Below are 230,686 nucleotides of genomic sequence, written 5' to 3'. Positions count from 1 at the left end.
CTGGCATCGGCCAATTGCTGCAACAAAACCATGCTTTCTGGCCTGTTCACTTCGGCTACTACATTGTCTTCGTTAATGTGTGTTTTAACATTTAAGCCGGCCCAGTATTTGGCTACCAAGATTTTCTTTACGCTTTCTTCGATGCGTTCCATGGTTAAGCGCTGGTCTCTAATGGCCTGACGGATTTTCTTTACCGCCCTTTTGGTGTCTTCGGTCAGTTCCAGGATATCGTTGCCGGCAATAATTCCCATTACATCGGCTTCGCTGTCTTTAAAGTATTTTACTACGCCTTTCATTTCCATCGCATCAGAAATAATGATGCCCTTAAAGCCCAACTGCTCTCTCAATACACCTGTTACGATAGGTTTAGACAAGGTTGACGGCATGTTTGGGGTTGGATCAAGCGCCGGAATATTCATGTGCGCAATCATTACGCCCGCCGCGCCCTGGTTGATCAGTTCCCTAAACGGATAGATTTCTAAACTATCCAAACGTTCTTTGGTAAATTTAAGCTGAGGCAGGTCATAGTGCGAATCCACATCGGTATCGCCATGGCCCGGAAAGTGCTTCAAGCTCACCAACAAGCCGCCATCTTGCATACCTTTCATGTAGGCCGCACCTTTTTGGGCCACATTATATTTATTCTCGCCAAATGAACGGTAATTGATTACCGGGTTTTTAGCATTGTTGTTCACATCAACATCGGGTGCTAAATTCATGTGCATGCCGATTCGTTTGTAGTCTTTAGCTACTTCGAGGCCCATTTTATAGATCAGTTCCTTGTTCTGAACAGCACCTAAGGCCATTTGATAAGGATAGGAAATGGTGCTGTCTAAACGCATGCCAAGGCCCCATTCGCCATCAGAAGTGATGAGCAAAGGTATTTTGGCCAGTTTTTGGTACTTATTGGTCAATATTGCCTGACGGCCCGCGCCGCCCTGAAAAAACACCAAGCCCCCGATTTTTTCTCTTTTGATCACTTTTCCAACCGAATCTTCGAAGGCCTGACCCCTATTGGTATGGGCCCTTACAAAAAAAAGCTGTGCAATTTTTTGTCTTTTGTTCATCTTATTGAACACCGAATCGACCCATTTAGGTTCTTGTTTCAATAAATCGAGGTAAGATGGCTGTGCCTGTTGTGCCGATGCGCTTAGCGTGCCCAATCCGGCAATGAGGCTTAGGCTATAAAAAAGAGATTTCTTCATTTGTGCTGTACTGCTTTTTCCTTATCGTAAATAATTAGTGCATTAAAGATGCTGATTTTAATTGAGCCCAACCAAAAATTTGCCCCAACTTGAAGCCCATCATGGCCAATTGTATTAAATTTGATACACTTTAAGCCTTTTCCATCGCTTTGCAAAAGCATTCCAAATAGGTGTTTAAACACTCAATAATCGGCTCTCACCCAAGAGACAGCAATTCTTTAAGGCGATTTAACATTTTAAATTACGGCTTTGGCACATTTATTCCAATATGCCATCCACAAATAAAATGATAAGACTATGAAAAAATTAGCTGTACTTGCAATTGCACTGTTTATAACAGGAGTTGCCAACGCTCAATCTACCGACAAAGCCATTAGACTTGGTGCCAAAGCGGGGGTAAATATCTCTAACATTATCAAAGACGACGGAGACAACGATTTCAAAACCGATTACCTGGTGGGTTACCATGCAGGTCTGACTTTGGACATCAAGCTGTTGCAAAACCTTGCTTTTACCCCAGAATTGGTTTACTCTACCAAAGGCTATAAACAAACTTCTACATTTGGCGAGTTTACCCAAAGAACCCATTTTTTGGAAATCCCGATCTTAGCCAGCATTACCTTGGCCGATAAGTTCAATGTAGTGGTTGGTCCGCAGGTATCTTTCCTTTTATCGACCAATAACAAGTTCGAAACCGGATTTGGTTCTGCCGAACAACAAATTGTGGAAGAGAATTCGGACCGATTTAAAAAGAGCCTGGTGGGTGGTGTAATTGGTTTCCGTTACGACTTTAACAACCAAGTTGGCATTAACGGCCGTTATGCACTCGATTTTCAGAAAAACAACGAAAACGGTACCAGCCAAACACCCGAGTTTAAAAACCAGGTGTTTCAGGTGGGCTTAGGTATCAAATTCTAAAATTTTAATTAACCTATGAATAATAAGGCCGTTCCGAAAGGAGCGGCTTTTTTGATTTTATCGCATGGCTTGTCTTGTTGTTAATTTCACCACCTAAGAACCCTTAGTTAGTTTTAGTGATATTATCCTTTACAGTCAGCGACTACGAGCATTTAAGTCTTTATATTACTTATCGCCTATATTCTTGTTCAATAGTTTTGAATATAAGTTTTGTTTCTTCAATCGCATTTTCTATTTCTTTCGAATTATAACCGTGGATAGAAAACTTATTATCATTTAGGCAATATGTTCCAATCTTTAACTCGTCGACTTCACAAGAAAAGTACTTAGTTGCTAAGTAATATTGTAATAAAGGAAATCTCAACTGCTGCTCCCAATCGATCGCATATTCAGTAAAATAATATGCTACATTAAAGCTATCATTTGAAACCAGCATTGGAGAGTGACCAGTTAACATTACATCTGGGATCAATTCCCACTTAATATTTACCATCGTCTTCTCAAGCTTAAATCCTTGTTCATTAAAATTCTTTAAATACGGCATCATTTTATCTATTAAAAAATCTTGCTTCTTTCGATTTATAGAATTATCTGCATACCTCATGAATCTTTGTTGCAAAGCTTTTATTGCTTCTCCCATTGTAAGTTTTTCTTGATGTACATCTTTTACCTTTGTTTGCCAACAAGCGAACATTCCATAACTTCCTCCTGTAGAAATTTTATCATTTTTTAGTGTCTTTGCAAAAGCAACTGGATTAGATCTAACTTCTTCTAATTTAGAACACTGAACCTTTATCATAGTAAATTACATTTTATACATCACTTTATTTGTTGTAGTTAACAACTACAACTCTTAACAAAGCATAAAACTAACACCTGTTCACATGCCTTTAATACGGCTTCCCGTACTAGATTAAAATACTTGTATATCAATCTGAAAATAAACAGTTTTAACTGCCCATAGCCACAAGTTGTGGCCTTTTGCAAACAAATGCCGGTGCACAGAGGTTAGTTTTACAGCGTTCTTTATGGTAAAACCTAAAATTGAAGATCATGAAAAATGTAAGCACACCCAAAAACAATCCGCATGTACAAGGCGGTTCAATGGCCGATCGCGCACATCACGACATCAAGGTAGACAAAAAACAGAATGGTATCAGCAATGCGGGAGGCCAGCGTTCCGATCAGACTTCTAACCGAGACAATGAACGGAAACGTGAAAACAAATAAAAGAGAAGCACCCAAAAGGTGCTTTTTTTGTGGCTTTTGCCACAGTGAAATAGAAGATATGCAGAACGCCAAAACCATGTTTTTCCTTAGCGGTAAAACTATTCAGATACGAGCTCAAGCCCGAGTTAAATAGCCCAGATTGAAGCGGCATCCTTTTTGTTTCCAAAACAAAAAGATAAAGCGGAAAGCTGGACCGGCCTTAATCTGTTTCACAGGCCCTGCGCTTCAGATAGAAAAAATACGAAAACTATCACTATTAACAGTTTTTAGGTCAGCAAAGATTATTTCCGACTTTCGTATGGCAAGACGATTATTCTTTCGCCATAGCCACAATCTCTTTTACCTCAATCGCTTTTCTTTGGTTTTGATAGTGGAGTGTATGGATCATGGCTAAACCCAGTTCTTTCAATGTACAAAAGCCACTTGGAAACAAGGCCCTGCCAATAGGATACAGCCAATTGACATATTTGTAAAGCGAGTTGGTGTATTTAAGTCCGGGAGTAGCTTTAATAAAGCCGGGTCGGAAATTAAAAACCTGTGCAAAATGCAATTTCATCAAATCGTTTTCGGTTTTTCCTTTTACCCGCGACCAGTTAGAGCCACCTTTCTCGCTCGTGTTCGTACCTGCACCCGATACATAACAGAAAGTCATGTTGGGGTTGAGCCTGCTCAGGGTTTCGGCCACCTGAAGAGTCAAGGTATAGGTCATCTGGTAATATTTTTCCTTATCCATTCCCACAGACGATACGCCCAAGCAAAAGAAACAGGCATTGTAGCCAGTCAGCTGAGCCTCAATTGGAGAAAAGTCCAAAAAATCGGCATGGATAATTTCCTTTAATTTGGAGTGGCTATACCCGCAAGGCTTACGGTTGATCACCAAAACTGCCTCTACAGCTGGGTGTTGCAAGCATTCGTAAAGCACGCCCTCGCCCACCATTCCCGTCGAACCCGTGATAATCGTTCTTATTTTCTCCATGCCCTAATTTAAGCATTAATTATTCTTTAATGGGCGCGGGCTTAACAAATTCGGCATAGCTTTTCTTGATGTAAAGAACCATTTCATATCCCGTCATGCTTTTGGCTTGCAGGATAGTAGGCCGATATTTTTGCATGAACAGCGAGAGCGAATCGCCTCTTAAAGGCGTTAGTGTTTCTATTTTTTCCTTATAAAATACCTGATCGATGTAATTGGCTTCTTCATCGCTTAACAAAGCCTGCTTCAATCTGGAAGACTGCTCTTTTTTCTTGCCCAATAAGCTGAAAAGCGAAAGCACGTTAAGCTTAATGATTGATGCGGTAGAATTTGGGTTGAAGTTTGCATGAGGCGATCTGTAACTAGGATCTACCTGAACAAACATATCCGTAATTTTTGGTCCTTTAAAGTTTAAGGCCTTGGCATATTCCTGGCGCAGCTTTAGGGAATCGGCTTTGTAATTACGTGCTTTTTTGATGGTTACTTCGTTCAGCAGAATGGCTTTGCTCAGCTTAAGGCCTATGCGCAAGGTATCTTTTAAATTGGCCTGCAAGGTGATCTCGTAGGTTTCGTAGCCCATGGCGCGAAAACCGATTTTTTGAGCAGCTTTGATGTGCTCGAGCCTGAAGCAGCCTTGTTCGTTAGTTACTGCGCTTTCATTTAAGGTGATGACCTGTACCCCGGCAATTGGCAACTGGCTAGATGCATCGACCACCTTGCCATTTAATTCTTGCGAAAAAACAGCGACAGGGCCGAACATTAATAAAAAAAAGAAGAGGTACCGCATCCGAATGTTAAACTGCAACTAAATTAACAACGCAAACAGATGACTGTTAACTATTTAACTTATCTTAACACTTGTTCTATTTTTTCAATAAATGCAACGAAATTAATTTATGCTTGTCTAATAAAAGAACCACAAACAAACTTTAATGAAAACTTTTCTTTTAACGATACTTTCGCTCGCAATAGGCTCTTCGCTGTTTGCCCAAGCTTTAAGCGACAACCCCTTAAAAACAAGGCTCGATTCGGTGGTAGACAAAGCTGCCAAAGCCTATCTAAAAGACAATAACCGTGTGGGCTTTTCGATTGGTTTTACTGCGGCTAACAAGAAATACGTTTACAATTATGGCGAAACCGAATTGGGCAGCAAAAAACTGCCAAGCGCCCAATCCATTTACGAGATTGGTTCCATTACCAAAACCTTTACAGGCTTACTGATAGCGCGTGCCGTACAAGAAGGGAAAATGGATTATAAAGCCGACATCAGAACATACCTGCCCGAAGGCTTTGCCAACCTGCAATATCCGAATGGCGATCCGGTAAAACTCATCTACCTGATTGCACATGTGTCTAAATTTCCGAATAGTTTTAAGGAAGAACCCAATGGCGCTCCGTTTACCGAAGCTAACTTTTTGCAACAGGTGCGCGAGATCAAGCTAGACAGTTTGAAGGAATTTAAATATGCCTATTCTAATGTAGGCTATCAACTGATGGGCTTTATGTTGGAGCGCATTTATAAGCAGCCGTACAATGAGCTGGTGCAAAAATACATCGCCCAACCTCTAAAAATGATGAATACCAAGGTGTCATTTCCGGCCAGTGTACAAGCGAATATCCTAAAAGGCTACAATGCCAAAAAGGAAGAGGCTTATGCCACGCCTACGGGTTTTGTGGCGGCAGGAGGATTACGTTCTACTGTTCCAGACATGCTCAACTACCTGAACTATCAGTTAGAAGCCAAGGATGAGCTGGTGAGGCTAAGCCATCGCATTACATCAGGCGATGTTGACAAAGAAGCACATGCCTTTCAGTGGGTGGTAGGCAAAACCTGGGCTTGGGACAATTACCTCTACACCGATGGGGGTACCAGTGGCTTTCGCAGCTTCTGTATATTGTATCCAGATGAGAAGATGAGCTTCATTATTTTGTCTAACCAAACCGATGCTTCGGCTGGTGGCGGACTTTACCGAATTACCGCAGCCATATTCAATGAATTGAAGCAACAAAAATTTCCCAAAAACCATTAAGAGTTTGAGCTGTTATTTTTACATTTGCCTTTAACAGCCCATTCTCAAAATGCCCGAATTACTCCTCTTAACGGTTATGCTGATCCCTCAAATTGTTGCAGGGGTTTATGCCAAAAGCATCGGCAAGAATTTTTGGTTCTGGTTTTTTATTTCCTTTTTGATTCCTATTATTTCTTTAATCGTTTTGCTGTTTCTGGATAAAGACAGCGATGAAAAAAGAAAAAGTTACGGCTTGGCCGATCATGTAGAACAAAAGGACGAAGAGATCAATCACATAGAAACTTAGGCTTCATTATTTCACTACTGAGACTCAATGATGCAGGGAAGAAAAAAGAAATATGTTGCTTTCCACCCCCTTCGATTCCCTCGCCAGCAGGGGACACTAGGTGCTTAGCCTACGTAGCTCTATAAAGTTTCTTTAATAAACTGTTTAAATATAGTGAAGAATCCTAGCCGTCATGCTGTCCCCCTCCCCGAGGGGGTGCAGGGGGAGGAAAAGAAGCGTATTATTTCCACCCCCTTCAATTTCCCCGCCAGCGGGGGACACTAGGTGCCTAGCCTATCTAGCTTTATAAAAATTTACAAATAAACTGTTTAAGTATAGCGAAGAATCCTAGCCGTCATGATGTCCCCCTCCCCGAGGGGATGCAGGGGGAGGAAAATCCAATTATTATAATTAGATTCAGGTAACATTTACCGTTATGAATCTTGCCGATAAAAACAACCTATGGCATTACAATAAGAAGTTGAAAGCTTTCGCAAACAGCAATCGCCAGAGTATGACTAAGGCAGAAGCATGCATTTGGAAATATCTGTTAAGCAATAAGCAAATGATGGGCTTTCAATTTAGGAGACAAAGGCCTGTTTTGGATTACATTGCCGATTTCATGTGCAAAGAACTAATGCTAATCATAGAGGTTGATGGGCTAACCCACCAATTTGAAGAAGTAGCACACAAAGACATATTTAGACAAGAGCAATTAGAAGCAATTGGATTTACCATTTTGAGGTTTCATGATAAAGAAGTGCTCAGCGATATGACAAATGTTAACCGAGCGATCTCGGCTTACATCGAGGAGTTTATTGAAAGGAATAACCACCCCTTTTAATTCCCCCCGCCAGTGAGAGAGACCGGGCACCTAACCTAAATAGTTCTATAAAGGTTCATTATTAGGCGAAGAATCCTAACCGTCATGCTATCCCCCTACCCGAGGGGGCGCAGGGGGAGGAAAAGAAGCACATTGCTTCCACCCCCTTCAATTCCCCCGCCAGCGGGGGACACTGGACGCTTAGCCTACATAACTCTATAAAGATTCTTTAATAAACCGTTTAAGTATAGCGAAGAATCCTAAGCGTCATACTGTCCCCCTCCCCGAGGGGGTGCAGGGGGAGGAAAGAAGACCTTTACCTACGCTCATCCCCGTTTCGCTAACGTTCGTGTATTTTTCCTTTTGGCTTTGAGATAGATTCCTTTCATTTGTTTTGTTAAAAAACACAAAGTTCAATGCCAAGCGAAGAAAGAGGCTTATCGTTATACTGGAAATGTCAGCTTATCGGCTGGTCGCTAGCCGCGCTGTATTGGGCATTGGTGGGCTATTTGGGTTCCAATTTCAGCTTTACCTTAGCGGTTTTTCATTTCTTGGGCGACTTGTGCATCTACATCATCCCTACCCATTTGTTCCGCAATTTGTCTAAACAGCAACATTGGGAGCAATTAAGGCCCAAAAAACTGTTGCCCATTGTAATTACAGCCATCTTGTTATTGGGCGGTATTTTCATGATCCTTACCATTACCAAAACCTATTGGTTCAGGGCATTATGGGAGCCCAATTTTTCAGGCAGTTTTGTTTTCTCTTTTGAACAAGGCTGGCTTACCACCTGGATGACGGGCATCCGCCTCATGTGCATTTGGATCTTGGCCTATTACCTGTACCACTATGCACAGGCCGAAATCAGGGCCAGCAAGGAAACCGCACGTTTGAGCATCATCGCTAAAAACGCACAATTGGATAATTTAACCGCACAGTTGAACCCGCATTTTTTCTTCAACTCCTTAAACAACATCAAAGCACTGGTTAACGAAAACCCAACGGCCGCCAGAAGAGCCATCGATCTCCTTTCCGATCTTTTGCGTACTTCGCTTTACAACCGGGATCATGCCTTGATTACTTTACAGGAAGAGCTTGATTTGATTAACGATTACGTAGAATTGGAGAAAATGCGTTTTGAAGAACGGCTACAGGTTACCGTCGATGTAGATCCACAATTGTTGACTGCAAAAATCCTCCCTTTGAGCATCCAAAGCCTTGTAGAAAATGCCATTAAACACGGCATTGCACAACAGCCCGCCGGAGGCACAATTGCCATTAGCCTTACAAAAGTTAATGATTTTTTGATGGCTACGGTGCAAAACCCTGGCAAGTTGCAACAAGCGCAAAGCAGTGGTCTTGGCCTCAAAAACCTGCAGGAAAGGCTACAGCTCCAATTTAATGGCAAAGCCGATTTCAGTCTCGAAACTTCAGAATCGCAAACCGTTTTGGCCACTTTAAAAACACCATTGTCATGAGCAAATTAGGATACTTGGTTATAGATGATGAACGTTTGGCCCGCGAGGAAATGAAGTGGAGCCTAAAGCCTTACCCAGATTTGGAGCTTTTGGGCGAAGCAGCCAATGCTTTTGAAGCCGAAGAACTGATCAAAAACTTAAAGCCAGATTTGATTTTTTTAGATGTACAGATGCCTGGCAAAACCGGCTTCGAGCTATTGGAAGAACTGGATCAGGTACCTGCCGTTATTTTTACTACTGCCTTTGATCAATATGCAGTTAAGGCATTTGAGCTAAACGCGCTCGATTATTTGGTGAAACCCATTCGCGAGGAACGGCTGGAAAAAGCCATTGTCAAGATCAGGCAAAAATTGCAGCCTGAAACCAAAGGCAAACCAGCTCATCTTTTTGTAAAAGAGGGCGAAAAGTACCATTTCATCGCCTTGAAAGATTTGTACCGGATCGAATCGATAGGCAATTACGCGCGTCTTTACTTTAACGAACAAAAGGTCTTCCTCAAAAGATCGCTCAACCAATTGGAAAAAACCCTCGATCCCAATCTGTTTTTTAGGATCAACCGCAGCACCATTATCAATACCAGCTTTATCGAACAGGTTATTCCCGATGCCAATGGACGCTTATCGCTCCACTTAAAAAACGGCGAAAGCTACGTTGCTTCCAGTCGACAAAGTGCCCTATTTAAAAACCGAAATATGTTTTAATTAACCCTTATTTTAATGATATGAATTTAATGAGAAAAACCTTCTCCCTGGCTATGCTTTGCCTATTGTTCAGCTTAGCTATCCAAGCCCAAACCAATAAACCTGTCGCTCAAAAAGACCTGAGCGCCTATTTGGTACAAGACAGTTTATTGATCCCTACCAAAGATGGCGCACAAATTTCTGCACTTGTAGTACGCAAAAAAGACGCAACTGAAAAACGGGCCGCGATTTTAAGCTTCACTATTTATGCCCGTTTAACCGATATCAACAAAGCCATAGAAGCGGCCGACAAGGGCTATGTGGGCGTAGTGGCCTACACACGTGGCAAGAAAAACAGTCCAGATAAGGCGGTGCCCTACGAGTACGATGGCCAAGATGCCAGAGCGGTAATCGATTGGATCAGCAAGCAAGCTTGGAGCAATCAAAAAGTGGCCATGTATGGTGGAAGCTATAATGGTTTTACCCAGTGGGCAGCGACCAAGAACCTGCATCCGGCATTAAAAACGATTGTTACTTCTGCTTCAGTCGCTCCTGGCTTAGATGTACCCATGACGAACAATGTGGTGATGAGCTTTACCTTTCCATGGACTTATTACGTCACTAATAACAAATTGTTAGACAACGAGGATTATAGCAACAAGCAGTGGAGCGATTTAGACGATCGCTGGTATGCAGCAGGTACGCCTTACCCTACCTTAGACAGCCTGATTGGTCGTCCAAAAAACGAAATATTTAGGCGCTGGTTGGCACATCCATCTTACGATGCGTATTGGCAGTCTATGACTCCCTACAAAGAAGATTTTACCCAAATCAACATCCCAATTTTAAGTACTACTGGTTATTTTGATGGTGGCCAGATTGGCGAAATGTACTATTATCGCGAGCACCTCAAATACAATCCAAAAGCCGAGCATTATTTGCTTATTGGTCCTTATGGCCACTTTGGTTCCCAAGGCTATCCAGATTCTGTTTACAATGGCTATAAAATAGATCCGGTAGCCCAAATCCCTATCCACGATATCATTTACCAATGGTTCGATTACATTTTAAAAGACGGGCCTAAACCAGCTGTGTTAAAGGATAAGATAAATTATCAATTGATGGGCGCCAACCAATGGCTAAGTGCACCGACATTCAAACAAATGGCCAACGATTCGCTGGTGCTTTACCTAAGTACCCAGCGTTACAAGGAAGATTATAAACTGAGCAACAAAAAACCAGCAAAAGAAGCCTTTTTAAATCAGACCATTGATTTTAAAGACCGTAGCGATAGGCACAGCTATTTCTGGATGCGCAATCTTTCTTATGATACCCTCTATCATAATGGCTTGATGTTTTATAGCGATCCTTTGCCACAGGCAGTAAGCTTGACTAGCAACTTTACAGGCCAGATCAAAGCGATGATCAACAAAAAAGACATGGATTATAGCGTGGTGCTGTTTGAGCTTACGCCCGAAGGGAAATATTTCTACCTCTCGTATTTTATGGGTAGGGCCAGTTATGCAACAGACCACAGCAAGCGAAAATTGCTTACGCCAGGCAAGAAGGAAACCCTTCCGTTTAGCAATACCTATATCAGTGCAAAAAAGCTGAGCAAGGGAAGCAGGATAGTAGTGATCGTGAACATTAACAAGAGTGCCAGCGAACAGATCAATTACGGCACCGGCAAGGATGTAAACTTCGAAAGCATCAAAGATGCCAAAGAACCGCTACAGGTAAAATGGTTTAATGATAGCTATATCAAGTTGCCTATTCTAAAATAAAAATCGTCATTGCAGAAAAAGAAATTCGTCATTGCGAACGTAGTGAAGCAATCTCCCCTCGAGAGAGATTGCTTCGTCACTTTGTTCCTCGCAATGACGAATTTTTCATGAGATACCGGATCAATTTCCGGCATGATGATTTTAGTTACGTGGTGTTGCAGTAGTCCCTCTTAACGGATACTCTTTTGGCGGTTCAAGATTTAAAAGGTTCTTCACAAAATAATCCCAGCGTCTGCGCATCATGTAAGGCGAATAAGCGCCAAAACCATGGGCACTGTTAGGGAAAATCACCAAATCGTAGTCTTTATTGGCTTTGTTTAAGGCCTCTACCACCAAAAGGGTGTTATAAGGCGGAACGTTGTTATCCATCATTCCATGTGCCAACATCAGTTTTCCTTTTAGGTTCTTCGCATAGTTTTGGTTGGCCTGTGCTTCGTAATCTGAATTTTCTACCAAACCATTGTAGCGTTCGCCCCAATCGTCTTCGTAGTTACGGTTTTCGTGGTTACCTGATTCGGCAATACCCACTTTAAAGAAATCTGGATAACGGAACATGGCCGCTGCCGTAGCAAAACCGCCACCCGAGTGACCCCAAATCCCTACTTTCGTTGTATCGATAGGGTATTTTGTAGACAATTGTCTGATGGCAGCAATCTGGTCAGGCAAAGTGTTATCGCCCATATTGCCATAACTCATGTCATGGTAACTTTTCGAACGGAATGGATTGCTTGTGCCTTCGATCATCACCACAATAAAGCCCAGTTCGGCCAAGGCCTGGTTATCGCCCCTCGATGCTGAAAACGACCAGCTGCCCACACTTCCACCCTGTGGACCTGGATAAATATAATCGATTACAGGATATTTTTTGTTCGGGTCCATATTGGTTGGCGTAAATACCAAGCCATAAATATCGGTTTTGCCATCGCGTGCCTTTACATTTACCGGAATTGGAGCTTTCCAGCCTTTAGCCGCTAGTTTAGATACATCTGTTTTCTCCAAAGCAGTTACCAAATTGCCTTTTACGTCACGATAGTTCATGGTTGGTGGCACATCTGGCTGAGAATAGGTATCGATAAAATAGTTATAAGAAGGCGAGAAAGTTATCGAGTGGTTGCCTTCTTCTGGGGTAAGCAGGGTTAAGCCTTTGCCATCAAAACCAACTTTGTAGAGGTAGGCAAAATAAGGATTGCCTTTTTCGCGACCATGGCCTGTAAAGTAAATCACACGGTTTTTCTCGTCAACCCTTAACAAACGGCCAACCAGCCAAGGACCTTTGGTAATTTGGTTTTTCACCTTGCCGGTTGTGGCATCATACAGATACATATGACCCCAGTCATCGCGTTCCGAATACCAAAGAATTTCTTTTGTGGCCGGCAAATAGCGCCAGTTGATGGCACCACGGCCTGATTCGAATTGTGTTTTTACGGTCTCTTCAAAAACTTCGCGTACGGCACCTGTATTGGCATCGGCAATGCGGAATTTTTCTTGTTTATGATCACGTGAAGTAGAAAGGAAGGCCATTTCAGAGCCATCTGCTTTCCAATCGATATCGTCGAAAGTACCACTGCTGGCAATGTCATCGCTTAAGGTAGCACGGTGTGGGTCTGGTGGAATTTGCAGGCTCACTACTTTCGCATTTTCTACATCAATAATTACTCTTCTGATGGTCGCAATTACCTTATCGCCAGGCAATGGGTATTTCCACTGTTTCAATACCGGCGCACCAACATTAGTGGTAACCAAATACATGTTGTTTACGTTGCGTTGGTCTTGCTGAAACGTAGCCACCTTTTTTGAGTCTGGCGACCAGCGTACAATTGGGCCATCGCTCATGGTCCAGCCAGCATTATCAGTAGCGTAACCATAATCTTTTACGCCATCGGTAGTGAGCTGGGTTTGTTTGTTGCTGGCTACGTCTCTCACCCAAAGGTTCCAGTCTTTAATAAAAACGGCTTTTGTGCCATCGGGCGACAATACTTCATTGCCACCTCTTCCCCGTCCTCTTGGGGTAGCCGCATCTTTATAAGTTTCGGTTGTTACCGTTTTGCTCTTTTTTGCCGGATTTACCAAAAAGTTTTGCGTACCGCTTTCTGTTTTTACCGAGTACCAGAATTGGTCGTTTTCTAACCAATTTGGAGAAATGCCCGCCTTATCGATCAGTGGTGCCGTATTGTAAGCCATAAAGCTTTCGGCACGCTCATAATCTTTGGCAGTTAGCTTGCCCTGTTGGGCATTGGCAACAAATGCTGAAGCAAGTGCCGTAACTGTAAGTAAATATTTATTCATAGCCAAGGTTAATTGATGGGGTATAAAATTAAAAGGTTTAGCCTGTTCATGTTTAAAGTACCAAGAATAATACATCTTAGTGGCTTAAGCAAATGGATTTGGGATGGCACGCTATAAAATCAAAAAAAATTGTAATTTAGAATTTAATAAAACGATTTACTAACCAAATATCGAGCAATGAAACCCCTATTCTTTTTTGTCATTTTGTTAGGCCTAATGGCTGTGAATGCCTTTGGTCAAACGGCCACAGCGACTAAAAATCCATATCAAGAACTGCCTTTAGGTGCCATTAAACCTGCAGGCTGGCTCAAAGAAATGCTGGTGCGGCAAAAAGACGGGGCAACCGGACGCCTAGACGAACTTTATCCGCTGGTAATGAGTAAGCGAAACGGCTGGCTGGGTGGCGATGGCGACCAATGGGAGCGCGGGCCTTACTGGATTGATGGTTTATTACCCTTGGCCTATATTTTGGATGACAAAGCACTCATTGCCAAAGTGAAGCCTTGGATAGAATGGTCGCTGAAAAGCCAAAGAACTGATGGCTATTTCGGCCCGGAAAAAGACTATCCTGCAGAAGCGGGCATCCAACGGGACAATAGCCAAGATTGGTGGCCAAAAATCGTGATGCTTAAAATCATGAAGCAATATTACATGGCCACGCAAGACAAACGGGTCCTTCCTTTTCTAAGCAATTACTTCAAATATCAATTAAAGGAGCTCCCCAGCAAACCTTTAGACCATTGGACATTTTGGGCCAAGTACCGTGCAGCCGATAACCTTGCCGTGGTATACTGGCTCTACAACCTTACCGGCGATAAATTCTTGCTGGATTTGGGCGAGCTCCTTCATAAGCAATCGTTCGATTTTACCAATTCATTACTGAATACGGATCTGTTGACCCGTATGGGCAGCATCCATACCGTAAACTTGGCTCAAGGCATCAAAGAGCCATTGATTTACTATCAGCAACACCGCGAGCAACGTTATGCCGATGCCGTTAAAAAAGGCTTCGCCGATCTGCGCAAATACAACGGCGTAGCCAATGGCCTGTATGGAGGCGATGAGGCCTTGCACGGCAATAATCCAACTCAGGGAACCGAGCTTTGTACCGTGGTAGAAATGATGTTCAGTTTAGAAAGCATATTAGAGATTACCGGCGATGTAAATTATGCAGATCAGCTAGAAAAAGTGGCTTTTAATGCCTTGCCTACACAAATAACCGATGATTTTATGGATCGTCAGTATTTTCAGCAGGCCAATCAGGTAATGAACAGCAGGCTGATGCGCAACTTTGGCGATAACCATGCGGGTACCGATCTTTGCTATGGCCTGTTAACCGGCTATGCCTGTTGTACTTCGAACATGCATCAGGGCTGGCCCAAGTTTACCCAAAACCTATGGTACAGTACACCCGATAAAGGTCTGGCGGCCTTGGTGTATTCGCCAAGCGAAGTAAGCCTAAAAGTAGCCGATGGCGTTCCTGTTACTTTTAAAGAAGAAACCAATTATCCTTTCGACGAAACCATCAGATTTACCTTAAAAAGTGGCAAAAAAGCTGTTTTTCCTTTTCACCTGCGCATTCCTGAATGGTGCAAAAAAGCAGCAATCAAGATCAATGGAATGCTTTGGCAGGAAGTAAATGGCAATCAAGTGGTTAAAATCAATCGCGAATGGAAATCTGGCGATGTTGTAGAGTTGAAACTGCCGATGCATATTTTTAAGAACAAGTGGTACGAAAATGCCATCTCGATAGAACGCGGACCAATTACCTATGCGCTTAAAATGGGCGAAGAATTTAAAAAGGTAATCAACACCAAAGATGCCGATGTGTATGGCGATTATTTCTATGAAGTACACCCTACTACACCTTGGAACTTTGGTCTTTTTGAAATTGCCGACAATAAGCTGCAAGATTATTTTGAAGTACAAGCTACAGGCAAAAACAGCACTTATCCGTGGAACTTAGAAAATGCACCGATCCAAATCAAAACCAAGGCCTTGCGCGTTCCTTCGTGGAAACTCTACAATGACATGGCCGGGCCCATTCCCTATTCGCCAATTTATGGCGTAGAAAGAGCACCAAACGAAGAAGAAATTACATTGGTGCCATACGGTTGTACCACTTTGCGTATTGCAGAGTTTCCGGTAGTTGGCAGGCGATAGGCAATTAGCGCATTAAGCCATCAACTACTTTGGTCAGTTCCTTTCCTATCTGATCGGAAAAACCAAGGAAGCTTTGTACAATTTGACCGTTTTTATCTACCAGGTAAAATGTTGGATAACCTTCTATGTGATAGTTTTCTATCTTCGCCTTAGTCGTGGTGTAAACAACATGGCCAACTTTAAGATTCTTATTAAATTTTAAGATTGACGCCTGGTCATCCAAAGGATTAATCCCTATCACTTCAAAGTTCGCCGATTTATACTTTAGCATGAGTTTATTCAGTGTTTCAATGGCCTCTACACAATGTGGGCAGCCATTAATGGTAAAATTTAGCAGCAATATTTTTCCTGCAAAAGCCGAGAGCCTGGTTTGAGTGCCCTTTGGATCGGTCAGTTCAATATCAGGCATTTTTGTACCCTTGCTTAACAAAGGCACATGTACTTTAGGCTTTTCGAGCGAAAAATTTTCAGGCAACATGAGCTGCGACAGCTCATCGATGCTTTTAGCGCTTGTCTGGAAGTTGGAAAAACGATACTCGGTAAAAATATCGAGGTAAATTTGCGTACCATCAATAAAGCCTTTTTGGTCGTTACGGTAATAGTACGGCAGGTACGACTGCTTATCAATCAGCCATTTGGTATAGCTGTACACCTGTTTTCCGTTTTTTAGCGAATCGAACTCTTTGATGTGGATATTAAAATAGGATTTGCCTTGCACCGTTGAATCGGCTACTTGCGAAATCATTGCTTTTTTCTGCAGGTTTGTGGCCAATCTATCCATTAGGTTATCAAGCGACTCCAAATAAAAAGAAGCATCTTTGTAAGCGGCCGAGATGCGATAGGTTTGTGTGGCCAGTTCCAGCTTAAAGAGTTTGCTGCCATCAAAAATATCTTCTTGCGCTTTTCCTTTATACCTGAAAACCATTTTTTGGTCGCTTTTGGCAAAAGCAAGCTGTATGGTATCGAAAAACACTTTATCGCTAAAAAGATCTTTTTGCTTGGTATAGGCTGTATAGCTTAATTTGGGGAGGTTTTTAAATTTTTCGAGCACTCGTTCCATTACTTGCGCACGAAGTGGATTAATGATTCCAATTATGCTTAAAAAAAGTAAACCTGCTATCCGTTTCATGCCTTGTTTTGATTGATGAAACCAAATATAGCGATCTACGAACAAATCGTAGAATAATTAACCTTTTTTATTTCAACCTAAAGTAAGCATAAAGACAGCCCGATAAAAATATATGAAGAAACTTAAGGACTAAAAGCCGATAAACAACAAATGCCGCCTGAGGCAGCATTTATTCGGTCGATTAAAATGGCGTTAAAAATCTCCGTGGTTTTTAAGTTGTGTAAAAAAACAGCACAAATTTGATGCCTATTCATGGGCTGAAATGTAAGCTTGAAGTCAATTAGGTGATTTTATAATCCTAAAAACCTTATCCGACTAACTATCAATCGATTATATTTAATTATAAAATTCCCAACTCCAGCAACGAAGTTATCTTCAACCAAAGCTTTGTTTTTAAAGGCGCTCGTAACGACCTATTTAGCACTTAGCAACAGTGTTGCAAATATGACAATCTGGCGATAGGATTTGCCAATAAAGCACCTAATTTAGGACAAACTCATTCCCTCCTTAACATGAAAAATCACACGGGCTTAGCCCAATTCTACTTGCGCCTTGCCTTGGGCATTGGCTTTATCTATCCGGTTTTAGACCGCATTGGCTTTTTGGGTCCGGCAGGCCAAAACAACGTTGGCTGGGGCAACTGGGACAGCTTTTTAGCTTATACCCATACCTTGATGCCTTACTTGAGCAAACCATTGGCCGATGTAATGGGCTGGATAGCAACCCTTGCCGAAGCGATCTTTGGGGTACTGCTCATCATTGGCTATCAAACCCGTTTGGTGGCCAAAGGCAGTTTTGTACTTACCTTGGCCTTTGCCCTGTCGATGGCTGTTTTCTTGGGCGCCAAAGCACCTTTCAATTATTCGGTATACGCAGTTAGTGCAGGCGCTTTGCTTTTATCGGCCATACCCCATTACAGATGGAGCATAGACGACGGTCTTTTGGTTAAATAATGTTAAGAATATTATAAATTGTAATTTGTGTTTAGTTTTGCAGTCAAAGGTTAAACCATAAATTCAAATTGCCCTTGGCTTCACAACAATCTCTTCATGAAAATGCGAGCGACCACGAGTTGTTGGAGCTATTGGCTACCGCTGATCGCCTGGCATTTACCGAGTTGTACAATCGCTACTGGGATAAAGCCTTTGCTGTGGCTATGCATCGCGTGGCTGATGAAGATATTGCCGTAGAAATTGTGCAGGACATTTTTGTAAGCCTATGGCAACGCCGCGCCAACCTGCAAATCAAAAATGGCGTAGCTACCTACTTATCTGCCGCTATCAAATACAAAGTGATCAATCATTTGGCAAGCCAATACCGCCAACAACAGCATTTGTCAAACATTGCCAACTTGGCACCTCAAGCCATAGACAGCACCAACGATTGGCTGGATGCCAAAGAATTGGGGCAGTTATTGGAAGATGCGATTAATCAGCTGCCTCCAAAATGCAAAATGGTATTTCTGATGAGCCGGGAAGAAAACAAAACCTACGCAGAAATAGCCAATGAATTGGGCATTGCCGAAAAAACCGTTGAGGCACATCTTTCCAAAGCTTTAGGCACGTTAAGACAAAGCCTCAAAATTTCCCTGCCGCTGCTTTTGTGGCTCCTCGAAAAATAAATTTCATTTTAGACTAAGGGTATTTCCTTTCAGCGCTGACTATATGTTAAAAGACGCTCGAAATATATGGAAACACCAAACGATCAAATCAGGGAACTCGCCCACAAATGGCAATCAGGTACGCTTACGCCCGAGGAAAAGCTCCGTTTTGACGAATGGTACCATAGCTTTAACGACGAAGAACTGTTGTTGAGCGAAAGCAATTTTGCAACTGCGCCACAACTTAAGGCACACATCAAGGCTGGCATTGAACAGCAAATTGCCATTAAGCAACCCAAAACCTTTAAACTTTGGTATAAGATTGCAGCTGCCGCATCGGTGATTATTGTTATTGGCTTTGCGCTGCTGTTTAAAGATCCGATCCAAAACATCGTCAACCCTGTTCAAAACTTAGAATTGGCTACATTACCTGGTCAGCATCGCCAAATTCAATTGGCCGATGGCACCAAGGTTTGGCTCAGTCCTGCTACGCAAATCAGCTACCCAAACGAGTTTAGGGGGCACGAGCGCCAAGTAACTGTAAGCGGCGAAGCCTTTTTTGACGTCAAACACGATCCGGCACATCCTTTTGTGATCCAATCGGGTTCTTTGCGCACCATTGTATTGGGCACCAGCTTTAACGTAAGGGCTTACCCACAAAACAATCAGGCAGAAGTTACGGTAGTGAGCGGAAAAGTGGGCGTAACGGCACAGCAAAAAACCGAAATCATGACGGCTAACCAAAGGGTAGTATTTAACAAGGCGAGTCAACTGCTGGTTAAAGAAAGTTATCCCGATGCACAGAAATTTATCAATCAACGGATAGGCCTGTTCAATTATAACGGCGCTTCGCTTTCAGAAGTTGCCCAAGAATTGGAATTACAATACGGCATCACGGTTCAGGTGGCGACTCAATTATCGCATAAGGCATTTTACGGTCAATTGAAAACCAGCCTGCCGTTGATGCAAACCTTAGATAAACTGGCTGCAGTAATGGAAATTACCTGGCGCAAAGAAGGCAGCACCTATTTATTACAAACAAAAACCCCAATTAATTAATAAAATCAATTTCACACCCACACACAATGAAAAAGCCCGGTTCTTTCGGATCGGGCTTAACCTAAAAGCAAAACGACCTGTCTAAAGCCTCGAAAACAAGAGACAGGCCAATCACCCTTAAAACTTAAAATTATGAAAAAAACCGAACCTTATGGGTTCATGTCCATTTTTTATATTGTGATGAAACTCCCCATATTTGTTAAAGCCGCCTTGCTTGCTGTGCTGATCTTCTTGGCAACCCATGTTCCTTTAATGGCGCAACAGACCAATCCGCTAGATAAACTTGTGACCATCAGCTTAAAAAACGAACCGTTAAAACAGGCCTTGGACAAAATTACCACGTCAAGCGGAATCAGGTTTACCTATAATGAAACCGTTGCCAACAGTCAAGCCAAAATTACGCTAGAAGCAAAAGAACAAAAGCTGGAAAAGGTATTGAATACCGCATTCGACAACCAGCCTTATACGTTTAGCGTGCTAGACCAAGAAGTATTGATCCGTTTTGATGCCGAAAAGCTAAAAAAGCCAAACGCCGTTCCGGCGGCTAATCCGGCTGGCAGCAAATTTACCATTAGTGGCACCCTTACTTCGGCCAGCTCAGGCGAGACCTTGATTGGAGCCACCATTAGGGTAATTGGAGCCTCGAAAGGCACATCTACCAACGAGTATGGGTTTTTCTCGCTTACATTAGCTAGCGGAAACTACCAGCTGGCCATCTCTGCCGTAGGCATGAAAAATGAAGTCATAGACATCGCCTTAACCAGCAACAAAAAAATAGATCTGGCCTTGGCAGAGAACTCGCAAGAACTGGCTACGGTAAATATCGTTGCCCAAGCCAGGGGCGCACGCGATTTGAGCAACCCGCAAATGGGCGTAGAAAAACTCAACATTCAGGATATTAAAAACGTGCCCGTGCTATTTGGCGAAAAAGACGTAATTAAAACCATACAACTCTTGCCTGGGATCAAATCGGCCGGCGAAGGCAATGGCAATTTTTATGTACGCGGAGGCGCGGCCGATCAGAACCTGATTTTATTGGACGAAGTACCGGTTTACAATGCCACTCATCTCTTGGGCTTCTTTTCTACCTTTAATTCAGATGCCATTAAAAACGTTAGCATTTACAAAGGCGATATGCCTGCGCAATACGGTGGTCGTCTCTCCTCGCTGCTTGATATCAAGATGAACGAAGGCAACAACCAAAAATTTGGCGTGAGTGGTGGCATTGGCTTGATCGCCGCCAGGGTAAATGTGGAGGGGCCCATTCAAAAAGACAAGTCATCTTTTCTTTTTTCGGCCAGAAGAACCTATGCCGATCTGTTTTTGAAGCTTTCGAGCGATAGCACGATTAATCGCAACCAGCTTTATTTCTACGATTTTAACCTCAAAGCCAATTACATTTTGGGTGAGAAAGACCGCTTGTATGTTTCGGGCTATTTTGGCAAAGACGTATTGGCAGCAGAAGACATTGCGGATATTAACTGGGGCAACAGCGTTGGAACCTTGCGCTGGAACCACATTTTTAACAATAAGCTCTTTTCCAATACCTCGCTCAGCTTTAGCAATTACAAGTACAACATCAACCTGAAGGAAGATGTGAACGAGTACAACATCTTTTCGCAACTGCGCGATTGGAACATCAAGGAAGACCTGCAATGGTATGCCAACGACAAGAACTCGGTGAGCTTTGGCTTTAACAGTATTTACCATACCATTATCCCAGGTGAGATTTCGGCTACAGGCAACTCGGGCATTCTTTCGCAAAACCTACAGAACCGTTATTCGTGGGATAATGCGGTTTATGCCAGCAATACCTGGAAAGCCAGCAACCGCTTTACGGTTACCTATGGCTTAAGGGTATCAGCCTTTAGCATTTTGGGCAAAGGCGATTACTATGACCTCGATGGTGCCGGAAACATCACTGGATCGACCCATTATGCAGCTAACGAGTTGGTTAAAACCTATTTTAACCTTGAGCCACGCTTAGCAGCGGCTTTCCAAATGAACGAAAACAGCTCGGTAAAGGCATCGTATGCGCGTAATGCACAAAACCTGCACTTGATCAGCAATTCGAACGCAGGTTCGCCTACGGATAAATGGGTGGCCAGTACCAATATCATCAAACCTGAGCAGGCTGATCAGTATTCTGTAGGCTATTACCGCGACTTTAGCGAGCACAAATACGAATTTAGTGCAGAAACCTATTTCAAGAAATTGCATAACCAGATCGATTACCGCAATGGCGCAAATATCTTTACCAATCAACCTATCGAAACTCAATTATTGTACGGCAAAGGCCGCGCCTATGGCTTGGAACTGCTATTTAAGAAAAAAGCAGGGCGATTAACCGGCTGGATCAGCTATACGCTCTCTAAATCAGAACGTAAAATTGATGGTATCAATAACAACGAATGGTACAATGCCCGACAGGATCGTACACACGACATTGCCATTGTAGGTATGTACAAACTCACCGACAAATGGACCTTATCGGCCAATTTTATTTACTATACCGGCAATGCCGTAACCTTCCCCAATGGCAAGTACCAAATTGACGGGGTAAATTATTACTATTATACCAGTAGAAACGCATCGCGCATGCCAAGCTACCATCGTTTAGACCTTGGCGCCACCAAACAGCTGAAACAGACCAAAAAATTCTCTTCAGAACTGGTACTCGGACTGTACAATGCCTATGGACGCCAAAATGCCTACACCATATTTTTTAGGGACAAAGAGAACGATCCAACCCAAACCGAAGCGGTTAGAACGACCCTGTTCACCTTTGTTCCTTCTGTTTCCTATAACTTTAAATTTTAAGCACATGATTTTTATTTCACGATATATTGGCTGCTTTTTATTGCTCATCTGCTTGTTTTCTTCATGCGAAAAAGCAATAGACCTTAATTTGGAAAGTACTCCGCCCGATTATGTAATCGAAGGCATGGTAACCAACGAAGCAGGAGGTGCCAAGGTAATGATCAGTACCACTAAAGATTTTACCGAAACCAATGGTTTTAATGGGGTAAGTAATGCCCAGGTAAACATCGAAGGCAACGGAACGAATTATTCCCTAACCGAAACGAGCAAGGGCGTGTACCAAGCACCCACCTTGACAGCTGCTGTTGGCAATACTTATCGTCTTTCGGTAACTATTGCCGGCAAAAATTACACTGCCAATTGCACCATGCCCAAAGCAGTGGCTTTAGACAGTATTTATGTAAGCCAAAGCAAGTTAGACCTGAACAAGGACAACCAGCCACGCACTTTTGCTGCCGTTAAATACAAAGATCCGGCAGGAGAGCAGAACTATTACCGCTTTATCCAATACCTGAACAACAAAAAGGAAAAGACATTATTTGCATTCAATGATGAATTTACGCCAGGCCAAACCGTAAATACCATTTTAAGCTATAATAATCCGAATGATGACTTGAGCATTGATCTTAAAAAAGGAGATGACCTGGTTATAGAGATGCAAAACATTGATGCAAATGTTTACAAGTATTTCTATAGCCTGCACAATGGCGCTTCTGGCAATGGCAATAACGCGGCGCCATCAAATCCGGTTACCAATATTCAAGGCGGTGCATTGGGTTATTTCAGTGCACATACCCTACAACGAAAATCTATCAAAGTACCTTAATAATTGTTTCGTTCTTACCCCCGATGCGATTGTTGGGGATTGTAATTTGTTGATGCCCATTCGACAAATTCAGCCGGTTGGTGTCCTCGCCAACCGGTTTTTATTTTTACTTTGTCGACGTCTCAGTCAACAAGAATATGTTTTTTTTATTTTTATTGTGAGATTTCCGTTGCTCATGCGTATCATACTGGAAAACAACGCTTAAACAAATGGCTTTAGTTGACCAATCAGAACAATTTCTTTCTATAATTGAAAGTCATAAAGGCATAATCTATAAAATTGCCAATTCTTATTGCAGGGATACCGAAGACCGAAAAGATTTGGTGCAGGCCATTGTATTGCAGTTATGGAAAGCTTTTGAAGGTTATGATGAGCAGTTTAAACATTCTACCTGGATCTACCAGATCGCACTCAATGTAGCCATCTCCTCGTACCGCAAAGAGAAAAGAAGAAAAGAGATTGCCAACCCTTATCCAGAAGGATTGTTAAATCTTCCCCAGGTACAAGAACACAATGAAAAACAAGAAAAGGATCTTTTTTTAAACCAGGTGATTGCCGAGCTCAAAGAATTAGACAGGGCTTTGATTTTGCTCTACCTGGAAGAAAAGAGCCAAAGGGAGATCGCCGAAATCATGGGTATCAGCGAAACCAACGTTTCCACAAAAATTGGCAGGATCAAAGCCATTCTCAAACAAAAATATTTAAAACTCAACAGCTAATATGGAAGACACTAATTTCGTTCTTTTATGGAAAGAACAGCACGAGAAAATCGAGCAGTCGTTAACACTTAACAGACAGCTTTTAAAAGAGGTAATTAGCCAAAAGGCCGAATCGGCTTTGCAATCGCTTATTCGCTTTAAGGCCAGGGGGATTGTTTTCGCCGTAATTTACCTCATCTTGTTGGGCATTCCTTTGGTTTATGCCATTGCCCACTATTCTTCGGGAGCCAATTATTTTATCGTTTCGTTTGGACTTATCTTTCTGATCAATGTAAAGGCCTTGTTCGATTACATCAAGCATTTGGTATGGGCCAACAGCATCGATTATAGGGGAAGCATTACCGAAATCCAGCAAAAACTGGCCAAGTTGCAGGTATCCATCCTCAAACATAGCCGCGTGATGGTGCTCCAATTTCCCTTCTGGACTACCTTTTACCTCAGTGATGCCTGGTTTCCGCATTCGATGGGCTGGGGCTATATCGCATTTCAGGTAGTGCTTACAGGTTCTTTCACTTATTTGGCCTATTGGCTTTATAAAAACCAGACCTTTGCCAATGCCAACAAAAAGATCATCAAAAGTTTAATTGAAGGTTCTGGTGGAAAAGCGGTGATGAACGCCATTGCTTTTTATCAGGATATAGAAACATTTAAACAGGCAAGCTAAAATTAAGCTATATTTATTAGTCTATTTAACCCTAAAAAACAACTGTATAGTATTAAAAAACTAACCTATGGAAATCAAATTTGAATCACTCGAACCATTTATTCCTTGCGGCAAAGACTTTGAAGGATCCAAACAGCTTTTTCAGGCCTTAGGCTTTAAGCTTGCCTGGGATGCAGGCGATTATGTAGGCTTTGAAAATGAAAGCTGCAAATTTATCCTGCAGCGCTACGATAACGAAGAATTTGCACAGAATCTGATGCTCAGTGTTCAAGTAGACGATGTGCATGCCTACCGTAATTTTGTTTTAAAGGAAAATATTCCAGAAAAATTTAAAGTCCGCATCAGCGAGATTTTGCAACAACCTTATGGCCAGGAAATGAACCTGATTGATATTGCCGGGGTTTGCTGGCATTTTGTACAGCCTTAGCGTGTAGCCAAGATAAACAGCCTCGGAAAAGGCAGCAACACCGTACCATCGGGATAAATGGTGTAGGTCTTACCTATCGCTTCCTCATATTGTGCCAAAAAATCTTTTTGCTCCACTTCAGTTAGTGGCGCTAAAAAAGGCCGGAGCCCTGTTCCCTTAAACCATTCGACTACGGCTCCTGCCCCGCCAGAAAGCGGGTGGTGGTAAACCGTACGCCAAATATCCAGCTGTGCCACCTTATCGCGTAAGGCCGAATAGTACCACTGCGCACTTTGCCGGTCTATCCGCTGATGGGCATCGGCTAATTTGGATGCCCAAGGTCCGTTTTTGGCGGTTTCTCTCATGAGCCGATGGGCAGGTTCATCAAAATTATCAGGCATTTGAACGGCCAAAGTGCCTCCTTTTGTTAATTTATCAATCAGTTTTGGAAATAGGGAAGCGTGATCGGGCACCCACTGCAAGGCCGCGTTGGCCAAGAGCACATCAAAAGGTCCCTGATTGGGCCAATTAGCAATATCAGCTACTTCAAACTGCACCTTTGGCAGGCGCTTTCGGGCAGCTTCAATCATATTTTCAGAACTGTCCATCCCAATTAGTTGTGCATTGGGATAGCTGTTGAGCAAAAGTTCAGTTGAGTTGCCAGGTCCGCAGCCTATATCAGCAGCGGTATGTACTTCAACGGTTGGAATATGTGCCAGCAAATCAAAAATCGGACGATTGCGCTCGGCTTCAAATTTACTATATTGTTGGGCAGACCAGCTCATGGTATTATTTCTATAGTTAACGTCTACAACAAATATAAGTTTCCTTTTTTCCGCATTGTTTATCGATTAACAGAAATTAATGATATTTTTAGTCTGCCTAAACATCTATCATTTATCTATCTATTAAAAACCAAAATGAAAAACCTATTTTTTCTATTGCTTGCTGGCCTTATTGCTAAGGTGAGCGTTGCCCAGGTAAGCCCTGCGCCCATTCCGTTTGCCTCCACTATTCCTATAGGCAGCAAAGATTCTAAAGAAACAATTATCTGGAAAGCGGCCCATGTAGTGCCTACTGCCAATCAATACGCCGCGCTCAAAAACGAATTCATTGCATTTATCCATTTTGGCCCTAACACGTTCACCCGCATGGAATGGGGCAATGGCAAGGAAGATCCAAAAATTTTCGACCTCAAAGAACTGCATACCGACCAATGGTGCGAAGCCATGAAAGCTGCCGGCATGAAAATGGTCATCATTACCGTGAAGCACCATGATGGCTTTGTATTGTGGCAAAGCCGCTATACCAAACATGGCATCATGTCTACCGATTATAAAAATGGTAAAGGCGATATTTTAAAAGACCTTTCGCTTTCCTGCAAAAAGTATGGCCTTAAGTTGGGTGTATACCTCTCTCCTGCAGATTTGTTTCAAATAGAAAGTCCGACGGGCTTATATGGCAATTTGAGCAAATACACTAAAAAAACTATCCCCACTCCCGTAGCGGGCAGACCTTTTGCCAATAAAACCAAGTTCGAATTTGAAGTAGACGATTACAATGAATATTTCTTGAACCAATTATTTGAACTGCTTACAGAATACGGTCCTATTGAAGAGGTTTGGTTTGATGGCGCCCATCCCAAAAGAAAGGGCAACCAACAGTACAATTACTTGGCCTGGAAGAAACTAATCAAGACTCTCGCACCAAAAGCCGTCATTTTTGGCAAAGAAGACATTCGCTGGTGTGGCAATGAAGCTGGCCAAACCCGAAGCACCGAATGGAATGTAATTCCGTATAAAGAAGACCCAAAGCTGATGACCAACTTTGGCGATTTAACTGCTCCCAATTTGGGCGAAAGGGAACAACTTTACACCGGAAAGTTTTTGCACTATCAACAGGCCGAAACCAATACTTCTATCCGCGAAGGCTGGTTTTACCGCGACGATACCAAGCAAAAAGTACGGAGCGTGGATGATGTTTTTGATATTTACGAACGCTCGGTTGGCGGCAACTCCACTTTTCTGCTCAACATCCCGCCTAACCGCGATGGCAAATTCTCGCCTGAAGATGTAAACGTACTAAAGGAAGCCGGCAAGCGAATTCGCGAAACTTATGGTGTTAACCTATTTGCCAAAGCCAAAGGCCCAAGCCAAGTGTTGGATGGCAAAGAAGCTACCTTTATTGCATTGCCGAAAACAAATCCAGCAATCATCGTCACTACACCAACAGCCGTAACTATTAACCGTTTGGTTTTACAGGAGGCAATAGCTACGCAGGGCGAAAGGGTAGAAAAACATGCCCTAGATGCCTGGATTAACAACCAATGGCAAGAAATTGCTACAGCGACCAATATTGGCTACAAAAGAATCTTGCGTTTTCCGGAGGTAACCTCAAACAAGTTTAGGATTAGGATTTTAGCTTCGAGGTTTACGCCTACCATCAGTTTGGTGAGTGCCCATTATTACAAGCCACGTCCACCACAATTGCAATTTGCCAGAACAAAAAGCGGCTTGGTAAGCATCGAACCCTTGCAACACGAATTTGGCTGGAAACCACATGGCGAAAATGCGACAAAGAACCTCAATACCAATACGGCTATTTACTATACAACCGATGGCAGCAAGCCCGACAAAAATTCAAAAAAATATACCGAGCCTTTTAGCTTTGGCGCTGGCGAAATAAAAGCAGTAGCCATTAACAAAGGCGAAACGGGCAGCATAGCTAGCCACGAATATGGCATCACTCAACAAGACTGGAAGCTGCTTCAAGTAGACAGTGAAGAAGACAAACAGCCAGCAAGCTTAGCCTTCGACGCCAATGCGGCTACCTTTTGGCGCTCGGCCGCTACCCAAACCCCGCATTTCATAGCCATCGATTTAGGAAAAACCGTTTCATTAAAAGGCTTTGCCTATACGCCACAAACCAAAGACAGCCGAGGCATGCTAGAGAAGGGGGTGATCAAAATTAGCAATGATGGCCAAACTTGGCAAGAATTGGAAGCTTTCCAATTTGGCAACCTGATTAATGATCCAACTACGCGAAAACTGTATTTTAAAAAGCCGATTAATACCCGATATATCCGTATGGAGGCTACCGGCATTGCAGGCAATGATACCAGTTTGGCCATTGCCGAACTCGAGTTTTTCGAACAAAAACCATAATTATTTCAAAGCCCGAGCAATTGTTCGGGCTTTTTTATGTTCAAAAAGAAAGAAATAATTTCTCAAAAATATCCGTTCTTTGAGTATTCCATAATTGTGCCCACATGAATATTGAAGAACTTAGAGATTACTGCCTCAGCAAGCCCGGTGCCACAGAAGGTTTTCCTTTTGGAGAAGAGACATTGGTGTTTAAAGTTGGCGAAAAACTTTTTTTGTTGATTGGTTTGGATAACGGCACCCGTTTCAATGTAAAGTGCGATCCAGAGCTGGCCATCGAACTTCGCGAGCAACATTGGGAAATTACACCAGGTTTCCACATGAACAAAAAACATTGGAATACGGTACGCATGGATGGCAATTTATCGTTTAAACAGCTTCAAGAACAGATAGACCACTCTTATAATTTGATCTTTGCCGCGCTGCCCAAAAAAGTTCAAGACGAAATAAACGCACTGAAGTAGGCATTCTTGTTGTTGTTCCTCAACAAACAAGATAAATGGGAGCTATTATAGAAAAGCAAAGACCGTGTTCCATTTGACCGTTAGTCCCGCTTTTTGCTTCAAGTCCTCGCCTCGTACCTCGGCTCCGGGCTTTTCGCGCCAATCGGGTTTATCAACAACGGTCTTTACTCCTATTTCCATGGCACTGCCTAAAGTAAAATAGCTTCAAAACAAGTTGCTTTAGCAGGCATCGGCAAACCCTAACTCAATTAATATTCATATTTTTATAAGTTTGAAAAACAGGATAGCTGATGGCAATAGTATACAGGGATATGGGTATCGAAGAACTTCCGCGCTTGGCAGAGATCGATCGTGGAGAAGAAATCCAATCCAGTTATGTTCTTCAAAACAATGAACTGGTTTTGGTTGGCAATGCGGAATCTGTACCTGGTTTTACCTCAGCAGAACTGGCTGAACTCGGTAATCGCCAAGCCCAGTTATTGGCCAAAGGCGGAAAGGTAATCGGTGCTTTTGAACAGAATCTGTTGGCGGGTATTGCATCAGCGGAAAAGGAGTTGCGCGGTGAGCACAAAAACTATTGCAAAATGGATATTTTGTATGTAAGCAAGCCACAACGCGGAAAAGGAATTGCCAAACAACTTTTACAAGAGGTAAAAGCCTGTGCCAAAGAATTTGGCGCTACACATCTTTATATTTCGGCCACGCCAACGCAACATACCATAGATTTTTACTTGGCCCAAGGTGCACAGTTGGCCACCGAAATTGATCAAGAGCTATGGGCTCTGGAACCTGAGGACATTCATTTAGAATTGTTGTTGAAGAACAACAGCAAAATTTAACATGCGCGACAAGAGATTTATAGCCGTTCACAGAGGTGGTCCATTAACTGTAGTACAACACCGCCAACTCATCAATTGGGCTATGCGTTGTGCTGAGCAAGGATTGGAACTTGTAGATGAAGCCACTGCACAAACCTTGACCAAAATTTTAACCGTTGCCAAAGCCTGGGAGGCTGGGCAGGCCACTGTTGGCGATGCCAGAAATGCTTCGCTCCAAGCCATTGCCTTGGCCAAAACCTTAAGCGATCCTATAGCCATTGCAGTAACACGTGCCGTTGGTCATGCTGTTGCCACAGCCCATATGGCAGACCATGCCTTAAGAGCGACTGATTATGCATTAAAGGCCTACCAACTTGCCGGACAATCGATTAATGAAATAAAGCAATGGCAAAACGCACAACTGCCCAACAGCATCAGCGAACTGGTAATTTCTGCAAGAGCCTAATCAAAAGTGATTATGACCGCTAGGTTTTGATCAACAAATACTTATAATTGCCAGCTTTACTATTTTAATCCCTATTCATGACCCGTATTAACCTCAAACAATCTTATCTGATCCTACTGTTATCTTTCTTTTTTTTAAATGGGTTTTCGCAAAGCAACACACAACATGAGTTAAAAGGGATTATTCAAAACACAAACAACGAGGTAATCGGCGGTGCTACACTGTTTTTAAAAGAGGGCAAAACGGGGCAAACAATCAGCCAGCAAACGGGCAATACAGATGGAACATTTTCTTTTACTGCTGGTACGGGGACTTATATAATTGTGGTGAGCTATTTGGGCGCAGTTTCCTATCAGAGCGAGCTGATCAGGCTAACTGGCAACACAGATTTAGGTGTGATCAAAATTAAAGCCGTTACGCAGAATCTGAAGGAGGTGGTGATACAGCGCTTTGCAAACAAGCCCGTGATTAAGATCGAAGGCCGAAAAACGATTTATAATGTAGAGAACAGCATCACCGCTCAGGGAGGCAATGCCTTGGAGGCATTAAAAAGAACCCCAGGAATAATTGTCAACCAAGATAATTCGATTACGCTGAATGGTTCTACGGGTTCGCTGGTTATGATCAATGGCCGACAAACTTACCTGCAGCCGGAAGAACTGTCGCGCCTGCTCAAATCAATGTCTTCTTCCGATCTGAAATCTATTGAAGTGATCAGAAACCCCTCAGCCGAATACGATGCTGCCGGTACCGGGGGCATTGTTAATCTTGTACTTAAAAAATCAATTGCCGAAGGGTTCAACGGGAGCATCAATACCGGTTTTGCCTATGGACTCAAACCTAAGCAAAACACCAATTTCAACCTAAATTACCGGAAAGACAAAATTAACCTGTTTGCCAGTTATAATCACAATATTGGGCATTATGTGATGGATTATGACAACGACAGGATAACAAATGGAAAGGCTTATTTAAATGCCAACCACGATATAGATAAACGCAACAATATTGGATCGACCTTAGGCGCCGATTACGCTATAGATACGACTAAAACCATTGGCATTGTAATGAACGGCAATTTTTCAAATGGCGGTGGCTTAATTATTCCTACCACAAGTATCTACGACCAGTCAAGCGGCCAGCTCTTGCAAACGCTGAAAAGCCGCAGCGATTACCCCCACCAAAAGGCGAACCGTTACAGCACCAATTTAAATTACCGATATAAGGGAAGCAACAATACAAACCTGGATATTGACGCTGATTATGCAATCTTCGATGCGGCTACAGAAAACTCGAGCACCAATGCATTTTATGGTCCAGATGGCCAGCTCCAATCGACCAACAATTTTGTAGTACTCAATAGCAGGGATATCAAACTATATGCGGTTAAGGCCGATTACGGTTTTCCAGTAGCAAAAGGAAAAATAGCTGCCGGAAGCAAATTTTCTAATGTGGATGCCAATAACGTATTTGATCAATATGATACAAACGGAAGTGTCCGTATACTCGATATTGACCTTTCAAATACTTTCAAATACAAGGAACAAATACTTGCCGGATACCTGAAATATGATACCCCGCTTAACGACAGATGGAGCTTGGATATTGGTGTGAGACTTGAGCATACCCACTCGGAAGGGAATCTCGAGCCCCGTGAGGGCAGCAGCCAATCGCCAACTTCGGTAACCAGAAATTACCTGAATGTATTTCCAACTGCTTCGATTAGCTACAAGACAAAAGAGTCTGGCACTTATAACTTGAGTTTTGCCCGCCGTATCGACCGGCCGGCCTATAACAATCTCAATCCGTTTTCGTATCCTGTTGATGAGCTTTCTTATTGGAAAGGAAACCCGTTTCTGCGGCCACAGTATGCCAATGCCTTAATGTTGCAGTATAGCAACAAGGCAACATCAATAACTGCCGGTTACACGCATACCAGTGATTTTGCAGGTACAGTTACGGAAGTTTTTGATAGTAATTCGATTAATATGGTGCCTAGGAATATTGGATCGCAACAGAATTTAAACCTAACTGTTACACAACAGCTCAAAGTGGCGAAATGGTGGAACATAAGCCTTAGCGGCATAGGCTATTACCTGAAGAACAAAGTTGGTACTGCCGAATATGGAAATTACAGCTTTAGCCGTTTTGCAGGTACAATTAACATGCAACAGACTTTTAACTTGCCCGAAGGCATCACAGCCGAAGCTGCAGCTATAGTCAATTCTAAAACCATTACCGGTTTAAATGCTTATGTAAAAGGCAATTCACAGATCGACCTCGGGGTGCAAAAAAACCTGATGAAAGACAAAGCAACTTTAAAATTGGCCGTTTCAGATGTGTTTTGGACAAACAAGTACAATACCAATACCCAACTCAGCAATCTTGTGCTTCGTACTACATTTAGGGGCGAAACCCGCCAGGTTCGACTCAATTTTACTTACAGGTTTGGCAATAATAAAATCAAGGCACAGGAAAGCCGAGAATCTGGATTGAAAAACGAATCACAAAGGTTATAGCTTCAATTGTTGACGTCCCTTCCAATGATTTGACGTTCTTGCTGTATTCTTGCACAGGCAGCGGTTTACTAAACCTGATGGAAGCGAACACGTAGTAAAGCGAACAGCAGGACTGCATTGGCCATGAAATGCTGGTATTCATTTTCCAAAGACGAACAAGAATTCGTCATTCAGGTCAGGTTTGGAATGACGATTAGAAAAAATAGTTGTTAGCTATTCAAGCTTTGTAAAAAGCCATTCAAGTCATCATCCTTAGCCAAGCCCAGCTTTTGCTTAATCCTGTAACGGCTCATCCTCACGCTTTTGGCTTCCACGTGCATCAATTGTGCAATCTGTCGCGTTTCCATCTGCAGGTAGAGGTAGGCACAAAGCTTTAAATCGAGCAAGGTCAATTTCTTTTGGGCGCGCTTATTGAGCAAATGAAAAAAATCTGGATGTACTTGTTGGATCTGTAGCTTTGCCTGTTCAAAATCATTGTCGAGCAGCATCTCCTCTTTCAAGATTTTCTGCATATTCACTTCATCGCCAACCGTGAGTTTGTCTTTTAGGTTATGCAACATCTGGTTTTTGTGTTCCAATTGCAGCACATTGGCCATTACTTCTTTTTTGAGCTGCTGTTGCTGCGTGGCCAGCAATTGTTGCTCCAGCCCCATTTGTTTTTCGCGTTGCAGCGAATAGCGCAACCTGAAATGATAAGACCTAAACATGAACAATAAACATAAAACAGTAGCAATGGCAATACAGGCATACAGGTAACTCTGCTGCCTCTGGCTCTTTTCGCGTTCCTTGAGCAGCTTTACTTCAGCGTTTTTTTTTTCGGTTTCGTACTGGATTTCCAATTTCTGCACCTTCAGTGCTTTTTGCTGGTCGAAGTTTTTAGTGGTATAGGCATTTACCTCCTCCTGAAATTGAAGGGCTTTCTGGTAATTGCCTTTTTGCTTATAAAAAACCGTTAGGGCTTGGCCTATATTAATCATGGTATAATATACTGGCGGCTGACTGGTTTGCATAATCCGGTAGGCCTCTAACAAGTATTGCTCGGTTAATTTCTCGTTGCCGTCGCGTTTGGCATATTCGCTCAATATACCCAAACTGCTCGCTATTACTTCTTGGCTGTCTGGCCAATTATTCAGCACTGCCTTGGCCCGGTTAGCGTAACCAATGGCCAAATCCTTGGCCTTTAAATCGCCTGCCGGAAAATATTTGAGGTAGATATTGGACAAATTAATGCAGCTGATGGCGTAGGCAAGGTTGTTTACCAGTCCATGCGAATCATAAAGGCCCTCTGCTTTTTCTAGATAAAACAAACAGCTATCCAGCTCTTTTTGCTCATGCTTGGCATTGTACTTATATTCGTGGGCTGTTGACATGGCATTATAGCAATTGCTCAACAAGGTAAAATCATTAGCCAAGCGGGCATGCTCGGTTGCCAGTTTTGCATATTGGTATACTTTGGTCGCGTTGTTCCAATTAGAATTGAGCACATACAATTGATAATAGAGCTTGGCGGCCAAAAAATTGTCTGTGTTCTTTTCAAGCGCTTTTAATCCCAATTGGCAAAATTTCATTATGCTTTCCTGGTCATCGAGGTTTTTATACAGCAGCACTTGTGCATAATCGGCATAGGCTTGTGCAATTGGGTCTTTGGTTTGCTTGGCCAGCGTTAGCGTAGTATCGGTGAGCTGTTTGAGCTTGGCAAAATCTTGTATGAGGATCTTACTATTGATCAATACCACAAAGGCTTTGTTGGCTCCGCTGTAATCTTTGCTACGCAGGGCGATGGTTATGCCTTGCCTTGCAGTAGCCATCGCCATTTTATAATTTTTGTTAACCCGATAAGCTTCGGCCAGTTGGGTTAACAGGGCTGGCTTTTCCTTTTCGCTTAAAGCAGTGTTTTTAACGGCCAGTTTGAGGCTATCCAAATAATTAGTCTGCGCAAAGCTGCTCAAGGTACAGGAACAAACGATTAAAAAAAAGATACAGGGAAATAGCTTCATAACACCAAATTACCACAAATTACTATAGGACGGTAGTGTATGGCTAGAAAAATAAGCCTCTACATTCTCAAATCGGCCTCCAGTTGCACTAAGCCATAACTTGTAGACATATTGTAGACAGCCCTTAAAAAAAGCGTAGTTGTTCTGTAGGAAGCCAAAGCTTGGCAACCCGCTTTTGAAGCGCAAACTTTGTCATGGCAATAAAGCCAAACTAAAAACAGAGACAATGAACAGCAAAACCTTATCAATCGTGGCCTACATTACACTTATCGGATGGCTAATTGCCTATTTTTCTGGAAAAGACAAAGCCGATATCCTCCTTAAATACCATTTGAAACAATCGCTGGGATTAGCCATTGTAAGCATCATTTTTAATGTGGTGTTATATGTAGTGGCCAGTATCGTTCCCGCACTTTCCTTTTTAGGTTTAATTGGCTATGTAATTATCGTGTTCTGGATATTGGGAATCATCAACGCGGCCAACGGCGCCTTAAAGCCTGTTCCCGTTATTGGAAAAGCTTTCGAAAACCAATTTGCCTTTATCGGTTAAAAACCTCAAATCTGAGCTATGCAAACATTTAAATATTTTGAACAAGATGGCGGCACCTACCGCCTTAAAATACAAAAAGGCCTGCTTTATGGCATCTCTATTTTGTGTTTGGCAGGCCTGGTTGCTACCTTGGTTTATGGCACAACCAAGGGTGCCTATGTTGGGGCCTTCTTTTTAGGTGTGTTTGTTGTGATCGGTATTTTACGCACCACCGGAAAGATAAGCTTCGATCCTTCTTCCCGACAGATCATTACCCAATCCTTCTTTTTTAGTGGCGAAAGGATCTATAGCTTCGATGATTTTGATCATTTTTTAGTGGTGAAAAACACGTCTATGTTCATCCCGCTTAACATTTCGGCCGTGATGATCTTATTTCCCAACGACAAAGAAAAAAGAATACTGCTCAGGCAGAGCTTCTTTGTAGCCAAACCCTTACAACGTCTTGCCGATGAACTGGCAACTATCCTTGAACTGCCAAAATAAAAACCTGTATCTTATGCAAAAAGAACTCAGCGAAACTTATAACCTGAAAATTGAAGAAGACAGGCTCCTATTGCAGCCCCACCGCAGGTATAAAAACAAAATTATTGCCTGTACGCTGTTGGCCTTGGTTTCTTTTGTATTGCCGCAGCTAACGGTTTTAGGCTATGAAGCCCATACCCTGATCACCTGTTTGGGTTTTATTTTTGCAGGCTATGCCGTTTACGATTTTCTTTTCAGGGTAAATCTTACTTATGTTTTTGACCAATCGAACAGGCAGGTTTATTTAAAAGTACCCAACATCTATACCCGAAAACTGATGGCCTTTGAAGACGTTTTTATACTTTTAGAAACCCTCCATTTCGAACTTCATTACGTACTTGCCCACCAAAACAACAGGTATGGCCGTAATTATCCCATCAGCGATTATTTTCCAGGCACAAAAAAGGGGCGCAGGGAACAAGAACAATATGAAATAGAAATATTGGCCGCAATAGAAAATTTTATGGCCGTTAACCGCTAAAATATCAACCTATGAGAAGAATATTTTTTGGCATTACCTTTTGGTCGCTCTACACCCTGGGGTTTACGGTTGTACTCCCCACGGGTTTGTATTATTTTAATAGCGGCTATGGCGAAGCTCCATTAGAAAGCGCTACAGAAGCTTTTATCTACTTGGGCTTGGGCATCGTGATTTGGTTGGTCGCCCTCATTGCTTATTCGCGTTTTTTTATTCAGGCTATATTCTTAGACAAGAAGAAACTTAAAAAAACGGCTCAGGAAGGCATAAATATTACCGCTAAGATTATAGCTAAAAAGGAAATTCGGACAATGAAGGATATGGCCGTGCTCGAGCTTAAGCTCGCTTTTAGGAATCTTTCGGGTTGCCCCATCGAAATCCCCTACCAGCTGAATGATGGCAAAACCTTTGAGAACCGCTTCGAAGTAGGCAATACCATTGAAATGCGGGCCAGTTTAGATGAGCACAATGCCGTTTTTGTACCCAAAACAATGCAGGTGGTACGCAATAGCGGCATGACCCTACTTTATTCTATTATTCTTCTCCTTTTGCTATTGGGAGCATTTGTTTACCCTGTTTTTTCTTACTGGCTAGAAAGCAATGGTTCGGGCTGGCGCTTTCTCAAGTTCTATCATCCATGGATTTTAGTGCCTTTTATCAATTTTATAGTCGGGCTCTTTATTTGGTTCATCATCAGCACAATTAGAGGCGCAAGTGGTGGCAGCTCACAATCGTTACGGATGGTACTGTACGGCATTAAAACAACGGCTAATATTGTAAGTTATGAGCAAACGGGCACCTACATCAACGAACAGCCACAGGTACGGTTCGAGGTGGAGTATACAGATAACCAAGGGGCAAAACGCAGCAGCAGCTACAAAAAAATAGTCTCTCTGCTCGATGTTCATAAACTGGGAACTGGTCCTGTAGAAGTAATGTACCTGCCGACTTCACCTCAAAAAATTGTATTTTATGAAGAACTTGAATTATAAATTGATCATGTTGGCTTTATGCCTGCTTGGTGCTTGTAAGGAAGCGAAGAAAAGCATTGAAGAAACACTGCATCCCAAAGCGCAGCCAAAGAAAGTTGCCTCCAGCAGTTCTACAACTACAACCACTACCACGGTAATGAACGAATTTCTTTCTTCAATACCTGACGAAAATTACAAAAGCATTTTTGAAAGTGCCTCCACTTTAGACAGCATCCAGCAGGCACTTCAAAACCTGCCCAAACTGAAAGGGAAAAAGCTGTTCTTTTTGCGGGGCGTAACTTTTTACGATTATAAGGGTGGCATCATCTCAGTCGACCTCCAAGATCCCGACCAGCCTGAAAATGTAGATACCTATTCATACAGCAATGGCGAATGGGAGCTCCAAAATCCTGTTAAAATTACCGGGCATTTTCCACTCAAGCTTTTGCTCGCCCCTTTTGACGGGGTTAAATTTAGCACAGCCAAAAAAGTATACGATTTGGGGGTAGAAAAAGCAAAAACCATCGAAGGTGCAGATCCCATATCCCACGTTTATTTTAACCAAATTAAAGAGGTTCATGTAAAAGAATGGTACCTCATGATCAATGGCGCCAGGCACAATTATTACGTGCGTTTTGATGCCAATGGCAATTTAATATCGATGAAATAGCTTAGCGTTTGCTTATTAATCCTTAAATATGCCATAGCCCCAGCTTGCCTGGGGCTTTTTGTTACTCTTCTAAGCTTTCCACATAAGCCTTAAAGTTATTTAAAACGCCTTGGCAAAAATCACGCTGCATAGCTGAAGATAGCTTGGCTACAGGTTCAAAAGTTTCGGCAATTTGTGTACCTGCATCAACCGCACTAAACAGGTTAGTCGTTTTTCGGCCATCGTCTAAGGTATAGCTCATCTTTTTATGGAAGATCACCTCATCATAAATACCTTTAAAATCAAAGCTTTCGCTTCCATCTTTGGCCTGCATGGCAAAGAGAAATTTTCCGCCCGTTTTTGCTTCGTTTTCTACGTTGGTGGTTTCCCAATCAGCTGATGGGTTGTTCCAGTTGGCGATGTGTTGAGGAGCTGTCCAACAGGTCCATACTTTTGCTAGGGGTGCCTGTATAAGCACTTTTACGGTTATAGGAGTTGCTGGTTCTTGCATACTCAAAATTACACCACAACTTAGGGCAACGTAAAGCGTAAACAAGACATTATTAGGGCGCATTCGAGCCAATAAGCCACACTATTGGTCACTATTGAAAAGCAACGCTACTTTTTCTCCACCTTTATCATTTCATCGCATAATAACAGCTTTGGCTATATAGCCGCTGCAGGTTTTCAATCGTTATCCACCCGTATTTTTCCAGCATGTATTTTTCGAAATCAGCAAAACTGATAAATGCAATTTCTTCTTTGTTTCGAACCGGATGATCACTAACATACTTGTTAGCCGTTTTATTTATCGTACTACAAACACTATTGTATTGGTTAAGCTCCATTACAGTTAGGTGCGGATACAGCTGATTGAGCCTTTCCTGTGTAGGTTTGAGCCAGTTTGCACCAAACTCCATCGATAAACCCAAAGCGACGTTTAATATTTCTTCCGATGTTAACATAAGAACTAAATTACGGTCTATATTCCTTAAAAACCAATCACAATAGCTCTACGTATCCATCCGTTCCATTCACCCTTATCCGTTGCCCGTCTTTAATCAATCGGGTGGCATGGTCCATTCCTACCACTGCGGGTAAGCCGTATTCACGCGCAATTACTGCGCCATGCGTCATCAATCCGCCAACCTCGGTAACCAAGCCCTTTATGGCTACAAACAACGGCGTCCAACTTGGGTCTGTAAATGCGGTCACCAAAATATCTCCTTCTTTCAGATCGGCATCTTCCATATTTAAAATTACCCGTGCATGGCCTTCTATTATTCCTGATGAAACCGGTAAACCTACAATAGCACCAGCAGGAACATTCTTGCGCTTGTACGAGCTCGTGATGATTTCGCCATCAGAAGTCATTACCCTTGGCGGGCTCAGTTTCTCATATAATTTGTATTCCTCTTTTCGCTTTGCAATAAGCCCTTCATCTAATTGATGGCTGCTTACCACCTCTCGAAATTCTTCAAAAGTAAGATAGTAAACGTCCTCTTTTTCTTGAATAACCTTAGCCTGTACCAATTTCTCCGCTTCTTTCATTAAGGCCTGCTTATAAACAAAGTAGCGACAGATCATCCCATATTTTGGATATTCGCGATAGCCAATGAGGTTTCGAAGAAGACTGATCATTCGCTTGGTTTCACGGGCTTTTCGCTTGCCATTTGGTAATTGCATCAATCTCTCCAGCAACTCCTGCTCTTTTTCCAAAGCCTCTTTTTGGCCCTGTTCAAATCTTTGGCGACTGGCATTGGGCTCGAAATTTCTGCTGTTGCTAAGGAGAAGCGGAACAAGTGCAAGCGGTTTTTCGCTCCATCGCGTTTTGGTGATGTCGATTTCTCCCACGCATCGCATTCCATATTTGTCGAGGTAGGCATCGATTGCAGCCTTCACTTCAACACCGCCATCAAACTCTGCCAGGTTCTCTAAAAAGTTAGCTTTTTTGGTCTTTTTTAAATACTCCACAATTTTGGGGTAAGGGCGAATGGCATCTGCAACATCCAATAAGGCCAAACCCATTTCTGAAGTAATGTTGTTGGCCACGGACTGAGAAAGCACATCGGCTACGCTTTTTTCGCCCAGCCATTTCAACATCTTCTTGTTGATCCATGCCGAAGCATAAAACCCAACCTTAATTACCTCCCAGCCTTTCGGATTAGACCGGATTTCCTTCAATAGTTGGAGGTCTTCTTGGATAAAATCAAACAAAGCTATTCCCGATTTAGTTTGGATAGCCTGCTTAAGTGTTGCTACAGATTGTTCGTTATAACTGATCAAATCGGCTACGATTGTTGGGTTATTTTCAAACCTTGCCAAATAACTCCATGGCAAGGTTTTTTCTACATACCCTGCCTGTGGCAATTTGGCATCGGCCGAGGGTTTGATAAAGCCTTTGCGCGATGCGATGGCAACAACGGCATCTTTAATCAGCACATCTGATTGACCAAAGGTTTCGATCAATTTTTTACGGCTTTCGGGTGCCGACAGCTGTCGGGTAATATCAACAAACAACCTGCCGCCGGCCTCATGCATGTGTGGGTTACTGAAAAAAGACAATCCCAATGGCTTCATCGCATCGGTCATCATTTGGTTATGGCCAACAGATACATAAACGTGATTCTCGTTATCGCTCGCTTTGGGAATGGGGAACAAAGTGGTAATTGGCCTGCTCTGCACAATGTAAAAGCTGCCATCGGCCAAACACCATTCGATGTCTTGGGGACACCCAAAATGTTTCTCGATTTTCCGGCCTAATTTTTCTAGCTGCAAAATCTGTTCGTCTGTTAGCGCTGGCTTGCCTTGTTGCTTGCTTGCGACTTTCTGTGTAGCTGTACCCCCATTTTTTGAGGCATAAATCGCCAGTTTCTTCGTGACAATCTTTTTCTCGATGATTTTGCCATCAAGTACTTTATAGCCATCGGCATTCACCAAGCCTGCAACCATCGCCTCTCCCAACCCAAAACCGGCATCAATAGAAAGTATTTTTCGGTTCCCCGAGATGGGAGCTGCAGTAAATAAAATACCTGCCACCTGTGGAAAAACCATTTGCTGAACCACCACAGCTAGCTGAACCTTTCGATGGTCGAACCCGTTTTGAAAGCGATAAACTATGGCCCGTTCGGTAAATAGCGAAGCCCAGCATTTACTAACGTGTTTAAGGATCGCATCTTTGCCGATAATGTTCAGGTAAGTATCCTGCTGCCCTGCAAAAGAGGCATTGGGAAGATCTTCTGCCGTGGCGCTTGACCGTACCGCATAAGCTGTATTTTCTCCAAGCTTGAGGAGCTCTTTCTCAACCGCCAAAACAATTTCCTGTGGAATGTTTATGCCTTCGATAGCCTTGCGAATTTTCTCGCTCAGCATTCTAATTACCGGCAGTACAAGTTCTTTTACAGACATCAATTCATCCAGCAAAGCCTGAAGCGTTTTGTTGTTTTCGGTGAGTTGCCGATAGGCTGCCGTGCTAATGCAAAAGCCATCTGGCACCCCTATGCCTTTAATGGTTGAGAGTTCGCCCAAATTAGCGCCCTTGCCTCCAACAAGCAGCCGTTTGGAGCTGTCTATTTCCTGAAAACCAATTACGTAGCTATTCATATTTTTTCCTTTCTCAGAGCGGTTTAAAACCAAAAATACAAGCTAACTACTATCAAAATATGGTTTTTTGACTATATTTTTCTACGCACAATAATGCCGGAAATACTTGCGTTATCCTTACAACAAGTAAGCAATAATTAAGGCCAATTCAAGGCTTTATTTCTCCTAGCTAAAGCTATACCCTCGTCATTTATACTACAAGCAAACTCAATTTGGCTACATCAGATTTTTCGGTCTAACGCAACTTTGCATTATCAATTTAAAACAATAGAAAATGCAACAGACAATTTTTATTACGGGAGCTTCTACAGGTTTAGGAAAAGCTGCCGCCAAATTATTTCAAAGCAGGGGCTGGAACGTGATTGCCACCATGCGCAATCCCGAAAAGGAAACTGAATTAACCGCATTGAGCAATGTTACGGTATTGCCATTGGATGTAACCAATTTGGCCCAAATCCAATCGACCGCAAAAGAGGCGATTGCACAAGGTGTAGATGTAGTATTTAACAACGCGGGCTATGGCTTAATAGGCCCATTAGAAGCGCTCAGCGACGAGCAGATCGTGAAACAGCTTAACACCAACCTCTTGGGCGTAATTCGCGTTACGCAGGCTTTCGTTCCTTATTTTAGGGCAAAGCAAAATGGCTTGTTCATTACAACTACTTCGATTGGTGGCTTAATTTCATTTCCTCTAGGTTCAACCTATCATGCCACCAAATGGGCATTGGAAGGATGGAGCGAAAGCATGGCTTTTGAGCTGAACGCTTTTGGCGTAAACATCAAAACCGTATCGCCGGGTGGCATTACCACAGATTTCTCTAGCCGCTCGCTAGACTTGGCAAGCAACGAAGATTACGATCCTATGGTACAATCGATGATGGCGGCCTTCGGCTCAATGATGGAAACTGCCTCCTCTGCCGAGCAGATTGCCGAGGTGGTATACGAAGCTGCCACAGACGGCAAAAACAAATTGCGTTATGTAGCTGGCGAAGATGCCAAAGCCTTATACGCGCAAAGATTGGCACAGGGCGACGAAGCTTTCAGGGCATCATTTGGAGAACTATTTTTAGGCAAGTAAATGCTTAGGGCAATGCGGCTATTTTAACTATTTGTGTTGCCCTAATTTTGTATTTTTATGATATGGAAAAGAAAACACCCTTACGGATTTCCTCTATTTCTGAACTGCATGCCTTGTTGCAGGTACCCAAACCCGTGCATCCCTTAATCAGTTTGGTTGACAATTCGCTGATAGCTACCAATACCGAGCTATTGGACCGTCCGTTTTTTCTTAATTTCTATAAGGTTTCCTACAAATATTCCACCACTGGCCGCATGGGCTATGGGCAGGGCTATTATGATTTTAATGAAGGGGGCATGATGTTTACATCGCCCAACCAATTGATAGCTGCAGATAACGAGGCCAAATATTATGGCGCTACGCTTTTGTTCCATCCTGATTTGATCAGAAACTATCCTTTGGGAACCACGATAAAAAAATATGGGTTTTTCTCGTATGAGACTAACGAAGCTTTATTCCTGTCTGAAAAAGAGAAGAAGGTAATTTTGGGGCTGTTCGACAATATCACCGACGAACTTCATACTTCTATTGATGAAATTAGTCAGGATGTGCTGGTTTCTTATATCGAAGTGCTACTCAATTACAGCAATAGGTTTTACAAACGCCAGTTTATTACCCGTAAAATGGTTAACAACGATGTATTGGCTAAAATAGAACAGCTGTTGGAAGCTTATTTCGCCGATGAAAAATCACTGTTAACCGGTTTGCCTACCGTAGAGTACTTGGCGGCCCAAGCCAATCTTTCGCCGCGTTACTTAAGCGATATGCTCCGGGCCTTAACAGGACAAAATACCCAACAACTCATTCACGAAAAACTTGTTGAAAAAGCAAAGGAAAAACTGTCTGCTACCGATTTATCCGTGAGCGAAATCGCCTACCAATTGGGTTTTGAGCATCCGCAATCGTTCAGCAAATTCTTTAAAACAAAAACCCAATTCTCGCCCTTGGCATTTCGCCATTCTTTTAATTAATGACGTTTATTTTTGAAACACAAATAGTTATATTTATGGTTTAGCACATAAATATCAACCGCCTATGAAAGCATTAAGTTTAGCCGCTATTGTTCACGTTTCAGATCTGAACAAGGCATTGGATTATTATAAGGATGTGCTGGGTTTTAAGATCGATTTCGAGTTTGGCGAATATATTGGGCTAACCTACGATGATATTTGTCTGCACCTTAACGGACCGTCAAATATCGGCACCAAGAAAGTACCCGGAAGCGCTCATTTTTCCATCGACTGCAGTGACGTTGATGCCTACTACGACTTGATCACCAAGCAAGGGGCAATCATTAGTTTTCCTATTGCCGATCGTGCCTATGGGATACGTGATTTTGCCGTTGAAGACCCCGATGGCAATACCCTGGTATTTGGAAAAGCCCTATTTTAATTCAATTACAAAAGATGTTAACCAGGCCGGGTTGCAATAAAGGGATCAATCGCCTCCAATTTTTATTTGATCGATGATCTGATTTGACAACTCGTTCAACTTGCTTTGCGAATCAGCCGTCACCACATTGGTCACAATGAATATTCCAACTTTTTGATTGGGATAAAGTGCCATCCATGAAGAGTGTCCAAAGCTGCTCCCATTGTGGTATAGCATTTTCTTCTGTTTGTTATAGTTGTAGGTGTTCCAGCCATAGGCCCTGCCATACTGCTCATTGCCTGCCAGCAGGCTCATTGCTTGTTTTACAACTTCGTCATTACCCTCCAAATAGATTTTCATATAAGCGAGCATGGAACTTGTTGAGGATTTAAGGCCACCTGCATATTTATAAAATCCATTTATCAAGGGCACGGCTTCTCCCTTGCTGTCTTTCCCGATAGATATATTCGAATTTTTATCAGCCTTTAATTCCGAAAAGGTTTGCCGCTCTCCGGAACGTGAAAAGATATATTTCTGAAAGAGTTCCTGAAAAGACGATTGATATACGCGTTCTAAAACATAACCAACCAATTGGATCCCAACGCCAGAATAGTGGTAGTTTTCGCCCGAACTATCGGTTAGTTTTACATTTTTTAATGCGACAAAAAAATCATCCTTTTTAAATCGTTCAAAGCAGGCAGCTTGTTCAGCTGTTGTCTGCCCCTTTTGATCACAGTTCATCACTAAAGGAAGTCCTGAGGTATGGGTAATCAAATGGCGAAAGGTGATCGGTTTGTTATTGCTCAAGACTAAGTTTGGATAGTTGCCATCAAGGTAATTCCTCACATCGTCGTCCAGGTTAATTTTATGATCATGCACCGCTTGAGACAACAACAAGCCAGTGTAGGTTTTTGTAATCGACCCTATCTCATATATAGTATTGCTATCTGGTTTTTTACCATTGCTTAATTGACCGTAATGAAACGGATAGGTTTTGCCTTTGATATAGATTACCCCAGAAACTGCCGTATAGCCGGGGAGCTTCATCAGTTTTGCAACTTCTTGGGCGATGGTGCCCTCGATTGAATCTTGGGCAGAATTTCTTTCTTGGGCAATTGTACATGACGTTATTCCAAATGCACAAAGCACGAAGAACAGCAGGCAAGTTAAAAAAGCCAGATCTTTGGGCTTTTTAACCAGGGCAAATGATTTTTTGCTATTCATAAATCACATAATTTACTTTATCGACTCCTGTATTGCCTGTTTTTTTATCATAGGCATACAAGATCAGTTCGTAGTTTCCGCCAGCACTGATCCCGCTCTCTCCCTCAAAAAGATTGGTCGAGATGAATGACATTTTAACGTCTCTCAGGTACTTCCCGTCTTTTTTGAGGATTCCCTTCACTTCAAACTCTTCGGCATTCCAAACACCTCCTTTTTCTATTATGCAGCCACACATCATTACCACATTGGCCTGAAATTGGAATGGCTTGTCTTTAATCGAATTGAGGGCGATATATTGATGGGTTCGCGGCTTTAGGATATCGATGATAAATCCTGGGATTTCTAAAATAATGCCATCGCCTAAAATATCTTTTCCGGGAATTAGCCATAACTCGGTGCTTACTTTTGCCTGGGCCTGCTTATTGTTGAAAGGAGAAACAACCTCTATGCTTACAAAAGTGGGTTCATCAATATCAATTTTGGCCAAAAAACCTGCTGTTTGGACATCAACAATTGAACCTTCCCTCGTTTTTGGGGTTTTCATGATCAGCTCTGTATTTCCGGTGCTTCCGCTCGTCTTGCCCTCGACTAAGAGCTGCTGGTTTACCTTGTTTCTGATGATAACGTAGGCTCCACCGAGTGAACTTCCTATAAATTTTGCATCTCTTCCCTTCGCCCTCACCATTATTTTGGTTTCAACCGCAACAGCCATTAGGCTTGATAAAAGAAATGCTCCTATAAAAATTAATGCTTTCATGAGTGGGTTGATTTTAAGTATTCTTGCTTAAACCTATTGTGGAAAGAGCTGTTTTTCAGTTCTTGATCGATATTGTCTAAATAACCAAGGATGGCCAAGTTGTTGGCTAATACTTTTAAGATCGCTCTTTCGCAACTATGCCAGATCTGCTCTAGCTGAGGCAAGATTTCCAATGCTTTGTCTGAAAGAGAAACCAGTTGCTTTCGCTTGTCTTCGCTGTCTTTTTTAACTTTTAGATAGCCCTTGTCGGCCATTTTCTTTACGATAACCGCTACCGAGGGATGAGCATAGCCCAAAGGTTCGGCAATAGCAGTAATGGGGATTTCTCCGCTTTTTTGCAACAGCATAAATACGAGGTACCAATTGGGCTCGATATCTATACCCAGCTCTTTGTAGAACCTTCTCACATCGTGAGACATCCGATCGCTAATTCTTTTAAATCTGCTATCAAGCGCTTTGTAGCCAAGGTCTTTAATAAGGTCAAAACTCATTTTATCTTTTATTTGGTTGCAAACATACAAAAAAATAAAGTCAACTATATAGTTGACTTTATTTTTATTCCTTTAAACTATTAATTTATCTTACAGATGCATTAGCTAATAATGGAATTTACTTTCAGGATGCAAATTGTTTAGGACAGGTATCAAAAAAAGCGCGATTACCTTGTTGTATAGCCTCCATTTGCAAAAATGGTTTGTCCTGTGATCCACCAGCCGTCTGTTACCAGAAACTCTACCAAAGGGGCAATGTCCTTAATATCAGTTAAGCCACCTAAGGCTGAGGCTGATTTATGGTAAGCTACAGCGTCATCACTTTCCTGTCCGTAGAAAAAAGGCGTATCCATCGGTCCTGGAGCAACAGCAGTAACAGAAATACCGCGTTCGCCAAATTCTTTAGAAGCTGCTCTCGTAAAGTGCTCTACCGGAGCCTTTGCACCGGCATAAGTAGAATACAAGCCTGTGTATGCTGCTAGTAATGAAGTAACAATCGTGCATATTTTTCCATTGTCATTCAATTTCTTACCTGCTTCCTGCAAGAAAAAATACGCTGATTTTGAGTTGATCCCAAACATGGTGTCGTATTCTTCTTCTGTTGTTTCGCTAAATGGCTTTTTCAGCACCATGCCTACGGTGTTGATGGCAATATCGATCCCTCCATACTTAGCAATGGCCTCATCAAAAAACTTGGCAACATTCGTCACTTGTGTTAAATCACCCTGAAACAAGAATGCTTCGGCACCTAAGGCCTGTACATTGGCCAATGTTTTTTCACTTGCTGTCTTCGAGCTGTTACTATTGTAGTGTATCGCCAATTTTGCACCCTTCAAAGCAAAATTTTTGCTTAATAAACCACCTAGGTTTTTTCCGCCACCGGCAATTAAAACCACTTTCCCTTTTAAATCGTTTCTTGACATAATTTTTAATTTATTTAATTACAATGAAGGTAAATAATCAAATAAGGGGATTATGGTGAACTTTTCGGTTTTTTGGAAGCGTGCTTAATCTTTACTTTTTTTCCTGAACGTTCCAGGTGTCTGGCCTACAAATTTTTTGAAAAATTTAGAAAAGTTAGAAGGCTCATAAGTTAGTTTCATCGCTATCTCAGCGATTGATAAATCTGTTTCAATTAAAAGCGATTTCGCTCTTTCAACAATTTTAACGTCGTAGAAATGGCAAGGATGGTTGCCTGTTTCCTGCTGAACAGTATCTGAAAGATGTGAATGAGAAATAAACAACGCACTGGCAATCTGGCTTAGCTTCATAAACTCCAAAACATCGCCATTTAAGACCTCTTCAATATGTTGGTCTAAAAAAGCAAAGTACTTGTTCGTTATTTCCGCACCCCGTTTGCTGTTATTGCTCTTGTTTATCATCAATTTAATATTTCAATATTAACCTAATAAATGTCAGCATTCCACTTCACATAAATATGGTGAACTTTTCGGATATAGCTGCTAATAACAAAACCAAACAAACAGCTCAAAAAAATACTTTATTCAGCTACTTGACAATAAAATAATTGAAAAATTGTAGCTTGAGGCCTTTAGTTGGCTTATACCTGTTTTGCCTATTTGTTATGAAATCAAAATTCTGTATCCTTTTAGCTTTTATTACCATCATTGTTTCTTGCCGCGAACCAAAAAGTGGTGGCGATAAGAATTTAACCGAAAAAGATACCTCCAAAACCACTTTTGCAGAGGACAGCATCAACGCCATCACTAAGCCTGATAAAGACACCGTTTCAAATGCTAAAATGGATACCCAGCAATGGCTATCCTTGTTTTCAAAGCAACGGACAGAAGTAGAGAAAAAGCTCGTTACAGCATCAAAAAGTGAAGCAAATGCTTTATACAATGCTTATTTTGAAGCAAACCAGCCGCTTTTAGCCAAATTAATAGCAAGCGAAACTGAGTTATTGGAAAAATTCTACGATGAGGATAACGAAACTCAAAACCGGATTAAGAAAGAAGCCGAGAGGTTATCAAAATACGATTTGGCATTTGATGAAATTGGCGAAGGCATAGTTGAGATAAAAACCAAAAACGATTTTTACTACAACATTTTTAAAAACTATGTTACCGACGATTATAAAGCATATTTAATCATTAAAAAAGAAGAAGACAAAGTAGCCTACTCTGCCGACGCATCGTTATCAATCCCTTTTAAAGCAATTGGCGAAAGAATAATTGTATGGGAAAAACTGATGGCAAAATATCCAAAAACCGATCTCATCAATAAAATAAAAGAAATACACCAAGCTTACCAAACCGATTATTTATTTGGGTTGGATAATACCGCAACCGTTGAATTTCCCGATTCGGAAAAAGCATATATAAACCCCGAAAACATAACAGAGTTTAATAGTTTTATTAAGAATCATCCACAAAGCCCAACAAGCAGGTTGGTAAAGTTCTTTTTAGCAAACTTTAAAAACAAAAACATCCGCAGTTTGATCGCTGCTGAACAACAAAAAGCCGAAACAAAATCATTGGACTTGCCCGCAATTGGCGAAAAAATTGAAGGCGACTTTGATGGCGATGGCAAGAGCGATGTTGCTACGGCTATCAAAATTAAGGAAGGACAAGGCAACCCGATTGAAGGAGGAACTGCTGATGCATATGAAATCCAATTTTCTGGCAATAAACTACAAGCCATAAAAACTGGTTGTTGTGGTATTCGCTTAATCAACGAAGGAGACCTGAATAATGACGGCACAGATGAAATCTCCATATTTCAGGCGCCGATGAATGGCTGTACCTATTCGATGACATCCTATTCCTATAAAAACGGAACCTGGGTGCCAGTAGTGAAGCCTTTTTTAATCCCAACAGCTTGCAAAAATATAAGTGATGCCGACTTACAAAAAAGGATTTTTACCGAGCAACAGTCTATTTACTATTACGAAACCGATCCTAACGAAAACAACAAACTGGTTAAGAAAAAAGCGATCATAAAATGAGAAAGGAAATGAAATTTTGCTGGTTGTTTCCTGTTCTGCTCATCGCAGCTTTTAGTTGTAACCAGAACAGTCAAAGCAAGCGTCTGGCATCAAATCAGCAGGACACGGTAAGCGCAACAATAAAGCCATTAACCTATTCTGACCAAGATAGTATTGCTTTACTGCAGCTAACCAAAAAACTTTACCAATGGACGCAAAGCGATAACAACGATGATTATTTCAAGCCCCTGCAAAAAGAAAAATACGATACCGCTTATGCCGGACTTGACCTGCAATGGCACAAACAAAAGCTTGATGAACTACGGGGCAGCGGTTTGTTTACCGAAACATTTATTACCAATTACAACAAAATTGCTTTAGCCATTGATGCAAAAATAAAGGATGGTACGCTACAATGGGTTGTTGGCGAGCTGCCTCCTTTTGGCAACGGCACCAACCCTTGGTGCAACTGCCAAGATGTACCTGATGATTTTTTAAACAAAATATGGATCATGCACATAACGCCCGAAAAAAACAATATATTTTATAATTGGGCCTGGGGCGATGGTATAGTGTACAATCTTAAAGCCGTTAAAGAAAACAACCAATGGAAAGTGATGTATATGGAAGGTTTTGATTACAATAGTTTTGTAAGCACGTTTCAAAGTACCAACGATTTTAAAGGAAAATGGCAAAACGAAATGGTTGCACTAAATATCGGAGAAAGCTCATTGGCCTTTGAGTACCACGGACAATGTGTGTATTTCTACCCTGTAAAAAAAATAAGCGATACAGAATTTGAAATGATCTGGGCAAGAGATATGGATTGCAAGTTCGACAATGGAACAAAAGAAACTTTTGGGCTCAAAAAAATACCGGAAATAGGAAAGCCCTTTGCAAAATTTACACTCAAAAACAATGTATTGTATGCTGAATACTATTACAAAGAATGGGTAGAAAAATATACCGCGCAGGTGCAGGACAAAGTTTTTACCCAACAATATTTAAGAAAAAAAGAAGCTAATTAAGCCATACCAAGCTTATAAATAGGCTGTTCAATATCAAAAGACGAATTGTCTTCACGATGTTGGGCAATAAAAAAGCCCGCCTAAAAGCCGGGCTTCAAATACTGGCGGAGAGAGAGGGATTCGAACCCTCGATACCCTTTTGGAGTATACACACTTTCCAGGCGTGCTCCTTCGACCACTCGGACACCTCTCCGTTATTACGGGCTGCAAAAATATAATTTTTTGCCAAAAAAATGCCCAAACCTAAGTTCGGGCATAAATTATCTATAATTAGGGATGATAATTTCTTAGTCAATTACAGTAATCTTCAACATGTTGGTCTTCCCTTTGATTTCCATCGGAATGGCTGCCGTGTTGATAATTACATCGCCTTTTTTGATCAGTTTTTTCTTTTTCAAGAAGTCGTTCACCTCGGTAATGGTATTATCGGTGCTTTCAAATTTATCATAGTAGAAGCCCCTTACGCCCCAAACCAGGCTCAAGGTATTCAACAAGCTTTCGTTGCTCGTAAAGATAAAGATCGGTGCCTGTGGACGATGGCTCGAGATTTCGAAAGCTGTATAGCCACTCAAAGTCATCGATACAATACCTACTGCATTCGTCTGTTTCGACAAGAAACAAGCCGAATCGCAAACTGCATCGCTCAAAAAGCTCTCTTTGTTTGATTTCAAGAATTTTTCTGCGTGGAAAGGATAATTGTTGTCTTCAATGTTGCAAATGATCTTTTGCATGGTTTCGATTACGATCAACGGAAATTCGCCAACCGAAGTCTCGCCACTCAACATCACCGCATCGGCTCCATCTAATACAGAGTTGGCCACATCGTTCACCTCTGCACGCGTAGGGCGTGGTGTAGTAATCATGCTCTCCAACATCTGAGTGGCAATAATCACTGGCTTAGAAGCCGCTTTACACTTGTTTACAATCATTTTTTGCAACAAAGGCACTTCTTCCATTGGCATTTCTACCCCAAGGTCGCCACGGGCTACCATAATGGCGTCAGAAACGGCAATAATTTCATCGATATTGGCAATAGCTTCTGGTTTTTCGATTTTCGCTACTACCCTTGCAATTTTGCCTCTTGCTTTGATGATGTCTTTTAATTCGATAATATCTTCTGCATTACGCACAAAAGACAAACCGATCCATTCTACATCGCTTTCCAATACAAAATCCAGGTTTTTACGGTCTTCGATGGTTAAAGAAGGGATGGAAACCTTTGTATTTGGCAGGTTTACGCCTTTTCTAGACGTTAAAATACCGCCATGCACTACCTCGCAAACCACTTCGTCTTTGTAATTGGTTTCGATCACACGCATTTGCAGCTTGCCATCATCCAAAAGGATAATCTCGCCTGCTTTTACATCTTTCGGAAAGTTCTCGTAAGTGATGTAGATGCGTTCCTCACTGCCCACGCACTCTTGCGTAGTGATTACGGTTTTATTGCCGTTTACCAAGTGGATACCACCATCTTTAACTGTTCCGATCCTAATTTTTGGACCTTGTAAATCGGCCAAGATGCCAACGTTGTACTTATATTTTTTGTTGATGCTGCGGATGGTATCGATTACTTCCTGATGATCAGCCTGCGAACCGTGCGAAAAATTGAGGCGGCAAACATCTAATCCGGCGTTAAACATACTGTACAAAACATCTGGCTTAGCTGAGGCCGGGCCTAAAGTGGCCACGATTTTAGTTCTGGAATGAAAAGGTTTCATTTATTATTTTTTTATTGAAGGTCGTACAAAACCGCTATTTGGTAAGAAAATAACGATGTTTTGCCTATTTATTTATGTTTGTTTCAAATTTTATTAAGATTCAAATATAGTGTATTTAATACACGAACAATATAAAATTTACATTACTAAATTCTCCCGCGATTTTAACTTTAAGGGATCAATCTGTGCAGCCACCTGTATATCAGGTAGTTTGTTGAGGCGGGTCAAGATAAAATTAAGGTCCTCTTTATCAATGTACTGGTGGATGATCATGAAAAAATCTACCTTGTTCATTTCAGGAATCAAAAACCCTTCGCTGTTTCGATTGTTAACCACATAATATTCTCTTTCGCCTTGTTCTACATAAAAATAGTACCTTGAAAATGCAACCGGAGCCTCGTCAACATTGTAATAAATCTCGTGATCTTCGATTTTTTCGAACTCGAATTCGAGGGTATTATTGATTTTATGGCAAAGGATATAGTCCTTTAAAGAGGCCGTAATGGCTATTAAAACGAAGTCAAGGTCGAGAGAGAGTTTTAAATAAGTTTTGTTCAAAACAGAATTTTTTTTAGAATTACAAAATTATAAAACTAATTTTACTCTAAGTTTGAAATAAAAACATTAAAATTGATTGAGAAATAAAAACATTTGAAAAGTGTTAGAATTTATTTTTCTTTGCACAGAATTTTTAACCATTAAATTATAAAATTATGTCTGATATTGCTTCAAGAGTTAAGGCTATTATCGTAGAAAAACTAGGTGTTGATGAAAGCGAAGTTACGCCAGAAGCTTCTTTTACAAACGACTTAGGTGCAGATTCTTTGGATACCGTAGAGTTGATTATGGAATTTGAAAAAGAATTCAATGTTGCTATTCCTGATGATCAGGCGGAAACAATTGGCACAGTTGGTCAAGCAATTGCTTATTTAGAAAAAAACGTTAAGTAATCATACGCTTTCCGTACAATACGTATAAATGGAATTAAAAAGAGTAGTAGTTACAGGTTTAGGTGCACTCACTCCAATTGGTAATAACATCCAAGAATACTGGGATGGCTTGCTAAATGGTGTGAGTGGCGCTGGGCCAATTACAGGATTTGACACAGAAAAGTTCAAAACCAAATTCGCTTGCGAAGTCAAAAATTTCAATCCGGAAGACTTTTTGGATAAAAAAGAGGCCCGCAAGCTTGATCCATTTGTACAATACGCATTAGTAGCAACCGAAGAAGCGGTTAAAGACGGTAATTTTGATTTTTCAAAATTAGATACCAACCGAATTGGAGTAATTTGGGGCGCCGGTATAGGAGGTTTAAAAACTTTCCTAGACGAGGTGACCAATTACTCTAAGGGCGATGGAACGCCAAGATTTAACCCTTTCTTTATTCCTAAAATGATCATTGATATTGCTCCAGGGCATATCTCTATCAAATATGGTCTTCGCGGACCAAACTTTGCCACCGTTTCGGCATGCGCCTCTTCAACCAATGCCATGATCGATGCCTTCAACTATATCCGCTTGGGTACGGCCGATGTCATCATCAGTGGAGGTTCGGAAGCCATCATTAACGAGGCAGGTATGGCAGGTTTCAATGCCATGCACGCGCTTTCTACCAGAAATGACGATCCCCAAACTGCTTCTCGTCCATTTGACAAAGACCGTGACGGTTTTGTGGCTGGTGAGGGTGCAGGAACGATTATTTTAGAAGAACTCGAGCACGCCAAGGCACGCGGAGCCAAAATCTATGCAGAAATCGTTGGTGGCGGCATGAGTGCCGATGCCAATCACATTACTGCCCCACATCCTCAAGGACTAGGCGCAAAAATGGTGATGACCAACGCCTTAAAAGATGCTAAATTAACCGTTGACGATATTGATTATATCAATGTTCACGGTACTTCTACCCCACTGGGAGATATTAGCGAAAGCAAAGCGATTGTTGATTTATTTGGCGAACAAGCCTATAAACTGAACATCAGCTCAACCAAATCAATGACGGGCCACCTTTTGGGTGCCGCCGGTGCAGTTGAGGCAATCGCCGCAATTCTTGCCGTGAAAAACGATGTTGTTCCTCCAACCATCAACCATTTTACAGATGATCCAGAATTTGATCCGAAGTTAAACTTTACCTTTAACAAGGCTCAAAAAAGGACCGTTCGCGCAGCGCTAAGCAATACTTTTGGCTTTGGCGGCCATAACGCATCTGTTATTTTCAAAAAATACGAGGAGTAACCTAAAACATTATCTTTACCGATATTTGTATTGTATATTTATACATAATGCTGGCTTGCCTGTAATTTTTTGTAACATTTTTTGATGCCGTTATTCGATTTATATAAGATTTACTTCTCGTCTAACAAAGAGTTTGTAAAAAAACTGAAAAACATTTTGGGCTTTGTGCCTGGCAATGTGGCTTTGTACAAAATGGCTTTCAGGCATCGCTCTGTAGCTAAAGTGCTCAAAAATGGAAGCAGAAGCAGCAACGAACGTTTAGAATTTTTAGGCGATGCCATCTTAGGCTCTGTTATAGCCGAACTCCTGTTTAAAGCTTATCCCTACAAAGAAGAAGGCTTCCTTACCGAAATGCGTTCTAAAATTGTAAACCGGGCCAACCTTAATCAATTGGCCAGAAAAATGGGTTTCGACCAGCTGATTATTTACGACCAAAAAATGGTAAGTCTGCAGGCCAAGCACCATTCTATGCTAGGCGATGCATTTGAGGCCTTAATTGGTGCCGTGTATCTGGATAAGGGCTATAATTTCACCAAAAATTTATTGCTTAAAAGGATTGTAAAGCCTTACATCGATATCCACACGCTCGAAATGACCGAAACCAATTTCAAGAGCAAACTCATCGAGTGGTGCCAGCGACATGGCAAAGACATTGCTTTTGACATGGTAGAAAATGGCGAAGGCGAGAGTACGAAGCTCTTTACCATCCACGCCATCATCGATAGTGAGATTCATGGCATAGGCAGAGATTACAACAAGAAAAACGCCGAGAAATTGGCCGCCGAAAAGGCCTGCGAATCATTGGTTATTTAGGTTAGTTAGTATCAAGATGCGAGTATCAAGTATCAAGACTTGCCTTTCCACCCATCTTCCATCTTACCTTTCCCATCTTCCATTTCCCATCTTACCTTCTACCTCTAGTCTTTTACCTCACTTGATCTTCTTCCCAAGGGTATCCGTATATTTTTTATAGGATTCGGTAATCCATTTGATGCCATCATACTGGGTCCAGTTTTTGGCCTTTTCATAATCAGGACGGTAATTGACCATAAAATTTTCCAATTCCTTTCCTTCCAACCCTGTATTCTTATTGATGATTGACTTGTTGTAAAAGCGATCAACTACGCTTTCTTTCATTTCGTAAGCATAGTACCTGCTAAAGCGATGGGCATTTTTCCCATCTGTGCTTAACAAACTGTATAGCGAGCTTACGGGCGAAAATATATATGACAAAGCCGAGGGCTTACCCGAACTGGGAGGACTGTTTTTAAAATCCCTTCTAAGATCGTCAGCTACTCTTCTATGGTTGATCACCACCTCATTTAAGGTGTTTGCATTTCTAATCAGGTTGATTACCGTATTGTTTTTATCGCCAACTACCATCACCAAATCATCGTAATAAAGCTTAGTCACCACCAAAGTGTCGCCAATAGTAGCCTTAATATCAAATAAGCCGATATTATTGCTAACGGTTCTATACTTGTTTCTCCTGTTGCTGATCTCGGCCTGTCCAATTCTGGTTTTTGTTCCTTTTTCAAACACCACTCCGCCCAAAACAAATTCTTGTTGCGCCTTCACGTCCATCTTTACAAAGAGAAAGGCCAACAAAACAGGTAAACCAATTTTAAGCTTACTCATTTGTTTTTTTTAATGGCGTTTTTAAGGTATCTGTATATTTTTTGTAGGATTCGGTAATCCATTTGATGCCATCGTATTGGTTCCAGTTTTTGGCCTGCTCGTAATCGGGGCGATAGTTGATCATAAAATCTTCTAGTTGCTTTCCTTCTAGCCCAGTATATTTATTGATCAGCGTTTTATTATAAAACTGATCGATATGCGTTTGCTGGATTTCGGCATTGTAATAGTTGTTAAACCGGCGTGCATTTCGGGGCGTACGGCCAAAGAGCTCGTAAAAAGCCGTCACCGGACTAAAGATGTAAGACAACAAAGGAGGTTTTCCTCCATAAAAAGAACCTTTATCCTTAAAGTCTTTTTTAATGGCATCTAAGGTCTGTTTTTTGGTTTCACCCGTAATTACCACTTCATTGAGCATATTTACGCTTCGATTGAGCGTTAGCACTACATCTTTTGTCGACTTAACCACTACCGTTAAATCGTTAAAGCCCCTTTTTACAATGACCAAGGTATCGCCAACTACGGCCCTGATCTGAAAAAGACCTATGTCATTGCTGCCTACCACATAACCGTTTCGCTTATTCCCTACTTCGGCCAGGGCAATCCTGATCTTGGTGCCGTTCTCGAACAGCACACCATTGAGCATAAACTCTTGTTGCGCCTTTAAATTCAGGCTCCAAAAGCAGGAAACCAGAAAAAAAACCAGTCCAAGTTTAATTTTATTGTTCATTGTGTTACTTTAAGGCTATCCTTATATTTTTTATAGGATTCCATAATCCATTTTAAGCCATCATAGCTATTCCAGCTTTTTGCCTTTTCGTAGTCTGGTCTATAAGCGATCATAAAATCCTCTAATTCCTTTCCTTCCAGCCCTGTATTTTTGGTAATGATCGACTTGTTAAAAAACTGATCTACATGCGATAGCTCGTTTTCAGTTTGGTGATACTTCCTAAATCTCCGCGCATCCCTGGGTGTTTTGCCAAACAATTCATATAAAAAAGTCAAGGGACTTCCTCCAAATGGCGATAACAATCCAAGAGGCGGCTTGCCGGCATAAAAAGAACCTTTGTCTTTAAAATCCTTTTCGATAGCCTGCATCTCTTTCTCTTTTCCCTTGCCCTTAATCAGCACTTCGTTCAGCATATTTCCCCGGTTCAGTTTTAAAACCAGGTCTTTCGAAGAGCTCACCACCACTGTTAGGTCATTATATCCACGCTTGGTAACGAGCAGGGTATCTCCAACTTTAGCCCTGATCTCAAATATCCCCAAATCGTTGCTGCCTACGGCATAACCGTTTCGCTTATTCGAAACTTCGGCCAAAGCAATTCTTATTTTAGCGCCGTTTTCAAATAAAACACCACTCAATTTAAATTCCTGCTGGGCAAAACCGCGAGTTACATTAAGCAGCAAAACCGCTAAAATGCACAAGAAAATCTTGCGGGGAGACTTCATTACGGAGCAATTTATTTATTTTGTAAACTTAAGCATTGTTTGCGACCTCCTTAAGTTAAAAAACGTTAATAAATGACTAAAGTTTTATCGGCACTGTATTTAATTTACGCCGCATTGATTTTTATCGTGCTGATGTTCATCACTTTGCCTTTCTTTTTATTGGTTACGACACTTTTACCTTCACCTGCCGGAAAGAAGACCGGCCTCTTCTTTCTGAGATGCTGGGCTTGGGCATTTAGCCTTACTTCATTTTTTTGGATCAGCACCAGCCACAAGCACCTCATTAACCGCAATATCCCTCATATTTATGTAGGCAACCATGGTTCTTACCTCGATGCCGTAGCCGTATGCATCAGCATTCCACAGTATTTTAGTCCCTTGGGCAAGGTAGAAATGGCAAAGGTCCCTGTTTTTGGCTGGATCTATAAGCGAATTGTGGTGATGATAGACAGAAGTTCGAAAGAAAGCAGGGAACAATCTGTAAATGCCCTAAAAGAGGCCATCAAACAAGGTCAATCCATCCTTATCTTTCCGGAGGGAACCATGAACAAAACCGAAAAGCCATTGGCCGATTTTTATGATGGCGCCTTCCGCATTGCGATTGAAACCCAAACCACCTTGATGCCTTTTGTAACCATTAACAACAGGGAACTATTGCCAAGGGTTAAGCCGCTAAAAGCCCATCCAGGAATAATGACAACGGTTTTTATTACACCCGTTGATGTAAAAGGCCTCCAAATGGACGACCTTCCGCAACTAAAAGAAAAAGTATTCCGCTTAATGGAAGAAGCAATTTTAAGGCATTCTTAATTAGCTAATTAGCCAATTAGCTAATTTTACTATCTTTGCACATGATAAAATCGATGACCGGCTTTGGTTTGGCCGCTACCGACGAAGGAAACGTAAAGTTTTCTGTTGAGATCAAATCTTTGAACTCTAAATTCTTAGAGCTGAACTTAAAACTCCCAAGGGCTTATTCTGATAAGGAACTGTTGTTGCGCAATACTTGCAGCAAGGAAATTGAGCGTGGCAAAGTAAGTGCAGCTATCAACATCGAGCGCGCTGACGAAACCCAAAAAGGCGCCACGATTAACCAAACCTTACTCAGCAATTATTATAAGCAGCTGGAAGCCATTAACGCTTCTTTAGGTGCCAATTCGAGTAACTTACTGCAGGTTGCCCTCAATTTTCCAGAGGTAATTTCTTACCAGGAAGAAGAAGGCGACGAAAAAGAATGGGAAATATTGCACCAGACTTTTTTAAAGGCCCTGGCCAATTTTAATCAGTTTAGGGAAGACGAGGGCAAAGTTTTAAAGGCCGATTTAGAGCTTCGCATCAAAAACATTCTTAGTTTTTTTGCCGAGGTAGACAAGCTGGCTCCGTTAAGGGTACCTCAAATCAAGGCTCGTTTAGCCCAGTTTTTAGAAGAAACCGTGGGCAAGGTAAATGTAGACCAGAACCGCTTTGAGCAGGAGCTCATCTATTATATCGACAAATTAGATATTACCGAAGAAAAAACCCGTTTAAAGAGCCATTGCGATTATTTTATGGAGACTTTAAAGAGCAAGGATGCCAATGGCAAAAAGCTGGGTTTCATCTCTCAGGAAATTGGTCGTGAAATCAATACAATGGGTGCCAAGGCCAACGATGCACAAATACAGCAATTGGTAGTGGGCATGAAAGAAGAACTAGAAAAAATTAAAGAACAACTGTTAAATGTGTTGTAAAGTTGAAAAGCTGTAAGGTTGTAATATTATTTCCCCGCAACCTTTCAACATTCAAACACTACAACATTCAAACACTACAAAATGCAAGGCAAACTCATTATATTTTCAGCGCCATCTGGAGCTGGCAAAACTACCATTGTTAGACACCTTTTAACGAAATTTCCGCAACTGAGCTTTTCTATTTCGGCCACCACCCGTGAGTTGAGAGGCAATGAAAAACACCAAAACGACTATTATTTCATCAGCAAGGAAGAATTTTTGCATAAAGTTGCCCACCAAGAGTTTGTTGAGTTTGAAGAGGTTTATAACGGCACTTTCTACGGCACTTTACGTTCGGAGATCGAAAGGATTTGGGATGCCGGCAAACATGTGATTTTTGATATTGATGTAGAAGGCGGCCTGCGTTTAAAAAGAAAATACGAAGACGATGCATTGGCTATTTTTGTGCAGCCTCCATCGTTAGCCGTGCTTAAAGAACGTTTAACTGGTCGCGGTACCGATAGCCAGGAAAAACTGCAAGAGCGTTTTGCCAAAGCCGAAAAGGAACTGCAATACGCCGATAAATTCGACGTTGTGCTCAAAAATTTCGATTTGGAAACCGCTTGTGCTGAAGCCGAGAAATTGGTTGGCGATTTTCTGGCCAGATAATTCGCAGTTCTCAATTTTCAGTTTTCAGTTCACTTAGCCCATCAAAAATTTTCATTAAAAAGCTTATATTTAGTTTAAACTATCTATCTATGGGCGATTTTAATGATCTTTTGGCTTATAAAAAGTCATTTGAATTGGCAATGGCTATATTTGAGTTAAGCAAGCTATTCCCGAAAGAAGAAATGTATTCTCTAACCGACCAAATCAGAAGATCATCTAGATCGACCAACATTTGTTTAATTGAATCTTATAGAAAAAGAAGATACAAAGCACACTTCATCAGCAAATTGACAGATAGCGATATGGAAAACAGCGAAACTAAAGGTTGGCTTAAATTTGCATTCTCTTGTCGCTATATTGATAATAAAACTTATAATGAATTAATTACCCAATCAGATGAGGTGGGAAAACTTTTAAACCACATGATGAACAATCCTGAAAAATACGGTTGTCTATAATTTAACCCTCCCAACTGAAAACTGATAATTACTAACTGAAAACTGACATGCCAACTGAAAACCGCCAACTGAAAACTGGACTCTTCTTCGGCTCCTTTAATCCTATCCATATTGGACATTTGATTATTGCCAATTACATGGCTACGTTTAGTGGATTAAAAGAGGTTTGGCTAGTGGTTTCTCCGCATAATCCCCTCAAGTTAAAAAGCGGCTTGGCTAATATGTACGACCGTTTGGAGATGGCTAAACTGGCTACTGAAAATGCGCCTCAAATTAAGGTGAGCGATATCGAATTCAAATTACCGCAGCCATCTTATACCATAGACACCTTAACACACCTGCATGAGCGTTACCCGGAAAGGGAATTCGTATTGATCATGGGTGCCGATAACCTGGCTTCGTTCAAAAAGTGGAAGAATTACGAGGTGCTGCTTAAAGATTACCACATTTTTGTCTATCCTCGCCCCGGATCTGATTTAAGCGAATGGGAAAATCATCCATCTATTACCTTTACCGATACTCCGGAAATGGAGATTTCTTCTACATTCATCCGCAAAGCGATCAAAGACAACAAAAACATCCAGTTTTTTGTGCCTGATAATGTACTGGAGTTTATCGAAAAGAAAAATATGTACCGCTAATAATCGAGCTGGTCGAGAAGTGCCTTCTCGATCCACATAACTGCGGATTTGCAATCCGCCTCACCAACTTATCCAGCTTTAAACAACAAAAATACCGTAGGTTTCTTGTGCAGGTCTATTTTTTCTTGTCGCCATGCGCCCACAGCCTGCGTTTTGATGAATTCATCCTCTGCATTAATGTTACAGGCAATACACAACTGGGTACTGCCATGGCAGTTTTTAAGCACATCATCCAACAAGTGGTTGTTCCTAAACGGAGTTTCCATAAAGAGTTGGGTTTGCCTGTTTTTTAACGACAAACTTTCCAGATCCTTAATTCGTTTAGCCCTTTCTACCTTATCAATTGGCAAGTACCCATGAAAAGTAAAGCTCTGTCCGTTAAAGCCAGAAGACATGAGGGCTTGGATCATCGAATTTGGTCCAACCAAAGGCACTACTTTGATCCCTCTTTTATGTGCTTCGGCAACGATCTCTGCGCCAGGATCGGCTACGCCAGGGCATCCCGCTTCGCTCATTAGGCCTACATCAGCACCAGACATCAGCTCCTTAAAAAAGGGAACCAGGCTGTTGCCACGTTTATGCTTGCCATAATCATGGATAAGCAGTTCGCTTTGCGGTGTTTTTAATCCGGCTTCCTTTAAAAACTTACGAGCGGTTTTTTCATTCTCCACAATATAGGTTTTGATTGCGTTGATGGTATCAACCAAAAAAGGAGTAAAAGATTTTTGAGCCGCGTTTTCGGCCAAGGGAACAGGAATAAGGTAAAGTGTGCCTTTTTGCATAACTGGGTTTTGAACCTACAAAGCTACACTTTAAGGGCTTTATTTAAGCTAATGTAGCAAATTTAGTTCCCGATGACTTGTTTTTAACACATGGATCTTGCCAATTAATGTACTGTGTTTAAACACTTAACTGTAAAGAAATACGTTGATTCATTAGAATTAGCAAAGATTATTAAGCTAGGATTAATCCTTTGTTAAAAATGGTGCTCAAATTGATATACACACAGCGTTAGGTTAATTATAAATTTAAACACACACAAAATGAAAATCATGATCAAATTGTCGGTAATGTTGGGACTTGTTTTCCTGCTTACCGGAACCACTCAAAAAGTCATGGCGCAAAATGAGGACGTGTCCTTACAATCATTCTATGATGAATTGTCGCCTTATGGCACTTGGATCCAAGATCCGCAGTACGGCTACGTTTGGCGTCCTGATGTAGACCAAGAAGAATTTAGGCCTTATTACAGCAATGGCCGTTGGGCAATGACTGAGTATGGAAATACTTGGGTGTCTAACTACGATTGGGGCTGGGCTCCTTTCCACTACGGCCGTTGGGTATATAACCGTTACAACCAATGGATTTGGATTCCAGACACTGTTTGGGGACCAGCATGGGTAAGCTGGAGAAGCGGTGGCGGTTATTATGGCTGGGCTCCATTGGGACCAAGCATCAGCATAGGCATTAACATTGGCCATGGCGGTTATCGCGTACCTGACTATTGCTGGAACTTTATTCCATATAGCAATATCTACTACAACAGCTATCCACGTTATTATGCCAGCAGAAACCGTGTTTATATCCAAAACACAGTAATCATTAACAACACTTATGTTCGTGGCAGCAGAACTTATTACACTGGTCCACGAGCCGACGATATCAGACGTGCAACCAATCAGAATGTCACTGTTTATAACATTGGCAGAAGCAGCAGGCCAGGTGCAAGCAGGGTTGAAAACAACACAGTGAACATCTATAGCCCACGTCCAACCAGAGGCGAAGCTAACAACAATCCTGCGCCAAGAAACGCAGTTCAAGGCAACATTAGCCGTGGCGTGGTTGGTAGGGGCGACAACAATGGTGTAGTAAGCAGCCGTCCAAGCAGAGGCGACAACAACAATGGCACTTTTGGCGACAGAAGCAACAGCAACGTACCTAACCGTATGAGCAGGGGTGATAACGGCAATGTGAATGCCGGCAGGAGCAACGACAACATGTCGACCCGTCCAGGAAGAGGAAACAACGATGTTAGTGCTCCACAAGGCCGTGATAACCGCACAGGCGTTACTTCACCAACTGGAGATAACAACACCGTTAACCAAAGGCCTAGTGTTTTTGGCAGAAGTCGCGAGAATAGCGACAATCAGCCTCAACGTGTTGACCGTAGCCAAATGCCACAACGCATGGAACGCGGCCGTGAGATGCCTCAACAGCCTCAGCCACAAGCGCAGCCACAGCAACAACGTGTTGAACGTCCACAACCTGTTCAACAGGCGCCACAACAAAGAATGGAAAGACCTCAGCCACAAGCACAGCCTCAACGTACCGAGCGTGTGCAACAAGCACCTCCACAAAGGAGTTCGGGTTCTGAAAGTCGTGGTGGCGGTGGTGGTAGCCGAGGAAGCGAAAGCCGCGGTGGCCGTCCAGGCAGAGGCTAAACATAATTTAGTATGAACAACAAAAAAGCCGGTTTAACCACCGGTTTTTTTTATGCGCTTTCATAACAATAATTTTCAGGCATTATGCTATTTGCTCCCAACATTGGCCTTATCAATACATCTCCGTTCTCCTAAACCCGACCTTGGCCTGTGCGGCAAGCACTAATTAGCTATGGCATTGGCTTTAAAGCACTGGGCGCAGTCGTGGATTTTTTTGCATACTTTTTTCATCTATAGGAAAAAAGTTTGTCCGCGAAGCGAAAACATGGCTAATTACCACACGCATAGTCCATTATTATTAACGCACAAAATAGCGTATGATATATAGTGCATTATTGCTTCATGATAAAATTCTTCCAAAATATCCGTACCTTTGCCCCGCATGAAACAAGCCACAGCCCTATTGTTCCCTCTTCGCTTTTTATAAAGCCACCTGCTGTAATACATTAAATTGGTTTCTGCCCATCACCTCAATACAAATCCATGGTTAATCCTGAAATAGAAAAAAGAAAGACATTTGCTATTATTAGTCACCCCGATGCGGGAAAAACAACGCTAACCGAAAAGTTTTTGCTCTTTGGTGGCGCGATCAATACCGCTGGAGCCGTTAAACGGAACAAAGCCAACCAAAGCAGTACTTCCGATTTTATGGAAATCGAGAAGCAGCGCGGCATTTCGGTGGCTACTTCGGTAATGGGCTTTGAGTACAACGGCAAAAGAATCAACATTTTAGATACACCAGGGCACAAGGATTTTGCTGAGGATACCTATCGCACCCTTTCGGCTGTTGATAGTGTAATTTTGGTAGTCGATTGCGTAAAAGGCGTAGAAGAGCAGACCGAGAAACTGATGGGCGTTTGCCGCATGCGCAACACACCGGTGATCATTTTCATTAATAAAATGGACCGCGAAGGTAAAGAGCCTTTCGATCTGTTAGATGAAATCGAGAACAAACTGAACATCAGCCTCTGCCCGTTGAGCTGGCCAATTGGTCAAGGACATACCTTTAAAGGCGTGTACAGCATTTACAATAACCATCTGAACTTATTCAATTCTGACAAGGTTAAAGTAACCGATTCGGTAGTGGCAGTAAACGATTTGAAGGACGAAGCTTTGCTGGATTATCTTAAAGAAAGCGAAGTAAAAGGCCTACAGGATGATGTAGAATTGGTAGATGGAATTTACGGTCAGGTAGATAAATCATTATATACTGAAGGCTTATTGGCTCCAGTATTTTTTGGAAGTGCCATTAACAATTTCGGCATCAAAGAATTGCTGGATACTTTTATCGACATCGCTCCTAGCCCTAAGCAACGCGAAGCAGAGGAACGCGACGTTAAGGTAGATGAGAAGAATTTTAGCGGCTTTGTATTTAAGATCCATGCCAATTTGGATCCCAAACACCGCGACAGGATTGCTTTCTTGCGGATCTGTTCTGGAAAATTTGAGCGCAACAAATTCTATTACCATACCCGTCAGGATAAAAAGCTAAAATTTGCCAATCCCATGGATTTTATGGCCAATGAAAAGAGCATTGTTGACGAAGCTTGGCCAGGCGATGTGGTGGGCTTATACGATAGTGGCAACTTTAAAATCGGCGATACCTTAACAGAAGGCGAAAAGCTCCATTTTAAAGGCATTCCGAGTTTTTCTCCATCCATCTTTAAAGAAGTTGAAAACATGGATCCTATGCGTACCAAACAGCTCGAAAAAGGCATAGAGCAATTAACAGACGAGGGGGTTGCCCAATTATTTGTGATGCAGCCCGGAAACCGCAAGGTGATTGGTGCCGTTGGCGAGCTCCAGTTTGAGGTGATCAACTTTAGGCTAGAGCACGAGTATGGTGCCAAATGTCGCTTTAGAACGTTAAGCTATACCCGTTCGAGTTGGGTAACTTCAGGCGACAAAAAGAAGCTGGATGAATTTGTTAAACGCAAACAGCAACACATTGGTTTAGACAAAGAATCAAATCCCGTTTACTTGGCCGATAGTGAATACATGATTAATTTGACCAAACAGGACTACCCTGATATCGATTTTCATAAAACCAGCGAATTTAAGTAGGCGACCGGCACGTGGCGATTAGGGTTGATAGTTAATAGTCGATGGCCTATAGCCTACCTAACTATTAGCCAATAACCTATAGACTATTGACTTCGGACTCTTCACTATACAAGCTAGAGGCATGCTTCAGTCTGTGCTTTATTTTAGCAATCAACAACCTTGGCGCCAGCACTTTTACGCATTCGCCAAAGCCTAATATTTCGCGTTCCAGCTCAAAGTTCAACACTACATCTATTCGTATGATAGAGGTTTTTTCGCCTTCGCGCAATAGCACCTGCGATTCGTGCAGGGGTTTGGTTAGTACATAAGGGACATTTGCATTATTAAATTCCAAAATCACCTTTTGCGCCCTGTCTTTCATGCTTTTGGTCACGCCGATCAAATCACTGTAATACCGATCAAAATCAACACCATCATATTCCATAAAAGGTTCATTGGGCAGTTCCTGAAAGCTGATGATCCGATCAAGCGCCAAATTCAGGATCACCGATCTCTTCTTGGTCTTTACAATCAGGAACCATCTGTTGCGGTACTCTTTTAGCAAATAGGGATAATAGATATTTTGCTGCGAATCTTTGGCTTTAAACGATTTATACTCCAAGAGCAAGGCCCGTTTATTTAAGATGGCCTGATAGAGCTTGGGGATATATTCCAGCCCTTTGGTTTGCTTGTTTCCTTCTAACTGGATGTGGTTGCCGCTCTGTTGGGTCGATTTGTAGAGGTTATTTTCCAAACGGGCAATCATGTCGCTCATCTCATCAAAGTAGTTAAAGGCGTTAAACTGCTTCAGCACCCCTACTATTTCTTTCATCTTGTCTACATCTGCATTATTGATAGGCGCTTTGGTAATGCTAAAATTAGGGTCTTCATACGCATAAAACCTACGGTCTTTCACTACTATTGGTGCATTGTAGCCCAGTTTATCGCTTCGCATCAATTGGATATCGGCCTGAATGGTACGTTTGCTCACGCCACTGGTAATTCCTTCTAGTTCATAGAGCGTATCAGCCACTTTCTCAATGATATCTTCCAATGTCCATTTACGGAATCGGTTTTTCAAACAATCGTCGATGGTTTTATAGCGAATCAGCGCCAGTTTATTGATTGCCATTTGATAAAAATTAGAAGTTCAAGGCCAAAATCTGTTAGCTAAATATAGCAAAGCGCCAACCAACTACGCAATAGAATTGCGCAGTTCATCATATTTTTTTGAAATTAAAAATTTATTAAGTTAATAATCAGTAAGTTAATTAAAAAGTTGAATTATTTTTTAATTGCGCAAATATGCTGCGCAGTGGTACTGGCATCTTTGTAATGTCGCTGGTCGATCATTGTTCTTTGAGAAATGTTCAATACATAATATAAAGATATCCCGACGAAAGTTGGGATGGCAGCTCGCAAAATGCAGTCCTTGGTTGAGGGTTTCAGTACAGCCCCAAAGTATAAGCGCAATCGCAACTTATATACTGACGAGCATAATGATAGTATGTCTAACACGTTGTGTGCGTGGGTTCAAATCCCGCTCCCGAGCAATCGGGATAACTCAGCTGGTCAGAGTAACAACACCTATGCAGGTTCGAATCCTGCTTCCGACCCAAAATTGGAATCGCATAAGGGTAATGCAATGGAATTAGGATCCATCTTAAAAGAAGAGATACTTCAAATTTCTCACCAATTACAAAGCATTGTAGCAATGCATCCGGCTAATGGGCAACCAAAAGGCAAGTTTGCAGTTCGCTTTGTAGGTAGAACCGATGAGAATAGGCTTTACAAATCAAATCTGGTCATTTCGGAACGCATTAACGCTCCTTGTTCCAACTGTATCAGCTTTCATTTTTAAAACAGTTCAACATCCTTTTACTTCCGCCAATTACAAATGGCGCATTGAGGCAATGCTTTTTAAAAGAATTAATTAAACAATAAATAAACGCCAAAAAAACATGAAAAAAGTAACAATTAACACCAATTATGTTGGATTGGTGTTCAAAAAAGGAGAATTAATTAGAGTTCTAACTGCTGGAGCCTACTGGTTGGGTTTTGGCGAAACCGTAACCTCGTACGATATGGGCAAGGAGTACTATTACACCGTTGCCGAATTAGATGTGTTGCTGATCAATACAGATTTTGCAAACTTGGTACATGTGGTAGAGGTGGCCGATAACGAATTGGCCTTGGTCTATCGCAACAACAACTTTAAAACAGTATTAACCGCCGGAAGACACGCTTTTTGGAAAGGTTTATCTACCTATAGCTTTATCAAAGTTGACACCAGCCAGCTTGAAGTGGATAGTACTGTTGACAAGAACTTACTTGATCGTGCCCCATTGATCAACTTCATTAGGGCCTACAAAGTAGAGTCGTACGAAGGCGCGTTGTTATTCATCGATGGTCAATTTGAAAGAACCTTGGCCGCAGGCAACTATGTATACTGGAAAAACAGCACTGCTGTTCAGGTATTGAAAACCGACATGAGACAATTGAATATGGAAATTGTTGGTCAAGAGATATTAACCAAAGATAAAGCACAGTTGCGAATCAATTTTAGCATTCAATACAAAGTGACTGATATTATCAAGGCTTTGTTGGAAAATGCAACGTTCGACAAGCAATTGTACATTACCATCCAATTGGCATTGAGAGAATGTGTAGGCTTGATGACTTTTGATGAGCTGATGGAAAGCAAAGAAAAAGTTGCCGAGCAAGTAATGGCTATTGCTACAAGCAGAATAGAGGCATTAGGCGTAAGCTTAACCAACTGTGGCGTGAAGGATATTATTTTACCAGGCGATGTGAAGGAAATCATGAATCAGGTTTTGGTGGCAGAGAAAAGGGCACAAGCCAATATCATTACCCGCAGGGAGGAGACAGCCTCTACCAGAAGCTTGTTAAACACTGCCAAATTAATGGAAGACAACGCCATGTTGTACAAATTGAAAGAAATGGAGTACGTGGAAAAGATTGCCGAAAAAATAAACACCATCAGCTTGTCTGGTAGTGGGCAAATCGTAGACCAATTGAAACAAATCTTTGTGAAATAAATTAAATTTAGATGCTCCCCGGCTTGGCGCGACGCCGGCTGGGGATTAACGAGAGAAAAATGAAAACGACAATAAGCGGAAAAAACTTGATTGAAATCGGTTTTACCGAAGGGAAAATATTAGGCTTGGCCTTAGAAATTGTAGCAGCCGACTTTGAAGAAAGTACAGCAGCAGAAATCTTGGCCTTGTTTAAAAAAGTAAAGGAATATCCAGAAAGTTTTTTGGATGATCCAATCTTAAGTGTTTTGGCAAAAGCCATGATCGAAGAAGTCAATACGCCGACAGATGATACCATTGCTTTGCTAGGAGAAAAAAAGGCTTACTCGGTATTTGGCGCCGATTACATAGAAGAAGGTGCCCGTAACCAAATGAACATTGCCATGCGATTGCCTGTTACCGTTGCTGGGGCTTTAATGCCCGATGCACACCAAGGTTACGGCTTGCCTATTGGCGGTGTTTTGGCTACCCATAATGCCATTATTCCTTACGGCGTAGGGGTTGATATCGGTTGCCGAATGGCCTTGAGCATTTTCGATATTCCAGAAGCACATTATTTTGGAGCAGAGGCGCAATACAAGCGCGAATTGATTGCCCATACCAAGTTTGGTGCTGGTCATGGCTTTAGGGGTCGAGAGCGCGCCGAACATGAGGTATTGGAAAATGATGCTTTCAACGCTACGCCTTTCTTAAAAAACTTGCACGAAAAAGCTTGGAGCCAATTGGGAAGCTCGGGCGGTGGTAACCATTTTGTGGAATGGGGTGTGATCGAATTTGCTGAAAGAGATGAGGCATTGAACATCGACAAAGGAAGATATGTAGCCTTGTTGACACATTCGGGTTCTAGGGGCCTAGGCGCCACGATAGCTGGTCATTACACCAAGATTGCCAAAGAGACCTGTAAATTGCCTAAGGAGGCCTCAAACTTGGCTTATTTGGATTTAAATACAGCCGAAGGTCAAGAATATTGGTTGGCCATGAACTTGGCGGGCGATTATGCTTCGGCCTGTCATGAAATCATCCATAACAAATTGACTAAGGCGATGGGCGCTACGGTATTGGCTCGTGTAGAGAACCACCATAATTTTGCCTGGAAAGAAACTTTAGATGGCGAAGAAGTAATTGTCCACCGAAAAGGGGCAACTCCAGCCGGTAAAGGCGTGATGGGGATTATTCCCGGAAGCATGACCGCTCCAGGATTCTTGGTGAGAGGCAAAGGTGATGTAACAGCCATCGACTCAGCTTCGCACGGTGCTGGTCGTCAAATGAGCAGAACTAAAGCCATACAAAACATTACGCGTGAAGAAATGAAGGCGATTTTGAAAGATTATGGCGTAACCTTGATTGGTGCGGGCTTAGATGAAGCGCCGATGGCTTATAAAGACATCAATAAGGTAATGGCTGCACAAATCGACTTGGTTGATGTAGTGGCTAAATTCGAACCTAAAATGGTGCGTATGGCCGATGACGGCTCGAGAGAAGATTAATAAATTTCATATCCTAGTTTAACCTAGGATCTCTTTAATTGCAAAAGGCCTCTTCTAATTGAAGGGGCCTTTTTTTGGTTTGTCATCCTGAGCTCGTCGAAGGATTACGTTCCGATGCGCTCAAAGTGATAATATTTATTTTAGTTTGCTCAACGCATCGGCAATTCGAGGAATCATATTGTTGATATCAGCCAAAGAACAGCCTCCTATCGAAGCCCTAAACCAAGGCATATGATCTTCGTTTCCGAAAGCTGAGAAAGGCACCAGAGCTGCTTGCGCTTCTCTGATCAAATAGAAATTTACGTCGGCACTATCTTTTAGCAAATCGCCTGCTGGTGTAGTTTTACCAATATAATCGATTTTTAAAGTCAAATAGATGGCACCCATCGGCACAACTGCGTCAACGTTGAAGCCATCAGCTTTCAGCTTTTGAAAGCCATTATACAGTGCATCTAAACTCGCTTGGATCTGGGTTTTGAAATCGCCCAAAAACCCATCAACTTTTGCTTTGTCTTTGAAATAACCCGCAACAGCTACTTGCTCTGCTTTTGGCGCCCAGGCACCAATATGGCCTAAAAGCGATTTCATTTTATTGATGATCACCTCTGGCCCAAACGCCCAACCTACGCGTACGCCTGTTGAAGCCAAGCATTTCGAAATTCCATCGATATAAATTACGTAGTCTCTCAATTCAGGACGCAAGCTCACTGGATTTACATGTTCCTTGCCAAAAGTAAGCAACGAATAAATCTGATCGTACATGATGTACAAAGGCTTTTCGTCGGCAGCACGTGAATTGTTTTCTTCAATCACAATATCACAGATTTCTTCCAACTGCTGTTTGGTAAACATGGTTCCAGTTGGATTCAATGGCGAGCATAAAGCCAACAAAGTAGCACCTTTTAAATGTGGTTTCAGTTGGGCGGCCGTAGGCATGAAGTTGTTTTCTACAGTCGTTTCAACAGCTATCCCCTTGGCCGAAGAAAGGTGACAATAGTGGTTGTTGTTCCATGATGGTGCAGGGTAAATCACTTTATCTCCCGGATCGATCAAAGCCAGGTAAGTAGCATAAATCAAGGGACGTGAACCGCCTGCTACCAAAATATCTTTTACGGTATAATCTAATTGATAACGATCGGCCAAAACACCTGTAATGGTTTCGCGCAAAGCCAGAATACCATCTGCTGGCGGATAGTTGGTGTGTCCTTGATGATAGGCATCTACAATAGCGGTTTCTAATGCTTCTGGGATCGGAAAGATAGACGGATCAAAATCTCCGATGGTCAGATTGGCAATTTGGGCACCCTTTCGCTTCAGCTCGTTTACTTCATTTCCGATTTTGATAATCTCCGAGCCGATAAGCGTGTTCGCTAATACTGATACATTCATTTTATTTTGGTTTTTGTTATATATTCAACTCGTCATCCTGAATTTAATTCAGGATCCACCTTGAAAATAGATTCTGAACCGAGTTCAGAATGACGCATAATAATTATTCGCTCAGCAATTTTTCTATTGCCGTTTTTACTTTGCCAAATTTAAACTGGCTCAATACTTCGTTCATCATCTCTTCGATTTGGGCATTGCACAAATTGCCGATGCTGCCTTCGTGTGTATGATTAAGCTGCTTTTTAGGTTCAAATGTACCATTCTCAATCGTTTCGCCTACTATTTTATAAGCTTCTCTAAACGGTACGCCATTTAAGGCCAAATCATTTACCACATCAACGCTAAACAGGTAATCGTATTTTTTATCGTTCAGGATATCGTCCTTTACGGTAATATTTTGCAACATGAACGTCGTCATTTCCAAGCATTCGTTAAGCGATACGATAGCCGGAAAAAGGTTTTCTTTAAGCAGCTGCAGGTCGCGGTGGTAGCCCGATGGCAAATTGGTAATCATCATGGCAATTTCGTTAGGCAAAGCCTGAATTTTATTGCAGCGAGAGCGGATCAGCTCAAAAACATCAGGGTTTTTCTTGTGGGGCATAATGCTCGAACCCGTCGTCAACTCGGCCGGAAAGCTGATGAAACCAAAGTTTTGGTTAATGAACAAACACACATCCATGGCCATTTTAGCCAAGGTTGCAGCTACAGCCGACATCGCCTGCGCCAAAATTCGTTCGGTTTTGCCCCTGCCCATCTGCGCATAAACCACATTGTAGTTCAGCTTTTCGAAGCCCAACAATTCGGTGGTCATGGTTCTATTTAACGGGAACGACGAGCCGTAACCCGCAGCAGATCCCAATGGGTTTTTGTTACAAACTTTATAAGCGGCCAGCATCAGCTCCATGTCATCGGCCAAGCTCTCGGCATAAGCGCCGAACCACAAGCCAAAAGAAGAAGGCATGGCAATTTGCAAATGCGTATAACCCGGCAATAATTTGGCTGCATGGGTATTGCTCAGTTCGATTAATTGCGAAAACAAAGCTTCGGTATTGCTTACCATTTCTTGGATGCACGACCTGAAATACAGTTTCAAATCAACCAACACCTGGTCGTTACGCGAACGGCCGCTGTGTATTTTCTTGCCTGCTTCACCAATACGCTGCGTTAATAGCCATTCTACCTGCGAGTGCACGTCTTCCACACTGTCTTCAATGGTAAACTGGCCCGCTTCGATTTCGGCATAAATGGTTTTTAATCCGGCTTTTACTGTTGCCAATTCTTCGGCACTTAGCAAATTGATACTGGCCAACATTTCTACGTGGGCCAATGAGCCCAACACATCAAATGCAGCCATTTGTAAATCCAGTTCTCGGTCTTTGCCTACTGTAAAAGCTTCGATTCCCTTATTTACTTCAATATTCTTTTGCCAGATCTTCATTTCGCTTGTCTATTATCGCTATTGCTAAAATTACTCGCTGCAAAAATACAATAAATACAACAGAATAAGGAATAAAGGCAGACAGGGAGGCAAACGCAACAAAATTGCAAATTAACCAGAATGGCATAGTTCTTATTCAGGCGAAAATCTTATTTTAGCAAAATCAAAACCTTAATTATGAAGAAATTAAAACTTTTACTCTTTATTTTGACCGTCGCTTTTGCACAAAACGTGCATGCACAGCAAAAGCCGGCACTTACCTGGAAAGATGTGTCCAAGTGGTCGTACAACCGAGGCAGCGCGCTATCTCCTGATGGCCAATGGTTTGCCTGGGCTAGTGGGCCAACCGAAGGCGATCTTAAAATGACCATCCGCAAAACGATGGATACGCTAAATTATTCTTATCCCATTGGAGCTACGGCAAACAGCCTTGCCTTTTCGAAGGATTCAAAATATGCGGCTTTTAAGGTTTCGGCTAAAGATGCCGAAGCAAAAGCAGCCCGCAAAACCAATAAGCCTTTGTATGATAAATTAACCATCGTTTCTTTGGCCGATAAAAAGGAAACTTCTTTCGATCGCGTAAGAACCTTTAGCTTTTCGGGCGAACTGCCATCATGGATTGCTATCCAGTTTGCTGCGCTCGAAACGGCACCTAAAGACAAGGATGCAGCCAAAGGTACCGATGTATTGCTATACAATCTTGCCACCAAAAAAAGCTTCAATTTGGGCAACGTTTCTGAATATGCATTTAACAAAGCCGGTGATAAATTGGCCTACACCGTTGACGCGAATGGCCAAAACGGAAATGGTGTTTTTATCAGGGATATGAAAACCGGTTTAACCACCGCCTTAGACAATGACAAAGCCAGCTACAAAAGCATCAACTGGAACGAAGACGGCACCGCATTCGCGCTTTTAAAAGCCAATAAAAACGAAAAATATAAAGATGATGTGTACAGCATTATCGGGATCAATAAAATCAATGGCGACTTAACTGCCAAAACAATCTACAACGGCATTGACGACACCACTTTCCCTAAAGGCATGGGCATCAATACCAACGCTAGCCCTTACTGGTCTGACGACCAAAGTACCTTATTTTTCGGCATCAATACTTTAGATAAGAAGGGCGACAAAAAAGAAGAAAAGAAAGACGATAAAAAACCTGAGGCCAAAACCGATACCACGGCCAAAGCCAAACCAGAAGTGAAGCCAGAGACCAAGCCTGAGCCTAAAAAAGAGGATATCGAGAAACCAGATATGATCATTTGGAACTGGCAAGATAAACGCCTGCAGTCGGCACAGCAGACTCAGGAAATGCGCGATAAAAACTTCAGCTATACAAGTTCTTACCGCGTGGCCGACAAAAAATTTGTTCAATTGGCCGATAGTAATATGCGTTCGGTAATGGTAGCGCCTAAACAACTTTATGCCATTGGCTACGACAATTCTAAATACGAATTGATGGGCAATTTAGATGGCCAAAGCTATATCGACATTTATCTAATCGATCTTAAAACGGGTACCAAGAAACTTTTGTTCGAGAAACTTTACAACGGCGGTCGCTTATCCGTAGCACCAAACGGCAAAATAGCCAGCTATTACAACGATGGCGTTTTCTATAGCATCGATTTTGAAACCGGAAAAAGTGCCAACTTAACTGGCAATATCAAGGCTTCATTTATCGATCAGTTAGATGACCACAACGTAAGCAAACCCGCTACCCAAAGCTTCGGCTGGTCTAGCGATTCGAAATACGCACTGATCAAAGACAACTACGATTTATGGAAAATCAGTGCCGACGGTAAAAGTGTGACAGCACTTTCAGACTGGAAGGCCAAAAAAGGAGAAGTAGCTAGTCGTTTGCGCATTTATGCTGATGAAAAGGGAACTGACCTGAGCAAAGACCAATATTTTAGCGTGTTTAACGACAAAGACAAAAAAGGTGGCATCGGTTATTTGCCAGCAGGAAAAAACAAAATCGAAGTTTTGTTTATGGACGATAACGCCTATGGCAGTTTTGCCAAGGCCGAAAGCGCCAAAACCTTTGTGTATACCAAGAGCAATTTTGCGCAATCGCCAATTGTATTTGCCAGCAATGCCAGCAACTTGGCTTCACCTAAGCAGGTAAACACCAATACGCCAGACCAAGCCAAATATGCATGGACATCGGGTGTAAAACTCATCGATTATGTAAGCGCCAATGGCGATACTTTGCAGGCAGCTTTGTACTTACCGGCTAACTATGTTGCTGGAAAATCTTATCCTACCATTACCTACATTTACGAACGTCTAACCGATGGTCTTAATAACTATGCCATGCCTAGTTTCCCTGGCGGCGGATTTAACAAGGCTGTATACTTGAGCAATGGTTATGCGGTTCTTGAACCAGATATCAAATATAAATTGAATGATCCGGGCATGTCGGCAGTAGCCTGTGTGGTGCCAGCGGTTAAAGCCGCCATTGCCACTGGTATTGTTGATGAGAAAAATGTAGCCATCCATGGCCACTCGTGGGGTGGTTACCAGACTTCTTTCTTGATCACCCAAACCAACATTTTTAAAGCCGCCGCTGCTGGTGCGCCATTAACCAACATGATCAGCATGTACAGTTTGATCTATTGGAACAGCGGTGGTACCAACCAGGCTATTTTTGAGGCCAGCCAAGGCAGGTTAACTCCAGGTTACTGGGATAACTGGGATGCCTTTGCGCGCAACTCGCCAGTCTATCACATTAAAAAAGTACAAACGCCTCTATTGCTCTTGCACAATGATAAAGATGGAGCCGTTGATTTTACCCAAGGCATCGAATACTATAACGGTTTAAGAAGGTTGAACAAACCTGTGGTCATGATTACCTACCGAGGCGAAAACCATGGTATTGCCAAACTGCCGAACCGCAAGGATTATGCGGTACGCATGTTAGAATATTTCGATTATATGCTAAAAGGCAAACCGGCTCCCGAATGGTGGAGCAAAGGTGTAAACCGATTAGATATGGAAAAACATTTAGAAGCCAGGGCTTTTGAGGAAGCTCCGGAAAACTAATGAAATGCAAAAAGCCCCGAGAAATTCTCGGGGCTTTTTGTTATTTGTAGTTGTAGGCTTTCCTCCCCCTGCCCCCTCCAAAGGGGGACAGATTAGTTGCTAGAGCACTTGTTGGTGTTCTTCACCAACAAGCTTTTATAGGTACTCACCTAAATCGTTGGTGAAGAACACCAACGATGGCGCAATCGTCTTAAAGGACTACGGGCTTCAACATTTCTATATAACCAGCAACTCCTTCGGCAATTTCGCGCACATAGATGAACTCATCGGCCATGTGCGAACGGCCAGAGAAACCTGGACCAACTTTTACAGATGGGATATCGAGCAATGCTTGGTCAGAAGTAGTTGGCGAGCCATAAGTGGTACGGCCCAAGGCTACTCCCGCTTTCACTACCGGATGGTCTTTGTCAATAGACGAAGGCTTTAAACGGATAGAACGCGGTGTTACATCGCAATCAACATTGGCACGAATAATTTCGAGCACTTCTTCATTGGTATAAGAATCGGTTACGCGCACATCAACGGTAAAAGTACAGGTAGCCGGTACTACGTTATGCTGCGAGCCTGCATTGATAATGGTTACGGTCATCTTTAGCGGACCAAAAACCTCCGAAACCTTAGGGAATTGGTAATTTCTGAACCATTCGATGTCTTTTAGCGCTTTATAAATTGCGTTTTCACCTTCTTCACGCGCCGCATGACCTGCTTTTCCGTGCGAAACGCAATCCAGCACCAACAAACCACGCTCTGCAATGGCCAGATTCATTTCAGTAGGTTCGCCTACAATACCAAATTCTAATTTGCCCAAATCAGGTAAAACCAGCTCCAGTCCGTTATTGCCAGATATTTCTTCTTCGGCTGTTGCCGCCAGGCAGATGTTGTATTTCAGATCGGTTTGCGGATAGAAATAAAGGAAAGTACCAATTAAGGAAACCAAACAGCCTCCTGCATCGTTGCTGCCCAAGCCGAACAGCTTATCGCCCTCAATACTTGCATCATAGGGATCGCGGGTATAGCCCGAATTCGGTTTTACGGTATCGTGATGCGAATTTAACAGCAACGTTGGCTTTGCCGGATCGAAATGTTGGTTATAGGCCCACACGTTGTTGAGCTTCCGATGGATCTTAACGCCTTTATTTTCCAAAAACTGTACAATTAGCTCAGCCGTTTTGTCTTCTTCCTTGCTGAAAGACTGGATGCGGATCAATTGCCGCAGGAGCTCCAGGCTTTCTTGTTGTATATTTTCTAACATAATTCTAGTATCGAGTAGCTAGTATCGAGTATCAAGATTGACAGCACGAACCAGTGATTATCAAAATTTATCCTTCTTTGGTGTACAAATTTCCAGCTTTAAGGGCCGAGAGTTTAATGCCTTTTATTAACGATGAGCTGAAACCGTTATGTTCCATTTCGTTAAGCCCTGCAATGGTACAACCTTTGGGCGAAGTTACTTTATCTATTTCTGATTCTGGATGTGTTTTGTGCAATAAAAGCAAATCGGCCGCCCCCTTGGCTGTCTGAACGGCCATTTTTAAAGCTTCATCGGCATGGAAGCCAATTTCTACGCCACCTTGCGAAGCCGCCCTGATTGCCCTTAAAAAGAAGGCAATGCCACAAGCACACAAGGCTGTAGCCGAGGTCATTAAATCTTCGTTGATTTTAACTACCGAACCTACGGTTTCGAACATGCGGGTAACTTCTGCCAAATTGCTGGCCGAAGCATTATCGCTCGCGATACAGGTCATGGATTGGCCAATGGCGATGGCCGTATTAGGCATAGATCTCACTACTTCTACATCGGCACCCAATTTTTCTTTAATGGCTGCACAGCTAACGCCAGAAATTACAGAAATAACCAAATGTCTAGCCGGATCGATAGTGGGTTGGATTTCATCTAAAACCGCATTTAACTGTTGGGGCAATACCGCCAAGATTACAATGCTTGCACCTGCAATGGCACCGGGGTTATCATTGCTGATCTGAAACCCTGCTTCTTGATAGGGCTGTAAATGGCTTAAGTTGCGACGGGTTAAGGCAATGTTTTCCGCTTGTACGAAGTTTGCTTTGACCAAGCCTTTGGCCAACGACAAACCAATGTTTCCACTTCCGATAATGGCTATTTGTTTCATGTCATTTTGTTTAGAATATAATTTTAGGTGAATTTTCAATGGTGTTGTTACAGCCTTGGCTGCAAAACAGAATGTGCAAGATTATTGGAGATCCTTTTTAAGCATCCCCAAACCCTTGGCAACAAGGTCTATAATTTATGGCAACATTTTGGTACCGAAAAGGCCCGTTGCCAACTCGGGGAGCTCGTCAGCTTTGCCAATGAAAACAGCACCTACGCCTTTCTTGATGGCATCGAATGCGTTTTCCAATTTGGGGATCATGCCTCCGGCAACAGTGCCATCGGTTTTAAGGCCAGCAAATGCTTCAGCCTTGATTTCTCTTACAACTGAAGCTTCATCATTGATGTCTTTAAGCACTCCTTTTTTCTCGAAGCAATAAACCAGTTGGGTTTCGTAGAGGCCAGACATGGCAACGGCAACAGCCGAAGCAATGGTATCGGCATTGGTATTGAGCAATTGTGAATCGCCATCGTGTGTAATGGCACACAATACCGGAACCAGTCCGGCTTCGATCAGGCTGGCTAAAGTTGTTGAGGACACCGAGTGCTCATCCAAATCGCCCACATAGCCATAATCGATTACAGCACCTGCTAATGGCCCCGGAGGCGTTCCGTAGGTCACTGTCTTTTTTGGACGTTTTGTGGCCTTGATGACATTGCCATCGGCACCGCTTAACCCTATGGCATTGCAGTTTTTGGCCTGTAGCTGCGCCACCATATTTTTGTTGATCAGTCCGGCATAAACCATCGTTACGATCCGTAGGGTTTCGATATCGGTAACACGGCGACCCTCAATCATCTGGGCTTCTAGGCCTAATGATTGGCCGAGTTCAGTTGCAATTTTACCGCCACCATGCACCAAAATTTTCGCACCGGGCAACGCCGTAAAATCTAACAGAAACTGATGTAGATTTTCGGAGTTATCGATTACGTTTCCTCCAATTTTGATGACAGTGAGTTGGGTTTTCATATTTTTATAACTTTTCTAACATTGCCTTTAATACCGTTTGTGCAGCCCAAAGCCTGTTTCCGGCTTCGTGGATCACTAATGAATTTGGTCCGTCCAAAATTTCTGACGACAGCTCCAAATCCCTGCGAACCGGCAAACAATGCATTATTTTGGCATTATTGGTCAGTTTGAGCTTTTCGTTGTTCATCATCCAGCCATCTGGGTAAGTTAACACTTTTCCGTATTCTTTATAGCTGCTCCAGTTTTTTACATACACATAATCTGCGCTGGCCAGGGCTTCTTCCAAGTCGTACACAATTTTTGCGCCTGGCGTAAAGTCTTCCGACAGTTCGTAGCCTTCCGGTTGTGCAATGGTAAAATCGATCATACCTTCTTGCTGCGCCTTGCACATCCACTCGGCAAAGGAGTTTGGAACGGCTTGTGGCAAAGCCTTTACATGTGGTGCCCAGGCCAGAACCACTTTAGGTTTAGTGCCTTTGTTGGTCCAGGTTTCGTGGATGGTCACCAGATCGGTAAAACTTTGCAATGGGTGACGCGTAGCACTCTCCAAGCTTACTACCGGTACTGCACAGTACTTTACAAACTTATTGAAAAAGTCTTCACTGTAATCTTCTTCACGGTTGTGCAGCTTTGGAAAAGAACGCAAACCGAGAATGTCACAATACATGCCCATTACGGCTGCGGCTTCACGGATATGCTCTACAGTAGTGCCGTTCATCACTACGCCATCTTGCGTTTCTAATGCCCAGCCCTCTTTGTCCATGTTCATGACCATTACGTTCATGCCCAAATTCAAGGCCGCTTTCTGCGTGCTCAAGCGAGTCCTTAAGCTTGGATTCATAAAAACCAGGCCTAAAGTCTTGTTCTTGCCCAATGACTGATGTGCATAAGGATTGGCTTTCAATGCCAGCGCATCATTTACAAACTGCTTAATGTCGGGGACATCGTGAACGGAAGAGAAGAGTTTCATGTTAAATCTTATTTTATCATCATCCTGGACTTGATCCAGCATCTCTCTCGAGTAAGACCCCGGATCGAGTCCGGGGTGACGAGTCATTTTAAATATTACTTTACTAATTGACGAAATGCATTTAAGAACTCGTCTGCGTGTGCTTTTGTTAAGTTTAAAGCTGGTAATAAACGGATAACGTTAGGTTTGGCTTCGCCGGTAAAAATGAAGTGCTTAAACAGCAAATCTTTTTTTACATGCGCCAATTCTTCCGGCAGTTCGATACCGATCATTAGGCCACGGCCACGAACTTCTTTCACCTGTTCAAATTTTTTGAGTTCGGTGATCAGGTAATTGCCTACTTCTTCGGCGTTTTTCATCAGCTGATCTTGATCCATGGTTTCGAGCACAGCCAAAGCTGCTGCACAAGCCAAATGATTGCCACCAAAGGTAGTTCCCAGTTCGCCATGCCAAGGCTTAAATTTAGGCGCAATCGAAATTCCCGCTACCGGAAAGCCATTGCCCATGCCTTTAGCCATCGTGTATACATCGGCTGCTACACCTGCGTAATCGTGCGAGTAGAACAAACCGGTACGGCCATAACCACATTGAACGCTATCGGCAATGTAAACGGCATTATACTCGTCGCAAAGCGAACGGATTTTTTGCAGAAAGCTTTTTGAAGCCTCTTTAATGCCGCCCACGCCTTGAATACCTTCGATAATTACTGCAGCAATTTCATGGCCCTGTGCTTTAAAGGTTTCTTCTAAAGCCACCTCGTTGTTATGTGGCAAAAAGATCACATTGCTGTTCTCATTTACCGGAGCTACAATTTTCGGGTTATCGGTAACGGCAACAGCCAATGAGGTACGTCCGTGAAAGGCACCTTTAAAAGCGATCACTTTTTTACGTCCGTTATAAAACGATGCCAATTTTAAGGCATTTTCGTTGGCCTCGGCGCCAGAGTTGCATAAAAACAATTGGTAGTCAGGCTTGCCAGAAACTTGGCCCAATTTCTCAGCCAATTGCACCTGCAAAGGAATTTTAACAGAGTTGGAATAAAAGCCAACCTTGCTCAATTGGTCGCTCAGGCGTTGCACATAGTGCGGATGAGTATGTCCGATGGAGATTACGGCATGGCCACCATACAAATCTAAATATTGTTGGCCATTGGCATCCCAAACATGGCTGCCCTGGGCTTTTGTAATTTCTATATCGTTAAGTGGGTATACGTCGAATAAGTTCATTTTCTTAAAAGTTAAAAGTGAAAGGTTGAAAGTTTAAAGTCTAACTTTCTTAATCAATGAGATGAGCATTGCTTTTATTTCGTTGACTTCCTTTTCTAGTATTGGGTATAATTCTTCATTAATAAAGTTAAGATCTTTAGATAATAACAATAGGTATTCTACTTCATGGCAAGATCCCAAAGCCATTTGTAAAAAATGAGCTAAATCTTTTTGAGAAAATCTGCCAGTACCTTCTGCAATATTTGTTGCAATTGATATCGAAGCCCGTTTTAATTGGCTCACCAAGCTGTAAGTTTCTTCTTTTGGATAAGTTGCTACGGTTTTATAAATCTTAAGTGTAAGTTCATGTGCTTTTGTCCAAACCAATAAATCTTTATAATTCTGCATCTCAACTTTTCACTTTAGACTTTTCACTTTCAACTAAAACCCTATTGCTTTCAATTTCAACCCCAGAGTTTCCTCTAGTCCAAAAATCAAGTTCATATTTTGTACGGCCTGGCCACTGGCGCCTTTCAGCAGGTTATCGATAATACTGATGACAAACAGTTTGTTGCCGTGTTTTTCTACATGGACCAAAGCTTTATTGGTATTTACCACCTGCTTCAGGTCGATGTTCTTTTTGCTTACATGTGTAAACGGATGTCCGCTATAATAATCTTCATAAAGTTGTTGCGCTTCTTCCAAAGTCAAGTCGCTTTCTACATACATAGCAGCCAAAATGCCTCTGGCAAAATCGCCACGCTGTGGGATAAAATTCAGGGCTTCGGTAAACGATGGTTGCAATTGCAACAGGCTTTCACCAATTTCATTCAGGTGCTGATGTTCAAATGCTTTGTAAATAGAAAGGTTGTTGTTTCTCCAGCTGAAGTGTGAAGTGGCCGACAAGCTTTGTCCGGCACCGGTTGAACCCGTAGTGGCGTTGATGTGTACTTCTTTGTTCAGCAAGCCTTTGGCCGCCAATGGCAATAATCCCAATTGGATGCAAGTAGCAAAGCAACCCGGATTGGCAATATTCTTCGCAGTCTTAATCAAATCGCGGTTCAGTTCTGGCAAACCATACACGAACTGGCGTTCGGTAGTGACAGTTGACAGTTTTGAGTTGGCAGTTAACCTAAAATCTTGCGACAGATCGATGATTTTGATGCTTTCGTTAATCGGATTGGCGTCTAAAAATTTCTTTGCATCTCCATGGCCAACGCATAAAAATAGTACATCAATATTTTGCGGAATTTCGCTGGTAAACCTCAAATCGGTATCGCCAAGTAAATCGGTATGTACATCCGAAATCAGATTGCCTGCATTGCTACTGCTATTCACAAAAGCAATTTCTACCTGTGGGTGGTTCACCAAAATACGCAGCAATTCGCCACCTGTGTAACCTGCGCCACCAATTATACCTGCTTTAACCCCTTTACTCCCTGAAGGGGAAGCACTTATATGATTTGTCATGAGTTTACTTCAATTTTATAGAGCAGAAAATCTGTCTCTGGTTCTTGTTTTTCAAATCCGATGGCTTCGTACAAACTTTGTGCGGTATAATTGTCAACCGCTGTTTCCAGCTGCACAAATTTTGAGCCTTTTGCCTTGGCAAAATCCATTGCGGCCTTGATCAGTTTTTCGCCAATGCCTTGCTTGCGATAGGCTTCGTCTACATACAAATCGTTCAATATCCAGTTTTGCACCAATCTTACAGACGAATATTTAGGATACAACTGCGTAAAACCAACCGGTTGTTCTAATTCGGCATCCATTGCTACAAAAATAATCGACTCGTTGTTTTGCAAACGCTCATTGATAAAAGCCTGAGCCATCCCTATATCTGAGAACTGCTTGTAAAATACTCTGTATTGATTGAACAGCCCAACCACGAGGTTAGCTTCTGTTTTGTCAATTTGTTTGATTTCGATATTACTCACAGTCTGTTCTGTCATTTTGGGTTGATGGATAAGAGAACAATATAAATTCTAAATCAGCTGCGGTAGCATTTGTTATTTTATGCTGTTGCCCCGCTTTGATTTGGATGCCTTCTTGCGCATTCACCACGCTTGTTTCTCCTTCGATTAAAAAAGTAGCCTGTCCTTTCAGGATAAAGAAAAACTGTGTAGCATAGGTATGAAAATGTAGTTTCTCGGCAGTTTGGGCAGGCATCAATTCTTGTTTGACTACTGCATCCTCGCCGTTAACCAAATTCCAGCCATCGCAGTTGTTGCCCCATTTGTAGTGGCTTAAACAGTTGTCTTTTGAAAGGACTTCGTTCATCTTTAGTATCGAGTATTTAGTAGCAAGTATCAAGACCGATTTTCCACCTCGAACTTATGCCTCTTCGTTTACTTTATGCCAGATCATGACCTGGTTGCCAAATATTTTAGAGAATCCTTTGACGTCATCTCCGCTCCAGGCATTGTTCATTTCGCCATAGCTGCCAAATTTATTGCTCATCAAATCGTGCGCAGATTCGATCCCGATTACCTGGAAACGATAAGGCAACAATTCTACAAACACTTTGCCGCTTACCATTTTCTGGGTATCTGTTAAAAAGGCTTCGATGTTCCGCATAATTGGATCGTGGAATTGACCTTCGTGCAACCAGTTGCCATAAAAAGAAGCTAATTGTTCTTTCCAGCTCAGCTGCCACTTGGTTAAGGTATGCTTCTCTAAAGTATGGTGTGCCTTGATGATGACAATCGGCGCTGCCGCTTCAAAACCTACACGGCCTTTAATTCCGATAATGGTATCACCAACATGGATATCCCTGCCGATGCCAAAAGGCTGGGCAATAGCCTGTAATTTTTGGATGGCTCTTACCGGTTCTATTTTTTCGCCATCTACGGCTACCAATTCGCCTTTTTCAAAAGTCAGCTCTACTTTGCGTGCTTCTGTTTCAGAAACCTGGGTTGGCCAAGCGCTTTCTGGCAAGGTATCATGAGAAGTTAAAGTTTCTTTTCCACCTACCGAAGTGCCCCATAAGCCTTTATTAATTGAATAGGTCGCTTTCTCGGCGCTATATTCTACACCATGTTCACGCAGGTATTCGATTTCTGCTTCGCGCGATAATTTCAGATCCCTAATTGGCGTAATAATTTCTACTCCTGGAATAAGGATATTGAAGATCATGTCAAAACGCACCTGGTCGTTGCCGGCTCCGGTACTTCCGTGCGCTACATAATCGGCACCGATTTTCTTTACATAATTGGCAATGGCAGTAGCTTGGCTTACGCGCTCGGCACTAACCGAAAGCGGATAGGTCGCATTTTTAAGCACGTTGCCATAAATCAGGTATTTGATGCAAGAATTGTAATAGTTCTCTGTTTCGTCAACCGTAGCATGCGAAGCTACGCCTAAAGCATAGGCCCGTTTTTCGATTTCCTGCAATTCTTCGTCAGAAAAACCACCGGTATTTACAATTACCGAGTGTACCTCCAAACCGCGGTCTTCGGCCAGGTGGATGCAACAAAACGAGGTATCTAAACCTCCGCTAAAAGCTAAAACAACTTTCTTCTTCATGGGGTGCTATGCTATTTAAATAAAAGGGTAAACAATAATAAAATGGATTTTAAGCCTGATTTCGGTTTCACCACCAAGCGCTGCTTAATGCGCATGAAACGTTCGTAAAGGCCTGGTTTTTTCTGCAGTTCTTCGGCAAAAACCTTTGCGGCCTCGTGTTTTTTCTCGGCCGGATCGTAAAGCATCGCCGTGCACATACAGTTTTTGCGCTCCTTCATTTTCAAGATTTCGAAGTTGACACAGCTTTGGCAGCCTTTCCAAAAATCTTCATCTTGCGTCAGTTCCGAATAGGTAACGGGTTCATAGCCCAAGTCTGAATTGATCTTCATTACCGCCAATCCGGTAGTAAGGCCAAAGATCTTGGCTTTGGGATATAGCGTTCGCGAAAGCTGGAAGATTGCTTCTTTAATGGCATGTGCCAAACCTGCTTTTCTAAACTCGGGACTAACAATCAGTCCAGAATTGGCCACAAACTGTCCGTGGCTCCAAGTTTCGATGTAGCAAAAACCAGCCCAGCGGCCATCTTTGTGAAAAGCGATAACAGATTTCCCCTCTTGCATCTTGCCTGCAACATAGTCTGGGGAACGCTTTGCGATACCTGTACCTCTTGCTTTTGCGGATTCTGCCATTTCTGTGCAGATTTCTTCAGCGAAAACACGATGTTCAGGAAGTGCAACTTGCACTATAAAATCGTTTATATTCATTAATTATCTAACGAAAAAAATAAGGTCTTCTTGTTAATTGGGTTTTTAGAGAGGATCAATTCCTCTGAGTGTATCTAGAATATGGAGTACTAAATACGCGGCGTGTAGTTTTGCCGATTGGTAGTAACGAAGAATACGGGTCGCAGGCGCTCAATAAACAAGCTCTCGGCAGCAATGTTTTTTGCTTCTAAGATGGAAAGTTTATGTATAATCTGCTTGCTCATTTTTTTGATATGCTAGCCCGTTGTAAATTACTTGAGGCGCAAAGGTTTAAATAAAAATTGAGTTGTGCAATAAGAATCTTATTTTTTTACATTTTTTCTAGAAAGACAGAGAAACGGGAAAAAGAAAAATAGGTTCATAACATGGGTACCATTTCTTATTCTCTAATTTTAATTTCCTTATGTTATCGATACAATTTAACAAAGTTTAACATCGTTATCCATCAGATAAAGGCAATATTTGTAGCCGGAATGTTTTTGAGGCACCTAAAATTTCAAAAACAGCATTTTAACTTCTATATTTACTCATTATGATCAAAAATTATACTTCTAATCGTATTAAAGCTTGTTTGCTTTTTGTTTTAATTGGCATAGTTGCATTGGCAGCGTGCAAAAGCAGCAGTACCGAACAGCCAAGTGCAGGAAACCTCAGCGTGGTTAATACTTCGCCAACTTCGGCTACTTACGATGTATATGCAGACGATGCAAAAATGAACAGTGGGGCTTTGCCTTTTGGTGGCCAAATCAAGTACCTGCCATTTTTAACTGGCAACCATACCATTAGGTTTACAGTGGCTGGCCGTGGCGAAACCTTGCTTACCAAATCTGTTTCTATTTCACAAAACAGCTATACTAGCTTGTACCTCATCAACAGGCCAGCTAGTTTTGAGGCACTGGTGGTGAGCGATGACTTATCGGCCACTTCAACAGATAAGGCGTTTGTAAGGTTTGTACATGTTTCTCCCGATGCACCGGCAATGGACTTGGTTGTTAAGGGCGGCAGTTCGCTTTTTACCGGCAAAACCTACAAAAGTGCAAGCGCATTTACACAAATAGCCCCAGGCAAACAAACTCTTGAGCTTAAGGACGGTGCTGGAATAGTTAAGGCAACGCTAACAGACATTACCTTAACTGCCGGCAAGTATTATACCATTTTAGCCAGTGGCGTAGTTACGCCAGCCAGTGGCGAAGAAAGAGCCTTTAACGGTCAGGTCATTCTACACCAATAATTAACGGCCAAACTTAAAATACTGGGCTAAGGGATTACTTTGTCCTTTTATCATTTGGGCGATCAACTGCGCACCAATTACCGAAAAGGTAATGCCATTGCCCCCAAAGCCCAAACAGAAATAACTGTGTTCAAACTTGGGATGGGTTCCGATATACGGCAATCCATCCTTGGTTTCTCCAAAGGTGCCACACCAGCTAAAATCGGTGATAAAATCTATAGTTGGCATCAGTTTTTGAACCGTTTTGAACAATTTGCCTTGCTTGCGGTCTAACAAGGCGTCGCGCTTTAAGGGGTTCCTAAAGTTTTCGTCTTCGCCTCCCGCCAATAGCCGCCCATCAGCCGTGCTCCGCATATACAGGTAAGGAGAATCGGTATTCCAAAATAAGGTATTTGAAAGTGCCTCGCTTAGGTTTTCCATCCTTTCGCTAACCATCGCATAGGTGCTTTTGAGTTTTACAACAGTCTCTGGCAAGAGTTGCTGCGTTTCGTAGCCAGTGCAATAAATGATATGCTTTGCCTTGATGCTTGCACCTGTATGGGTTAGTGCCAAAACATGATCTGTTTCGTATTTTACCTTTTCTAGCTCGGTCTTGTCAAAAACCTGTAGGCCTTTTTTCACATTATAGTGCAACAAGTCGTGGGTTAAACAAAAGGCATCAACGCTTGCCCCATCGGCAGATAAAATGCCACCCTCTGCGATTAGGCCATAACGGCTTTTAATGATGTCGCCTTCTAGCCACTCCACTTTAAAACCATTGCTTTTACGCGCTTCAAACTCGGTAAGCAACCACTTCACATCTTTCTTATTGCCTGCGAAATAAAGCGACTCCTTTGATTCGAAGCCACAGGCAGAATCTATTTCCTTTACAATTTCTTCTAATTGAATTATCGAATCCCTACATGCCTTGTAACTGGCTACTGCACCCTCATGCCCTATTTGTTTAATCAATTGATAAAGAGGCACATCAATTTCATATTGCAACATAGAAGTCGTAGCCGAAGTGCTGCCATTGGCGATTTCTCGCTTATCAATGAGTATGGTTTCGAATCCGTTTTTAATACACGAATGAGCCATTAGCGCTCCGGTTATGCCCCCGCCAATGACCAGCACATCACAAACTAAGTCTGTTCTTAATGAGGGATAGGAGTTTAAAATGCCATTCTTTACTAGCCAGTAGGGCTCATTCGATCTAATATTCATTTGATTTGGTTTTCAACCTAACAGCAGATACAATCATTATGTTTTTTTGAGAGCCATTTTAACGAAGAGCTCTTTTCACAAAGCTTATTTAGAATTATTCAAAATAATTTGGATGCTAGGAATTCTTGTCGTTAATTTGCGCTCTTTATAATTGATCTAAATAAGAATAATTGATATGAAGCTACGTTTACCCTTTTCAATTACACTTTCACTCCTCCTCCTTTCTTTTGTAGCCTTTGCACAGCAAAACGGAAGCATCAAGGGAAAAATTACCACTGCCGATGGTTTACCGGCCCCTTATATCACGGTAGTTTTAACTGGCAAAGCCTTAGGTACGACCACCAACGAGAATGGCGAGTATGTGATTAACCGCATTAAGCCGGGAACTTATACCCTTACAGCTTCGGCAGTTGGCATAGCCAAAACCCAAAAAAGCATAACCGTTGTGGCTGGCCAGTCTCAGACCATTGATTTTGTACTGGCAGAAAATAAGCAAAACCTGCAAGAAGTAACCATATCGGCCAGAAATGTGAATAAAACAACATCGGCGGTAGCCAAAATGCCTCTTAAAAACCTGGAAAATCCTCAAGTTTACAGCAGCGTATCTGCCGAAACAATGAAACAGCAGACTATTAGCAATTATGACGATGCTTTGCGCAACGTACCTGGAATTGCCAGAACCTGGGAATCGACGGGCAGAGGCGGCGATGGCGGTTCTTATTTTGCCCTAAGAGGTTTTGAAGCCCAACCCGGATTGGTAAATGGTTTGCCAGGCTTAGTGAGCGGCAACCTCGATCCGGCCAATGTTGAAGAAATACAGGTAATGAAAGGGCCATCGGGTACGCTGTTTGGCGCCAGCTTTTATGGCTACGGCGGCATTATCAATACCATTACCAAAAAACCATATTACAGCTTTGGTGGCGAAGTTGGCTACAACGTCGGAAGCTTTGGCCTGCACCGCGTAACCGTAGATTTGAATACACCTTTAAGCAAAACCAAAAAAATCGCCTTCCGCTTAAACACGGCCTATCAAACCGAGAAGAGTTTTCAGGATGCCGGCTTCAAGAAATCCTTCTTTATTGCCCCGAGCTTTGCTTATGAGGTTAACGATAAGCTGTCGTTCCAATTATTGGCTGAAATCTTAGATGAAAAAAGAGCAGTAGCTCCTGTGTTTTTTAACACCGACAGGGTAAGCCCGCTCGATTTTAAAAATATTACAGCGCTCAATCTCAACAACAAGCTTTCGTTTACCAACAACGACCTCAGCATTAAAAACCCGAGAAAAAACCTACAGGCGCAGGCCTTGTACAAATTTGATAGCCGTTGGAACTCACAAACCGTTTTTTCGGCCAGCAATATCAAATCTGATGGAATTTACAGCTACATCTGGGGCGTTGACGATACCAAACCCAACGAGAGAAATTATTTCTACCAGTACTTTAACGATCAAGATTATAACACTACTACTTTTGATGTGCAACAGAATTTTAATGGCGACTTTAAAATTGGCAACGTCAGAAACCGTGTATTAATTGGCTTGGATTATTTTACCCGTACGGTAAAAAACAACAGTTCAGACTGGATCAGTACCCGTCGTGTTAATCCACAAGGCGGTTATGTGGATACAGACTCATCAAATCCAGATGGCCTTAACGCATCGGTTATTCAAAACCAGCTCGATGCTTCAGACCATACCGATACCAAGATTACCAACAGGGCTTACAGCGCCTATGCATCAGATGTGGTAAACATTACCCCAGCCCTATCGGCAATGTTAAGCTTAAGAATAGATTATTTTGAAAACAAGGCCAATGTAGCAACCGATGACTACGACCAGTTGACCTTTTCGCCAAAATTCGGTTTGGTTTACCAGCCTATCTTGGATAAGGTTTCTGTTTTCGCCAACTACATGAATGCCTTTTACAATGTAGCCCCATCAGAAATATTCGATAATGATGGAAATAGCTTGGGCGTAAAGGCATTTAAGCCAGAAAGAGCAAATCAGTTTGAGTTTGGAGCAAAAGCCAATCTTTTTGCCGACAAGTTATTTGCAACGGTATCCTACTACGACACCAAAGTAGCTAACAGAGTATATTTCTCGCCAACCAGCGCCATGCAGGGCGGCAAAACCCAAAGCCGTGGCTTTGAACTGGAAATCAATGCCAACCCTGTACCAGAACTGAACATCATTGGAGGCTTTAGCCACGGCAGGATCAAAGTGATTGAAGGAAACACAGCTACACCTAATGATTTTTATAACGAAGTGGGCAGAAGTCCGGGTGGCCAAGGCCCACAAACCCTGGCTAACTTTTGGGCAACCTACAAAATTAGCCAAGGCCTGCTTAAAGATTTTGGTATAGGCTTAGGTGCCAACTACGCAGGTGTGTACAAGGTGATCGACAATAGCGTTACCGGCGTATTCAAACTGCCAAGCTACACACTGGTAAATGCCAGCCTTTTCTACAATGCAAAGCACCTGAGGGTAACCTTCAATGCCAACAACCTTACAGACGAAACCTATTATACCGGCTACTGGTCTGTAAATCCACAAAAGCCGGCCAATTTCGTTACAAGCCTGGCTTTTAAATTTTAGAACATCCCAAAAACTCACATTCACTCACTCATCATGTATTTAAAAACAACATACCTCCTTTTAGTTGCCCTCTTCGCTTTACTCTTGGGTAATCCGGCATTTGCACAGCAAAACGGCAGCATTCAGGGAAAAATTACAACCTCCGACGGCCTGCCTGCAGTTGATGTAAGCATCGGCCTTAAAAACAAAAACCAAACCACTGCTACTGATGAGCAGGGCACTTACAAGCTTACTAAAATAAAGCCCGGCAAATATGTGCTAAGGGCAAGCGCCATTGGCATCAATACGCAAGAAAAAGACATTACTGTTGTAGCTGGCGAAACCTTAAATATCGATTTTGTACTTTCAGAGAACAGCGAAAACTTAAAGGAAGTAACCATCAGCGGCAGCAAAAAAAACAAGTATGCCGTAAAAAGCAGCGATTACGTAGGCAAAATGCCTTTAAACAATTTGGAAAACCCACAGGTTTACACCACTATTTCTAAAGAGGTGATGGCAGACCAACTGGTTTTCTCTGTTGACGATGCTACCCGTAATGCAACAGGTATCCAAAAAATGTGGGAAGCTACCGGTCGCGGTGGCGATGGTGGCGCCTATTACAGCTCAAGAGGCTTCATTATGCAAGGCAAGTTAAGAAATGGCATTGCAGGTAATGTAACCAGTCGCGTAGACGCTGCGAATCTAGAGCGCCTCGAAGTGATCAAAGGTCCATCGGCTACCCTATTTGGCAGTACATTGACCTCTTATGGCGGCTTGATGAACAGGATTACCAAAAAACCTTATCAAGGTTTGGGTGGCGAAGTAAACTATGCCGTTGGCAGCTACAATTTTAATCGTGTAAGTGTTGATTTCAATACACCTATTGATAAAAAAAATGAAATCTATGCCCGTGTAAATGCAGCCTATAACTACAACGGAACTTTTCAGGATAATGGATTTGACAAAGGCTTTTTTATTGCCCCAAGCCTTTCTTACAAAGTAAACGACAGGTTAAGTTTTCAGTTTGATGCCGAATTTGCCAATGGAACCAATATTGGAAGGCCTGTAATCTTCTTTTATTTCCCGACTGCCGATTTAGGCGTGACCAGGGCAGATGAAGCTGGTTTGGATTATAAAAAATCGTACTACAGCAACGACTTGACCCAAAAATATAAATCGAGCAATTTCTTTGCACAGGCCAATTACAAAATCAGCAAAAACTGGACTTCACAAACCAATTTTACAAGTACATACAGTTTTTCTAATGGCCGCAGCCCTTATTTCTTCTTGGTGCCGAACAACTACCCTGCTTTGGGAAATCCAGGTGCTGGACCAGGATCGGACCTATTGTCAAGAGCAGATCAATCTACCGACAATAGCAAAATTAATGTATGGGAAATTCAGCAAAACTTTAACGGCGATTTCAATATTGGCTCGTTGAGAAACAGGCTGGTTGTTGGCTTGGATTTCTTCCGCCAGAACTCAGATCAGATCTTCTACTCTATCGATACCTACGACTTGATCAGAAAAGATGGAAATTCGCCTACCTATGGCAACTTTAACGAACATAACCTCGCCAACTATTATGCAAGCTTAAGCAATGTTCCGAGATACCCAATTGGCATCAGATCGAATACTTACAGTGTTTTTGCATCGGATGTAATTAACCTCAGCGACAGGTTGATGGCATTGGCCGCCTTAAGGGTAGACCGTTTTGACAATAAAGGCAATTTTGACCGTGCAGGCAATCAAACTAGTCCGGGCTATAAGCAAACTGCCTTCTCTCCAAAATTTGGATTGGTTTTCCAACCGGTTAAAGATCAGGTTTCGCTTTTTGCCAATTACCAAAACAGTTTCAATAACGTTGATGGAAGAAGTAAAACCGGCGTCGCTTTCAAACCTGAACAAGCCAATCAAATGGAAGGTGGCGTAAAACTTAACGCTTTTGGCAACAAATTAAGCGGTACATTCTCGTATTACTACATCAAGGTAAAAGACATTTTGAGGCCTGATCCTGCCGATCAGAATTTCAGTATCCAAAATGGCACAAAAATCAGCAAAGGCATAGAGGCCGAAATCATTGCCAATCCTATAGAAGGCTTTAACATTATAGCTGGCTTTTCTTATAACGACAACAAACTGGTTAACGCTACGCCAGATGTAGAAGGCCGCAGAGATGCTTATTCTATGTCTCCTTATGCCGCCAATTTATGGTTAAGCTACAAGTTGATGAATGGTACGATGAAAGGCTTTGGTGTAGGTGTTGGCGGCAACTATGCCAGCGATAACAAAATTGTAAACAGTGCTACCATGGGCCAGTTCATTTTGCCTGCCTATACCGTATTGAACGCGAGCTTATTTTACGATCATACCCGATACAGGATTGGGGTGAAAGCCGACAACTTTACCAATGAAAAATATTGGATTGGCTATGGCACCATGAACCCGCAACAGTTAAGAAGCTATACCGGAAGTATTGCTTATAAATTTTAAACTTATCTAAAAACATACAATGCGTTTAAAATTATTTTACCTATTCCTAGCTTCCCTGATTGTCTTTGCCGGAATGCCTGCATTTGCACAACAAAGCGGAGGCATTAAAGGCAAGATTACTACTGCCGATGGACAGCCTGCTTCTTTTGTGAGCGTAGGCCTGAAAAACAAAAACCAAAGTACCGCTACCAATGAAAGCGGCGAGTATAGTTTTACCAAAGTAAAAGCCGGAACTTATACCTTAAAAGTGAGTGCGGTTGGCATCAATACACAAGAAAAGAGCATCACCGTGGTTGCCGGAGAAACGGCAATATTAGATTTCGTGCTGACCGAAAACAGCCAGGTATTGAAGGAAGTTTCTATCCAAACCCGAAAAAACAAATATAAAATCAGCACACCATCTTCTAGCCTGAGGCTAAACGAGCCTGTTCTAGAAGCGCCTCAAAACATCCAGATTGTAAGTGCCGATGCCATTGCCGATCAACAGATCATCAGCATGAGCGACGGCTTGATCCGCAATGTGAGTGGTGCCGTAAGGTTAGAGCACTGGGGTGATTTATATACCAACATTAACATGCGAGGTTCTCAGATCCAAGCCATGCGCAACGGCTTTAACGTGGTAGCCTCGTTCTGGGGTCCTTTAACCGAAGACATGAGCTTTGTTGATCATATCGAATTTGTAAAAGGCCCAGCCGGCTTTATGCTGGGCAGTGGCGATCCGAGCGGCATGTACAATGTAGTAACCAAAAAGCCCATGGGCACTAACACCGGCGAAGTAGGCTTTACCTTGGGGAGTTACGATTTGTACCGAACAACAGTTGACCTTGATCGCAAGATAACGGCTGATGGCAAGTTGTTGTTCAGGCTCAATACCGCTGTACAAAACAAAGGCAGCTTTAGGCCTTTCGAGCAAAACGACCGTTATAGCTTTGCCCCTTCGTTGAGCTACCAAATTACCAATAGCACCAAATTTACGGCTGAGTATGCCTTGCAAAATGCAAAAATGACCGAGGTAGGTTCTTACTACGTATTCGGTACCGATCAATATGCAAAAGTGGGACCTAAGTTTACCATGACCCAACCAGGCGTTGATCCGACCCGCATTAAAGACCATAGCTTATTTTTAAACCTAACCCAAAACCTGGGCGACAAGTGGAAGATTACCGCGCAGGCGGCATACTTCAAATACCTCCAAACCGGTACCAGCTCATGGCCTTCAAAGGTGAGCAGCAACGGCGACGTAATTAGAAACGTAGCCATTTGGGATGCCGAAAGCACCATGAAACTGGGTCAGCTGTTCATCAACGGCGAGGCCAAAACCGGAAGCATTACCCACCGCATTTTGGCTGGGTTTGACGGTGGCAAGAAAGAATACTTTGCCGATTGGGGCCAATCGCACGATTTGGACCTACCTTCTTCTCCATTTAATATCTATCAGCCGAATTATGGTTACCCAACCAATGGCTATCCGAACTTTAATCGCGAGCAAAGCGTAAAAGAAAGAGCAATTGCCATTGGAGGCCTAATGGATCAAAAATACCTGAGTGGTTATGTACAAGAGGAACTGGGCTTTTTTAATAATAAGGTTCGCCTCACCTTGGCTGGCCGTTATACCTATGTGAACCAATCGTCGTGGGGCAATCCTTCGGATAAGGCAGACAGATTTACGCCACGTGTAGGCTTAAGCGTTTCGATAGACAAAAACACTGCTGTTTATGGAGTGTACGACCAAGCTTTTATCCCACAAAGTGGCATTTTGCGTAGCGGAGGCACCCCCGACCCAATTACCGGTACCAACACTGAATTTGGCATTAAAAGAGACTGGTTTGATGGCAAATGGAACACTACGCTTTCGGTGTATAGGATATTGAAACAGCACGAACTCATTACCGACCCTACCAATGGTACCCGTCCTGATGGCTCTAAAGAAAACTACAGCGTACCCCTGGGCGAAAAAAGGGCACAAGGAGTTGAATTCGACCTTAGGGGTGAGATTTTATCTGGCCTAAAGCTCATCGCCAACTATGCCTATACCGATGGCAAGGTAACTGAGCTGACCCCTGGCGTACAAGGCATTGCCGTTGGTGATATTGTTCCAGGCTTTGCCAAACATGTAGCCAATAGCTGGTTAAGCTACGACATACAAAGTGGCGTGTTAAAAGGCGCTGGTGCATCGGCGGGCTTTACTTATCAAGCCGGTAGAGCAACAGATACCTGGAGTGCTGGCTTACAAAAGCTGCCTAATTATTTCAAGCTTGATGGCGGTATTTTTTATGGCAGAAACAAGATCAGGGTTACGGCAAATGTATTCAACATTTTAGACCGTTATTTATACTCTGGCTCGTACTACTCATGGCTCAATGCCTACTACTGGCAAGCCGAAGCTCCAAGAAACTACAGATTAAGTATTGCCTATAAATTTTAAACCTCATGATGATGAAAAAAATATCTCTACTCTTAGTGCTCCTAACCATGAGCATCGGCAGTGCTTTTGCACATGCGCTTTGGATCGAAACTGCCTCTACCGGCAAAAAAGGACAAACCCAGGAAGTGAAAATCTTCTTTGGCGAGTACGAAGAAAATGCCCCCGACTCAGCTGCTAAATGGTTCAGCAACCTGAAGGATTTCAGTTTGGTGCTTACTGCGCCAAACGGCACCACCAAAATTTTAAAGGCAACAGCCGATGTGCATTTCTTTAAAACCAGCTTCACGCCTGATCAGGATGGCACTTATACCCTTTCTGTTGTGCACGAAGTAAAAGACATTTATGAAAATGCAAAAATCGAGTACTATGCTTTTGCGCATGTAGCCGTAGGCAATGCCGCAAAAATCAATGTTGCTTATCCTACAAACGCTTTGTTTACTATTCAGCCATCGCAGGCAAGCAGCAAAGCAGGCGCATCGGTTCCACATCAGGTAGTATATAACAAAGCACCATTTGCTTCACAAAAGTTAACAATTGTTGATCCTGAAAGAAAAAAACAAGAACCGACAACAGATGCCAATGGCAAGTTTGATTTTAAACCGACCCAAAAAGGAAATTACTTTTTAGAAGCCTTTAAAGAAGATGCTACACCAGGAGAACTCGACGGCAAAAAATATGAAAAGGTTTGGCATGTAGTTACCTATTTTGTACAAGCGCAATAACCTTTTTCAATCCTATTAATGTTTCGACCAATTGGCCTTAAGGGGCTGATTGGTTCTTTTGTAAAACCATGACCACAACAAAGCCAGCTTCAAACAAAACGAAAAAATCACGCTTTAGGCGCGTAAGCGACTGGCTACACCTATGGCTGGGCCTGTTTTCGGGTATTATTGTGTTTATTGTGGCGATAACTGGCTGTATTTATACCTTTCAGGTAGAAATAACAGAGTGGATCCATCATGACGAAATATTCGTGAAACCTCCTGCAAAGGCACAAACCCTGCCCTTAAGCCAATTGCAAAAAGAAGCAGAAAAAGCCTTGGGCATTAAAGTTGGCTTTGCAGAAACCTACCAATCACCAGATCGCGCCTGGATATTTGGCACTTACAAAGCGGGCAACCCCGATGCTTTTTTCTATTTCGATTCGATAGATTATTACAAAGTGGCCTTGGTTAATCCTTACACCGGAAAAGTCAATTTGGTAAAGGACTACAAGTACGACTTTTTCAATGTCATCAAATTTATCCATTGGAGCCTGTTGATCAACCATCCGATCGGGCAACAGGTTGTAGGCTGGTCTACTTTTATCTTTGTGATCTTGCTCATTACCGGAATGATCCATTGGTGGCCGAAAAACTTCAAAAAATCCAACCTGGATAAAAGCTTCAAGGTAAAATGGAAAGCAAAATTTAAGCGCCTTAACTACGATCTGCATAATGTTCCGGGCTTTTATGCCATGCTTGTTTGTTTGATCTTGGCATTCACCGGAATGGTTTGGGCATTCCAATGGTTTCAGAATACGATATACGTGGTGGCTTCGCAAAGCATTACTCCGCCCGAAGTGAAGACCTTCAAATCAGACAGCACGCAAGTTAGGGCAACGACCGATCCTTTCGATATTGCCTTTAACGAAGCGCGTAAAATGTTGAAGGGTGTAGATCGCATTTCCATCAGCCCCGCTGCCGATAAAGACGGAACCATTTCTGTCTCTGGCATTAGGGGGATAGAAACCTATTACGACTATGATGTGCTGCAATTTGACCAATACACAGGCAAATTCATCAACCGCAGAAATTACGATGAGCAAAATGCTGGCGAAAAACTAATCGGTTTGAACTACGACATCCATGTGGGTGCCGTTTTGGGCCTGACCGGAAAAATAATGGTCTTTTGTGCCGGTTTAGTAGCGGCAAGCCTGCCTATAACCGGTTTTATCATTTGGCTGGGCAGAAAGAAAAAAACAAAGAAACCAAAAACAACAAGTCTGGCATAAATGCTTGGCAAACAAGAAATAAAAATAATATACTCAAATCAATAAATAACTCAAGATGAAAAAGTTACAACTACTATTTGCGCTCGTGCTCCCGGTTTTAGGTGCATCGGCACAATCAAAAATCGATCAAGACCGCGAAGCCATTAAATCATTGGCTGGTTTTTATAAAGTAACCTTCAACTATGCAGAAACCTTTTCGCCAGACGACGATTACAAGTTTCACGAAAGACACCGTTCATCGGCCAAAGAATGGGCAGTAATTTTAGAAGATTCGCCAAAGAAAATCGTGATCCAGCATTTGTTGGTAATGAGGGGCGACAGCATGATCATTAAGCACTGGAGAGAAGATTGGACTTACGAAGATCCACAAATCTTGGTGTACGATAAAAACGATACCTGGAAAAAAGTAACCTTAAGCGCTAATGACACCAAAGGCAAGTGGACCCAAAAAGTTTATCAAGTTGATGATAGTCCGCGCTACCAGGCAATTGGTACGTGGGTACACGTAGATGGCAAGCACCAATGGCAAAGCAATTCAGATTCGCCGTTGCCTCGCCGCGAATACACCGAACGTAACGACTATAACGTACTCAACCGTGGCAATACGCTTTATTTAACTCCGAAAGGCTGGATGTTTGAGCAAGACAACAAAAAAATTGTGCGCAACGAAAGTGGCGACAAATTATTGGCGATGGAAAAAGGCATGGAAGAGTTTGTAAAAACCGATCCAAAATCATTTGGCTATGCCCAAACCTGGTGGAAACAACAGCAAAATTTCTGGAAAGATGCCCGCGATACCTGGGATTCTATTTTTGCAGAAAACAATGTGATCAAGTTGACACCTAAAGTAGACAACAAATTATTGTATGAGCAGTTTTTTGCCCTTGGCGATCAATCGGTAAAAGAAAACTGGAGTTCAGACAAAAACAAAGAAGGCATCAGAAAAATCATTTTGGCTTATTTAGCTAAAGGATAACGATTGTTTCCCGTCATTGCGAGGAGTAGACGAAGCAATCTCTCTTCGTTTTCCCAAACCTCGAAATTTGATACAACGAAGCCCCGAAAAATTTTTCGGGGCTTCGTAATGAATGACCTTTAGATTCCCCTGTAGGCGTTCCCCTCAGCTTATGGGTATTTATACTTCCGTTTCGTATATTGCAGGTACAAAACTCTCTTGCTGGCATGAAAAAAATCTTAATCGCTGCTTTGTTGCTCTGTAGCTGCAGTGTCTTTGCACAAGACCTCAAATATGCCCGTAAAACTTTAGAAAAGTTAACGGCTCCAGCCTTTTGGGGTCGAGGCTATACCAAAAACGGCATGGGCAAGGCAGCTGATTTTATCGAATCTGAATTCAAGTCTTTTGGGCTACAACCCATGGATGGCAAAGATTTTAAGCAGTCCTTTTTATTCTCGGTTAATACTTTCCCCGGCAAAATGGAAGTAAAAATCAATGGCAAAACCTTGATTCCGGGAAAAGACTTTATTGTAGGGCAAGCCAGCCAAGGCGTTGTGGCAAAGGCAAGCCTAACCCAAGATGATAGCACCCACTTCATCGCCAAGGCAGAAAGAATTGTAATAAGCCTGCAAGACAAACTCACTTGGTCTGTAGCGCAAAAGGTAAACGATTATACCGAGATCATGGTCAAAAAATCTGCCCTCACACAAATGCCCCAAACCCTAGAAGCAAATATTGAAAATGTTTTTGTCCCTGATTTTAGGGCCAGCAACATCTGCGCCATGGTAAAAGGCACCAGCAAACCCGATTCAATTTTATTGATTACTGCCCATTACGATCATTTAGGAGGCATGGGCACCGATACCTATTTCCCCGGGGCCAATGACAATGGCAGCGGCGTTTCCTTTCTCTTGAGCCTGGCCAAATACTATGCCGCCCATCCACAAAAATATACCATGGCTTTTATCTGTTTTGCCGGAGAAGAAGCCGGTATTTTAGGTTCTAGGTATTTTACCGAAAACCCATTGGTAGACCTTAAAAAAATCCGTTTTTTAATTAATGTGGATATGGTGGGCACTGGCGAAACGGGAGCTACAGTAGTCAATGCTACGCAATACCCCAAAGAGTTTGCCCTGCTCAACCAAATCAACGATTCTGGCCATTTTTTGGTTAAGATCAACCCACGAGGCAAAGCAGCCAACAGCGACCACTACTTTTTTACCGAAAAGGGGGTGCCTGCTTTTTTCTTGTACACCCAGGGAGGAATTGCCGCTTATCACGATGTATTCGACCAGCCCAAAACCCTGCCCTTTACAGTATACGAGAATTTGTTCAAGCTTTTCACCGGCTTTAACAAGGCGCTGATGAATTAATCGGCCTGTCATCCTATTGTTTAAGTTCTGTTGCCTGTTAAACAAATGCAATTGCTTATTGTTAATTTGGCAAAAATTTAAATATGGCCTTACTCTTCACTCCGCTCCGCCTTAAAAACATTAGCCTAAAAAATCGAATTGTCGTATCACCCATGTGCGAGTATTCGGCAACAGATGGTTTTGCCAACCAATGGCATTTGGTACATTTAGGCAGCCGTGCGGTTGGAGGTGCTGGACTTATCCTTACCGAAGCAACAGCTGTTTCACCAGAAGGGCGGATTTCTATTGCCGATTTGGGGATATGGAAAGACGAACACATCGCCAAACTCAAGGAAATTACAGATTTTATCCATGCCAATGGCGCTATTGCAGGCATTCAATTGGCGCATGCCGGTCGCAAGGCCAGTTTCGATATCCCCTGGCAAAACCCCAAGCAACTCGACGAAGCTAATGGAGGCTGGCCAACGGTGGCGCCAAGTGCACTTCCTTTTAACCCTACAGATAAAACGCCTCTAGCCTTAGATGAGGCAGGCATTGCCAAAGTAAAATCAGATTTTAAAGCCGCAGTTCAAAGAGCCATACAGGCAGGCTTTGAAGTAATCGAAATCCATGCGGCACACGGCTATTTATTGCATCAGTTTTTGTCGCCTCTTAGCAACAAGCGCAGCGATGAGTATGGTGGCAGCTTTGAAAACCGGATCCGTTTATTGCTCGAAGTAGTTGGGGCCGTACAAGAAGTTTGGCCTGCAGAAAATCCTTTGTTTGTGCGCATCTCGGCTACCGACTGGGTTGATGGTGGCTGGAACGAGGAAGAATCTGTTCGCTTATCGGCTTTGCTTAAGGCACAAGGAGTTGATTTGGTAGACACCTCTTCTGGTGGACTGGATCTGGCACAACAAATTCCGTTACAGCCAGGTTATCAGGTACCTTTTGCCAAGGCCATTAAACAGCAGAGCGATATCGCAACGGGAGCCGTTGGCCTGATTACCGAAGCCGAACAGGCCGAAACTATTTTGCAAAACGGAGAAGCAGATCTGATCTTTTTGGCCAGAGAGCTGCTGAGAGATCCTTATTTCCCGCTGCACGCCGCTTTTAAGCTTGGGGTCGATATCAAATGGCCGTCGCAATATGAACGTGCAAAACCCCGTTTAAATTAAATATTAAGCTTATCTTGGTCTAAAAATTATACGGCCGTTGGTGTTCTCCACTAACGATTTGATTTAAAAACTGATGAATGAGGCTTGTTGGTGAAAAACGCCGACAAAAGCAAGTTAATAGCATACACCAATGAAAAAATCCGTCCTAAAGAGCGCAATCATTTTTAAATTCTGTGCCGTTCTGTTCTTTGTTGTCATCCTTTCCTGCAAAAAGGAAAAGACCTCTATTAACCTACCGCTTTCTGGGCCTAATCAGGACTTTTATGTATTGGCCGATAACAATGTATTGGCCAAGTATAATGCCCAAAACATCAAGACTTCGTCGGGCAAGGTAACCATAACCGGTATTGGTGCTACAGAAAACCTCCTTACCATCGATTTTAGGCCAGCCACAGGCGATTTATATGCCATTAGCAGTGCGAGTAAGCTTTATATTATTAATTTGAGTACCGGAAGAGCCACGGCTGTTGCAGAGGCTTTTACACCTGCCATTTCTGGTACGGTAATCAGCATGGATTTTAACCCTGTAGCCGATGAGATCAGGCTGGTAAGCAATACTGGTCAAAATTTGCGCATCAATCCAGAAACTGGAACCGTAACTGCTACAGATACCAATATTAGTGGCGGGGCGGTAATGGGCATCGCCCATACCAATAGTGTGGCTGGAGCCACTACAACAGACCTGTATGATATCGATCCAACAGCCAAGGTTTTATACAAACAAAATCCAAACAATGGTACCTTGACTAAGGTGGCAGATTTGGGGTTTGCCGTAGGCGACAATGTAAGCTTAGACATTTCGCCCAACAGTAAAAATGTACTAATGATAGGTAAATTGGGCAACGATCTTAACTTATACAGTATTGAGTTAGACAGAAACCTAACCAAATTGGCCGGCATTTTTAAAGACATCAGCACTGTGCGTGGCATTGCCATTCCAAGCAGTCCGGCAGCTTATGCCATAGGCCTCGATGCGAACAACGTAAGCAACTTGCTTATCTTTAATCCTACAGCCGCAAAATCAACGGCCGTTATCGTTAGCAAGCCCATTACAGGCCTACAAAGCGGAGAAACGATATTAGGCATAGACATGAGGCCACTAAACGGGCAGGTTTATGCTTTGGGCAGCAGCAACAGGCTATATACAATTAACCTAGGCACGGGAGCACTCACGCAAGTGGGTTCGGGCACTTTTGCAGCGGCCTTGTCTGGCACCAGCTTTGGCTTCGACTTTACGGCGCAGGATGATGCAATTCGTGTGGTAAGCAATACCGCACAAAACCTGTTGATCAATCCACGTACTGGGATTGTTACTGCTCAGCCACCTTTAACTGTTACAGGAGGTGGAACACCAGTTGCAAGCGCAGCGGCCTATAGCAGCAACTTAACGGGCACTACCATTTCGCCCAAGCTTTACATTATAGACCAGATAGCAAAAAAACTCTATAGCCAAGACCAGGTTTCGGGGATCTTAACTGCCATTGGCGATTTAAAAATAGAAGGAGAAATTTTGGCAACCAACGGATTTGATATTGGCAACAGCAATATTGGTGATGCCGCTTATGGTATTTTTACGGTGGCTACAAAAACCAAGCTGTATCAGGTCAACCTATCTTCGGGAGCAATTACTACAAATGATACGATGCTCGAATTTTCGCAAAGCATAACAGGATTTACTTTAGGCCGGAGGCTCTAATTTTTTAAAACATTTTCCCTTATTTTTGATTTATAATTAAAAACTAGATCATGTTCGATAAATTAATGGCTGCCCAGCAAAAGGCAGACGAAATTAAAAAAAGGCTGGATACCGTTTCTGTATTTGGCGAGGTGGAAGGCGGCGCCATCCGCGTTACGGCAACTGCAAACAAAGCCATCACAGCCATAGCAATTGAAGAAGAATTTTATAAACAGGCTGATAAAGAGGAGCTCGAAGAACTGCTCTTAACAGCAATAAACAAGGCCCTGCAACAAGCTGATCAAGTAAGCGCTACAGAAATGCAGGCGGCTACCAAAGACATGCTAGGCGGCTTAGGCGGTATGTTTGGTGCTTAAGATCAAATAAAGCTAAAAGGCAGAAGGGTAATTGGTAAAACCTGTCCAAGTCTCACATCTCAATTCTCAATACCACAAAAAATGAAATATACGTATTATGGCCAATCGTGTTTCTTGCTAGAAACAGAAGCCGGAAAAAAATTCTTGTTCGATCCTTTTATTAGCCCCAACCTATTGGCTAAGCATATCGATATGACCAAAATAGAAGCTGATTATATTTTGGTAAGCCATGGTCATGGCGACCACGTAGCCGACTTGGTTACTTTAGCCAAACAAACCAAGGCACAGGTAATTGCCATGCCCGAAGTAATTGGCTGGGCAGGCAAACAGGGCATTGAAAATGTGCATCCCATGAATTTTGGCAAGCACACTTTCGACTTTGGAAAAATACGCATGGTTTGGGCTACCCATTCTGCCGGACTTCCCGATGGAAGCTATGGTGGCAACCCTGCAGGTTTCGTCCTGGAATTAGACAGCAAACAAATTTATTTTGCTGGCGATACCGGCTTAACCATAGAAATGAAGTTATTGGCCGAGCTCTATAAATTAGATTATGCCATATTACCAATTGGCGGTAACTACACCATGGATGTAGACGATGCGGTAATTGCTTCGAACTACATCAATTGCGACAAGGTAATCGGTGTACACTACGATACCTTCCCAGTAATTGCCATAGATTCCCAAACGGCCGTAGAAAGCTTTAAACGGGCCCACAAGACATTATTATTGCCTGCAATAGGTGAAACTATCAGTCTATAAGAAAAGCAAAGAAAAAGGCTCCCGATTTGATCGGGAGCCTTTTTCAATTAAACCTTAAATTAATAAAACCAATATGACTTAGTTTTTCTTTGCGGCTGCTTTATTGGCTTTATAGCGCATGTCTGCAGTTCCATCTTTTTTAGTTGGGCCTGCAACAGGTGCTGCTTTAGCCGCTTTGTTAGCTTTATAACGCATATCTGCAGTTCCGTCTTTTTTGGTTGGACCAGCAACAGCAGGAGTTGCAGCTACTTTTTTAACCTCTTTTTTGGCAGTTGCAGGAGCAGTAGTTTTAACTGTAGCTACTTTTTCGTCTGCTTTTTTAACCTCAGTTTTGGCTTTTGCTTTTGCAGCTGAAGCTTTTTGTGCTGCCGGAGCAGCAGTTTGTGCGAAAGTGGTGCTTACACCTAATAACGCGATTGCAATAAGACCTAATAATTTTTTCATGATGCTCATTTTTTGTTTTAATGCCATGAAGCTTCTTTATGCAGAGGTTCCATGTCTTCCATTTTGTTGATGTAAAATTGTTTTATTAAAATGAAGATTAAATGAAGTTAATCATTTTATTCCTGAAGTAAAATAGCAATCGACAAGGAATATTCCATCGCTACTGGCTCGCCCAATTCGGTACCCGGAATCCATTTGCCCAATGACAAGCTCAATACTTTTAGTACCTCTCTCTTCAGCTTTGGATGGATATTTTGTGAGGAAACAATATCTTCTAACTGTCCGTCTTTGGTAACCGTAAATGTCAAGGTAATTCTGGCCGGCACTTTTTCTTTTTCCAGGTTGGTTGGGTATTTAAATTCTTTGGCAAAAAGCTGATGAAAGGCACCGATGCCTCCTTTGTAGCCAGGTTCTGTTACTACTGCTGTTTTGGCTACGCTATTGCCCTCGGCATCAAAATAAGCACTATCAGTGAGCAATCCATTATCGGCATAAGTCTCTTTTAAAGCAGGTTTGCCATTTTCATAAAACATGCGCCAGTTCCCTGTTTTTTTCCCGCGACTATAACGCCCCTCTTTCCTCACGTGTCCATTATTCCAATAGAGGCGGTAAGTGCCATGCAATGTACCCCAGGCATAATTGGCCTTTTCGTGAACCTGCTCTCCGGCAAAAAAGATTTTCCATTCGCCATACCTATAGCCTTTGTCAAAATCTCCGGTTTCCTTCAATTTGCCGTTCTCATAAAAAGCATACGGACCTTTTCTTTCGCTCAGCTTCTCGTCGCCATAGCTGATGCTTTCTTTTAGCTCATCCTTTTTATCATACATCTTTACTACCCAAAGACTGTCTTGATGCACTACTTCCTTTCGCCACTTAGAACGCAAAGGATCTTTGTTATAACCAGGGTTCGAATAAATGAGCGTGGTGTCTTGTTGAGCGGAGGCAAGTGTGCCAAACAATAAAAAGAGAGTAAATAAAAAATGTGTTTTCATAATACAATCGATTAGCGATTCGACCGAATAATTTTTAAAGAAATGACGAGATAGCTACACTTCCCAATTCAATATAAATCTACCGAATTATTTCACAGTAGACAATAAATAGATGTTTTGGTTTAGTAGAGGCAGTAAATTTTATTGGAATATTAGGCCCAGCATCTACTTTTTTGCCAAGGCCGTTTGCAGAGCTCTATTAAGTGTACTTTTTCATCACTTTATGCTAAATTTAATAGGAATATGATAGTTTACGCGTATATTTTTGCCGTACAATTTCCCTGGAATCCATTTTGGTGAAAGTCTCATTACTCTAAGGGCTTCACTATCTAGGCTTGGGTATAATGTCTTACTTACCTTAATATTTTCAATTGTACCTACTTCAGTAATTACAAACGAAAGTTCGACTGTTCCTGTTATGCGCTCATTCACAGCATCAGCAGGATATCTTACTTTTTCTGCCAAGAACCCATAGAACTTATTTATTCCTCCAGGAAAAGATGGTGGTGATTCGATCTCTTTAAGAACGGTTTTATTTCCTAAAGAATCTAAATAAAGTCCATCTTCTAGTTTCGAATCATTGCTATATTTTTCTTTGATCGCAATTTTGCCACTGTCATAATAGGCAATCCACTCTCCTACTTTTTTCTCTTTTTTGTAGTTGCCGGTTTTTTGTGCATTGCCATTTGACCAATAAGAAGAATAGGGTCCGTCTAAGGTATCCCTTACATAGGTTTCTGTTGCCTTTACCCTGCCCGATGTATCATAGCGAATAAAGTTCCCTTCTCTCGTATTGTTTAAGTAAATCCCTTTTAAAACAGGCTTGCCATCCCTATATTCTAAATACTGCCCATGTTTGATGGTTAAGGCTTGATCGAAATAAGTCTCTCTTTTCTGGATGACATTAAGCTTATCGTAGGTAAGAAAAACGTAACTATTGCTGTCTTTCTGAAATACTTTGAGTATCTGTACAGCTTTTTTGGGATCAACCTGTTTAAAGCTGGCATCCACATACATGGTTGCCGTATCTGTTTGCGCAAACAATGGCACCGAATAAAGTAACAAAATAAATAATAAGAGCTTTTTCATTATGTTAATCGTATTTCCTTGTGCTTGTTGGTGTTCCTCACCAACAAGCTATATAATTGTCATGCCGGATTTTGATCCAACATCTTTTTTAAAGAGGTTGCTTCGTCACTAACGTTTATCGCAATGACGAATTGTAGTTCAAGATGACGATTGGCAGTTGAGAACACCAATCATGGTTCCTTAATGTGCCGCCAACCAGTTATCTCCTTCCCCAATTTCGATTTCGATGGGCACCTGGGTTTTGATAGCTGTTTTCATGCGGTTGGCAATAATCGCCTTCATCTGTTCCACTTCTGTCCTTACCACATCAAACACCAACTCATCATGTACCTGCATCGTCATTTTAGATTGGAGTCCCTGCGCTTTGATGTCATGGTGGATATTGATCATCGCAATCTTGATCAGGTCGGCTGCAGAACCTTGTATCGGCGCATTAATGGCATTTCGTTCGGCATAGCTCCTTACAGTGGCATTGGCCGAGTTAATGTCTCTCAGGTATCTTCTCCTGCCCATAATGGTTTCTACAAATCCGTTCTCACGGGCAAAGTTCATCGTATCGCTCATGTAGCGCTTGATGCCTGGATATTGAATAAAATACTGCTCGATAATTTCGGCAGCTTCCTTTCGTGGAATATTCAAGTTTTGCGAAAGGCCAAAAGCCGATTGTCCGTAAATAATACCAAAGTTTACAGCTTTTGCATTTCGACGCTGATTAGAATCCACCTCTTCAATACCTATTCCATATACCTTGGCCGCTGTAGCGGTATGAATATCAATTCCTTTGCTAAAGGCATCGAGCATGTTCTCTTCCTTGCTGATTTCGGCAATGATGCGCAGTTCAATTTGTGAATAATCGGCCGATAACAAGATATGGTCTGCATCTCTGGCAATAAAAGCCTTGCGCACTTCGCGCCCGCGCTCGGTACGGATAGGAATATTCTGCAGATTGGGGTTATTGGAACTCAATCTTCCCGTAGCGGCCACCGCTTGGTTATAGCTGGTATGCACACGTCCAGTTTTGGGATTTACCAGCAAAGGCAAAGCATCTACATAGGTAGATTTTAGCTTTTGCATCTGGCGGAAATCTAAAATATCCTGAACAATATCGCTCTTGTGGGCTAACAATGTCAACACATCTTCGCCAGTTTGATATTGTCCGGTTTTGGTCTTTTTTGCCTTCGGATCTAATTTCAAATGGTCGAAAAGCACTTCGCCCAATTGTTTTGGCGAAGCAAGGTTAAACTTTAATCCGGCCTTGTCATAAACCCTTTGCTCGGCTTTGATAATTTCTTCCTGTAGTTCGCTCGAATAGGTTCTTAAGGTATCCATATCAATCCTTACCCCTTCTTTTTCCATATCGGCCAGCACATAAATCAGCGGGTTTTCTATTTCTGCCGCCAATTTCTCCGCATTGCGTTCTTTGAGCATTGGCCTAAAAACATTGGCCAATTGCAGGGTTACGTCGGCATCTTCAGCCGCATAATCCACTACGTCTGCTACAGGCACATCGCGCATGGTTCCTTGGGCTTTTCCCTTGGCGCCAATCAGTGAAGTGATCGAAATCGGAGTATAGCCCAGGTAATTTTCAGACAGGATATCCATGTTATGGCGGGTATCCGGATCAATAAGGTAATGCGCCAACATGGTATCGAACAGTACGCCTTTCACTTCTATGCCGTACCATTTGAACACCAACATATCATACTTAATATTCTGGCCAATTTTGGCGATCTGCTCATTTTCGAGCACCGGTCTAAACTCTTCTAAAATAGCCTGTGTGATCGCTTTATCTTCTGGTACCGGAATGTAATAACCCTCGCCAGGAATAATCGAGAATGACAACCCAACCAGTTCTGCAAGATTCGCATCGGTTCCAGTAGTTTCGGTATCGAACGAGATGCTTTCTTGCTTTAGCAAGGCATCAATCAGTTCTTTTCTGGCTTCCGGTGTGTCTACCAGGATGTAATTATGCGGCGTATTGCCGATGTTTTTGGCATCAATCGGTGTATCAAACAGCGAAGGCTGTGCAGTAACCTTTGCCTCAGCAGCAGCCGTAACCATGATGTCATTGCCAAACAGATCTTTTTGGCCACTTGGCACTGCTTTCGCTTCGTTTACGTTAAACTCATCTCCAAATACCCTTCGGCCAATTGTCCTGAATTCGAGTTCAGCAAACAAAGGTTCCAACAACTCGCGACTAGGTTCTTCCAATTGCAAGGCGGTTTCATCAAAGGCAACTGGCACATTTAAGATAATGGTAGCCAATTTTTTAGAAACCAATCCCTGGGCAGCAAAGTTTTCTACGTTTTCCTTCTGCTTGCCCTTGAGCTCATGCGAATTGGCAATGATGTTTTCCATGCTGCCATATTGCTTGATCAATGCTTTTGCCGTCTTTTCGCCAATACCCGGAATGCCGGGAATATTATCAACAGCATCGCCCCAAAGGCCCAGGATATCAATTACCTGTTCTACTTTTTCAATTTCCCACTTGGCCAATACTTCTTTCACGCCTAAAATTTCCATTTCGTTGCCCATGCGTGCAGGCTTATAAATGAAAATATTGTCAGACACCAATTGGGCAAAATCCTTATCTGGCGTCATACAAAAAACCTGAAACCCTTGGCGTTCGGCTTCTTTAGCCATAGTTCCAATGATATCGTCGGCTTCGTAGCCATCAAGTGTAATTACCGGAATATTAAACCCTTCGATAAGCCTAAAAATATAAGGCAAGGCTTTCGACAGGTCTTCGGGCATGGCCTCGCGGTGTGCCTTGTAGGCTTCGAAATCGGTATGTCTTTCTGTAGGTGCTTCGGTATCGAAAACTACCGCAATATGGCTAGGCTTTTCCTTTTTGAGCACCTCGAGCAGGGTATTGGTAAAGCCCATTACTGCCGAAGTATTTACGCCGCCCGAAGTAAAACGGGGGTTCTTGCTTAACGCAAAATGTGCTCTGTAAATGAGCGCCATTCCATCTAAAAGGAAAAGTTTCTTGTCCATTGGTTTGTTGTTAGTAGCATAAAGGTACTAATAGTCTGCCTATCCTTTAAGGCCAATATTATTTTTCTTTTCTCCTTATGAAATCTGACCTTTATAAGCATCTATAAATTAAAAGACTATGAAAAAAACCTTACTCCTCCTATTTTTTGCTATTTCCCTCACGGCCAAGGCCCAATTGCCAGCAACAGAATTGTTTAACCAAATTAGGTTCAGCGGGCTTACCGGCGAAGAAAAAGCCGATTATGGAACAGCTGATCATCCTATTCCTTCTGGGGCTTTCAAAAATATTGCAGACAAGCCTAAAATGCAGCTCCAAATGTTCAAGCTTACCAACAGCTATCGTTGGCCAAATGGCGAAAAACTGAATTTCTCTGCCAGACATAGCACAGTAAACAAAAACGGAAGCGGAATGGTAGATGTGTATACCTTAACCAGACAGGGCAGCAAAGATACCATTAGGCTTTATGTTGACCCTTACCAGGAAGCATCTACCTATTTTGTGCCAAAAGGATTGGTTCCGCTGTCGAAAGAAATTTTGGCCAAAGAGATGGCTCCAGCTGTTAAGATTGTGGAGGAACTTGAGCAGGCTCCCGATGCATCGATATTAAAAGAACAGGCGGCCACGTTGCTTCAATATCTTTCGCAAAATATCGGCACTGCTCCTTTTATCGATCAAGAAGAACTAAAGCCTTTGCTAAGCGACCAAGAAGCGGCTGTCGAGCTGAAGGGCTATTTGATGCGTTGCTACATATTCGGCAAATTTTACGCTTATGCCAAAGATTTACCTAAACCAAAGGAATATGCCCTCAACAAAGTGAAAACTGCATTTGGAAAGTTTGTAGTACTTCATCCCGATGTTAAAACGGGCAACCTAAAAGAATTGCTTAAATAATCAAAGCCTTTTATTGGTGTTCTCCACCAACAAACTAGGATCACAAGAGATCAAGCATTAGGGTTTTAACTAGTGTTGTTTTGGAGCGCTTGTATTGAAGAAGATGAAAGGTAGTCCTGCTTTCCGCTGTATCTTTTTGCCCAAAAGCAAAAAGGATGACGCTCCAATCAGGGCTATTTTAACTGAGGTTGTGCACATAGCAACAGAGTCCCTGCCTCCTAAACCCGATTGGAAGCGATAGTTTTGAGCAGAGCGAAAAACTTTAGCAAAAAGCGGGACTGCCAGTCAAATGGAAAGCTGTTTTTGCTTTCCCATAAATCATCAAAACCGCAAACTGAAAATTGCCAAACTGTTTTTATAACAAGCACAAATAATTTACGTTATTTGTGAACATGAAAGCTTTTAAATTCTTTTTGCTACTGTTGTTGGCCAGCGCCAAGCTTTGGGCCCAAGACGTGGTTTTAATTAGCGAGGGCAATTTTGTTCGTGGCGTAATCAAAGGCACCAATTACAGTTCGGTAGCCATTATGCAAGACGACCAGACTTTGGTGCAATACCAGGCCAAAGACATCAAGTCGTTTGTTTGGAATGGCGAAACCTACGACAGCAAACCGATCATTGCAAAGAAAAAAGCCGAATACCGATTCTTTAAGCTGGTAGAAATCGGCGCCGTCAATCTTTACTCTTATGGCGACAAAGGAGTAACGGAACAAGCGCCACAATCAAGACCCAAGGTTAGGCCTTCTTTTGGCGTAGGTTTAGGTTCTGGCGGATTTGGAGGAGGCATAGGTGGGGGCATTACCTTTGGCGGTGGTGGCCGAAGAAACGACGAGGTGGCAAACAATGGCCCTAAAGGCAAAGTGAGCTACTTTATCGAAAAACCTGGCACGGGCCCGATGCAGGAAATTTCTTTAGATGCCGGAAAAATCACCACAACAAGGGCCGTTCTCTTGCAAAAGCTAAGCAACGACGAAGACTTGGCCCAGCGCATCAATGCTACCGAAAGCTTCGATGGCAAAAGTTTGGCTGCTTTTATCAGGGCCTATAATGAAATGCATAAGTAGGTTTAGTCTTAAGTCCTAAAGTCGGTAGTCCTAAGTATAGAGTTTGGAGTAGGGAGTTTGGAGTGGGGAGCTGGAATTCAATTACAAGTTGAATAAGCTAATTTTTGTTTAAAAATTTTTCAGGATTATTCATCATATATACCAGCAGTTTTGCTATTTCTTCTGATTGTAAATCTAAAGATGTAAACTCAATTGCTGAGATATATTCACAAGATTGCGCAAACTGCAACCACGTCTGCGTTTCCCCATTTTCCATATCTGCATCAGACAATTTACTGATAAAGTGGTTGGGGATATCTGCGCTTTCGATAAGCTTCGGCTAGATTAGCACATACACTTCTGGACGATCTTCTTATCTGATCTGTTAAGCTATATCGTTCTTCTGAAGGGAAACGCTTAGAGATATTGAATATCTCCATTGAAAGTGCAAAAGCTTTCTGATAAACAAGAAGATCCTTTAAGGTACCCATCCTTAAATCTAAAGCTTTTGCTATTCATCTCCAAACTCTAAACTCCGCGCTCCACATTCGAAAGCTCGTCCCAGTACTCAACAGCTCTTCTGTAATGCGGAATAACGATAGAGCCACCTACCAAGTTGGCGATCATGAAGATTTCGTTCATCTCGTCGTTGTTTACGCCTTCATTATGGCATTTTTCTAAATGATATTTAATGCAGTCGTCGCAACGCAATACCATCGACGCTACCAAGCCCAGCATTTCTTTTGTCTTTACATCTAAGGCACCGGCTGCATAACTGGTGGTATCTAATGCAAAAAACCGCTTGATATTGGTATTGGCAGTTTCCATTATCCTATCGTTCATTTTGCTGCGATAGCCGTTAAATTCTTCTACTAACTTTCCCATGAATATGTATGTTGATTGTTGAACAGGGATACAAATTAAATCTCAATCAAGGGATCCCAAAACACCTTTTTAAAATCTTTTACTTTATCGTTTTCTACTCTTATGCCTTCTTTTTCCAGCAGTTCCTGCATCAGTGAAGGAGGCGAGAAGTGGAATTTTCCGGTAAGCAATCCGCTGCTGTTTACCACGCGGTGTGCAGGCACCTTGGGCTTCGACGCGCCTGCATGCAGCATTGCGTGGCCTACCATACGCGAAGACTTGGCTGCCCCCAGGGCTTTGGCTATAGCGCCATACGAAGTTACGCGCCCTTTTGGAATGAGCCGAACTACTTCATAAACCTGGTCATAAAACGAATCGTCCATTAGCTGAATGAAAATTGAATATAATTGATGTTTTTATCGTGCTTTAAATATATTCTTTCGTAATGTGTTTTGATAGATAAAACCTCGTCGGCAAACTCCGATTGGTAAAGGTGGTTGGTGTTTTTATGCGTCACCAAGCCTAGCTCTTCTACCTTTTCGCAGGTATAGCCGTAAAGCCCATCGTTATCGGTTTTTAAATTTACCTTTCCGCCAGGTCTTAACAAAATCCTATATTTTTCTAAAAAGCCGGGAAAAGTCAAACGCTTTTTCTCCCTGCTGATCTGTGGCTGCGGATCGGCAAAGGTAATCCATATTTCATCGATCTCTCCAGGGCCAAAATACTCCAGGATATCTTCAATTTGTATCCTTAAAAAGGCCAAATTCTGGATGCCTTCTTCTACGCCGGTTTTTGCGCCGCGCCATATGCGATTGCCCTTGAGATCTACCCCTATAAAATTCTTTTCCGGAAAGAGCTTGGCCAAGTTAACGGCATACTCGCCCTTGCCACAGGCCAGTTCCAAAACTATTGGATGGTCATTCTTGAAATGATCCGAAGCCCATTTCCCCTTCATTACTTTGCCCAAATGCAATTGGTATACGTTTGGAAAAGTGTCTATTTCTGAAAATTTTCTTAATTTATCTTTGCCCACTTACTGTAAATAAAAAACAAAAGTAAGGTTTTGGTTTCATTAGTCACGGCTAAGTTGGCGGATTAGTTTGCTGGCCAATAGTCCATGGCTGATGATCAATGGTCTTTTGTCTAAAGTTTCCACTTCTACCTATCGATTTCAAACCGTTTAATTGCCAACCAAAAATGACTGGTAGAAAATCACTAATTTCATTATTATCGTCAAAGTTTATACATTTACAAATAGATCATCAATTTTAACTATATGACCCTAGTACAGCTCGAATATATTGTTGCCGTTGACACCTACCGGAGTTTTGTAAGTGCCGCCGATAAATGTTTTGTAACCCAGCCAACCCTCAGTATGCAGGTGCAGAAATTAGAGGAGTTCTTAAACGTAAAAATATTCGACCGCAGCAGGCAGCCTATAGTACCTACCGAAATCGGTTCCCAAATTATTGCGCAGGCACGCATCGTACTGCAGGAAAACCAAAAAATAAAGGAAATCATCAGCAACCAGCAACAAGATGTTACCGGGGAGCTTAAAATAGGCATTATACCTACCATAGCTCCTTATTTATTGCCTGAGGTAATTGCATCGATGCTAGAAAAATATCCCGACCTCAAATTGCTGATCTGGGAGTACACTACCGAAGACATTATCCACCACCTCAAAACCGGTGTAATCGATTGCGGCATTTTAGCAACGCCATTGGTAGATTCCAACCTGAGTGAAACTCCGCTGTTTTATGAAAATTTTGTCAGCTACATCAGCAAGAACAGCAAGCTGTTTAAGAAAAAAGCCATCGAAGCCGAGGACCTTGAAGAAGAAAACATCTGGCTTTTAAACGAAGGCCATTGCATGCGTACCCAGGTATTGAACATCTGTCGCTCTACCAAAAACAACCGCCTGCAATCCTTAACCTATAACACTGGAAGCATAGAAACGCTGATCAGGATGGTAGATGTAAACGATGGCGCCACCTTGCTACCCGAATTGGCATTGGCCGATTTAAGCGTGAAGCAGCTCAATAAGGTTCGTTATTTTAAATCGCCTGAACCTGTACGCGAAATCAGTTTGGTTACACACAAAAACTACATTAAAAAACGAATGCTGAATGCCTTGCGCGAAGAGATCTTGGCCATCATTCCGAAAGCCATGAAACAACGCAAGAAAAAAGATGTAATCGGGATTTAGACCAACTGTTTTTGTTTTTTGCTAAAGAAGTTAAGTTTGACCGAAATAGCAATTGCAACCAGAAACAATCCTAAAGTCAATACGTCTATCAATGTAGAATTTACATCGGTTCCGGTAATTTTGTCTGCAAAGTATTTGATGAATGAAGCAGGCAGGTTTTGCTCGCCCAACTGGGCTTTTATCTGCCATTGCCAATCGGTAACCGGACAATAGCCCAAGCCAAACCAAATGCCTAAAATGGTCCAACAGCCCAGGGTAACCATGGCGAACCAAAAATGTAACCTACGGGTCTTTTGAGGGATCCAGCCAAAAAGGTTAAAACCTACGATGACTAGGTGGACAATTGTTAAAAGATAATCTAAAACAAGCAGCACAAGTTAGGGATTGTTGCCACTCTTCAAGCCTTCAATACCTACCACTTTTTCTTCTTCCTCTCCTTTTTTCTTTTTCTTTTTCTTGTTTGGGTCTATCCCGCTCAGGCGCTCTTCTACAATCGTGTTGTACTCGGTTACCTGCTCTGGCTTAAGCACGGCTTTGATGTTTTTGTTGGTTTCGTTTTGGATCTTAAAGAATTTGGTTTCGTCCTCTTCTTTAAAAGTCCCCGCCTGCTGCTTTTTGTACAGTCCCAATTGCTCTTTAGCCAATTCGTAGGCATAATTATACACCACGCTTCTTTGCGTAGGACTTAGTTTGAGGCGTTTGTCTAATTCCTCAATATTCTTTTTTGCCAATTCTTCTGCTGTAGGAATTTTTTGTGCTTTGCCAGTAAACACTAGGCCTAGAGCCAAAACAAGCATTAAAACCAATTTTTTCATAGCCGCAATTTATAAAATATTCATCGAAATATAAAAACAACAAAAAAGGCCGAACAATGCTCGGCCCTTTCTCTATGCTATTGCTTTAATTACAAAGCTTTTTTATAACGTTCTGCAACTGCATCCCAGTTTACTACGTTCCAAATTGCCGCTAAATAATCAGGGCGTTTGTTTTGGTACTTCAAGTAGTAGGCGTGCTCCCAAACATCGATACCGAAAATTGGCGTACCTTTTACCTCTGCATTGTCCATTAAAGGATTGTCTTGGTTAGGCGTTGAAGAAATAATCAGTTTTTTATCGGCACCTACCGATAGCCAAGCCCAACCTGAACCGAAACGGGTAGCACCGGCATCTTGGATTTTGGTTTTGAAATCTGCAAAAGAACCAAAAGCGTCGTTAATTGCCTTAGCTAAATCGCCAGTTGGCTCGCCACCTTTATTTGGGCCTAAAACTGTCCAGAACAAAGTGTGGTTAAAATGGCCACCGCCGTTGTTGCGAACTGCTGGTGGGAATTTTGAAATATTTTTGATGATGTCTTCGATGCTCGAATTTGCCTCAGGCTTACCTTCCAAAGCTTTGTTTAAATTGGTTACATAAGCTTGGTGATGTTTGCCATGGTGGATTTCCATGGTCAATTTATCAATATGTGGTTCTAATGCGTCGGTTGCGTATGCTAACGCAGGTAATTCAAAAGCCATAATGTATATATTTAAGTTTAAAAATTGTTATTGTACAAATATAACAGAGAAAGGTTAAGTTTTATTCAATTGTTTGTCAACTTTATTTGCGTTTATTCTTAAAGAAATTGGTCATCAACTGTCCGCATTCTTCGGCTAAAACGCCACCTTTTAATAACGTTTTGGGGTGCAAAAGGTTTTGCCCAATTCTCGTAAAGCCGCGCTTCTCTTCGCGTGCTCCAAATACAATCCTGCTAATTTGTGTCCAATAACTGGCACCGGCACACATAACGCAGGGTTCTATGGTTACATACAGGGTACAATCCTTTAAATACTTGCCTCCCATGGTTTGGGCCGCAGCCGTAAAAGCCTGCATTTCGGCATGCGCCGTAACATCATTCAGCTGCTCGGTAAGGTTATAGCCCCGACCTATTATTTTTCCATGGCTTACCACAATGGCGCCAATCGGAATCTCTTCGGCTTCGTAGGCTTTTTTGGCTTCGTTAAGCGCTAAACGCATAAAATGCTCATCGGCCTGTTCGGGGTTTTGATTTTCTTCAAAATTATAATAGCTCATTATTGATTGCCGATTTTAGAATTGCAAATTACGATTGTTGAATTAAAACTGATGGTTCAAAATTGTTTATACCAATTTACTGCCATTGGGCACTTTGCTGCTCACGTTGGCCAGCACAATATCACCGTTTTCATCGGCAAAACCGGTTACCAAAAATTCGCTCATAAACTTGCCGATCTGTTTTTTGGGAAAATTGATTACACCCACGATCTGTCGGCCAACCAATTCTTCTTTGGTGTAATGCTTTGTAATTTGGGCACTGCTCATCTTGATGCCGAATTCGCCAAAATCGACCCTTACCTTAAAAGCGGGTTTACGGGCTTCCGGAAAATCAAACGCTTCCAAGATGGTTCCTACCCTTAATTCTACTTTTTCAAAATCATTCCAGGTTATTTCTTCCATAAGCCAAAAGTAAACATTTAAAGGAAAATACTTTCGCCACATAGGCACATAGAATCGGCATAACTACTATCGCTATATGCCTATGTGGTGTAGTCAAAAGTGTTAGCTTCATTTTTATTACCTTTGCAACATGGTTGAAATCAAGTTAAAAAAAGGAAAGGAAAAAGCGGTTTTACAACGTCACCCGTGGGTGTTTTCTGGTGCTTTAGAAAAAGTAAAGGGCGAGCCCAAAAACGGCGATGTAGTAAAAGTGCTCAGTGCGCATAACGAATTTTTGGCTTATGGCTATTTCAACGACCAATCTCGCGTAGCAGTTCGCCTCATTGAGTGGGACGAGAACCAAACCATCGATAAAGCTTGGTACAGTAAAAAAATCAGACAGGCCATTGAAGCGAGGGCGCACCTGCTCCAAAAAAAAGATAGCAACGCCTATCGCCTAATTTTTAGCGAAGCAGATTTCCTACCTGGTTTGATCGTAGATAAATATGCCGATTTTCTTTCGGTCCAGATTTTAAGCACGGGAATAGAAAAGGCCAAAGACGTAATTATCGAATCGCTTTGCGAGGCTTTGAATCCTAAAGGCATTTTCGACCGCAGCGATGCAACCGCCCGTACGCACGAGGGCATTACCGCCGAAAACGGCTTGCTTTGGGGAGAAGCTCCTGCCACTTTTATCGAAGTAAAGGAAAACGGAATCACCTACCATATCAACATTGCCGAAGGGCAGAAATCTGGGTTTTATTGCGACCAGCGCGACAACCGCCAGCTTTTGGCCAGTTATGCCAAAGGAAAAACCGTATTAGACTGCTTTAGCTACAGCGGAGGCTTTAGTTTAAATGCGCTGAAACAAGGTGCAGAAGAGGTAACTAGTGTAGACAGCTCTGCACTGGCCATCGAAACACTTAAGCAAAATATAGCACTAAACCAATTCGATTCGAAAGTCCACACTGCTATCCAGTCTGATGTGAACAAGCAATTGCGCGCATTTAAAGAAGAAGGAAAGAAGTTCGATATCGTTATACTCGACCCACCCAAATACGCCCCTTCTCGCTCTGCCTTAGACCGTGCGGCTAGAGCCTACAAAGACCTGAACCGTTTAGGCCTATTGTTGCTGGAAAGCGGCGGCTTGTTGGCCACTTTTTCTTGTTCTGGCGCAGTTGATATCGAAACCTTTAAACAAATTATTGCCTGGGCAGCACTCGATGCCGGCAAGGAAGTACAGGTAATCAGACAATTTAGCCAGCCAGAAGACCATCCGGTACGCCTTTCTTTTCCTGAGGGCGAATACTTGAAAGGACTATTGCTGAGGGTAGTTTAATTTAAAAAAAATCTGCTTACATTAGGTTATGCTCATTGTAAAAAACATCAGGTTAAGCAGAATCATCAGAAACACATGGCAGGTAGACCTGATCATGATCGTTTCCTGCACGGCTACTTATTTTACCCGCGAATATTTAATCGCGCATCATTTTGTTATACCGGCAATTATCCCTACCGTTTTGGGTACGGCTATTGCGTTTTTTATCGGCTTTAACAACAACCAGGCCTACGATCGTTGGTGGGAAGCACGCAAAATTTGGGGCGGTTTGGTTAACGATTCCAGGTCTTTTGCCCGAAGCCTGCTCAGTTACGTGCCACAGAACAAAGAAAACGATGCCTTGGTTAGGCGGATGATCTTTAGGCACATTGCTTTTCTCTATGCCTTGAAGGCCAATTTGCGTGGTACTACAGACCAAATTTATATCAAATACCTCGACAATGCAGAAAAACTGCAGGTTGACCAACATAAGAATATTCACAACGCCATTTTACTGAATCAGGCCCAAGACCTGCAAAAACTCTACACAAGTCAGCTAGATGGCTTTAAATTTTTAGACATCAACGCTTTGCTGGTGAAGTTCAGCGATGAAATGGGGATGTGCGAACGCATCAAAAACACGGTTTTTCCCACTACTTATAGCTATCTGACCAAGGTATTTATCTGGCTCTTTGTGGTTACTTTTACCCTAGTTATTAGTCAGGATATGGGCTATTGGTCTATCTTTATGGGTTGGCTGGTAGGCTTCGTGTTTGTATCTACCCAGATTAACGGCATGAGCCTTATCGATCCTTTCGAAAACAATTCATCGGGCGTACCCCTTAATCAGATTACCCGAACCATAGAAATCAACCTGCTCCAGATGCTGGGCGAAGAAGATATTCCTGCACCGGTATTGCCTATTAACGATGAATATGTTTTGTAAAGCGCTATTCTAGTTCTTCGGAGCTTTCTGGCAGTTTATCATATTCGCCACTTAAGGCATATTTGCCAAAAATAACCAAGCCTATTGCTATCGGAATAAAGATGAGCAGGATAATGCCCCATTGCAAAGCGGTATTGGTTTTTGCCATTCCGGCTTCGGCTTGGCCGATTTTATCCCAAGCCTGCCAAGCCATCAAACCTACTGCCAAAGGGCCAAGGATCATCCAAAACAACCCTAATATTTTCTTTAATGCTTTCATGGTTTAATCGTTAACGTTTTCGTCTCTTTTGTTTGATAAATAAACAGCGCCTATCACAAAACTCAGTGCTGCAATGCCAATGGGATACCAGAGTCCAGAAAGTGGCGTAGCCCCTGCAAAACTGGCGATCAAAGTGGCAATAAAAGGTACAAGTCCTCCAAAAACACCATTACCCACATGGTAAGGCAGCGACATGGAAGTATACCTGATTTTAGTTGGAAACAACTCCACCAAGAATGCGGCGATAGGTCCATATACCATGGTTACTAAAATGATCTGAAAGAACACCAAGGCTACAAACAGCCAAAATGTACCTGAGGTTAGCGTTTTGTCTTTTGCTATTGCTGGAGCATGGCCGATAGCTTTGCTCGGATCAGCATATACAGTATCAACCTGTAGCTTGTTAAAGGTGCTTCCGTTAAGCAACGTAACCTTGGTGCTCGTATTCACCAGGATATCACCCAGGGTATGCAAAGCGGTTTTGGTTACCACAGGTTCGGCAGTGCTTTTGATTTCGGTTGGTGCCAATTGACTCAGATCGGTCTTATCCAGGAATATTTGATAAATGGGCCGATAAAAGATAATGCCAAGCAACATGCCACAGAGCATGATCCATTTGCGCCCAACCTTATCGCTCCAAGAGCCAAACACCACAAAGAAAGGCGTTGCAAAGGCAATGCCCCAGAGCAAAATATATCGTGAGTCGTTAAAATCAACCTTGCAGGTATTTTCGATAAACGACTGTGCATAAAATTGGCCCGTATACCAGATTACGCCCTGCCCCATGGTAGCGCCAAACAACGCCAGCAACACCATTTTAAAATTGCCCTTTTTGCTAAAGCTTTCCTTCAATGGATTTTTAGAAACCTTGCCTTCCGTTTTGAGTTTGGTAAACATCGGCGATTCGTGCATTTTTAAGCGGATGTAGATCGAAACACCCACCAATAAAATAGACAACAGAAATGGAATACGCCAGCCCCAATCGGCAAAGGCCGTAGCACCGATCAGGTTTTTAGAGAGCACAATAATGCCCAAAGAAAGAAACAGGCCCAGGGTAGCCGTGGTTTGGATCCAGCTGGTAAAAAAACCTCTTTTGCCTTTGGGTGCATGTTCGGCCACATAGGTTGCTGCACCGCCGTATTCGCCACCCAAGGCCAAACCCTGAATTAAGCGCAGGATGAGCACCAAGATTGGCGCAGCATAACCGATGCTCGAATAAGAAGGGATAAGACCGATTAAAAAGGTAGAGCCGCCCATCAGCACCAAAGTAAGCAAGAACGTGTATTTACGGCCAATTAAATCGCCGAGGCGACCAAATACCAAGGCGCCAAAAGGCCTCACAATAAAACCTGCCGCAAAAATCGCCAAAGTATTGATCAGTGCCGAAGCTCCGGCATCTGCCGGAAAAAGCTGTGCACCAATGATGGTGGCTAAGCTTCCGAAAATGTAGAAATCGTACCATTCAATCAGCGTTCCCAAAGAGGAAGCGCCAATTACTTTAAAAATGCTGTTCGGTTTGATTGATGAAGTCATAGCTTTAAAGCTAAGTGTTTGAAAATTAAAACACAATAACATTCTCGAGACAGATACTTCTATTCAAAGCAAACATAAGGAGTCCGTCATTGCGAGAAACGCCAGTGACGAAGCAATCTCTTTAAAAAGATACCGGATCAGGGTCCGACATAACGTTTTTTACGTTTTAGAAAAGCAAAGCCTTATGCCCTTTTGCAATTGCAACCCTGCTTTGCACTGCAAGTCCTCTTCCCGAAACGAGTTCGGGACTGCGGGCTTTCCGTTTCAATCAGGTTTGGGGAACGGCATTTCTTCAGCTAGGCTCCGTTGCACAAGCCTAAGCCAAATAGCCTGAATTGAAGTGGCATCCCTACGCGCCATCGTTGGTGTCCTCACCAACGATTTTATTTTACACCGTAGGCTTGTTGGTGAAGACACCAACAAGGGCGTACCCAGCATGACTAATCTTAATTTAAGAGATACCGGATCAGGGTCCGGCATGACGATCTATTATCCAATGCTTTCGTTGGTGTTCTTCACCAACGATTTGACTAAACATTTATAAAGACTTGTTGGTGTTCCTCACCAACAATAGCCAGGTTAAGATTTATTCAACGGATGCTGCAGGTAAAGGATAACCAGCGACAACAAGAGAAAAGGCAATTCGATGGCTGCTCCCTTGAGGTCTTTATGGCTGAGCTCTAAGGCCATAATGAATAGGATACCTGCCGCAGTAATGAAATTGCCATACACAAATGTTTTGGGAAACAAAACCAGGATGGCGCCAATTACGGTAAAGGCGCCCAGTACCAATACCCCGTTTTTGCCAACATTGAACTTGTTAAACAGCTGCAACATTTCTTGCTTGCCACTGATCATGGCGAAGCCTTGTTTAATGCCCATGTACAAGGCAAAAAGAATTAAGATCGAGTTTAGAATTTTAAGTGCCATAAGTAGTGTTTGATGAATAAGCCTACAGCAATTTAAGAAAATTTATTGTTTTTTGAAGGGGGGCCTGCTGGCTAGGAACACCAAAAAATGCCAGTAAAATTGATCTGGGTTTACTGCACTACGGCCTGTCAATAGCCCTGACTGGAGCGGCATCCTTTTTTGCGCCTTCAGCAAAAAAGATACAGCGTAAGGCGGGACTGCCTTTAATCATGCAGGAACACTGCGCTCCAAAAGAAAATATAGGCTTAGGACACACAGGTCTTCAGCAGCAATGTCCTATCTCATTCTCCTAAACTTGCTGGCAAAGAACACCACCAAGAGCAATGCTACTCTTCGTCTCTAAAATAAACTTTATAATAATTCATCGAACGATCGTCGTCAAAGCCCTTTTCGATGAGCTCTTTGTTGCCATGGATATAGATATGGAAATTCTTGTCGAGTTTTAAGATGCTCTTAAAAGCTTTGGCCTGTTTTTTAACCGCGGCATCAGAAATATCGAAGGTATCGGCAATTGGGGTATCAAACTCCTCTTCGTAGCTTTTCTTGTAGCTTTTAAAGAGATCTATTCCTTCTTTATTGGCAATTACCTCATTGGCAAATTCGTCTATGTCAAAGCTTTCTTTCTCTTTAAAATATTTCATCGAGCGATTGAGCAGATCGATCTTGTCTGTTTTGGTGACTTCAAATTCTTCATCAAGCTTTTCGGTGATGAAATTCTTATATACACCCAATACATTTTGCGTTTGGCTGTAATTATCGTTCCTGACCTTAAGCCTTAAAAATTCGTCCTTCCAATAAACCGCCTCGGCACTGCGGTTGGTTTGGTCAATTACCGCCACCTTAAAGCCTACTTCTTTATCCGTATTGAAAATCAGGCAACCTTTATCCAACTTACTAATGTTGATAGCTTCCTGCTCATAGCTCAAGGCGAAACCGCTTTGCTCTGGATACACTTTAATATAGCTTTCTTTGGTTTCTGATTTGAAAATCCCGATGGCATCGTGCAAATCGCCTTCGATCTGCACATTCTCAAAATAGGCTACATAAAGCTCTCCCGATTTTATTTTGGGGTGGTTGGAAATATCGTACAGGTAGGTAGCCAGCTTTTTGCTGTTTTCATGAAACACATCGCCATTGGCAAATATCTCTGACGCGAAATGGTACACCTCGTTCAAATTCAGGTCATTGTTGGGATGCATGAAATGATAGATCTCGTTCACTTTCTCATAAGGCGATAAAAAATACTGCAGCAAAAGCTGTTTGAGCATTTCGTCCTGAATGTACATCGACTGTTCAGACAGCACATAAAACTCGTCTTGCAATTTGTTGCCAATCCTATGGATAGAAAGTTCGGCCAATGAGGCTTCGAAAAAGGTAATCATACGCTAAGCTTAAAATGTAGGCCTGCAAAAGTAGGCTTTAGCTTTGGCATGCTCAAATCGAATTAAAAATCCTCCTCTATCATTTCCTTGTTGGCAGAGATTCCGGCTTTATTGCCATTGGCTACTGCACCAGAAACTGTACGAAACATTGTAGTGCAATCGCCGGCCGCAAAAACGCCGGGCACCGTGGTTTGCACATCGTTAACTACAATCAGGTTTTGCGGATCGATTTCGCAACCTAACTGCGCTGCAATGGGCGAATGCTGCTCAAGACCTCCACGGCCAAAAATGGCTTTCAGCTCATGTTTAGTTCCATTCTTTAACAAAAGGTATTTTAAAACCCCATCCCAATGCACAATCTCGGCAATTTCTTCGCTTACGATTTGAATTCCCTTTGCTTTAAAACGCTGTGTCTGCTCTTCACTTAAGGTAGAAGGCCCATTGGTAAACAGGGTAAGATTCTTGCTCCAATTAAAAATCATCTTGGCAAATTCAAAGGCCATATCTCCATTGGCAATTACCCCTAAAGGCTGATTGGCTACCTCGTAGCCGTGACAATACGGGCAATGCAACACAGAAATTCCCCAACACTCGGCAAAGCCTTTAATATTAGGAAATATATCCTTTATCCCCATGGTCAGAATCAGTTTTCTGCTGGAAAAGCTTTGCCCATTTGCTGTCGAAACTGTAAATCCTTCGGTTTCTTTTTGGGCGTTAACAACCAATCCTTCGGCAAACATCACCGTAGGATAGGCCAAAACCTGAGCCTTGGCTTCGGCACTGATAATGGCGGGTGTTTCGCCATCGCGTGTTAAAAAATTGTGCGAATGAGGGGTCTGCCTGTTGCATGGCTCACCAGCATCGATCACCAAAACCTGGCGCAACGACCTGCCCAAGGCCATAGCTGCCGAAAGCCCAGCATAGCTGCCTCCAACAATAATTACATCGTATCTGTCCATAATTTTTCTATATGGGCAAAACTATAAAATTAGATGCAACAAAATTGCGTTTAAAGAAAAAAGGAGGTTTGTGTGACTTTTTTGAAGCAGTTGGCACCAGCATAGTCATCCAGAGCGAAGCGAAGGAGCTACGAAAGAAAAACTTCTATAATAGATTCCTCCTTTCGTCGGAATGACAAAAGGTTAAAAAGCAAGCATTGAACTATTTTTTATCGGAATCTTCTTGTTTATCGGTCCCTTCCTCTGGTGTATTGCGCAATTCTACAGGTTTGTGCCAGTATTGTCATCCAGAGCGACGCGAAGGAGCTATGAAGAAATTTCCCAAAGTAGATTTCTTCTCTCGTCGGAATGACAAATAGGTTAAAAAACGCCAAGCATTCAAGCTATTTTTTATCGGCCTCTTCTTGTGGGCTGTTGCGCAGCTTAACGGGTTTCTTGTTCTTTTTCATCTTCAGGTTGAGCATCTCTACCAATACCGAGAAGGCCATGGCAAAGTAGATGTAACCTTTCGGAATGTGTTGGTCTAATCCTTCGGCCAATAGCGATACACCAATGAGCAACAAGAACGAGAGTGCCAACATTTTAACGGTTGGATGCTGGTTTACAAATTTGCTGATAGCCCCGGCCGAAATCATCATAATGATAACCGCAATGACTACTGCAGCAATCATAACCTCCACATGCTCGGCCATCCCTACTGCAGTGATTACTGAATCTAGCGAGAATACAATATCCAACAAAAGGATCTGAAAAATTACGCCGCTAAAAGAATATACCTTGCCCTTTACTTCCTGCTCTTCGGCGCTCTCCAGCTTATCGTGGATTTCGTGCGTACTTTTATAGATCAGGAAAATCCCCCCAACGATCAGGATCAAATCTCTACCCGAAATAGCCAATTTGCCCAGCCATTCTTCGCTGTTTACACCAAACCACTCGCCGATATTAAACAAAGGCGTAGTCAGTTTCATGATCCAAGTAAGCGAAAGCAGCAAAAGCACACGGGTAATCATGGCTAGGCCCAAACCCAGCTGACGGCCTTTTTTCTGTTGGTGCTCAGGCAGTTTGCCCGACAAAATAGAAATGAAAATGATATTGTCTATCCCTAAAACTATTTCTAAAACGGTTAGGGTCAATAGTGAAATCCAGGCTTCTGGACTGCTTAAAAATTCCATGGTTTATCTGATCTTAGGCGAAAATATAAAAAGCCTGCTAATTTTCATTAACAGGCTTCCACTTTATTTGTTTGGTTTATTTATCTAAATGTAACCGAGTTGTACGACGAGCGGACAGTTACCTTCCCTGAACCGCCTTTTCCGATCTGGCCAGTATACTGTTTGGTCTGGTCATCGTCGTCACTTTGTTTGCGTGCCGTAACGTTGCTGCCATACTTAAAGCTATTGTAGCTTACAGATACATCGAAATCGGCCGAGTACCCTGGATCAAAGCCTAAAGCTACGCTGCTATACTGCGCATTAACGTTGATGTTTTTAGCGGCCGCATCGATATTGCCGGCACTTAATGAGCCATACTGGATCTTGGTGCTTAAGTTGCCATTCAGGTTTGAAATCTTTACTGCAGCGTATTGCACATCCAGGTCAAGCGCTCCCGCTGTGCCAATGGTAATGCCGCTGCCGTATTGATGTTTGATCACAGCTGTTCCTTTTACCGTTCCGATATTTACTGCGGTGTATTGCAAATCGAGGTTTAAAGAACCTGCGGTACCAATGGTTAAGCCACTGCCGTACTGGTGTTTGATGATGGCGCTGTTTTTAATGGTAGTGATATTTGCCGATGTATATTGTGCATCCAAATCAAGCGTTCCTACAGAAGCGATGGTTAAACCACCCCCATATTGATGCCTGATGCGGGCCTGATTCACGTCTTGCAACGTACATTTGCCGTACTGAATAGAAACATAATTGTTTGCATTGCTCAAGTTGCCCGCAGTAAGGTTGCCATATTGCACTTTAAGCGATGTTGGTCCCGAAAAGCTATCCATTACGATATTTCCGTATTCTTGCGATGCGGTTAAGGCATTGGCCGAAGGCATGTAAACCGTATAATACACTTTTACTTCCCTGCGCCATTTTTTGCCGTTTCTGTTGCCATTGCCCCAGTTGCCATTTTTATCGCCGATACTCGTTTTGAATGATACCAGGTCTCCACTTTTAGAAGCATTGATATTGGTATTGTCTAATAATCGCTGCGCTTCGTCTTCGGTATTGGCGTAGGCTTTAATGTCTACATCTACCTTCACCTCGTTTTTGTCCCAGGTTTTGATGGTCATACCACCAAATTGGTTGTTCAAATTCACTTTATCGCCACGGTCTACGCTAAAAGATTTAGAAAAGGTCTTGGCTCTCATCGGATCATCCGAATCCTGGCTATTGCTAGAAAAGCTAACCGAAGTTGCATTGGTTGTACTTATCGAATACGTTTTTGAAGAGCTGTTTTTGGCAATTGCGGTAGGTGCTACCGGCGCCACTGGTGCTGTTGGACTTGTTGCCACTACCTCTCCGGTTTGTAGTGCATTAACTTGTGTAGCGAGCAACAGCAAGCCCGACACACCTAGCGCTAAATTTTTCATTTTCTTCATGATTGATTTGTTTTAATAGGAAGCTATCCAAAGGATTTGCCTCATATCGAATTCTCCTTTTTATATTGACTGACTTGGTTTATAATTCCTAATTGCTGACTGAGCAATTGCGATTGGATTTCAAGGTTTTTCATCATGGCCCTTACCACAGCCTCGCGGTTGGGACTGTTCTGCAGCTCTATTTTTAAGGCATCGTAATCCCTACTCAACTTGCCCATATCCTCGGTAAACTTGCCATACAGCTCAGGGTTATCTTTGGCATACACTTGTAAGCTATCCCTTTTCTCTTCGATCAGGCTGGTTAAATGCACCTGCTTGTTTTTGAAGGATGGATTAACATCGGCGATCTCTACACCGGTATTTGCTCTTTTATAGCTGGCCGTAAAATAAATGCCTACGCTAATCATCAGCATGGCGGCGATGCTTAGCCAAGAATATAGCTTTACCGACTTTTTTGGCTGCTCTTTTTTGTCTAACTCTGTGGCTATACGGTCCCATAATTTATCTGATGGGCCTTTTACTTCGAATTCCTTCTTGTTCGCCTTTACAAACTCCTCTAATTTATTATTCATCTTGCTACTCCTTTCATTTCTAATAAACTATTCAACTTTCTCTTGGCTCTCATGTACTGTGAGCGTGATGTATTTTCTGTTATTTTCAATATATGTGCAATTTCTTCGTGGTCGTAACCTTCAAACAAGTACAGCGTTAGCACCACCCTGTATCCATCGGGCAATTCGGCAACCGCAGCCTTAATGGCTTCTACCTTTAAAGCGTTATCTTCCGGATCTGGGGCTGTTTCTTCGGCCACATCAACATCGTCTATGCTCACAAACTCGGCCTTGCGCTTGCGCAGGTAATTGATGGCCCGATTAATTACAATCTGTTTGAGCCATAGGCCAAATGTTGTTTCCTGTCTAAAATCTGCTATGCGGTTAAAAGCATCCAAGAATGCTTCCTGCAGCACATCTTCGGCTTCGGCATCATCGTTTACAATCCGCAAGGCTACGTTATACATAGCACTAGCATATAATTTGTAAAGCTCAAATTGCGCTTTCCGGCTTCCCGCCCGGCATTCGTTTACCAGCGAGACGTGTTTGTCTATGTATACAGTTTCCAATTTTATACGGCGTTCATGTTAAAAGACAATATGTTTTTAAAAACGTTGCATCAAGGTAGAAAAAAAAATTTCTACCTACATAATCTGCCAAGGTTTCGGAAACCTTAATCGGATTGTGTATTTTTGCGGCTCAAAATTTTATTTAAAGATGTTAAGAACAACTACTTGCGGCGCTTTAACGTTGCAAAATCTAGGCGAAAACGTTACACTTTGTGGCTGGATGCAAAATTCGAGAGACTTGGGCGGAATGACTTTTATAGACATTCGCGACCGTTATGGTATTACTCAATTGGTTTTTAACATGAATGATAATGCCGATTTATGCCAAGCTGCACGTAACCTGGGCCGTGAATTTGTAATTCAGGTTAGTGGTGTAGTGGTAGAACGTTCAAACAAAAACAAGGAAATTCCAACCGGCGATATCGAAATCAAGGTGGGCAGCCTCGAAATACTGAACAAAGCCAAATTGCCTCCTTTCCTAATTGAGGATAAAACCGATGGTGGCGATGACCTGCGCATGAAATACCGCTATTTGGATTTGCGCCGCAACCCGATCAGAAACAACATGATCTTGCGCCACAAAATGGCACAGGCTACCCGTCGTTACCTGGATGGATTGGATTTTATTGAAGTAGAAACGCCTGTTCTGATCAAATCGACACCAGAAGGCGCAAGGGATTTTGTTGTGCCTAGCCGCATGAACGCAGGCGAATTTTATGCCTTGCCTCAATCGCCACAAACTTTTAAGCAATTATTGATGGTTTCGGGCTTTGACCGTTACTTCCAGATTGTAAAATGCTTTAGGGATGAGGATTTGCGTGCCGACAGACAGCCTGAATTTACCCAAATAGACTGCGAGATGTCTTTTATCGAGCAAGAAGACATTTTAAATACTTTCGAAGGCCTGATCCGCACCTTGTTTAAAGAAGTACGTGACTACGATTTGCCAACAGTACCTCGCATGCAATATGCTGATGCGATGCGCTACTATGGTTCTGATAAGCCTGATACCCGCTTTGAGATGAAATTCATCGAAATGAATGAGGTAGTAAAAGGCAAAGATTTTGCCGTTTTTGACAATGCAGAACTGGTAATTGCCATTAACGCCAAAGGCTGTGCACATTATACGCGCAAGCAGTTGGATGAGCTTACCGATTTCATCAAGCGTCCGCAGATTGGTGCTACAGGTTTAATTTACCTGCGCCATAATGAAGATGGTTCGTTAAAATCGTCTGTAGATAAGTTTTATAACGAAGAAGAGCTACAAAAATGGTCGGCAACTTGCCAAACAGAGCCTGGAGATTTGGTTTTGGTGATGGCCGGCGCAACTGATAAGGTACGTAAGCAATTAAGCGAGCTCCGTTTAGAGATGGGCACCCGTTTAGGCCTACGCAATAAAGATACTTTTGCAGCGCTTTGGGTACTTGATTTTCCTTTGTTGGAGTGGGATGAAGAAACCGAACGTTACCATGCCATGCACCATCCGTTTACTTCGCCTAAGCCAGAAGATATTGCTTTGCTAGACACTGCGCCAGGCGATGTAAGAGCCAATGCCTATGATATGGTGGTTAACGGGACAGAAATTGGTGGTGGTTCTATCCGGATCCACGATCGTGCCTTACAGGCTTTAATGTTTAAGCATTTGGGCTTTAGTCCAGAAGAGGCACAAAAACAATTTGGTTTCTTAATGGATGCCTTTGAATTTGGCGCTCCTCCGCATGGCGGCATTGCTTTCGGTTTCGACAGGCTTTGCTCTATTTTTGCCGGTTTAGATAGCATTCGCGATGTGATTGCCTTCCCTAAAAACAATTCAGGAAGAGACATTATGATTGACAGCCCTAGCACCATCGACGAAAAGCAACTGAAAGAACTGAAAATTAAATCTGATTTATAGATTTCGTCAAGCCGGATCAGATCCGGCATCTTTCCTGAGCGAGAGCTCAATCAAGTTCGGAACGATAGAGAGAGAAACAAAAAAGGAAACCATTGTGGTTTCCTTTTTTGTTTAATAAGTTTCGCTATCTGGCGGAATGCCGTAATCTACAAAGGCCAGCTCACTGTCTTTATCTTTTTTCTTTTTGGCGAAGAGTGATTTCACCATTCCAAAAATTCCCGAAATGCTTTCGGCATCTAAAGATTTACCTACTTTGCCCGATACCAACGCCGCTAAAGCTTTGGTAATAAGTCCTGAACCTTTAAAAAAGGTGCTGTTCATCAGCATCGGCAGCACAATAGACATGACCTTGCTACTGATGTTGGTCTTTTCGTCGAATTTAAGGAAACCGCTTGGGGTTGCGTATTTTTTAATCAGGTTGCCAATAGAAAACTGGGCAACATACGCTTTCGAATCATGCTTCAGCATTTGTCCCCGCTGCTTATAGTCGGACTTTAGGCGTTTGATTTCGCCTTGCAGGTCTTCTAAGGTCCGTATGTTATTTGCTCTCTTCATCGTCGTCTTTATCGGCTACTTTATCGAAATATCTTTTGATAAACAAGTTGATCAAATGTTTCTCGATGTATTTATCCTTGGTTAAATAAACAATAATAGACAGGAACAAATAAATTCCTGCAACACAGCCAAAACCAGCTGCATAGCCCCCTAAAACGGTTGATAAGTAGAGCGCCAATGTAAACGAAGCAAACAGAAACGCCAGCACAAAACAGATAATTACCGCAGCACTCGTAATCAAGTCTGCGAATATTTTAGATCCTTTTTCTACTGCCGAAAGCTTGGTATACTCGATACGAGTATCGATGTATTCCTTGGCATCTAAAAAGATATCTTCTATGCCTTTTTCCTTGTTTTCTTCCATTACCTATTCGTATTGTTTATATCGCTCAAACGTTTTCTACTTCCGAAGAATACTCGTCTTCAACATCTCTCAGCTTGCTTTTGATAGAGTTGACTACTTTATCCTTAAGCGAGCTCAGGTTATTGATTTCGTCGGCGGCTTTTTCTTTGATCGAATCGCCAAAATCTTTTAAAGACTGTCCTAGTTTATCGCGGGTTTCGCTTCCTTTTTCTGGGGCAAACAATAAACCTAATGCTGCTCCTGCAGCCAAACCGGCTAATAGCGCTACAACTACTTTTGAATTATCGCTCATGATTTTAAAATTTTATGTTTAACAATTTGTTTGTTCAAATATAGCAGACGTGATATTATCGTATTGTTAAAACTCGTTTTTATAACCCCTCATGCTCTTGAATTGTTTTAATTCTTTCCAATCTTTCTGAAGCCAGCGAGCTGGTTTCGTAAATTTTGATGAGCAAAATAAAGTACGATAACAATAGCGGTCCAAATACCAGTCCCAATATACCAAATAAAGGAATACCAATAACCACGCCAATTACCGTAATTATAGGGTGAATATTTCCAACTTTTTTCGCAATCATGAAGCGAAGCACGTTATCGATGTTGATAATGACCACAAAACCAAAGATCAGCATGGCCCAGGCGGCAAAATTATTTCCATTGGCCATTTGCAGCAATGCCGCTGGCACAAATATTACCGGAGGCCCCAATACCGGCACAAAGGAGATAAACGTGGTCACTACGCCCCAGAACAAGGGGTCTTTATAACCTAGCACATAGAATGACAAACTGACAAGCGAGCCCTGCACCAAACAGATAAAGCCCTGCCCTACCACATTGGCGTAAGTTGTATTGCGCATTTCTTCGGCAAAGCGCTGAGCATTCTGCTCCCTAAAAGGCGCATATTTGATCAAGGCATTTTCAAAAACCTCTCGCTCTACCAACATAAAATAAAGGATAAAATACATGAGCAGCAAGCCCAACACTGTATTAAAAATCCCTGAAATAAGCGAAGGAAAAAGCCCCGTGGCCCATGCACCTGCCTTTTTGAGGCCATCTTCGATAATCACCTGCACATTTTCCTCAACAGGCAACAGGTGTTTTACCTTAAAAAGGATGTTCTTAAAATAGATCTCGTCATTTCTCAGCTCTGTAATTTTTTCGATCACCATACTGCTGAGGGCATAAAAAGGCAACACCAGTACCACCAACGACAGAAAGAGCAACAAAATGGCAGTAAAACTTTTATTCCAGCCACGTACTTCGGCCAAATAGATATAGCCTGGACGCAAAATGGTATAGAGTACCAGGGCACTCAGCAAAGAACTAAAAATTCCGAGCAGAGAATAGGCAATTAAACAGCCCAGTGCAATAATAATGACCAGGTTAATGTTATTGCGCTGTTTGTAGTTAAATAGGGACATAGAGCTTAGCGGTTAACATCAATAATAGCAAAAGCCCTTAAAATGTTTTAGGATCTTAAAAAATTAACCGTCCCAGGTCAACCATTCGGGCTAATTGCCCAAATCGATGGCCTTCATTTTATTGTAAAGCGTTTTACGATCGATATTTAAAAGCTTGGCAGCCTTGGTTTTGTTAAAATTCACTTCGCGCAGCACATTTAAAATGGTTTCGTACTCGGCCTCGAGCGCTGCGTTTTTTAAATCGCGAGGCCTGTTGCTGCCTGCCGAACGCACAATGCTGTTTTCTACTGCGTTTTCAATGGCCGTTGCCTTGGCATAGGTAGAAATTTCTAAAGGTAATGCCTTCAATTGGATTTCGTCGGTCTCGGTAAGCAAGGTTGCCCTTCTTACTACGTTCTTGAGCTCACGAACGTTTCCAGGCCAGTTATAGGTAAGGATACATTCTTCTACCTCTTCAGAAAAGCGCTGTACATTTCTGTTGAGCTCTGCATTGGCCTGAGCCAAAAAAGTATTGGCAAATACCATAATATCGTTGCCACGCAAGTGCAATGGCGGCAGATGAATAGAAAATTCATTGAACCTATGGTACAAATCTTCCCTAAATCTTCCCTTTTGGATAGCGTCGCCCAAGTTTTCGTTGGTCGCCACAATAATCCTTACATCAAGGTCGAGCTCTTTGGTACTGCCAATGCGTTTGATTTTGCGCTCTTGTACTGTTCTCAGCAAGGCCGCCTGGATATCGTAAGAAAGATTGCCCACTTCATCTAAAAACAAGGTACCGCCGTTTGCCATTTCAAAGTGGCCGATTTTGGTATAAAGTGCTCCGGTAAACGATCCTTTCTCGTGACCAAAAAACTCGCTTCCAGCCAGTTCTTTCGTTAACGAACCGCAGTCCATTGCAATAAAGGGCTTATCTTTTCGCGGACTGTTCATATGGATGGTTTTGGCAACCGATTCTTTACCTGTACCACTTTCTCCGGTTAGAATTACGCTATACGAAGTTGGCGCAACCAACATGATCTGCCTCATCAAATCCTTTGAAGCAGAGCCCTGGCCCACCACAAACTCTCCGGTTTCTGCCTGAGCCTGTTTGTTGGTACTTTTATCTTTTTTGTTTCCATTGGCAGCAAAATCATTTGCACTTGCATTGAGCGCAATCTGCGTTTCTATTGCCTTGTTAATGGTATTGAGGATCTCGTCTGGGTAAAGTGGCTTGGTAATATAATCGTAGGCTCCTAACTTGATCAGCTCTACGGCAAGCTTGATATCAGAATAGCCCGTAATGATAATTACTCCTGTAGTTGGGTATTTCTCCTTGATTTTGATCAGCATCTCCTTACCGTCGGTATCTTCCAAACGGTAATCACATAATACGAGGTCAAAGCTATGTTTAGAAAGGTAATCCATTGCCGAAGTGCCACTGGTCGCCGTCTCCACGCTAAATGAATTCCTAGTTAAGAATTTAGATAGCAAAAGACCTATATTTACCTCATCGTCAACTATTAATATTTTTTTCATATAAACTTTTTGCCAGTCAAATAATAGCTAAATATAGCTAAAAAATTACTTTGGGAAATATTTTCTACACTTTTTTTCAACTTTTTTTGATAATTAAAATATGCTGAAAATTATTGTCGTTTAGATTAAACGACATTTCTTTTTGGTTAAGGAACATATACTTTTTCTGCTTCTAAACCAAGAACATGCCTAGCTAAGCCAAAGCTGATGAAAAAACAAAGCCCGTCAACTGATTTGCTAACGGGCCGATTATTCTTTTTAAAAGCTTACTTTCCGCTGAAAACCGCTTTTCTTTTTTCTAAAAATGCGCTTACGCCCTCTTTAAAATCGGCGGTGCCAAAGCATTTGCTAAACTCCTCTATTTCTACCTCAAAGCCATTTATTGTTTTATTACCCGAAGCATTGATCGCCTTAATGGCGCTGGCTACGGCTAAAGGGGCTCTTAGTTTTATTTTAGCCAAGATCTCTTCGGCTTTTGCAATGAGCGATGCCTGCGGAACCACTTCGTTTACCAATCCGATCTGAGCTGCTTTTTCGGCAGTAATCATGTCGGCCGTGGTGATCATTTCTATCGCCCTGCCTTTGCCTACCAATTGGGTTAGGCGTTGCGTACCTCCATAACCTGGAATAAGGCCTAAGGTTACTTCTGGAAGGCCAAGCTTTGCATTTTCGCTGGCGATACGGATATGGCAGGCCATGGCCAACTCCAATCCACCGCCCAAGGCAAAACCATTAATGGCTGCCACAACGGGTTTCGGACAGTTTTCTATGGCATTAAATACATTATCGTGCCCTTTTTTGGCTAATTCCTTTCCTTCGACGAGGTTATAGTTCTGGAATTCTGAGATATCAGCCCCTGCTACAAAAGCTTTTTCGCCAGCCCCTGTTAACAAAATGCCACGTACTTCACTGTTTGTGGTGGCGTTCGCAATTACATCGGCCAGTTCTGCCAAGACCTCTTTATTGAGGGCATTGAGTTTTTGCTCACGGTTAATGGTGATGTATAAGATATTTTCCTTGATTTCGGTTAAGAGTTGCTGATAGGCCATAGCTTAAAAATTTCGATTTGTAACTACCCAATTTTCAATGTATGCTACGATGGTGTTCATCGGGGTGCCTGGCGCAAATAGTTCGCCCACGCCTATTTCCTGTAGCTTTTTCATATCGCCTTCGGGAATAATGCCTCCACCGGTTAACAATACATCGTTGAGTTCTTTCTTTTTCATGATTTCTACAATCTTCGGAAAAACGGTCATGTGCGCACCCGAAAGGATAGAAATTCCGATGGCATCTACGTCTTCTTGCAGGGCCGTATTTACTACCATTTCTGGCGTTTGGCGCAAGCCCGTATAGATGACCTCCATTCCGGCGTCGCGCAGCGAGGTAGCAATTACCTTGGCGCCACGATCATGCCCATCTAAGCCTACCTTTGCCACTAAAACACGGATGGGCCTATTCAATGTCTTGTTCATATTTGATTGTAAAATTCGATGTAAATGTAAAGAATTTAGCCGTTTTATCAGAAACTCTTTAAAAATGTGACCCTACTCTCCTCTATCAACTTAAATGCCTTATATGATGAAAAGCTAAGGGTTTGACTGTTGTAGATAAAAATTAACCATATTAGGCCTATTAAAATGGCGCACATCGCTATATGGTTTTTCACCACCTAAGACACCTCAGGAGTTTTGTCATTCCGACACTAGGAGAATCTATTTTGGAATAGATCCCTGCCTACCGCAGCCAGGCTTCGCTTCACTCTCCGAAGGAGTCTTTTGGACAGGATGACAAAAACTTTAACATATAGGACACTGTTCCTCGCCATATAAGGCCATATAAGAACAATTAAAGCTTATGCGCCTTGCCCTTAGGCGTACTTAGCCTTCTCAGGTGGTGAAAACAGATCTATGTGAACCTTTGTTCCCTATGTGGTTAAATAAACCTGATTTATCATCACATAAAGCATATATGGGCAAATAAGGCTTGTGCCTCTGCCCCAACTCGCGCTTAGCCTTCTTAGGTGATGAAAGTACAACTAATGAAACTGTTAAAAAAGCCAGAAAAATAGCCTCATTCTTCGTAACTTTGACGTTTTAACACAGCTAATTTTATGAGTGAAGAGAAATCATTGAACTTTATTGAAGAGCTAATAGAGAATGATTTAAGCAGCGGAAAATACGAAACCCTGGTTACCCGTTTTCCGCCAGAGCCCAATGGATACCTACATATTGGCCACGCAAAGGCCATTTGCCTCAATTTTGGGTTAACCCAGAAATATGGTGGCTATACCAATCTGCGTTTTGACGATACCAATCCGGTAACGGAAAAAACCGAATATGTAAACAGCCAGCAGGAAGACATCCAATGGTTGGGTTTCCAATGGAAAAACGAACTCTATGCTTCTGATTATTTTGATCAGCTACATGGCTTTGCCGTAAAATTAATTGAAAAAGGCCTGGCATATGTTGACCATAGCACGGCCGAAGAAATTGCCACTCAAAAAGGTACGCCTACTGAACCGGGTACGCCAAGTGCCTACAGAGACCGTAGCGTAGCTGAGAATCTGGATTGGTTTGCCCGCATGAAAAACGGCGAACTGCCTGATGGTGCCTGCACGTTGAGGGCTAAAATTGATTTGGCCAGCTCAAACATGCTGATGCGCGATCCGATTATCTATCGCATTAAACATGCCCACCATCACCGTACTGGAGATGCCTGGTGCATTTACCCGATGTACGATTTTGCACATGGCCAAAGCGACAGCATCGAAAACATTACGCATTCGATCTGTACTTTAGAGTATGTAGCGCACCGCGAACTGTATGATTGGTTTATCGAAAAATTAGAAATTTTCCCTTCTAAACAATATGAATTTGCGCGTTTAAACCTTACTTATACCGTCATGAGCAAGCGCAAGCTGCTGCAATTGGTTAACGAAGGTTTGGTGAGTGGCTGGGACGATCCGCGCATGCCTACCATTAGCGGTTTGCGCAGACGTGGCTATACACCTGAGAGCATCCGCGAGTTTTGTGAGCGCATCGGGATTGCCAAACGCGAAAACCTGATTGAGTTGAGCTTGCTGGAGTTCTGTATCCGTGAAGATTTGAACAAGCGTGCCAACCGTGTGATGGCTGTATTAGATCCGATTAAATTGGTGATTACCAATTATCCTGAAGGACAAGAGGAAACTTTAATTGGCGAAAACAATCCTGAGGCAGAAGATAAAGGTGGTACCCGCGAAATTCCTTTCAGCAATGAACTATGGATCGAGCGCGAAGACTTTATGGAAGAGCCTGCCAAAAAATGGTTCAGGCTGGCACCTGGTGCTACCGTGAGGTTGAAGCATGCCTATATTGTACAGTGCAACGACTTTAAGAAAGACGAAAACGGCAATGTAACAGAAGTTCATTGTATTTATATTCCAGAATCGAAAAGCGGTTCTGATACCAGTGGCATCAACGTTAAAGGAACCATCCATTGGGTAAGCGTAAAACATGCACATACGGCCGAGGTTCGTTTGTACGACAGGTTGTTCTCTGTAGAGTCGCCAGATGGCGAAGAAGGCGATTTTAAGGATTACCTGAACCCGAACAGCATGGAAGTTATAAAAGAGGCTTATATCGAGCCTTATTTGGCCAATGCAAGCACTGGATTGGGCTATCAGTTCATCCGCAAGGGCTACTTTAGCTTAGACAAAGATTCGACGCCAGGCAGGCTTATTTTTAACCGTACGGTTGGCTTGAAGGATTCGTTTAAAGTGAAGGGGTAGTGCGTATTGAGCAGTGCGAATTGCGACGAGCCATAAGCGTTAACTTACCTTATAAAAAAGCTCCCATCTTGTTGATGGGAGCTTTTTATTTTTAAACCTTTTTGAGCGCTCGACGTATTTTAAAATCAGATATTTCACTTAAACAAAATACGCTATAATAGATTTAAAGCTTTCTTTTATTTGGCTCATTACACAGGGATGTTTTTTCTTTATAGCAAAACTGCTATTGTTATGATTATCTTTCTCACTCTTACCCTAATCGGCAAGATTTGCGCCAGATGAGTTATAAGTCTTTTAAGATAATCTTTTGCTATTATCTAGTTTACACTTCTTAAAGATACTGAAACCCCTTTCCAATCAATGGTATCATGTTTGTCGAAATATTGAAAAACCTCCGATGCATCATATAACTTAGGTTCTTTTTGAAACCCAATTGAATGTATATAATTTAGGTAGCCCTGATAATCCATAAATCCGCGAACTAAGTGATTCTTGGGAATGATTACAAACCAAGCCGAATCGGCTTCTTGTCCATCTAAAATCGTTTCTTTGCCATAAATGAAAATAACAGAATCAACAATGTTAATATTTTTGGCGCCCGGCATATTTAAAGGTACGTCAGACGTATCAATGGTTGCAGCAATCCAGTAATTTTTTTTGGAGGAAGTAGTTAGTTCATATGGTTTAATAAGCGGAATTCGCCCATAATCAATTCCACCCTTATCAGTATAAAATCTATCTACATGTCTATCATGTTCAGGATCATTTACACAGCCTGTTAGGCATGAGATCGTTATTAGCAATAATATATACAGTTTCATTTTTTATGGTTTAATAGTTTCAGTCCAGTTCGCCTGGGTTTTCATATCCATACTTCCTCCAATAACCCCATGATATAGCGTACCTGTTAGAAAGCTAGCGATATTGTAATTAGCTGATCTGCCTTCCTGTGGTGTCAAATCAAGTTGATCCGACGTGCTAAATCGTACAACTATAGTTCCATCAGCTTTTACTACGGCATCCGCCGTGACAACTGCATGTCTAATCGCCCATGTTAAAGTGTTTGTAGTTACGTTCCATTTGTTACCATTTTCCCATTTCCCCCCAAACTCTACACCTTCTACAAAATGAACTTTTTTAAGCTTAGGATTAGATTTTAAATATTTTATTAGATTTTTCTTAAATTTAACCATTCCAGGATCTTTTTTCAATTTCTCTAAGAGACCACCTGTAAATTGTGTTTGATTTCTATGAAGATTGGAATTTACCAATAGCATAAAAAAATTCGGGGAATTGCTCGGAACATCAAAATAATCTAATGCCTTTGCTGCTAGTTTTTTGACGGGTGCACCATGTGTCCACATTAAAAATCTTTCGAAACCACGCCCTAAACTACTACCGGTTATATTAAGTGTTGGCAGATTATGAACTTTAATCGTATCCAATCCAAGCTTATCGGAGAACAAAATCGGATTATTCACGCAAAAAACATAAGGGGATGTTCCTTGGGACATATCTGCCAATGGATCTATACTGTTCCATCTTGCAATCACCGGATCATAAAATCTTGCCCCGTAATCATACTGGCCCAAGTCCATCTCTACCTGCTTTTCTTTACCACTATACTTGTACTGGTTAGCTGGACTTGGGCTCAAGGTATTGCCCGGATTCATTTCTAAACCAAAAGCATAATAATCCTGTATTTGCACAAAATCACCATTTTGTTTGATAGCTGCACGGGTATTGCCCAAATGGTCTTTTAAGAAATATTCGTAGGAATAGCTTGAACCTGACACGGCTCTGCCCTCTTCCGTTAGGATAAAGTCTATAGTTCCGTTGCTGTATTGGATGCCGTCTGCATAATCGGTTACCTGACTACCATATTGTTTCCTCAGTTTGTTGCCCATGGCGTCGTAGGTATAAACCAAGCTTTCTCCCGTGGTGCTCTTGCTTATGGTTTGAGGTAAATCGAGGTCATTATAATCGATATTGGTAATCCCAATCCTGCTGTTGGTTTTTTGGTTGCCATTTACATCATAGGTGTAGATACTCGATTGACTTGCGGTTCCCCCATCTGCAACGGCATCCAGCCTGTTGCCCGTATAGGCATAGCTCAGGCTGTTCAAGTAGCCACTTGCACTATTGGTTCTTTTCAGGTTAGCAATATTACCCATTACATCATAAGTCAGTTCTTCATTAAACTTAGCCGAAAGATTTGGATTGATATAATCCGCCTTTTGCAACCTATTTAACGCATCATAGTTATAGGTATAACCTTGTAGATTCTGGTTCAATCCTGAACCTCCTGGCACTTTGGTTTGCCAACTTATGGAACCGATGTTGCCGTTAAAGGCATCGGCCTTGTTGGCATAATTCAATGTCATCCCAAATACCTGGGTTGCTTTAACATCAGCTGGGTCATTAATACTTGCCAACCAGCCACGCTCATTATATTTATAACCTACCTCTTGCACAAATGTAGTTCCATCAACACTATGCAGGTTTTTCTTCCATACCTGCCCCAGTTCATCATAATCTATTTTGTTGAGGGTTACTTCTTCCTGTCCGTTGATCGATTCGAAAGAAGCTTTCTTCCTGCCCATATGGTCGTATTCGTAACGGTTAGCAATGGTAGTGGTAGTGCTATTGGCAATGTGTGTCCTTGTGCTTGATGTAAGTTCTCCTATAAAACTATAGCTGTTTATGGTTTCATCTGTACCATTCAAATAATTGCCAGATTTAGAGCGAACGATGCGTCCCTCTTCATCATAATAATTGACAGTCAACAGGAAAGTTGATGAACCCAACACATTTACTTTTACGCCAGTTGGCAATCCTTTTGTACGTCCTGCTGTCATCTCGCCTGTTAATGGAGCCCCAAAAGTATTGCCGGCAAAATCATAGCTGTCATAATAGCTTTTGGTATAAAACATTGTAATTCCTCTAGGGAAAGCATTGTCGGTATAATCGGCATTCGCAGGCCGTTCTTCCCAAAGCGGGTAGCTGGCTAAATCGGCATCAACTGTTCCCTGCATGGAGCTGCGGCCGGCACTATTGGTGTAGGGTCCGGTTACCACCGTTCTTCCCAATGCATCATATTTGGTAAATATCCATTCATTGTTCAGTCTTTGCTTGGCATCCTGTGTAAGCACCAGCTGGTTCAAATCGTTATATACCATGTATTCCCAGCCTTTGCCCGGAATTTTCTTCTCGACCAGTCTTCTTCTGCCATCGTAGTGATAGCCATAGATAAATTGCTCGAATAACGGATCTCCTTCTGCAAACGAAGAAAGACTGGAACCATTTTCGTTTACTGCCGGAGGCAGTACATAGCGCAAATTGCCTAAATCATCATAGACATAATAAGTGCTCAGGCTCTTTGTGCCTGTCTCCCATACCCGTTTCAATACAACTTGTCCATCCAAATCTTTAAATTCTTCCGTAGTCCCCTCCTTGCCCTTGTCAAGACTCCAGTTCTCGTCTTTAAGAACTGTTTTATGGAGCCTTCCTTCCGCATAGGCACTAGCTAAAGCTCCATTTCCAGATGAGTTTATTATCCAAAACTTTACTTCCCCACTTTCGTTTAAGAGATAATCGGTCTTGATGGTATGCCCGTTTACACTTCCTGGTATCGGTTGCCAGTCGGCTCCAGGCGCCCCCTGTTCTTTTGGGCGATTTAGAGGGCTGTTTTCAAACACAGTAGCCGAATATGGATTAACGGTGTTTTTGATACTGCTTGTTGACGATTGCGTATTATAAAATGTTGGCTGTGCAGATAGCGCATCTGTACGGTAAGTACCCAAAGTCCCTGCTACTGTATAAGGCTGGTACTTTACCGCCTCCCTACCATAAACATCATAAACAACTGGTTGGACTAAATCCTTAAAAGAAGGGCTCCCCTGTACCATTACGGTTTGGAGAGGCCTGCCAAGTCCGTCCATATACTGGATGGTCTCGTTTATTTCACAGGTTGTGCGGCCGTTAAGATTTGTAGGGTCTATACCTGGTTTTTTGAATATCCGAGTTAGTACATAGTTCTGATTGGTACTTGGCGCGGAGGAAAGCAAATTACATTCTGAATAACTGGCATTTACATAAACCCTTAAATTGTTGCCATAAGGCACATAGAAGCCATCGGTCAGGGTAACGCTGCCCGTTGCCTTGATTTCTGATTGACCGGAATAACTCGAATAAGTAAGGTGTTGAGCTACGGCTAAATTGGCCGCCAAGGCCAAAAAGAATAGGATAATCGTTCTGATACTTTTCATGGAGCGTTAGTGTTTGTAGTTGTAATCGAAGCTTTTAACAATGTTACCATCTTGGTCTTTGATATACTTTAACCGATTTAGCGTATCATACTCGTAAAAGGTCGTTAGTCCCTTTGCATCCGTACTACTGGTCATACCTACTAGCGGCTCATAGGTATAAGTAATTACTTCTGCATTTTTTGGGTAGACCTTAAAGTCTTGTAATCGCCCATAATTGTAAACTTCTATAAATAAATCACCATCTACATTGGTAAACTCCAATCGTCTTAATTTCCAAGCGCCCTTGGTTCTAATTACTTCATTTGAAATAATGTTGATGGTACTGCTAGTTGAGGTAAATAGAAGCTCTCCATCATTTTCCCAGTAAGACAGCACATAGGTTTTGGATGCTTGAAGAAGCATACCATAAGTGTTCATCACCCCAATTTGGCTCTGTAAATTGACTACGGGAGCGGGCAAAGGAGCACTCAAGTCATAATAATCATATTCAAATCCTACAGGACTTTCCAAATAACCATAAGCATACCAAGAAGAAGTACCCAAATCAGCCACACTAACCTCTGTTAATGGTGCATTTTTAACTTGGGCAACAGGATATTGCTTGTTATAGCCCCATATATAACTCATTTTTGGACCAGAAGGTTCTGAAAGCTGAACGGGATTGCCTGCTATATCGAAGTAATCGTAATTGATTTTAGCCTTATAAGTTCCGTCAGGCACAAAAGCTGTAGAGGTACCATTTGGAGGAAGAGTTCCAGCAACTCTATTCGCAAATTTAAAAGAAGACAAGGCATAGGGAGCAGTAAATTCGGCTATTTTGTCTTGGTCTTTTAAACCTTTACCTCCTGTTTTATATATGGTCAACGTACCTGACACTAAATTTTTGCCATTTCCATTATCTACATAACTTACCTGTTCAATTGGATAAGCTAATAAGTGGTTGGTTACCATATTGTCTATAAATGTAGTACCCACAGGATAGTCTAAAGGAAATGATGTAACCGAGATAGCCGTTTTGCCATTGCTCTTTTTGCTTTCCTGCCTTGTCAACTGATAATGATTCGGATTATCATAGTAATAATTTACGGTATCAGTCAATGGGTTTAAACCGTTTTGGTCATACTGAGTGGTTATCGATCGCTTCAGTTGTACCAACCCGCTCGACATGCCTGATTTGGCAAATAAATAGCGCCTAGGATTATACTCTCTTGGACGAAACAGCTTAAACGATGGCACAAAATCTATCAGCTTTCGTGTATAATCGAAAGTCTCCGATTTCAAAAGTACACCCGCTTCTGAATAATAACTTTTACCTGTTTCCATCCCTCTTTTCCAGCTATTGTCTACCATATCGGGATATGGCCACATTGAACTCACCACAGATTTGGTCACCCAATCTGAAAAAACTGGTAAAAGGTCATCTACCAATTCTGAAGAAAAAATACCATTCAATAATTGGATTTCACCTATTCCTTCCGAATAACCATCATCTCCATCATAGTCGGGATAGGAGCTGCTGTCAAAATTGGTTTGCACATAGCCATTGCCTGGTTGTGTAACTTTTACCATATCATAACCGCCTTGCGAACCTTTACCCAAAACTGCCTGTGGCGTCACCGTTATCTTAAGGTAGTCTTGGATTAAAAAGATATCATTACTTGAAGGCAGATCAAACATGACTAACTCTTCTTTCTCTGGCATATTAGATATAGAATTAGGGTAATGATATTTAGCCTCCATTATTTCATAATAAGAACTTTCTGGATCTATATTTGAATAGCCTTCATAAGTATAAATACTTTCTTGTGGCAACCCATTTAATGGATGGGTTTTTATCCTTTTTATCCGAACCCCTCCTATATTATAATCAGCTTTGTAATTAGACTCAAATTCAAGATCGGTATAACCTCCTGTTGGATAAACAATCCGATTGAGCATTCCTGCCTTCATAGCCGCCGTATCTGGAGTTCTAGTTGCTGGTGGCAAAGTGGAACTAATAGTTCCTCCTAGTGAGAAAAAATCAAGAAAATGCATATACCATTCGTTGGTACGGAAATACACAGAATTATTAAAAGGAAATAAATGAGTATTGCTGCTGTAATTAAAATACCCCCAATGATCTTGCTGAGGTGAAAGTCGGTAAGGCAAGGTATAAGGATCGTCGGTATTCGGATTATTATCTCCCAGATAGCTGAACTTATAGGCAGGCTGCATCGGCAAATCAGCTGCTGAGAACTCTTGTACCGAATCAAGCCTTAAGCGATAATTGAGGAACTGGTTGGCATTTATATTGGCCATATTATACTTGCGCGTATTGTTAGCTTCAAAATAGCCTGTAAAAAGCTTCACTTTTTTGAGGACAGTGTTGTCGGGTTTTCTCACAATAATTTGGTCCATGGCAGCTGTACTTGGATTGCTGTACAAGTCCAAACGTCCAGTTGTCTTGTAGAGAAAATCAATAGAACCGTTATTACTCACAATTTTAGTTAAACGCAGTTCTTGCGTTTGGTTACCATAATCGGGGCCATCATGTATAGGATTAACCAACGGTGCAACAGTAATTAAACGGCCTTGGGATACCGGAAGAATAGTATAATTTTTTCCTGATCTGATCGGATGGATAATACCTCCCTTTGAGGTGTATTGAAAGGTCGCCACATTTCCAGTTGGCGAAGTAATACTTGTCAAGTACCAAGTAGAGATTACTGTTCTCGAAAAATCAGGCGAGGCCCTAGTTTCAATATTGTTAAAACGGTAAATCAATCCTTTTTCATCCTTTATGGTAAAAATCTTGCCATAAGGGGCGTTGTTTTGCCAGGTAATTTCCAGTCCTTCTCTTTTTTGGAGCACCGCATTCCCATTTTTATCAAAGAAAAACTTACCTGTGCGTCCATTAAAGTTAAAAATGAATAAATCGGGCTCTAAATCGAAAGTTCCGGTTACAATTGAGGGTAAATAGTTCTGATCAATAAAGGCACCAACATTTGCATAAGAATTTACGCTCTGCATTGGAATTTCTTTTCTTGTAGAAGCTTCGTCTTCGATCCCTTTTACTACTCTTGTGATCATGCCACCGGCATTTAATGACCATGATAAACCTACATCTGACGCTTCTTCATCAATTTTAACGCCTCCCCCATGGTAAGACAGCGAAACGCCCACGGAAATTTCATGATCGGTAAGCGTATAAATAGGGATACTGATATTGGGCACACCAGTGTAGAGGCCTACTGGCACATCACCATATTTACCTAGCGAATAGGCATTGGGAGCAGGCGGAACATAGCTTGGAAGTTTGAACTGCGCAAAGCACAGACCCACAGTTGCCCATGAGAGCAACAGCAACGAGAACGTTTTTTTCATCATAATTTAAGAAGATTGTGGAGGCATTAAAGCGTTACCTTTTGATGCCGGCTATAAAATTAGTCTATGTTTTTCAAAGGAAAAAATTTTAGTGCAAACAATAGTTTTTGCAGGACGAACGTATGGAATCTCAGGATGAACATGCGTTCTGGCTGGATATTACGATTCCAAGAATAGGACTTTTATGTCTTTTTATCGAAGCCCTTTTGATGAGATTCTGCGTGAAAAGACTTGAAGTGCAAAGAGTGTTAAGCGAGTTGCGATTGGCGTTAAACGTTGGGGTCTAAATAGTAAACATCTCAGTCCAAATCAGATTCATACTACTCATCTTCGACTCTCCTTTGGACTTTGTTTATTTTCGTTAAAGTTAAAAAACAAAACGACGAACAAGAGTCGAACGAGACTCGAACAAAACTACTCCCAAACACGAAGCCGTGTTTTCTTTTTAATTAATAGTTTTTCTCTTTGGCTAATATTTAATTCGAGCTTCTTGTCAATAGATGCATCAATGATTTCTTGATATTTTTTAACCGCTTTCTCCTATGTTTTAAGTAAGAAAAAAGCCCTTCAAATTTGAGGGCTTCTTGGTTTACAAATACTTCTTATACACATTATACAAAATCAGCTTGTCTATTTCCGTTAGCTTTTGCGAAATATCGTCTTGCACAAAGTGGATTTTAAAGGCTTCGATGGCATAATTCAAATTCTTTACGTTATACCCGATGATGCGTAGCGCATTGGTGGTGTCGAAATCGGCTGGTGGCAGCTGCAATACATCATCATACCAATAGCCGAAGCCCTTTTTGGCCAATATTTTCCAAGGGAAGTTTTTAGGATCGTTTTTACGTCCAGGGGCATAATCTGCATGACCGATAAAATTGGCGGTTGGAATGTTGTATTTCTTTTTCAGCGTGGCCAAGAGCGCACATAAGCTTTTGATCTGCGCATTGCTAAACACATCTGTGGTCCCGTTATTATCTAGCTCGATGCCGATAGATGAAGAATTGAGATCGGTATCATTTCCCCATTTACCAGCTCCCGCATGTTGCGCACGCAGGTAGTCGTTCACCATATGTACTACTTTTCCATCTCTGCCTATCACATAATGTGCGCTTACCGCCGTACGGGCAATGGTAAAGGTTTTAAGGGTTTGTTCGGTAGAATCCTGCGCGGTATGGTGGATCACCACAAAATTAGGCTTGCGCATGCCCATATTTACCGTACCTACCCAAGACTGTTCGTTGTTTAACGAATCAATGGTTTGATTTTCTGGTGGCGCAGCCTTGATTACCTCAGAAAAGCCTTTGGCCATATTTTTATATACCTTGTTTGTCGCGGCATATTTGCTGCTGCTGCAATTGGTTAGCAAAAGCACGCAGGCAACAAGAGCGGCAAGTTTGGAGTGGGTGGGTCTAATGAACATCGTTTGTATTTTAAAGAGTAAGAATGAGTTAAGCTCGCGCTCAAATCTAAATTACGTGGGTTTATATTTTTTGCTAATTTAGTAGATTGATATAAAACGACGAACAATTTTTAGTAACATAAATGCGTATGCGGATTAAACCTATACATCAAACCATGGCTCTATTGGTGAGCCTTTCTCTTACTGCTGGCCTTAGCGCCTGTAACCAGACCGAAAAAGCCGGAACAGACACCAGCACAAACAAGGCAAAAGACAGCCTGCAGGAATATGTAGACCTCCGATTAGCCGCTTACGAAAGGGTAAAACTAACCACCAACCTTAACCAGTTGAGCGCCAACGAGCGCCAAGTGTTGCCCTTGTTGATCCAGGCCGCAGAGATCATGAACGATCTTTTTTGGAAACAGGCCTATCCGCAGCGCGATAGTTTGCTGAACACCATTAAAGACCAGAAGACCCGAGATTTTGTAATGATCAATTATGGCCCTTGGGATAGATTAAATGCCGAAAAGCCTTTTGTGATGGGCGTTGGTCCAAAATCGGAAACTGGTACTTTTTATCCGGCCGGGATGACGAAAGAGCAACTGGAAAAATCTGATGTAAAAGACAAATTTGGCCTATATTCTGTCATCAGAACCGAAAAAGACAAATTGATCTCGGTACCTTACCATGTCATTTTTGCTTCCGAACTTCAAAAAGCAAGTTCGTTGTTGAAGCAAGCCGCGTTGATTACCGATGATCCTGGATTTAAAAAATACCTGAATCTCAGGGCCGATGCCTTGGTAACCGACGACTACAAGGCTAGCGATTATGCCTGGTTGGATATGAAAACCAACGGCTTGGATATTATTATTGGTCCGATAGAAAACTACGAGGATAAATTGTTCAATGCACGCGCCGCTTACGAATCTTATGTGCTGGTAAAAGACAAGGTATGGAGCAAGCGCTTGGCCAAATATGTGCAAATGTTACCCGAACTGCAAAAAGGTCTTCCGGTAGCCGCCAATTACAAAAAAGAGGTTCCCGGAACCGACTCTGAGCTGAATGCCTATGATGTGGTTTATTATGCCGGCGACTGTAATGCGGGCTCCAAAACCATTGCGGTGAACTTGCCAAACGATGAAACCATTCAGCAGCAGAAAGGAACCCGCCGTTCGCAATTAAAGAATGCCATGCAGGCCAAGTTCGATAAGATCTTGGTGCCAATTGCCAAAGAATTAATAGATAAAGACCAACAGCAATACATCAAATTCGATGCTTTTTTTGCCAATGTAATGTTTCACGAAGTGGCGCATGGATTGGGCATCAAAAACACGATTACCGGCAAGGGAACCGTACGCTCGGCTTTGAAAGAACAATATTCATGGCTAGAAGAGGGCAAAGCTGATATCTTGGGCTTATACATGGTTACAGGCTTGCTTAAAAAAGGCGAATTGACTGGCGATATCAAGGATTACTACACCACTTTTATGGCCGGTATTTTACGTTCGGTACGCTTCGGCGCCTCAGAAGCCCATGGCAAGGCCAATATGCAGTGCTTTAACTTTTTTAAGGAAAAAGGCGCCTTTGAAAGATCGGCCAATGGCACCTATCGTGTAAATTTTGATGCTTTTGCCAAGGCGATGAACGAACTGAGCAATTTCATTATTACGCTACAGGGCAACGGTGATAAAAATGCAGTTGAAAAAGCCCAAAAAGAGAAAGGAATCATTCAGCCAGAACTGCAGGCAGATTTAGATCGCCTCAGCAAAAAAGGCATCCCTGTCGACTTGGTTTTTGACCAGGGAGCTGATGTTTTGGGCATGAAATAACAAAAAAATAATTTCTGAATAAAAGCCTGTGTAGTTGCACTATACAGGCTTTTTTCATGCCAAAATATCGTTAAAGTTAAAATTTAAGCGGTTTTTCTGTAACCTTTTAGACTTTCGTCTCGTCTATAAGACAACAAACTAATTAAAGAGCCTCCGGCTTTTTGAACTAAATAAAATTTATGGATTGAAAAAAATTGCGTGCGAACGCAATGGAAAATTTTTGTCCCTATTTTTTGAACCTTAAACAACACAAAATGAAAACTATTTACTCACTATTCCTTGTTTTTTTATGTTGCTGCGTGGGCAATATGGCGCTGGCGCAAGAAAAAGCAGCACAGGGAACCATTAACGGAACCGTACTAGACGATCAAAACAAACCTATAGATTATGCCACCATCGGTCTTTTTAAAACCGCCGATTCTGCTTTGGTAAGAACGGCATTGACCACTCCCGATGGCAAGTTCCAATTCTTGAACATCAGCGAAGGAAGCTATTTCATTAAAACAAATATGATGGGCTACGAAATCTATAAAGGAAAACCTTTCGTTTTGTCGGCAGAGGGCCAAAACTTAGCGACCATCAAGCTGCAAGCCAACAGCAAAACCCTGAATGCTGTAAGTATTACTACCACAAAGCCCTTGATTGAAAGAAAGGCCGACAAACTGGTAATGAACGTAGAAAACAGCACCGTGGCCGTGGGTTCTAACGCTTTAGAGGTCTTGCAAAAAGCACCTGGTGTAAGCGTTGACCAAAACGACAACATCTCTATGCAGGGCAAACAGGGGGTATTGATCATGCTTGATGGCAAACAAACCTACATGAGCAATGCCGATGTGGCCAACCTGCTCAGAAACATGCAAAGTTCTGAATTGGAAACCATCGAACTGATTACCAATCCCTCTTCAAAATACGACGCATCGGGTAACTCAGGCATCATCAATATCAAAACCAAGAAAAGCAAAAATGGCGGTACCAACGGAAATTTGAACCTTACCGCTGGCTATGGCAAAAACTTTAGGGGAAATGCAGGCCTGAGCCTCAACCATAGGACCAAAAATGTAAACGTATTTGGCAATTATAATTATGGCCAACAGGGAAGGGATAATTTATTAGATATCGATCGAATTTCTAACGGCACAAATGGCAAGCCCGATACCTATTTTATGCAGGTTGGCGACAGCTATCGCAAGAGCCGCAACAACAACTTCAAAGCAGGCATCGACTTCTTTATCGACAAGAAAAACACCTTAGGCGTTTTGGTAAACGGCTATTTTAACAATGGCAACGAAACCACCGATAACAATACCATCATCGGCCCATCGTTTAACCAAATCGACTCTACCTTATTGGCCAAAAGCATACAGACCAACAAATACAACAACGTTTCTTACAACCTGAACTATAAATCTATTTTAGATACCGCCGGACAAGAATTTTCTGCGGATGTAGATTACTCTAGATTTAACGGAAACGATGGTTCTACCTATGATAATACCTATCGCTTTGCCAATGGCAGCCTGATCCGCCCTACGGAATACACGCGTAACGGAACACCTTCTAAAATAGAAATCAAGGCTTTTAAATTGGATTATACCTTGCCCATCAACAAAACCATGAGGCTGGAGGCTGGCGCGAAAAGCAGCTGGGTCAAAACCGACAACAACCTCATTGCAGAGGCCTACCTTAGCAATGCATGGACCAACGATGTGCGTCGCAGCAACCGTTTTGTCTACGATGAAAACGTAAATGCAGTATACAGCAATTTTAACAAGCAGTTTAAAAACACTACTATTCAGGTTGGTTTAAGGATGGAACAAACCAATTCTAAGGGCAACCTGATCACCACCAACAATGTGGTTGAACGCAGCTATTGGGATTTCTTTCCTACCTTCTTCCTGCAGCAAACCCTATCGGAAAATAACCAGGTTGGTTTTTCTTACAGCCGCAGGATAGACAGGCCAAGCTACGATGCCTTAAATCCATTTGTTTATTACCTTGACCAGTATACCTACAACAAAGGAAACCCATTCTTAAACCCACAGTACACCCACAGTTTTGAGGTATCTTACACCTTTATGCAAAAGTACCTGTTAAGTTTAAGCTACAGCCGCGTAAACGATGTAATTGCCGAAGTGCTTTTGCCAGATGCGGCGCAAAAAGCATTATACCAAACCAATGCCAATATTGCCAAGAACATCAGCTATGGGGCCAATTTAAACGTTCCTGTAAAAGCAACCAAATGGTGGAGCATGAACAACAACCTGAATGTATTTTACTTGAGCTTCGAAGCGCCCGATTTAGCCGGACAGCCTTTAAAAACAGGAAAAACCTCTTTTCAGTTTAAATCGCAGCAAAGCTTTATCATTATGGACGGCTTAACAGCAGAGCTGTTTGGCAGCTACGAATCTCCGTTGGATTATGGTACTCTGAGCCTGGGTTCGCGCTACTCTGTTGATGCTGGCATCAGCAAGGCATTATTGAAGAAAAAGGCAACGCTAAAACTAGCCCTGAGCGATATATTCAATACTTATGAAACGAATTTGAAAAGCGCCTATCCTGGATTGAAATACACGGTATACCAAAAAAACGAGAGCCAAATTGGAAGGATCAGCTTTAGCTATCGTTTTGGAAAGAACGAAATCAAACCCGCCCGCCGTCGCTCTACCGGTACGGAAGATGAGCAAGGCAGGATGAAGAATTAGGCGTTGAGCGATAAGCGTTTGGCGTTGCCACGAAGCAATCTATCTAGCGATAGGTTGCTTCGTTGTTTTAAAGAAAAGTGATTGGTGTTTGGCGTTTAGCGATGATAACTTCGAAGCTAGAGAAACATTATCCCCCTTTGGAGGGGGCAGGGGGAGGAAAACAAGCCCCTGTTAATTAAACCCGATAGCAGTGAAACGGATAGCGGGACTGCAGCACCCAAGCATTACTGACTTTCATTTCCAAAATCAATGGCTAGCGTTTGGCGATTGGCGTTTAGCGCCGATGAACTAGAAGCTAGAGAAACATTGTCCCCCTTTGGAGGGGGCAGAGGGAGAAAAACAAGCCCTTGTTAATTAAACCCGATAGCAGTGAAACGGATAGCGGGACTGCAGCACCCAAGCATTACCGGCCTTCATTTTCAAAATCAATGGCTAGGATTTGGCGTTTTGTGCTTGGCGATTAGCACTGGTAAACTTCCAAGCTAGAGAAATAGTTATCCCCTTTGGAGGGGGCAGGGGGAGGAAAGCAAGCCTTTGTTAATTAAACCCGATAGCAGTGAACGGATAGCGGGACTGCAGCACCAAGCATCACCGGCATTCATTTCCAAAATCAATGGCTAGGGTTTGGCGTTTTGTGCTTGGCGATTAGCGCTGGTAAACTTCCAAGCTAGAGAAATAGTTATCCCCCTTTGGAGGGGGCAGGGGGAGGAAAACATAAGGCTCTGCCAACGTCTCCGCCAACAGCAGTGATGACTGTACTATTTCCCGATGTAAGTGCCTACAATTTCTTCGAGGGCATCGATATCAAATGGTTTTGACAGGTAGGTATCTGCTCCAGCCTGTTCGGCCAAGGAGCGCACATCATTGTTTGCCGAAAAGTAGATCACAGGAATATGTTTGAGATCGGGATGGTTCTTAAGCGCCTGCGTAGCCTCTATGCCACCCATATCGGGCAACCAATTGTCCATAAAAATCAGATCGGGCATAAAACCACAAACCTGGTCAACAATATTGTTCGAACTTGCCGAAGTCTTGATTTCATAACCGGCATCTTCCAGAATTAGGGTACATAATTCCAGAATATCCGTATTGTCATCAAAAATAAAAACCTTTTTATTCATCTTTTAGAACGTTTCTAGGCCAGCATATTGATATAGGCGGCCATTTCTTCAATTTTTAGTATTTCGCTTATCCTAGCCCTTGCAATTGCCTGCGACGGCATGTAATCAACCTGTGCACTCTCTGGGTCCTGCACGGCCGTTTCTCCTCCATAGCTGTCAACGGTGATCAATCCGTTCACGCCATCGGCATTTGAGCCCGAAAGCAGCAAACAAACCAAACCATCTTCATAAACTTCGGCTGCCGATTGAAAAGTAACATCGATAGAAGGCCTCGAATAATTAACTTTTTCAGAATAATCTAGAGAAAAAGTCATGTCTTTTTCAATCAGCAAATGGTAATCTGAAGGAGCAATATAAACAGTTTTATTTAAGATCCTCTCTTTTTCTTCTGCTTCCTTTACCTTGAGCACCGTCTTTTTTGAGATCAGATCGGCCAATAAGAAATCTGTACCTTGTTTTCGGTGCACTACAATTACAATAGGAAAAGGCAAGTCTTCCCTAATTGCCGGAAACACCCGCAACAACACTTCGAGACTCCCAGCCGAGCCACCAATAATCAATGCTCTACAGTTGTTCATCCGTTGGTTTTCCTCCAAATTTTTTCGGTTTCCAATCTTTTGTAGCGTTTGGCAATGGGCGAAAAATCTACGGTTTCCTTGGTGCCCAATGCCAGGTAGCCCAAGTTATCCAAACTGTTGTCGAACAGCTGCAGTACTTTAAACTGCAGGTCGCGATCAAAGTAGATCAGTACGTTTCTGCACAATATTAGCTGAAATTCGTTAAAAGAATGGTCCGACACCAAGTTATGGGTCGAGAAAATTATTTTTGCCTTTAGGTCGTTGTCAAACTTGGCCAATGAATAGTTGGCGCTGTAGTAAGAAGAAAAATCCTGTGGGCCGCCAGAGGCGATGTAGTTTTCTGAGTACTGTTTCATTTGGCCGAGGGGAAACAGGCCCTGTGCAGCTTTTTCCAATACGGTTGGATTGATATCGGTAGCGTAAATGAGCGATTTGTTTAAGAGGTTCAGCTCTTTGAGCATAATGGCCATAGAATAGGCCTCTTCGCCGGTTGAGCAGCCTGCCAGCCAAATCCTGATGAAGGGATAAGTACCCAAATTAGGCAGTACCTTAAAACGCAAGGCCTTGTAAAATTCGGGATCCCTGAACATCTCGGTCACGTTTACCGTAATCTGTTCTACAAAACGCTTAAAATAGCTATTGTCGCTCGTAATCTTATACCTGAACTCGGCAAAGCTGACCAACTTATCCAAGCCATACAAACGGAGCAGCCTCCTTTTTAGCGATGCCCTAGAATAGCCGGTAAAATCGTAGCCGTACTGTTCTAAAACGTCGTTGATCAAGAGTTCTACCTGTTCATCATTTATGGCGGCTAAGTGGGGCACTAGATATATTTTTTTAATTGAATAACGAGTTCATCTACATTTACCGGTTTAGAAATATAACCTTTTGCACCTGCATTGAGACACCTTTCCCTATCGCCTACCATGGCTTGCGCCGTAACGGCAATTACAGGAATTTCTTTCAGGCTTTCCTCTTTCTGCATTTTAGCCATGGCCTGATAGCCGTCCATATCGGGCATCATCATGTCCATTAGTACCACGGCAATATTATCGTCGTCGGCAATCAGGTCAAACCCTTGCTGGGCGCTATTTGCCGATATACAATTATACTTCTTCGCTTTTAAAACAGCTGTTAATGCAAAAATGTTTCTTTGGTCATCATCAATGATGAGGATTTTTTTTGTACGCGCTTCCATAAAAATTCTAGAACAATCTTTTATGCTTTATCATATAACCAAACTCTTAACAACGAGATCAGCTGGTCAACATCTACAGGTTTAGAAATGTAGTCTGATGCGCCAGCGGCGATACATTTTTCCCTATCGCCCATCATCGCTTTCGCCGTAACCGCTAAAATAGGCAATTGTCTGTAGCCGCCCATGTTTCTGATGGCCCTGGTGGTTTCGTAGCCATCCAGTTCTGGCATCATCATGTCCATCAGTACCACATCTACGTTAGGGTTTTCGTCGAGCACCTTCAGTGCCTCCTTGCCATCAATTGCCGGCAATACCTTCATTTGATGCTGCTCTAAGGCCTTGGTCAGCGAAAAGATGTTGCGTACATCATCATCTGCGATGAGCACGGTTTTGCCTTTAAGCACATCATTTAAACCACCCAAACTGCCTTTTAACGCTGGCTTCTCCTGTTTTTCCTTCTGCTCTACCAGGTGCAAGAATAAACCTGCTTCGTCTAAAATACGCTGGTAAGAATGAGCGGTTTTTACAACAATCGAATCTGCATATTGTTTGATGCGGGTTTCTTCGCCTTTTGATAAATTTTTGCCTGTAAAAATAATGATCGGCAGGTTTTCAAGGCCATCGTTTTTCTTGATGGTTTCTAGGGTTTCGTAAGCATTTTTATCTGGAATGCCCATATCGAGGATGACGCAGTCTACTTCTTTCTTTTGAAGCGCCTCAATGCTTTCGCTCACATTTCTGGCCACCATTGTTTGGATGTTCGAGTTGCTCAAGAAATAGCTCAATGCCTTGGCGTGCTGTTCGTTTTCCTCTACAATGAGCACTTTTTTAGGATGTCGGCTCAGCGCATCTTCCAGTTTTTCGAAGATCTGCTTCATATGCTCCAATGCAACCGGCTTATTGATAAAATCGACCGCCCCTTTAAGCAGGCTTTCCTTTTTAACCGAAAGCGATGACATGATGTGTACCGGAATAGGTCGCGTGTTCGGATTAGATTTAAGCTCTTCCATTACCTGCCAGCCATCTTTTATAGGCAGCTGGATATCCAGCAAAATTGCCAGCGGATTATATTTATTGGCCATTTCTATACCCACATCGCCCCTCACGGCTACAATGCCTTTATAACTTCGTTTCCTGGTAAAGTCTAACAGGGTTTTGGCAAAAGCGGTATCGTCTTCCACAATCAGGATTACCTTGTCGTTTTTGCCAATGCTGTTGCGGTCGTCTTCCACCTCGCCGGGAATCACATCTACCGTATAACTTGGTATTGGCGCAGCAACAGGCTCTATATACGGGTTTCTGTCTTGAAGTTCGCGATGTGCCTGCTGTTCTTCCAGATAGGCTTCGTTATCAGTATAATCAATCGGGATGGTGAGGGTAAATTCGCTGCCTATATTTTCTTCACTTTCTAAGTTGATATCGCCGCCCAATAATTTGGCTAGCTCCCTGCTGATCGACAAGCCCAAACCGGTACCTCCAAACTTGCGTCGGGTAGAGCCATCGGCCTGTTGAAAGGCCTCGAACACCATGCCCAGCTTATCTTTCGCAATGCCGATACCGGTATCCTTTACTTTGAATATAAGGGTTTTATAAGCGAGGTCTGCCGTTAGCGAAAGACTTACTTTTCCTTCGTGCGTAAACTTAAGTGCATTCGACAACAGGTTTTTTAAGATCTGTTCCAAGCGCATTTTATCGGTTTGGATAATGGCCGGCACATCGCTTTCTACATTTACCTCCATGGTAAGCTGCCTATCGTTGGCAATTGGCGCGAACAGCGAACGCATATCGGAAATGATTTCTTCTGTGTGGATCTCGGTGATATCAAGGTCCATTTTGCCTGCCTCGATTTTAGAAAGATCTAAAATTTCATCGATCAGGCTCAACAGGCCTTGTCCAGAGCTCTGGATAACTGCTGCATATTCGGTGTATTCCTTATCGAGCTCTTCATTATCGGCCATCAGTTTCGATAGCAGCAAAATAGAGTTTAATGGGGTGCGAAGCTCATGGCTCATATTGGCCAAGAACTCAGATTTGTAGCGCGTACTCTGCTCCAGTTGCGCCGCTTTTTCCTGGATATCGAGATTGCGCTCTTGGATGAGCTGATTTTTTTCTTCGAGCAGGCTGGTACGCTCTTCCAATTCCTGGTTGCTCTGCAAAAGCTCTTCTTGCTGTACGCGCAACTCCTCTTCCGAAGCCTGTATTTTTTGGGTTTGGGCTTCGAGTTCTGCATTTAAGCCTTCGAGCTCCGAATGTTGTGCCTGTAGCTCCTCGGCCTGTGCCTGGGTTTCTTCTAAAAACTCCTGCAGTTTTTTGCGATTTTGCGCTACATGGATGGCCATGCCTATGTTACTCGAAATGCTATTTAAAAACTCGAGCTTGCGTGGCGTATAAGCATTTAAAGAGGCCAGTTCGATTACACCAACCATATAGCCATCGCGGTGCAATGGAAAGGCCAGCACATTTTTAGGCTTGGTTTGCCCGGTAGCGTAACTGATGGTAATTTCGCCATCAGGAACTTCTTCCAGCAAAATGAGCTTATCCAATTGCATACATTGGCCAATCAATCCTTCGCCTATGGCAAATTTGTTTTGTATTTCATTGCCCATTAAGGCATATCCACCGGTCAGGTAAAGATTCCTGTCGTCTTCTAAAAGGTAAAGTGCGGCTACATGGCTTTTGGTGTGGGCAACAATATGCACCAACATATCATTGGCGAGGGTTTTAATGTCTTTTTCGCCCACCATTTGATCATTAAGCTTCGCTATGCCTGATTGTAGCCATTCTTTATCTTCCAACAAACCAAAAGAATACTGGAGCGATTCGGCCATATTGTTTAAAGAGGCTGCCAAGCTGCCCAAACCGTCTTTGGTGGCATCGTCCATTCTTATTTTGTAATCGCCCTTAGAAATCTGTTGGGCAATACCTTGGATTACACCTATCCTCTCGGCGGTTTCATTGTTAACATTTTGCAGTTCTTGTTGCAGCAATAAACGCTCATCAAAATCGGAAGCCACTTTTCTGTAAAAGAAAATGGTGATCAGCAAGGATAAAATCGAAGCCAGAATAATGAGCAATGGCGTGTATCCTGCAAAGGTGTTCATCTCTGCGGTGCGCACGCCGAGCAGGCGTTTCTCTTCAGTTTGCATGTCTCTGATGATCTGCCTTGTATTGTCCATATAAGACTTGCCATCGAGCAGGGTTTTCTCAGAAATTGCCCCACCATTAGATTTGACATCAATGGTCTGTTCAATAACAGTTAACCGGTTATTGAGTATTTCTTTAAGCTCGCTTAATTTGCGTTGCTGGTAGCTGTTGTCTACCGTGCTTTCTTCCAATTGCTTAAACAGCGCGTTCACTTTTTCTTTTGCTCCAAAATAAGGTTGCAAAAAGGTTTCGTTTCCGGTAAGCAAAAACCCTCTCTGCCCGGTTTCGGCGTCTTTAAGGGTGGAGATGATATTGTCGAGGTTGTTCATAACCTCATTGCTGTGTGCCACTAAATCCGAAGATTTGATGAGGTTTCTGATGCTCACATACGACGCCAGCGAACTAATGATAAGAATAATCAGCGAAAGGCCAAGACCAAGCCGCAGGTTACTTTTTAGGGATAATTTCATTAAATAGCAGTTTAATTCATTGTTTAAATTGTGTTTTCAGCGCGTTGAAGCCAGCTTGGTTTTTCCATGATCGTAAAATCACGGTAGTTATTGCATTAAACTTCGCTTTTTGAGTCAACAGGCATGATAAAATAAAATTCTGAGCCTTCTCCATAGGTACTGTTTACACCAACTTTTCCTCCATGGCGCTTGATAATTTCCGACGAAATGTAAAGGCCGATCCCCAAGCCCTGGAAACGCTGAGAGGTTTCTTCTACGCGATAGAATTTATCAAATACGTGTGGGAGCTGTTCTGGCGAAATGCCAATACCCGAATCTTTTACGGCTACATAAAGCGATCCGTCTTTTACATTAACCGTGAGCTGGATTTCGCTGGTGCCCGGCGAATATTTGATGGCATTGGTTAGGAAATTAACCAGCACCTGTTCGATGCGCATCTCGTCGCCATAAATTTGACAGCCTGCAATTCCTTTCTTATTCACCACAAACTCTGGGTTAGACTGGTGTATGATCTCTATTACGTTATCTAGCAGGTTATCTATAGAAAAATGTTGCTTATTAAATTTGAGCTTGCCGCTTTCGATCTTAGAAATATCCAAAAGATCGGCGATAAGGCCATTCAGTTTTTCAAGTTGTACATGGGCTTTGCTCAGGTGTTTTTTAACGGTTTCGATGTCGCCTTTGTTTACGCTACGCTCTAAAAGCTGTACGTATCCTTTTACACTGGTTAATGGTGTTTTAAGTTCGTGGCTGGCAATGCTGATAAATTCGTCTTTTTTACGTTCCGCATCTTTTCTGAACTCGATTTCTTCGAGTAGTGTTTTTTGCATTTCGTTCAGCTTTCTGCTCTGCTCATAAATGCGGTAGAACGTTTTTACCTTAAGGAGCAAGAGGTTCATATCAACCGGCTTGGTGATGTAGTCTAAACCTCCAGATGAATAGCCTTTGGCTATGAACTTGAACTCGGTATTAACGGCCGACAAGAAAATGATAGCGGTTTCTTTGGCCTTGCTATAGCCTGATATGGCTTCGGCAACTTCAAAACCATCCATCCCAGGCATCTGTACATCTAAAATAATGAGTACATAGGAGTTTTTTAAGACCTTTTTGAGCGCTTCTTCGCCTGATGAGGCTGTATCGATTTCAAAATTGTGTTTTTCGAGTACCTTTTTTAAAGAAATCAGGTTCTCTGGCGTATCATCAACAATAAGGATCATTCCCAAAAATAGTTAAAGCTTGGCAACATTTACTAGGATATTGCATTGATTTTTTGGCAATAACCGTTATAAGGAAAGAGAACAAAAAAGGAATGGGCTTTGTTTGGATGCTTTTTGTAACATTTAGCCTATAATTGGAAGTCCGAAGTCTATAACCCATGGTTGATGCTTGGTAGCCTGGATGCAAAAGTTCCATTCATTTGTCATTCAGAGGGCAGAAGGTCGAGAAATCGTAAAGCCATTTCATTTGAGGCCAGTTGTATTTTCAACAGATGAACCAATGGCTAATGAACCGATGAACTTTTACAGTCTTGATGTATTAAAAGTATCGCCTTGCCTGATATCGCCGGTATCAAATCCCTTTTTGAACCAGTACATCCTTTGCGCCGAGGTGCCGTGGGTAAAGGCATCGGGAACTACTTCTCCCTGAGCCTGTTTTTGCAGCTTGTCGTCGCCAATGGCGTTGGCTGCAGTTAACGCTTCGTCTATATCTCCCGGATCGAGCCTAAAGTCTTTCAGGTTCTGGGCGTGGTGCGCCCAAAGTCCGGCATAAAAATCGGCTTGCAGTTCTAATTTAACGGATAGTTTATTGTATTCGACTTCGCTTAAGCTTCTTCTGGCCTCTTCCATTTTGGCCGATGTGCCCAACAGATTCTGCACGTGGTGGCCAACTTCGTGTGCAATTACGTAGGCCTGCGCAAAATCGCCTGCCGCACCGAAACGGTTTTTAAGCTCGTCGTAAAAAGACAAATCAATATATACCTTATGGTCGCCTGGACAATAGAACGGACCAACTGCTGAACTGGCATTGCCACAAGCAGATTGGACCACACCATCGAATAACCTTAGTTTAGGATATTCGTACTGCAAACCCATGGCCGTAAATTGTTCATCCCATACCTGTTCGGTAGATTTTAAAACCCCCTTTACAAAAGTCTTTTGTGGATCATCGGCTTTTGTAGTTTGTTCTGTAGGTGCAGTTGCAGGCAATTGGCCTACCAAACCCGTTAAGTCCTTACCAAACAACAAGCCTAGTATCACAATTACAATCCCTACTCCGCCACCTAACGCTACCCGGCCACCGCCGCCTCTTCCATCTTCTACATTATCGCTGCCTTTACCGAACCACTGCATAGTTTATTTAATTTAGTTTACAAAAATGATGGAACAATTTTAATACCAATTTAATGATTAAATCTATATGTGCTATTGATCGGCCACAGATTAACAGATTTTACGCTTAAAATAAAAACCGTGGCTGGCCAAATGCCTCTAAATTCTATCAAAAACAACGATTGAAATCCCTTAAAAATGAAAATGGCCCTAATGTTATTAAGGCCATCTCTATTTTATTAAACTAGTTTAATACCAAATCTGCCACCCCAAGGATCTCCGATAGTCATTGCTGTCCACTTGTCCATTTCCATGTTTTTCGATCCCTTTCCCGTCCATTGCATGCCACCCATAATTTTGGCTTGCTCTTCTTTGGTTAATGCCGTTACGCCACTGTTGGCTAATTTCTCGAACTTGTTTTCGTTGTGTTTCATCGTTGCGGGATTTAAATTGATAAAGATTTTGCTTATATCTATTTAAACAATCAATAGCCCGTTAAGTTTTGCCTAGTTGAACGCTTCAATGCCTAAGGTTATTCTGCGTTGGGTTTCGGCTTTGCCCAATGCGTTTGCAATGTCAAATACACCTGGGCCAAATTTGCCTCCAACCAGCATAATACGGAAGGGCAGCATCAATTCTCCTGCTTTAAAACCCTTGCCCTCGGCCAAGGCCTTGAATTGGGTTTCCCATTCGCTGGTCGAAGCACCTTCTTCAAGCGTGGCTCCAAATTCTTGGAAAAAAACTGCCTTTTCTGCCGACCATTTTGGTTTTACCGCAGCCACGTCATATTCGGCAGGAACTGCAAAGAAATACGCTGCCTGATTTGCAAAATCGCCCAAAAGCGTACAGCGGTCTTTCACCATATCGATCACTTTGTACAGATAAGCATCATCAGCTATTTGGATACCCAATGTTTGAAGGTCTTCTTTAACGCTTGGTGCCAAATGTTCGGCGCTAGCCGTTTTAATCCATTCGTGGTTGTACCATTTGGCCTTTTCAAAATCGAATTTGGCCCCGGCCTTGCTGATGCGGTCAATAGAAAAAGAACTGATCAGCTCTTCTAGGGTAAATATTTCTTGATCGGTACCATCATTCCAGCCCAACATGGCCAAAAGGTTTACAAATGCTTCAGGCATAAAGCCCATCTCCTTGAATCCTTTGGTTACATCGCCAGTTTTTGGATCGGCCCAATTCATCGCATACACCGGAAAGCCTAAACGGTCTCCATCACGTTTGCTCAGCTTGCCATTGCCATCAGGTTTTAAGATCAACGGCAAATGTGCCCATTGTGGCATGCTGTCTTTCCAGCCCAGGTATTCCCACAGCAAAATGTGGATTGGCGCAGAAGGCAACCATTCTTCGCCCCTAAAGGCATGGCTAATTTCCATGGCCTTATCATCAACCACTACAGCCAGGTGATAGGTAGGCATGCCATCTGCTTTTAACAATACTTTATCATCAACCAAATTGGTATCAAAGCTCACTACACCACGGATCATATCATGAAAAGACACCTGCTCGTTTACCGGCATCTTAATGCGGATGGTATGTGGTGCGCCACTGGCCAACAACTCGCTTGTTTCGGTTTGCGAAAGCGTTAGGGAGTTGCGCATTTCCATGCGTGTTTGCTGTCCGTACAAGAAGTTAGGCTGGGTATTGCGTCTTTCGGTCAGTTCTTCTGCTGTATCAAAAGCATAATAGGCATAGCCACTGGCCACCAGTTGCTCGGCATACTGCCTATAGCTCGGCTTGCGCTCGCTTTGGCGATAGGGACCAAAAGCCCCCGGATTTTGCGGGCTCTCGTCTGGCGTTAGTCCACACCAGTTTAGGCAGTTGACGATATATTCTTCGGCGCCCTCCACAAAGCGGGTTTGGTCTGTATCTTCAACGCGAAGTACAAAGCTGCCATTGTGCTTTTTAGCAAACAAATAATTAAATAAAGCTGTGCGTACACCACCTAAGTGCAAGCCTCCTGTTGGGCTTGGCGCAAATCTTACTCTAACTTTCTTTTCCATTACAGCGCAAAGATATATTTTTTAGCTCGTTTACGTTTCTGTAGGTATATTTTTGATTGCTATTTTGTAATTTGCCACCAACCTCTATGAATCCGTATCAAAAAAAGCGCCGCTGGAAAATATTTCTTCTTGTTTTTGCCATTGTAATTGGCGGTGCATCCGTCGTGTATTCTGACTTCTTTGTCAAAAAAATGGAGCGCGAAGAGGCCTCCCAGTTTCAATTGTGGGTAAAACTGAAAGAGCAACAGTTGGAGATGTACGACAATGAAATACTGACCCCTACTTTTGATATTTTTAGGAAAAACACCAAGGTAGATGCCATTGTTCTCAATCCCAATGGCACTATTTTTTCTTGGGAGGGCCTAGATACCAACAAAACCTTTTACCAAGGCCTCGAAGCCAAAGAATATGATTCGTTATATTTTGTAAGGCAATTGGCCAAAATGAAGAAGCAACACAAGGCCGCCCCAATGAAGGGGCCAGAGGGCGAAAAGCTGCAGGCCTATTACCGAGATTCGTTTATCCTGACACAGCTGCGAATTTTCCCTTATATCCAATTGGGCGTAATCGGGCTTTTTATCTTGGCCGCTTATGTAGCTTTTAGTTCGGCCCGGCGAGCAGAACAGGATCAGGTTTGGGTGGGCCTGGCCAAAGAAACCGCCCATCAGCTGGGCACCCCTATTTCTTCGCTCATGGCTTGGGTAGAGCTGATCAAGTCGAAATTCGATGCCGAAGACGATTCCTTGATTGCCGAAATGGAAAACGATATCCACCGGTTGGAAATTATCACAGATCGTTTCTCTAAAATTGGGTCTAAGCCTATTCTTGAAGACCATACCGTGTACATTGTTATCCAAAACTTTGTAGATTATTTTAAGATCCGCACCTCAGACAAGATCAATTTTATCGTAACCGGCGACAAACAGGTGAGGGCTATGCTGAGCATCCCTTTGTTTGATTGGGTAATTGAAAACCTATTAAAAAATGCGGCCAACGCTATTGAAAACGAGGGCAACATTACCATCAACATCATAGAAAACCTGGCCAAAGAAGAGGTATTTATCGATGTAACCGATACCGGCCGAGGCATTCCCCGGTCGAAATTCGATACCGTTTTTCAGCCTGGCTACACCACCCGCAAAAGGGGCTGGGGCTTGGGTCTTTCGCTAACCAAAAGGATTGTAGAAAACTACCATAGGGGCCTCATCTTTGTAAAGGATTCGGAGCTCGGCAAAGGCACTACCTTTAGGATTATATTAAAAAGCAGCATTACATATGAACCGACCACAAACACAGGAATACCCCGAGTGGTATAATAAATACATCAGCCTTGTGGATGGCGATGTAATTGCGATTTTGGAGAAACAGGTTGTCGAGTTTTCAGACTTCATTAACAGCTTGGTGGGCAAAGGCGATTATGCCTATGCACCAGGCAAATGGACCATTAAAGAGCTGATTGGCCATATTATCGATACCGAAAGGATTATGACATTTAGGTTATTGTGCTTTGCCAGGGGCGAAAAAGCAAGGATTCCAGGGTTTGAAGAAGACGATTACGTAGCCGCGGCCCATTTTAACGACCGTAGCCTGCTCAGCCTTTCCGAAGAATTTTCGCTGCTGAGAAAAGCAAATCTTTACCTTATCAAATCGCTTAACGAAGAAGAACTGGCCAAATCTGGCAACTCTAATGGCACCGACATGACCGTAAAGGCTTTTGTTTATGTACTGGCTGGCCACATTATGCACCATGTTAACGTAATTAAAGAGCGTTACCTATGATCTGGTTCAACACATTTACGCCAGCAATGCTTAACGACAGGCCAAAAAACCATATTGGGGCTTTGATAGGCATCGAGTTTACCGCAGTTGGCGATGATTATATTGAAGCCACCATGCCTGTTGATGAACGCACCCACCAACCCGCAGGTATTCTGCATGGAGGCGCGTCTGTTGTATTGGCCGAAACTTTGGGCAGCATTGCTTCTTACATGTGCGTTGATCCGCAAAAATACATTGCCGTTGGACTTGAGGTAAATGCCAACCACCTGCGACCGGTAAGTTCGGGATTGGTGAAAGGTGTTTGCAAGCCCCTGCATATCGGTGGCAAAACCCACATCTGGGAAATCAAAATGTATAATGACAAAGGCAAAATGAATTGTGTTAGCCGTTTAACGGTAGCGATTTTGCCTAAGCCCTTGTAAACATTGGTTCATTAGTCATTAGTTGATTGGTACTTCAGACTAAAAACTAACGACTGTTGGCCAAGGCCAAGACCGCCACATCTCTCGTTACCTGCGTTGGCGAATTGCACTCGCAGTTGCTCAGTCCGATTACATAAATATCAAGATTAGGAATGTACACGCCCATGGTTTTAAAGCCGAAAATACTGCCTCCATGTTCTCTAGTCTGAACCCCATTAAGTTCTTTGAGGTGCCAGCCATAGCCATAAGTAAATTCCTCGCCACTGTTTAATTTATATTTGGTAAAGGCCTGCTTAATGGTATTGGCGTTAACCAATAGATTTTTGTTCAAGGCATTTTGCCATAGCAACATATCGTCTACGGTAGACATTAAGGAGCCGGAAGAAAAAGGAATACTGAAGCTAATTCTTGGCTTATTTACATAGCCAGCATCGTTTTTACGATAGCCGTAAGCTCTTTTGTTTACAATGGCAATATCGTTCGCATACCTAGAGTGGCCCATTCCTGCTTGATCGAAAATATGTTTTTGGATGTAGTTTTCATAAGTCTCACCCGAAACCAGTTCGATGAGGTAACCCAACACCACATAGCCCGAATTGTTGTAATCGAATTTATCGCCTGGCGAAAAATCAACGGGTTCGTTTTTAAAGAAATCTACCATTGCCTTCGGCGATAAATCTTGTTGCGCAATACTATTGAGCGATTTCATCCTGGTAAAATCCTTAATTCCGGAAGTATGGGTAAGCAAATGGTGTACGGTAATTTTATCTCCGCCTGGATAATCGGGAATATACTTGGCAATGGGTACTTTTACATCCAGTTTTCCCTGCTCTGCCAATTGGAGTATGGCAACTGCAGTAAATTGCTTGGTCATCGAACCCAATTGAAAAACATTATCCGGCAGCATATCTGCCCCCAACTCTATATTCGCCTTGCCAAAGGCTTTTCGGTAAATGGGCTTTCCGTTTTTGGCGACCAGAAATACAGCGCCGGGACCATTTTTATCTTTAAAAACACTTAAAAGCAGGCTATCTATTTTCTTTTCCAGGTTTTGTGCGCTTGCCTGAGTCATTACGGCAAGAAGAAGCATTAATACTATAAAAGTTCGTTTAGAGGATATCATCATGATTTGGGATAATGGTTATAAAAAAGTCCGATAATCGCATTGACTACCGGACTTCTAATTAATTGTATCTAAAGGTTTATTTCTGTTGGTCTAGCCACTTTTTCTCAATTGCATAAGAAACGATGAGGCCCAAGCCGCCGAATACACCTAGGCATCCAAAATAAACTGCCACTGCCTGATCATCGTCTACATTATTTACATGACTGCCAAACATTGCTCTTACTACAAACAAGGCAACCAATAGGCCGATACCAAGACCCACCAATAAGAGGCCGAATTTTAGGCTTAAAAAAGGTTTGGGAGTAGCTTTATGAACGCCTGGATCGATGCCACGTTCGATCATGGCCATTTTTTCCTTGTTAGAAAAATACCTGATGCCGAATACCATTGCGAAGGCACCTAAAAAAAGTGATATTGGGATTAACTCTTCCATAATTTTATTTCTTTATTTGATTTATAATCTTTTAATTCTCTGAACCGTGTTCTGCATACTATGACAACATCATTTTTTTGTAGGTTACACCCTTAGTGAAAAAAATTTCATCATTTGTTATCTTTAGCCAATGCAAGCCGAACTAGCGCTGATCACAGCCAAAATAAATAGCGTTTATCCTTTGCCCCAGGCAGAGCTGCAGCTGCTGTTAAATTCTTTGGAGCGCGTGGCCTATCCTAAAAACCAACTGATTATTTGCACCACCAGGGTAGAAAACCATCTTTATTTTATTGCCAAAGGTATAGCCCGTGCCTATTGCCACGGCGAAAGCCAACAGGTTACTTTTTGGTTTGGCCAGGAAACCGACATCATTCTTTCTTACCATAGCTATATTAACCAGCAGCCAGGCTACGAAAACATTGAACTGCTTGAAGACGGGATTCTTTACCGCATTTCTGATCAGGCTTTGCAGGCGCTTTACCAAAAGCACATCGGCTTGGCCAATTGGGGCCGTAAGTTTGTGGAGCAGGAACTCATCAAAACAGAAGAAAGGCTAATTAACCGGCAGTTCAGGTCGGCCACAGAACGGTATCAAGAACTGCTGAGCCAAAGTCCCGACCTGCTTAAACGCGTACCTCTTAAACACATTGCTTCTTATTTGGGCGTTACCCAGGTTACCTTAAGCCGCATTAGGGCAGAGCGATAAAAAATTCCATTATTTAACATTTGTTAAAGGATACCGACTATATGATGCCGATTTTTGTAAAAAATTTACAATTATGAGTTGGTTCTATTTAATTATTGCGGGTCTGTTAGAGATCGGCTTTACTACCTGTTTAAAACTATCAGACAATTTTTCTAACCTCAAATGGGGCGCTGGTTTCTTGGTTTGCGCGGTAATGAGTTTTGTTTTTTTAAATAAAGCCACTGTAACCCTGCCAATGGGCACCGCCTATGCGGTATGGACGGGCATTGGCGCCATAGGTACCGTTTTGGTAGGCATTATCTTTTTTAGGGAATCCTATAGCTTTTGGAGGATCTTCTTTTTAACCACTTTGATCATCTCTATTTTGGGTCTTAAGTTTTTTGCCGAAGCCAAAGCTTAATAATTTGTAAATTGCTGTAACCTGTTGGCAGAACATCGCGTCATAGCTCTAAATATGCAGCAAAAGGAAACAGATTTAGCTTTGATCAACGCCGTTTTGGCGGGCGATACCTCGGTTTATACCGAATTGGTAAAGCGTCATCAACGCTTTGTGTTTACCTTGGCCCTGCGTTTTGCAAAAAACCGCGAAGATGCCGAAGAGATTGCACAAGACTGCTTTGTAAAAGCCTATAAAGCCTTGGGCGCGTTTAAACAGGATTCGAAGTTTACAACCTGGCTCTACACCATCACCTATACCACGGCCATGACCTTTTTGCGCAAGAGAAAACTTGATACAAGTTCTATCAACGATGAAGAGCATGTATTGCAAATTGCCAATAGCGGTACGGGTTTTGATGCAAACACGGTAGAAAAGAAATCGAGCCATGCCTATTTAAACCAAGCGATAGACATGCTTTTGCCGGATGATGCAGCTATTATTACGCTATTTTACAAAGGCGAGCAGAGCTTGGAAGAAATTGGAGCAACCCTGCACATGGAGGCTAACACGATTAAAGTTAAGCTGCACAGGGCTAGGCAAAGGTTAAAAGAAAAATTACAATATTTGTTAAAGGACGAAGTTAAGGAACTGATATGAATACGCTAGAAGAACAACTTTGGAACTACATCGACAACAATTGCAGCCCCCAAGAACAGGAAGCAATTGAAGCCAAACTGGCTGTTGACGCCACGTACCAACAACTTTACCAAGAATTGCTATTGGTAAACAGCCAGCTCGGCAAGCTTGAGCTCGATGAGCCCTCTATGTCGTTTACCCGTAACGTGATGGAGCAGGTAAAACTCGAGCCAAGGCCCATAACCTTAAAAACAAAGGTAGACAAGCGCATTATCGGCTTTATTGGAGGTTTTTTTATACTTTCTATCCTAGCAATATTTGTAGTGGCTATTGCCAACAGCAAGGTAAGCCTTGATTTGAATTGGCCAAAGTTCAACTGGGCAGTTGATAGCGACAAACTACTTAATCCAACATTCTTGAAGGTATTCCTTTTGGCAGATCTTGTATTGGCACTCGTTTATGTCGATAGCCTGCTCAGGAAAAAAAGGACACAAAAAAAGGGAGCTTAAAAACTCCCTTTTTATATAAATTTCGTCATCCTGAACTTGGTTCAGGATCTAGCTCAAGACAAGACCTTGGACCATGTCCAATGGGACGATCCTAAAATAATTATTTCTTAAACAAGATCGGCAAACTTACCTGGGTGCTGTCCCAAGCCATTACCAGTTCTACGCCTTCCATACGGTCGGCAAATGTCATCGAAAACACTTCCAATGGCTTATCCAATTTGGTAATCGGTACTTCTACCCTAACCACGTCTTTAGCCTGGTCGTAGGTAAAAGCTCCCCACCTATCGGTTTGTTTGTTAACAATGATGGTCCATTTATCTTTACTAGGAATAGCAAACAGGCTATATCTTCCCTGTTTTATTTTTTTGCCGCCAATGGTTACGGTTTTATCGAAGTAGATTTCGGTGTTTTCGTTGGCACCTAAACGCCATACCTTGTCAAACTGCTCCAAAACGCCAAAAACTTCTCTTCCTTTTTTCTGCGGACGAGAATATAGCACCTTGATGATAGGCAATGAATTGTCTTTCACCTTGGTGGCATTTAACGGATAGTAAAGTGCATCCATCGGACTGTCATCAGGTTTTGAAAACTTAATGCCCGATGCGTCCTGCGCCTGTACTGCAAAACCGAATAATGCCAGTACAAGGCATAAACCCAATTTTTTCATAACAATGATGATCAATTTTTACTAAGGACTAGTATTCGCGTCCTTTTACAATTTTATTTAAGAATAGGCCTGCGAAAATTAGGCCCAAAATACCACCTAAAAGTACCCAGCCAATGCTTGGAGTTACGGCAATAACCGCCAACATACCTGTTAATAAACCTATTACGTAGTAAACCCACTCAAAACTGTTTTTATTTTCTTCTGTGCTCATTTTGCTATTATGATTTGCGCCAAAGGTAAATATTTTATTTTAAAAATTTTGTGCAGTTTAAGGGGTAGATTTCAATAAATCGTTGACCCTGACCATTTCATAGCCTTCTTTTTTGAGGTATTGGATTAAATTGGGCAACCTTTCGTAAAACTTGTCTTTTCTCCTTGGGTCTGTACCTATATGAAGCAACAACACAAAACCATTGAGGCCTTGGGCTTGCTTTTGCTCATAATCAATAATCGATTGATAGATTTCTTCGCTGCCACGATAGGATTTGCCCATTTCTGGATAGGTATAATCTGCGTTTGAACGTGTGCCCGGGGTAAAATTGATCAGCTTCAGGCCCATTTCCTCGGTCCAATTGGCGATGGTTTGGTTGTACCACTCGTAAGGAGGCAAAAAGAAAGCTGCATCCTTTTTGGTAATCCCAAATTTGGCCATGGCCTGATAATTGGCTTCGAGGTCATTTTTAAATTGGGTGTGGCTCACCAACAAGCTGTCTCTCTTGGTCCAATCGTTGTACAACAAGTGGGCATTAGAATGCGGCCCAAGATAATTGCCTTTGGCCTTTAGGTTTTTAATTAATGAAGCAAAGGCCGGATTACGATAAAAATTGCCGGTAAAAAAGAAAGACCCTTTTACCTTTTGCTGCTGCAGGGTGTGGGCAATACTTTGGCCACCATCGGCAAATTCATCTCCGGTAAAAACCAGGGCCAATTTCTTTTTTTCGGTATTGCCACGAATAATGGCTCCATAAGCCTCTTGCATTTTGGAGTTCGTGCTTTTGGCCTTAGAATCAAAAGCGGCCAGTAAATAAACCAGCGAAGCTGTGCCGTCCATGGTGGGTTCGTTGGTACTGTAATCGCCATAATCATCATGGTAAACGGCCAAATCGCTTTGAAAATCGGCATATTCATCGGCCTCCGCCAACTTTATCCCGATCAGGCCTTTATAAATATTGGTGTATACCGGACCATCTACCAGCCCGCCATCAATCGGGTACTGTTTCAAGTGGGTAAATGCCGAATGTGGATCAACCGGGGTATCACCCCAGCTCGGCAGGCCATAAACCATACTGGTTCCCCAAGGGTTGCAGCCAAAAAGCCAATCGAAATTGGACTGCTCCAATGCCGAAAAACTGGCATCGCCACTCAATTGCTTATACCAAAAACACTGCATGGCAAAAGCTACCGTGAGGTTGTTGCTGCACCAGATGAAAGGCACGCCTCTATAAAAGGCATTTTGCCGAGCCCTGGCCCAAACCTGTTCAATGCCTTGCTTGTAATAATTAAGGAGTTCTTGCTTGGTGGCTCCGCTGCTTTGCTTGGCCAATTCATAATGCCCAATATTGATAAATGGGTACCATTGGTAATGTTTAGCCGTATCGGCCTTGAACCAAGGCGTAAGCGTTTCTTTTTGGGCATAATTCATTGCCTGTTGTAATCGGTTTGCCTTGGCGCTGTTGCTTAGTGAAGCTGGAATTGAGGCATAAGCCAGCTCCATATCATCAACCCAATTGTCTTCTGCATAAATGTAAGGCGACTTTACCGAAGCAGTTTGTGTAACTCCTTTTTTGATATTGGCATAGGCTAAAGCCGAATTGGCCTTGCCTCCCAATTTTTGGGCATAGTTTTGATCAATTTTTTGAAACAGTTTCGATCCCAATACAAAAGCGCTGGCAAATTTGGCTGCTGTAGAACTGGTACCCGTGGTATTGTTCATAAACTTGCCCCTTTGCTGCGGTTCGCCATCAATAAAGTACAAAGGGCGTTCGAAGCCTTTGCCATACTGGCTGTCTTCTTTGGGTATCCGCATCGAACTATGGTCGCGGTCATCCGCCAATTGGTTAAACATCACCTTGGCCGACGGATGCATTTTGAGCAACCAGTCCAAGCCCCACTTGGCTTCGTCAAGCACATCTGCGCGACCGTTTTTACCCGTTAAGCCATTGGCTTGGTGTTCGTCTGTAAAAGCCTGCGGAAAATCGCGGTAGGCCATTAACAAATGGTAGGTGGCATTGGCCGATGTGGTTGAATATTGCAGGTAATCGCTGGCATCGTGCCAGCCACCCGAAGCGTCAAAATGAGTACTGTCTTTGATGCCAGCTTTGGCGCCGTAAAGTACGAAACCATCATGTGTATGGCAACTGTCTTTCAGAAATGGATTAAAACCACTCCGTTGTTGGCGCATGTAGCGCAAGGCGAAATCGGCTGTATGGCGATAAACATCATTGTTGATGATCACCGTTGGCGAAACAATCGTCCCTACCCTAATCACGTAGCGTCCTGGATTTTTAAAGCTGGAGAAATCCAGTCGTGCGGTAGTTGCAAATGGCCCATAAGCCCCAAAGCCGGTCACCTGATCAGAAGAGAAAACCACTTTGCCGCTTTGCTCGTCGAGCAGTTCGAAACGAGTAGGTTTTATTTGTTCCTTGCTTGCCCAAATGGCTACCTTAATAGCGCTTGGCTGGTAGCCCAACAAATTGATGCGCACCCAACTCTGTGGAGTTTCATTTGGTCGTTTTTTAGAGTAGAAAGAGAGCAATGGCAACAAAAGGGTGCCCAAAAGCACCTGTAGGATGATTTTTTTTGTCATTGTAAAACCGCGTTTCGTTTATGATTAGGCTATTAAAGGTAGTCAATTATCATCCATTTGTAAAACAAGCTTAATTAAATTTGGAAATTAATCAATCGATTGATTAATTTTGTGCCGTCAAAAGAAGAGATGGAAAAAACAGATAAAAGAACCGATATCTTGAGGGCAGCCGAAAAGCTGTTTGCAGAATTTGGTTATGAGGGTACTTCAACCCGTCAAATCTCAAAGGAATCGGGTGCCAATATGGCAATGATCAATTACTACTTCGGCAGTAAAGAAGGCGTTTTTTTGGAAATTATGGAAGACCGGATTTCTGGCTTCAAATCCCAGCTTAACCTCATTGCAGAAGAGCAGATTCCTGCCAAAGAGAAATTATTGAAAGTGGTAGAGCAATACGCCAAACGTATTTTCTCCAATGTTTGCTTTCATAAAATGATGCATAGAGAGCTGTCGCTAACCCAACGTCCAGAAATGTTTACGCAGATTAAGGAGGCAATGGCACAAAACCTAACTGTTATCGAATCGATCATCAACGGAGGCATAGCAGAAGGCCATTTTAGACAAGTGGATGTTCGCATGCTCATTGTGAGCATTATGGGCACCATCAGCATGGTCGCTACTTCGCCCAACAAGGTAATTCCAGACATTGACATCAAAAACGACGAAGAAAGGGCCATTCTTGAAGAAAGGCTGATTGTCCACCTCAAAGACCTCATCATTACCCACTTATCCATACCCAAATAAACGATTAACATAATCCCAAAAATGATAAACAATAAATTCAAAATCCTAATCGCAACCCTACTCTTGCCCGCGGTTTTACAAGCACAATCGCTTAAAAAACTCAGTTTGCAAGAGGCAATAGATTTAGGCATAGCCAATAGCAAAAACCTGAAGCTTGCGCAAAACAAAATAGACGAGTCGGTGGCTAGACTGGCCGTGGTTAAAGACAATGTATTGCCTACAGCAACAACCAGCTTTTTATATAACCATGCCGAAATCCCTACCAATACCTTACGCATTGGCGGAGGCGACCCTATTAACCTGCCTAAACGTGCCGATGCCTTTGTAGGTACCGCAGCCGTACAAGAACTGGTTTATGGTGGTGGCAAATATAAATTGGCACAAGAATCGACCAAGCTTTTAACAGAAGTGGCAAAATTAGATGCCGATAAAAGTAAGGAAGAGATCAGCTATGCCGTTATCAACACCTATTTTTCGCTCTATAAAGTAATGCAGAGCAAAAAAGTGGTAGCCCAAAACCTCGAAGCTATTGCCAGTCAGCTGAAGCAGGCTCAACGTTTTTTCGAGCAGGGCATTGTGACCAAAAACGACGTATTGAGGTTCCAATTGCAACAGGCCAACATCTCGCTTACCGATTTGGAAATCGAGAACAACCGCAAAATCATCAATTACAACTTCGATATTTTGTTGGGCTTGCCTGAAGATACCGAAATTGCCTTGAGCGATACCGACCTGCCTTTGCAAACGGTAGAGCCTTTAACCAGTTACATCAACTTGGCTATGGCTAACCGTCAGGAATTGCAACAGCTAGACCTGCAGAACAAAGTGGCTGGTGTTAACATCAAATCGATTAAAGCCAATACTTTGCCAACCCTAGGTGTAGGCGCCAACCTGTACTACATTAACCCAAGCGGCAAATTTATTCCGCCATCAGAGCAGTTCATCGTGCCGGTTACCGTTGGCGCTACCATTTCTTGGAATGTAGCTTCATTATGGACCAATAAAAACAAAGTGGCCGAAGCCAAGATCCAACAAAAAGAAATCGGCATCCAGAAAGACATTTTTAGCGACAATGTTAAAACAGAGCTGAACCAAAACTACCAGAACTATAAACTGGCGGTTCAAAAAATCAATGTTTTGGAAACTTCTATTGCCCAAGCGACTGAAAACGACAGGTTGCTCGAATCAAAATACAAAAACAACATTGCTTCGGTTACTGATAGAATTGATGCCGAAACCTTATTGTACCAAGCTAAAATCAACTTGGAATTGGCCAAGGCCGATGCCCGTTTAGCTTACTACACCTTATTAAAATCAACAGGAAAAATATCTAAATAACCTTAATCCCAAGAAATAATGACAACAACACCCGAAAAAAAGAAAAACAAAGTTCTTCCCATTATATTAGGCGTATTGATCGTTGCCGGCGCTATATTCGGCGTTAACGAATACTTATATTCCAGCAAACATATCGATACCGACGATGCCCAGATAGATGGCGACATTAGTCCGGTGGTAGCCCGTGTAGGCGGCTATGTAAAGGACATCAACTTTGAAGAAAATACAAAAGTTAACCAAGATCAGGTTTTGGTAACTTTAGACGATCGCGACTATAAAATTAAATTAGAGCAGGCACAAGCTGGCCAAGTTGGTGCAAATGCAGGCGTGGGCGTATCGCAGGCTCAAATTGTGGCTACACAAGCGAATACCAGTACCGCAAAAGCAAACATCGAAGCAGCAAGGGTTAAATTATCCTTGGCCCAAAAAGATTACGATCGCTATGCGAACCTAATTAAAGATGGCGCCATTACCCAACAAGCATTTGACCAGGCTAAAGCATCAAAAGAAACCGCTCAAGCGGCTTACACCGCAGCCGTTGACCAATACAATGCTGCTGTTAAACAAGTAGGTACTACTCAATCTCAATTAAGTGTTACCAACTCTGGTGTTACCCAACGCCAATCTGATGTTGATTTTGCCAAGTTGCAATTGTCATACACCGAGATTAAAGCTCCTGCAACTGGTATTGTTTCTAAAAAGAATGTACAAAAAGGCCAATTGGTACAAGCCGGACAATCATTGTTCGCCATTGTAAACGAAAACAGCCTGTTTGTAACTGCCAATTTTAAAGAAACACAGTTAGAAAAATTACACGCAGGCTCGAAGGTTAAAATTACAGTAGATGCGTATCCAGATCAAGCAATTGATGGCGAAGTATATAATTTCGCGCCGATTACTGGTGCCAAAGGCTCGCTGTTGCCTCCAGATAATGCTACTGGTAACTTCGTAAAAGTGGTACAAAGGGTACCTGTAAAAATCAAAATCCAAACCAAAGACAAAGCGATTTTAGAAAAACTGCGCCCAGGTATGAGCGTTAAAGTTTCTGTGTCTATCTAAAAAATCATCAGATGCCTGAAGTAGGTTTTAAAAAATGGATCATTACGTTTACGGTAATCACAGCTTCTTTATTGGAGCTGATTGATACGACCATTGTAAACGTAGCGATCCCTCAAATACAAGGTAACCTTGGCGCAACCCTAGAGGACATTGCCTGGTTATCAACAGGATACGCTGTTGCCAACGTTATCATCCTGCCCATGTCGGGCTGGTTGGGTAGTCGCTTTGGCCGTAAAAATTATTTCCTGACCTCTATTATCGTTTTCACCATTGCCTCTTTTTTGTGTGGTAATGCGGTTTCATTAGAAGAGCTGATTGCCTTCCGTATTTTACAAGGCTTAGCCGGCGGAGGCTTGATTTCGACCGCCCAATCTATCCTTTTAGAAACATGGCCTAGAGAAGACGTAGGGATTGCCACTGCATTATTTGGTTTAGGCGCCGTTGTTGGACCTACGGTAGGTCCAACCATTGGTGGCTACATTCTAGAAATTAGCGATTGGCCTTGGATCTTCTACGTAAACATTCCTGTGGGGATAATTGCCGCCTATTGTACCATTACGTTTATCAAGAAGACGCCCAAGGATGGCAAAGGCCTACCGGTTGACTGGTGGGGGATTGCCTTATTGGCCATTGCCGTAGGCAGTTTACAAACCTTATTAGAAAAAGGCGAAAGCGAAGATTGGTTTGCCACTCCTTATATTACAGTATTGGCCGTTACTTCGGTATTTGGCCTGCTCCTCTTTATTTGGCGAGAGCTCAGTACCGATCACCCCATTGTGAATTTCAAGATCATGCGGCATCGAAGCTTCTCTATCGGGATGTTCACTTCCTTTATTTTAGGCTTTGGTTTGTATGGGTCCGTATTCGTATTCCCAGTATTCTGTCAAAATCTGCTAGGTTTCTCGCCTTTGCAGACTGGAGAAATTTTATTTCCGGGAGGCTTGTGTACCATTGCCATGATGCCGTTTATCGGGATGTTTCTTAAAAAAGGGATTCCGGCTCAGTTTATGGCTACCATCGGGATGTTTTTGTTCTTCGTTTTTTGCGATATGTTGAGTAAATCCACCTTATCATCAGGCACAGATCAATTCTTCCTGCCTTTGGTAATTAGGGGCGTTGGAATGGCGCTTTTGTTTGTGCCATTAACTACATTGGCCATGCAAGACTTAAAAGGTGCTGAAATAGGTCAGGGCTCAGGTTTAAATAACATGATGCGCCAGTTAGGTGGCTCGTTTGGTATTGCTGCCCTGACTACTTTGATCCATACCCGTCAAGGTTTCCACAGAAATAACCTGTTAACTAACATAAACGAATACAATCCTGCCTTTACCGATAAGCTAAACGGTTTCATCCATAACTTTATGGCTAAAGGAGCTAGCTTTTTAGATGCCAAGCTTATGGCGATGAAAGCCATTGAAGGATCTGTCATTAAACAAACCCTATTGTTAACCTATAGTGATGCTTATTGGGTTGCCGGCATGGTGCTTTTATGTTCTATTCCCTTACTGTACCTGCAGAAGTTCAAAAAGAATGTAAATGTGCCTACTGACGCCCATTAAATAAACAAAGCCGGTCGAATGACCGGCTTTGTTTTTCCCAAAAAATTAACAATTAATTACAAAATTTTTCTTGCGAGAAATTCTGCTGATACTTTTAAAAGATTTGTTTAACCTTTATGAGATACAAGGTACGGATTTTTTATAAAAGTCCAAAATTTATCCATGTCATCTTTTTCGATTTTGTATTTTTTTTGTTCCTAAAGTCTAATATGTGTACCTTTTCGGCATGCAAGCACTTCAACCCACCAGTCAGCGCGAAACGATTTTTAACAACGAAGTTATTTCACGCTTCGAGTTATACAACAGCCTATTCCTTACGCTTCCCTTCTATAAAGTAAAAGATACGGGCACTTTATTGCCTCTGTTTATTAAAAGTTGCGAAGATGGCGTAAAGAACCACGAAACCCCGGCTCAACTGATCGAAGAGTTTTTTGCCAAGTTTACGCCCAATACCGATCCCCAAAATATCATAGACCTTTTGTTCAGGTTCATCCAGTACATAGAGCGTCAGGTTGTGCTTTTTGATGCCGTAGAAGATGCGTCTTTTAACAAACTGAACATCGCCGACGAACAACGTTCCTTAAGAGCCCTGTTCTTAAAAGCCAATGACAACAAGAAGCTGCACCGAAAGGTTGATCAATTAATCGAGGATTTTTCGCTGCGCCTGGTGCTTACCGCCCATCCTACCCAGTTTTATCCGGGCAGCGTATTGGCCATCATCAACGATTTAACCGTAGCCATTCGAAGCAACGACATCAGCACCATTAACCAATTGTTGCAACAGCTGGGCAAAACGCCTTTTTTCAATAAAAAATCTCCTACACCGGTTGATGAAGCCTTGAGCCTAGCCTGGTACTTGGAGAATGTTTTCTATTGTGCCGCCGCTAATATTCAGGCTGGCCTTAACCAATTGCTGAGCGAATACCATATCGACCCTAAAAAAGTAATCGAATTGGGTTTTTGGCCGGGAGGCGATAGAGATGGCAATCCAAACGTACACCCCGAAACTACCTTACAGGTTTCGAAAATGCTTCGCCAGATTCTGTACCGTTGCTATTACCGCGATTTTAGGAATTTAAAACGCCGCATCACTTTTAGAGGGGTTGAAGATCATCTTGCCGAACTTCAGGATGTCCTCTATAAAAATGCCTTCGATAGCAATATTGAACTGAAAGACATTTCGCCTTTCCTCATCGAAAACCTCAATAAGATTAAAGAAACCCTGGTTAAAGACCATGGAGGCTTGTTTAGCGATGTGGTAGATGACCTTTTGCGCAAGGTAGAATTATACAGGAGCCATTTTGCTTCGTTGGATATCAGGCAAGACAGCCGTATTTTACGCAATGTCCATGCCTTTTGCCGCCAACAAAAACCAATCAACTCTTTGTTTAGCGAAGATTATGATCAGTTGCCAGAAGCCGAAAAACTCAAGGCGCTTACCTTCAAAAATGCCAAGATCATCTACAGTGGCGAACAAGACAGCCTAACCGAAGACACGTTACAGACCATTACCCACATCAAGCAGATGCAGGAAGACAATGGCGAAATGGCCTGTCACCGTTTCATTATCAGCAATTGCCAACAGGCCAGCGATATTTTGCAGCTGATGGAGCTGTTTTTATGGAACGGCTGGGAAGCCGAAAGCCTTTCGATAGATTTTGTGCCGCTTTTCGAAACCGTAAACGATTTGGCGGGCGCCGATAAGATCATGGAGGCATTGTATACGCATCCATTTTATCAGGAACATTTAAAACGCCGTGGCAACAAGCAAGACATCATGCTTGGCTTTTCAGACAGTACCAAAGATGGCGGTTACTTAATGGCCAACTGGTCTATTTTTAAAGCCAAGGTGGCCTTAACCAAGGTATCAGAAGAACATAACATCAAATTGGCCTTTTTTGATGGCCGTGGCGGTCCGCCTGCCCGTGGCGGAGGCAAAACCCATCGTTTTTATGCCTCTATGGGCAAGGAAATTGCCAATAAAAACATCCAGCTCACCATACAGGGACAAACCATTAGCTCGCAGTATGGCTCTATTGATAGCGCTGCCTTTAACATCGAACAGCTGATCAATGCCGGAATCTCCTCGGGCGTAAAAGAAAAACACAACGTATTGCTCGACGAGGCCAATTATACTACGCTCGACCGCATGGCAAAAGACAGCTATGATGCTTTCTTGGCCCTGCGCAAGCACCCTTTGTTCTTACCCTACCTCGAAACCCTTTCGCCCCTAAGTTTGCTTTCTAAAATTACCATCAGCAGCAGGCCGGTAAAAAGAAATGCAGGCGAAGCCTTAAAGCTGGAGGATTTAAGGGCCATCAGTTTTGTAACGTCGTGGAGCCAGCTGAAACAGAACATCCCGGGATTTTATGGCGTTGGAACTGCGTTAAAAAACCAGGAGGATGCCGGCAATTGGGAACAAGTTAAAAAGACTTATCAGGAATCGGGATACTTTAAAACCATTGTAGACAACTGTATGATGTCGATGAGCAAGTCTGATTTTTCAATTACCGCCTATTTGGCCCAAGACAAAAAATTTGGCGAATTCTGGAAAGTGCTGCACGATGAGTTTGAGCTGAGCAAGACCATGCTTCTTAAATTATCGGGCCACCAGGCTTTGATGGAAAATTATCCGGTTGAGAAGCGTTCTATTGCCATTAGAGAAAAGATTGTGTTGCCATTGGTACTCATCCAGCATTTTGCGTTAGAAAAGCTCCAGCAGGACTTAAACGATGAAAAAAGACAAGCTTACGAGAAACTGGCTATTCGTACGGTTTATGGCATTGTAAATGCCGGCAGAAACTTGGCTTAGTTAAGGCTGAAGGCCAAAAGGTGGAAAGTTGAAGGTTTAGAAGATACATTTTTCCCCTTTGGAGGGGGCAGTGGAGGAAGAAAAAGATATTTGCTATCGTAAGTGTTCTTTACCAATGAGATAGAATTATAATTTTTTTAGAAAAGCAGGACAGTATTTCATTTGAATGTTAGTCCCGTTTTTCACTACAAGTCCTCTCCTCGTCCCTCGGCTCCGGGCTTTCTGTTACAACCGGGTTTAGTAAACAGCGGCTCCTGCACAGGCTTCCGTTAATCGTCATATGGCCTCCAAAGCTTTGGAAGCAAAGACAAACCGAAGCTTTGCACTTCCCTACATTTTTGTAAAAATAAACAAGGCCGCAGAAGTGGTGAAGTTAATTTGTCGAATCACCGCCATTCACACGGCTTGGCCTTGCGCCATTAAAGCGTAGATTTAGGATTTGCAACAAAGGTTTGAAGCCTTGATTCTTTGGTCACTTTCTCATCAAGGAGAAAGGACTAGCCACCGCCGGCTAGGAGGCGGGCGATAGATTCTACTGGATTGAAACTCCAAAGCTATCTAGGTCAAGATGGTACATCCCAACCAACACCAAAGTAGTTGGCAGTTCACAGTTCGTGGTTTGCTACGCTTGCGATTTTTAAAAACTTCGCAAATGTTACTTGGTTCAAGCCAAATCCAAGTGTAACAATGCATTAGTATATGTATCTTAGAATTAACCTAAAACTATAAACTAATGAAACAATACAAATTCTTAATCGCAACATTGCTATTGCTGTTGTGCATTACCAACATGGTTTGGTGGTTTACTGTAACCGATCAGGATGTTTCTTTCGAAGCCATGAAACTCGAATATCTTTCTATCTTTCCCTCATTTTTGCAACATGCCGGGTTGTTAACCTTGGTTCTGATCGTCTTTTTAGTGACCGCTGCCGTACTTTTCATGCAGTCGAGAAGAGAAAAGGGATTAAAATTCGTGGCTAGTGGGGGCATGATCCTGAGTTTTGTACTGGCTTTTTGGCAATTATTTTCCCTGATGTAGGCTGAAGCCGTACCTTTATGGTTTAGACAATAAAGCAAACCATGGAGCTAACCTGGATTTATAAAAAATTTGAAGAACTAACCGTCGTCGAACTTTATGCCATTTTACAGTTGCGGAGCGAGGTTTTTGTGGTAGAACAAAACTGCGTTTATCTCGATATTGACAACAAAGACAAAAAATCGGCCCATTTAATGGCTTGGCACGGCAATGATTTAACGGCTTATACACGTTTGGTGCCTCCTGGGGTTTCTTTTGCCGAAGCAAGCATTGGCCGGGTAGTCACTTCGCCTCGCTATCGGGGTACGGGTATTGGTTTGGAGCTGATGCAGAAAAGCATTGACCATTGCCTCCAAACTTATGGCACTACGCAAATCAGGATTGGGGCACAGCTGTACCTCCAAAAATTTTATACCAACTTAGGGTTCGAACAATGCAGCGAACCTTATGACGAAGATGGCATTCCGCATATAGAAATGTTGTTGAATAGCAAAAACCCAGGTTGATTAACTGGCGCCATCGCTGGTGTTCTTCACCAGCGACTTAAACATAACTTATGCTTGTTGGTGAAGAACACCAACAAAAGCAGGGATGAAGAAAACCAATAAGCGCATCACAAAACCCAAGTAACCCAACCTTGAAATCATTTGCACAAATAGACCTCGAAAGCAACGGCAATTACCTCAAGCTATTGGCTGCGGTAGCCAAGCTATCTGGCTTGTTTAGCGAAAGTGCCATTCCGTTCATCAATTATCGGGTAGCCGAGAATATTTTCTGCAAGTGTTTTAACGCTGGCAACCTCTCCCGCTCCGATACCGCTTTTGATGCGAATTACCATGGTATTGGCGTCGGTCTCAAAACGTTTACCTGCAGCAAAACGGGCAACGTAGAAAAGGTTGCAGAATTTAATCAGCTTTCGCGGCAGCTAAAAGATTTTAAGGGCAAGGATTTGGCCATGCAGTTGGCGCAGTTCAGAAACGATCGGATCAATCTGGCCAAAAACCTGTACAACATCCAATCGTCGCTTTACCATATTGTAGCCCGAAGGCAAGATGAGTTGCTGTTTTTCGAAACCGATTATGACCTTATCGACATCGATAATATCCGTGGTGTAAAAGAAAAAGATGCCGGCCTGCAATTTGAAGATGGCCAAAATGCCTATTCGTTTAACTATTCAAAAAGTACGCTTTTTAGGCGCTTTGCCTTGCCAAAAGATGCTTACAGCCTGCCTACCCAAATCATTGCCGATCCTTATGCCTTATTGCTGGAGCTCTTCGAAGACAAACAACTCGCCTCGGCCACAAACAAATTGGTTAAGGGCGAAAACTATGTGATTTTACCGCTTTACGGCATCAAGAACAAGCAAAAATATGTGTTCGAAAGAAGTGGGTTAAACCAATGGAATGCATCGGGCAGGAAGAGGGATATTGGCGAAGTATACATTCCGATCCCCATCGAAGTACATAGACTCTTCCCACACTTTTTTCCGCAACGCGACGAAGAATTCGAGTTGGTTGTACCCACGGGCGAGGCTTTGAAGGCAAAGGTTTGCCAAGACAATTCCAAGGCATTGATGACCAACCCCAACAAGGCGCTTTCTGATTGGTTGCTGCGAAAAATCCTAAAGCTAAAAGAAGGCGAATTGGCCACCATAGCACAGTTGTTGGCCTTAGAGTTCGATAGCGTAATCATTACCAAAACCAGCGAGCATCAATACCACATAGACAAGGCCAAAATAGATAGCTATACCGAGTTTATGGCACACAGCTAGACCAATACTCATCTACCGATTTGGAAAGCAGGTTTTGGTGCATTTGGGTTGCTTCAGTCCCGTCTTTTGCTAAAGTTTTTCGTTAGGTTCAAAACTATCGCTGTGAACCGGGTTTAGGAAACAGCGGTTCCTACTACTATGATTCTTGCACAAGCCCAAGTAAAAGTTTTCAGTTGGAGGTTTTCAGTTTGACAGTTTGACAGTTTTCAGTTCTCCTAACTTGTTGGTGGAGACAACAAGGGCACAAGAGTACACCAACAAGGACCGAAATGCATAAAAAAAGGTCCAACCCTTACGGGCCGGACCTTTACGGGACAATACAAAGATTTTTATTTATCTATTGACCCCATTACACGTTGTGCAAAGGCATTTAAGGCGTCTTTTTCGGCCATGCCATCTTTTACCTGTGCATGTACTTCGAGTGCGCCACAGATATTGGTGATCAGTTCTCCCGCCACATCAATCTCTGCTTCATGTACGCCTCTAAACTCGCAAAAAGCTTCTAGTACTTCTAGGGTAGCTTCCAAAGTCTCGGGGCTGCTGCTTTGAAACAGCTGTCTTATCACTGGAACCTTCATCTCTTTATTTTATCTTGTCAAACAACTCGGTTAAAACTTCTGCCTTATTGGTTTGTACCTGACCTACCAAAGCTCCGCCATCAAAGGCTGCGAAAGTTGGCAAGTTATCTACGTTGGCCAATTTGCGCGAGTCTGGTAGTTTTTCAGCATCAACAATCAAAAAAGCAACCTCTTCATTCTCCGCAGCCAATTTCTTGAATTTTGGTTTCATGATCCTGCAGTTGCCGCACCAAGATGCCGCATATTGAACCATTACCTTTTTGTTATCGGCTACGTATTGCTGAAGATTATCTTCTGTTAATTCTAAAAACATGTGATTTGATTTAAATTAGTTAGCGCTTAAGTACTCGGCTACGCCAGTTCTGTTCGCATTCATTGCTTGTTTGCCTTCTTCCCAGTTTGCAGGACAAACTTCGCCGTGTTTTTGTACGTGGCTATAAGCATCAATTAAACGCAAATACTCTCTTACGTTTCTGCCCAATGGCATATCGTTTACGCTTTCGTGGAATACTTTACCAGTTTCGTCGATCAGGTAAGTAGCCCTGTAAGTTACATTAGAACCTGAATAGGCTTCGTTGCCTTCTTCATCGTATTCAACTTCCTGGTCTAAAATGCCCAAGATGTTAGCTAATTGTCTGTGGGTATCAGCCAAAAGCGGATAGGTTACGCCTTCGATACCACCATTGTCTTTTGCGGTGTTTAACCAAGCAAAGTGAACTTCGTTCGTGTCGCATGAAGCGCCAACTACGATGGTATTTCTGCTTTCGAACTCAGGCAAAGCTGCTTGGAAAGCGTGTAGTTCTGTAGGGCAAACAAAAGTAAAATCTTTAGGATACCAGAATAATAAAATTTTAGTTTGTTTATTTACTGCTTCTTCAAATAAGTTGATCTTCAAATCGTCTCCCATTTCTGAGATTGCATCGATACTAACGCTCGGGAATTTTTTACCTACTATTGCCATAATTTTTGATTTTTCTAAATTTTTGATGGCGCAAAGGTACGGCAATAAAGCCTCAAAAACAACGAAGTTTGGCTTATTGCACATCTATAATATTGATGGCCATATAGAGAAAAACTATATGGCCATCACAATAAATTAGAGAATGTCTATTTACACCGATTGTCATTCCGAGGCACGAAGATAGATCCTTTGCTACGCTCTGGATGCCAAGGTGATTTATTTCTTCAATGTGGTTTCAAACAGCTTGAAAATACGCTTGTATTCGTCGGTCCAGCTGCTTGGTTCTACAAAGCCATGGTCCTCTACCGGATAAACGGCCAATTCCCAGTTGTCTTTGCCCAGTTCGATCAATCGTTGGCTAAGGCGAACGATGTCTTGGAAATGAACGTTCACATCAACCATACCATGCAACATCACCAAATCGCCTTTTAAGTTGTCGGCATAGTAAATCGGCGAACTGCGTTTGTAGGCATCTGGGTCGTTGAAAGGTTCGTTTAGGATATTCGCAGTGTAGCCATGGTTGTAATGTGCCCAGTCTGTAACCGAACGCAAGGCCGCTCCTGCCGAGAAAACCTCTGGCTCCTTAAACATGCCCATCAAGGTAATGAAACCTCCGTACGAGCCACCATATAGGCCTACATGCTTAGGATTTACGCCATACTTCTCTACCAGCATTTTCACGCCATCAACCTGATCGGTTAAATCCTTGCCTCCCATGTTTCTGTAAATGCCGGTACGGTGATCACGGCCATAACCCGAACTTGCGGTGTAGTCGATATCGATTACCGTATAGCCGTTATCGGCCAGCAAATTGTTGAACATGTACTCGCGGAAATATTGGCTCCACCAGTAGTGCACGTTCTGCAAATAACCAGCACCATGTACAAATATTACGGCAGGCTTGTTGGGATGCGGATTGGTTGCCGGATAAACCCTGGCATAGACATCGGCACCATAACGGTTTTTAAACGAAACCAAGTCTGGCTGGCGCCATTTGTAGCTGTCGAATTCTGCAGTGGTAGATTTGGTTACCTGTACTGCTTTTGCGCCCGGCTTATTCGCCTGGATATACAATTCCCAAGGCTTGTCCATGTACGAATAGTTAATGGCTAGCCATTTCTCATCGGGAGATAAAGTGATTTCGTTGCCGCCTTTCATCGAAGTGATTTGTACCAAATCGCCGCCATTAACGCTCAGTTTATAGAAATGGGTAATACCCGGATGCTCCTTATTGGCGGTGATGTAAAAAGTAGACCTGTCTTTTGAAAGGTCTACACGCTGTACTTCCCATTTGCCAGCAGTTAATTGCTTTTTCTCGCCAGTAGTCACGTTAAATGTATACAAGTGCGAATAGCCAGTAGCCTCGCTTTGGAAATAGAAACGATTATTGTCGATCCATTCGATGCCACGGCCTACACCTGGGCCACCGATCCACGCTTCGTCTCGTTGGCGATCGATAAGGCTTACCTCGCCTGTAGCAGCATCAAGCTTTAAAATCCATAGATCTTTGTTGTCTTGCGCATCGGCCACAATAATTGCAGTTGAACCTGTTTCGTTCCAGATAGGTGCGCCAAGGCTTACTTTGCGGTCTTCGTTTTTCTTTGTGCGTTCTTCTAACTGTTTAGGATAGTCTTTTACATAATCCGGAAGGTCTTTAATCCCTGGAATTGCAGCAGTCTTAACCGTATAAACGCTGTCTTTATCGGCATTGTAAATAAAGCTTTCGGAAACATTAAGGTTTTCGCCAACCTTGGTGCGGCCCGGAATATCTTCGGTGTAGCCAGAAGAGGTTACGTAATTAGGCACAATGGTATTGTGGTTGGTTGTCGGCGTAGTTAAGCGATAGCTCACATACTTGCCATCGGGACTTACCACCAGCGCCGAAAGGAATTTATCTTCTAAATAAATCGGTTTGATGTTTCGCTGGCCAGCATCTGACCCACCAAAACCACGACGGGGTCCGCCACCATTAAAGCCCCCTCTTGCTCCTTGTTTGTTTCTTTTTTTAATGATATCGAACAAATCGGTCTGCTCATTTTTTAACCAGGTATCCTGAACACTTGGTGCCGTTCGTTCTGGCGTACTGCCTGGAGCTCCCGGGCCTGGTTTCTTGCCCTTGATGAAATTGGTTAATTGCTTCAATTCATTGGTAGCCATATTCAGTTGGAACATGTTATCGCCACGCTGAAAAACCACATCGTTGTTGTAAAGGAAACGCGCGCCACCTTCACGGTCTAAGGTGTTGGTTAGCCTCGATTCTTTTTTGGTTTTAAAGTTGTAGAAATAAATATCGCCGCCTTTTTCATATAAGCCCAAAGACTTGTCTTTGTTATAGGCATAATTGGTTTCGGCCGCTTTTTCGGCCGCATTGTCTTCGGTAACTTCTGGCTTATTGGTCAATACGCTCACCTTATAGGCCTGGTCTTTTTCCTTGTTTTCTGGATTCCAGCTAAAGAAAACGGTTTTGCTATCGGCAGACCAGCGGTAGTTGCTTGGCGAAACGCCCATCCATTTTGGGTCGCGCATTATTTTTTGCACGCTTAACGGCGCCAACTGCTGCGCTTGTGCAACGGCCGATCCGGCCAGCAAAAAGAATACAAAGTATTTTTTCATCAGTATATAATTGTTTTTGGCGGTTATGAAGCTATCATGAGGATATCATCTCTATTTGTGAGCGACAAGCTCATGATGGTTTCATTTTTAATTTTTTCTATTCGTTATGCCAAAATTGATTCGGCATCTCTTTCGAGCGGGATCCTGAACTGAGTTTAGGATGACGATTCTATTTATTTTCCTTACTAATTTGACTTGCTGGCTACGCCACCTTTTTTGCTGTTTACGTTTACCGTGAACTTGCTTCCTCCTTTTACCAACCAGCGAACGGTTACATAAGAATTGCCCGCAATGTTGCCTACCTTAATGTTGGTGGGATCAAGCTTTTGTTCGGTAGTAATGCCCATATCGCGATTATTTACGACCATACCCGCCACAACGGTTCCGCCACTTAGCGAAATGATATCTGGAGTTTCGATGTTGTTTTTTACATCCTGGCTAGAGTGCGTAGGGATCATCCTGTCGTTGGTTACTACAGCGGTTACTTGTGTTAATCCGCCACCTATTTCCTTCACCTCGATTTCGCCAACGTTTAGTTTAGGCGTATTGTAGGCATGGAAAATACTGAAAGCCATGTTGCGGTGCGCATCGCTTTCGAGCAAGAAGCCTGGGTGCAAGCGGGTATAGGTTTTCTTGAAACCGCCAATTTCGATATCGCCATATTGCGGATGCTTATAAGCATGCCAATCAACAAAGGCATCTTTCATTAACAGGTCTTTATCGAAGGTATAGATCTGGTTCTGGCTATCTTCGCCATCGGCTTTGTTGTACATCGAATAGCCTGTCCACAATTCGTTAGAAAAGGTGTAAATGCCACGACCGCCATAAAACCAATCCAGCTCACCACCAAATACCGAGTAAAGGTCTTTGTAAACCACTAGATACTTATAGCCCGGCAGCATTTCTTCGCCTTTTTTACCCAAGGCATCGTATACGCGAACGTCTAAAGCGTTGTAAGTATCCAAATCTTCTAGCGCGCCAGGTCCTCTTAAAATCATACCGCCATTGTTGTGGTAAGATTGTGCAGCCGCGATGTTAGGGTGTTTCATTACAAAATCGACAATTGAACGGTTTTCAGGTAATGAGAAAGGGTATTTATAAGCGCCACCCTGGATATAATTGGGTTGCCAGTTCCAACCCCAATCGCGGTTAGGATCATAGGCACCTTCGCCATCTTCGTTTACAAAACCATCGCCATCGTTGTCAATTCCCTCAGAGCCCAATAGTTCATATTCGCCCTTCTCATCGTTGCCTACCATAATCATGCGGCGCGGATCGGTTGGATCAACTTTGTAACGGCCAGTAGCGCTTTTGCGACGCATCATTACAATCTGTCCATCGCCATCCAAATCATCAAATCCGTCTTCATTGGTTACCCCATCCCTATCGTTGTCAATTGGGATCATGCCCGATCTCGGCGAGTGTGCGGTATTGGCCTGATGAATAAAATTATCCCTTGCATCTGGATTAATGGTTGGTGCGATATAAAAAGTTTTATCCGCCAATAAAGATTGGATGGTCTTATTGCCTGCATTGTACATTTCTACCAAATACCAGGCAGTATACAAGGCAAACTCGCTGCCCTGGATTTCGTTAGAGTGGATGTTGCCATCAATGTACATGGCTGGTTTTTTATCGGCCGTGCCCACTTTGGTATCGGTAATGGTCATTACCCAAAGGTCTTTGCCCTGAAACGACTTGCCCATCGATTCGATCTTCACCAAATTGGGATGAGCCGCGGCCAGTCTTTTGCAGATGTCGGTAATGGCGGCGTAATCGTTATAACGGTTCCAGCTTACCACTACTTTCGGGTTGGGCGGCGTACCTACCGCAGCCAATATATTTTCGGCTTTTTGGGCCTTTACAATTCCAGCACACAAAATCATTGCAGCCAGAAGAATAGTCTGTTTAATTCTCATTGTGTCTTGATTATAGTGTTACTTCAATTGATTTGCTGCCTGTTGTTGGGCTACCGGCATCGATGGTTACCTTGCCTGTGCCTTTAATCAACCAGGTGAGTTCTTTAAAATCTTTGCCGGCAATGCTTTCTAGGCTTTGCGATTTACGTCCGCTTACTACGGTTTGGTTGGCATTGGTATTTACTTTTACGGCAATCTTTTTAAGGAAGTAACTGCGATCGCCAATTTTGGTATAGGTTGGCAAATCGCCCGAGTTCATTACTTTTATGGTAACACGGGTCAATCCATCAGACACTTTTTCGGTTTTGAGGCCAACCAGCTCTACTTGTGGTGCCATGCCTGCCAAGCCTACCAAAAAATCGGTATGTTTGCTCACAATGCCATCAACCAATTTGTAGGGTGGATTATTCAATACAAAGGGATCCAAGCCTCCCACCTCTACGGTTTGGCCAGGAAAATCGGGGTGGCTAACTGCTTTCCAAGGCGTAAATGTATCCGCAATTCCTTGGCTGGCAGCCCAGCGCAGGTAAGAAGCAACTACATCTTCATTGGTAAATTTCTTTTCTTTTTTAGTGGAGTCTGGTGCTGTTTTTGGCACCCACCATCCCGGTGTGCTCAGGCTCAACCGACCGTAGTGGAAATAGGCCCATTGAGAAAAATCACCACTTTCGGCTTGGGTTTTTGGCGCATCTTTGGTTTTGGTAATTTTATTGTAGCGCTCCGAAACCAAAGCATTGCTTTTGGCATCGGCATCAAACCAACCTGTAATTACGCGCTTTGCAATAGCTGCCGGATTAAAGGTTACCGGCGTAGACAAATTGTTGGTTGGCCCGAAAGTAACTACCGCATATACGTTAAAGGCATCGAAAAGGAAATCGAACAATGCCCTGTTTTCATTCTCAGAAACGGCATATTCTCCCGCTCCCGGAATAAAGTTTTTGTAGTTATAGCTCGAGTTTTTGTTAAAGTGTACGCCACCCTCACCATCTTCGTTCACTTCGCCGTCTTTGTCATTGTCTATGCCTTCTGGCAACAAGATGTACTTGCCGTTTTCGCCTTTGTTGGCATCGGCCAAGATCAGCGAGCGCGGATCATCTGGATTAAGCCTGTATTTTCCGGTTGGATCTAGCACGCGCATCATGGTAATTTTTCCATTGCCGTCTAAATCGTCAACATCGTCTTCGTTCAGCTTGCCGTCGCGGTCATCGTCGGTTTTAGTGGCATTGCCGCTGCGTTCTGATTTAACCTTGGCAAAATATTGCTCAGTGGCATCAGGGCTCATGTTCGGGAACACATAAAATGTTTGTTTGTTGAGCAAGGTTTTAATGCTATCGGTATTGGTGGCTGCCATTAATTTTTCGGCAAAGCCAATGGCCATTTCCACCCCCAAAAGGTGTTTGCCCTCTACGCCGCCTACTACCGCAATAGCAGGTTTCTGATCGGCATTTGTGCTCCCAATGGTCAGCATCCAGATGTCTTTGCCACCGGCAGTTTGGGTAAGCGATTTTGATTTAACCCATTGCGGGTATTTTTCGGCCAAGGCTTTAACCCTTTGGGCTAAACGGGCACTATTGCTGTAATCTTGTTGGCTTTGCGCAAAAAATGGGCATAGCACAGCTAGAAAAAACAGCTGAAAAAGGTAAAGTTTCTTCATGTTTGTTTTAGGTTATGCGTGCAATTTATAGAAAAAAGCACTCACCTAACCTAAAGTAAGGCAAGATTTTACAAATGTTACAATGTGGCTTTTCTAACGTACCACTTTGCCTTTTTGATCAACGTTTACGTTAAAAGGAGGCATATAATCTTGCAATAAAACAGCCAGTTCCCTACGACTGATTTGCCTGGCCTGATCGAATGTTGTGCTAAACTTATAGGTTGCGGTCCATTTTTTCTCCAGTTCTTTCTTGGTGTTTTCTGGAGATTTATTGCCTACATAGCAAATCATATCAACGGCGGCGCCGATGGTCATTTGGCTATTCTTGTAGTCATCAAACCAAATTTGTGCCTTGTAATAGAAATCTTTAATGGGTTGTTTCACTTCCTCGGTGCTCACCAATTGATTGGGCAAAAACTGTGCGCCAGTACTGCCAACTTGTGCTTTTAATACCCCGGTAAGCCCCACCATCTGAATGGCCTTCCAATTTGGATCGCTGTTTTTGATATCTTCAAAGGGCATGATGTCCGATTTGTAGCTGATGAGCTCGCCTTGGATCTTTTTTAAATCAGCCAATGAAGTTTTGGTTTTAAAAAAAGCCGCGTAGGCCGCGGTTGCACCTCCAGCCTGTCCAATTAGCATGCTTTGTGGGTCTTTGATCCAAATCAGGTTTTCTTGTTTGGGAATCAGCAACTGATAGAGCGAGAAGATATTTGCGGTAGTTCCGTTCTGGGCTTTACCTACAGCCACGTTGGTACGGTAAATGGTGTTGCTATAATCGAGCTTGCTCCAATTTTGATCTGGAGCCACAATTTTAAGTATTTCGTTCAGTTTGTTGTCGCCTGGGTTAATCAGTACCTGTGGTTTGAGTACGCGGCCATCACTGAGCTTAAAATACCAGTTATTGCCCGAGCGCTCGGCTTTGGTATACATTACGTTTTTAATTACCGTCAGGTTTTTCGTGCTGTCTGTCCATTTAACCAATACCTCGTTAGCACTTTGCTTGTCGAACGGAACAGCTTGTGTACTGTCTTTTATCTGCTTGGCTTCGCGCAGCTTTTTAAGAAAGGCCGCCTGAATTCCCGATTGGAGATCGTTGCCGATTGGCGAAATATCAAAGCCTCCTGCCTGCACCAAAATGGTTGTTTTTACCCCAGAAATGGCCGATTGCAAAGCCGCTGCTACAGCTGCATTTCCATTGCCAATTACCAGTACGTCTGGTCTTAATGTTTGTGCTTTTGCAACTAATGTTGCTGTGAAGAGGCCAAAGGCAAGAAATAAAAGTTTCTTCATGGTACCAGGGAATTCGATTATTAGTGCAATATGCTTTAATAAGATGTATTTTTCATGAAATTTATTGTCGTTTAACTATATTTAACAATAGAACTCATGGGTTCGCTGTATGATGGAACAAAAAATAGATCTTGTTTTTAAAGCACAACAAGTGTACAAATATACACTTAGAAAGCAAAATGCGGCACAGCGCATGGCCAAACTCAGGCAACTGAGAGAAGCCATCGAAAACCATGAAGACGAAATTAACCTGGCGCTGCATAAAGACCTCAGAAAAAGCCAATTTGAAACGGCCTTTACAGAGCTGATTTTTGTATATGGAGAACTCGATTTCGCCATCAAAAACCTGAGCGACTGGATGAGTCCCAAACGTGCGGGCAAAACGCTGAGCAATCCCTTTTCCAAAAACAGGATCTATTATGAACCTAAAGGTGTTTGTTTAGTTATAGCGCCCTGGAACTATCCTTTTCAGCTGACCATGAGCCCGCTGATTTCGGCCATTGCTGCCGGCAACTGCGTGATGCTAAAACCTTCTGAAATCAGCCCCGCAACCGGAGCCGTGGTCAAAAAAATTATCGCGTCTGTTTTTGAAGACCAGGAGGTCGACTGTTTTGAGGGCAATGCCGATCTGGCTTCGGCGTTGCTTAAACTGCCTTTTGATCATATTTTCTTTACCGGAAGTACTGCCATAGGCAAGGTAGTGATGGAAGCCGCGGCCAAAAATCTCTGTTCAGTTACGTTAGAGCTTGGGGGCAAATCGCCCACCATTATCGACAAGGAGGTTGACCTCAACAAGGCCGCCGCAAAGATAGCTTGGGGCAAATTGATCAATAGCGGCCAAACCTGTATTGCCCCGGATTATATTTTTGTGCATCAAGACCGCCTAGAGGAATTTATAGGATTATATAAAACCGCCGCACAAAAGCTCTATTTTAAAAGCCAAGATCAGATTGACTACAAAGCCTATGCAAAAATCATCAACCTCAAACACTTTGGGCGCTTAAGGCGCCTGGTTGAGGAAGCTGTAGAAAAAGGGGCGAAAATTAATTGGGGAGGTACTTTTGACGAAAAAAGCCAAACCATTTATCCGGTTTTGCTCAGTCAGGTTCCCGCCGATGCGCAAGTTATGCAGGAAGAAATTTTTGGGCCCATTCTTCCCATTATCAGCTATGAAAACCTAGACGACGTCATTGAGCAGATCAATGCCAAAAGCAAGGCCTTGGCGCTTTACATTTTTAGCAGCAATGCTAAAAACATCAAAAAAATCATCAGAAATACCAGTTCTGGAGGGGTTTGCATCAACGATGTATTGGTTCATATTGCCAATCCCAAACTGCCTTTTGGTGGCGTAAATAGTAGCGGAATAGGCAGCAGCCACGGCTTTTTTGGCTTTAAGAACTTTTCGCATGAGCGGGCCGTTGTCTTTCAGTCGCGAATTGATTTTAACAAAATGATCTATCCGCCTTATCAGGGAAAGGAATGGGTGCTTAAACTCTTGCGGAAAATTATGTAATTTGGAACCATGCAAGATTTGGAGACCTTAAAATTTCCCATTGGAAAATATATTCCGCCAGCCACAATAAATGCAGATCAGCTAGAGTTATGGATAGAAGATTTAGCACAACTGCCACAATTGATCGCACAAGCCACCTTAAATTTAAGCGAAGCACAGCTCGAAGTTCCCTATCGCCCGGGTGGCTGGACGGTAAGACAGGTAGTGCACCATTTGGCCGATAGCCATATCAATGCCTATACTAGGATTCACCTTACCCTAACCGAAGAAAACCCAGCTATTAGACCTTATTTTGAGGAACGCTGGGCCGAGCTGGCAGATGCCAAAAGCGGTGATATCCAACTTTCGATTGCCATTTTAAAAGCTATCCACCAAAGGCTAGTAGCCTTATTGAAAACCTTGGCTCCTGCAGATTTTGAACGGACCTATTTTCATCCAGAATCCAAGCAACAAAATACTTTAGGTTACCTGGTGGGCAATTATGCCTGGCATGGCAAACATCATCTGGCACATATCAAATCTACTTTACTATTAAAAAACAAATTATAAAGAGATGAAAAAAAGCCTTTCTCTTGCCCTTGTTGTTTTGGGCCTTTGCATCTACCTGGTTGCCAATGGCCAAGAAAATTCTTTAAAACAATTTAATTTTATGCTCGGCTATTGGGAAACTAAAACAGCCAAAGGCAAATGAGCGAAAACTGGCAAGCCACGCCCGATGGGTTGATTGGTAAAAGCTATCGCCACGACCTTAATGGCGACAGTGCCATGATGGAAAGTGTTGAACTTAAAAAAGCAGGCAAAGACATTGTTTTTATCGTAACCGAGATGGAACAGGAGAATGCCGGAACGACAAGTTTTAAGCTGATTACCAGTCCAAAAAACAGATTCATTTTCGAGAACAAAGCGCATGATTTCCCACAGCGCATTGTATACGAGAACCAAGGTAAAGACAAGCTTTTCGCTTGGATTGAAGGCAGCATAGGTGGCAAGCTGATCAAATCTGAGTTTAATTACAAAAGGAAGAAGTACTAAACTTAATCTTCTAACTGGTGTGTCGGCCTAGACGCCGATCTATGAATTTTGTTTATTTTCGAAACAATACGTATATTTGGAATAATCACACGTGTCATGACAACAAAACTCACATTAACCGTAGAAAAATCAGTAATCGAAAAAGCTAAGTCTTATGCCAAGCATACGGGGCGCAGCTTATCTGATTTAGTTGAGAAATACCTCGAAACCATCACAGTTGAGGATCATGATGTAAAAATCTCTCCTAGCTTAAAAAAGATTGTTGGTGCAGTTAAACTTCCTGAGGAGTTTAACGAAGAAAGAGAATTACGTGATTACTTAGAGCGCAAACACCTATGAAAAGGATTTTCGTAGACACTAACATTCTAGTAGACCTTATTGCCGACAGAAAGCCTTTCAGTAAGTTTGCCATCACTATTTTTAATCAAGCAGAAATTAAAAAGGCACAACTTTTTACTTCTTCTCATGCTTTTGCTACAACCTACTATCTGCTTAAAAAATATGTTGACGATAAAAAACTAAGGGATATTCTTTACAGTTTATTGGATTATGTTCAACTTATTGCAGTTACACAAGACACGATTAGAAAAGCGCTTAAATCAACCCATAAAGACTTCGAAGATTCCATTCAAATGCTTTGTGCCTATACTATAGAAGACATGGATTTTATTGTTACCCGAAACATTAAAGATTTCAAAGGGGCAACTATTCCTGTTTATCCTCCCGAGGAAGCAGTGGAAAAAATATAGCCTGCCCCCTCCAAAGTGGGACATAGCAAAACGCATAATTTTTTCGAATACTACATCTCCATGGGCTGTGGCTCACAGCCCATCTCATCATTTCAATATGGTTTGTCCTGTGTGGCACAGGACACGGATGCACCACGGATTCTCCCGTTAATAACTCAAAGCCAAACCAGCGCCAAAGCCCATATCGCTATCGTAGTGCGTACTTAAAGCGATGTTTTTAGTGGCGATGAAACGCAAGCCTCCCATGTATTCCTTATCAGTATTGAGCATAAAGCTTGCTCGTAGGCGCTTGGAAACCGGAATATCTTCTCGCATCAACTGCAGGCGTATGTTTCCATCATGATAAACTTCGGCTCGGGCCTGTAGCAACATAGGCAAGGTATACTGAAGCCCAATGCTAGCCACGGCTCTATTATCTTTGGTGTTCTTCTGTCCAAAAATATTTTTCTCTTGCTCATCCTCGCCCATCCTGCGGTAGCGCCAGTCGAAGCCGATAAAAGGCATGAGCCACTGCATCCGGTCTAAATATCTTCCTATATGCGTTTCTGTTTCAAAACCGTGCATTTTATTGTAGCCCAAGCGCCATTCGGTACTAATGTTCCACCGGGTATTGGCCAACATGGCCATCCCGTCGTTTCCATTGCTTGCAAAATCGTTTTCGGCCATGAAATGGAACATGCGATCGTCGGCAAAAAGCATGCGCTGTGCGAGTTTAGGATCTGGAATTTCTGGGTTTGGCGGCGAATTTTCATAACTGAAAATCCGGCCCATGCCGCTCATCATGTGGTATAAGATATGGCAATGGAAAAACCAGTCGCCACTTTCTGTTGCAGCAAACTCGATGGTGTCTTTCTCCATCGGCATAATATCGAGTACGTTTTTAAGTGGCGCGTAATCGCCCTGCTTGTTCAGGATCCTAAAATCGTGGCCGTGCAGGTGCATCGGGTGGCGCATCATGCTGTTGTTGTAGAGGATAATGCGTACGTTTTCGCCTTTCTTAATCAGGATTTTATCTGCCTCAGAAACCGTTTTGTTGTCCATGGTCCATACATACCTGTTCATGTTGCCCGTCAGCTCGAATTTAAGTTCCTTAGTTGGTCCTTTTGGCAAGGTGGTTTTAACTGGCGAGCGCAACATTTCGTAGTTTAAGGTAACGATGTTCGAATTGCCCATCGGCTTATCCATGCTCTCTATATCGTGGCCAGCCATCGGCTCGTCCATTTCGGGATACATCACTGTATTCATGTCCATGATCTGGTTCTGCATTTTCATACCCTTCATCTCGATCATGTTGCCGTTCATGTCCATCATATCGTTCATCATCTTCATGCCCTCAAAATATTTGAGTTTGGGCATTTTTTTGGCATTTACCTTTTCGCCATTGCCCAACCAAATTGAAGCCGATTTGGTACGGTCTTCTGGGGTGATCAAAAATTCATAGCTTTTATTTTGGGGAATAGTTACCACCACATCATAGGTTTCGGATACGGCAATCATCAAGCGGTCTACCTCTACAGGCACTACATCGTTGCCATCGCTGGCTACCACGGTTATTTTTCCGCCAGCATAGTTAAGCCAGAAATAAGAAGATGCGCCGGCATTGGCAATCCGCAGGCGAACCTTGTCTCCTGCCTTAAGGTTTTGGTTATTAAACTGCTCTTGCCCGTTAATCAGGAAACGATCATAGTATACATCGCTTACATCCATTGCATTCATCCGCTTCCACTCATTGGTAACTTTGGTGCCAAAATGCCCCGCTTTAATCGCCTCGGCGTAGCTTTGCGTCGTTCCTTTTTTAATGGCAAACCAGTCGGTGGCATTGTGCAGGTTTCGATCAATTTGCTCGGGCTTCATATCGGCCCATTCGCTCAACACAATCGGAATTGTCGGAATATCTGGCTCTTCCCTTTTCTTCAGGATCATGGCGCCGTACATGCCTATCTGCTCCTGCAGTTCGGTATGGCTATGGTACCAATGCGTACCGTGTTGAATAATCGGGAATTTATAGACATAAGTAGAATGGGGCTTAATAGGCATTTGTGTTAAGTTGGGCACTCCATCTTCTTTATTGGGCAAAAACAGCCCGTGCCAGTGCAGCGAAGTCTCTTCATCGAGGTTGTTGTGCACATAGATTTCGGCCGTATCGCCTTCTGTAAAAGTTAGCGTAGGCATAGGAATGCTGCCATTTACTGCAATCGCCCGTTTAGGCTTTCCAGTAAAATTAACCACGGTATCCGCAACGTATAGGTCGTAGCGAACGGTTCGTGGCTTTTCTTTGCTTTTAACCGTATTAAAGGTCAACGAAGATTTTTCCGCTTTCTTTTCCCCGGTTTTTTCAGGTACCAGCTTCATGCCGCATTTTGGGCATTTTCCCGGCTTTTCTTCCCTAATTTCGGGATGCATTGGGCAGGTGTACATTTGCTTTTCTTGCGCAATGGCTTCTTGGGCAAACTGAGTGAGTTCGATGATAGAGAGCAAGCTAAGGAAAACGATCTTCTTCATTTAATACAATTTACGGCGAATTCTAATTAATGGTGTCTGTTATTTTGCCACAGGCAAGCATACTTTTTCCGTAATACGGATTTTTGATGGCCTGTTCGCTGCTTAACCAATACATCTTTTTCATTGGGCAATATTGCTGATAAATAGGCTGTGCCGATAGTTTTACCGTTTTAGCCAAAGCATAAAAATTGGTGGAGAAAGAGGCAAAATGATCGCGCTGATGGGCAACATCCTTACTTTCTGAAATGTGCGCTGCGTCAAATGCCAATTTCTCTTTTAAGCCCACAAAGGCTTGTTGATCTGCTTTTGCCAACGTTTTAGGGTCGATTGCCTTAACCGTTGCTAAAAACTCGCTTGCTTTTGACCCCGCTTCGGTGGCATTGCCACTTACCAAGGCATCTTTAATGGCGTAATACGAACTGAGCAATTGAGCTGGCTCGTTTTTGCTTTGCGAGAAGGCATTAAGGGCAGCTGTGGCCATCAATACCAGAATGAATGTTAGTTTTTTCATTTATTTTAAGATTTGGGTTTAAGCAAAATAGAACAACATTCCCGCACTCATGGCAATCATTAAGGCGTCTTCAATAATGGTTAAGGTGCTCATGGGCAGGTTAAATACGGCACCTAAACAGGCACATTGGATTTTCTTTTTATTCAGCACGCTTTGTAGCACGCCGATAATGCTTAGTCCCATTACAATCAAGGTAATCCAATTGGTAAGCAGGGGATTAAAGTTGACCACAAAGGCAATCCCCAAACCCAATTCTACAAAGGCATAAATGTAGCCCCAGCCTTTAAACTGCTTGGCAATGATATCGTACATGGAATAGCTATCGGCAAAGCCCTGCAGGTTGATCAGCTTAAAAAAAGAAAAGGAAAGGAAAAATCCAGCCATGAAAAACCGCATAAACAGCATCCAGTTTACGGCTTGGTTTTGCCAACTGGCGATCAACGCAATCAGCGTTACATAGCCAAAAAGCAACAATACGGGTTTATAGGTTTGCCAAAAGGATTTGGTTTCTTCAACCAGTTCGTTATGGGCGATGGCCGAAATCTGGTATTTAGAACTTGTACCGCCAAGGGCTTCCTGTAGGGTGCCAATGCCCACGTGTTTATCCATGGTAATGGTAGCGGTATTATCGGTTTTAGAAACTTCTACTTCGGTAATTTCTGGTACCCAAAGCAGACTGGTTTTTACTTTATTTTCGCAACTCGAACAGGTCATGCCTGTTACTTGATAGGTATGTGTCATTTCATCGTTTTTGAATAGACAAAATTACCCACATCAGCTACCTCGGCTGTTACATCCTGACCAGAAAGATTTACATAATTACAGGCCGAAAAGAAAAAGCCACAGACTAACGGATTAATCTATGGCTTAAAATATTTTGAAAGCTAAGGGATTAGGCGCCTATTTTTACCGAAGTCATCGTTAGCGATCCGCCTACGGCCTTATCGTTGAACAACGTTGCTTCTTCACCTTTTTGCTGAAGCCCCAGGGTATACATCAAAGGCAAATAATGTTCAGGTGTTGGGATGGCCAATAAGGCTTCCCGTCCCATTTGCTGATAATTGATGAGCGGATGGTGGTCTTGGTTCAGGATGAGGGATTTGAACTTTTCGTCCATTTCCAAGGCCCAGTCATAACCTCCGCCATTGATCATTTCCCAGCTCATCATTCTCAAATTATGCACCATATTGCCACTGCCCAAAATGAGCACGCCCTTGCGCCTTAGCGCGGTTAACTCTTGGGCCAATTCATAATGGTAACGAGCGTCTTTGGTATAATCGATGCTGAGCTGCAAAACCGGAATATTGGCTTCGGGATACATATTTCTAACCACCGACCAAGCCCCATGATCCAAACCCCAGTCATGATCTAGAATCACGGAAGTTCCTTTTATCAAATCAGCCGTTTCTTTTGCCAATTGCGGATTTCCCGGTGCCGGATATTGTACATCGAACAAAGTTTGCGGAAAGCCTCCAAAATCGTGGATGGTTGGCGGAAAATCCATCGCCGTAATCCTGGTGCCTTGAGTAAACCAGTGTGCCGACACGACCAAAACGGCAGCCGGCACTGGAATGTTTTTGGCTATTTCGGCCCATTTGGCACTAAACTCATTCACTTCAATTCCGTTCATTGGCGAACCATGCCCCATAAAAAGTACAGGCATTAATTCCGTTGCGTTTAATCCGGAAGTAAAGTTTTTAAATTGGTGAAGTGTGTTCATGGGGCCAAAAATTTGTGTGGGTTATTTTGCTTGGGCAAATTCCAGGTTCAAGGTAATCTTGATGTCTTTCGCAACGCCAGCTCCGGTTGGATCATATTTAATGTTATAATCTAAACGGTTGATGGTGGTTGTAGCCTGAAAACCTATTTTGGTGTTGCCTTGCTGGTCTTTTGCGGTACCGCCATAGCTTACCAAAAATTTAACGTCTTTGGTTACATCCCTAATCGTTAGTTTACCACTCAACACATAAGTGCTGGTTTGCTGTTTTGGCGATTTTACTGCCCTTTTTTTGAAAGAAGTACTTTCAAAAGTCATTTTAGGAAATTTCTCTGCGTTAAAGAAATCATCTGTTTTCAAATGGTTGTCGCGCATTTCTACGCTGGTACTGATGCTCGCTACATCTACCGTAAAATTGATCTTTCCATCGGTAAAATCAGCTTTGCTGGCTGTTAGGGAACCTTCAAACTTTTTGAACGAGCCTTCTACAAAAGAAATGCCCATGTGTTTTACATCGAAGCCTACAAAAGAGTGCATCGGATCTACGGTATACTTGGTTTGGGCAAAGGAAGCAATGCTGATGCTGCTTGCCAATAGGAATAGGAATAATTTTTTCATCTCACAATAAGTTTATGTTTTAAGAATAAACAAAATTACGGCAAGGTCTGTTCTCAGCAGTTGACCTATGGTAAGAAATGAAAAACCCTAGATTTCGTCTAGGGTTTTACGTGAGGCATCTTGTGCTAACTTGTAGGCTGATGGCGTTTGCCCGCTTATTTTTTTGAATTGTGCAGACAGGTGTGCCACGCTGCTATAGTTGAGCAGGTAGGCAATTTCGCTCAAGGAGCTTTCTGCATAGGTCAGCAGCTCTTTTACCTTTTCTATTTTTTGCTGGATGATGTATTTTTCGATGGTATTGTGCTCCGTTTCAGAAAACACGGCGCTTAATGTTCCGTATTCTACCCCAAGCTTTTGGCTCAGGTAGTCGGAAAAGTTCACTTTTAATGGTTCTTTAGCATAGTGCACCTGCTCAATAATTGCTGTTTTGACCTGTTCAACCATTTGCTTCTTCTTATCGGCCAGCAACTCGAAGCCAAACTTGGTCAGCGCATTTGCTATGGCAGCAGTCTGCTGTTCGGTTAAGCTTTCTTGAAGCAGTTCTACCTCGCCCAAATGAACGGCAACAGGGTTAAAGCCCAGCTGCTCGAGCTCGGCCTTAACCACCATTTTGCAACGGTTGCATACCATATTTTTGATATACAGGTTCATCTATTTCTTGGCAATGGTTTCGCTTACTTCGCCACAGTCGTACATTTTGCTGCCATAAAATGGATTTTGCACGGCCTCTACTTCGTTTAGCCAGCTTCTTTTTACCATCGGGCAGTACTGAACGTAAACTGTTGCGTTGTTTAAATTTACGGCTTTTACCAATTTGATCATGGCCGAAGAAACGTTTTCAAAGCTTTTTCTTTGTACTTTCAAGTCCTTTTCGGCCACAATTGGAGTGGCATATTTCTTCAGTTCTTCGCTTTGCTTTTTCCATTCTGCCTGTTGCGATTCGGGCAATGTTTTTACAGGGAAAGCGGCTAAATTGGCTAATAGACTTTTAGCTCCAGCGCCTGCCTGTGTTACATTGTCTTTTGCCAAAGCATTTTTGGTGTCGAAATAAGACTGCAATGTCTTTCCGAATTCCTGCTTTGCAGTTTGTGCGTTTGCGGTTACAATTGTTGCGCCGATTACAGCGATCATTAAAAATATCTTTTTCATTTTGCTCTATTTTAATACGTTAAAAAAATTAAATTCTACTCTTGCCAGGTACATGTTTTTGAGGTACCTGTTTTCCAGGTTTCCTGCCGCCTGAAAGCGATAGCCCAAATCAATCCGCGTTTGGCTGTTGATGATCATTTGTACGGCCGGAGCCAAATCTACATACGAATGGCCATTGCCAGGATTGGTTTTGCCCAAAACTTCGAGGTACAGGTTAAAATTAGGCTGTTTATAGTTTTTGTACACAAATGGTAACAACAAATAACCCGACGACAGGCTGTAATTCAGCATTTGATCGGGTTGTGGCATCCCTGACAGCTGCTTGCTGGGCCTATCAAAAGCCTGGCTATAGCCCAAAGTAGCCGAAAGCGCCAGCTTGTGCAGCAATTGCGTAAAGATCAAGCCCCCTTGCCAGCCACTATTGTCGCCTTCCAAATTGATGTCTTCGCTAAAGGTTGGCCTTTTGCTGGTACTGATCCGGCCATAGGCCGCCGCACGAAAATGGCTATGTGCCTCATCGAGCGAAAGGAACCTGTATTTGGCATATACACTTCCGCCTTCCAAACGGTAATTGCCATCCATATCAGACAGGAAACCCTGCACATGAAACATCAGGTTTTTGTTTACGCCTACCATGGCCTCGGCAATGCTCCGGCTCCTAAAGTCGGGGTTAAATTGGCCCTCGTTGGTTAGCCTCACGCCGATAGACTTAGAAGGCATGTTGCTGGCCGGTTCGGTAAATACATACAGTTCTTGTGCAAAAAGGCCTTGCACACCGCATAAGCAAAGTGCCATTAAGATGATTTTCTTCATCATGGCCTAAATGCTGAGGTGGTAAATCCTGGTTTTTTTACCATTAACTACGCCTGTTCCGCTGGCATATGAATCAAACTTTACAGTGCTCGCTTTTTGCTTAAATGCGCTGTTAGAGATAAAGTTTTTGTCGATTACGCTTACTTTAACCGGACCGTTAAGCACCTTACTTTTGGCATTGGCAAAACGATATACATTGGTGCCTACAATGGCCTGGCCATTATCGTCAATCTGTGCCTGGTTAAAGTTTATAGTTGCATCTAGTTTACCTACAGAAAATCCGGCATCCTGTACTTTTTTGTTCAGTTGGTCAAAATTAACTGCTTCGCCTTTTTTAAAGCTGAGTACAAAAAGGTTTCTGTTTAAATCTGGCGTTACATTGCTGACGTAAGGAAGGGTGCGCAATGATTTTTCGGTCGCCTGAGAACACATGGAACAGGTTAGTCCCGTTACCTGCATTTCAACGGCAGTAATTTGTTGGGCCGATACTTTGTTTATCGCAAAAAGCATCAAAAAAGCGATCGTTATTTTAATCGTTTTCATGTCTGAATTTTTTAAATGAATACACCATTCTCCCAAATGGGGGGAAATTAATAGACATACAACAGCAACGCCATTGCAGGTCGATGTTCATTTAGGCTAATTCCTGAAAACGCAGTTGAGCAGGTGCAGCGAAACCCGTGTAGATTTGGGCGGGGCTTTGTTCTCTGCCTTGCTAAAGAAATCTGGGAAGTATGGTCTGAAAAAATCAGCCACCCTTTGGCCAAGGATGAGTTCTAAGCTAAAAAGCTTAGGCAATTTAAATGAGCTTTCTGCCTTGTGGTTATCTTTTACCTTAACCTCAACTTTGGTATTCTTGCAGCAGGCATCATCTTTTTTGGCTACGGGTTCTGCCTTGCAGTATTTGCAGCTTACCTCGTTGGCAAACAGCGAAACCGATGCCAGTTTGCCTCCACAAAAGTGCATGCTCAAAGCCACGCCAATTACACTGATCATGTAAAAGGCAGAAAGACCGAGGGCAAGTTTTTGCTTTAGCTTCATGCGTGCAAAGCTATAGATAAATTTTTGAAAACATTTTGGAATAATTGTTAAAAATTGGTAAATATTGCTTTGAGTGGTTTTGCTAGCAGATTATAAATCAGGAATTAAGGAAAATGGAAGAGGTAAAATGGAAGATGGAATAAGCAGTAACATTCTTAAGAGAAAAGCAGGCTTCGGTGCTCTTGGGTTACCATAGCCCCGCCTTCCACTTCAAGTCCTCGCTCGTAAAATCGCTGCGGGCTTTACGTTGCAATCGGGTTTAGGAAACATAGCTTGGTTGCACTGGCTCAAGTAAAGTTGGACTGTCTTTAACCTGCCTTAGAGCCATTGCGCTCCAAAACACCATCAGCTAACTCAAACAACCCGCTAACAATTAACAGAAAGCAGGATTTAGCGCTTTGGGCACACAGCACATTTCAACCTTTAAACCTTCCAACATTTAACAATTCAGCAATAAGCTAATCCTCTAATCAGCCAATGCACAAACGAATGAGCCAACGAACTAATGAACCAATTATTTAATTTTATAACTTAGCACAAATCAATTCCAACATGAAGAAACTTTTTACTTTCCTGCTCTGCCTTTGTTTTGTGCAGGCTTTTGCAGCCAAACCTAAACACCAATATGTAAAAATAACCACCGCGCAAGGCGAATGCATCATTAAACTGTACAACGAAACACCTTTGCATCGCGATAATTTTATCAAGCTGGCCAAAGAAGGCTATTACAATGGCACCCTATTCCACCGCGTAATCAAAGCTTTTATGATCCAAGGCGGCGACCCGGATTCGAAAAATGCCAAGCCAGATTCGCTGTTGGGCAACGGTGGACCAAAATATACCATTCCAGCGGAGTTTCGCGACAGCCTATTTCATAAAAAGGGCGTTTTGGCCGCGGCAAGAGAAGGCGACAACGTAAATCCGAACAAGGAATCGAGTGGTAGCCAGTTTTACATCGTGCAGGGCAAGGTTTTTACAGATTCGATGCTGAATGTTTTGGAAGAAAAACGGTTGAAATTCAAAATCCCAGAATGGCAGCGTGCAGTGTATAAAACAACCGGAGGCGTTCCTCACTTAGACCGCAACTACACGGTTTATGGCGAGGTAGTGAAGGGCTTGGAAATGGTGGATAAAATTGCAGAGGCCACCACCGACAAGAACAACCGCCCTAAAGAAGATGTAAAAATGACGATTACCGTACTCAGCAAGCGCGAAGCCAAAAAACTAGAAAAAGAGCTGGCCAAAAATGCCGGCAAAACCAATATATAATTTTGATATGAAGATTATTTCCTATAACGTAAACGGCATTAGGGCCGCCGCTACCAAAGGCCTTTTCAACTGGCTGCAGGCTACCGATGCAGATATGGTGTGCCTACAAGAAGTAAAGGCGCTTAAAGAACAAATCCCTGATGTTTTGGCCCTGATCGAACAGTTGGGCTACCATCATTATTGGTTTCCGGCCGAGAAAAAGGGTTATAGTGGCGTGGCTATCTTAACCAAAATTAAGCCGAACAACATTTCTTACGGTTGCGGCGAACCATGGATTGATGCCGAAGGACGGATCTTAAGAGCCGATTTTGACAATTTTTCGCTCATGAGTTTGTATATGCCTTCGGGTTCGAGTGGCGACGAAAGGCAATTGAAGAAATACGAGTTCATGCGCTTTTTTGATGTGTACATAGACGAATTGCGCAAACAACACCCTAACCTGATCATTTCTGGCGATTACAACATCTGCCACCGCGAAATAGACATCCACAACCCTAAATCGAATGCCAACTCTTCTGGATTTTTGCCCGAAGAACGCGAATGGATGGAACTGTTCATGAACAACGGCTTTATCGATACCTTCAGACATTTTAACAAAGATCCGCACCATTATACCTGGTGGAGCTATCGTGCAGGGGCCCGCGGCAAGAACCTGGGCTGGCGCATCGATTACCATCTGGCTACCCTGCCGATGGAAAACCGTCTCAAAAATGTACGCATTTTACCAGACGCCCTGCATTCTGACCATTGCCCCGTTTTATTAGAAATAGACTAAAAGTTATGGGTTAAAGGTTGTGAGTTACTGGGTCAAAGCACATAACCTAATGCATGCCTAAGCGTTCAAACACACAACCCGTCACCCGTAGCACACAACACCATTATGCTCATCACAAACATTAAAGGCCTTGTTGGCGTTCATCCCAAAGAAAAGCTATCGCTTCGCGGAGCCGAATTGGCCAATTTGCCTGTTTTGGAAAACGCATGGATTTTATTGGAAAATGGCCTGATCAAAGATTTTGGATCGATGGATACTTTGTCCGATTCGGTCAAATCGCCACACGCAAATCGCGATACGCTAGACGCCGAAGGCCGCTATGTATTTCCTTCTTGGTGCGATAGCCATACACATATTGTGTTTGCGGCTCCCCGGGAAGAGGAATTTGCCCTAAAAATTGCAGGCAAGAGCTATGAAGAAATTGCCGCAGCTGGTGGGGGGATTCTCAATTCTGCCCGTAAGCTTCAAGAGGCCAGCGAAGAAGAGCTTTTTGCAAGTGCCAGTTTACGTCTTCGCGACATGATTCTGCAAGGCACTGGTGCAGTAGAAATCAAGAGTGGCTATGGCTTAAGCGTAGCCAGCGAATTGAAAATGTTGCGTGTAATCCAGCGGTTAAAACAGGCTTTCTCTATTCCGATCAAGGCTACTTTGTTAGCGGCACATGCCTATCCGCAGGCTTATAAAAATGATCATGCAGGCTATATCAAATTGATTATTGAAGAACTGCTGCCAGCAGTAGCCAAAGATAAAATGGCTGATTACATGGATGTTTTTTGCGAGCAGGGCTTTTTCTCGGTAGGCGAAACCGACGAATTGCTGGCCGCAGGAGCGAAATATGGCCTGAAGCCTAAAATACATGCCAATCAGCTCTCTGTATCGGGAGGCGTACAAATTGGCGTACAACATGGCGCCGTCTCGGTTGATCATTTGGAAGAAACCGATGAAGCCGTTTTAACCAGTCTTTCTACCAGTAAAACCATAGCTACGCTATTGCCATCCTGTTCTTTTTATTTAGGTATTCCTTTTGCCAATGCCCGTGGTTTGGTTAATGCCAATGCCATAGTTGCTTTGGCTACCGACTATAATCCTGGTTCTACCCCATCGGGCAATATGAATTTTGTGGTTTCGCTGGCTTGTATTAAATTGAAGCTCCAACCCGAAGAAGCCATCAATGCCTGCACGCTAAATGGGGCCGCCGCCATGGAGCTGAGCCATGAGCTTGGCAGCATCGCCATTGGCAAAAAAGCAAATCTGTTTATCACCAGGCCTATGCCTTCATTGGCGTTTTTGCCTTACAGTTTTGGCCAAACACAGGTGGAAACGGTTATTTTAAATGGAGAAATTTATCATGGATAGGCTTCAGATCTATACCCAGGAAGATCTTCTGGCTTTGGTTAATAGCCGAGTTGGTGAAACCAAGCTTGGAGAAAAGGTATTGGTTTTACCTCCAGCCGAAGGCTTATCGCTTTCAGAAAACATTAAAAATTCTTCGGCAAAATTTGTGCTTTTGGCCATCCCCGAAGATATTGGCGTAAGAGCCAACCATGGCATCGGTGGCGCGGCAAGCGCTTGGCCGGCAGCGTTAAAAACCCTGCTTAATATTCAGAGCAACTCTTTTTTAGGGGGCGAAGAAATTCTGGTGCTGGGCCATTTTGAGATTGATGACCCTGTTGATCAAAACATAGAATCCCTAAGAGCCAAAACCGCCACCATTGACGAATTGGTTTATCCTGTTCTCGAACAAATTGTGGGAGCAGGCAAAATCCCCATTGTGATTGGTGGCGGGCACAACAATGCATTTCCTATCATTTGGGGCAGTTCTTTGGGCTTAAAACAGGCGATCAATGTCGTTAATATCGATGCACATGCAGATTTGCGAAACGTTGAAGAAGGCAGGCATAGTGGCAATGGCTTTAGCAACGCGCTGGCCAAAGGCTATTTAAACCAATACCGCGTTTTTGGTCTGCACCAAAACTACGTGAACAAGGCTTTGCCCGCTTTGATCGCGAGCAATCCCAATTTGCAGGCCCGCTATTTTGAAGACCTGTTGCAAAGTCCTTCTATCGTACAAGATTGGCAATCGTTTAGTGCGGACTTGGCATCACCATCGGGCTTGGAAATAGATTTAGACAGTATCGAAAATGTATTATCAAGTGCGACTAGTCCATCTGGTTTTGCCCTAAACGACATCAGGAGCATCCTTTTAGGCAATACTAAAAAATGGTGTTATTTACATATTTGCGAAGGAGCCGTTAAATTGGCCAATGACCGCGAAGATTTAAGCACAGGCAAAACCATTGCTTATTTGGTAAGCGATTTGATCAAAAACTACCTTAGTATTAAAGTTTAATATTAATATACATACCTATGAAAAAAATCATCCTCGCTTTTGCATTCGCAATGGCCTTAACGGCTAATGCCTTTGCCCAGCAAAAAAAACCACAAAAACCAAATGTCATCTATATTTATGCCGATGATTTGGGCTATGGCGATTTGAGCTGTTATGGCGCTACCAAGCTACACACCCCAAATTTAGACAAGCTGGCCAAACAGGGCATCCGCTTTACCAATGGAAATGCGACTTCATCAACCTGCACGCCCTCTCGCTATGCCTTAATGACCGGCCAATATCCTTGGCGCAAGCAAGGCACAGGCGTATTGCCTGGCGATGCGGCCTTGATTATCCCAACCGATAAAATTACCCTTCCCAAGGTTTTTAAACAGGCGGGCTACACTACTGGCATCGTAGGTAAATGGCATTTGGGCCTAGGTACAGCAGTGGCTAAAGATTGGAATGGAGAGATTAAACCTGGACCAAACGAAGTGGGCTTCGATTATTCATTCATCTTTCCGGCAACGGCCGATAGGGTGCCTACCGTATTTTTAGAAAACCATAAAGTAGTGGCGCTCGATGCCAAGGATCCTATCGAGGTGAACTATAAAACCAAGGTAGGCAATGATCCAACCGGAAAAGAGCATCCAGAGCTCTTAAAAATGCAGTCTTCGCCTGGGCAAGGGCACAATGCCACCATTGTAAACGGCATTGGCAGGATTGGCTTCATGAGCGGTGGCCAAAAGGCCCGCTGGGTAGACGAAGAAGTATCGACCACCTTTCTAACCAAGGCCAAAGATTTCATCAGTGAACATCAAAGCAAACCTTATTTTCTTTATTTCTGTTTAACCGAGCCCCATGTTCCCCGCATGCCAGCCACCATGTTCAAAGGAAAAAGTGGCTTGGGTTATCGTGGAGATGCCATTTTGCAACTCGATTGGACCGTAGGCGAAATTATGAAACAGCTCGAAGCCACAGGCCAAAGCAAAAACACGATGATCATTTTCAGTAGCGACAACGGCCCTGTATTAGACGATGGCTACCAAGATGAGGCAGTAACCCAATTAAATGGGCATACGCCAACAGGGGCCTTGAGAGGTGGCAAATACAGCTTGCTGGAAGCCGGAACGCGAGTGCCTTTTATTGTAAGCTGGCCCGGGACGGTTAAACCTGCTGTTTCATTGGCAATGGTATGCCAAATGGATCTGATCGCTTCCTTTGCAAAATTGCTTAACATAAAAATTCCGGCCGGAGAAGCTTCCGATAGCGAAAATACAATCGATGCCTTATTGGGCAAAAGCACGCAAGGTCGCTCTGTTTTAGTTAAACACGCGCGTTCATTGGCTTTGGTAAAAGAGGGCTGGAAGTACATTGAACCCAACAAAGGCGAAGCTTACGAGCAACTGGTAGGTATCGAAACGGGCAACGCTCCAACACCACAGCTCTATCATTTAACAGCAGATCTTTCCGAAAAAAGCAACCTGGCCGATAAGTATCCCGAAAAGGTTAAAGAATTGGCGGGTTTGCTGGAGGCGATTAGGAAGAAATAGTTCCACTTTCGAAATTTTCAGTTGGCAGTTTTCGGTTAGCAATTGAACCGATGAAGACTTACGAAGTTGAATAAGCGCTGGGCGTTAAGGGTTTGGCGATTCGTTCTATTTTGCGTCAAACCTGACAACCGATCTGGGATCCCTCTCTAGATAGATGCTGGATCAGGTCCAGCATGACGAATCGGAGATATGTTATTAAAGCTCTTCGTCTTCGTAACGGTCTGCCGCTTTTTGCATGATTTCCATGTCGGCCAATTGAAGTGCACTAAGCGGCTCTTCCTGCTCCTGCATCTCGAATATGGTGATCATAATTTCTTCGTACTGCTTTGCCGAAGTAATCCTAAAGTCCTTTTCCATGGTTGTTAAGCGTAAAATCGATAATTCGTTCGGGGGTAATGCATTTATCCAAGCGGATATCATTCAAATGTACGTCATTAATTTGTTCTGTCGCATCAAAAAAGGATAATCCTATTTTTTGGGTATCGAGGCCTTGCAAAAAACGATCGTAAAAGCCTTTGCCATAGCCCACGCGATAGCCCTGCTCGTCAAAAGCCAGCAAAGGCACAATTACCATATCCGGCGGATCGTTAAAAGCATCGGCATTTTGAGGTTCTGGAATATCAAACTGGTTAAGCACCAAATCATCTTGTCCCCGGTAATGAAAATGGCTCATCAAGCTAGATTCGAAATCAGCCTTGGGAACAATAACCTTAATTTCAGGATGGTTTTGCAGCAGCCAATCGATCAGCAGAAAGGTGTTCGGCTCTTTATGTCTTAAAATAGGCAGGAAGATGTGAAGGCTCTGGATATTGGCAAAATCAAGCGTTTTAAAGCGCTCCAAGAGTTTTTCGTTCAGCACGGCAAGCTCTGCATCGTTTAGCGAGTTTCGTTGCGCTAAGGCCTGGTTCCGCAGTTCTGATTTAAGCATCTTTTTATCGTTCTTTACAAAGGAATCATTAGCGTGCTTGTGGAAGATTGTTTTAGCTTCCATGCGTTTACATTAACCTTGGCAGCCTTCTTTGCAATAAGGCTGCCAAAGCCAAAATGATAGCTAATTGCTATTTAACTCTTTCCACGTACTCGCCGGTACGGGTATCGATTTTGATCTTATCGCCCTGGTTAACAAACATAGGCACCTTAATTTCTACTCCGTTTTCTAAAGTAGCGCTTTTTAATGCATTTGTAGAGGTATCGCCTTTAACCGCAGGTTCAGAATAGGTTATTTCTAATTCTGTAAAGTTCGGTAGCTGCGCCATAATTGGCTCGTCGCTTTCCATAGAAACCAAAATGCTCATGCCTTCTTTCAAAAAGCGCAAAGATAGACCAAAAAGAGATTTAGGCACATTAAATTGCTCATAAGAAACATTATCCATTACTACCAAATAATCCCCATCTTCATAAAGGTATTGGTAATCGTTGGTTTCTACACGGCAAATCTCAACCTGCTCATCGGTATTCATCCGGGCCTCAACAATTCTGCTTGTTTTAATGTTACGAAATTTACCGGTGTAAAATGCGCCTCCTTTACCTGGTGTACGGTGATTCCATTCGTCAACAGTAACCAATTCTCCGTTTATGCGTAGAATGTTACCAACTTTTATTTCTGATGCTTTTGCCATGTCCTTTAAAAATCGTTATTCTTTGTTTTTTTGAGGACGCAAGGTAAATTATTTTTAAATTAAATGGCAAAAAAATATGGCTTCGGGAACCACTCCGAAGCCACAATCAACCTAAACCTAAAACTAAACTATGAAAATTTATTATTTTACTCTTTCAATATAGTCTCCTGTGCGTGTATCAACCTTAACTTTGTCGCCTTGGTTAATAAACATTGGGACTTTAATTTCTACCCCTGTTTCTACAGTTGCATATTTCATTGCATTGGTAGAAGTGTTGCCTTTTACTGCAGGCTCAGAATACGTAATTTCCAATTCTACGTTCGAAGGCAATTGCGCCATAATCGGCTCGTCGCTTTCAAAGGCTACAATTACATTTAAGCCTTCTTTCAAGAACTTTACGCCTTCGCCAAATAAGAACTTAGGCACAGTGTATTGTTCAAAACTTGTATTGTCCATTACGACCAACGAATCGCCATCTTCATAAAGATATTGGAAATCGTTAGTTTCCACTCGGCAAATCTCCACCTCTTCGTCAACACGGAAACGGTATTCTACCGATTTTCCAGTTTTAACATTGCGCATTTTAGCTTGATAGAAAGCTCTTAAATTGCCCGGGGTACGGTGAATAAATTCCTCTACCTGTACCAAATCTCCGTTAAAGCGAAGAATATTACCGTTTTTAATGTCTGATGCTTTTGCCATTTGGTTTGAAATTGCGCCTATTTCTACAGCGCCATTTCGTGCCGCAAAGGTATAGACTATTTTTTAATTCTACAATAGTAATTTGAAAATATTTTTTGTTTGTTGTTTTAAACAGAAATAGGCCATTTTTTAGGCAAAATTTCTGAGGTAAAATTATTTATTTTTGGCCGATTATCCATCGGGCTTTATCAATTTTGTGCCGCTTTCCTCACCCAGTGATAAGAGCTAAGCCAGCCACGGTTTAACAAGATTTATCTTGCCCATGCCCATAACATATTGGCTATTTGAAGTAGGATTGATAATCAAACTCCTCCATTAATAGTTTTTCAAGGTCTTCGTATTTCGATTTCGTTTGCGACTTGCGCGGATAGCTTGTATAAAACTTAAAGGCGTGATATTTTTCGTCTTTCTTAATTTCTATTACATAAAAAGAAATTGGGTCGTGAAAACCCCTTTCCATATCGTTTCTATTGCCGAACGAATAAAGATTAAGCGAATCTATTTTATGGATAAAACCTTCTACTCCACTTTTCGGTTTTATTTCTTGTTGCCTGCAAAATGGCTTTTGCTTCTTAAGTAACAAAAGGTTTCCTAGTTCAATTATCGATGAGCTCCCGCCCAATTCATCGCCAGCGGATATCGATATCACACGATCTATCGAGGTTCCGCTATTGATCCAAGCCCTAAACGAAAATTTGGCATCATTTAAACTAATGGGCTGAAGTCTGTCAGCTGTATAAGACAAATTATAGAAAGGCATTGCGACTTCCTTTCTGGTCGAGCAGTTCAGCAAGAGCAAGGCGATGAAAAGACAGAGAAGCTTAGCGATCTGGCTCATAATTCAACCCTCTACTTATAATCCGTAATATTTAATCGGTACTCACAAAAACTGTACTCATGCAATTGGTTGGAACCAATGATGGTGATCCGATTTGTTGCAAAGCGTTCCATCAGTTCTAAATACCAGGCCACTCCTTGCTCATCGAGGTTAGAGGTTGGCTCGTCCAGCACTAAAATCGGGGTATCCGCACAACAGGCCAAAGCCAGTTTGGTCCGTTGCTTCATGCCCGAAGAAAAATGCTTAAGCGCTTTGTCTTTTGCCTTTTCCAGACCCAAAACCTCAATAACCGCCTGGGCATTAAGTTCTTGGGCATATTTTTTAAACTGGAAATGGAATTCAATGGTTTCGGTAAGGGTAAATTCTTCTATCAGGTCTAAATACGGACCGGCAAAGCTCAGGTGCTTATATACGCTCTCTACAGGCGTAGCCGGATGATCATACTTGATTTCGCCCTCAGAGGGGGTTAAATTACCTAAAACAACACTCAACAGCGTAGATTTCCCAGAACCGTTTGGCCCTAAAACAGCGTATTTCTGCCCAGAAACAAAGCGATAATCTACCTTTCTGAAGATCCATTCCTTGTTAAAGCGCCGACCAATGTTATTTAGGCTGATTTCCATTAATGACTGTGTTGGCGCTGTGGCTCAGTAAAACGTTTTGCTTAGCTGCTGGTACCGAAGCCCCTCATTACGCCACGGTTCGAATTGCGGATAAAATCTACAATCTCATCGCGGATTTCTGTTGGCTGAAACTCGGCTTCAATGATATCCAATGCTTTGGTTACGTTGTTGTTCTTTACAAACAATACGCGGTAAATTTCTTGTATTTCGTTGATTTTTTCTGGAGAAAAGCCCCTGCGACGCAAGCCTACAGAGTTGATGCCCACGTAAGAAAGTGGCTCTCTGGCCGCTTTTACATATGGAGGAACGTCTTTACGCACCAATGAGCCACCGGTTACGAAAGCATGCGAACCCACCTTTACAAATTGATGTATAGCTACCAATCCTGCCAATACCACATAATCGCCGATGGTAATGTGACCGGCCAAAGTGGTGCTGTTAGAGAAAATGCAATAATTGCCTACTTCGCAATCGTGTGCAATGTGCGAATAAGCCTGGATAAGGCAATTGTTGCCAATCACCGTTTTCCATTTGTCTTTGGTGCCACGGTTAATGGTTACGCACTCGCGGATGGTTGTGTTATCGCCAATTTCTGCTGTGGTTACCTCACCGGCAAATTTTAAATCTTGTGGAATACCCGAAATAACCGAACCGGGAAAAATACGGCAGTTTTTGCCAATTCGGGCGCCATCCATAATGACTACGTTAGACCCTATCCAAGTACCTTCGCCAATTTCTACGTCTTTGTGGATTACTGCAAATGGCTCAACAACTACATTGTCTGCAATTTTAGCCTGTGGATGTATGTATGCTAGGGGTTGTATCATTATACTGTTTCGCTGTCTTTTACTTTTACAATTTGTGCCATCATTTCGGCTTCTACCACAACTTTGTCGCCAACCATGCCCACGCCCTTCATTTGGGCAATGCCGCGTCGCATTGGCTCCATCAGGTCGCACCTAAATATGAGGGTATCTCCGGGCAATACCTGCGCCCTGAAACGAACATTGTCTATCTTAAGGAAGTAGGTAAGGTAGTTTCTTGGATCGGGCACCGTACTGAGCACCAAAATGCCACCTACTTGCGCCATGGATTCGATCTGTATCACGCCCGGCATTACTGGTGCACCAGGAAAGTGTCCTTTAAAGAACTCTTCGTTCATGGTTACATTCTTTACGCCAACTACGTGGGTTTTTGAAAGTTCTATTACTTTATCTACAAACAAGAACGGCTGCCTGTGTGGCAAAATATCCATTACCTGTACCACATCAAAGATGGGCTTGGTATTTGGATCGTATACTTTTTGGATTTTTTTGCCTTTTTCTTTTTTTATCGCGGCTTTTATCCTCTTGGCAAAAGCTACGTTAGCGGCGTGGCCTGGTCTGGCCGCCATGATGTGGCCTTTCAGGTGAACGCCCACCAAAGCCAAATCGCCAATCATATCCAACAGTTTATGACGGGCAGGCTCATTTTGGTAGCGAAGCTCCATGTTATTCAAAATTCCCTGTGGCGCAACCTCAATGGCTTTTCTTTTAAAAATGGTAGCCAAGTGATCCAACTCTTCGCGGGTTACCTCTTTATCAACAATTACAATTGCATTGTTCAAGTCGCCCCCTTTAATCAGATTGTTTTTCAATTGATATTCCAGTTCATGCAAAAAGCAAAAGGTACGGCAAGAGGCTATTTCCTTTTTAAACTCGGCAATGCTCGAGATGCCTGCGTGCTGGCTGCCCAAAACCGGCGAATTATAATCGATCATGCAGGTAAAACGATAGTCGTCTAATGGCATAGCCACTATTTCTACCTTTCTATCTGCTTCGGTATAGGTAATGTTATGCGGAATGGTAAAATATTCGCGGTCTGCGTTTTGCGAAATTATGCCAACTTCTTCCAAAGCCTCAATAAACTGAATAGCGCTGCCATCCATAATTGGAGTTTCAGGCCCATCAAGCTTGAGCAATACGTTATCGAGGTCCATGCCCACCAACGATGCCATTACGTGTTCAACCGTGCTTACGCTTGCTCCGTTTTGGCTAATGGTGGTTCCACGTGCCGTATCGGTCACATTATCGCAATCGGCCTCAACAATTGGCTGTCCCGGAAGATCAACCCTTTGAAACTTGAAACCATGGTTTTCTGGAGCGGGACAAAAGGTTAGCGTTACATTTGCACCGGTGTGCAAGCCAACGCCTTTAACTGAGATTTCGCCCTTTATTGTCTTTTGCTTAACGTTCATTATCTATTTTGTGTTGTCGTAATCTGTTCGATGAGCGCATTAAGTTCAGCTATTTTGGCTTCTAATTCACGTACCCTTTTTTCTACGTCAGGCAGTTTCTTAAATATAACGGTAGAACGCATCCATTCTTTTAGGGGCTGCGCCGGACTACCATGCCATTGTTTGTTGTCTTCTGTGTTAAAATTGATACCGGCTTGTGCACCTACCTGCGTGCCTTTGCCTAAATTCAGGTGACCAGCAATGCCCACTTGGCCGCCAATTACCGAATTATCGCCCAGTTTGGTGCTGCCAGATATGCCGCTTTGTGCCGCCACAACAGCATGTGCGCCCACATCAACATTATGTGCAATTTGGATCAGGTTGTCTAGCTTGGCGCCTTTGCGGATAAAGGTAGAGCCCATCGTTGCCCTGTCAATAGTGGTATTGGCTCCAATTTCTACATCGTCCTCTATCACTACGTTGCCAATTTGGGCAATTTTGTTGTAGGTACCGTCTGGCTGCGGCGCAAAGCCAAAACCATCGCTGCCAATTACCGCATTAGAATGGATGGTAATGCGATCGCCCAAAATAGAGCGGTTGTATATTTTTACCCCTGGATAAAATATGGCCTCGTTGCCGATTTTTGTGTCGGCACCGATATAAACCTGGGTATGTATTTTGCAGTTATCGCCAATTACCACGTTCTCTTCAATGGTACAAAAAGCGCCGATATATACGTTTTTGCCAATCTTTGCAGAAGGGTGTATAAAACAGGGTTGATCTATGCCTGGAGTAGTGCGGTCTTGGTTAACGACTTCGTTGTATTTTTCTAGAAGAATAGAAAAAGAACTGTAAGGGTCCTTTACTTTGATCAGGGTGCAATTTACCGGCTGCGTGGGTACAAAGTCCCTCGATACGATAACTACAGAAGCCTGTGTAGTATACAAGTAGCTTTCGTACTTGGGATTAGATAAAAAGCATAGCGATCCAGCACCCCCACTTTCTATTTTAGAGAGTTCCTTGACCGTAGCGGTCTCGTCTCCTTCAATAGTTCCATCTAAAAATTCGCTTATCTGCTTGGCAGTAAATTGCATCTTACAAAGTTAAATGTTAAATTGATATGAACAAATAAACAACAGCGGTTAATGTTACAAGGATAAGACAAAAACGGCTTTTAAGCCTTTAAATTTTGTTAAAAAATGCTAAATGTCCCTTACGTAACAAAGAATGTGTTTTTTTACCGTCTTATCTAAGGATTCTAAATTAGACAAATCTGAGGCTTTTGCAATGTCTACCAGCTCTTTATTCTTCATTAGGATGTTTATATTGCTATTTCCGGCATTGTAAGCCCTGTTCCTAATGGTGTCTGTAAACACAAAATAAGCCACGTCATCCTCGTCCAAATGCAGCCTCAACATGATGTTATCGGCCAATGCAGCGATCCTTTCTGCAGGGGGTTCGGCATTGCTGATCTCCACTTTGTAAAGCTTTCGTGCGTTAAGCATTTTACATAAACGCGACAAAATTGGATCGTCGTGGTCTGCCCAAACCTTAACCGAAGCATAAATATCCTGGTCATCTAGCTTGGAAAACTGTTGCAAATGGATTTCGTCTTCAAAGAAATTAAGTTCGGTGATATCGTTCTGCAAAAAATGCTGCAAAGCCGGCGTTGCAAAAAGCTCCATGCCTCCCGAGGCCAGTTCCTTGGCACGCTCTAATATCTTTACCAATAACTGCTCTCCGGCGATAACCGTTTTATGCAGGTACACCTGCCAGTACATCAGCCTGCGGGCAATCAGGAATTTTTCAATAGAATAAATGCCTTTTTCTTCAATCACCAGCTGATCGTCAACCACGTTGAACATTTTAATGATGCGGTCAAAACTGATTACGCCTTCGCTCACGCCCGTAAAAAAGCTGTCGCGGTTCAGGTAATCCATTCGGTCGAGATCCAGTTGGCCAGAAATGAGCTGGCAAAAGAAATTGCGGTGGTATTTGCCCCTAAAAATATTGATCGCAGTGGTCAGCTTTCCATTAAATTCTTCATTCAGCTGATCCATCATCAGCATGGAAATATCTTCGTGCATGATACCCGTAATCAGCGTATGCTCCAGTGCATGCGAAAAAGGACCGTGTCCTATATCGTGTAGCAAAATGGCTATAGTTGCCGCTTCTTCTTCTTCGAAACTGATGTGGTGGCCCTTGCTCCGCATCACTTCTATGGTTAGGCTCATGAGGTGCATGGCGCCCAGAGCATGATGGAAACGGGCATGCAAGGCTCCGGGATATACCAAATGGGTCATTCCCAATTGTTTGATATACCTTAAGCGCTGAAAATAGGGGTGGGAAATAAGGTCATAAATCAACTCCGATGGGATGCTGATAAAGCCGTACACCGGGTCGTTTATTATTTTCTTTTTATTCAATTCTTAAAAATAAATTATACGGTACAAAAATTGCTATTTTTATCGATAGTAAAAAAGCCTAGCGCTTTTAATCAGATTAATTTACATAAAAAATAGATATAATGCAGGAAACCAAAATTCTATGGGCCGATGATGAAATCAACTTGTTAAAGCCGCATATTTTGTTGCTCAACGAAAAAGGCTATCAGGTAACTACATTTACCAACGGGAATGATGCATTAGAGGCCTTTGGAAAGGAACATTTCGACCTTGTTTTTTTAGACGAAAACATGCCTGGAATGAGCGGATTGGAAACGCTTTCTGCCATTAAAAACATACGGTCTGACGTGCCGGTGGTGCTGATCACCAAAAGCGAAGAAGAAAACCTGATGGAAGATGCCATCGGTTCGAAAATAGACGACTACCTGATCAAGCCGGTTAATCCGAAACAGGTATTATTAACCATTAAGAAAATCATAGACAACAAGCGCCTGGTAAGCGAGCGCACCTCTTCTGCCTACCAGCAGGATTTTAGGCGCCTAGGCATGACCTTAAACGATAAATTGAGCTATGAAGAATGGGTAGAGGTTTATAAAAAACTTGTTTTTTGGGAGCTGGAATTGGAAAAACTAGACGATCCGCAGATGCATGAAATTTTGACCATGCAAAAATCGGAAGCCAATATGCAGTTCTCCAAATTTATAGAAAACCATTACCTCGATTGGGTAAATGGAAAAGGAGAACCGCCGTTATTATCGAACGAACTGTTAAAAAAGAAGGTTTTTCCTTTAATCAACAGCACTACACCTGTATTTTTTATCCTGATCGACAACCTGAGGTACGACCAGTGGAAAATCATCAATCCTTTAATTACCGAATATTTCCGTTTAGAAGAGGAGGATACCTATTCGAGTATCCTGCCAACGGCTACACAATATGCACGTAACGCCATTTTTTCAGGTCTGATGCCTTTAGAAATGGAGAAACGCTTTCCGGCACTTTGGCAAAACGACGATGATGAAGGCGGCAAAAACCTGCACGAAGAAACATTTTTGGGCGAGCAGATCAAACGCAGCCTGCGCAAAGACTGCAAGTTCAGCTACCATAAGATCTTGACCTTCGACCAGGGAAAAGAGCTGACCGAACAGGTAAACAACCTGATGCAGAACGAATTTAATGCCTTGGTATATAACTTTGTGGATATGCTTTCGCATGCCCGTACCGATATGCAGATGATTAGGGAACTGGCCAATGATGATGCAGCTTATCGCTCTTTAACCCTATCGTGGTTTGAACACTCGCCTTTGTTAGACCTCTTGAAGAAAATTTCACAGAAAAGAGTTAAGCTGATTATCACTACCGACCATGGCACCATTAGGGTAAAGCACCCGAGCAAGGTAATTGGCGATAGGAATACCAATACCAACCTGCGCTACAAACAGGGGCGCAATTTGAATTTTAATCCGAAGGAAGTTTTCTTGATCAAGAATCCGCACGAAGCGCAATTGCCGAAGATCAACATCAGTTCTAACTACATTTTTGCCAAGGAAGACCAGTATTTCGTATACCAGAACAACTACAACCAGTTTGTGAATTACTACAACGAGACTTTCCAACATGGAGGTATTTCGCTAGAAGAGATGATCATTCCGGTGGTAACGTATAGTTCGAGGTAGGTGTTAAGCGTTTGGCGTTGAGCGTTAGTTTTACCGCAAAGAAAAGAGTTGAAGGATTATTCACTACATAGGCCCTTTAGGCATTGTTCAATTGTTGTTCTTGCTAAATTGTTGTTTCGTTTTTCCAATTTAATCTTTGGACCCCAGTCTTCAGAATCAAAACCATAGACCATGAACTATCGGCTATAGACTAAAGACTTTGGACCTTGGACTTTTAGACTTCGAAACCTAACTTTGCATCATGAACTCCATTTCCATTAACAGCATTAGCGAATTGCCTAATGTTGCCGAAAAGCTGCTTTATTTTGCCAATGGCGACAGGTTTTTTGTGTTTGAGGGCGATATGGCCGCTGGCAAGACCACCTTTATCAAATCGCTTTGCGAAGCTTTGGGTATTAAAGATGTGGTGAGCAGCCCAACTTTTTCTATTGTTAATGAATATGAAAGTCCGGCGGGACCGGTTTACCATTTTGATTTTTACCGCTTAAAAAACTTGCAGGAAGCCTATGATATCGGCTACGAGGAATATTTTTACAGCGATAATTATTGCTTGGTCGAATGGCCACAAAAGGTACAAGAACTATTGCCAGAGCAGTACATCAAAGTATCGATAACCATTACGGGCAACGAGCAGCGTCGTTTTGATTTTGATCGGATTGGCCATTAAACCCCTGCTTTTTGTCAGCGCTTGATCTTTTCTATGTATTTAATATTGAGCTATTCATAGATTTTCCGTAACTTCAAACACCTAAATAAAACTACCCAATTTATCATGGCTACAGGATTACGTGAAGGCATGGCTGCCATAGCCCAGAGGGGCTTGATGCAACCCCAGGAGTCAATGTTAGAGACGAACAAGAAAAGCAACAGTTTATACATCGGTATCCCCAAAGAAATTTCTTTTCAGGAATGCAGAATAGCACTTACCCCTTTATCGGTAGCCCTTTTGGTGAACAATGGCCATCGAGTGGTAATCGAATCGGGAGCTGGAAACGGCGCCAATTTTACGGATAAGGACTACAGCGAACAGGGCGCGCAGATTTCTTTCAGCAAAAAAGACGTGTACGCGGCCGATATCATTGTGAAGATTGCCCCGCCGACTTTAGAAGAAATTGGCTTTATGCACAAAGGGCAAACGCTCATTTCGGCTTTGCAGATCGGCACGCTCAAAGAGGCCAATTTAAAGGCCATCCTCCACAAAAAAATCAATGCGCTTTGTTTTGAAAACCTGCGCGACGAAGGAAATGTACTCAGCGTAGTACGTGCCATGGGCGAAATTGTAGGCTCTGCTTCTATTTTTATCGCGGCCGAATACCTCAGTGCCGCATTTGGAGGCAAAGGCTTAATGCTAGGTGGCTTTACGGGTGTTCCACCTACCGAAATCGTAATTTTAGGTGCGGGCACAGTTGGCGAATATGCGGCCCGAACTGCACTTTCTTTAGGAGCCGAAGTGAAGGTTTTCGATAGCTCTATCTTTAAGTTGCGACGCTTGCAAAATAACTTGGGAAGCAGGGTCTTTACTTCTGTAATGCAACCCATCGTATTGGCGAAGGCCATTACTACCTGCGATGTGGTAATTGGCGCTATCCGTTCGCAACATGGCCGCAGCCCTTGTTTGGTGATGGAAGAAACCGTGAGCCGCATGAAGCCCCATTCTGTAGTGGTTGATGTAAGCATTGACCAAGGCGGTTGCTTCGAAACTTCGGAGGTAACCAACCATAAAGACCCTGTGTTTATCAAACATGATGTGATCCATTATTGCGTACCCAATATCGCATCGAGGGTGCCTCGCACGGCCTCTTATGCGTTGACCAATATATTTGCTCCTATTTTGATCGATATAGGCGAAATGGGAGGCTTAATGAACATGGCATGGAACAGACCTGGCATTCGCGAGGCGCTTTATTGCTACCAAGGGCATTTGACCAATAAAGACCTGGCCAACATGTATAATTTGCCATTCAAGGATTTGGAATTACTGGTGGTTGCCAATCAATAATTATTGAAGCCTTCATCACAAATGAAAAACAGATTATAGATAGATGAAAAGACTATTATTGTTGGCTTTGATGGCCATCTGCCTCAATTCATGTGCCCAGAAGAATGCCCAAAATCCTTATGGGCTGGCCATTGTGAGCGATTACAAAACCTACAAGGCCGACTTAAAGGCACATCCCAATAATGAATTGGTGGAGATTAAAAAGGCCATTCCATCGGTGGTGCTCGATATCAGATATGCCACTACCAAAAACTTTATGCAACAGGTGATGTACAAGCAGGCACGAGCCTTTGCGCGCAAGCCTGTGGTAGCACAGCTGAAAAAGATACAGGCCATCCTCAACAAACAAGGCTATGGTTTAAAAATATTTGATGGCTATCGCCCCTATGCCATTACCATGGCTTTTTACCAGAAAGCAAGCGACAAGAATTTTGTGGCCAACCCCAACAAGGGCTCTAAACATAACCGTGGCTGTGCGGTAGATTTAACGATTATCGACCTCAAAACCGGCAAGGACGTACCTATGCCAACGCCCTACGACAGTTTTGCGCCAGAAGCCGCGCCACATTACCAAAAACTGCCAGCAAACGTGATTAAAAACCGTGATTTTTTAATCGCAACCATGCAGGCCAACGGTTTTAAAGTGATTTATAACGAATGGTGGCATTTTGATTTTAACGGCTGGCAGGACTATGATTTGATGGATATTCCTTTTGAAAAGCTATAACCAGTAGTCCGGTTCGGAAGTCTATAGTCTGAAGTCTATAGTCCACAAATCGTCATTGCGAGGCCGAACAACGAAGCAATCTTTTTTCACCACCTTAGACGCCTAAGAAAACCAAGACTTGGTATTTTTAACCGCAAGAATGTAAGCCATATCCGTCATTGCGAGGAGGAACGACGAAACAATCTTTTTCGATAAATTAAAACACATAGGCACATAGAAACACATAGGAGTATTTGGTTTATGGTTAATCACATCGACTATTAGCTATGTATTTGTCATCCAGAACGCAGTGAAGGATCTATCTGGAGATAAATCCCTTATCGGCATCCCTGCAGTTTAACGACCTAAGAAAAGCTAGGGCCTGGTGTTTTTAACCGCAAGAATGTAAACCATATCCGTCATTGCAAGGAGGAACGACGAAGCAATCTCTTTCGATAAATTAAAACACATAGGAGTATTTTGGCTTATGGTTAATCACATCGACTATTAACTATGTATTTGTCATCCAGAACGCAGTGAAGGATCTATCTAGATATAAAGTACTGACTACTATCCTTTGTAGGCATCCCCGCAGTTTAACGACCTAAGAAAAGCTAAGGCCTGGTGTTTTTAACCGCAAAGAATGTAAGCCATATCCGTCATTGCGAGGAGAAACGACGAAGCAATCTTTTTCGATAAATTAAAACACATAGGCACATAGGAATATTTTGGTTTATGGTTAATCACATCGACTATTAACTATGTATTTGTCATCCAGAACGCAGTGAAGGATCTATCTCGAGATATAGATTCCTCCTCAGGTTGGAATGACAAAACAGCCCTCCATTGCCTATGTGTTAAAACTTAAATGCTCTAAGGTTTCTTAGGTGGTGAAAACAAACTAAGATTTCGGTTTTTCTACCGGTTCCTGCTTGGTATGGTGCTCGGCGCCGTAATGGTCTACGCTTACATCTGCTTTGCCATCTTTAACCGTTAGCGAAAAAATATAATCGTAATCATCGTCAGTCAATGCTTTAATCGGCCTGGTACCGCCAAATGCCTCAATGAGCTCGAGAACCGTATTGGAATGCCCCACAATTAATATTTTCTTGCCTTTGGCATTCGCCATCAGCTGCTTGGCAAATTCTTTTTGGTCGGCAGGATTATAGGTTTTGATGGCAATGCCTTCCCTATCGGCCAATTGAAATGCCGTGAGCTTTGTTCTTTTATAGTTGGTGGTGAAAATCGAATCGAGTTTTTGTCCTTTTAGCTCTTTAAACAAGGCGTCTGCGCGCAGTTTTCCTTCTGGCGATAGATCGGGATCGTTGTCTTTAGGATTATCGGCCAGCTTTTCGGCATGCCTAACAATCCAGATTTTTACTGCTTTCTGAGCGCTCAGGTTCTGCTGTCCTAGCAAAACCACTAAAAAAATCAATACAAGTTTCTTCATCTTTATAATGCGTCTAATAATTCTTTAACATCGGCTTCACTATGCCAGCTGCTCAGCACAATTCTATTGATCATTTCTCCATCCTTGTCTGGATAGGGAAAAGCGGAGATCAGCACCTGCTTTGCCAGCAATTGTTGGCTAAGGTCTGCATTTTTGCAGAAAAAAACCGGAAAATCTGGTATAAAATGCCAGTCATTTTGACCCGCCAATGACTCTGACATAAGTTGACTGAGGTTTTTAAGTTGATTTAACTCTTGGCTATAGATTTCATCGGCCTGCATCAAAGCAAAAAGGCCTGCGGCTGCGGGTGGCGAAGCACCCAAAAACTCGTTGCTTTGCTTCAGTTCGCCAATCATTTTTGCTGAGCCCAATACCAAGCCTGCATCAACACCCAATGCCTTGGCCATAGAGGCGACAACCAATGTTTCGATATTATGGGCCGATGGCAATGCAACAAACGCGCCTAGGCCCTTATAATTGATCCCTATGCCATGCGAATCGTCTACAATCAACAGGATTTTTTTATTGTGGTCGATTTCCTTTACGAAAGAAAAATCGTAAATCTCCGGAAAAAGATTGTTCATGGAATTGCTGATGAGTACCCATCGTTCTTCATTGCTTTGGTTAATGAGGGCTGTAATAGCTTCGGTCCATGCCTTAAAAGATCCTGTTGTTTTAGGTTCCCCATCTAGCCACAAAGCCGGATGACAGGCTGGGGCGTAAGCTATTTGTCCCCAATCTTGAAAATGCTTTACCGTAAGCTGGGCCGCCAGATAGCCACTAGAGCTTACCAACGAAGCCTCTGCGCCGAATTTTTGCGCCAAATGCTTTTCGGCTTCATCATAAATGCCCAGTTGCACATTATTGCCCCTGCTCGTACCATTGTTCAGTCCAAACTTTTGGAGACCGTGCATATAGTTCCTCAAAAATTCCTGATTGCTCGGAATGCCTAGATAAGCCGTTCCCCCAAAATAGAGATAGCTTTTTCCAGCTACTTCAATCCTCGGAGCCAAGGCACCATCCAGTTGATTAAATACGGATTTGACTTGCATTAATTATAGCTTCTTCCCAATTGATCGTTGGCCGCTTTGATTAAAGAATTGGCGTTATTGGTATCGAAAGAGAACTCCCAAAACATAATGCCGTTACCACGATCTTTAGCCAGCTGTGTTTTTTGTTTTACCAAACTGATGCCATTAAACCAATACTCTACACTATTTACCATACCGCTGTTGCCATTCACATCAACTCCTGCTGCTTCAATATCGCGATAGCCTTTGGCCGAACCAGTAGAATTTTCTCCGTACAACGGAATACCTACTATTGCCTTTTCTTTAGGAAGGCCTTTGTTAATTAACCATTGATCCATACTGGCTACGCTCATTTTATAGGAAGCATGCTGATAGGGTTCGGTTGTGTCGTACCCTGGACCATCGTATTGCATAATATTGAAAAAGTCTACATATTGAAAAACCGCAGGCTTGATCCCGTCTCTGATGCTTCCCGCATATACTGCAGGGGTAACCGCGGCGCTCAAAAATTTGTTGACCTTATGCAGTTCGGTTGATAGTTCTTGCATCAGAAGCACAAAATTATCGGCCGATGGAACCGCATCTGCAGTACTTGGATATTCCCAGTCGATATCTACCCCATTCAGGTTGTTGTTTTTGGCAAAATTAACCACATTGGTTACAAACTTGGTTCTGCTTGTCGCCGAATTGGCCATGGCTATAAAATAACTTCTGGTACCCGAAACCGAGATGCCCACTTTTACATTATTGGCCCTGGCCCGTTGCATTACCGTAGCAAACCTGGTGGGTTGCGAAAGCGCTTTCAATGAACCATCTCCTGCCGCATCGATTTCCAAAAAAGCATAAAACAAATGGGTAATCATTTTATACTTGCTGATGTCTACTGTTTCTGGGTCTTTATAACTTGGCATATAAGCCACAATTTTAAAGCTGTTGTCTGGCACATAAGGCGTTGGGGTTACCGGCGTAGAATTATCTGGCGGATTTACCGTATCGCTGCTTTTTTTACACGCGCCAAAGCCCACCAAGCCCAAGACGCATACGAAGAGTAGATTTTTTAGCTTCATTCCTGCTTTTTCAATTGATTTTTAAAAAACTCAAACTGTTGGCGGATAGATTTGGCCCAATAAACCTTGTTATGGGCGCCTGGCTGAGAAATGTAAGTGGCGTTTAGTTTCAAGCTATCGCATTTTTGCTTGAGCTCGTTATTCGATTGGTAGAAAAAATCGTCGGCACCGCAATCAAAAATAATAGGCTTGGCATTTCCTTTCAGTTGGCCAATATTTTCGATTACCGAATACTTTTTCCATGCTTCATCTGTAGCCGGTGGGTTTCCCAGTAAATCTCCCAATCCAAACTTACCAAATCCATCTGATAATTTTATCCCCCCGCTGGTACTACCTGCTCCGGCAAACATTTCCGGATGCTGTATAAAGAAATGCAATGCGCCATGGCCACCCATGCTTAGTCCTGAAATAAAGATATTGTTGGGATCGACCTTGTATTTTTGCTGGATATCAGGATACAATTCCTTGAAAAAGAAGGTTTCAAATTGCCAATCTTTCTTTACTGGACTGTTCAGGTACCAGCTGCTCAACAAGCCATCGGGGCAAACAATGATAAACCCATACTCGTCGGCGTATTTTTGGGCATTCATAATGTTGTTCCATTGTTTGTAATTGCCGCCATAGCCATGCAACAAGAAAATTAGTGGAAATTTATCCTGTTCTTTATAGTTTTTGGGCTTAAATACCCAAGTGGTATCGGTCCTTGGCAAATTGCTGCTTTGGTAAACGAGCTGGTCTTGCGCCTTTGTTGCCAGGCAAAAAACCACCAATAATGCCGCTAAATAATATTTCATCTGCTATCGTTAAAAGTTATCGTGAATATAGGTCATCAGCCTTACCATTTCGTTTCTTACTTCGGCCGTTGGCTGCACAAAATTGTTGTTCATAAAAGAAAAGATGAGCACCCTTCCCTTTTTGGTGGTTACATAGCCGCTTTGGTTGTGGTTGTTCGATAAGCTTCCGGTTTTGCCAAACACAAATGGGTTGTTGGTTTTTGGATAGGCGTTTCTCAGTGTTCCGGTTTTGCCTCCAGCGGGCAGCATACTGAACAGTTTTTCCTTGTTGTTTACTTCGGTGTAAATCAGCTCCAAAAGCTTAACCATGTCTCTAGGCGTAAACAGATTTCCTCTTGACAAGCCCGAGCCATCAACCCATTTTGGTTTATCAGGCAGTTCGCTAAGGTATTTTTTTTCGATATAGGCGATAACCTTTGCGGTATTCAGCTCTTCGCCAATTTGGTTGGCATAGGTAAGCAACAATTGCTCAGCAATAAAGTTGTCGCTAGGCTGGAGCATCTGTTTGAAAACCGAATCGCTTTTGGCATTGTAGATCGTCTTGGCATCGGCTGGCATTTTTAGGTTAATTATGCCTACATACTTGTTCAAGGTATCCGACAATAGGTTTACACTGGTTGCTGTACTCACCTTAAAAGGCACCTGTTGGGCAAATTTTGCAGTTGCAGCAACATTGGGATAAGTAAAATGGTTGCTGTTAAAATCCCTGGTTACTTTAAAGGTTTTGGCATTGCTGGTACTGTCTTTTGCAAAACAGCTGGCAAAAATTTCGGGCATTATTTTCATTTTGCCACTGGCATCGGCGGTAATGAGCACCATATTATCCATTAAAGGCAGTTCGTTGATCTCGGCCTGGTAGTACTCGTTGTAATCATCCCATTGCCAGCCGTTGCCGTAAAAGTTGCCGGTATACCTTCCGGGAGCAAAGTACAATTGCTTGTTGCTGTTTTTTAAAAAATGATAGGCTTTGTTTCCTTTCAGTTGCGTATGCAGAAAAGACGGATCTCCTGTTCCCCAAAAAATAAGCGAATCTCCCCTTTCTACATAGCGCAGCGATGGAATAGAATCGGGAATCATTTTTAAGCCGGCATAAAAAGTATACAGCTTGGTATTAGAGGCGGGCGTAAAATATTTATCGGCATCTTTCTGAAAAAGTAGCTCCTTTTTGCCCATATCGTATAATGCGAAGCCTACTTGATATTTTTTGATGAGTTCGGAATGCTTAAATTCTTTTTTTACTTTTCTCGAAATCATTCGATTTGAGGAGCAGGATAGTTGAATGCTTCCAAAAATTAAAAACAGGTATATAATGCCCTTAAGGCGGAGTTTTTCCATTAAGTGTTGGGTATAGCAAAAATGTGCGTCCTAATTTATTAATTTAGTTTTATGAAATATTGGCATCGGGCAATAAAAATACACCTGCTATTCGCTTTTTGTGGCTCCCTTTTACTGCAAATCCTCTTGGTAGAGGCCTGCCATGCCCAATATTTTACTTTTGAGGGAAAACGTAAAAAAGATGCGATCAATTTTGAGCAGGTTAAGAATCTGATCATTGTGCCACTTTACCTCAACGGAAAAGGCCCCTTCAATTTTATCCTCGATACCGGAGTTGGTTCGCTCATCGTTACCGAACCTTCCTTGTTAGACACCTTAAAAATCAAAAATCCGCGAACCATTAAGGTTTATGGCTTTGGGCAGGGCGAAGAAATTGATGCTTTTTTAACCAACGATGTAAGCGTTAAGCTTTCGGAAGCCAATGCCGCCCATGTGCCAACCGCCATTTTAAAGAAAGACATCTTCGACCTCTCGAGTTACCTGGGCAAAAAAATATACGGCCTCATTGGTTATCCCTTCTTCAACAGCTTTGTGGTAAAGATCAGCTATACCTCTAGCCGCATGATTTTTTCGCTTCCCGAGGTAAAAACCAGGAAAAGGGGTGCCCAAATTCCAATATTTATCGAAAACAACAGGCCCTATATTTATGCAGACCTGAAGGACCAGGAAAAGCGCCTTTTGAGGGTCAAATTAATTGTTGACTGTGGTGCAAGCCATGCGCTTTCTATGCACGCGCTAGCCGGCAAGCCCTTTCCCATACCAAAAGATACCATTTCTGCCAATTTGGGCGTAGGCCTAAGTGGCGTAATAGATGGCAGCATGGGCCGCTTACCCTATTTATCGTTAGGCAAATATACTTTTAGCAATGTATTGTCGGGCTTCCCGTCTTACGAGGCCTTGGCCAAGCAGATCGGCTACGACAGAAATGACGGCAACCTGGGTGCCGAATTGCTCAAACGTTTTAATGTTGTGTTCGATTACCCCAATCTTTCAATGTACCTTAAGCCAAACTCCAATTATTCGACCCCTTTTGATCATGACATGTCGGGCATTGAAGTATACATGGACCCGAACAACAAAAAACATGTTTTTATTGGGCGCATCGAACCTGGATCTCCGGCAGAAAAAGCGGGTTTTTTAGAGCAGGACGAGATCGTTTCGTTGAACATGCGCTTCATCGAAGATTTTTCTTTAGAAGATATCTCAAAGCTGTTCAAGTCTGACGATGGCCGAACCATCTTGGTCGAGATTGTAAGGAACAACAAGAATATCATCAAGCTGCTCAAGCTGAAACGAAGAATTTAGTTTTGTCATCAAAGTGTAACATTCGGTGGCTACGCCCTGCTTTGCCCTCCCACAATTCTATTTTAGCCTTTTATCACCAAACTAACTTATTTCTTAAAACATGATTAAAAAACAAAACTTACTGGCCACGGCTAGTTTGTTTTTTCTATGTGCATTGGGCAGCACTGCCAGCTTTGCGCAACAAAAGAAAAACGCAACTCCCCCTGCAGCAGCGCCAGCAACGGCGGCTCCGGCTGCGCCAAAAAAAGAAGGCATTAAACCATTCGCTGAAGTAATTACCGCAAAGGCCAAAACCAAAAGCGGCTTGTTCAAAACGCACCGCTTAGACGATAAATGGTATTTTGAAATCCCAGATTCGGTTTTAAACCGCGAAATGTTGGTGGTAACCCGTTTGGCCAAGGTTCCATCGGGCGTTAAAGTGGGCAACCAGCAATATGGCGGCGAAGAATTGAACGAGCAGGTATGGCAGTGGGAACGCCGTGGCAAGCAGATCTTTATCCGCGTACCTAGCTATGCCGTACAGGCAGCCGAAAATTCGGACATGTACCAATCTGTAAAAAACTCGAACCTGTCTACCATTTTGGCGTCTTTCGACATCAAGGCCTACAATAAAGACACTACTGGTGTGGTAATTGATGTAACCGATTTCTACAATGGCGATATCATGGCCATCGGCGCTACCGATGCCTTGAGAAAAGCCTATAAAACTACCGTTTACGACAACACCCGTTCGTATATCGACACCATTAAAACCTATCCGTTGAACATCGAGGTAGGAACAGCAAAAACCTACCGTTCGGCAGAGTCGCCAATCGATAACAGCATTGGCGCGATTACTTTCGAATTCAACACCTCGATGTTGTTGTTGCCAAAAACCCCGGTTAAGCCTCGTTTTATGGATGCGAGAGTTGGTTTCTTTGGTCAATCGCAGATTGATTTCGGTACCGACGCCCAAAAATCTGAGCGTACCGCCTACATCCACCGTTGGAATTTGGTTCCAAAAGATACCGCCGCCTATAAACGTGGCGAACTGGTTGAACCGGTAAAGCCGATTGTCATCTACATCGATCCTGCAACCCCTAAAAAATGGGTGCCATTCCTGATTGCCGGTATCAACGATTGGCAAAAAGCTTTTGAAGCCGCGGGTTTTAAAAATGCCATTATTGGTAAAGAAGCCCCAACCCCGCAACAAGATCCTGAATTCAGCGTAGACGATTCTCGTTATTCGGTAGTTCGCTATTTCGCATCAGATATCCAAAATGCCTACGGACCGCACGTTTCTGACCCACGTACCGGTCAAATTTTAGAAACCCACATCGGTTGGTACCACAACGTAATGAGCTTGTTGAGAAACTGGTTCTTTGTACAAACCGCCGCAATTAACCCAGAAGCGCGTAAAGCTAAATTTAGCGATCAGCAAATGGGCGATTTGATCCGTTTCGTGTCTTCACATGAAATTGGCCACACTTTGGGCTTGCCACACAACTTCGGTTCGAGCTATGCCTACCCTGTTGATTCATTGCGTTCTAAAGCCTTTACCGACAAATATGCTACCGCTCCTTCTATTATGGACTATGCCCGTTTCAACTATGTGGCTCAGCCAGGCGATGGTGTAACAAAAATGTACCCTGGCATTGGCGAATACGACAAATGGGCCATCAAATGGGGCTATACCTGGTTCCCTGGCGGCTTAAGTGCTCAACAGGAAAAAGACAAATTGGATGTTTGGACCAAAGAAAAAGCGGGCAATCCGATGTATTTCTATGGCCGTCAAGGTAATCCTTACGATCCGCGCGACCAAAGCGAAGACTTGGGCGACAATGCCATGAAAGCCAGTGGCTATGGTATTGCCAACCTGAAACGCATTTTGCCAAACGTAGAAAAATGGACTTATGAAAAAGGCAAAGACTACAGCAACCTGAGTGAAATTTATGGCGAAATTGTAGGCCAGTTTAACCGTTACATGGGTCACGTAACCTATAACGTAGGTGGTTTGAGCGAAAACTTTAAAACCTACGATCAAGCGGGTGCCGTTTACAAATATTTGGATAAAGCCAAACAAAAAGAAGCCATTACCTTTTTGAACCAGCAGTTGTTTACTACGCCTTTATGGCTGATCAACAGCGAGCAACTGAACAAATTCGACAATGGTTCGATGCTGACCCGCATCAAAGGCGTACAGACTGGAACCATCAACAACATCATTTCTTCGTCGAGGTTGTTGCGCATGCTGGACAACGAAGCCAAAAACGGTGCAACCGCCTATACCGTTCCAGAATTGTTTACCGATTTGCGTGGCAGCATTTTCGCCGCCGGCCGACCTGATGCCTTTAAACGCAACCTGCAAAGAGGCTATATCGATCGTTTGGGAAGCTTAATGGTTGATGCACCTGCACCTGTAGGTTTGCCACCAGGTTTTGTATTTACACCGGTAAATATCTCGGTTACCGATATCAGGCCATTGGTTAGAGCCGAACTCAAAACGCTATTGGCAACTGCTAAAGCGCGCGGAGTTGCCGGCGATGCCAACACCAAGGCACACTACGAAGATCTTGCCGTTAGAATTAACGACATTTTAGATCCGAAAAAATAACATAAAAAGCCCGTTAAATTTAACGGGCTTTTTTATTTTAGGCCCATGATAAAGTCCCTTGTTGTTTCATTAGTATTTGTTGGCGGAAGCTTTGTCGCAGCCGCACAAAATGCCGATTCGTTGGCCATTGTTAAAGCCAAATGGCAAAAACAGCGCATAGCGCCCAAAACGAAACTGTTTACCTATCATTTTACCGATAAGGGTCTTTTTAAGGCCAATGAGCAGCTTTCTTTTGTAGAGGTAAAAAGCAGCCGAAGAGCGCCTCATTTTGCCATCGGTGCCGAAGCAAAGGAATTAAAAACTACGCCTACCTTCGGCAAAAGCTACAATGCCTTAGCTGCCATCAACGGCACTTTTTTCGATGTGAAGAATGGAGGTTCTGTCGATTTTATTAAAGTTGATGGGCAGGTGGTTAATCAAACGCGTTTAGAAAAGGGCGATAAAAGAGCGCGCCACCAACAAGCCGCTATTGTAATTGAAAACGGCAAGTTGAGCCTTAAAAAATGGGACGGAAGCCCTAATTGGGAACAGAACCTGACAGAAAAAGACATCATGCTGAGCGGTCCGTTGCTTGTTTTTAACCAAACCGACGAAAGCTTGGATACCGCAGCTTTTAATCGCCTACGCCACCCGAGAAGCGCCATTGGCATCAAGCCCGATGGAAAGATCATCTTGCTTACCGTAGATGGCCGCCATGAAAACTCGGC

General features: G+C 42.7%; 217 protein-coding genes and 2 tRNA genes (2 of these 219 cut by a window edge). 101 read left to right on the top strand and 118 right to left on the bottom strand.

Annotation, left to right across the window (positions count from 1 at the left end; translation table 11 throughout):
• Positions 1-1,205, bottom strand: partial view of a glycoside hydrolase family 3 protein gene (locus tag AC570H_RS18965; RefSeq protein ID WP_497357765.1) — the 5' portion only. It extends 508 nt beyond the left edge of the window; 1,205 of the gene's 1,713 nt are visible here — the first part of the coding sequence; it begins with the start codon at positions 1,203-1,205; the stop codon falls past the left edge of the window.
• Positions 1,206-1,502: 297 nt separating this feature from the next.
• On the opposite strand from AC570H_RS18965, the gene AC570H_RS18960 reads away from it, so the two are divergent.
• A complete protein-coding gene (locus AC570H_RS18960) occupies positions 1,503-2,123 on the top strand; it encodes a porin family protein (protein ID WP_497357763.1) in 621 nt (206 codons plus the stop codon).
• Positions 2,124-2,292: 169 nt separating this feature from the next.
• On the opposite strand, the gene AC570H_RS18955 is transcribed toward AC570H_RS18960, so the two are convergent.
• Entirely contained in the window at positions 2,293-2,922 is a 630-nt protein-coding gene (locus AC570H_RS18955) for a hypothetical protein (RefSeq protein WP_497357761.1), read from the bottom strand.
• 254 nt (positions 2,923-3,176) lie between these two features.
• Here AC570H_RS18955 and AC570H_RS18950 point away from each other — a divergent pair, with 254 nt between their 5' ends.
• Complete coding sequence (locus tag AC570H_RS18950; protein WP_497357759.1) at positions 3,177-3,353, top strand: hypothetical protein; 177 nt, start codon at positions 3,177-3,179, stop codon at positions 3,351-3,353.
• A 310-nt stretch (positions 3,354-3,663) separates the two neighbouring features.
• Here the strand turns inward: AC570H_RS18950 and AC570H_RS18945 are convergent, their stop codons facing one another.
• Both AC570H_RS18945 and AC570H_RS18940 read right to left on the bottom strand, forming a co-directional pair.
• Positions 3,664-4,329 carry an NAD-dependent epimerase/dehydratase family protein gene (locus AC570H_RS18945; protein ID WP_497357757.1) on the bottom strand — a complete coding sequence of 222 codons (666 nt, stop codon included), beginning with the start codon at positions 4,327-4,329 and terminating at the stop codon, positions 3,664-3,666.
• Positions 4,330-4,348: 19 nt separating this feature from the next.
• Complete coding sequence (locus AC570H_RS18940; RefSeq protein ID WP_497357755.1) at positions 4,349-5,086, bottom strand: carboxypeptidase-like regulatory domain-containing protein; 738 nt, start codon at positions 5,084-5,086, stop codon at positions 4,349-4,351.
• Positions 5,087-5,258: 172 nt separating this feature from the next.
• On the opposite strand from AC570H_RS18940, the gene AC570H_RS18935 reads away from it, so the two are divergent.
• The 6 genes from AC570H_RS18935 to AC570H_RS18910 all read left to right on the top strand — a co-directional run bounded on the left by AC570H_RS18935 (position 5,259) and on the right by AC570H_RS18910 (position 11,386).
• Entirely contained in the window at positions 5,259-6,356 is a 1,098-nt protein-coding gene (locus AC570H_RS18935) for a serine hydrolase domain-containing protein (protein ID WP_497357753.1), read from the top strand.
• A gap of 49 nt (positions 6,357-6,405) precedes the next feature.
• Entirely contained in the window at positions 6,406-6,642 is a 237-nt protein-coding gene (locus tag AC570H_RS18930) for a hypothetical protein (RefSeq protein ID WP_497357751.1), read from the top strand.
• A 415-nt stretch (positions 6,643-7,057) separates the two neighbouring features.
• On the top strand, positions 7,058-7,465 hold the full coding sequence (locus tag AC570H_RS18925; RefSeq protein WP_497357749.1) for an endonuclease domain-containing protein: 408 nt from the start codon (positions 7,058-7,060) through the stop codon (positions 7,463-7,465).
• 395 nt (positions 7,466-7,860) lie between these two features.
• On the top strand, positions 7,861-8,922 hold the full coding sequence (locus AC570H_RS18920) for a sensor histidine kinase (protein ID WP_497357747.1): 1,062 nt from the start codon (positions 7,861-7,863) through the stop codon (positions 8,920-8,922).
• On the top strand, positions 8,919-9,623 hold the full coding sequence (locus AC570H_RS18915; protein WP_497357745.1) for a LytR/AlgR family response regulator transcription factor: 705 nt from the start codon (positions 8,919-8,921) through the stop codon (positions 9,621-9,623). The genes AC570H_RS18920 and AC570H_RS18915 overlap by 4 nt, the downstream gene beginning before the upstream one ends.
• Before the next feature lie 29 nt (positions 9,624-9,652).
• Positions 9,653-11,386, top strand: a complete 1,734-nt coding sequence (locus AC570H_RS18910; RefSeq protein ID WP_497357743.1) for a CocE/NonD family hydrolase — start codon at positions 9,653-9,655, stop codon at positions 11,384-11,386.
• Between the two features lie 141 nt (positions 11,387-11,527).
• Here AC570H_RS18910 and AC570H_RS18905 read toward each other — a convergent pair whose 3' ends face one another.
• Positions 11,528-13,672 (bottom strand): S9 family peptidase, encoded by a 2,145-nt coding sequence (locus AC570H_RS18905; RefSeq protein WP_497357741.1) that lies wholly within the window; start codon positions 13,670-13,672, stop codon positions 11,528-11,530.
• Between the two features lie 177 nt (positions 13,673-13,849).
• On the opposite strand from AC570H_RS18905, the gene AC570H_RS18900 reads away from it, so the two are divergent.
• Positions 13,850-15,835 (top strand): beta-L-arabinofuranosidase domain-containing protein, encoded by a 1,986-nt coding sequence (locus AC570H_RS18900; protein WP_497357739.1) that lies wholly within the window; start codon positions 13,850-13,852, stop codon positions 15,833-15,835.
• A 4-nt stretch (positions 15,836-15,839) separates the two neighbouring features.
• Here the strand turns inward: AC570H_RS18900 and AC570H_RS18895 are convergent, their stop codons facing one another.
• Complete coding sequence (locus AC570H_RS18895; protein ID WP_497357737.1) at positions 15,840-16,964, bottom strand: peroxiredoxin family protein; 1,125 nt, start codon at positions 16,962-16,964, stop codon at positions 15,840-15,842.
• A 512-nt stretch (positions 16,965-17,476) separates the two neighbouring features.
• Here AC570H_RS18895 and AC570H_RS18890 point away from each other — a divergent pair.
• The 8 genes from AC570H_RS18890 to AC570H_RS18855 all read left to right on the top strand — a co-directional run bounded on the left by AC570H_RS18890 (position 17,477) and on the right by AC570H_RS18855 (position 25,079).
• Entirely contained in the window at positions 17,477-17,917 is a 441-nt protein-coding gene (locus tag AC570H_RS18890; RefSeq protein WP_497357735.1) for a TQO small subunit DoxD, read from the top strand.
• A gap of 74 nt (positions 17,918-17,991) precedes the next feature.
• On the top strand, positions 17,992-18,585 hold the full coding sequence (locus AC570H_RS18885; RefSeq protein WP_497357733.1) for an RNA polymerase sigma-70 factor: 594 nt from the start codon (positions 17,992-17,994) through the stop codon (positions 18,583-18,585).
• Positions 18,586-18,651: 66 nt separating this feature from the next.
• On the top strand, positions 18,652-19,623 hold the full coding sequence (locus tag AC570H_RS18880; RefSeq protein ID WP_497357731.1) for a FecR family protein: 972 nt from the start codon (positions 18,652-18,654) through the stop codon (positions 19,621-19,623).
• 132 nt (positions 19,624-19,755) lie between these two features.
• Complete coding sequence (locus AC570H_RS18875; protein ID WP_497357729.1) at positions 19,756-22,443, top strand: carboxypeptidase-like regulatory domain-containing protein; 2,688 nt, start codon at positions 19,756-19,758, stop codon at positions 22,441-22,443.
• Positions 22,444-22,447: 4 nt separating this feature from the next.
• The gene (locus tag AC570H_RS18870) at positions 22,448-23,269 is read left to right on the top strand and encodes a DUF4249 domain-containing protein (RefSeq protein ID WP_497357727.1); all 822 of its coding nucleotides are present in this window, start codon (positions 22,448-22,450) and stop codon (positions 23,267-23,269) included.
• A gap of 209 nt (positions 23,270-23,478) precedes the next feature.
• A complete protein-coding gene (locus tag AC570H_RS18865; protein ID WP_497357725.1) occupies positions 23,479-23,988 on the top strand; it encodes an RNA polymerase sigma factor in 510 nt (169 codons plus the stop codon).
• A gap of 1 nt (position 23,989) precedes the next feature.
• Positions 23,990-24,652 carry a hypothetical protein gene (locus AC570H_RS18860; protein ID WP_497357723.1) on the top strand — a complete coding sequence of 221 codons (663 nt, stop codon included), beginning with the start codon at positions 23,990-23,992 and terminating at the stop codon, positions 24,650-24,652.
• Positions 24,653-24,719: 67 nt separating this feature from the next.
• Positions 24,720-25,079: a VOC family protein gene (locus AC570H_RS18855; protein WP_497357721.1), complete on the top strand. Its 360-nt coding sequence runs from the start codon at positions 24,720-24,722 to the stop codon at positions 25,077-25,079.
• On the opposite strand, the gene tam is transcribed toward AC570H_RS18855, so the two are convergent.
• Positions 25,076-25,843, bottom strand: a complete 768-nt coding sequence (tam, locus tag AC570H_RS18850; RefSeq protein WP_497357719.1) for a trans-aconitate 2-methyltransferase — start codon at positions 25,841-25,843, stop codon at positions 25,076-25,078. The genes AC570H_RS18855 and tam overlap by 4 nt on opposite strands.
• A gap of 135 nt (positions 25,844-25,978) precedes the next feature.
• On the opposite strand from tam, the gene AC570H_RS18845 reads away from it, so the two are divergent.
• From AC570H_RS18845 to AC570H_RS18825, 5 genes are all read left to right on the top strand, one after another.
• Positions 25,979-28,222, top strand: coding sequence for an alpha-L-fucosidase (locus AC570H_RS18845; RefSeq protein WP_497357717.1), 2,244 nt, complete (start codon positions 25,979-25,981; stop codon positions 28,220-28,222).
• A 104-nt stretch (positions 28,223-28,326) separates the two neighbouring features.
• Positions 28,327-28,683, top strand: a complete 357-nt coding sequence (locus tag AC570H_RS18840; protein WP_497357715.1) for an MmcQ/YjbR family DNA-binding protein — start codon at positions 28,327-28,329, stop codon at positions 28,681-28,683.
• Positions 28,684-28,973: 290 nt separating this feature from the next.
• Positions 28,974-29,522, top strand: a complete 549-nt coding sequence (locus AC570H_RS18835) for a GNAT family N-acetyltransferase (RefSeq protein WP_497357713.1) — start codon at positions 28,974-28,976, stop codon at positions 29,520-29,522.
• 1 nt (position 29,523) lies between these two features.
• Positions 29,524-29,967, top strand: coding sequence for a putative immunity protein (locus tag AC570H_RS18830; RefSeq protein ID WP_497357711.1), 444 nt, complete (start codon positions 29,524-29,526; stop codon positions 29,965-29,967).
• Positions 29,968-30,044: 77 nt separating this feature from the next.
• Complete coding sequence (locus tag AC570H_RS18825; protein ID WP_497357709.1) at positions 30,045-32,486, top strand: TonB-dependent receptor; 2,442 nt, start codon at positions 30,045-30,047, stop codon at positions 32,484-32,486.
• Between the two features lie 209 nt (positions 32,487-32,695).
• Here the strand turns inward: AC570H_RS18825 and AC570H_RS18820 are convergent, their stop codons facing one another.
• Positions 32,696-34,483, bottom strand: a complete 1,788-nt coding sequence (locus tag AC570H_RS18820) for a hypothetical protein (RefSeq protein ID WP_497357707.1) — start codon at positions 34,481-34,483, stop codon at positions 32,696-32,698.
• A 226-nt stretch (positions 34,484-34,709) separates the two neighbouring features.
• Here AC570H_RS18820 and AC570H_RS18815 point away from each other — a divergent pair, with 226 nt between their 5' ends.
• Genes AC570H_RS18815 through AC570H_RS18795 form a run of 5 tightly spaced genes read left to right on the top strand, consistent with a single transcriptional unit; the run spans position 34,710 to position 37,674 of the window.
• Positions 34,710-35,033, top strand: a complete 324-nt coding sequence (locus AC570H_RS18815; RefSeq protein WP_497357705.1) for a magnetosome magnetite crystal formation protein family — start codon at positions 34,710-34,712, stop codon at positions 35,031-35,033.
• A gap of 18 nt (positions 35,034-35,051) precedes the next feature.
• Positions 35,052-35,516 (top strand): hypothetical protein, encoded by a 465-nt coding sequence (locus tag AC570H_RS18810; RefSeq protein WP_497357703.1) that lies wholly within the window; start codon positions 35,052-35,054, stop codon positions 35,514-35,516.
• Between the two features lie 13 nt (positions 35,517-35,529).
• Positions 35,530-36,036 (top strand): hypothetical protein, encoded by a 507-nt coding sequence (locus AC570H_RS18805; protein ID WP_497357701.1) that lies wholly within the window; start codon positions 35,530-35,532, stop codon positions 36,034-36,036.
• Positions 36,037-36,047: 11 nt separating this feature from the next.
• The gene (locus AC570H_RS18800; RefSeq protein ID WP_497357699.1) at positions 36,048-37,025 is read left to right on the top strand and encodes a hypothetical protein; all 978 of its coding nucleotides are present in this window, start codon (positions 36,048-36,050) and stop codon (positions 37,023-37,025) included.
• On the top strand, positions 37,006-37,674 hold the full coding sequence (locus tag AC570H_RS18795) for a hypothetical protein (RefSeq protein ID WP_497357697.1): 669 nt from the start codon (positions 37,006-37,008) through the stop codon (positions 37,672-37,674). Before AC570H_RS18800 ends, AC570H_RS18795 begins: the two co-directional genes overlap by 20 nt.
• A 61-nt stretch (positions 37,675-37,735) precedes the next feature.
• Here AC570H_RS18795 and AC570H_RS18790 read toward each other — a convergent pair whose 3' ends face one another.
• From AC570H_RS18790 to ppsA, 3 genes are all read right to left on the bottom strand, one after another.
• Positions 37,736-38,227 carry an SRPBCC domain-containing protein gene (locus tag AC570H_RS18790; RefSeq protein ID WP_497357695.1) on the bottom strand — a complete coding sequence of 164 codons (492 nt, stop codon included), beginning with the start codon at positions 38,225-38,227 and terminating at the stop codon, positions 37,736-37,738.
• A 64-nt stretch (positions 38,228-38,291) separates the two neighbouring features.
• Positions 38,292-38,618 (bottom strand): hypothetical protein, encoded by a 327-nt coding sequence (locus tag AC570H_RS18785; RefSeq protein WP_497357693.1) that lies wholly within the window; start codon positions 38,616-38,618, stop codon positions 38,292-38,294.
• A gap of 37 nt (positions 38,619-38,655) precedes the next feature.
• The gene (gene ppsA / locus AC570H_RS18780) at positions 38,656-41,256 is read right to left on the bottom strand and encodes a phosphoenolpyruvate synthase (protein ID WP_497357691.1); all 2,601 of its coding nucleotides are present in this window, start codon (positions 41,254-41,256) and stop codon (positions 38,656-38,658) included.
• Positions 41,257-41,530: 274 nt separating this feature from the next.
• Between ppsA and AC570H_RS18775 the strand changes: the two genes are divergently transcribed.
• From AC570H_RS18775 to AC570H_RS18765, 3 genes are all read left to right on the top strand, one after another.
• Positions 41,531-42,334, top strand: a complete 804-nt coding sequence (locus AC570H_RS18775; protein WP_497357689.1) for an SDR family oxidoreductase — start codon at positions 41,531-41,533, stop codon at positions 42,332-42,334.
• Positions 42,335-42,396: 62 nt separating this feature from the next.
• A complete protein-coding gene (locus tag AC570H_RS18770) occupies positions 42,397-43,305 on the top strand; it encodes a helix-turn-helix domain-containing protein (RefSeq protein ID WP_497357687.1) in 909 nt (302 codons plus the stop codon).
• Positions 43,306-43,369: 64 nt separating this feature from the next.
• Positions 43,370-43,726, top strand: coding sequence for a VOC family protein (locus AC570H_RS18765; protein WP_497357685.1), 357 nt, complete (start codon positions 43,370-43,372; stop codon positions 43,724-43,726).
• 45 nt (positions 43,727-43,771) lie between these two features.
• On the opposite strand, the gene AC570H_RS18760 is transcribed toward AC570H_RS18765, so the two are convergent.
• The 5 genes from AC570H_RS18760 to AC570H_RS18740 form a co-directional block, all read right to left on the bottom strand.
• Positions 43,772-44,929 (bottom strand): serine hydrolase domain-containing protein, encoded by a 1,158-nt coding sequence (locus tag AC570H_RS18760; RefSeq protein WP_497357683.1) that lies wholly within the window; start codon positions 44,927-44,929, stop codon positions 43,772-43,774.
• Complete coding sequence (locus tag AC570H_RS18755) at positions 44,922-45,686, bottom strand: hypothetical protein (protein ID WP_497357681.1); 765 nt, start codon at positions 45,684-45,686, stop codon at positions 44,922-44,924. Before AC570H_RS18755 ends, AC570H_RS18760 begins: the two co-directional genes overlap by 8 nt.
• The gene (locus tag AC570H_RS18750; protein ID WP_497357679.1) at positions 45,683-46,177 is read right to left on the bottom strand and encodes a MarR family winged helix-turn-helix transcriptional regulator; all 495 of its coding nucleotides are present in this window, start codon (positions 46,175-46,177) and stop codon (positions 45,683-45,685) included. The genes AC570H_RS18755 and AC570H_RS18750 overlap by 4 nt, the downstream gene beginning before the upstream one ends.
• Before the next feature lie 167 nt (positions 46,178-46,344).
• The gene (locus AC570H_RS18745) at positions 46,345-47,100 is read right to left on the bottom strand and encodes an SDR family oxidoreductase (RefSeq protein ID WP_497357677.1); all 756 of its coding nucleotides are present in this window, start codon (positions 47,098-47,100) and stop codon (positions 46,345-46,347) included.
• Positions 47,101-47,184: 84 nt separating this feature from the next.
• Entirely contained in the window at positions 47,185-47,559 is a 375-nt protein-coding gene (locus tag AC570H_RS18740) for a helix-turn-helix domain-containing protein (protein WP_497357675.1), read from the bottom strand.
• 203 nt (positions 47,560-47,762) lie between these two features.
• Between AC570H_RS18740 and AC570H_RS18735 the strand changes: the two genes are divergently transcribed.
• Together AC570H_RS18735 and AC570H_RS18730 are read left to right on the top strand one after the other, a co-directional pair.
• Entirely contained in the window at positions 47,763-49,145 is a 1,383-nt protein-coding gene (locus AC570H_RS18735) for an FG-GAP repeat domain-containing protein (RefSeq protein ID WP_497357673.1), read from the top strand.
• An 8-nt stretch (positions 49,146-49,153) separates the two neighbouring features.
• Positions 49,154-50,152 (top strand): hypothetical protein, encoded by a 999-nt coding sequence (locus tag AC570H_RS18730; RefSeq protein ID WP_497357671.1) that lies wholly within the window; start codon positions 49,154-49,156, stop codon positions 50,150-50,152.
• Positions 50,153-50,254: 102 nt separating this feature from the next.
• Here the strand turns inward: AC570H_RS18730 and AC570H_RS18725 are convergent.
• The 3 genes from AC570H_RS18725 to AC570H_RS18715 form a co-directional block, all read right to left on the bottom strand.
• Positions 50,255-50,345: transfer RNA gene (locus AC570H_RS18725), tRNA-Ser, on the bottom strand.
• A gap of 94 nt (positions 50,346-50,439) precedes the next feature.
• Positions 50,440-51,870, bottom strand: coding sequence for a pyruvate kinase (pyk, locus tag AC570H_RS18720; protein WP_497357669.1), 1,431 nt, complete (start codon positions 51,868-51,870; stop codon positions 50,440-50,442).
• 138 nt (positions 51,871-52,008) lie between these two features.
• Positions 52,009-52,428, bottom strand: coding sequence for an IPExxxVDY family protein (locus AC570H_RS18715; RefSeq protein WP_497357667.1), 420 nt, complete (start codon positions 52,426-52,428; stop codon positions 52,009-52,011).
• Between the two features lie 155 nt (positions 52,429-52,583).
• Here AC570H_RS18715 and AC570H_RS18710 point away from each other — a divergent pair, with 155 nt between their 5' ends.
• The 3 genes from AC570H_RS18710 to rnc all read left to right on the top strand — a co-directional run bounded on the left by AC570H_RS18710 (position 52,584) and on the right by rnc (position 54,915).
• A complete protein-coding gene (locus tag AC570H_RS18710) occupies positions 52,584-52,820 on the top strand; it encodes an acyl carrier protein (protein WP_008508386.1) in 237 nt (78 codons plus the stop codon).
• 28 nt (positions 52,821-52,848) lie between these two features.
• Positions 52,849-54,102 (top strand): beta-ketoacyl-ACP synthase II, encoded by a 1,254-nt coding sequence (gene fabF / locus AC570H_RS18705; RefSeq protein ID WP_497357662.1) that lies wholly within the window; start codon positions 52,849-52,851, stop codon positions 54,100-54,102.
• Positions 54,103-54,186: 84 nt separating this feature from the next.
• Complete coding sequence (gene rnc / locus AC570H_RS18700; protein WP_497357660.1) at positions 54,187-54,915, top strand: ribonuclease III; 729 nt, start codon at positions 54,187-54,189, stop codon at positions 54,913-54,915.
• 117 nt (positions 54,916-55,032) lie between these two features.
• On the opposite strand, the gene AC570H_RS18695 is transcribed toward rnc, so the two are convergent.
• From AC570H_RS18695 to AC570H_RS18685, 3 genes are read right to left on the bottom strand one after another with little or no spacing between them, the layout of a single operon-like run.
• Positions 55,033-55,740 carry a hypothetical protein gene (locus AC570H_RS18695; RefSeq protein ID WP_497357658.1) on the bottom strand — a complete coding sequence of 236 codons (708 nt, stop codon included), beginning with the start codon at positions 55,738-55,740 and terminating at the stop codon, positions 55,033-55,035.
• Positions 55,733-56,467, bottom strand: a complete 735-nt coding sequence (locus tag AC570H_RS18690) for a hypothetical protein (RefSeq protein WP_497357653.1) — start codon at positions 56,465-56,467, stop codon at positions 55,733-55,735. The genes AC570H_RS18695 and AC570H_RS18690 overlap by 8 nt, the downstream gene beginning before the upstream one ends.
• Complete coding sequence (locus AC570H_RS18685; protein ID WP_497357651.1) at positions 56,464-57,189, bottom strand: hypothetical protein; 726 nt, start codon at positions 57,187-57,189, stop codon at positions 56,464-56,466. Before AC570H_RS18685 ends, AC570H_RS18690 begins: the two co-directional genes overlap by 4 nt.
• A gap of 72 nt (positions 57,190-57,261) precedes the next feature.
• On the opposite strand from AC570H_RS18685, the gene AC570H_RS18680 reads away from it, so the two are divergent.
• From AC570H_RS18680 to nadD, 5 genes are all read left to right on the top strand, one after another.
• Positions 57,262-57,999 carry a lysophospholipid acyltransferase family protein gene (locus tag AC570H_RS18680; RefSeq protein ID WP_497357649.1) on the top strand — a complete coding sequence of 246 codons (738 nt, stop codon included), beginning with the start codon at positions 57,262-57,264 and terminating at the stop codon, positions 57,997-57,999.
• Positions 58,000-58,052: 53 nt separating this feature from the next.
• Positions 58,053-58,916, top strand: a complete 864-nt coding sequence (locus AC570H_RS18675; RefSeq protein WP_497359174.1) for a YicC/YloC family endoribonuclease — start codon at positions 58,053-58,055, stop codon at positions 58,914-58,916.
• Positions 58,917-58,997: 81 nt separating this feature from the next.
• Positions 58,998-59,564, top strand: a complete 567-nt coding sequence (gene gmk, locus AC570H_RS18670) for a guanylate kinase (RefSeq protein WP_497357647.1) — start codon at positions 58,998-59,000, stop codon at positions 59,562-59,564.
• A gap of 89 nt (positions 59,565-59,653) precedes the next feature.
• A complete protein-coding gene (locus tag AC570H_RS18665; RefSeq protein WP_497357645.1) occupies positions 59,654-60,022 on the top strand; it encodes a four helix bundle protein in 369 nt (122 codons plus the stop codon).
• 68 nt (positions 60,023-60,090) lie between these two features.
• Complete coding sequence (gene nadD, locus AC570H_RS18660; RefSeq protein WP_497359172.1) at positions 60,091-60,663, top strand: nicotinate (nicotinamide) nucleotide adenylyltransferase; 573 nt, start codon at positions 60,091-60,093, stop codon at positions 60,661-60,663.
• Positions 60,664-60,731: 68 nt separating this feature from the next.
• On the opposite strand, the gene AC570H_RS18655 is transcribed toward nadD, so the two are convergent.
• A complete protein-coding gene (locus AC570H_RS18655; protein WP_497357643.1) occupies positions 60,732-61,445 on the bottom strand; it encodes an SAM-dependent methyltransferase in 714 nt (237 codons plus the stop codon).
• A 261-nt stretch (positions 61,446-61,706) separates the two neighbouring features.
• On the opposite strand from AC570H_RS18655, the gene AC570H_RS18650 reads away from it, so the two are divergent.
• Together AC570H_RS18650 and AC570H_RS18645 are read left to right on the top strand one after the other, a co-directional pair.
• Entirely contained in the window at positions 61,707-63,104 is a 1,398-nt protein-coding gene (locus tag AC570H_RS18650; RefSeq protein WP_497357641.1) for a DUF6600 domain-containing protein, read from the top strand.
• A 483-nt stretch (positions 63,105-63,587) separates the two neighbouring features.
• On the top strand, positions 63,588-65,168 hold the full coding sequence (locus AC570H_RS18645) for a peptide chain release factor 3 (protein WP_497357639.1): 1,581 nt from the start codon (positions 63,588-63,590) through the stop codon (positions 65,166-65,168).
• A gap of 76 nt (positions 65,169-65,244) precedes the next feature.
• Here the strand turns inward: AC570H_RS18645 and AC570H_RS18640 are convergent, their stop codons facing one another.
• Entirely contained in the window at positions 65,245-66,279 is a 1,035-nt protein-coding gene (locus AC570H_RS18640) for a helix-turn-helix transcriptional regulator (RefSeq protein WP_497357637.1), read from the bottom strand.
• Positions 66,280-66,701: 422 nt separating this feature from the next.
• Between AC570H_RS18640 and AC570H_RS18635 the strand changes: the two genes are divergently transcribed.
• The 3 genes from AC570H_RS18635 to AC570H_RS18625 all read left to right on the top strand — a co-directional run bounded on the left by AC570H_RS18635 (position 66,702) and on the right by AC570H_RS18625 (position 69,690).
• Positions 66,702-66,765 (top strand) — tRNA-OTHER (locus tag AC570H_RS18635).
• 343 nt (positions 66,766-67,108) lie between these two features.
• Entirely contained in the window at positions 67,109-68,206 is a 1,098-nt protein-coding gene (locus AC570H_RS18630; RefSeq protein WP_497357635.1) for a slipin family protein, read from the top strand.
• Positions 68,207-68,265: 59 nt separating this feature from the next.
• Positions 68,266-69,690, top strand: a complete 1,425-nt coding sequence (locus tag AC570H_RS18625) for an RtcB family protein (protein ID WP_497357633.1) — start codon at positions 68,266-68,268, stop codon at positions 69,688-69,690.
• A gap of 135 nt (positions 69,691-69,825) precedes the next feature.
• On the opposite strand, the gene AC570H_RS18620 is transcribed toward AC570H_RS18625, so the two are convergent.
• Positions 69,826-71,079 carry a pyridoxal phosphate-dependent aminotransferase gene (locus AC570H_RS18620; RefSeq protein WP_497357631.1) on the bottom strand — a complete coding sequence of 418 codons (1,254 nt, stop codon included), beginning with the start codon at positions 71,077-71,079 and terminating at the stop codon, positions 69,826-69,828.
• Between the two features lie 103 nt (positions 71,080-71,182).
• On the bottom strand, positions 71,183-72,517 hold the full coding sequence (gene argH / locus AC570H_RS18615) for an argininosuccinate lyase (protein WP_497357629.1): 1,335 nt from the start codon (positions 72,515-72,517) through the stop codon (positions 71,183-71,185).
• Between the two features lie 177 nt (positions 72,518-72,694).
• Here argH and AC570H_RS18610 point away from each other — a divergent pair, with 177 nt between their 5' ends.
• Positions 72,695-75,565 carry a S9 family peptidase gene (locus AC570H_RS18610; RefSeq protein ID WP_497357627.1) on the top strand — a complete coding sequence of 957 codons (2,871 nt, stop codon included), beginning with the start codon at positions 72,695-72,697 and terminating at the stop codon, positions 75,563-75,565.
• A gap of 190 nt (positions 75,566-75,755) precedes the next feature.
• Here AC570H_RS18610 and AC570H_RS18605 read toward each other — a convergent pair whose 3' ends face one another.
• The 11 genes from AC570H_RS18605 to AC570H_RS18555 all read right to left on the bottom strand — a co-directional run bounded on the left by AC570H_RS18605 (position 75,756) and on the right by AC570H_RS18555 (position 85,067).
• Entirely contained in the window at positions 75,756-76,817 is a 1,062-nt protein-coding gene (locus AC570H_RS18605) for a M20 family metallo-hydrolase (RefSeq protein WP_497357625.1), read from the bottom strand.
• A 67-nt stretch (positions 76,818-76,884) separates the two neighbouring features.
• Positions 76,885-77,694 (bottom strand): pyrroline-5-carboxylate reductase, encoded by an 810-nt coding sequence (gene proC / locus AC570H_RS18600; protein ID WP_497357623.1) that lies wholly within the window; start codon positions 77,692-77,694, stop codon positions 76,885-76,887.
• Between the two features lie 135 nt (positions 77,695-77,829).
• Positions 77,830-78,663, bottom strand: a complete 834-nt coding sequence (gene argB, locus AC570H_RS18595; protein ID WP_497357621.1) for an acetylglutamate kinase — start codon at positions 78,661-78,663, stop codon at positions 77,830-77,832.
• 4 nt (positions 78,664-78,667) lie between these two features.
• On the bottom strand, positions 78,668-79,633 hold the full coding sequence (locus tag AC570H_RS18590) for a Rossmann-fold NAD(P)-binding domain-containing protein (protein ID WP_497359170.1): 966 nt from the start codon (positions 79,631-79,633) through the stop codon (positions 78,668-78,670).
• Positions 79,634-79,728: 95 nt separating this feature from the next.
• Positions 79,729-80,859 carry an aspartate aminotransferase family protein gene (locus AC570H_RS18585; RefSeq protein WP_497357619.1) on the bottom strand — a complete coding sequence of 377 codons (1,131 nt, stop codon included), beginning with the start codon at positions 80,857-80,859 and terminating at the stop codon, positions 79,729-79,731.
• Positions 80,860-80,892: 33 nt separating this feature from the next.
• Positions 80,893-81,246, bottom strand: coding sequence for a four helix bundle protein (locus tag AC570H_RS18580; RefSeq protein WP_497357617.1), 354 nt, complete (start codon positions 81,244-81,246; stop codon positions 80,893-80,895).
• Between the two features lie 33 nt (positions 81,247-81,279).
• A complete protein-coding gene (gene argC / locus AC570H_RS18575) occupies positions 81,280-82,308 on the bottom strand; it encodes an N-acetyl-gamma-glutamyl-phosphate reductase (RefSeq protein ID WP_497357615.1) in 1,029 nt (342 codons plus the stop codon).
• Complete coding sequence (locus AC570H_RS18570) at positions 82,305-82,790, bottom strand: GNAT family N-acetyltransferase (protein WP_497357613.1); 486 nt, start codon at positions 82,788-82,790, stop codon at positions 82,305-82,307. Before AC570H_RS18570 ends, argC begins: the two co-directional genes overlap by 4 nt.
• Positions 82,768-83,118 (bottom strand): cupin domain-containing protein, encoded by a 351-nt coding sequence (locus AC570H_RS18565; RefSeq protein ID WP_497357611.1) that lies wholly within the window; start codon positions 83,116-83,118, stop codon positions 82,768-82,770. The genes AC570H_RS18570 and AC570H_RS18565 overlap by 23 nt, the downstream gene beginning before the upstream one ends.
• A gap of 54 nt (positions 83,119-83,172) precedes the next feature.
• Positions 83,173-84,363 (bottom strand): argininosuccinate synthase, encoded by a 1,191-nt coding sequence (gene argG, locus AC570H_RS18560; RefSeq protein ID WP_497357609.1) that lies wholly within the window; start codon positions 84,361-84,363, stop codon positions 83,173-83,175.
• An 11-nt stretch (positions 84,364-84,374) separates the two neighbouring features.
• Positions 84,375-85,067: a GNAT family N-acetyltransferase gene (locus tag AC570H_RS18555; RefSeq protein ID WP_497357607.1), complete on the bottom strand. Its 693-nt coding sequence runs from the start codon at positions 85,065-85,067 to the stop codon at positions 84,375-84,377.
• A 532-nt stretch (positions 85,068-85,599) separates the two neighbouring features.
• Here AC570H_RS18555 and AC570H_RS18550 point away from each other — a divergent pair.
• Positions 85,600-86,298 (top strand): DUF4397 domain-containing protein, encoded by a 699-nt coding sequence (locus tag AC570H_RS18550; protein WP_497357604.1) that lies wholly within the window; start codon positions 85,600-85,602, stop codon positions 86,296-86,298.
• Here the strand turns inward: AC570H_RS18550 and AC570H_RS18545 are convergent, their stop codons facing one another.
• Positions 86,299-87,501 carry an NAD(P)/FAD-dependent oxidoreductase gene (locus tag AC570H_RS18545; RefSeq protein ID WP_497357602.1) on the bottom strand — a complete coding sequence of 401 codons (1,203 nt, stop codon included), beginning with the start codon at positions 87,499-87,501 and terminating at the stop codon, positions 86,299-86,301.
• A gap of 175 nt (positions 87,502-87,676) precedes the next feature.
• Here AC570H_RS18545 and AC570H_RS18540 point away from each other — a divergent pair, with 175 nt between their 5' ends.
• The 11 genes from AC570H_RS18540 (at position 87,677) to AC570H_RS18490 (ending at position 103,283) form a co-directional block, all read left to right on the top strand.
• Complete coding sequence (locus tag AC570H_RS18540) at positions 87,677-90,094, top strand: TonB-dependent siderophore receptor (RefSeq protein WP_497357600.1); 2,418 nt, start codon at positions 87,677-87,679, stop codon at positions 90,092-90,094.
• A 33-nt stretch (positions 90,095-90,127) separates the two neighbouring features.
• Positions 90,128-92,566, top strand: coding sequence for a TonB-dependent siderophore receptor (locus AC570H_RS18535; protein ID WP_497357598.1), 2,439 nt, complete (start codon positions 90,128-90,130; stop codon positions 92,564-92,566).
• Positions 92,567-92,585: 19 nt separating this feature from the next.
• Positions 92,586-94,991: a TonB-dependent siderophore receptor gene (locus tag AC570H_RS18530; protein ID WP_497357596.1), complete on the top strand. Its 2,406-nt coding sequence runs from the start codon at positions 92,586-92,588 to the stop codon at positions 94,989-94,991.
• Positions 94,992-95,002: 11 nt separating this feature from the next.
• Positions 95,003-95,713: a DUF4198 domain-containing protein gene (locus AC570H_RS18525; protein ID WP_497357594.1), complete on the top strand. Its 711-nt coding sequence runs from the start codon at positions 95,003-95,005 to the stop codon at positions 95,711-95,713.
• A 68-nt stretch (positions 95,714-95,781) separates the two neighbouring features.
• Complete coding sequence (locus tag AC570H_RS18520) at positions 95,782-96,984, top strand: PepSY-associated TM helix domain-containing protein (protein WP_497357592.1); 1,203 nt, start codon at positions 95,782-95,784, stop codon at positions 96,982-96,984.
• 55 nt (positions 96,985-97,039) lie between these two features.
• On the top strand, positions 97,040-97,960 hold the full coding sequence (locus tag AC570H_RS18515) for a DUF6607 family protein (protein WP_497357590.1): 921 nt from the start codon (positions 97,040-97,042) through the stop codon (positions 97,958-97,960).
• A 206-nt stretch (positions 97,961-98,166) separates the two neighbouring features.
• Entirely contained in the window at positions 98,167-99,312 is a 1,146-nt protein-coding gene (locus AC570H_RS18510) for a M28 family metallopeptidase (protein WP_497357588.1), read from the top strand.
• Between the two features lie 83 nt (positions 99,313-99,395).
• A complete protein-coding gene (namA, locus tag AC570H_RS18505; RefSeq protein ID WP_497357586.1) occupies positions 99,396-100,469 on the top strand; it encodes an NADPH dehydrogenase NamA in 1,074 nt (357 codons plus the stop codon).
• Between the two features lie 130 nt (positions 100,470-100,599).
• Positions 100,600-102,165 (top strand): DUF4394 domain-containing protein, encoded by a 1,566-nt coding sequence (locus tag AC570H_RS18500; protein WP_497357584.1) that lies wholly within the window; start codon positions 100,600-100,602, stop codon positions 102,163-102,165.
• Positions 102,166-102,215: 50 nt separating this feature from the next.
• On the top strand, positions 102,216-102,521 hold the full coding sequence (locus tag AC570H_RS18495) for a YbaB/EbfC family nucleoid-associated protein (protein ID WP_497357582.1): 306 nt from the start codon (positions 102,216-102,218) through the stop codon (positions 102,519-102,521).
• 81 nt (positions 102,522-102,602) lie between these two features.
• Entirely contained in the window at positions 102,603-103,283 is a 681-nt protein-coding gene (locus tag AC570H_RS18490) for a metal-dependent hydrolase (RefSeq protein ID WP_497357580.1), read from the top strand.
• A gap of 78 nt (positions 103,284-103,361) precedes the next feature.
• Here AC570H_RS18490 and AC570H_RS18485 read toward each other — a convergent pair whose 3' ends face one another.
• From AC570H_RS18485 to polA, 4 genes are all read right to left on the bottom strand, one after another.
• On the bottom strand, positions 103,362-103,727 hold the full coding sequence (locus tag AC570H_RS18485; RefSeq protein WP_497357578.1) for a hypothetical protein: 366 nt from the start codon (positions 103,725-103,727) through the stop codon (positions 103,362-103,364).
• Between the two features lie 116 nt (positions 103,728-103,843).
• Entirely contained in the window at positions 103,844-104,719 is an 876-nt protein-coding gene (locus tag AC570H_RS18480) for an energy transducer TonB (protein WP_497357576.1), read from the bottom strand.
• Between the two features lie 216 nt (positions 104,720-104,935).
• Entirely contained in the window at positions 104,936-105,808 is an 873-nt protein-coding gene (locus tag AC570H_RS18475; protein ID WP_497357574.1) for a TonB family protein, read from the bottom strand.
• Positions 105,809-105,988: 180 nt separating this feature from the next.
• Entirely contained in the window at positions 105,989-108,805 is a 2,817-nt protein-coding gene (gene polA, locus AC570H_RS18470; RefSeq protein WP_497357572.1) for a DNA polymerase I, read from the bottom strand.
• 118 nt (positions 108,806-108,923) lie between these two features.
• On the opposite strand from polA, the gene AC570H_RS18465 reads away from it, so the two are divergent.
• Together AC570H_RS18465 and AC570H_RS18460 are read left to right on the top strand one after the other, a co-directional pair.
• Positions 108,924-109,697 carry a hypothetical protein gene (locus AC570H_RS18465; protein WP_497357570.1) on the top strand — a complete coding sequence of 258 codons (774 nt, stop codon included), beginning with the start codon at positions 108,924-108,926 and terminating at the stop codon, positions 109,695-109,697.
• A gap of 392 nt (positions 109,698-110,089) precedes the next feature.
• Positions 110,090-110,761 carry a hypothetical protein gene (locus tag AC570H_RS18460; RefSeq protein WP_497357568.1) on the top strand — a complete coding sequence of 224 codons (672 nt, stop codon included), beginning with the start codon at positions 110,090-110,092 and terminating at the stop codon, positions 110,759-110,761.
• Positions 110,762-110,858: 97 nt separating this feature from the next.
• On the opposite strand, the gene AC570H_RS18455 is transcribed toward AC570H_RS18460, so the two are convergent.
• From AC570H_RS18455 to trmB, 5 genes are all read right to left on the bottom strand, one after another.
• Positions 110,859-111,017: a four helix bundle protein gene (locus AC570H_RS18455; protein ID WP_497357566.1), complete on the bottom strand. Its 159-nt coding sequence runs from the start codon at positions 111,015-111,017 to the stop codon at positions 110,859-110,861.
• Positions 111,018-111,033: 16 nt separating this feature from the next.
• Positions 111,034-111,180 (bottom strand): four helix bundle protein, encoded by a 147-nt coding sequence (locus AC570H_RS18450; protein WP_497359168.1) that lies wholly within the window; start codon positions 111,178-111,180, stop codon positions 111,034-111,036.
• Between the two features lie 88 nt (positions 111,181-111,268).
• Positions 111,269-111,625, bottom strand: a complete 357-nt coding sequence (locus AC570H_RS18445; RefSeq protein WP_497357564.1) for a carboxymuconolactone decarboxylase family protein — start codon at positions 111,623-111,625, stop codon at positions 111,269-111,271.
• A 35-nt stretch (positions 111,626-111,660) separates the two neighbouring features.
• A complete protein-coding gene (locus AC570H_RS18440; protein ID WP_497357563.1) occupies positions 111,661-111,987 on the bottom strand; it encodes an MGMT family protein in 327 nt (108 codons plus the stop codon).
• Positions 111,987-112,637 carry a tRNA (guanosine(46)-N7)-methyltransferase TrmB gene (trmB, locus tag AC570H_RS18435; RefSeq protein ID WP_497357561.1) on the bottom strand — a complete coding sequence of 217 codons (651 nt, stop codon included), beginning with the start codon at positions 112,635-112,637 and terminating at the stop codon, positions 111,987-111,989. Before trmB ends, AC570H_RS18440 begins: the two co-directional genes overlap by 1 nt.
• 243 nt (positions 112,638-112,880) lie before the next feature.
• Between trmB and AC570H_RS18430 the strand changes: the two genes are divergently transcribed.
• Positions 112,881-113,813, top strand: a complete 933-nt coding sequence (locus AC570H_RS18430; RefSeq protein ID WP_497357559.1) for a hydrogen peroxide-inducible genes activator — start codon at positions 112,881-112,883, stop codon at positions 113,811-113,813.
• Here AC570H_RS18430 and AC570H_RS18425 read toward each other — a convergent pair.
• The 5 genes from AC570H_RS18425 to AC570H_RS18405 form a co-directional block, all read right to left on the bottom strand.
• On the bottom strand, positions 113,810-114,187 hold the full coding sequence (locus AC570H_RS18425; RefSeq protein ID WP_497357557.1) for a DUF2784 domain-containing protein: 378 nt from the start codon (positions 114,185-114,187) through the stop codon (positions 113,810-113,812). The genes AC570H_RS18430 and AC570H_RS18425 overlap by 4 nt on opposite strands.
• 3 nt (positions 114,188-114,190) lie before the next feature.
• Complete coding sequence (locus tag AC570H_RS18420) at positions 114,191-114,628, bottom strand: hypothetical protein (protein ID WP_497357555.1); 438 nt, start codon at positions 114,626-114,628, stop codon at positions 114,191-114,193.
• 89 nt (positions 114,629-114,717) lie between these two features.
• Entirely contained in the window at positions 114,718-115,326 is a 609-nt protein-coding gene (locus AC570H_RS18415; RefSeq protein ID WP_497357553.1) for a superoxide dismutase, read from the bottom strand.
• 82 nt (positions 115,327-115,408) lie between these two features.
• Complete coding sequence (locus AC570H_RS18410) at positions 115,409-115,882, bottom strand: nucleoside deaminase (protein WP_497357551.1); 474 nt, start codon at positions 115,880-115,882, stop codon at positions 115,409-115,411.
• A 66-nt stretch (positions 115,883-115,948) separates the two neighbouring features.
• On the bottom strand, positions 115,949-116,284 hold the full coding sequence (locus tag AC570H_RS18405; protein ID WP_497357549.1) for a tRNA-binding protein: 336 nt from the start codon (positions 116,282-116,284) through the stop codon (positions 115,949-115,951).
• 130 nt (positions 116,285-116,414) lie between these two features.
• On the opposite strand from AC570H_RS18405, the gene AC570H_RS18400 reads away from it, so the two are divergent.
• Together AC570H_RS18400 and AC570H_RS18395 are read left to right on the top strand one after the other, a co-directional pair.
• A complete protein-coding gene (locus tag AC570H_RS18400; RefSeq protein ID WP_497357547.1) occupies positions 116,415-117,602 on the top strand; it encodes a class I SAM-dependent rRNA methyltransferase in 1,188 nt (395 codons plus the stop codon).
• A gap of 28 nt (positions 117,603-117,630) precedes the next feature.
• Positions 117,631-118,527, top strand: coding sequence for a bestrophin family protein (locus AC570H_RS18395; protein ID WP_497357545.1), 897 nt, complete (start codon positions 117,631-117,633; stop codon positions 118,525-118,527).
• A gap of 4 nt (positions 118,528-118,531) precedes the next feature.
• On the opposite strand, the gene AC570H_RS18390 is transcribed toward AC570H_RS18395, so the two are convergent.
• Both AC570H_RS18390 and AC570H_RS18385 read right to left on the bottom strand, forming a co-directional pair.
• Positions 118,532-118,786 carry a DUF6814 family protein gene (locus AC570H_RS18390; protein ID WP_497357543.1) on the bottom strand — a complete coding sequence of 85 codons (255 nt, stop codon included), beginning with the start codon at positions 118,784-118,786 and terminating at the stop codon, positions 118,532-118,534.
• A gap of 3 nt (positions 118,787-118,789) precedes the next feature.
• Positions 118,790-120,319, bottom strand: coding sequence for an MFS transporter (locus AC570H_RS18385; protein ID WP_497357541.1), 1,530 nt, complete (start codon positions 120,317-120,319; stop codon positions 118,790-118,792).
• A 340-nt stretch (positions 120,320-120,659) separates the two neighbouring features.
• Between AC570H_RS18385 and AC570H_RS18380 the strand changes: the two genes are divergently transcribed.
• Entirely contained in the window at positions 120,660-120,863 is a 204-nt protein-coding gene (locus AC570H_RS18380; RefSeq protein WP_497357539.1) for a hypothetical protein, read from the top strand.
• A gap of 35 nt (positions 120,864-120,898) precedes the next feature.
• Here the strand turns inward: AC570H_RS18380 and AC570H_RS18375 are convergent, their stop codons facing one another.
• The 7 genes from AC570H_RS18375 to AC570H_RS18345 form a co-directional block, all read right to left on the bottom strand.
• Complete coding sequence (locus AC570H_RS18375) at positions 120,899-121,249, bottom strand: hypothetical protein (protein WP_497357537.1); 351 nt, start codon at positions 121,247-121,249, stop codon at positions 120,899-120,901.
• A 326-nt stretch (positions 121,250-121,575) separates the two neighbouring features.
• Complete coding sequence (locus AC570H_RS18370) at positions 121,576-122,631, bottom strand: nucleoid-associated protein (RefSeq protein ID WP_497357535.1); 1,056 nt, start codon at positions 122,629-122,631, stop codon at positions 121,576-121,578.
• Between the two features lie 62 nt (positions 122,632-122,693).
• Entirely contained in the window at positions 122,694-123,590 is an 897-nt protein-coding gene (locus AC570H_RS18365) for an NAD(P)/FAD-dependent oxidoreductase (RefSeq protein ID WP_497357533.1), read from the bottom strand.
• 383 nt (positions 123,591-123,973) lie between these two features.
• Positions 123,974-124,762 carry a TerC family protein gene (locus tag AC570H_RS18360; protein WP_497357531.1) on the bottom strand — a complete coding sequence of 263 codons (789 nt, stop codon included), beginning with the start codon at positions 124,760-124,762 and terminating at the stop codon, positions 123,974-123,976.
• An 80-nt stretch (positions 124,763-124,842) separates the two neighbouring features.
• Positions 124,843-126,186 carry a hypothetical protein gene (locus tag AC570H_RS18355; RefSeq protein ID WP_497357529.1) on the bottom strand — a complete coding sequence of 448 codons (1,344 nt, stop codon included), beginning with the start codon at positions 126,184-126,186 and terminating at the stop codon, positions 124,843-124,845.
• Positions 126,187-126,227: 41 nt separating this feature from the next.
• A complete protein-coding gene (locus AC570H_RS18350; protein ID WP_497357527.1) occupies positions 126,228-126,758 on the bottom strand; it encodes a hypothetical protein in 531 nt (176 codons plus the stop codon).
• On the bottom strand, positions 126,755-127,306 hold the full coding sequence (locus AC570H_RS18345) for an RNA polymerase sigma factor (RefSeq protein ID WP_497357525.1): 552 nt from the start codon (positions 127,304-127,306) through the stop codon (positions 126,755-126,757). Before AC570H_RS18345 ends, AC570H_RS18350 begins: the two co-directional genes overlap by 4 nt.
• Before the next feature lie 148 nt (positions 127,307-127,454).
• Here AC570H_RS18345 and aspS point away from each other — a divergent pair, with 148 nt between their 5' ends.
• On the top strand, positions 127,455-129,200 hold the full coding sequence (aspS, locus tag AC570H_RS18340) for an aspartate--tRNA ligase (RefSeq protein WP_497357523.1): 1,746 nt from the start codon (positions 127,455-127,457) through the stop codon (positions 129,198-129,200).
• 111 nt (positions 129,201-129,311) lie between these two features.
• Here the strand turns inward: aspS and AC570H_RS18335 are convergent, their stop codons facing one another.
• The 7 genes from AC570H_RS18335 to AC570H_RS18305 form a co-directional block, all read right to left on the bottom strand.
• The gene (locus tag AC570H_RS18335) at positions 129,312-129,755 is read right to left on the bottom strand and encodes a hypothetical protein (protein ID WP_497357521.1); all 444 of its coding nucleotides are present in this window, start codon (positions 129,753-129,755) and stop codon (positions 129,312-129,314) included.
• Entirely contained in the window at positions 129,739-130,119 is a 381-nt protein-coding gene (locus tag AC570H_RS18330) for a phage holin family protein (RefSeq protein WP_497357519.1), read from the bottom strand. Before AC570H_RS18330 ends, AC570H_RS18335 begins: the two co-directional genes overlap by 17 nt.
• A gap of 25 nt (positions 130,120-130,144) precedes the next feature.
• The gene (locus AC570H_RS18325; protein WP_497357517.1) at positions 130,145-130,411 is read right to left on the bottom strand and encodes a YtxH domain-containing protein; all 267 of its coding nucleotides are present in this window, start codon (positions 130,409-130,411) and stop codon (positions 130,145-130,147) included.
• Between the two features lie 79 nt (positions 130,412-130,490).
• Positions 130,491-131,543 carry an AI-2E family transporter gene (locus AC570H_RS18320; RefSeq protein ID WP_497357515.1) on the bottom strand — a complete coding sequence of 351 codons (1,053 nt, stop codon included), beginning with the start codon at positions 131,541-131,543 and terminating at the stop codon, positions 130,491-130,493.
• Positions 131,544-131,633: 90 nt separating this feature from the next.
• Positions 131,634-133,061: a sigma-54-dependent transcriptional regulator gene (locus AC570H_RS18315; protein ID WP_497357513.1), complete on the bottom strand. Its 1,428-nt coding sequence runs from the start codon at positions 133,059-133,061 to the stop codon at positions 131,634-131,636.
• Positions 133,062-133,327: 266 nt separating this feature from the next.
• On the bottom strand, positions 133,328-134,110 hold the full coding sequence (locus tag AC570H_RS18310; RefSeq protein WP_497357511.1) for an enoyl-CoA hydratase/isomerase family protein: 783 nt from the start codon (positions 134,108-134,110) through the stop codon (positions 133,328-133,330).
• Positions 134,111-134,113: 3 nt separating this feature from the next.
• Positions 134,114-134,533 carry a cobalamin B12-binding domain-containing protein gene (locus tag AC570H_RS18305; RefSeq protein WP_497357509.1) on the bottom strand — a complete coding sequence of 140 codons (420 nt, stop codon included), beginning with the start codon at positions 134,531-134,533 and terminating at the stop codon, positions 134,114-134,116.
• A gap of 638 nt (positions 134,534-135,171) precedes the next feature.
• On the opposite strand from AC570H_RS18305, the gene AC570H_RS18300 reads away from it, so the two are divergent.
• A complete protein-coding gene (locus AC570H_RS18300; protein ID WP_497357507.1) occupies positions 135,172-136,830 on the top strand; it encodes a glutamine--tRNA ligase/YqeY domain fusion protein in 1,659 nt (552 codons plus the stop codon).
• A 317-nt stretch (positions 136,831-137,147) separates the two neighbouring features.
• On the opposite strand, the gene AC570H_RS18295 is transcribed toward AC570H_RS18300, so the two are convergent.
• The 4 genes from AC570H_RS18295 to AC570H_RS18280 form a co-directional block, all read right to left on the bottom strand.
• Entirely contained in the window at positions 137,148-137,651 is a 504-nt protein-coding gene (locus AC570H_RS18295; RefSeq protein ID WP_497357505.1) for a hypothetical protein, read from the bottom strand.
• 3 nt (positions 137,652-137,654) lie between these two features.
• Positions 137,655-141,098: a DUF6443 domain-containing protein gene (locus AC570H_RS18290; RefSeq protein WP_497357503.1), complete on the bottom strand. Its 3,444-nt coding sequence runs from the start codon at positions 141,096-141,098 to the stop codon at positions 137,655-137,657.
• A 6-nt stretch (positions 141,099-141,104) separates the two neighbouring features.
• Complete coding sequence (locus tag AC570H_RS18285) at positions 141,105-144,464, bottom strand: hypothetical protein (protein ID WP_497357501.1); 3,360 nt, start codon at positions 144,462-144,464, stop codon at positions 141,105-141,107.
• A 586-nt stretch (positions 144,465-145,050) separates the two neighbouring features.
• Positions 145,051-145,884, bottom strand: coding sequence for an N-acetylmuramoyl-L-alanine amidase (locus tag AC570H_RS18280; protein ID WP_497357499.1), 834 nt, complete (start codon positions 145,882-145,884; stop codon positions 145,051-145,053).
• A gap of 128 nt (positions 145,885-146,012) precedes the next feature.
• Here AC570H_RS18280 and AC570H_RS18275 point away from each other — a divergent pair, with 128 nt between their 5' ends.
• Positions 146,013-147,692: a DUF8614 domain-containing protein gene (locus AC570H_RS18275; protein WP_497357497.1), complete on the top strand. Its 1,680-nt coding sequence runs from the start codon at positions 146,013-146,015 to the stop codon at positions 147,690-147,692.
• Between the two features lie 254 nt (positions 147,693-147,946).
• Positions 147,947-150,394 carry a TonB-dependent receptor domain-containing protein gene (locus AC570H_RS18270; RefSeq protein WP_497357495.1) on the top strand — a complete coding sequence of 816 codons (2,448 nt, stop codon included), beginning with the start codon at positions 147,947-147,949 and terminating at the stop codon, positions 150,392-150,394.
• 758 nt (positions 150,395-151,152) lie between these two features.
• On the opposite strand, the gene AC570H_RS18265 is transcribed toward AC570H_RS18270, so the two are convergent.
• The 9 genes from AC570H_RS18265 to gltX form a co-directional block, all read right to left on the bottom strand.
• A complete protein-coding gene (locus AC570H_RS18265; protein WP_497357493.1) occupies positions 151,153-151,515 on the bottom strand; it encodes a response regulator in 363 nt (120 codons plus the stop codon).
• Positions 151,516-151,529: 14 nt separating this feature from the next.
• Positions 151,530-152,093, bottom strand: coding sequence for a chemotaxis protein CheB (locus AC570H_RS18260; RefSeq protein WP_497357491.1), 564 nt, complete (start codon positions 152,091-152,093; stop codon positions 151,530-151,532).
• Positions 152,090-152,917: a CheR family methyltransferase gene (locus AC570H_RS18255; RefSeq protein WP_497357489.1), complete on the bottom strand. Its 828-nt coding sequence runs from the start codon at positions 152,915-152,917 to the stop codon at positions 152,090-152,092. Before AC570H_RS18255 ends, AC570H_RS18260 begins: the two co-directional genes overlap by 4 nt.
• Positions 152,917-153,291 (bottom strand): response regulator, encoded by a 375-nt coding sequence (locus tag AC570H_RS18250; RefSeq protein ID WP_497357487.1) that lies wholly within the window; start codon positions 153,289-153,291, stop codon positions 152,917-152,919. The genes AC570H_RS18255 and AC570H_RS18250 overlap by 1 nt, the downstream gene beginning before the upstream one ends.
• A gap of 20 nt (positions 153,292-153,311) precedes the next feature.
• Entirely contained in the window at positions 153,312-156,905 is a 3,594-nt protein-coding gene (locus AC570H_RS18245) for a response regulator (RefSeq protein WP_497357485.1), read from the bottom strand.
• Positions 156,906-157,000: 95 nt separating this feature from the next.
• Positions 157,001-158,122, bottom strand: coding sequence for an ATP-binding response regulator (locus AC570H_RS18240; protein WP_497357483.1), 1,122 nt, complete (start codon positions 158,120-158,122; stop codon positions 157,001-157,003).
• Between the two features lie 303 nt (positions 158,123-158,425).
• Positions 158,426-159,256 carry a KPN_02809 family neutral zinc metallopeptidase gene (gene ypfJ / locus AC570H_RS18235; protein WP_497357481.1) on the bottom strand — a complete coding sequence of 277 codons (831 nt, stop codon included), beginning with the start codon at positions 159,254-159,256 and terminating at the stop codon, positions 158,426-158,428.
• A 218-nt stretch (positions 159,257-159,474) separates the two neighbouring features.
• Positions 159,475-159,669, bottom strand: coding sequence for a hypothetical protein (locus AC570H_RS18230; RefSeq protein WP_497357479.1), 195 nt, complete (start codon positions 159,667-159,669; stop codon positions 159,475-159,477).
• 72 nt (positions 159,670-159,741) lie between these two features.
• Positions 159,742-161,250 (bottom strand): glutamate--tRNA ligase, encoded by a 1,509-nt coding sequence (gene gltX / locus AC570H_RS18225; RefSeq protein WP_497357477.1) that lies wholly within the window; start codon positions 161,248-161,250, stop codon positions 159,742-159,744.
• A gap of 86 nt (positions 161,251-161,336) precedes the next feature.
• Between gltX and AC570H_RS18220 the strand changes: the two genes are divergently transcribed.
• The 3 genes from AC570H_RS18220 to AC570H_RS18210 are packed head-to-tail and all read left to right on the top strand — an operon-like array spanning position 161,337 to position 163,451.
• Positions 161,337-162,566 (top strand): sensor histidine kinase, encoded by a 1,230-nt coding sequence (locus AC570H_RS18220; RefSeq protein ID WP_497357475.1) that lies wholly within the window; start codon positions 161,337-161,339, stop codon positions 162,564-162,566.
• A complete protein-coding gene (locus AC570H_RS18215; RefSeq protein ID WP_497357473.1) occupies positions 162,526-163,029 on the top strand; it encodes a DinB family protein in 504 nt (167 codons plus the stop codon). Before AC570H_RS18220 ends, AC570H_RS18215 begins: the two co-directional genes overlap by 41 nt.
• Positions 163,026-163,451 carry a hotdog fold thioesterase gene (locus tag AC570H_RS18210; protein ID WP_497357471.1) on the top strand — a complete coding sequence of 142 codons (426 nt, stop codon included), beginning with the start codon at positions 163,026-163,028 and terminating at the stop codon, positions 163,449-163,451. Before AC570H_RS18215 ends, AC570H_RS18210 begins: the two co-directional genes overlap by 4 nt.
• A gap of 46 nt (positions 163,452-163,497) precedes the next feature.
• Here AC570H_RS18210 and AC570H_RS18205 read toward each other — a convergent pair whose 3' ends face one another.
• On the bottom strand, positions 163,498-164,541 hold the full coding sequence (locus AC570H_RS18205; protein WP_497357469.1) for a serine hydrolase domain-containing protein: 1,044 nt from the start codon (positions 164,539-164,541) through the stop codon (positions 163,498-163,500).
• A gap of 112 nt (positions 164,542-164,653) precedes the next feature.
• The gene (locus tag AC570H_RS18200) at positions 164,654-165,010 is read right to left on the bottom strand and encodes a DUF6249 domain-containing protein (protein WP_497357467.1); all 357 of its coding nucleotides are present in this window, start codon (positions 165,008-165,010) and stop codon (positions 164,654-164,656) included.
• Positions 165,011-165,140: 130 nt separating this feature from the next.
• Between AC570H_RS18200 and AC570H_RS18195 the strand changes: the two genes are divergently transcribed.
• From AC570H_RS18195 to AC570H_RS18180, 4 genes are all read left to right on the top strand, one after another.
• Positions 165,141-165,716: a Crp/Fnr family transcriptional regulator gene (locus AC570H_RS18195; protein ID WP_497357465.1), complete on the top strand. Its 576-nt coding sequence runs from the start codon at positions 165,141-165,143 to the stop codon at positions 165,714-165,716.
• A gap of 73 nt (positions 165,717-165,789) precedes the next feature.
• The gene (locus tag AC570H_RS18190) at positions 165,790-166,116 is read left to right on the top strand and encodes a DMT family transporter (RefSeq protein WP_497357463.1); all 327 of its coding nucleotides are present in this window, start codon (positions 165,790-165,792) and stop codon (positions 166,114-166,116) included.
• A gap of 54 nt (positions 166,117-166,170) precedes the next feature.
• The gene (locus tag AC570H_RS18185; protein ID WP_497357461.1) at positions 166,171-166,752 is read left to right on the top strand and encodes an RNA polymerase sigma factor; all 582 of its coding nucleotides are present in this window, start codon (positions 166,171-166,173) and stop codon (positions 166,750-166,752) included.
• A complete protein-coding gene (locus tag AC570H_RS18180) occupies positions 166,749-167,240 on the top strand; it encodes an anti-sigma factor family protein (RefSeq protein WP_497357459.1) in 492 nt (163 codons plus the stop codon). Before AC570H_RS18185 ends, AC570H_RS18180 begins: the two co-directional genes overlap by 4 nt.
• Positions 167,241-167,340: 100 nt before the next feature.
• Here the strand turns inward: AC570H_RS18180 and AC570H_RS18175 are convergent, their stop codons facing one another.
• From AC570H_RS18175 to AC570H_RS18165, 3 genes are read right to left on the bottom strand one after another with little or no spacing between them, the layout of a single operon-like run.
• Positions 167,341-167,907 carry a DUF2911 domain-containing protein gene (locus tag AC570H_RS18175; RefSeq protein WP_497357457.1) on the bottom strand — a complete coding sequence of 189 codons (567 nt, stop codon included), beginning with the start codon at positions 167,905-167,907 and terminating at the stop codon, positions 167,341-167,343.
• A gap of 28 nt (positions 167,908-167,935) precedes the next feature.
• Positions 167,936-168,118: a hypothetical protein gene (locus AC570H_RS18170; RefSeq protein WP_497357455.1), complete on the bottom strand. Its 183-nt coding sequence runs from the start codon at positions 168,116-168,118 to the stop codon at positions 167,936-167,938.
• Between the two features lie 57 nt (positions 168,119-168,175).
• Positions 168,176-170,713, bottom strand: coding sequence for a bifunctional glycoside hydrolase family 9 protein/polysaccharide deacetylase (locus AC570H_RS18165; RefSeq protein WP_497357453.1), 2,538 nt, complete (start codon positions 170,711-170,713; stop codon positions 168,176-168,178).
• A 129-nt stretch (positions 170,714-170,842) separates the two neighbouring features.
• Between AC570H_RS18165 and AC570H_RS18160 the strand changes: the two genes are divergently transcribed.
• The 8 genes from AC570H_RS18160 to AC570H_RS18125 all read left to right on the top strand — a co-directional run bounded on the left by AC570H_RS18160 (position 170,843) and on the right by AC570H_RS18125 (position 181,032).
• Positions 170,843-171,457, top strand: a complete 615-nt coding sequence (locus tag AC570H_RS18160) for a TetR/AcrR family transcriptional regulator (RefSeq protein WP_497357451.1) — start codon at positions 170,843-170,845, stop codon at positions 171,455-171,457.
• Between the two features lie 21 nt (positions 171,458-171,478).
• Positions 171,479-172,795: a TolC family protein gene (locus AC570H_RS18155; RefSeq protein ID WP_497357449.1), complete on the top strand. Its 1,317-nt coding sequence runs from the start codon at positions 171,479-171,481 to the stop codon at positions 172,793-172,795.
• An 18-nt stretch (positions 172,796-172,813) separates the two neighbouring features.
• Positions 172,814-173,854, top strand: a complete 1,041-nt coding sequence (locus tag AC570H_RS18150; RefSeq protein WP_497357447.1) for an HlyD family secretion protein — start codon at positions 172,814-172,816, stop codon at positions 173,852-173,854.
• An 11-nt stretch (positions 173,855-173,865) separates the two neighbouring features.
• Positions 173,866-175,413, top strand: a complete 1,548-nt coding sequence (locus AC570H_RS18145; RefSeq protein WP_497357445.1) for a DHA2 family efflux MFS transporter permease subunit — start codon at positions 173,866-173,868, stop codon at positions 175,411-175,413.
• Between the two features lie 226 nt (positions 175,414-175,639).
• Positions 175,640-178,225 carry a phosphoenolpyruvate carboxylase gene (locus AC570H_RS18140; RefSeq protein ID WP_497357443.1) on the top strand — a complete coding sequence of 862 codons (2,586 nt, stop codon included), beginning with the start codon at positions 175,640-175,642 and terminating at the stop codon, positions 178,223-178,225.
• Between the two features lie 733 nt (positions 178,226-178,958).
• On the top strand, positions 178,959-179,264 hold the full coding sequence (locus AC570H_RS18135) for a hypothetical protein (RefSeq protein WP_497357441.1): 306 nt from the start codon (positions 178,959-178,961) through the stop codon (positions 179,262-179,264).
• A gap of 41 nt (positions 179,265-179,305) precedes the next feature.
• The gene (locus AC570H_RS18130) at positions 179,306-179,767 is read left to right on the top strand and encodes a GNAT family N-acetyltransferase (RefSeq protein WP_497357439.1); all 462 of its coding nucleotides are present in this window, start codon (positions 179,306-179,308) and stop codon (positions 179,765-179,767) included.
• Between the two features lie 131 nt (positions 179,768-179,898).
• The gene (locus AC570H_RS18125; protein WP_497357437.1) at positions 179,899-181,032 is read left to right on the top strand and encodes a restriction endonuclease; all 1,134 of its coding nucleotides are present in this window, start codon (positions 179,899-179,901) and stop codon (positions 181,030-181,032) included.
• A gap of 329 nt (positions 181,033-181,361) precedes the next feature.
• Here AC570H_RS18125 and AC570H_RS18120 read toward each other — a convergent pair whose 3' ends face one another.
• The 7 genes from AC570H_RS18120 to AC570H_RS18090 all read right to left on the bottom strand — a co-directional run bounded on the left by AC570H_RS18120 (position 181,362) and on the right by AC570H_RS18090 (position 190,050).
• On the bottom strand, positions 181,362-181,610 hold the full coding sequence (locus AC570H_RS18120) for a DUF6952 family protein (RefSeq protein WP_497357435.1): 249 nt from the start codon (positions 181,608-181,610) through the stop codon (positions 181,362-181,364).
• Between the two features lie 4 nt (positions 181,611-181,614).
• Positions 181,615-181,923 carry a thioredoxin family protein gene (locus tag AC570H_RS18115; RefSeq protein WP_497357433.1) on the bottom strand — a complete coding sequence of 103 codons (309 nt, stop codon included), beginning with the start codon at positions 181,921-181,923 and terminating at the stop codon, positions 181,615-181,617.
• A 15-nt stretch (positions 181,924-181,938) separates the two neighbouring features.
• Complete coding sequence (locus tag AC570H_RS18110) at positions 181,939-182,571, bottom strand: peroxiredoxin (protein WP_497357431.1); 633 nt, start codon at positions 182,569-182,571, stop codon at positions 181,939-181,941.
• Positions 182,572-182,787: 216 nt separating this feature from the next.
• Positions 182,788-185,184 (bottom strand): S9 family peptidase, encoded by a 2,397-nt coding sequence (locus tag AC570H_RS18105; protein WP_497357429.1) that lies wholly within the window; start codon positions 185,182-185,184, stop codon positions 182,788-182,790.
• 185 nt (positions 185,185-185,369) lie between these two features.
• Entirely contained in the window at positions 185,370-187,103 is a 1,734-nt protein-coding gene (locus tag AC570H_RS18100) for a M14 family metallopeptidase (RefSeq protein ID WP_497357427.1), read from the bottom strand.
• 10 nt (positions 187,104-187,113) lie between these two features.
• Entirely contained in the window at positions 187,114-188,757 is a 1,644-nt protein-coding gene (locus AC570H_RS18095; RefSeq protein WP_497357425.1) for a M14 family metallopeptidase, read from the bottom strand.
• Positions 188,758-188,850: 93 nt separating this feature from the next.
• A complete protein-coding gene (locus tag AC570H_RS18090; RefSeq protein WP_497357423.1) occupies positions 188,851-190,050 on the bottom strand; it encodes a hypothetical protein in 1,200 nt (399 codons plus the stop codon).
• A gap of 109 nt (positions 190,051-190,159) precedes the next feature.
• Between AC570H_RS18090 and AC570H_RS18085 the strand changes: the two genes are divergently transcribed.
• The 6 genes from AC570H_RS18085 (at position 190,160) to AC570H_RS18060 (ending at position 193,344) form a co-directional block, all read left to right on the top strand.
• Complete coding sequence (locus tag AC570H_RS18085; protein ID WP_497357421.1) at positions 190,160-191,563, top strand: aldehyde dehydrogenase family protein; 1,404 nt, start codon at positions 190,160-190,162, stop codon at positions 191,561-191,563.
• Positions 191,564-191,572: 9 nt separating this feature from the next.
• On the top strand, positions 191,573-192,112 hold the full coding sequence (locus tag AC570H_RS18080) for a YfiT family bacillithiol transferase (protein ID WP_497357419.1): 540 nt from the start codon (positions 191,573-191,575) through the stop codon (positions 192,110-192,112).
• A 4-nt stretch (positions 192,113-192,116) separates the two neighbouring features.
• The gene (locus AC570H_RS18075) at positions 192,117-192,254 is read left to right on the top strand and encodes a hypothetical protein (RefSeq protein WP_497357417.1); all 138 of its coding nucleotides are present in this window, start codon (positions 192,117-192,119) and stop codon (positions 192,252-192,254) included.
• Positions 192,251-192,595 carry a DUF6265 family protein gene (locus AC570H_RS18070; protein WP_497357415.1) on the top strand — a complete coding sequence of 115 codons (345 nt, stop codon included), beginning with the start codon at positions 192,251-192,253 and terminating at the stop codon, positions 192,593-192,595. The genes AC570H_RS18075 and AC570H_RS18070 overlap by 4 nt, the downstream gene beginning before the upstream one ends.
• Before the next feature lie 96 nt (positions 192,596-192,691).
• Positions 192,692-192,934 (top strand): DUF6364 family protein, encoded by a 243-nt coding sequence (locus AC570H_RS18065; protein ID WP_497357413.1) that lies wholly within the window; start codon positions 192,692-192,694, stop codon positions 192,932-192,934.
• The gene (locus AC570H_RS18060; protein WP_497357411.1) at positions 192,931-193,344 is read left to right on the top strand and encodes a type II toxin-antitoxin system VapC family toxin; all 414 of its coding nucleotides are present in this window, start codon (positions 192,931-192,933) and stop codon (positions 193,342-193,344) included. Before AC570H_RS18065 ends, AC570H_RS18060 begins: the two co-directional genes overlap by 4 nt.
• A 147-nt stretch (positions 193,345-193,491) precedes the next feature.
• On the opposite strand, the gene AC570H_RS18055 is transcribed toward AC570H_RS18060, so the two are convergent.
• The 10 genes from AC570H_RS18055 to AC570H_RS18010 form a co-directional block, all read right to left on the bottom strand.
• A complete protein-coding gene (locus AC570H_RS18055) occupies positions 193,492-195,846 on the bottom strand; it encodes a multicopper oxidase domain-containing protein (protein WP_497357409.1) in 2,355 nt (784 codons plus the stop codon).
• A gap of 22 nt (positions 195,847-195,868) precedes the next feature.
• The gene (locus tag AC570H_RS18050) at positions 195,869-196,357 is read right to left on the bottom strand and encodes a DUF3347 domain-containing protein (RefSeq protein ID WP_497357407.1); all 489 of its coding nucleotides are present in this window, start codon (positions 196,355-196,357) and stop codon (positions 195,869-195,871) included.
• An 18-nt stretch (positions 196,358-196,375) separates the two neighbouring features.
• Complete coding sequence (locus AC570H_RS18045; RefSeq protein WP_497357405.1) at positions 196,376-197,098, bottom strand: heavy-metal-associated domain-containing protein; 723 nt, start codon at positions 197,096-197,098, stop codon at positions 196,376-196,378.
• Between the two features lie 151 nt (positions 197,099-197,249).
• Positions 197,250-198,077, bottom strand: coding sequence for a 4,5-DOPA-extradiol-dioxygenase (gene ygiD, locus AC570H_RS18040; RefSeq protein ID WP_497357403.1), 828 nt, complete (start codon positions 198,075-198,077; stop codon positions 197,250-197,252).
• A gap of 21 nt (positions 198,078-198,098) precedes the next feature.
• A complete protein-coding gene (locus tag AC570H_RS18035; RefSeq protein WP_497357401.1) occupies positions 198,099-198,692 on the bottom strand; it encodes a YceI family protein in 594 nt (197 codons plus the stop codon).
• Positions 198,693-198,779: 87 nt separating this feature from the next.
• Positions 198,780-199,343 carry a helix-turn-helix domain-containing protein gene (locus AC570H_RS18030; RefSeq protein WP_497357399.1) on the bottom strand — a complete coding sequence of 188 codons (564 nt, stop codon included), beginning with the start codon at positions 199,341-199,343 and terminating at the stop codon, positions 198,780-198,782.
• Positions 199,344-199,841: a DUF3347 domain-containing protein gene (locus AC570H_RS18025; protein ID WP_497357397.1), complete on the bottom strand. Its 498-nt coding sequence runs from the start codon at positions 199,839-199,841 to the stop codon at positions 199,344-199,346.
• 6 nt (positions 199,842-199,847) lie between these two features.
• Complete coding sequence (locus tag AC570H_RS18020; RefSeq protein ID WP_497357395.1) at positions 199,848-200,657, bottom strand: hypothetical protein; 810 nt, start codon at positions 200,655-200,657, stop codon at positions 199,848-199,850.
• A 3-nt stretch (positions 200,658-200,660) separates the two neighbouring features.
• Positions 200,661-201,197, bottom strand: a complete 537-nt coding sequence (locus AC570H_RS18015) for a heavy-metal-associated domain-containing protein (protein ID WP_497357393.1) — start codon at positions 201,195-201,197, stop codon at positions 200,661-200,663.
• Between the two features lie 96 nt (positions 201,198-201,293).
• Positions 201,294-201,695: an HYC_CC_PP family protein gene (locus AC570H_RS18010; RefSeq protein ID WP_497357391.1), complete on the bottom strand. Its 402-nt coding sequence runs from the start codon at positions 201,693-201,695 to the stop codon at positions 201,294-201,296.
• A gap of 552 nt (positions 201,696-202,247) precedes the next feature.
• On the opposite strand from AC570H_RS18010, the gene AC570H_RS18005 reads away from it, so the two are divergent.
• The 5 genes from AC570H_RS18005 (at position 202,248) to AC570H_RS17985 (ending at position 207,621) form a co-directional block, all read left to right on the top strand.
• The gene (locus tag AC570H_RS18005; RefSeq protein ID WP_497357389.1) at positions 202,248-202,964 is read left to right on the top strand and encodes a peptidylprolyl isomerase; all 717 of its coding nucleotides are present in this window, start codon (positions 202,248-202,250) and stop codon (positions 202,962-202,964) included.
• A 7-nt stretch (positions 202,965-202,971) separates the two neighbouring features.
• On the top strand, positions 202,972-203,739 hold the full coding sequence (locus AC570H_RS18000) for an exodeoxyribonuclease III (protein ID WP_497357387.1): 768 nt from the start codon (positions 202,972-202,974) through the stop codon (positions 203,737-203,739).
• 105 nt (positions 203,740-203,844) lie between these two features.
• Complete coding sequence (gene hutI, locus AC570H_RS17995; RefSeq protein ID WP_497357385.1) at positions 203,845-205,095, top strand: imidazolonepropionase; 1,251 nt, start codon at positions 203,845-203,847, stop codon at positions 205,093-205,095.
• A complete protein-coding gene (locus tag AC570H_RS17990; RefSeq protein ID WP_497357383.1) occupies positions 205,073-206,089 on the top strand; it encodes a formimidoylglutamase in 1,017 nt (338 codons plus the stop codon). The genes hutI and AC570H_RS17990 overlap by 23 nt, the downstream gene beginning before the upstream one ends.
• A gap of 17 nt (positions 206,090-206,106) precedes the next feature.
• Complete coding sequence (locus AC570H_RS17985) at positions 206,107-207,621, top strand: sulfatase family protein (RefSeq protein ID WP_497357382.1); 1,515 nt, start codon at positions 206,107-206,109, stop codon at positions 207,619-207,621.
• Positions 207,622-207,816: 195 nt separating this feature from the next.
• Here AC570H_RS17985 and AC570H_RS17980 read toward each other — a convergent pair whose 3' ends face one another.
• The 10 genes from AC570H_RS17980 to AC570H_RS17935 all read right to left on the bottom strand — a co-directional run bounded on the left by AC570H_RS17980 (position 207,817) and on the right by AC570H_RS17935 (position 216,044).
• A complete protein-coding gene (locus AC570H_RS17980; RefSeq protein WP_497357380.1) occupies positions 207,817-207,978 on the bottom strand; it encodes a hypothetical protein in 162 nt (53 codons plus the stop codon).
• Entirely contained in the window at positions 207,962-208,612 is a 651-nt protein-coding gene (locus AC570H_RS17975) for a 5-formyltetrahydrofolate cyclo-ligase (RefSeq protein WP_497357378.1), read from the bottom strand. Before AC570H_RS17975 ends, AC570H_RS17980 begins: the two co-directional genes overlap by 17 nt.
• A gap of 67 nt (positions 208,613-208,679) precedes the next feature.
• Positions 208,680-209,240, bottom strand: coding sequence for an elongation factor P (gene efp / locus AC570H_RS17970; RefSeq protein ID WP_497357376.1), 561 nt, complete (start codon positions 209,238-209,240; stop codon positions 208,680-208,682).
• A 141-nt stretch (positions 209,241-209,381) separates the two neighbouring features.
• The gene (gene efp / locus AC570H_RS17965) at positions 209,382-209,942 is read right to left on the bottom strand and encodes an elongation factor P (RefSeq protein ID WP_497357374.1); all 561 of its coding nucleotides are present in this window, start codon (positions 209,940-209,942) and stop codon (positions 209,382-209,384) included.
• A gap of 280 nt (positions 209,943-210,222) precedes the next feature.
• Positions 210,223-210,780, bottom strand: a complete 558-nt coding sequence (locus tag AC570H_RS17960; RefSeq protein WP_497357372.1) for a hypothetical protein — start codon at positions 210,778-210,780, stop codon at positions 210,223-210,225.
• Positions 210,781-210,791: 11 nt separating this feature from the next.
• Positions 210,792-211,403: an ABC transporter ATP-binding protein gene (locus AC570H_RS17955; protein ID WP_497357370.1), complete on the bottom strand. Its 612-nt coding sequence runs from the start codon at positions 211,401-211,403 to the stop codon at positions 210,792-210,794.
• Between the two features lie 41 nt (positions 211,404-211,444).
• Complete coding sequence (gene lpxA, locus AC570H_RS17950; protein WP_497357368.1) at positions 211,445-212,230, bottom strand: acyl-ACP--UDP-N-acetylglucosamine O-acyltransferase; 786 nt, start codon at positions 212,228-212,230, stop codon at positions 211,445-211,447.
• The gene (locus AC570H_RS17945) at positions 212,230-213,639 is read right to left on the bottom strand and encodes a bifunctional UDP-3-O-[3-hydroxymyristoyl] N-acetylglucosamine deacetylase/3-hydroxyacyl-ACP dehydratase (RefSeq protein ID WP_497357366.1); all 1,410 of its coding nucleotides are present in this window, start codon (positions 213,637-213,639) and stop codon (positions 212,230-212,232) included. The genes lpxA and AC570H_RS17945 overlap by 1 nt, the downstream gene beginning before the upstream one ends.
• Positions 213,639-214,712, bottom strand: coding sequence for a UDP-3-O-(3-hydroxymyristoyl)glucosamine N-acyltransferase (gene lpxD / locus AC570H_RS17940; RefSeq protein ID WP_497357364.1), 1,074 nt, complete (start codon positions 214,710-214,712; stop codon positions 213,639-213,641). The genes AC570H_RS17945 and lpxD overlap by 1 nt, the downstream gene beginning before the upstream one ends.
• Positions 214,713-214,820: 108 nt before the next feature.
• Positions 214,821-216,044, bottom strand: a complete 1,224-nt coding sequence (locus AC570H_RS17935) for an HD domain-containing protein (protein WP_497357362.1) — start codon at positions 216,042-216,044, stop codon at positions 214,821-214,823.
• 101 nt (positions 216,045-216,145) lie between these two features.
• Here AC570H_RS17935 and porX point away from each other — a divergent pair, with 101 nt between their 5' ends.
• From porX to AC570H_RS17915, 4 genes are all read left to right on the top strand, one after another.
• Positions 216,146-217,699 (top strand): T9SS response regulator signal transducer PorX, encoded by a 1,554-nt coding sequence (gene porX / locus AC570H_RS17930; RefSeq protein WP_497357360.1) that lies wholly within the window; start codon positions 216,146-216,148, stop codon positions 217,697-217,699.
• A gap of 241 nt (positions 217,700-217,940) precedes the next feature.
• Positions 217,941-218,366 (top strand): tRNA (adenosine(37)-N6)-threonylcarbamoyltransferase complex ATPase subunit type 1 TsaE, encoded by a 426-nt coding sequence (tsaE, locus tag AC570H_RS17925; RefSeq protein WP_497357358.1) that lies wholly within the window; start codon positions 217,941-217,943, stop codon positions 218,364-218,366.
• Between the two features lie 105 nt (positions 218,367-218,471).
• Positions 218,472-219,698 (top strand): alanine dehydrogenase, encoded by a 1,227-nt coding sequence (locus tag AC570H_RS17920; protein ID WP_497357356.1) that lies wholly within the window; start codon positions 218,472-218,474, stop codon positions 219,696-219,698.
• Positions 219,699-219,741: 43 nt separating this feature from the next.
• Positions 219,742-220,425: a M15 family metallopeptidase gene (locus tag AC570H_RS17915; protein WP_497357354.1), complete on the top strand. Its 684-nt coding sequence runs from the start codon at positions 219,742-219,744 to the stop codon at positions 220,423-220,425.
• 880 nt (positions 220,426-221,305) lie between these two features.
• On the opposite strand, the gene AC570H_RS17910 is transcribed toward AC570H_RS17915, so the two are convergent.
• From AC570H_RS17910 to AC570H_RS17890, 5 genes are read right to left on the bottom strand one after another with little or no spacing between them, the layout of a single operon-like run.
• Entirely contained in the window at positions 221,306-221,854 is a 549-nt protein-coding gene (locus AC570H_RS17910) for a phosphoglycerate mutase family protein (protein ID WP_497357352.1), read from the bottom strand.
• Positions 221,855-221,856: 2 nt separating this feature from the next.
• Entirely contained in the window at positions 221,857-222,906 is a 1,050-nt protein-coding gene (locus AC570H_RS17905) for an aminotransferase class I/II-fold pyridoxal phosphate-dependent enzyme (protein WP_497357350.1), read from the bottom strand.
• On the bottom strand, positions 222,906-223,952 hold the full coding sequence (locus AC570H_RS17900) for a glycosyl hydrolase family 18 protein (protein WP_497357348.1): 1,047 nt from the start codon (positions 223,950-223,952) through the stop codon (positions 222,906-222,908). Before AC570H_RS17900 ends, AC570H_RS17905 begins: the two co-directional genes overlap by 1 nt.
• Entirely contained in the window at positions 223,949-224,746 is a 798-nt protein-coding gene (locus AC570H_RS17895) for an alpha/beta hydrolase (RefSeq protein WP_497357346.1), read from the bottom strand. Before AC570H_RS17895 ends, AC570H_RS17900 begins: the two co-directional genes overlap by 4 nt.
• 9 nt (positions 224,747-224,755) lie before the next feature.
• Entirely contained in the window at positions 224,756-226,000 is a 1,245-nt protein-coding gene (locus AC570H_RS17890) for a D-alanyl-D-alanine carboxypeptidase/D-alanyl-D-alanine-endopeptidase (protein WP_497357344.1), read from the bottom strand.
• 132 nt (positions 226,001-226,132) lie between these two features.
• Here AC570H_RS17890 and AC570H_RS17885 point away from each other — a divergent pair, with 132 nt between their 5' ends.
• From AC570H_RS17885 to AC570H_RS17875, 3 genes are all read left to right on the top strand, one after another.
• On the top strand, positions 226,133-227,386 hold the full coding sequence (locus AC570H_RS17885) for a pepsin/retropepsin-like aspartic protease family protein (protein WP_497357342.1): 1,254 nt from the start codon (positions 226,133-226,135) through the stop codon (positions 227,384-227,386).
• Positions 227,387-227,486: 100 nt separating this feature from the next.
• On the top strand, positions 227,487-229,979 hold the full coding sequence (locus AC570H_RS17880; protein WP_497357340.1) for a zinc-dependent metalloprotease: 2,493 nt from the start codon (positions 227,487-227,489) through the stop codon (positions 229,977-229,979).
• Positions 229,980-230,024: 45 nt separating this feature from the next.
• A protein-coding gene (locus AC570H_RS17875) for a phosphodiester glycosidase family protein (RefSeq protein WP_497357338.1) crosses the window boundary here: on the top strand, positions 230,025-230,686 show its 5' portion. The gene runs 208 nt beyond the window's last position; 662 of the gene's 870 nt are visible here — the first part of the coding sequence; its start codon is at positions 230,025-230,027; the stop codon falls past the right edge of the window.

It is taken from the genome of Pedobacter sp. B4419, from assembly GCF_059693725.1.
The sequence above is the reverse complement of the archived record's forward strand: the minus strand, read 5'-3'. Positions and strand labels throughout refer to the sequence as shown.

What these genes read in the sequence shown, in the direction of transcription:
- AC570H_RS18485 (WP_497357578.1), bottom strand. Translation starts at nt 103,727, where the DNA reads ATGAAAAAATTATTAGGTCTTATTGCAATCGCGTTATTAGGTGTAAGC.
- AC570H_RS18910 (WP_497357743.1), top strand. Translation starts at nt 9,653, where the DNA reads ATGAGAAAAACCTTCTCCCTGGCTATGCTTTGCCTATTGTTCAGCTTA.
- AC570H_RS18940 (WP_497357755.1), bottom strand. Translation starts at nt 5,086, where the DNA reads ATGTTCGGCCCTGTCGCTGTTTTTTCGCAAGAATTAAATGGCAAGGTG.
- AC570H_RS18375 (WP_497357537.1), bottom strand. Translation starts at nt 121,249, where the DNA reads ATGGCACTTAAAATTCTAAACTCGATCTTAATTCTTTTTGCCTTGTAC.
- AC570H_RS18920 (WP_497357747.1), top strand. Translation starts at nt 7,861, where the DNA reads ATGCCAAGCGAAGAAAGAGGCTTATCGTTATACTGGAAATGTCAGCTT.
- AC570H_RS17895 (WP_497357346.1), bottom strand. Translation starts at nt 224,746, where the DNA reads ATGAAATATTATTTAGCGGCATTATTGGTGGTTTTTTGCCTGGCAACA.
- AC570H_RS18735 (WP_497357673.1), top strand. Translation starts at nt 47,763, where the DNA reads ATGAAATCAAAATTCTGTATCCTTTTAGCTTTTATTACCATCATTGTT.
- AC570H_RS18640 (WP_497357637.1), bottom strand. Translation starts at nt 66,279, where the DNA reads ATGGCAATCAATAAACTGGCGCTGATTCGCTATAAAACCATCGACGAT.
- AC570H_RS18580 (WP_497357617.1), bottom strand. Translation starts at nt 81,246, where the DNA reads ATGCAGAATTATAAAGATTTATTGGTTTGGACAAAAGCACATGAACTT.
- AC570H_RS18195 (WP_497357465.1), top strand. Translation starts at nt 165,141, where the DNA reads ATGCAAGCCGAACTAGCGCTGATCACAGCCAAAATAAATAGCGTTTAT.
- AC570H_RS17915 (WP_497357354.1), top strand. Translation starts at nt 219,742, where the DNA reads ATGAAAAGACTATTATTGTTGGCTTTGATGGCCATCTGCCTCAATTCA.
- AC570H_RS18085 (WP_497357421.1), top strand. Translation starts at nt 190,160, where the DNA reads ATGATGGAACAAAAAATAGATCTTGTTTTTAAAGCACAACAAGTGTAC.
- AC570H_RS18870 (WP_497357727.1), top strand. Translation starts at nt 22,448, where the DNA reads ATGATTTTTATTTCACGATATATTGGCTGCTTTTTATTGCTCATCTGC.
- AC570H_RS18135 (WP_497357441.1), top strand. Translation starts at nt 178,959, where the DNA reads ATGAAACAATACAAATTCTTAATCGCAACATTGCTATTGCTGTTGTGC.
- AC570H_RS18690 (WP_497357653.1), bottom strand. Translation starts at nt 56,467, where the DNA reads ATGAACAATAAAATTAAACTTGGACTGGTTTTTTTTCTGGTTTCCTGC.
- AC570H_RS18130 (WP_497357439.1), top strand. Translation starts at nt 179,306, where the DNA reads ATGGAGCTAACCTGGATTTATAAAAAATTTGAAGAACTAACCGTCGTC.
- AC570H_RS18925 (WP_497357749.1), top strand. Translation starts at nt 7,058, where the DNA reads ATGAATCTTGCCGATAAAAACAACCTATGGCATTACAATAAGAAGTTG.
- tsaE (WP_497357358.1), top strand. Translation starts at nt 217,941, where the DNA reads ATGAACTCCATTTCCATTAACAGCATTAGCGAATTGCCTAATGTTGCC.
- AC570H_RS18750 (WP_497357679.1), bottom strand. Translation starts at nt 46,177, where the DNA reads ATGAGTTTTGACCTTATTAAAGACCTTGGCTACAAAGCGCTTGATAGC.
- AC570H_RS18405 (WP_497357549.1), bottom strand. Translation starts at nt 116,284, where the DNA reads ATGGAAGAAATAACCTGGAATGATTTTGAAAAAGTAGAATTAAGGGTA.
- AC570H_RS18140 (WP_497357443.1), top strand. Translation starts at nt 175,640, where the DNA reads ATGCAAGCACTTCAACCCACCAGTCAGCGCGAAACGATTTTTAACAAC.
- gmk (WP_497357647.1), top strand. Translation starts at nt 58,998, where the DNA reads ATGCAAGGCAAACTCATTATATTTTCAGCGCCATCTGGAGCTGGCAAA.
- proC (WP_497357623.1), bottom strand. Translation starts at nt 77,694, where the DNA reads ATGAAACAAATAGCCATTATCGGAAGTGGAAACATTGGTTTGTCGTTG.
- AC570H_RS17990 (WP_497357383.1), top strand. Translation starts at nt 205,073, where the DNA reads ATGGAGAAATTTATCATGGATAGGCTTCAGATCTATACCCAGGAAGAT.
- AC570H_RS18455 (WP_497357566.1), bottom strand. Translation starts at nt 111,017, where the DNA reads ATGGAAAATGGGGAAACGCAGACGTGGTTGCAGTTTGCGCAATCTTGT.
- AC570H_RS18645 (WP_497357639.1), top strand. Translation starts at nt 63,588, where the DNA reads ATGGTTAATCCTGAAATAGAAAAAAGAAAGACATTTGCTATTATTAGT.
- AC570H_RS18955 (WP_497357761.1), bottom strand. Translation starts at nt 2,922, where the DNA reads ATGATAAAGGTTCAGTGTTCTAAATTAGAAGAAGTTAGATCTAATCCA.
- AC570H_RS18525 (WP_497357594.1), top strand. Translation starts at nt 95,003, where the DNA reads ATGAAAAAAATATCTCTACTCTTAGTGCTCCTAACCATGAGCATCGGC.
- AC570H_RS18120 (WP_497357435.1), bottom strand. Translation starts at nt 181,610, where the DNA reads ATGAAGGTTCCAGTGATAAGACAGCTGTTTCAAAGCAGCAGCCCCGAG.
- AC570H_RS18010 (WP_497357391.1), bottom strand. Translation starts at nt 201,695, where the DNA reads ATGAAGCTAAAGCAAAAACTTGCCCTCGGTCTTTCTGCCTTTTACATG.
- AC570H_RS18785 (WP_497357693.1), bottom strand. Translation starts at nt 38,618, where the DNA reads ATGTTAACATCGGAAGAAATATTAAACGTCGCTTTGGGTTTATCGATG.
- AC570H_RS18935 (WP_497357753.1), top strand. Translation starts at nt 5,259, where the DNA reads ATGAAAACTTTTCTTTTAACGATACTTTCGCTCGCAATAGGCTCTTCG.
- AC570H_RS18665 (WP_497357645.1), top strand. Translation starts at nt 59,654, where the DNA reads ATGGGCGATTTTAATGATCTTTTGGCTTATAAAAAGTCATTTGAATTG.
- AC570H_RS18035 (WP_497357401.1), bottom strand. Translation starts at nt 198,692, where the DNA reads ATGAAAAAATTATTCCTATTCCTATTGGCAAGCAGCATCAGCATTGCT.
- AC570H_RS18280 (WP_497357499.1), bottom strand. Translation starts at nt 145,884, where the DNA reads ATGTTCATTAGACCCACCCACTCCAAACTTGCCGCTCTTGTTGCCTGC.
- AC570H_RS18370 (WP_497357535.1), bottom strand. Translation starts at nt 122,631, where the DNA reads ATGATTACCTTTTTCGAAGCCTCATTGGCCGAACTTTCTATCCATAGG.
- AC570H_RS18170 (WP_497357455.1), bottom strand. Translation starts at nt 168,118, where the DNA reads ATGAGCACAGAAGAAAATAAAAACAGTTTTGAGTGGGTTTACTACGTA.
- AC570H_RS17905 (WP_497357350.1), bottom strand. Translation starts at nt 222,906, where the DNA reads ATGCAAGTCAAATCCGTATTTAATCAACTGGATGGTGCCTTGGCTCCG.
- AC570H_RS18890 (WP_497357735.1), top strand. Translation starts at nt 17,477, where the DNA reads ATGAAAAATCACACGGGCTTAGCCCAATTCTACTTGCGCCTTGCCTTG.
- AC570H_RS18770 (WP_497357687.1), top strand. Translation starts at nt 42,397, where the DNA reads ATGGAAAAGAAAACACCCTTACGGATTTCCTCTATTTCTGAACTGCAT.
- AC570H_RS18295 (WP_497357505.1), bottom strand. Translation starts at nt 137,651, where the DNA reads ATGAAACTGTATATATTATTGCTAATAACGATCTCATGCCTAACAGGC.
- AC570H_RS18395 (WP_497357545.1), top strand. Translation starts at nt 117,631, where the DNA reads ATGCTCATTGTAAAAAACATCAGGTTAAGCAGAATCATCAGAAACACA.
- porX (WP_497357360.1), top strand. Translation starts at nt 216,146, where the DNA reads ATGCAGGAAACCAAAATTCTATGGGCCGATGATGAAATCAACTTGTTA.
- AC570H_RS18810 (WP_497357703.1), top strand. Translation starts at nt 35,052, where the DNA reads ATGCAAACATTTAAATATTTTGAACAAGATGGCGGCACCTACCGCCTT.
- ygiD (WP_497357403.1), bottom strand. Translation starts at nt 198,077, where the DNA reads ATGAACACACTTCACCAATTTAAAAACTTTACTTCCGGATTAAACGCA.
- AC570H_RS18015 (WP_497357393.1), bottom strand. Translation starts at nt 201,197, where the DNA reads ATGAAAACGATTAAAATAACGATCGCTTTTTTGATGCTTTTTGCGATA.
- AC570H_RS18495 (WP_497357582.1), top strand. Translation starts at nt 102,216, where the DNA reads ATGTTCGATAAATTAATGGCTGCCCAGCAAAAGGCAGACGAAATTAAA.
- AC570H_RS18030 (WP_497357399.1), bottom strand. Translation starts at nt 199,343, where the DNA reads ATGAACCTGTATATCAAAAATATGGTATGCAACCGTTGCAAAATGGTG.
- AC570H_RS18200 (WP_497357467.1), bottom strand. Translation starts at nt 165,010, where the DNA reads ATGGAAGAGTTAATCCCAATATCACTTTTTTTAGGTGCCTTCGCAATG.
- AC570H_RS18880 (WP_497357731.1), top strand. Translation starts at nt 18,652, where the DNA reads ATGGAAACACCAAACGATCAAATCAGGGAACTCGCCCACAAATGGCAA.
- AC570H_RS18050 (WP_497357407.1), bottom strand. Translation starts at nt 196,357, where the DNA reads ATGAAAAAACTAACATTCATTCTGGTATTGATGGCCACAGCTGCCCTT.
- AC570H_RS18895 (WP_497357737.1), bottom strand. Translation starts at nt 16,964, where the DNA reads ATGAAACGGATAGCAGGTTTACTTTTTTTAAGCATAATTGGAATCATT.
- AC570H_RS18805 (WP_497357701.1), top strand. Translation starts at nt 35,530, where the DNA reads ATGCAAAAAGAACTCAGCGAAACTTATAACCTGAAAATTGAAGAAGAC.
- rnc (WP_497357660.1), top strand. Translation starts at nt 54,187, where the DNA reads ATGCCGTTATTCGATTTATATAAGATTTACTTCTCGTCTAACAAAGAG.
- AC570H_RS18835 (WP_497357713.1), top strand. Translation starts at nt 28,974, where the DNA reads ATGGCAATAGTATACAGGGATATGGGTATCGAAGAACTTCCGCGCTTG.
- AC570H_RS18070 (WP_497357415.1), top strand. Translation starts at nt 192,251, where the DNA reads ATGAGCGAAAACTGGCAAGCCACGCCCGATGGGTTGATTGGTAAAAGC.
- ppsA (WP_497357691.1), bottom strand. Translation starts at nt 41,256, where the DNA reads ATGAATAGCTACGTAATTGGTTTTCAGGAAATAGACAGCTCCAAACGG.
- AC570H_RS18710 (WP_008508386.1), top strand. Translation starts at nt 52,584, where the DNA reads ATGTCTGATATTGCTTCAAGAGTTAAGGCTATTATCGTAGAAAAACTA.
- AC570H_RS18385 (WP_497357541.1), bottom strand. Translation starts at nt 120,319, where the DNA reads ATGACTTCATCAATCAAACCGAACAGCATTTTTAAAGTAATTGGCGCT.
- AC570H_RS18390 (WP_497357543.1), bottom strand. Translation starts at nt 118,786, where the DNA reads ATGAAAGCATTAAAGAAAATATTAGGGTTGTTTTGGATGATCCTTGGC.
- AC570H_RS18400 (WP_497357547.1), top strand. Translation starts at nt 116,415, where the DNA reads ATGGTTGAAATCAAGTTAAAAAAAGGAAAGGAAAAAGCGGTTTTACAA.
- AC570H_RS18760 (WP_497357683.1), bottom strand. Translation starts at nt 44,929, where the DNA reads ATGAATAGCAAAAAATCATTTGCCCTGGTTAAAAAGCCCAAAGATCTG.
- lpxA (WP_497357368.1), bottom strand. Translation starts at nt 212,230, where the DNA reads ATGATACAACCCCTAGCATACATACATCCACAGGCTAAAATTGCAGAC.
- AC570H_RS18105 (WP_497357429.1), bottom strand. Translation starts at nt 185,184, where the DNA reads ATGAAAAAATACTTTGTATTCTTTTTGCTGGCCGGATCGGCCGTTGCA.
- AC570H_RS18310 (WP_497357511.1), bottom strand. Translation starts at nt 134,110, where the DNA reads ATGGCCTATCAGCAACTCTTAACCGAAATCAAGGAAAATATCTTATAC.
- AC570H_RS18420 (WP_497357555.1), bottom strand. Translation starts at nt 114,628, where the DNA reads ATGAAAAAATTGGTTTTAATGCTTGTTTTGGCTCTAGGCCTAGTGTTT.
- AC570H_RS18475 (WP_497357574.1), bottom strand. Translation starts at nt 105,808, where the DNA reads ATGAAAAAGCTCTTATTATTTATTTTGTTACTTTATTCGGTGCCATTG.
- AC570H_RS18800 (WP_497357699.1), top strand. Translation starts at nt 36,048, where the DNA reads ATGAGAAGAATATTTTTTGGCATTACCTTTTGGTCGCTCTACACCCTG.
- AC570H_RS18365 (WP_497357533.1), bottom strand. Translation starts at nt 123,590, where the DNA reads ATGGACAGATACGATGTAATTATTGTTGGAGGCAGCTATGCTGGGCTT.
- AC570H_RS18460 (WP_497357568.1), top strand. Translation starts at nt 110,090, where the DNA reads ATGAAAGCTTTTAAATTCTTTTTGCTACTGTTGTTGGCCAGCGCCAAG.
- AC570H_RS18680 (WP_497357649.1), top strand. Translation starts at nt 57,262, where the DNA reads ATGACTAAAGTTTTATCGGCACTGTATTTAATTTACGCCGCATTGATT.
- AC570H_RS18350 (WP_497357527.1), bottom strand. Translation starts at nt 126,758, where the DNA reads ATGAATAATAAATTAGAGGAGTTTGTAAAGGCGAACAAGAAGGAATTC.
- pyk (WP_497357669.1), bottom strand. Translation starts at nt 51,870, where the DNA reads ATGAAACCTTTTCATTCCAGAACTAAAATCGTGGCCACTTTAGGCCCG.
- ypfJ (WP_497357481.1), bottom strand. Translation starts at nt 159,256, where the DNA reads ATGCAGTGGTTCGGTAAAGGCAGCGATAATGTAGAAGATGGAAGAGGC.
- AC570H_RS18950 (WP_497357759.1), top strand. Translation starts at nt 3,177, where the DNA reads ATGAAAAATGTAAGCACACCCAAAAACAATCCGCATGTACAAGGCGGT.
- AC570H_RS18145 (WP_497357445.1), top strand. Translation starts at nt 173,866, where the DNA reads ATGCCTGAAGTAGGTTTTAAAAAATGGATCATTACGTTTACGGTAATC.
- argC (WP_497357615.1), bottom strand. Translation starts at nt 82,308, where the DNA reads ATGACAAATCATATAAGTGCTTCCCCTTCAGGGAGTAAAGGGGTTAAA.
- AC570H_RS18110 (WP_497357431.1), bottom strand. Translation starts at nt 182,571, where the DNA reads ATGGCAATAGTAGGTAAAAAATTCCCGAGCGTTAGTATCGATGCAATC.
- AC570H_RS18090 (WP_497357423.1), bottom strand. Translation starts at nt 190,050, where the DNA reads ATGAAGAAACTTTTATTTCTTGCCTTTGGCCTCTTCACAGCAACATTA.
- AC570H_RS18000 (WP_497357387.1), top strand. Translation starts at nt 202,972, where the DNA reads ATGAAGATTATTTCCTATAACGTAAACGGCATTAGGGCCGCCGCTACC.
- AC570H_RS18555 (WP_497357607.1), bottom strand. Translation starts at nt 85,067, where the DNA reads ATGAATATAAACGATTTTATAGTGCAAGTTGCACTTCCTGAACATCGT.
- AC570H_RS18265 (WP_497357493.1), bottom strand. Translation starts at nt 151,515, where the DNA reads ATGAATAAAAAGGTTTTTATTTTTGATGACAATACGGATATTCTGGAA.
- AC570H_RS18180 (WP_497357459.1), top strand. Translation starts at nt 166,749, where the DNA reads ATGAATACGCTAGAAGAACAACTTTGGAACTACATCGACAACAATTGC.
- AC570H_RS18565 (WP_497357611.1), bottom strand. Translation starts at nt 83,118, where the DNA reads ATGAACGAAGTCCTTTCAAAAGACAACTGTTTAAGCCACTACAAATGG.
- AC570H_RS18930 (WP_497357751.1), top strand. Translation starts at nt 6,406, where the DNA reads ATGCCCGAATTACTCCTCTTAACGGTTATGCTGATCCCTCAAATTGTT.
- AC570H_RS18490 (WP_497357580.1), top strand. Translation starts at nt 102,603, where the DNA reads ATGAAATATACGTATTATGGCCAATCGTGTTTCTTGCTAGAAACAGAA.
- AC570H_RS18185 (WP_497357461.1), top strand. Translation starts at nt 166,171, where the DNA reads ATGCAGCAAAAGGAAACAGATTTAGCTTTGATCAACGCCGTTTTGGCG.
- AC570H_RS18155 (WP_497357449.1), top strand. Translation starts at nt 171,479, where the DNA reads ATGATAAACAATAAATTCAAAATCCTAATCGCAACCCTACTCTTGCCC.
- AC570H_RS18915 (WP_497357745.1), top strand. Translation starts at nt 8,919, where the DNA reads ATGAGCAAATTAGGATACTTGGTTATAGATGATGAACGTTTGGCCCGC.
- AC570H_RS18765 (WP_497357685.1), top strand. Translation starts at nt 43,370, where the DNA reads ATGAAAGCATTAAGTTTAGCCGCTATTGTTCACGTTTCAGATCTGAAC.
- AC570H_RS18900 (WP_497357739.1), top strand. Translation starts at nt 13,850, where the DNA reads ATGAAACCCCTATTCTTTTTTGTCATTTTGTTAGGCCTAATGGCTGTG.
- AC570H_RS18100 (WP_497357427.1), bottom strand. Translation starts at nt 187,103, where the DNA reads ATGAGAATTAAACAGACTATTCTTCTGGCTGCAATGATTTTGTGTGCT.
- AC570H_RS18795 (WP_497357697.1), top strand. Translation starts at nt 37,006, where the DNA reads ATGAAGAACTTGAATTATAAATTGATCATGTTGGCTTTATGCCTGCTT.
- aspS (WP_497357523.1), top strand. Translation starts at nt 127,455, where the DNA reads ATGTTAAGAACAACTACTTGCGGCGCTTTAACGTTGCAAAATCTAGGC.
- AC570H_RS18285 (WP_497357501.1), bottom strand. Translation starts at nt 144,464, where the DNA reads ATGATGAAAAAAACGTTCTCGTTGCTGTTGCTCTCATGGGCAACTGTG.
- AC570H_RS18905 (WP_497357741.1), bottom strand. Translation starts at nt 13,672, where the DNA reads ATGAATAAATATTTACTTACAGTTACGGCACTTGCTTCAGCATTTGTT.
- AC570H_RS18165 (WP_497357453.1), bottom strand. Translation starts at nt 170,713, where the DNA reads ATGACAAAAAAAATCATCCTACAGGTGCTTTTGGGCACCCTTTTGTTG.
- gltX (WP_497357477.1), bottom strand. Translation starts at nt 161,250, where the DNA reads ATGGAAAAGAAAGTTAGAGTAAGATTTGCGCCAAGCCCAACAGGAGGC.
- AC570H_RS17885 (WP_497357342.1), top strand. Translation starts at nt 226,133, where the DNA reads ATGAAATATTGGCATCGGGCAATAAAAATACACCTGCTATTCGCTTTT.
- tam (WP_497357719.1), bottom strand. Translation starts at nt 25,843, where the DNA reads ATGAGCTGGTCTGCCCAACAATATAGTAAATTTGAAGCCGAGCGCAAT.
- AC570H_RS18605 (WP_497357625.1), bottom strand. Translation starts at nt 76,817, where the DNA reads ATGTTAGAAAATATACAACAAGAAAGCCTGGAGCTCCTGCGGCAATTG.
- AC570H_RS18845 (WP_497357717.1), top strand. Translation starts at nt 25,979, where the DNA reads ATGAAAAACCTATTTTTTCTATTGCTTGCTGGCCTTATTGCTAAGGTG.
- argB (WP_497357621.1), bottom strand. Translation starts at nt 78,663, where the DNA reads ATGAAAACCCAACTCACTGTCATCAAAATTGGAGGAAACGTAATCGAT.
- AC570H_RS18095 (WP_497357425.1), bottom strand. Translation starts at nt 188,757, where the DNA reads ATGAAGAAACTTTACCTTTTTCAGCTGTTTTTTCTAGCTGTGCTATGC.
- AC570H_RS18245 (WP_497357485.1), bottom strand. Translation starts at nt 156,905, where the DNA reads ATGAAATTATCCCTAAAAAGTAACCTGCGGCTTGGTCTTGGCCTTTCG.
- AC570H_RS18585 (WP_497357619.1), bottom strand. Translation starts at nt 80,859, where the DNA reads ATGAACTTATTCGACGTATACCCACTTAACGATATAGAAATTACAAAA.
- AC570H_RS17910 (WP_497357352.1), bottom strand. Translation starts at nt 221,854, where the DNA reads ATGAAGAAACTTGTATTGATTTTTTTAGTGGTTTTGCTAGGACAGCAG.
- AC570H_RS17945 (WP_497357366.1), bottom strand. Translation starts at nt 213,639, where the DNA reads ATGAACGTTAAGCAAAAGACAATAAAGGGCGAAATCTCAGTTAAAGGC.
- AC570H_RS18315 (WP_497357513.1), bottom strand. Translation starts at nt 133,061, where the DNA reads ATGAAAAAAATATTAATAGTTGACGATGAGGTAAATATAGGTCTTTTG.
- AC570H_RS18060 (WP_497357411.1), top strand. Translation starts at nt 192,931, where the DNA reads ATGAAAAGGATTTTCGTAGACACTAACATTCTAGTAGACCTTATTGCC.
- AC570H_RS18855 (WP_497357721.1), top strand. Translation starts at nt 24,720, where the DNA reads ATGGAAATCAAATTTGAATCACTCGAACCATTTATTCCTTGCGGCAAA.
- fabF (WP_497357662.1), top strand. Translation starts at nt 52,849, where the DNA reads ATGGAATTAAAAAGAGTAGTAGTTACAGGTTTAGGTGCACTCACTCCA.
- polA (WP_497357572.1), bottom strand. Translation starts at nt 108,805, where the DNA reads ATGGACAAGAAACTTTTCCTTTTAGATGGAATGGCGCTCATTTACAGA.
- AC570H_RS18220 (WP_497357475.1), top strand. Translation starts at nt 161,337, where the DNA reads ATGAATCCGTATCAAAAAAAGCGCCGCTGGAAAATATTTCTTCTTGTT.
- AC570H_RS18355 (WP_497357529.1), bottom strand. Translation starts at nt 126,186, where the DNA reads ATGAAGAAAATGAAAAATTTAGCGCTAGGTGTGTCGGGCTTGCTGTTG.
- AC570H_RS17890 (WP_497357344.1), bottom strand. Translation starts at nt 226,000, where the DNA reads ATGATTTCGAGAAAAGTAAAAAAAGAATTTAAGCATTCCGAACTCATC.
- argH (WP_497357629.1), bottom strand. Translation starts at nt 72,517, where the DNA reads ATGAAGATCTGGCAAAAGAATATTGAAGTAAATAAGGGAATCGAAGCT.
- AC570H_RS18820 (WP_497357707.1), bottom strand. Translation starts at nt 34,483, where the DNA reads ATGAAGCTATTTCCCTGTATCTTTTTTTTAATCGTTTGTTCCTGTACC.
- AC570H_RS17880 (WP_497357340.1), top strand. Translation starts at nt 227,487, where the DNA reads ATGATTAAAAAACAAAACTTACTGGCCACGGCTAGTTTGTTTTTTCTA.
- AC570H_RS18675 (WP_497359174.1), top strand. Translation starts at nt 58,053, where the DNA reads ATGACCGGCTTTGGTTTGGCCGCTACCGACGAAGGAAACGTAAAGTTT.
- AC570H_RS18290 (WP_497357503.1), bottom strand. Translation starts at nt 141,098, where the DNA reads ATGAAAAGTATCAGAACGATTATCCTATTCTTTTTGGCCTTGGCGGCC.
- AC570H_RS18945 (WP_497357757.1), bottom strand. Translation starts at nt 4,329, where the DNA reads ATGGAGAAAATAAGAACGATTATCACGGGTTCGACGGGAATGGTGGGC.
- AC570H_RS18650 (WP_497357641.1), top strand. Translation starts at nt 61,707, where the DNA reads ATGAAAATCATGATCAAATTGTCGGTAATGTTGGGACTTGTTTTCCTG.
- AC570H_RS18550 (WP_497357604.1), top strand. Translation starts at nt 85,600, where the DNA reads ATGATCAAAAATTATACTTCTAATCGTATTAAAGCTTGTTTGCTTTTT.
- AC570H_RS18275 (WP_497357497.1), top strand. Translation starts at nt 146,013, where the DNA reads ATGCGGATTAAACCTATACATCAAACCATGGCTCTATTGGTGAGCCTT.
- AC570H_RS18150 (WP_497357447.1), top strand. Translation starts at nt 172,814, where the DNA reads ATGACAACAACACCCGAAAAAAAGAAAAACAAAGTTCTTCCCATTATA.
- AC570H_RS18545 (WP_497357602.1), bottom strand. Translation starts at nt 87,501, where the DNA reads ATGAATATTAGATCGAATGAGCCCTACTGGCTAGTAAAGAATGGCATT.
- AC570H_RS18740 (WP_497357675.1), bottom strand. Translation starts at nt 47,559, where the DNA reads ATGATAAACAAGAGCAATAACAGCAAACGGGGTGCGGAAATAACGAAC.
- AC570H_RS18260 (WP_497357491.1), bottom strand. Translation starts at nt 152,093, where the DNA reads ATGAACAACTGTAGAGCATTGATTATTGGTGGCTCGGCTGGGAGTCTC.
- namA (WP_497357586.1), top strand. Translation starts at nt 99,396, where the DNA reads ATGGCCTTACTCTTCACTCCGCTCCGCCTTAAAAACATTAGCCTAAAA.
- AC570H_RS18175 (WP_497357457.1), bottom strand. Translation starts at nt 167,907, where the DNA reads ATGAAAAAATTGGGTTTATGCCTTGTACTGGCATTATTCGGTTTTGCA.
- AC570H_RS18745 (WP_497357677.1), bottom strand. Translation starts at nt 47,100, where the DNA reads ATGTCAAGAAACGATTTAAAAGGGAAAGTGGTTTTAATTGCCGGTGGC.
- AC570H_RS17980 (WP_497357380.1), bottom strand. Translation starts at nt 207,978, where the DNA reads ATGGAAAAGGACTTTAGGATTACTTCGGCAAAGCAGTACGAAGAAATT.
- AC570H_RS18815 (WP_497357705.1), top strand. Translation starts at nt 34,710, where the DNA reads ATGAACAGCAAAACCTTATCAATCGTGGCCTACATTACACTTATCGGA.
- AC570H_RS18080 (WP_497357419.1), top strand. Translation starts at nt 191,573, where the DNA reads ATGCAAGATTTGGAGACCTTAAAATTTCCCATTGGAAAATATATTCCG.
- AC570H_RS18210 (WP_497357471.1), top strand. Translation starts at nt 163,026, where the DNA reads ATGATCTGGTTCAACACATTTACGCCAGCAATGCTTAACGACAGGCCA.
- AC570H_RS18190 (WP_497357463.1), top strand. Translation starts at nt 165,790, where the DNA reads ATGAGTTGGTTCTATTTAATTATTGCGGGTCTGTTAGAGATCGGCTTT.
- efp (WP_497357374.1), bottom strand. Translation starts at nt 209,942, where the DNA reads ATGGCAAAAGCATCAGACATTAAAAACGGTAATATTCTTCGCTTTAAC.
- AC570H_RS17955 (WP_497357370.1), bottom strand. Translation starts at nt 211,403, where the DNA reads ATGGAAATCAGCCTAAATAACATTGGTCGGCGCTTTAACAAGGAATGG.
- AC570H_RS18520 (WP_497357592.1), top strand. Translation starts at nt 95,782, where the DNA reads ATGACCACAACAAAGCCAGCTTCAAACAAAACGAAAAAATCACGCTTT.
- AC570H_RS18655 (WP_497357643.1), bottom strand. Translation starts at nt 61,445, where the DNA reads ATGCAAAAAGGCACACTTTACCTTATTCCTGTTCCCTTGGCCGAAAAC.
- AC570H_RS18515 (WP_497357590.1), top strand. Translation starts at nt 97,040, where the DNA reads ATGAAAAAGTTACAACTACTATTTGCGCTCGTGCTCCCGGTTTTAGGT.
- efp (WP_497357376.1), bottom strand. Translation starts at nt 209,240, where the DNA reads ATGGCAAAAGCATCAGAAATAAAAGTTGGTAACATTCTACGCATAAAC.
- AC570H_RS18020 (WP_497357395.1), bottom strand. Translation starts at nt 200,657, where the DNA reads ATGATGAAGAAAATCATCTTAATGGCACTTTGCTTATGCGGTGTGCAA.
- AC570H_RS18695 (WP_497357658.1), bottom strand. Translation starts at nt 55,740, where the DNA reads ATGAGTAAGCTTAAAATTGGTTTACCTGTTTTGTTGGCCTTTCTCTTT.
- AC570H_RS18730 (WP_497357671.1), top strand. Translation starts at nt 49,154, where the DNA reads ATGAAATTTTGCTGGTTGTTTCCTGTTCTGCTCATCGCAGCTTTTAGT.
- AC570H_RS18860 (WP_497357723.1), top strand. Translation starts at nt 23,990, where the DNA reads ATGGAAGACACTAATTTCGTTCTTTTATGGAAAGAACAGCACGAGAAA.
- AC570H_RS18790 (WP_497357695.1), bottom strand. Translation starts at nt 38,227, where the DNA reads ATGCGCCCTAATAATGTCTTGTTTACGCTTTACGTTGCCCTAAGTTGT.
- AC570H_RS18630 (WP_497357635.1), top strand. Translation starts at nt 67,109, where the DNA reads ATGAAAAAAGTAACAATTAACACCAATTATGTTGGATTGGTGTTCAAA.
- AC570H_RS17985 (WP_497357382.1), top strand. Translation starts at nt 206,107, where the DNA reads ATGAAAAAAATCATCCTCGCTTTTGCATTCGCAATGGCCTTAACGGCT.
- hutI (WP_497357385.1), top strand. Translation starts at nt 203,845, where the DNA reads ATGCTCATCACAAACATTAAAGGCCTTGTTGGCGTTCATCCCAAAGAA.
- AC570H_RS18510 (WP_497357588.1), top strand. Translation starts at nt 98,167, where the DNA reads ATGAAAAAAATCTTAATCGCTGCTTTGTTGCTCTGTAGCTGCAGTGTC.
- AC570H_RS18875 (WP_497357729.1), top strand. Translation starts at nt 19,756, where the DNA reads ATGAAAAAAACCGAACCTTATGGGTTCATGTCCATTTTTTATATTGTG.
- AC570H_RS18430 (WP_497357559.1), top strand. Translation starts at nt 112,881, where the DNA reads ATGACCCTAGTACAGCTCGAATATATTGTTGCCGTTGACACCTACCGG.
- AC570H_RS18320 (WP_497357515.1), bottom strand. Translation starts at nt 131,543, where the DNA reads ATGTCCCTATTTAACTACAAACAGCGCAATAACATTAACCTGGTCATT.
- argG (WP_497357609.1), bottom strand. Translation starts at nt 84,363, where the DNA reads ATGAAGAAGAAAGTTGTTTTAGCTTTTAGCGGAGGTTTAGATACCTCG.
- AC570H_RS18410 (WP_497357551.1), bottom strand. Translation starts at nt 115,882, where the DNA reads ATGAGCTATTATAATTTTGAAGAAAATCAAAACCCCGAACAGGCCGAT.
- AC570H_RS18325 (WP_497357517.1), bottom strand. Translation starts at nt 130,411, where the DNA reads ATGAGCGATAATTCAAAAGTAGTTGTAGCGCTATTAGCCGGTTTGGCT.
- AC570H_RS18450 (WP_497359168.1), bottom strand. Translation starts at nt 111,180, where the DNA reads ATGGAGATATTCAATATCTCTAAGCGTTTCCCTTCAGAAGAACGATAT.
- AC570H_RS18415 (WP_497357553.1), bottom strand. Translation starts at nt 115,326, where the DNA reads ATGGCTTTTGAATTACCTGCGTTAGCATACGCAACCGACGCATTAGAA.
- AC570H_RS18075 (WP_497357417.1), top strand. Translation starts at nt 192,117, where the DNA reads ATGAAAAAAAGCCTTTCTCTTGCCCTTGTTGTTTTGGGCCTTTGCATC.
- AC570H_RS17975 (WP_497357378.1), bottom strand. Translation starts at nt 208,612, where the DNA reads ATGGAAGCTAAAACAATCTTCCACAAGCACGCTAATGATTCCTTTGTA.
- AC570H_RS18330 (WP_497357519.1), bottom strand. Translation starts at nt 130,119, where the DNA reads ATGGAAGAAAACAAGGAAAAAGGCATAGAAGATATCTTTTTAGATGCC.
- AC570H_RS18360 (WP_497357531.1), bottom strand. Translation starts at nt 124,762, where the DNA reads ATGGAATTTTTAAGCAGTCCAGAAGCCTGGATTTCACTATTGACCCTA.
- AC570H_RS18865 (WP_497357725.1), top strand. Translation starts at nt 23,479, where the DNA reads ATGGCTTTAGTTGACCAATCAGAACAATTTCTTTCTATAATTGAAAGT.
- AC570H_RS18270 (WP_497357495.1), top strand. Translation starts at nt 147,947, where the DNA reads ATGAAAACTATTTACTCACTATTCCTTGTTTTTTTATGTTGCTGCGTG.
- AC570H_RS18775 (WP_497357689.1), top strand. Translation starts at nt 41,531, where the DNA reads ATGCAACAGACAATTTTTATTACGGGAGCTTCTACAGGTTTAGGAAAA.
- AC570H_RS18440 (WP_497357563.1), bottom strand. Translation starts at nt 111,987, where the DNA reads ATGGACGATTCGTTTTATGACCAGGTTTATGAAGTAGTTCGGCTCATT.
- AC570H_RS18065 (WP_497357413.1), top strand. Translation starts at nt 192,692, where the DNA reads ATGACAACAAAACTCACATTAACCGTAGAAAAATCAGTAATCGAAAAA.
- lpxD (WP_497357364.1), bottom strand. Translation starts at nt 214,712, where the DNA reads ATGCAATTTACTGCCAAGCAGATAAGCGAATTTTTAGATGGAACTATT.
- AC570H_RS18480 (WP_497357576.1), bottom strand. Translation starts at nt 104,719, where the DNA reads ATGAAAACACATTTTTTATTTACTCTCTTTTTATTGTTTGGCACACTT.
- AC570H_RS18240 (WP_497357483.1), bottom strand. Translation starts at nt 158,122, where the DNA reads ATGATCCTTATTGTTGATGATACGCCAGAGAACCTGATTTCTTTAAAA.
- AC570H_RS18300 (WP_497357507.1), top strand. Translation starts at nt 135,172, where the DNA reads ATGAGTGAAGAGAAATCATTGAACTTTATTGAAGAGCTAATAGAGAAT.
- AC570H_RS17900 (WP_497357348.1), bottom strand. Translation starts at nt 223,952, where the DNA reads ATGAAGCTAAAAAATCTACTCTTCGTATGCGTCTTGGGCTTGGTGGGC.
- AC570H_RS18305 (WP_497357509.1), bottom strand. Translation starts at nt 134,533, where the DNA reads ATGAACAAGACATTGAATAGGCCCATCCGTGTTTTAGTGGCAAAGGTA.
- AC570H_RS18215 (WP_497357473.1), top strand. Translation starts at nt 162,526, where the DNA reads ATGAACCGACCACAAACACAGGAATACCCCGAGTGGTATAATAAATAC.
- AC570H_RS18025 (WP_497357397.1), bottom strand. Translation starts at nt 199,841, where the DNA reads ATGAAAAAGATATTTTTAATGATCGCTGTAATCGGCGCAACAATTGTA.
- AC570H_RS18610 (WP_497357627.1), top strand. Translation starts at nt 72,695, where the DNA reads ATGAAGAAATTAAAACTTTTACTCTTTATTTTGACCGTCGCTTTTGCA.
- AC570H_RS18250 (WP_497357487.1), bottom strand. Translation starts at nt 153,291, where the DNA reads ATGGAAGCGCGTACAAAAAAAATCCTCATCATTGATGATGACCAAAGA.
- AC570H_RS18535 (WP_497357598.1), top strand. Translation starts at nt 90,128, where the DNA reads ATGTATTTAAAAACAACATACCTCCTTTTAGTTGCCCTCTTCGCTTTA.
- AC570H_RS18685 (WP_497357651.1), bottom strand. Translation starts at nt 57,189, where the DNA reads ATGAAGTCTCCCCGCAAGATTTTCTTGTGCATTTTAGCGGTTTTGCTG.
- AC570H_RS18540 (WP_497357600.1), top strand. Translation starts at nt 87,677, where the DNA reads ATGAAGCTACGTTTACCCTTTTCAATTACACTTTCACTCCTCCTCCTT.
- AC570H_RS18590 (WP_497359170.1), bottom strand. Translation starts at nt 79,633, where the DNA reads ATGAAACTCTTCTCTTCCGTTCACGATGTCCCCGACATTAAGCAGTTT.
- AC570H_RS18960 (WP_497357763.1), top strand. Translation starts at nt 1,503, where the DNA reads ATGAAAAAATTAGCTGTACTTGCAATTGCACTGTTTATAACAGGAGTT.
- AC570H_RS18620 (WP_497357631.1), bottom strand. Translation starts at nt 71,079, where the DNA reads ATGAATGTATCAGTATTAGCGAACACGCTTATCGGCTCGGAGATTATC.
- AC570H_RS18570 (WP_497357613.1), bottom strand. Translation starts at nt 82,790, where the DNA reads ATGACAGAACAGACTGTGAGTAATATCGAAATCAAACAAATTGACAAA.
- AC570H_RS18005 (WP_497357389.1), top strand. Translation starts at nt 202,248, where the DNA reads ATGAAGAAACTTTTTACTTTCCTGCTCTGCCTTTGTTTTGTGCAGGCT.
- AC570H_RS18160 (WP_497357451.1), top strand. Translation starts at nt 170,843, where the DNA reads ATGGAAAAAACAGATAAAAGAACCGATATCTTGAGGGCAGCCGAAAAG.
- AC570H_RS18530 (WP_497357596.1), top strand. Translation starts at nt 92,586, where the DNA reads ATGCGTTTAAAATTATTTTACCTATTCCTAGCTTCCCTGATTGTCTTT.
- AC570H_RS18825 (WP_497357709.1), top strand. Translation starts at nt 30,045, where the DNA reads ATGACCCGTATTAACCTCAAACAATCTTATCTGATCCTACTGTTATCT.
- AC570H_RS18335 (WP_497357521.1), bottom strand. Translation starts at nt 129,755, where the DNA reads ATGAAGAGAGCAAATAACATACGGACCTTAGAAGACCTGCAAGGCGAA.
- AC570H_RS18055 (WP_497357409.1), bottom strand. Translation starts at nt 195,846, where the DNA reads ATGAAGAAGATCGTTTTCCTTAGCTTGCTCTCTATCATCGAACTCACT.
- AC570H_RS18625 (WP_497357633.1), top strand. Translation starts at nt 68,266, where the DNA reads ATGAAAACGACAATAAGCGGAAAAAACTTGATTGAAATCGGTTTTACC.
- AC570H_RS17960 (WP_497357372.1), bottom strand. Translation starts at nt 210,780, where the DNA reads ATGAGCCAGATCGCTAAGCTTCTCTGTCTTTTCATCGCCTTGCTCTTG.
- AC570H_RS18500 (WP_497357584.1), top strand. Translation starts at nt 100,600, where the DNA reads ATGAAAAAATCCGTCCTAAAGAGCGCAATCATTTTTAAATTCTGTGCC.
- AC570H_RS18830 (WP_497357711.1), top strand. Translation starts at nt 29,524, where the DNA reads ATGCGCGACAAGAGATTTATAGCCGTTCACAGAGGTGGTCCATTAACT.
- AC570H_RS18445 (WP_497357564.1), bottom strand. Translation starts at nt 111,625, where the DNA reads ATGGGAAAGTTAGTAGAAGAATTTAACGGCTATCGCAGCAAAATGAAC.
- AC570H_RS18115 (WP_497357433.1), bottom strand. Translation starts at nt 181,923, where the DNA reads ATGTTTTTAGAATTAACAGAAGATAATCTTCAGCAATACGTAGCCGAT.
- AC570H_RS17920 (WP_497357356.1), top strand. Translation starts at nt 218,472, where the DNA reads ATGGCTACAGGATTACGTGAAGGCATGGCTGCCATAGCCCAGAGGGGC.
- AC570H_RS18755 (WP_497357681.1), bottom strand. Translation starts at nt 45,686, where the DNA reads ATGAAAGCATTAATTTTTATAGGAGCATTTCTTTTATCAAGCCTAATG.
- AC570H_RS18205 (WP_497357469.1), bottom strand. Translation starts at nt 164,541, where the DNA reads ATGCTTCTTCTTGCCGTAATGACTCAGGCAAGCGCACAAAACCTGGAA.
- AC570H_RS18840 (WP_497357715.1), top strand. Translation starts at nt 28,327, where the DNA reads ATGAATATTGAAGAACTTAGAGATTACTGCCTCAGCAAGCCCGGTGCC.
- AC570H_RS18045 (WP_497357405.1), bottom strand. Translation starts at nt 197,098, where the DNA reads ATGACACATACCTATCAAGTAACAGGCATGACCTGTTCGAGTTGCGAA.
- AC570H_RS18465 (WP_497357570.1), top strand. Translation starts at nt 108,924, where the DNA reads ATGAAAAAAACCTTACTCCTCCTATTTTTTGCTATTTCCCTCACGGCC.
- AC570H_RS18230 (WP_497357479.1), bottom strand. Translation starts at nt 159,669, where the DNA reads ATGAAACACAACGAAAACAAGTTCGAGAAATTAGCCAACAGTGGCGTA.